This window comes from Vibrio sp. M260121, assembly GCF_036533715.1.
Lineage (GTDB): Bacteria > Pseudomonadota > Gammaproteobacteria > Enterobacterales > Vibrionaceae > Vibrio.
On sequence record NZ_JATABF010000004.1, the window covers coordinates 1 to 203,092 of the forward strand.

The 203,092-nt window shown below is 45.5% G+C and carries 173 protein-coding genes, 2 tRNA genes, 1 other RNA gene, 2 pseudogenes and 1 riboswitch; of the genes and pseudogenes, 60 read left to right on the plus strand and 118 right to left on the minus strand.

What is annotated here, in order from left to right:
* Positions 1-425: 425 nt before the first annotated feature.
* The 9 genes from QTO06_RS03715 to htpX all read right to left on the minus strand — a co-directional run bounded on the left by QTO06_RS03715 (position 426) and on the right by htpX (position 7,650).
* A complete protein-coding gene (locus QTO06_RS03715; protein ID WP_331407000.1) occupies positions 426-944 on the minus strand; it encodes a DUF3833 domain-containing protein in 519 nt (172 codons plus the stop codon).
* Between the two features lie 17 nt (positions 945-961).
* Positions 962-1,555 (minus strand): chalcone isomerase family protein, encoded by a 594-nt coding sequence (locus QTO06_RS03720; protein WP_331406914.1) that lies wholly within the window; start codon positions 1,553-1,555, stop codon positions 962-964.
* On the minus strand, positions 1,515-2,027 hold the full coding sequence (locus tag QTO06_RS03725) for a DUF2878 domain-containing protein (protein ID WP_331406915.1): 513 nt from the start codon (positions 2,025-2,027) through the stop codon (positions 1,515-1,517). The genes QTO06_RS03720 and QTO06_RS03725 overlap by 41 nt, the downstream gene beginning before the upstream one ends.
* A 6-nt stretch (positions 2,028-2,033) precedes the next feature.
* Positions 2,034-3,290: a cyclopropane-fatty-acyl-phospholipid synthase family protein gene (locus QTO06_RS03730; protein WP_331406916.1), complete on the minus strand. Its 1,257-nt coding sequence runs from the start codon at positions 3,288-3,290 to the stop codon at positions 2,034-2,036.
* Positions 3,284-4,102: a DUF1365 domain-containing protein gene (locus tag QTO06_RS03735; protein ID WP_331406917.1), complete on the minus strand. Its 819-nt coding sequence runs from the start codon at positions 4,100-4,102 to the stop codon at positions 3,284-3,286. Before QTO06_RS03735 ends, QTO06_RS03730 begins: the two co-directional genes overlap by 7 nt.
* A gap of 1 nt (position 4,103) precedes the next feature.
* Complete coding sequence (locus tag QTO06_RS03740) at positions 4,104-5,414, minus strand: NAD(P)/FAD-dependent oxidoreductase (RefSeq protein ID WP_331406918.1); 1,311 nt, start codon at positions 5,412-5,414, stop codon at positions 4,104-4,106.
* A gap of 12 nt (positions 5,415-5,426) precedes the next feature.
* A complete protein-coding gene (locus QTO06_RS03745) occupies positions 5,427-6,152 on the minus strand; it encodes an SDR family oxidoreductase (protein ID WP_331406919.1) in 726 nt (241 codons plus the stop codon).
* Positions 6,149-6,568 carry a nuclear transport factor 2 family protein gene (locus QTO06_RS03750; protein ID WP_005437198.1) on the minus strand — a complete coding sequence of 140 codons (420 nt, stop codon included), beginning with the start codon at positions 6,566-6,568 and terminating at the stop codon, positions 6,149-6,151. The genes QTO06_RS03745 and QTO06_RS03750 overlap by 4 nt, the downstream gene beginning before the upstream one ends.
* Before the next feature lie 212 nt (positions 6,569-6,780).
* On the minus strand, positions 6,781-7,650 hold the full coding sequence (htpX, locus tag QTO06_RS03755; RefSeq protein ID WP_038894722.1) for a protease HtpX: 870 nt from the start codon (positions 7,648-7,650) through the stop codon (positions 6,781-6,783).
* A gap of 338 nt (positions 7,651-7,988) precedes the next feature.
* Between htpX and QTO06_RS03760 the strand changes: the two genes are divergently transcribed.
* Entirely contained in the window at positions 7,989-8,156 is a 168-nt protein-coding gene (locus QTO06_RS03760) for a hypothetical protein (RefSeq protein WP_005450789.1), read from the plus strand.
* 93 nt (positions 8,157-8,249) lie between these two features.
* Here the strand turns inward: QTO06_RS03760 and bioD are convergent, their stop codons facing one another.
* The 4 genes from bioD to bioB are packed head-to-tail and all read right to left on the minus strand — an operon-like array spanning position 8,250 to position 11,941.
* Positions 8,250-8,933 carry a dethiobiotin synthase gene (gene bioD / locus QTO06_RS03765; protein ID WP_009698190.1) on the minus strand — a complete coding sequence of 228 codons (684 nt, stop codon included), beginning with the start codon at positions 8,931-8,933 and terminating at the stop codon, positions 8,250-8,252.
* A complete protein-coding gene (gene bioC / locus QTO06_RS03770; protein WP_005450793.1) occupies positions 8,930-9,751 on the minus strand; it encodes a malonyl-ACP O-methyltransferase BioC in 822 nt (273 codons plus the stop codon). The genes bioD and bioC overlap by 4 nt, the downstream gene beginning before the upstream one ends.
* Positions 9,751-10,902, minus strand: a complete 1,152-nt coding sequence (bioF, locus tag QTO06_RS03775; protein WP_050908552.1) for an 8-amino-7-oxononanoate synthase — start codon at positions 10,900-10,902, stop codon at positions 9,751-9,753. Before bioF ends, bioC begins: the two co-directional genes overlap by 1 nt.
* Positions 10,889-11,941 (minus strand): biotin synthase BioB, encoded by a 1,053-nt coding sequence (gene bioB, locus QTO06_RS03780; protein WP_005450797.1) that lies wholly within the window; start codon positions 11,939-11,941, stop codon positions 10,889-10,891. The genes bioF and bioB overlap by 14 nt, the downstream gene beginning before the upstream one ends.
* A gap of 130 nt (positions 11,942-12,071) precedes the next feature.
* Between bioB and bioA the strand changes: the two genes are divergently transcribed.
* Positions 12,072-13,349, plus strand: coding sequence for an adenosylmethionine--8-amino-7-oxononanoate transaminase (bioA, locus tag QTO06_RS03785; protein ID WP_331406920.1), 1,278 nt, complete (start codon positions 12,072-12,074; stop codon positions 13,347-13,349).
* 137 nt (positions 13,350-13,486) lie between these two features.
* On the opposite strand, the gene QTO06_RS03790 is transcribed toward bioA, so the two are convergent.
* The 8 genes from QTO06_RS03790 to lrp all read right to left on the minus strand — a co-directional run bounded on the left by QTO06_RS03790 (position 13,487) and on the right by lrp (position 22,639).
* Complete coding sequence (locus QTO06_RS03790) at positions 13,487-13,753, minus strand: DksA/TraR family C4-type zinc finger protein (protein ID WP_012127608.1); 267 nt, start codon at positions 13,751-13,753, stop codon at positions 13,487-13,489.
* Between the two features lie 136 nt (positions 13,754-13,889).
* Positions 13,890-14,330 carry a hypothetical protein gene (locus tag QTO06_RS03795; RefSeq protein WP_212581631.1) on the minus strand — a complete coding sequence of 147 codons (441 nt, stop codon included), beginning with the start codon at positions 14,328-14,330 and terminating at the stop codon, positions 13,890-13,892.
* Positions 14,324-14,896 (minus strand): ATPase, encoded by a 573-nt coding sequence (locus QTO06_RS03800; protein ID WP_331406921.1) that lies wholly within the window; start codon positions 14,894-14,896, stop codon positions 14,324-14,326. The genes QTO06_RS03795 and QTO06_RS03800 overlap by 7 nt, the downstream gene beginning before the upstream one ends.
* 364 nt (positions 14,897-15,260) lie before the next feature.
* Entirely contained in the window at positions 15,261-16,568 is a 1,308-nt protein-coding gene (serS, locus tag QTO06_RS03805) for a serine--tRNA ligase (RefSeq protein WP_005450806.1), read from the minus strand.
* A gap of 92 nt (positions 16,569-16,660) precedes the next feature.
* Positions 16,661-18,016, minus strand: coding sequence for a replication-associated recombination protein A (locus QTO06_RS03810; protein WP_331406922.1), 1,356 nt, complete (start codon positions 18,014-18,016; stop codon positions 16,661-16,663).
* Complete coding sequence (gene lolA / locus QTO06_RS03815; RefSeq protein ID WP_005431005.1) at positions 18,017-18,643, minus strand: outer membrane lipoprotein chaperone LolA; 627 nt, start codon at positions 18,641-18,643, stop codon at positions 18,017-18,019.
* 61 nt (positions 18,644-18,704) lie between these two features.
* Complete coding sequence (locus QTO06_RS03820) at positions 18,705-21,992, minus strand: DNA translocase FtsK 4TM domain-containing protein (protein WP_331406923.1); 3,288 nt, start codon at positions 21,990-21,992, stop codon at positions 18,705-18,707.
* Positions 21,993-22,144: 152 nt separating this feature from the next.
* Complete coding sequence (gene lrp, locus QTO06_RS03825) at positions 22,145-22,639, minus strand: leucine-responsive transcriptional regulator Lrp (protein ID WP_005437169.1); 495 nt, start codon at positions 22,637-22,639, stop codon at positions 22,145-22,147.
* 156 nt (positions 22,640-22,795) lie between these two features.
* On the opposite strand from lrp, the gene ald reads away from it, so the two are divergent.
* Positions 22,796-23,920: an alanine dehydrogenase gene (gene ald, locus QTO06_RS03830; protein ID WP_331406924.1), complete on the plus strand. Its 1,125-nt coding sequence runs from the start codon at positions 22,796-22,798 to the stop codon at positions 23,918-23,920.
* A gap of 93 nt (positions 23,921-24,013) precedes the next feature.
* Here the strand turns inward: ald and QTO06_RS03835 are convergent, their stop codons facing one another.
* Entirely contained in the window at positions 24,014-25,210 is a 1,197-nt protein-coding gene (locus QTO06_RS03835; protein ID WP_331406925.1) for a methyltransferase, read from the minus strand.
* A gap of 53 nt (positions 25,211-25,263) precedes the next feature.
* Entirely contained in the window at positions 25,264-26,238 is a 975-nt protein-coding gene (cysB, locus tag QTO06_RS03840) for an HTH-type transcriptional regulator CysB (RefSeq protein WP_005425353.1), read from the minus strand.
* Between the two features lie 338 nt (positions 26,239-26,576).
* On the opposite strand from cysB, the gene QTO06_RS03845 reads away from it, so the two are divergent.
* On the plus strand, positions 26,577-27,341 hold the full coding sequence (locus tag QTO06_RS03845) for a hypothetical protein (protein WP_050918679.1): 765 nt from the start codon (positions 26,577-26,579) through the stop codon (positions 27,339-27,341).
* Positions 27,342-27,466: 125 nt separating this feature from the next.
* Positions 27,467-28,246, plus strand: a complete 780-nt coding sequence (gene miaE, locus QTO06_RS03850; protein ID WP_331406926.1) for a tRNA isopentenyl-2-thiomethyl-A-37 hydroxylase MiaE — start codon at positions 27,467-27,469, stop codon at positions 28,244-28,246.
* Between the two features lie 242 nt (positions 28,247-28,488).
* Here miaE and QTO06_RS03855 read toward each other — a convergent pair whose 3' ends face one another.
* Both QTO06_RS03855 and QTO06_RS03860 read right to left on the minus strand, forming a co-directional pair.
* Positions 28,489-29,517, minus strand: a complete 1,029-nt coding sequence (locus tag QTO06_RS03855) for a metal-dependent hydrolase (RefSeq protein ID WP_331406927.1) — start codon at positions 29,515-29,517, stop codon at positions 28,489-28,491.
* Between the two features lie 157 nt (positions 29,518-29,674).
* A complete protein-coding gene (locus tag QTO06_RS03860; RefSeq protein WP_010646166.1) occupies positions 29,675-29,932 on the minus strand; it encodes a hypothetical protein in 258 nt (85 codons plus the stop codon).
* 395 nt (positions 29,933-30,327) lie between these two features.
* Here QTO06_RS03860 and guaD point away from each other — a divergent pair, with 395 nt between their 5' ends.
* Positions 30,328-31,746 carry a guanine deaminase gene (gene guaD / locus QTO06_RS03865; protein WP_331406928.1) on the plus strand — a complete coding sequence of 473 codons (1,419 nt, stop codon included), beginning with the start codon at positions 30,328-30,330 and terminating at the stop codon, positions 31,744-31,746.
* A gap of 97 nt (positions 31,747-31,843) precedes the next feature.
* On the opposite strand, the pseudogene QTO06_RS03870 reads toward guaD, so the two are convergent.
* Positions 31,844-32,733: pseudogene (locus QTO06_RS03870) on the minus strand (collagenase); the annotation flags it as partial.
* Here QTO06_RS03870 and QTO06_RS03875 point away from each other — a divergent pair.
* Positions 32,700-33,038, plus strand: a pseudogene (locus QTO06_RS03875) (FCD domain-containing protein); the annotation flags it as partial. The pseudogenes QTO06_RS03870 and QTO06_RS03875 overlap by 34 nt on opposite strands.
* A gap of 28 nt (positions 33,039-33,066) precedes the next feature.
* Here QTO06_RS03875 and QTO06_RS03880 read toward each other — a convergent pair.
* From QTO06_RS03880 to QTO06_RS03890, 3 genes are all read right to left on the minus strand, one after another.
* Entirely contained in the window at positions 33,067-33,519 is a 453-nt protein-coding gene (locus QTO06_RS03880) for a MarR family winged helix-turn-helix transcriptional regulator (RefSeq protein WP_331406929.1), read from the minus strand.
* A 691-nt stretch (positions 33,520-34,210) separates the two neighbouring features.
* The gene (locus tag QTO06_RS03885; RefSeq protein WP_331406930.1) at positions 34,211-37,372 is read right to left on the minus strand and encodes an efflux RND transporter permease subunit; all 3,162 of its coding nucleotides are present in this window, start codon (positions 37,370-37,372) and stop codon (positions 34,211-34,213) included.
* Positions 37,373-37,374: 2 nt separating this feature from the next.
* Positions 37,375-38,511: an efflux RND transporter periplasmic adaptor subunit gene (locus QTO06_RS03890; RefSeq protein ID WP_331406931.1), complete on the minus strand. Its 1,137-nt coding sequence runs from the start codon at positions 38,509-38,511 to the stop codon at positions 37,375-37,377.
* Positions 38,512-39,046: 535 nt separating this feature from the next.
* On the opposite strand from QTO06_RS03890, the gene QTO06_RS03895 reads away from it, so the two are divergent.
* Positions 39,047-39,295, plus strand: a complete 249-nt coding sequence (locus tag QTO06_RS03895; protein WP_331406932.1) for a hypothetical protein — start codon at positions 39,047-39,049, stop codon at positions 39,293-39,295.
* Positions 39,249-39,506: a hypothetical protein gene (locus tag QTO06_RS03900; protein WP_331406933.1), complete on the plus strand. Its 258-nt coding sequence runs from the start codon at positions 39,249-39,251 to the stop codon at positions 39,504-39,506. The genes QTO06_RS03895 and QTO06_RS03900 overlap by 47 nt, the downstream gene beginning before the upstream one ends.
* Before the next feature lie 230 nt (positions 39,507-39,736).
* On the opposite strand, the gene QTO06_RS03905 is transcribed toward QTO06_RS03900, so the two are convergent.
* The 7 genes from QTO06_RS03905 to QTO06_RS03935 all read right to left on the minus strand — a co-directional run bounded on the left by QTO06_RS03905 (position 39,737) and on the right by QTO06_RS03935 (position 48,139).
* A complete protein-coding gene (locus tag QTO06_RS03905; RefSeq protein ID WP_331407001.1) occupies positions 39,737-40,591 on the minus strand; it encodes an alpha/beta hydrolase in 855 nt (284 codons plus the stop codon).
* 59 nt (positions 40,592-40,650) lie between these two features.
* Positions 40,651-42,570 carry a TonB-dependent receptor domain-containing protein gene (locus QTO06_RS03910; protein WP_331406934.1) on the minus strand — a complete coding sequence of 640 codons (1,920 nt, stop codon included), beginning with the start codon at positions 42,568-42,570 and terminating at the stop codon, positions 40,651-40,653.
* Between the two features lie 145 nt (positions 42,571-42,715).
* On the minus strand, positions 42,716-43,654 hold the full coding sequence (locus QTO06_RS03915) for a LysR family transcriptional regulator (protein WP_050933672.1): 939 nt from the start codon (positions 43,652-43,654) through the stop codon (positions 42,716-42,718).
* Positions 43,655-43,850: 196 nt separating this feature from the next.
* The gene (locus tag QTO06_RS03920; RefSeq protein WP_331406935.1) at positions 43,851-45,488 is read right to left on the minus strand and encodes a methyl-accepting chemotaxis protein; all 1,638 of its coding nucleotides are present in this window, start codon (positions 45,486-45,488) and stop codon (positions 43,851-43,853) included.
* A gap of 298 nt (positions 45,489-45,786) precedes the next feature.
* Positions 45,787-46,122: a zinc ribbon domain-containing protein YjdM gene (locus QTO06_RS03925; protein ID WP_005426222.1), complete on the minus strand. Its 336-nt coding sequence runs from the start codon at positions 46,120-46,122 to the stop codon at positions 45,787-45,789.
* A 93-nt stretch (positions 46,123-46,215) separates the two neighbouring features.
* Positions 46,216-47,124, minus strand: coding sequence for an aminoglycoside phosphotransferase family protein (locus QTO06_RS03930; protein WP_331406936.1), 909 nt, complete (start codon positions 47,122-47,124; stop codon positions 46,216-46,218).
* Between the two features lie 571 nt (positions 47,125-47,695).
* Positions 47,696-48,139: a DUF3291 domain-containing protein gene (locus QTO06_RS03935; RefSeq protein WP_331406937.1), complete on the minus strand. Its 444-nt coding sequence runs from the start codon at positions 48,137-48,139 to the stop codon at positions 47,696-47,698.
* Positions 48,140-48,442: 303 nt separating this feature from the next.
* On the opposite strand from QTO06_RS03935, the gene QTO06_RS03940 reads away from it, so the two are divergent.
* Together QTO06_RS03940 and QTO06_RS03945 are read left to right on the plus strand one after the other, a co-directional pair.
* Entirely contained in the window at positions 48,443-49,240 is a 798-nt protein-coding gene (locus QTO06_RS03940; RefSeq protein WP_331406938.1) for a class I SAM-dependent methyltransferase, read from the plus strand.
* Positions 49,241-49,357: 117 nt separating this feature from the next.
* Positions 49,358-49,729 carry a zf-TFIIB domain-containing protein gene (locus tag QTO06_RS03945; RefSeq protein ID WP_050906477.1) on the plus strand — a complete coding sequence of 124 codons (372 nt, stop codon included), beginning with the start codon at positions 49,358-49,360 and terminating at the stop codon, positions 49,727-49,729.
* A gap of 425 nt (positions 49,730-50,154) precedes the next feature.
* Here QTO06_RS03945 and QTO06_RS03950 read toward each other — a convergent pair whose 3' ends face one another.
* The 8 genes from QTO06_RS03950 to QTO06_RS03985 all read right to left on the minus strand — a co-directional run bounded on the left by QTO06_RS03950 (position 50,155) and on the right by QTO06_RS03985 (position 65,670).
* Positions 50,155-53,430 carry a DEAD/DEAH box helicase gene (locus tag QTO06_RS03950; RefSeq protein ID WP_331406939.1) on the minus strand — a complete coding sequence of 1,092 codons (3,276 nt, stop codon included), beginning with the start codon at positions 53,428-53,430 and terminating at the stop codon, positions 50,155-50,157.
* A gap of 30 nt (positions 53,431-53,460) precedes the next feature.
* Positions 53,461-56,757 (minus strand): type I restriction endonuclease subunit R, encoded by a 3,297-nt coding sequence (locus QTO06_RS03955; RefSeq protein WP_331406940.1) that lies wholly within the window; start codon positions 56,755-56,757, stop codon positions 53,461-53,463.
* 31 nt (positions 56,758-56,788) lie between these two features.
* Entirely contained in the window at positions 56,789-58,480 is a 1,692-nt protein-coding gene (locus QTO06_RS03960; protein WP_331406941.1) for an SWIM zinc finger family protein, read from the minus strand.
* 245 nt (positions 58,481-58,725) lie between these two features.
* Entirely contained in the window at positions 58,726-60,108 is a 1,383-nt protein-coding gene (locus tag QTO06_RS03965) for a restriction endonuclease subunit S (RefSeq protein ID WP_331406942.1), read from the minus strand.
* On the minus strand, positions 60,098-61,732 hold the full coding sequence (locus tag QTO06_RS03970) for a type I restriction-modification system subunit M (protein WP_331406943.1): 1,635 nt from the start codon (positions 61,730-61,732) through the stop codon (positions 60,098-60,100). The genes QTO06_RS03965 and QTO06_RS03970 overlap by 11 nt, the downstream gene beginning before the upstream one ends.
* A gap of 398 nt (positions 61,733-62,130) precedes the next feature.
* Positions 62,131-62,218: transfer RNA gene (locus QTO06_RS03975), tRNA-Ser, on the minus strand.
* Positions 62,219-62,362: 144 nt separating this feature from the next.
* Complete coding sequence (locus QTO06_RS03980; RefSeq protein ID WP_010646956.1) at positions 62,363-62,812, minus strand: L-alanine exporter AlaE; 450 nt, start codon at positions 62,810-62,812, stop codon at positions 62,363-62,365.
* A gap of 437 nt (positions 62,813-63,249) precedes the next feature.
* Positions 63,250-65,670: a hybrid sensor histidine kinase/response regulator gene (locus QTO06_RS03985; protein ID WP_331406944.1), complete on the minus strand. Its 2,421-nt coding sequence runs from the start codon at positions 65,668-65,670 to the stop codon at positions 63,250-63,252.
* Positions 65,671-65,723: 53 nt separating this feature from the next.
* Between QTO06_RS03985 and QTO06_RS03990 the strand changes: the two genes are divergently transcribed.
* Positions 65,724-66,335 (plus strand): YecA/YgfB family protein, encoded by a 612-nt coding sequence (locus QTO06_RS03990; RefSeq protein WP_331406945.1) that lies wholly within the window; start codon positions 65,724-65,726, stop codon positions 66,333-66,335.
* Between the two features lie 62 nt (positions 66,336-66,397).
* Here the strand turns inward: QTO06_RS03990 and QTO06_RS03995 are convergent, their stop codons facing one another.
* The 20 genes from QTO06_RS03995 to aspS form a co-directional block, all read right to left on the minus strand.
* Entirely contained in the window at positions 66,398-67,564 is a 1,167-nt protein-coding gene (locus tag QTO06_RS03995; protein WP_331406946.1) for a glutathionylspermidine synthase family protein, read from the minus strand.
* A gap of 5 nt (positions 67,565-67,569) precedes the next feature.
* A complete protein-coding gene (locus QTO06_RS04000) occupies positions 67,570-68,139 on the minus strand; it encodes a DUF1190 domain-containing protein (protein WP_331406947.1) in 570 nt (189 codons plus the stop codon).
* An 8-nt stretch (positions 68,140-68,147) separates the two neighbouring features.
* On the minus strand, positions 68,148-68,564 hold the full coding sequence (locus tag QTO06_RS04005) for a DUF350 domain-containing protein (protein WP_331406948.1): 417 nt from the start codon (positions 68,562-68,564) through the stop codon (positions 68,148-68,150).
* Positions 68,564-69,607, minus strand: a complete 1,044-nt coding sequence (locus QTO06_RS04010) for a potassium channel protein (RefSeq protein ID WP_331406949.1) — start codon at positions 69,605-69,607, stop codon at positions 68,564-68,566. The genes QTO06_RS04005 and QTO06_RS04010 overlap by 1 nt, the downstream gene beginning before the upstream one ends.
* 131 nt (positions 69,608-69,738) lie before the next feature.
* Positions 69,739-70,800, minus strand: a complete 1,062-nt coding sequence (nadA, locus tag QTO06_RS04015) for a quinolinate synthase NadA (RefSeq protein ID WP_005441719.1) — start codon at positions 70,798-70,800, stop codon at positions 69,739-69,741.
* Between the two features lie 243 nt (positions 70,801-71,043).
* On the minus strand, positions 71,044-71,799 hold the full coding sequence (gene ybgF, locus QTO06_RS04020; RefSeq protein ID WP_331406950.1) for a tol-pal system protein YbgF: 756 nt from the start codon (positions 71,797-71,799) through the stop codon (positions 71,044-71,046).
* Between the two features lie 15 nt (positions 71,800-71,814).
* Positions 71,815-72,336, minus strand: a complete 522-nt coding sequence (gene pal / locus QTO06_RS04025) for a peptidoglycan-associated lipoprotein Pal (protein ID WP_331406951.1) — start codon at positions 72,334-72,336, stop codon at positions 71,815-71,817.
* 30 nt (positions 72,337-72,366) lie between these two features.
* A complete protein-coding gene (tolB, locus tag QTO06_RS04030) occupies positions 72,367-73,719 on the minus strand; it encodes a Tol-Pal system beta propeller repeat protein TolB (RefSeq protein ID WP_331406952.1) in 1,353 nt (450 codons plus the stop codon).
* 13 nt (positions 73,720-73,732) lie between these two features.
* A complete protein-coding gene (gene tolA, locus QTO06_RS04035; RefSeq protein WP_331406953.1) occupies positions 73,733-74,758 on the minus strand; it encodes a cell envelope integrity protein TolA in 1,026 nt (341 codons plus the stop codon).
* A gap of 13 nt (positions 74,759-74,771) precedes the next feature.
* Positions 74,772-75,215: a protein TolR gene (tolR, locus tag QTO06_RS04040; RefSeq protein ID WP_005441707.1), complete on the minus strand. Its 444-nt coding sequence runs from the start codon at positions 75,213-75,215 to the stop codon at positions 74,772-74,774.
* 3 nt (positions 75,216-75,218) lie between these two features.
* Entirely contained in the window at positions 75,219-75,917 is a 699-nt protein-coding gene (gene tolQ, locus QTO06_RS04045; RefSeq protein WP_005426224.1) for a protein TolQ, read from the minus strand.
* A complete protein-coding gene (ybgC, locus tag QTO06_RS04050) occupies positions 75,907-76,326 on the minus strand; it encodes a tol-pal system-associated acyl-CoA thioesterase (RefSeq protein WP_331406954.1) in 420 nt (139 codons plus the stop codon). Before ybgC ends, tolQ begins: the two co-directional genes overlap by 11 nt.
* 171 nt (positions 76,327-76,497) lie before the next feature.
* Positions 76,498-76,800, minus strand: a complete 303-nt coding sequence (gene ybgE, locus QTO06_RS04055; RefSeq protein WP_331406955.1) for a cyd operon protein YbgE — start codon at positions 76,798-76,800, stop codon at positions 76,498-76,500.
* A complete protein-coding gene (gene cydX / locus QTO06_RS04060; RefSeq protein ID WP_000270284.1) occupies positions 76,793-76,900 on the minus strand; it encodes a cytochrome bd-I oxidase subunit CydX in 108 nt (35 codons plus the stop codon). Before cydX ends, ybgE begins: the two co-directional genes overlap by 8 nt.
* Positions 76,901-76,912: 12 nt before the next feature.
* Entirely contained in the window at positions 76,913-78,049 is a 1,137-nt protein-coding gene (cydB, locus tag QTO06_RS04065) for a cytochrome d ubiquinol oxidase subunit II (RefSeq protein ID WP_039986504.1), read from the minus strand.
* A gap of 17 nt (positions 78,050-78,066) precedes the next feature.
* On the minus strand, positions 78,067-79,653 hold the full coding sequence (gene cydA / locus QTO06_RS04070) for a cytochrome ubiquinol oxidase subunit I (protein ID WP_331406956.1): 1,587 nt from the start codon (positions 79,651-79,653) through the stop codon (positions 78,067-78,069).
* 462 nt (positions 79,654-80,115) lie between these two features.
* Positions 80,116-81,120: a Holliday junction branch migration DNA helicase RuvB gene (gene ruvB / locus QTO06_RS04075; RefSeq protein WP_005426235.1), complete on the minus strand. Its 1,005-nt coding sequence runs from the start codon at positions 81,118-81,120 to the stop codon at positions 80,116-80,118.
* Positions 81,121-81,141: 21 nt separating this feature from the next.
* Positions 81,142-81,753, minus strand: coding sequence for a Holliday junction branch migration protein RuvA (ruvA, locus tag QTO06_RS04080; RefSeq protein ID WP_331406957.1), 612 nt, complete (start codon positions 81,751-81,753; stop codon positions 81,142-81,144).
* 157 nt (positions 81,754-81,910) lie between these two features.
* Entirely contained in the window at positions 81,911-82,432 is a 522-nt protein-coding gene (gene ruvC, locus QTO06_RS04085) for a crossover junction endodeoxyribonuclease RuvC (protein WP_005426231.1), read from the minus strand.
* Between the two features lie 397 nt (positions 82,433-82,829).
* Positions 82,830-84,608, minus strand: a complete 1,779-nt coding sequence (gene aspS, locus QTO06_RS04090) for an aspartate--tRNA ligase (protein ID WP_331406958.1) — start codon at positions 84,606-84,608, stop codon at positions 82,830-82,832.
* A gap of 272 nt (positions 84,609-84,880) precedes the next feature.
* Between aspS and QTO06_RS04095 the strand changes: the two genes are divergently transcribed.
* From QTO06_RS04095 to QTO06_RS04125, 7 genes are all read left to right on the plus strand, one after another.
* Positions 84,881-85,747: a DUF72 domain-containing protein gene (locus QTO06_RS04095; protein WP_038889172.1), complete on the plus strand. Its 867-nt coding sequence runs from the start codon at positions 84,881-84,883 to the stop codon at positions 85,745-85,747.
* Positions 85,748-85,851: 104 nt separating this feature from the next.
* Positions 85,852-86,589, plus strand: a complete 738-nt coding sequence (cmoA, locus tag QTO06_RS04100; protein ID WP_005426299.1) for a carboxy-S-adenosyl-L-methionine synthase CmoA — start codon at positions 85,852-85,854, stop codon at positions 86,587-86,589.
* Positions 86,590-86,774: 185 nt separating this feature from the next.
* Entirely contained in the window at positions 86,775-87,746 is a 972-nt protein-coding gene (cmoB, locus tag QTO06_RS04105) for a tRNA 5-methoxyuridine(34)/uridine 5-oxyacetic acid(34) synthase CmoB (protein WP_005426262.1), read from the plus strand.
* A gap of 221 nt (positions 87,747-87,967) precedes the next feature.
* Positions 87,968-88,714, plus strand: coding sequence for an ATP-dependent zinc protease family protein (locus tag QTO06_RS04110; protein ID WP_005426107.1), 747 nt, complete (start codon positions 87,968-87,970; stop codon positions 88,712-88,714).
* Between the two features lie 11 nt (positions 88,715-88,725).
* Positions 88,726-90,231: an inactive transglutaminase family protein gene (locus QTO06_RS04115; RefSeq protein ID WP_331406959.1), complete on the plus strand. Its 1,506-nt coding sequence runs from the start codon at positions 88,726-88,728 to the stop codon at positions 90,229-90,231.
* 3 nt (positions 90,232-90,234) lie between these two features.
* Positions 90,235-91,203: an alpha-L-glutamate ligase-like protein gene (locus QTO06_RS04120; RefSeq protein ID WP_005426199.1), complete on the plus strand. Its 969-nt coding sequence runs from the start codon at positions 90,235-90,237 to the stop codon at positions 91,201-91,203.
* A gap of 199 nt (positions 91,204-91,402) precedes the next feature.
* A complete protein-coding gene (locus QTO06_RS04125) occupies positions 91,403-91,555 on the plus strand; it encodes a hypothetical protein (RefSeq protein WP_005426147.1) in 153 nt (50 codons plus the stop codon).
* Positions 91,556-91,641: 86 nt separating this feature from the next.
* Here QTO06_RS04125 and QTO06_RS04130 read toward each other — a convergent pair whose 3' ends face one another.
* The 3 genes from QTO06_RS04130 to QTO06_RS04140 all read right to left on the minus strand — a co-directional run bounded on the left by QTO06_RS04130 (position 91,642) and on the right by QTO06_RS04140 (position 96,406).
* Positions 91,642-93,282: a GMC family oxidoreductase gene (locus tag QTO06_RS04130; RefSeq protein ID WP_331406960.1), complete on the minus strand. Its 1,641-nt coding sequence runs from the start codon at positions 93,280-93,282 to the stop codon at positions 91,642-91,644.
* Positions 93,269-94,834, minus strand: a complete 1,566-nt coding sequence (locus QTO06_RS04135) for a long-chain-fatty-acid--CoA ligase (RefSeq protein WP_122019116.1) — start codon at positions 94,832-94,834, stop codon at positions 93,269-93,271. Before QTO06_RS04135 ends, QTO06_RS04130 begins: the two co-directional genes overlap by 14 nt.
* Before the next feature lie 81 nt (positions 94,835-94,915).
* The gene (locus QTO06_RS04140) at positions 94,916-96,406 is read right to left on the minus strand and encodes a coniferyl aldehyde dehydrogenase (RefSeq protein ID WP_122019113.1); all 1,491 of its coding nucleotides are present in this window, start codon (positions 96,404-96,406) and stop codon (positions 94,916-94,918) included.
* Positions 96,407-96,571: 165 nt separating this feature from the next.
* Here QTO06_RS04140 and QTO06_RS04145 point away from each other — a divergent pair, with 165 nt between their 5' ends.
* Positions 96,572-97,600, plus strand: coding sequence for an AraC family transcriptional regulator (locus QTO06_RS04145; protein WP_038889178.1), 1,029 nt, complete (start codon positions 96,572-96,574; stop codon positions 97,598-97,600).
* 77 nt (positions 97,601-97,677) lie between these two features.
* On the opposite strand, the gene mukB is transcribed toward QTO06_RS04145, so the two are convergent.
* From mukB to cmoM, 4 genes are read right to left on the minus strand one after another with little or no spacing between them, the layout of a single operon-like run.
* Complete coding sequence (mukB, locus tag QTO06_RS04150; RefSeq protein WP_331407002.1) at positions 97,678-102,141, minus strand: chromosome partition protein MukB; 4,464 nt, start codon at positions 102,139-102,141, stop codon at positions 97,678-97,680.
* Between the two features lie 2 nt (positions 102,142-102,143).
* Entirely contained in the window at positions 102,144-102,869 is a 726-nt protein-coding gene (mukE, locus tag QTO06_RS04155) for a chromosome partition protein MukE (RefSeq protein WP_005532796.1), read from the minus strand.
* Entirely contained in the window at positions 102,850-104,187 is a 1,338-nt protein-coding gene (gene mukF, locus QTO06_RS04160) for a chromosome partition protein MukF (RefSeq protein ID WP_331406961.1), read from the minus strand. The genes mukE and mukF overlap by 20 nt, the downstream gene beginning before the upstream one ends.
* A gap of 2 nt (positions 104,188-104,189) precedes the next feature.
* Positions 104,190-104,981 (minus strand): tRNA uridine 5-oxyacetic acid(34) methyltransferase CmoM, encoded by a 792-nt coding sequence (gene cmoM / locus QTO06_RS04165; protein WP_331406962.1) that lies wholly within the window; start codon positions 104,979-104,981, stop codon positions 104,190-104,192.
* A 114-nt stretch (positions 104,982-105,095) separates the two neighbouring features.
* On the opposite strand from cmoM, the gene elyC reads away from it, so the two are divergent.
* Positions 105,096-105,902 (plus strand): envelope biogenesis factor ElyC, encoded by an 807-nt coding sequence (gene elyC, locus QTO06_RS04170; protein WP_331406963.1) that lies wholly within the window; start codon positions 105,096-105,098, stop codon positions 105,900-105,902.
* 115 nt (positions 105,903-106,017) lie between these two features.
* Here the strand turns inward: elyC and torR are convergent, their stop codons facing one another.
* The gene (gene torR, locus QTO06_RS04175) at positions 106,018-106,731 is read right to left on the minus strand and encodes a two-component system response regulator TorR (protein ID WP_009707096.1); all 714 of its coding nucleotides are present in this window, start codon (positions 106,729-106,731) and stop codon (positions 106,018-106,020) included.
* Between the two features lie 233 nt (positions 106,732-106,964).
* Here torR and torD point away from each other — a divergent pair, with 233 nt between their 5' ends.
* The 6 genes from torD to QTO06_RS04205 all read left to right on the plus strand — a co-directional run bounded on the left by torD (position 106,965) and on the right by QTO06_RS04205 (position 111,270).
* The gene (gene torD / locus QTO06_RS04180) at positions 106,965-107,612 is read left to right on the plus strand and encodes a molecular chaperone TorD (protein ID WP_331406964.1); all 648 of its coding nucleotides are present in this window, start codon (positions 106,965-106,967) and stop codon (positions 107,610-107,612) included.
* Positions 107,613-107,886: 274 nt separating this feature from the next.
* Entirely contained in the window at positions 107,887-108,036 is a 150-nt protein-coding gene (locus tag QTO06_RS04185; protein WP_020195002.1) for a hypothetical protein, read from the plus strand.
* A 20-nt stretch (positions 108,037-108,056) separates the two neighbouring features.
* Positions 108,057-109,061 (plus strand): HTH-type transcriptional repressor PurR, encoded by a 1,005-nt coding sequence (gene purR / locus QTO06_RS04190; protein WP_005441667.1) that lies wholly within the window; start codon positions 108,057-108,059, stop codon positions 109,059-109,061.
* Between the two features lie 285 nt (positions 109,062-109,346).
* Positions 109,347-109,436: riboswitch (cyclic di-GMP riboswitch) on the plus strand.
* A gap of 116 nt (positions 109,437-109,552) precedes the next feature.
* On the plus strand, positions 109,553-110,143 hold the full coding sequence (locus QTO06_RS04195) for a TfoX/Sxy family DNA transformation protein (RefSeq protein ID WP_331406965.1): 591 nt from the start codon (positions 109,553-109,555) through the stop codon (positions 110,141-110,143).
* A gap of 120 nt (positions 110,144-110,263) precedes the next feature.
* Positions 110,264-110,953, plus strand: coding sequence for a TVP38/TMEM64 family protein (locus QTO06_RS04200; RefSeq protein WP_005441662.1), 690 nt, complete (start codon positions 110,264-110,266; stop codon positions 110,951-110,953).
* A complete protein-coding gene (locus QTO06_RS04205; RefSeq protein WP_020195004.1) occupies positions 110,953-111,270 on the plus strand; it encodes a putative signal transducing protein in 318 nt (105 codons plus the stop codon). Before QTO06_RS04200 ends, QTO06_RS04205 begins: the two co-directional genes overlap by 1 nt.
* Before the next feature lie 37 nt (positions 111,271-111,307).
* Here QTO06_RS04205 and QTO06_RS04210 read toward each other — a convergent pair whose 3' ends face one another.
* From QTO06_RS04210 to topA, 4 genes are all read right to left on the minus strand, one after another.
* A complete protein-coding gene (locus QTO06_RS04210; RefSeq protein WP_005441659.1) occupies positions 111,308-112,111 on the minus strand; it encodes an alpha/beta fold hydrolase in 804 nt (267 codons plus the stop codon).
* A 122-nt stretch (positions 112,112-112,233) separates the two neighbouring features.
* Positions 112,234-113,691 carry a glycogen synthase GlgA gene (gene glgA, locus QTO06_RS04215; protein WP_331406966.1) on the minus strand — a complete coding sequence of 486 codons (1,458 nt, stop codon included), beginning with the start codon at positions 113,689-113,691 and terminating at the stop codon, positions 112,234-112,236.
* A complete protein-coding gene (gene glgC / locus QTO06_RS04220; RefSeq protein WP_331406967.1) occupies positions 113,681-114,898 on the minus strand; it encodes a glucose-1-phosphate adenylyltransferase in 1,218 nt (405 codons plus the stop codon). The genes glgA and glgC overlap by 11 nt, the downstream gene beginning before the upstream one ends.
* Positions 114,899-115,432: 534 nt before the next feature.
* Positions 115,433-118,069 carry a type I DNA topoisomerase gene (topA, locus tag QTO06_RS04225; RefSeq protein ID WP_331406968.1) on the minus strand — a complete coding sequence of 879 codons (2,637 nt, stop codon included), beginning with the start codon at positions 118,067-118,069 and terminating at the stop codon, positions 115,433-115,435.
* A gap of 494 nt (positions 118,070-118,563) precedes the next feature.
* Between topA and QTO06_RS04230 the strand changes: the two genes are divergently transcribed.
* The gene (locus QTO06_RS04230; RefSeq protein WP_005441647.1) at positions 118,564-118,812 is read left to right on the plus strand and encodes a YciN family protein; all 249 of its coding nucleotides are present in this window, start codon (positions 118,564-118,566) and stop codon (positions 118,810-118,812) included.
* A gap of 66 nt (positions 118,813-118,878) precedes the next feature.
* Here the strand turns inward: QTO06_RS04230 and aroA are convergent, their stop codons facing one another.
* Together aroA and QTO06_RS04240 are read right to left on the minus strand one after the other, a co-directional pair.
* Positions 118,879-120,159 (minus strand): 3-phosphoshikimate 1-carboxyvinyltransferase, encoded by a 1,281-nt coding sequence (gene aroA / locus QTO06_RS04235; protein ID WP_331406969.1) that lies wholly within the window; start codon positions 120,157-120,159, stop codon positions 118,879-118,881.
* 160 nt (positions 120,160-120,319) lie between these two features.
* A complete protein-coding gene (locus QTO06_RS04240) occupies positions 120,320-120,796 on the minus strand; it encodes a glycine zipper 2TM domain-containing protein (RefSeq protein WP_020195009.1) in 477 nt (158 codons plus the stop codon).
* 41 nt (positions 120,797-120,837) lie between these two features.
* Here QTO06_RS04240 and aat point away from each other — a divergent pair, with 41 nt between their 5' ends.
* The 3 genes from aat (at position 120,838) to infA (ending at position 122,545) form a co-directional block, all read left to right on the plus strand.
* Entirely contained in the window at positions 120,838-121,548 is a 711-nt protein-coding gene (gene aat, locus QTO06_RS04245; RefSeq protein WP_331406970.1) for a leucyl/phenylalanyl-tRNA--protein transferase, read from the plus strand.
* Positions 121,545-122,246, plus strand: coding sequence for an arginyltransferase (locus tag QTO06_RS04250; protein ID WP_331406971.1), 702 nt, complete (start codon positions 121,545-121,547; stop codon positions 122,244-122,246). The genes aat and QTO06_RS04250 overlap by 4 nt, the downstream gene beginning before the upstream one ends.
* 80 nt (positions 122,247-122,326) lie before the next feature.
* Complete coding sequence (gene infA, locus QTO06_RS04255) at positions 122,327-122,545, plus strand: translation initiation factor IF-1 (RefSeq protein WP_001040192.1); 219 nt, start codon at positions 122,327-122,329, stop codon at positions 122,543-122,545.
* Positions 122,546-122,730: 185 nt separating this feature from the next.
* Here the strand turns inward: infA and clpA are convergent, their stop codons facing one another.
* Complete coding sequence (gene clpA, locus QTO06_RS04260) at positions 122,731-125,001, minus strand: ATP-dependent Clp protease ATP-binding subunit ClpA (RefSeq protein WP_012127424.1); 2,271 nt, start codon at positions 124,999-125,001, stop codon at positions 122,731-122,733.
* A 48-nt stretch (positions 125,002-125,049) separates the two neighbouring features.
* A complete protein-coding gene (clpS, locus tag QTO06_RS04265) occupies positions 125,050-125,370 on the minus strand; it encodes an ATP-dependent Clp protease adapter ClpS (RefSeq protein WP_005427554.1) in 321 nt (106 codons plus the stop codon).
* 715 nt (positions 125,371-126,085) lie between these two features.
* Here clpS and cspD point away from each other — a divergent pair.
* Positions 126,086-126,304 carry a cold shock domain-containing protein CspD gene (gene cspD / locus QTO06_RS04270; protein ID WP_005437446.1) on the plus strand — a complete coding sequence of 73 codons (219 nt, stop codon included), beginning with the start codon at positions 126,086-126,088 and terminating at the stop codon, positions 126,302-126,304.
* Positions 126,305-126,461: 157 nt separating this feature from the next.
* On the opposite strand, the gene QTO06_RS04275 is transcribed toward cspD, so the two are convergent.
* Positions 126,462-128,687 (minus strand): NADP-dependent isocitrate dehydrogenase, encoded by a 2,226-nt coding sequence (locus QTO06_RS04275; protein WP_331406972.1) that lies wholly within the window; start codon positions 128,685-128,687, stop codon positions 126,462-126,464.
* 371 nt (positions 128,688-129,058) lie between these two features.
* Between QTO06_RS04275 and QTO06_RS04280 the strand changes: the two genes are divergently transcribed.
* Positions 129,059-129,763, plus strand: a complete 705-nt coding sequence (locus QTO06_RS04280; protein WP_331406973.1) for a pseudouridine synthase — start codon at positions 129,059-129,061, stop codon at positions 129,761-129,763.
* A gap of 70 nt (positions 129,764-129,833) precedes the next feature.
* Here the strand turns inward: QTO06_RS04280 and QTO06_RS04285 are convergent, their stop codons facing one another.
* Together QTO06_RS04285 and QTO06_RS04290 are read right to left on the minus strand one after the other, a co-directional pair.
* Positions 129,834-130,511 (minus strand): DUF2057 family protein, encoded by a 678-nt coding sequence (locus QTO06_RS04285; protein ID WP_045373195.1) that lies wholly within the window; start codon positions 130,509-130,511, stop codon positions 129,834-129,836.
* Between the two features lie 76 nt (positions 130,512-130,587).
* The gene (locus QTO06_RS04290) at positions 130,588-131,661 is read right to left on the minus strand and encodes a porin (protein ID WP_331406974.1); all 1,074 of its coding nucleotides are present in this window, start codon (positions 131,659-131,661) and stop codon (positions 130,588-130,590) included.
* 516 nt (positions 131,662-132,177) lie between these two features.
* Between QTO06_RS04290 and dinG the strand changes: the two genes are divergently transcribed.
* The 5 genes from dinG (at position 132,178) to xthA (ending at position 136,685) form a co-directional block, all read left to right on the plus strand.
* Positions 132,178-134,253 carry an ATP-dependent DNA helicase DinG gene (dinG, locus tag QTO06_RS04295; RefSeq protein WP_331406975.1) on the plus strand — a complete coding sequence of 692 codons (2,076 nt, stop codon included), beginning with the start codon at positions 132,178-132,180 and terminating at the stop codon, positions 134,251-134,253.
* A gap of 14 nt (positions 134,254-134,267) precedes the next feature.
* Positions 134,268-135,053, plus strand: coding sequence for a sulfite exporter TauE/SafE family protein (locus QTO06_RS04300; RefSeq protein ID WP_038889197.1), 786 nt, complete (start codon positions 134,268-134,270; stop codon positions 135,051-135,053).
* Positions 135,050-135,595, plus strand: a complete 546-nt coding sequence (locus QTO06_RS04305) for a primosomal replication protein (protein ID WP_331406976.1) — start codon at positions 135,050-135,052, stop codon at positions 135,593-135,595. The genes QTO06_RS04300 and QTO06_RS04305 overlap by 4 nt, the downstream gene beginning before the upstream one ends.
* Positions 135,595-135,759, plus strand: coding sequence for a pleiotropic regulatory protein RsmS (gene rsmS / locus QTO06_RS04310; RefSeq protein WP_005431885.1), 165 nt, complete (start codon positions 135,595-135,597; stop codon positions 135,757-135,759). Before QTO06_RS04305 ends, rsmS begins: the two co-directional genes overlap by 1 nt.
* A gap of 119 nt (positions 135,760-135,878) precedes the next feature.
* Positions 135,879-136,685: an exodeoxyribonuclease III gene (gene xthA / locus QTO06_RS04315; protein ID WP_331406977.1), complete on the plus strand. Its 807-nt coding sequence runs from the start codon at positions 135,879-135,881 to the stop codon at positions 136,683-136,685.
* A 79-nt stretch (positions 136,686-136,764) separates the two neighbouring features.
* On the opposite strand, the gene QTO06_RS04320 is transcribed toward xthA, so the two are convergent.
* The 5 genes from QTO06_RS04320 to QTO06_RS04340 form a co-directional block, all read right to left on the minus strand.
* The gene (locus tag QTO06_RS04320) at positions 136,765-137,442 is read right to left on the minus strand and encodes an ABC transporter permease (RefSeq protein WP_045373203.1); all 678 of its coding nucleotides are present in this window, start codon (positions 137,440-137,442) and stop codon (positions 136,765-136,767) included.
* Positions 137,443-137,445: 3 nt separating this feature from the next.
* A complete protein-coding gene (locus tag QTO06_RS04325; RefSeq protein WP_045377857.1) occupies positions 137,446-138,186 on the minus strand; it encodes an ABC transporter permease in 741 nt (246 codons plus the stop codon).
* Between the two features lie 81 nt (positions 138,187-138,267).
* Positions 138,268-139,038, minus strand: coding sequence for an ABC transporter substrate-binding protein (locus tag QTO06_RS04330; RefSeq protein ID WP_009707114.1), 771 nt, complete (start codon positions 139,036-139,038; stop codon positions 138,268-138,270).
* Positions 139,039-139,118: 80 nt separating this feature from the next.
* Complete coding sequence (locus QTO06_RS04335) at positions 139,119-139,889, minus strand: ABC transporter ATP-binding protein (RefSeq protein WP_005446708.1); 771 nt, start codon at positions 139,887-139,889, stop codon at positions 139,119-139,121.
* A gap of 258 nt (positions 139,890-140,147) precedes the next feature.
* Entirely contained in the window at positions 140,148-141,620 is a 1,473-nt protein-coding gene (locus tag QTO06_RS04340; RefSeq protein ID WP_331406978.1) for a 54K polar flagellar sheath protein A, read from the minus strand.
* Between the two features lie 457 nt (positions 141,621-142,077).
* Here QTO06_RS04340 and QTO06_RS04345 point away from each other — a divergent pair, with 457 nt between their 5' ends.
* From QTO06_RS04345 to QTO06_RS04385, 9 genes are all read left to right on the plus strand, one after another.
* Positions 142,078-143,625: a DUF3360 family protein gene (locus QTO06_RS04345; protein ID WP_005437465.1), complete on the plus strand. Its 1,548-nt coding sequence runs from the start codon at positions 142,078-142,080 to the stop codon at positions 143,623-143,625.
* Positions 143,626-143,931: 306 nt separating this feature from the next.
* Positions 143,932-146,208 carry a formate C-acetyltransferase gene (pflB, locus tag QTO06_RS04350; protein WP_009707116.1) on the plus strand — a complete coding sequence of 759 codons (2,277 nt, stop codon included), beginning with the start codon at positions 143,932-143,934 and terminating at the stop codon, positions 146,206-146,208.
* Positions 146,209-146,360: 152 nt separating this feature from the next.
* Positions 146,361-147,338, plus strand: coding sequence for a lipid A deacylase LpxR family protein (locus QTO06_RS04355; RefSeq protein WP_331406979.1), 978 nt, complete (start codon positions 146,361-146,363; stop codon positions 147,336-147,338).
* Positions 147,339-147,482: 144 nt separating this feature from the next.
* Positions 147,483-148,223 carry a pyruvate formate lyase 1-activating protein gene (pflA, locus tag QTO06_RS04360; protein WP_005431703.1) on the plus strand — a complete coding sequence of 247 codons (741 nt, stop codon included), beginning with the start codon at positions 147,483-147,485 and terminating at the stop codon, positions 148,221-148,223.
* A 191-nt stretch (positions 148,224-148,414) separates the two neighbouring features.
* Entirely contained in the window at positions 148,415-149,080 is a 666-nt protein-coding gene (locus tag QTO06_RS04365) for an energy-coupling factor ABC transporter permease (RefSeq protein ID WP_331406980.1), read from the plus strand.
* A gap of 158 nt (positions 149,081-149,238) precedes the next feature.
* Positions 149,239-149,739 carry a YfbU family protein gene (locus QTO06_RS04370; RefSeq protein ID WP_331406981.1) on the plus strand — a complete coding sequence of 167 codons (501 nt, stop codon included), beginning with the start codon at positions 149,239-149,241 and terminating at the stop codon, positions 149,737-149,739.
* 489 nt (positions 149,740-150,228) lie between these two features.
* On the plus strand, positions 150,229-152,163 hold the full coding sequence (locus QTO06_RS04375) for a PrkA family serine protein kinase (protein WP_331406982.1): 1,935 nt from the start codon (positions 150,229-150,231) through the stop codon (positions 152,161-152,163).
* A gap of 45 nt (positions 152,164-152,208) precedes the next feature.
* Positions 152,209-153,480, plus strand: coding sequence for a YeaH/YhbH family protein (locus QTO06_RS04380; protein ID WP_331406983.1), 1,272 nt, complete (start codon positions 152,209-152,211; stop codon positions 153,478-153,480).
* An 11-nt stretch (positions 153,481-153,491) separates the two neighbouring features.
* Positions 153,492-155,051, plus strand: coding sequence for a SpoVR family protein (locus tag QTO06_RS04385; protein ID WP_331406984.1), 1,560 nt, complete (start codon positions 153,492-153,494; stop codon positions 155,049-155,051).
* A gap of 84 nt (positions 155,052-155,135) precedes the next feature.
* Here the strand turns inward: QTO06_RS04385 and kdsB are convergent, their stop codons facing one another.
* From kdsB to QTO06_RS04410, 5 genes are read right to left on the minus strand one after another with little or no spacing between them, the layout of a single operon-like run.
* A complete protein-coding gene (gene kdsB / locus QTO06_RS04390; protein ID WP_038891570.1) occupies positions 155,136-155,894 on the minus strand; it encodes a 3-deoxy-manno-octulosonate cytidylyltransferase in 759 nt (252 codons plus the stop codon).
* The gene (locus QTO06_RS04395) at positions 155,894-156,073 is read right to left on the minus strand and encodes a Trm112 family protein (RefSeq protein ID WP_005378451.1); all 180 of its coding nucleotides are present in this window, start codon (positions 156,071-156,073) and stop codon (positions 155,894-155,896) included. The genes kdsB and QTO06_RS04395 overlap by 1 nt, the downstream gene beginning before the upstream one ends.
* Positions 156,054-157,061, minus strand: a complete 1,008-nt coding sequence (gene lpxK, locus QTO06_RS04400) for a tetraacyldisaccharide 4'-kinase (protein ID WP_331406985.1) — start codon at positions 157,059-157,061, stop codon at positions 156,054-156,056. The genes QTO06_RS04395 and lpxK overlap by 20 nt, the downstream gene beginning before the upstream one ends.
* A 5-nt stretch (positions 157,062-157,066) precedes the next feature.
* The gene (gene msbA, locus QTO06_RS04405) at positions 157,067-158,818 is read right to left on the minus strand and encodes a lipid A ABC transporter ATP-binding protein/permease MsbA (protein ID WP_012127396.1); all 1,752 of its coding nucleotides are present in this window, start codon (positions 158,816-158,818) and stop codon (positions 157,067-157,069) included.
* A gap of 31 nt (positions 158,819-158,849) precedes the next feature.
* The gene (locus QTO06_RS04410; protein ID WP_331406986.1) at positions 158,850-161,108 is read right to left on the minus strand and encodes a DNA internalization-related competence protein ComEC/Rec2; all 2,259 of its coding nucleotides are present in this window, start codon (positions 161,106-161,108) and stop codon (positions 158,850-158,852) included.
* Between the two features lie 8 nt (positions 161,109-161,116).
* On the opposite strand from QTO06_RS04410, the gene QTO06_RS04415 reads away from it, so the two are divergent.
* Positions 161,117-161,626 carry a DUF2062 domain-containing protein gene (locus QTO06_RS04415; protein ID WP_005531989.1) on the plus strand — a complete coding sequence of 170 codons (510 nt, stop codon included), beginning with the start codon at positions 161,117-161,119 and terminating at the stop codon, positions 161,624-161,626.
* A 202-nt stretch (positions 161,627-161,828) separates the two neighbouring features.
* Here the strand turns inward: QTO06_RS04415 and lolE are convergent, their stop codons facing one another.
* The 3 genes from lolE to lolC are packed head-to-tail and all read right to left on the minus strand — an operon-like array spanning position 161,829 to position 164,984.
* Entirely contained in the window at positions 161,829-163,073 is a 1,245-nt protein-coding gene (lolE, locus tag QTO06_RS04420; protein WP_005431697.1) for a lipoprotein-releasing ABC transporter permease subunit LolE, read from the minus strand.
* Between the two features lie 2 nt (positions 163,074-163,075).
* Positions 163,076-163,783, minus strand: coding sequence for a lipoprotein-releasing ABC transporter ATP-binding protein LolD (lolD, locus tag QTO06_RS04425; protein ID WP_045373222.1), 708 nt, complete (start codon positions 163,781-163,783; stop codon positions 163,076-163,078).
* The gene (gene lolC, locus QTO06_RS04430; RefSeq protein ID WP_038891563.1) at positions 163,776-164,984 is read right to left on the minus strand and encodes a lipoprotein-releasing ABC transporter permease subunit LolC; all 1,209 of its coding nucleotides are present in this window, start codon (positions 164,982-164,984) and stop codon (positions 163,776-163,778) included. The genes lolD and lolC overlap by 8 nt, the downstream gene beginning before the upstream one ends.
* A 264-nt stretch (positions 164,985-165,248) precedes the next feature.
* Between lolC and QTO06_RS04435 the strand changes: the two genes are divergently transcribed.
* From QTO06_RS04435 to QTO06_RS04450, 4 genes are all read left to right on the plus strand, one after another.
* Complete coding sequence (locus QTO06_RS04435; RefSeq protein ID WP_331406987.1) at positions 165,249-165,818, plus strand: PilZ domain-containing protein; 570 nt, start codon at positions 165,249-165,251, stop codon at positions 165,816-165,818.
* Positions 165,819-165,843: 25 nt separating this feature from the next.
* Positions 165,844-169,305: a transcription-repair coupling factor gene (gene mfd / locus QTO06_RS04440; protein ID WP_331406988.1), complete on the plus strand. Its 3,462-nt coding sequence runs from the start codon at positions 165,844-165,846 to the stop codon at positions 169,303-169,305.
* A 7-nt stretch (positions 169,306-169,312) separates the two neighbouring features.
* Positions 169,313-170,080 carry a peptidoglycan binding protein CsiV gene (locus QTO06_RS04445; RefSeq protein WP_005431683.1) on the plus strand — a complete coding sequence of 256 codons (768 nt, stop codon included), beginning with the start codon at positions 169,313-169,315 and terminating at the stop codon, positions 170,078-170,080.
* Positions 170,081-170,158: 78 nt separating this feature from the next.
* Positions 170,159-170,707 carry a GNAT family N-acetyltransferase gene (locus tag QTO06_RS04450; protein WP_331406989.1) on the plus strand — a complete coding sequence of 183 codons (549 nt, stop codon included), beginning with the start codon at positions 170,159-170,161 and terminating at the stop codon, positions 170,705-170,707.
* 86 nt (positions 170,708-170,793) lie between these two features.
* On the opposite strand, the gene QTO06_RS04455 is transcribed toward QTO06_RS04450, so the two are convergent.
* The 7 genes from QTO06_RS04455 to hinT form a co-directional block, all read right to left on the minus strand.
* Entirely contained in the window at positions 170,794-172,083 is a 1,290-nt protein-coding gene (locus QTO06_RS04455; protein ID WP_331406990.1) for an NAD(P)/FAD-dependent oxidoreductase, read from the minus strand.
* Positions 172,084-172,609: 526 nt separating this feature from the next.
* The gene (gene ycfP / locus QTO06_RS04460; protein WP_005437506.1) at positions 172,610-173,149 is read right to left on the minus strand and encodes an alpha/beta hydrolase YcfP; all 540 of its coding nucleotides are present in this window, start codon (positions 173,147-173,149) and stop codon (positions 172,610-172,612) included.
* 75 nt (positions 173,150-173,224) lie between these two features.
* The gene (gene thiK, locus QTO06_RS04465; RefSeq protein WP_331406991.1) at positions 173,225-174,106 is read right to left on the minus strand and encodes a thiamine kinase; all 882 of its coding nucleotides are present in this window, start codon (positions 174,104-174,106) and stop codon (positions 173,225-173,227) included.
* 42 nt (positions 174,107-174,148) lie between these two features.
* Positions 174,149-174,739 (minus strand): penicillin-binding protein activator LpoB, encoded by a 591-nt coding sequence (gene lpoB, locus QTO06_RS04470; protein ID WP_005431666.1) that lies wholly within the window; start codon positions 174,737-174,739, stop codon positions 174,149-174,151.
* 91 nt (positions 174,740-174,830) lie between these two features.
* Positions 174,831-175,223 (minus strand): YcfL family protein, encoded by a 393-nt coding sequence (locus QTO06_RS04475; protein ID WP_005431649.1) that lies wholly within the window; start codon positions 175,221-175,223, stop codon positions 174,831-174,833.
* The gene (locus QTO06_RS04480) at positions 175,223-176,617 is read right to left on the minus strand and encodes a COG3014 family protein (RefSeq protein WP_103411108.1); all 1,395 of its coding nucleotides are present in this window, start codon (positions 176,615-176,617) and stop codon (positions 175,223-175,225) included. Before QTO06_RS04480 ends, QTO06_RS04475 begins: the two co-directional genes overlap by 1 nt.
* 70 nt (positions 176,618-176,687) lie before the next feature.
* Positions 176,688-177,038, minus strand: a complete 351-nt coding sequence (gene hinT, locus QTO06_RS04485; RefSeq protein WP_005437511.1) for a purine nucleoside phosphoramidase — start codon at positions 177,036-177,038, stop codon at positions 176,688-176,690.
* Between the two features lie 235 nt (positions 177,039-177,273).
* Here hinT and QTO06_RS04490 point away from each other — a divergent pair, with 235 nt between their 5' ends.
* Both QTO06_RS04490 and QTO06_RS04495 read left to right on the plus strand, forming a co-directional pair.
* The gene (locus QTO06_RS04490; protein ID WP_331406992.1) at positions 177,274-179,265 is read left to right on the plus strand and encodes a methyl-accepting chemotaxis protein; all 1,992 of its coding nucleotides are present in this window, start codon (positions 177,274-177,276) and stop codon (positions 179,263-179,265) included.
* A 165-nt stretch (positions 179,266-179,430) separates the two neighbouring features.
* The gene (locus QTO06_RS04495) at positions 179,431-180,591 is read left to right on the plus strand and encodes a DUF1887 family protein (protein WP_331406993.1); all 1,161 of its coding nucleotides are present in this window, start codon (positions 179,431-179,433) and stop codon (positions 180,589-180,591) included.
* Positions 180,592-180,750: 159 nt separating this feature from the next.
* Here QTO06_RS04495 and udp read toward each other — a convergent pair whose 3' ends face one another.
* The 5 genes from udp to QTO06_RS04520 form a co-directional block, all read right to left on the minus strand.
* On the minus strand, positions 180,751-181,509 hold the full coding sequence (udp, locus tag QTO06_RS04500) for a uridine phosphorylase (RefSeq protein ID WP_005437517.1): 759 nt from the start codon (positions 181,507-181,509) through the stop codon (positions 180,751-180,753).
* Between the two features lie 321 nt (positions 181,510-181,830).
* On the minus strand, positions 181,831-184,137 hold the full coding sequence (locus QTO06_RS04505; protein WP_331406994.1) for a zinc/cadmium/mercury/lead-transporting ATPase: 2,307 nt from the start codon (positions 184,135-184,137) through the stop codon (positions 181,831-181,833).
* A 100-nt stretch (positions 184,138-184,237) separates the two neighbouring features.
* Positions 184,238-185,689, minus strand: a complete 1,452-nt coding sequence (locus QTO06_RS04510) for an MATE family efflux transporter (RefSeq protein WP_005437521.1) — start codon at positions 185,687-185,689, stop codon at positions 184,238-184,240.
* A gap of 63 nt (positions 185,690-185,752) precedes the next feature.
* Entirely contained in the window at positions 185,753-186,172 is a 420-nt protein-coding gene (locus QTO06_RS04515) for a CBS domain-containing protein (RefSeq protein WP_005437523.1), read from the minus strand.
* 346 nt (positions 186,173-186,518) lie between these two features.
* A complete protein-coding gene (locus tag QTO06_RS04520; protein WP_331406995.1) occupies positions 186,519-188,138 on the minus strand; it encodes an NAD(P)/FAD-dependent oxidoreductase in 1,620 nt (539 codons plus the stop codon).
* A gap of 230 nt (positions 188,139-188,368) precedes the next feature.
* Between QTO06_RS04520 and fdxA the strand changes: the two genes are divergently transcribed.
* Positions 188,369-188,692 (plus strand): ferredoxin FdxA, encoded by a 324-nt coding sequence (gene fdxA, locus QTO06_RS04525; protein ID WP_005431654.1) that lies wholly within the window; start codon positions 188,369-188,371, stop codon positions 188,690-188,692.
* Between the two features lie 242 nt (positions 188,693-188,934).
* Here the strand turns inward: fdxA and QTO06_RS04530 are convergent, their stop codons facing one another.
* From QTO06_RS04530 to QTO06_RS04545, 4 genes are all read right to left on the minus strand, one after another.
* Positions 188,935-189,669, minus strand: coding sequence for an RNA methyltransferase (locus tag QTO06_RS04530; RefSeq protein WP_331406996.1), 735 nt, complete (start codon positions 189,667-189,669; stop codon positions 188,935-188,937).
* Between the two features lie 123 nt (positions 189,670-189,792).
* Positions 189,793-189,889, minus strand: an RNA gene (ffs, locus tag QTO06_RS04535) — signal recognition particle sRNA small type.
* Between the two features lie 142 nt (positions 189,890-190,031).
* Positions 190,032-192,029, minus strand: a complete 1,998-nt coding sequence (locus QTO06_RS04540) for a GGDEF domain-containing protein (RefSeq protein WP_331406997.1) — start codon at positions 192,027-192,029, stop codon at positions 190,032-190,034.
* A 170-nt stretch (positions 192,030-192,199) separates the two neighbouring features.
* Positions 192,200-192,943: a hypothetical protein gene (locus QTO06_RS04545; protein ID WP_045373240.1), complete on the minus strand. Its 744-nt coding sequence runs from the start codon at positions 192,941-192,943 to the stop codon at positions 192,200-192,202.
* 272 nt (positions 192,944-193,215) lie between these two features.
* Here QTO06_RS04545 and QTO06_RS04550 point away from each other — a divergent pair, with 272 nt between their 5' ends.
* A complete protein-coding gene (locus QTO06_RS04550; protein ID WP_005529865.1) occupies positions 193,216-193,518 on the plus strand; it encodes a DNA base-flipping protein in 303 nt (100 codons plus the stop codon).
* A 38-nt stretch (positions 193,519-193,556) separates the two neighbouring features.
* Here QTO06_RS04550 and QTO06_RS04555 read toward each other — a convergent pair whose 3' ends face one another.
* Positions 193,557-193,991 carry a YbaY family lipoprotein gene (locus QTO06_RS04555; protein WP_005431657.1) on the minus strand — a complete coding sequence of 145 codons (435 nt, stop codon included), beginning with the start codon at positions 193,989-193,991 and terminating at the stop codon, positions 193,557-193,559.
* 167 nt (positions 193,992-194,158) lie between these two features.
* Here QTO06_RS04555 and tesB point away from each other — a divergent pair, with 167 nt between their 5' ends.
* Positions 194,159-195,019, plus strand: coding sequence for an acyl-CoA thioesterase II (gene tesB / locus QTO06_RS04560; RefSeq protein ID WP_038891543.1), 861 nt, complete (start codon positions 194,159-194,161; stop codon positions 195,017-195,019).
* Positions 195,020-195,075: 56 nt separating this feature from the next.
* Here the strand turns inward: tesB and QTO06_RS04565 are convergent, their stop codons facing one another.
* Complete coding sequence (locus QTO06_RS04565; RefSeq protein ID WP_005431675.1) at positions 195,076-195,543, minus strand: Lrp/AsnC family transcriptional regulator; 468 nt, start codon at positions 195,541-195,543, stop codon at positions 195,076-195,078.
* 145 nt (positions 195,544-195,688) lie between these two features.
* On the opposite strand from QTO06_RS04565, the gene QTO06_RS04570 reads away from it, so the two are divergent.
* Complete coding sequence (locus tag QTO06_RS04570; protein ID WP_005431662.1) at positions 195,689-196,783, plus strand: PLP-dependent cysteine synthase family protein; 1,095 nt, start codon at positions 195,689-195,691, stop codon at positions 196,781-196,783.
* 78 nt (positions 196,784-196,861) lie between these two features.
* Here the strand turns inward: QTO06_RS04570 and QTO06_RS04575 are convergent, their stop codons facing one another.
* Positions 196,862-197,179 (minus strand): DUF1244 domain-containing protein, encoded by a 318-nt coding sequence (locus QTO06_RS04575; RefSeq protein WP_005431642.1) that lies wholly within the window; start codon positions 197,177-197,179, stop codon positions 196,862-196,864.
* 203 nt (positions 197,180-197,382) lie between these two features.
* Between QTO06_RS04575 and QTO06_RS04580 the strand changes: the two genes are divergently transcribed.
* On the plus strand, positions 197,383-197,958 hold the full coding sequence (locus QTO06_RS04580) for a porin family protein (protein WP_228904196.1): 576 nt from the start codon (positions 197,383-197,385) through the stop codon (positions 197,956-197,958).
* 111 nt (positions 197,959-198,069) lie between these two features.
* Here the strand turns inward: QTO06_RS04580 and QTO06_RS04585 are convergent, their stop codons facing one another.
* The 3 genes from QTO06_RS04585 to QTO06_RS04595 all read right to left on the minus strand — a co-directional run bounded on the left by QTO06_RS04585 (position 198,070) and on the right by QTO06_RS04595 (position 202,704).
* Entirely contained in the window at positions 198,070-198,267 is a 198-nt protein-coding gene (locus tag QTO06_RS04585) for a type II secretion system protein (protein ID WP_331406998.1), read from the minus strand.
* Positions 198,268-198,493: 226 nt separating this feature from the next.
* Entirely contained in the window at positions 198,494-201,607 is a 3,114-nt protein-coding gene (gene vmeF, locus QTO06_RS04590; protein WP_331406999.1) for a multidrug efflux RND transporter permease subunit VmeF, read from the minus strand.
* The gene (locus QTO06_RS04595) at positions 201,607-202,704 is read right to left on the minus strand and encodes an efflux RND transporter periplasmic adaptor subunit (RefSeq protein WP_045479041.1); all 1,098 of its coding nucleotides are present in this window, start codon (positions 202,702-202,704) and stop codon (positions 201,607-201,609) included. Before QTO06_RS04595 ends, vmeF begins: the two co-directional genes overlap by 1 nt.
* Before the next feature lie 282 nt (positions 202,705-202,986).
* On the opposite strand from QTO06_RS04595, the gene QTO06_RS04600 reads away from it, so the two are divergent.
* A tRNA-Tyr gene (locus QTO06_RS04600) sits at positions 202,987-203,071 on the plus strand.
* Positions 203,072-203,092 lie beyond the last annotated feature (21 nt).

A 203,092-nucleotide genomic window follows, 5' to 3' on the forward strand; every position in this document is an offset into this window, starting at 1 on the left:
CTTCGCCACTGATTTTACGGTATCAGGAGAATCTAAAGATTGCTGTACAGCTTGTTTCTTGAAACCTTCTGAATGTTTTCGGACAGTTTTTACTTTCATCGCACTCAAATTCCAATATTGAGTGTCTACTTTATTGGGGTCATATCAGAATCGAGAATCGAGAATCGAGAATCGGATAATCTTGAGGGTTGACGTGAAAGCGTCAACCCTTTCTTTTTAGGGGAACGGGCCTCGCCCTATGGAACGCTAAGCTTCAGGATAAGGGATAAGGGATAAGGGATAAGGGATAAGGCTCGATTATAGCCATTCAAGAGGCAGCTGCTACCCACACACCCCAAACTCAAACTCAAACTCCCTTCCCTAAAGTTACGCGCCTCACTCTCGATTCCTAAAGCGAAGCGCTCCCGCATCTCGTTTCTTTATTTCTATTGCCTCTGGAAGAAAAGTGTAATCGTCCCTACCTCGACGCCGAACTTCTTAATCTTGGTGAGGTTAAATACGTGCATTTCATCTTGGCGGTAAAGCCAGTCGTCAAACGATACCGTGATGGTTGAATCATCCATTTTCAACTCGAAGTCGTATTTCCATTGCAGCGCATTACCCATCTCTTTACCGGTCGCAACACCGATGATGTCGTCCGCTTTACCTTGATAAGTACCGTCTTCGAGTCTGGTAATGACCCATATACGCTGGTCCAGCTCGCCATCATCAAATACAAAGTCTTCCACCAGCGTTAGCTCATTGCCTTCAACCGTGCCGACGATATCCACTTCAAATCGACGAGTTTGTTTCTCGGTGTAGTCCTGCACCATTCCCCATGCCTTGACGTCACCTTCGAAATAGCCAAACAGGTCGAAGGCTGGCGATGACGCTTGGTAGTTATCAATGTCAGCAGAGCACGCGCTGAGCAGCGCTACCGCCGCAATCAAGGGAGCTTTGAGCATTCGTTTTAATAATTTCACTACCTTACCTGTCCTATCAGTTGTTTGCGAAGTTTAGGAAACTCTGTTTTTGGCGATAACCAAATCGAAAGAAACGCATCATTAAGTCGCTCATCTTTCACATATCCGACGGTTTTATACGGCTCGCTCCCGGCTTTTCGATAAATAAGCTGACCGTTTGTACCATCAGTGAGGTAAGTCAGCTCATCGCCTTTCTTAATATCAGGGAATATCGTGTTCAATTCGGAAATCCACTGCTGACGATAAGCCTGCGTAAATCCCAGTTTCTGCCATTGTTCATCAGTAACATCCAAGAGCTGTTCCTTGCTTATATCGCGCTGATAGTTAATCTCTAAGGCAAAGGGGTGGGGAGAAACGTCATTAGACACCAAATACTGCCCATCGGGCGCTTTAAGGCGGGACTTGTAGATATCAAAAACAAACCATGTGAGTTGAGCTTCGCCGACCGTTTGCCATTGTTGCCAATTGCTAGTGGTCATTGTCTCACTCGACCCCACTACATTTTGAGCCTGCAAAGGCACCGCACAGAACAAGGAAGCGGCCATTACACTGCTAGTCAGCTTCCGTTTCCAATTTCTCTTCAAGCTTTTCATTTCCGTACACCTTGAGTATCAAGAGCATCATTGCGCACCATTCGGCGAGTAAGATCATGAGAGTGATGCCAACGCTAAATCCAAATTCAACGGCTTGGAGTTTATAGCCAGCAAAGTAGCTCGCTGTTCCTCCGAGTCCGCCTACTATTGATACGTAGATTTTTGGGAAACGGTACAAAATTGACTTAAGTTGATAGGCATACCAAGAAAACAAAACCCACAAGCATAATAACCAGACAGGCAGCCATAGGGTTGGAAAGACAAAGACAGAGAGTTGTTGATTGAGCGTATCAAGCACGAGCCCGATCGTGACGACCACACCAATACTTTTGAGCGAAGATGCGTCGGTTTTTAGACAATATAGTAGGGTTGCCAAAGTAAGGAACAACGTCACCCATTGCCATTGATAGGTTCCAAGCACCGCAGCAAACCAGCAGAGTTGGAACCATGTCGAAGCAAGAAATACCTTCATAACGAACTACGGGCGTTGAAACGTCATGTGAACGGCACTGATCGTGCGAGCCAAAAAGCCGCCTTCACAGTAGCTCAAATAGTAGCGCCACATACGCACAAAGCGGTCATCGTAGCCAAATGAGCGCACTTCACTCTCTGCTCGATTAAAACGTAGGTGCCATTCGTTCAGCGTCTTGGCGTAGTCCAAACCAATATCGAACAAATCTCGCGTCACTAAGTCACTGTACTTTGTTGTTGCTTGAGTGAGTGAGGTTACAGAAGGTAAAAAGCCACCCGGGAAAATGTACTTCTGGATAAAGTCCACGTTGTTACTATAGTAATCATAACGTTGGTCGGCAATCGTAATCGCTTGAATCGCCATCAAACCACCAGACTTCAACAAAGACTCACAAACCTTAATGTACGAAGGCAGGAATTGTTTGCCCACGGCTTCAATCATTTCAATAGAAACAAGCTTGTCGTACGTGCCAGTTAGATTGCGGTAATCTTCTTTGAGTAATGTGATTCTGTTCTCTAAGCCGCGCTCTTTTATCTTCTGCTCCGCGTACGCGTGCTGCTCTTCAGATATCGTTGTGGTGGTGACCTGACAACCGTATTGTTCGGCCATGTAAATCGCCATAGCGCCCCACCCAGTGCCAATTTCAACAACATGATCAGTGGGCTTCAGCTCAAGTTGCTGACATAGGCGATCCATTTTGTTGATTTGAGCCTGCTCTAGAGAGTCATCCGCATTATTGTAAAGCGCCGATGAGTACAACATATTGGTATCAAGGAACGCTTCATAAAGGTTGTTACCCAAATCGTAATGGGCATGGATGTTTTTACGCGAGTTCTCTTCAGAGTTTCTGTTGGACCAATGGCTGAACTTGTACAGCAGCTTAGTAAGCCAACTGCCCTGCTCTTCCAGCTTGTCGAGCGCACGTAAGTTAAGCGCCATCAGCTTCATTAGAGCTGTCAAATCTGGGCTGTCCCACCAGCCGTCCATGTAAGCTTCGCCAGCAGCAATACTGCCACCTTGCAATAGACGCGAGTAAAATCCAGGATGCTTCACTTCAATGGTTGCCGCCACAGGTTCGCCATTGTAGTCCCCGTTCGGGGTTGAAAAGCGCTCACTGCGCTCCGTCGTCTCGGTCTTGAAGCTTTCAATCACCGTTAGACACCCGATTTCCATTTTTTGCAGACACTGGAAAAGAACTCCACGAGCCGCTTTTTGTGTCGTCGTCAATTCACGCGGCATTGCCATAGAAGTCGTATTTAACATGCAGAGTTCTCCTTGTGCTTATTATTCTTTTCTTCTTTACTCACTTGCTCAGGTTGTTTCGTTTCAGGTTGAGCGTATTTAGGATGTGAGTAAAAAGGCGCGCCTTTAAGCCATAGTTTGAGAGCGTGCCAATAGATACCAACCATTACTTTTACCGTTTGAATTGGCGTAACGATCAAGCATTTCAATAAGGTTTTGCTTGAAAGCGGTTTGGCTTTCATTGCCATCGTGGCATCGAAGTGTTTTCCCTCTTTGTGACATTCCAGATGAATATTCAACTTGTCTGTCAGAGGTTTAACTTTCCAACGATAGAGTTGGTCAACCGGATTAAATGGTGAAACGTGGAACGCTTTGTCTTGCTCCCAACCGAATTCCTTGTCTTCTTTGTCTGCCGATACCGCGTAATAATGTCGTTCATTCCAAGGGGTATTGCTCACCTCTGCTAGGAGGTATTTCCATTCGCCTTCCTTGTTATAAACGTAGTAGAAATTAACCGGGCTGAAATACAACCCTAAATACCTCAAGTGACAAACTGCGACGACTCTGCCAGTACAGCGAACACCTGTCAGTTCTTCAACTTTGTTTTGCACTGCCGACTTAACGCTACCTTCACCAATGTAATCACTGCGCTTGAAACGTGCCCAATGCCACCAACGCGAACCAAAGCCCCATACTTTTTTCTCCAAAGCATCAAGCTCATCTACATCGATGGCAGGCATAAACAATGAGTAGTTCAACTCATGATTCACAGGCGTAAATCGACGGTGGCGAACGTTTCCTATAAACAGTCGGCTGTTCATCTGGCTATCCATATCATGCCGCGCCTTTTTCAAAAGGAACCACATTTTGTTCGCGATACTTTTCTTCTAGCCCTTTAACTACGTCAATCGCGCTACGCACACCATCTTCATGGAAACCGTTGTACCAATAAGCGCCGCAGAACCATGTGCTCTGTTTACCTTGAACTTCGTCTTTGCGCTGCTGCGCTGCAATCGACTCCGTAGTAAATACAGGATGATGATAAGTAAATGAGCGCAGAATCTTGTTTGGGTTGATTTGATCGGTGCTGTTCAACGTTACGCAAAATGTATGTTCTGATTGAACGTGCTGAAGGATGTTCATATTGTAAGTGAGCGAAGGAAGACGTTGCTGATCGTCTTCGCTGCCTTCCAATAGGTAGTTCCAAGATGCCCACGCCGCCTTGCGTTTTGGCAATAGACCGGTATCGGTATGAAGAACAACTTCATTAGCTTGATACGTCATATCCCCCAATATTTCCTGCTCAATTGGGCTGATATCCCCTAGCATTCGCATTGCTTGATCGCTGTGACAAGCGAAGATCACGTCATCAAACCAATGTATTTCTCCGAGAACTTGAACGCCAACACCCTTTTCGTTGCGAATCACTTTTTCTACAGGGCTGTTTAGACGAATATTCTCGGCGAAACCTTTAGTCAATGGTGGAATGTAAGAACGTGAACCACCTTTAATCACATACCATTGTGGTCGGTTAGTCACATCCAACAGACCGTGGTTGAGGAAGAAGCGCAAAAAGAACATCAGCGGGAACGCGCGCATATCCGCTAAAGTCGATGACCAAATCGCAGCGCCCATTGGAAGAATATAATTATCAGAAAAGAATGCACTGAATTTGTGCTCATCAAGAAAAGCGCCAAGCGTTTGAGATTGCGTTGATGGCTCGTTAGCAAAGCGCTTTGCAAGTTTATTAAAACGCAAGATCTCGAAGATAAAGCGATAGAACTTAGGGTTTGCCCAGTTACGTTTTTGAGCAAACAATGTCGACACGGTATGGCCGTTGTATTCTAGTCCGTTCCCATCGTTTCTGACGCTAAAGCTCATTTGAGTCGGCAGACCTTCAACGCCAATCTCGTTCATCATTTTGATAAAGTTTGGGTACGTACGATCGTTATAAACAATAAACCCAGTGTCGATTGCATACTCTTTACCATCAAGGCTAACATCAACGGTTGCAGTGTGGCCGCCAATGTAATCATTCGCTTCAAACAGCGTTACGTCATGTTCTTTATGCAAGTAATAGCCACAAGTAAGGCCTGAGATACCCGTTCCAACGATGGCGATTTTCTTTCTTCCTGCCGTGTTCATGCTTCTTCCTTCTTATGATACGAGTTTTGCGGTTAGCCGAGCTTGCCAGCTGTATGGAAGCAGCGAGATAAAGCGTAAAATGCCGGTAAATCTCGCCGGGAAATAAATATGGCTTTTGTTGGCATCCAATTGTTTTCGGATGGCAGCCGAGGCCTGATTGGCCGTAACAATCATCGGCATATCAAAGGTGTTCTTATCTGTGAGTGGCGTTTCAACAAAGCCAGGAAACACCGTCACGACTTTGATGCCTTTCTTTTTCAAGTCGACGGCTAGCGTGCGGGCAAAATAGCTGACTGCCGCTTTGGACGCGCCATAGGCTTCTGCACGAGGCAATGCCACCTCTGATGCGATAGAACCAACAATAACGACGCGATGCCCGCGTTCAAACTGTCCCTGACACGCTTCAACACAATTCGCCACACCTACAACGTTAACGTTCATGACACGCGCCATGAGTTTCGCATCCACTATGCCGTCGTCCATATATTCACAGTCGCCAGCGTTAAAGATCCAAGTTTGAGGAGTGAACGGCAGTTGTAAGAGCGCTTGAATCGTTTCATCGTACTGAGTCACATCGAAGCGTAATGTCGAGATGTTAGTCGACGCTCCTTCTAGCTCAGCCAACACCGCTTCATTCCGGCCGCATGCAATCACTTTCCAACCTTCACTGGCGTAATCCAAAGCGAGCTGCTTACCAATGCCAGACGTCGCGCCAGTGATAAGAACCGAACCGCTCACTGTCCTAACCTCTGCTTAATGGTTCTAACGACAGAGCCAAGTAGAGGAAGATTCTCGTAAAGCATCTCTCCTAAATCGAAATAGTCTCGATGGTAGATAACTTGCCCTTCACTGAACTTGAGATGAGAAACCCCATTGACTGAAATCGGCGCGCCTTTCTGTAGTTTTGGGTGCTGTAAATCCATGGTCCAAGTAAGGAACCCTGTCTCGCCCACTTGTTGATGATCGTGAATAATGAAGTCACAACGGATAACGTTGGTGTAGAGCGATTGAAAATAATCGGAAAGCGCAGGCCAGCCCTCTAGACGATGAGCAGCATCTTCAAATACCACGTCTTGGTGGTATACCCCTTCAAGCAAATGCAAATTCGCTTTGCTCAGCTTTTGATATATGTTGCCAACTGAATGAATGTCCATTTCTATGCTCCTATACTACTTCAACAGTTGTACAAAATTATTATATGTACAAGATAGACCAATCATGAAAAGTTGTACAAAAATATTTTTGTATAAGTTTGTTTCTGTAGAGTGATACGTGATGGAGTGCGGTAGCGATCAATAGATACAAAAAAAGGCTTGGTCAAAAAACCAAGCCTTTTCAGGAGATTAACTATTTATTTACCGAATGATTAGTACTGTTGGCTACGTAGTGCCGCAATACGCTTATCTAGCGGTGGGTGGCTCATTAGAAGCTCAGTCATCGAACGCTTACCGTTGATACCAAACGCCATCATAGTGCCATCCAGTTGAGATTCGTGGCTCATCTTCAAACGTTCAAGCGCCGCGATCATCTTCTCTTTACCCACTAGATGCGCTGCACCCGCGTCAGCATGGAATTCGCGATGACGGCTGTACCACATAGTCAGGAAGCTAGCTAGGAAACCAAATACCAGCTCAAGCGCCATAGACACAATGAAGTAAACCATCATGTTTGAGCCTTGACCTTCTTCGTCATCATTAGAAGCCAAGATGTTAGCAATGAAACGAGATAGGAAGATAACAAAGGTATTCACCACACCTTGCATTAGCGTCATGGTCACCATATCACCGTTAGCGATGTGGCTAACCTCATGCGCAAGTACCGCTTCCGCTTCATCACGAGTCATGTTGTGCAAAAGACCGGTAGATACTGCAACTAGCGAATCATCACGCTTAGCACCGGTTGCAAATGCGTTGATGTCTGCCGCATCATAAATAGCGACGGTTGGCATACCGATGCCCGCTTGTTGAGCTTGGCGACCAACTGTTTCTAGAAGCCAATGTTCAGTTTCGTTACGTGGGCTCTCAATAACCATGCCGCCTACCGAGCGTAGTGCCATGCTCTTGGACATCATTAGCGAGATGAATGCGCCACCAAAACCAAACACTGCTGCCATCAGTAGTAGACCAGACAGGCTGCCTGGCTGCATTCCAGTTACAGCGTAAACAATATTCAGAACAACACTAAGCACTAGCACGACTGCTAGGTTAGTTGCTAGGAATAACATAATTCGCTTCATTACTTTTCTCCAAGGAAGCTTATCGTTTTTATAAAAACGGTTGTTATATGAAACAGAACTCTACGAGGCGATTTCGCTAGATTCAAGCTCTGTTGCGTTATAGATATAGTCTATCCGCGTTAAAAACAAGGTTAAGCAATAAATTGCAACATTTGTTTTCGAGACTGAAATAATACACACCTTTTTACACTCTTAAATCAGCACTTTAGACCGAGTATAGACTTTGGTCTTATTGTGCGACTATCTGTACGTGCTAGATTCGGGTTAGATGAACGAAACGGGGTTAGCTTTTAGGACAATTAAGCAGCTCCAAACTTCCATGTCTTGAGGGAAAAATCATGGTAGAAACTAACGACTATCAAATGGCTATCGATTTACTTTGTTGTCACCTAGGTATCTCAGAGGATGAGGCAAAACAACAGCTAGGTATTTCAACTGATGCTCAAATGTCAAAGCGTGTTGCAGAAACACAACAAGCGTTGATGGGGCTTAGCCAAGAGAAATAAACTAAGCGTCGAATCTTACGATAAGACACAAAGGTTTACATGAGAAAAGGGCTGCATGATGCAGCCCTTTTTGTATTTTTGCTTGTCGGTTAATTATACGTTTAGCAACGGTTCAACGTTGATGTATTTACCCAACTCTTTGCGCTTCGCACTTGGAATGTATGGGATCTCACCGAGTTTCGGCGCGTCTAGACGCTCTTCCAACATATCGATGATTTCTGCATAGTGCTCCGTGCCTGGGTTAACGCGGTTTGCCACCCAACCTACGAGATTCAGACCATCCGCTTTGATGATCTCAGCAGTGAGCAATGCATGGCTCAAACAGCCCAGTTTAATACCGACAACCAATACAACTGGCAACTGTTCTTGCTGCACCCAAGTCGACAAGCTGTCTGTGTCAGATACAGGTACACGCCAACCACCAGCACCTTCCACTAGAACAATGTCTGATTGTTCTTTGTGTTGAGCTAATTTTTCACTCAATACTTCGTATTTAATTTCTACATGTTCATGCTTTGCGGCGATGTGAGGAGAAGCAGGTAATTCCAAAGCGTATGGGTTTACATCGTCGTATGCGATATCGAGTGTCGCCGCTTTCTGCAGATGCAATGCATCCGAGTTACGCCAACCTTCCGCCGTCTTGTCGCTTCCTGCTGCCACTGGCTTGTAACCAATGGTGTTAAGCCCTTTTGCACCAAGTGCTTGCAAAATAGCTTTAGACGCTACCGTTTTTCCTACATCAGTATCCGTACCAGCAATAAAAAATGCATCAATCATTTAACTATGACTCCAAAACAAACCTGATAACTTGCAGGTAGAAGACCTTGATCGTTTCTAAATGCTTGGTACGCGCGCTCAACCTGCAACAAAGTGCGACGGCTCGTCAGACCATGTGAGCGCCCGCTTACGTGATTTGCACCAATGCCTTTGAGATCACGCATGACAGAAAACGCTGAATCGTACCAAACTGTGATGGGGGTCAAGTCTAGATGATGGTTGTGGCACCAAGATTGCGCTAACGCAATTTTTACCTGATTGTGGGTAATAAAGTTATTCACGTGTTGATATGTATCAATTTTTGACCAAGCCTCACGCAACTCATAAAGCGAGCCATCGACTAGCGTAGAGAAACACCCGCTTCCCCCCACTTTTAAGACACGACGTATTTCTCTTAATGGGTAACTCAAATCTGTACACCATTGTAAAGCCAAACTAGAAAACACGTAGTCGAAGCTTTCATCATCAAAAGGCAAGTTTTCAGCATCAGCCAACTGATAATGCATGTATTCTGAACCACAACGTTGCTTTGCTTTATCTAACATGGCTTGAGAAATGTCACCGCACACTACTTCTGCGCCCCGCTGCTGAAGAAGCTGAGAAAAGTAGCCAGTGCCACATCCTAAATCTAACACACGCTTGCCGGTTAAATTTGTAGGGAGCTTATTAAGTAACCGATGCCCAACGTCGCGTTGAAACGCTGCATGTTTATCGTATGTTTCTGCAGCTTTACCAAATGAAGAGGCAATCGCATCCTTATCTTGGTGAAAGCTCTCTAATGCGACCATTTGTGCTAAAGCGGAAGTTGCATTATCCATTACAGCGCTCCTAATGCTTGCTTCAATGCCATTGAAAGCGTTTTAACTTGTTCATTAGTGTGATTAGCAGTAAGCGTAATTCGAAGACGAGACGTCCCTTTCGGTACCGTCGGAGGACGAATAGCCGTCACCCAAATACCGTTCTGACGACAAGCACCTGCAACTTGCAAAGCCAAATCAGATTCACCAATCAAAAACGGCTTAATCGATGTTTGAGTCTCAACAAAACCGTCAAGATCACTGAGATTGTCTCTATACACTTTCCCCAACTCTGTCAGTTTTTCACGCCGCCACGACTGCTCTTGAATCATCGAGACAGCATGCGTCAGCGCATAGGCTTGTGCTGGAGGTATCGCCGTAGAATACACATGGTGACGAGCAAATTGAGTTAAAAAATCCCCCGTTGCGCGATCACATAAAATGGCTGCACCAGACATTCCAAATGCTTTGCCGAAGGTCACGATCAATATCTCGGGCTTAACCGCCGCCAATTCACATGAGCCACCGCCAGATTCCCCGAGAACACCGATACCATGAGCGTCGTCTATAGCAAGCCATGCATCATGATTACTGGTGACATCAGCGATATCAGCAAGTGGGGCACAGTCACCGTCCATGCTGAACACCCCTTCGGTAACCACAAGATTGTTATCTTCAGCGCTTATGAGTGATGAAAGGTGCTCGATATCGTTATGTTTGAAGCGCTTCATTTTAGCTGGTGACAACACACCAGCCTCCATCAAAGAGGCATGGTTCAAACGGTCTTGGAGCAATACGTCTGATTTTTCTAGCAGAGTAAATAGCAGCGCTTGGTTAGCACTGAAACCAGAGCCAAATAGGATTGCCCTCTCGTAGCCCAGCCATTCAGTTAGCGCCGCCTCTAAATTGCCATGCGCCGCACTAAACCCCGTAACCATTGGAGAAGCACCGCTGCCACTGCCATATACGCTCAAGCCTTGCTGCCAAGCACGGACAAGTGCTTGGTCATTTGCCAAGCCCAAATAATCATTGCTTGAGAAATTGATGTAACGTCTGCCTTCGTGCTCCAAAATTGATTGGTTACCAGCAAACACCACATTCATGGAACGACTCAGCCCTCGCGTTTTACGCTCAGCAAGAGCGGATTCGATACGAGATTTAAACGCTGGCATCGTAGAAAAGATCGTCTTTTGTCGGGCGAGCAGCAACGCGCTCTACGACGCGATCGAGTAGCTCGTTTTCTTCGATTTCATCAGGTTTTTGAGACACCTCTTGGCTGTTAATGCCAAGCTTCTTAAACAACATCATGTCTTTGTCTTCAGAAGGGTTTGGTGTAGTTAGAAGCTTGCAGCCATAAAAAACAGAGTTAGCGCCAGCCATAAAGCAAAGCGTTTGCATTTGTTCGTTCATGTTTTCACGACCAGCCGATAAACGGACTGCGGATTGAGGCATCATGATTCTGGCAATGGCGATCAAACGAATAAAATCGAACGGTTCAACGTCATCAACTTCTTCGAGTGGTGTGCCCTTCACCTTTACTAGCATGTTGATTGGTACACTTTCAGGATGCACTGGCAAGTTAGCCAATTCAACCAACAAACCTGCTCGGTCATGTGCACTTTCACCCATACCAATGATACCGCCAGAACAAATTTTCATACCTGCATCACGAACGTGAGAAAGCGTGTCTAAGCGGTCTTGGTAAGTACGTGTGGTAATGATGTTGCCATAGAACTCAGGTGAGGTATCGAGGTTATGGTTGTAGTAATCCAGACCTGCAGTAGCCAATTGCTTAGCTTGATCTGGCGTTAACATACCTAACGTCATACAGGTTTCTAACCCCATGTCTTTCACACCTTTGATCATATCGGTCAAATGTGGCATGTCGCGCTCTTTCGGGTTTTTCCACGCAGCCCCCATACAGAAGCGGGTCGAGCCAGCGTTTTTCGCTTTTTGTGCAGCGTCGAGCACACGCTCAACTTCCATCAAACGTTCTTTTTCAATGTCTGTGGTATAGCGAGCACTCTGAGGACAGTACTTACAATCTTCTGGACAAGCACCTGTCTTAATCGACAAAAGCGTGCTTACTTGAACATGGTTGGTTTGTTGATATTGACGATGAACAAGCTGCGCTTCGAATAGGAGATCCATGAATGGTTTTTCCATGAGATCGCGCACTTCAGCATGCGTCCAGTTATGACGAACTTCCACGTGTATTCCTTTAGTCACTTTTGTTGTTGTGTTGACAGTCTACTGAGTCTCGATAAACTGTCAACACAACACAAAAGAACAAAGTTTACATCTGTTTGTTTTTTAATCTCAGTTATTATTGGAATCGCACATGGATCTCACCTTCGATCGCCAGCACATCTGGCATCCCTACACTTCAACGTTGACACCTCTGACCTGCTACCCAGTGGCATCAGCAAGTGGTGTCCACATTAAATTGGAAGACGGGACAGAGCTTGTCGATGGTATGTCTTCTTGGTGGTCAACGATCCACGGCTACAACCACCCGCACTTAAATCAAGCGGCTCACCTGCAAATCGATCAAGTCTCTCACGTGATGTTTGGCGGTATTACCCACCAACCAGCAATCAGTTTGTGTAAAAAGCTATTGTCCCTTGCACCAAGTAACCTTGAACATGTCTTTCTCGCTGATTCTGGCTCCGTTGCCGTAGAAGTCAGCTTGAAGATGGCACTGCAATATTGGCATGCGAAGGGCGAACGCCGACCGAAGTTTCTGACTTTGCGACACGGTTATCACGGCGACACCTTTGCGGCTATGTCGGTCACCGATCCTGATAATTCCATGCACTCTCTCTACAAAGGTTTTTTGCCTGAGCATATCTTTGCCCAGTCACCTACTTGTGGCTATTGGGATGAATGGAAGCCGGAAGATCTTGCAGACTTTGAGCACAAGATTGAAACACATCATCAAGAACTCGCTGCGGTGATCCTAGAGCCTATCGTTCAAGGCGCAGGCGGTATGCGTATCTACCATCCAGAATTTCTCAAAGGTGTGCGTAGGCTTTGTGACAAATACGGCTTGTTATTGATTGCAGATGAAATCGCAACCGGATTTGGGCGTACCGGCAAATTGTTTGCCTGCGAACATGCAGACATTCAACCAGACATTTTGTGTGTTGGTAAAGCACTCACTGGCGGTTATATGACCCTCTCTGCGACCCTAGCGAGCAAACACGTCGCGGATACTGTTTGTGGTGGTGATGCTGGTTGTTTCATGCATGGCCCAACCTTTATGGGTAACCCGCTCGCCTGCGCCGTGGCCACCGCAAGTTTAGAATTGATAGAACAAGGCAACTGGCAGCTACAAACCCAGCAAATTGAAACGTTGTTTTCTGAACTACTGCCAAAACTGGAAAAATACGACTTGGTTAAAAACACCCGTTGGTTGGGTGCCATTGGCGTTGTAGAAACACACCGCCCAGTGAATATGGAAACCATCCAAGCACTGTTTGTTGAGCACGGTGTTTGGATTCGTCCATTTGGCAAACTGATTTATATGATGCCGCCATTTATTAGCAAGCCGGAAGATATTGAGAAGCTAGTTAACGCAATTGATGCTGCGCTTCAACGTCAAGATTGCTTCGCTTAATGCTCTCATTAAATTTGAAGAACACTTAAAAAATAAAAACAGGAACGGTTTGAGTATGCCACTCAAACCGTTTTTACTATTTAGAGCAATATTATTAAGCGTCGTACTGATAATCTAAATGCCACTACGAAATATAATTAGCGTAATTGGCTATCTTTACTTGCTCGTCGATTAAATAACGCTTGGCGTTGAGACACCAATTCGATTGTTGACTGACATTCGATACATAAACGAACGCCTTTCATGGCTATTCGACGCGCTTCAGGAATTTCATCTCCGCATTCATCACAATAATGAGCACTTTCGCCCTGTTTGATATTGCCACGAACACGGGAAATCTCGTCGTCGATGGTATGTTGAATTTGTTGGCTGACGCTATCGTCGTTTGCCCACCCTACGGCCATAAGCCCTCCTCGTTACTTGAATGAGAAAATCTACTTACCGTGGTAAGGTGGATGATTATATCGGTTACAAATAACAAGATAATTAAGTTGTATAAGAAAACACTATTACGTATTGGTAATAATTTTCTGTCATCGGTTAATCGCTGCTCTCTTGAAAAAGCAATGCAAGGTTACTCATACTCCCTTCCTCACACTCATAATATTGCGTTTGCTCTGGCTCTCTCAAAGTAACACTGAGTATCTTCTCTACCTCATTAAACTCCTCGCTAAAGTACTCACTGACTAATATGACGCGCTCACCAATACTAAATTCCAGTGACTTCTCATCGACCAAGGCTCGATGATAGTGTTCAACGTGATAATCTTGAGGTCTTATCCATTGAGAAAGCCGACTTCGATTATCAATGGACTCATTAAAGATAAGCTCGCCTTTGCCTTGTTCTATCGAAATACTAAAGTTCATAGTTTGGTTTACTGAACATTCAAAGACTTTTCTAGGCGAGGTATCAGCGACAGCAAACGTACTCACCATGGCAACACCTAAAAAACAAATAACCGCCAATCGTTTCATTACCATTCAGCCAACACAGTAAATAGCCCTTGCTCAGACATGCGAGTTAATACATAGCCGTGTGAAGAAGAATACGAGCCACTGAGTACGCTATTCTCTTTCTCAATAACGATATCCTCGATTCCGTCAGCGTTGTAATCCCCTTTTGCCACAATCGTAATGACTTGAAAACCATCGGTCGCGTCGAAGTACTCTGCTCTCACTGGACTGGCGACCTGAGTTCTTTGGATACGGTCCGCTTCATCCCACGTTGATAGTGTCTTTGCTTTCTCAGCGCTTTCGTCAGAAATAACAAAAGCAAGTACACTTGGCGCAAATTTAGGAAAGCTATCATCTAGCTTAAAGTCCGATATAAACGAACGTTCAGAGGCAATGAGCTTTGCTATCTCGCTCCAAGTTTGGCACTGCGTTAAATACGCTTTAAACGCGCCGTATTCATAAGCTTTTGCCGTAGTAAAACCCATAGCGTTTGCAGTTGCTAAGTCTTGGCAATTAGATACCAATTTTTCTTCATCAGACGCACGTCTCAATTCAAGTTCATAGCCCCAATCGAGCGAGTTACGAAGTTGCATATTTTCTTTGGAAGGTTGCGCTATTTCTCGCGCGAAAAAGAGATTGGCTCGCTTACTGTCTAGGTATTGAGGCTGTATCCGTTCACTTGCGATAACACCATTGTTAACAGTCAAGGTAAGAGCAAAAGTAACGAGCAATGAAAGGTGAGGGTTTGGCATAACATTTAATATCAATGGGTGAAAACTCGTTAGCTTGTCACGTTGGAAATCGCTTAGAAAAATATCATTTATCTCGCAATGCTAGATTCTGGGCGGACCCTACATTCTTAATGGTATGAGTTACAAAGCTGAGTATTTTCACTCGGCGCAGATAACAAAAAACCCAGCACTAAGGCTGGGTTTTGATGTTCTAGTGGTTAATGAATTAACCGATGTGCGTTGCGCCTGCCATGTACTTCTGAAGTACTGTTGGAATTGCAATGCGACCGTCTGCTTCTTGGTTGTTTTCTAGGATAGCAACCATGGTACGACCAACCGCTAGACCAGAACCATTTAGCGTGTGTACAAGCTCAGGTTTCTTCTCGCCTTTACGACGGAAACGCGCTTGCATACGACGAGCTTGGAAGTCCCACATGTTAGAACATGAAGAGATTTCACGGTAAGTTTCTTGAGCAGGAACCCACACTTCTAGGTCGTAAGTTTTACGAGCGCCGAAGCCCATGTCACCTGTACACAGAACCACTTTACGGTAAGGAAGTTCAAGAAGCTGTAGAACTTTCTCAGCATGACCGGTTAGCTCTTCTAGCGCGTTCATTGAATCTTCTGGTTTAGTGATTTGTACTAGCTCAACTTTGTCGAACTGGTGCATACGAATCAGACCACGAGTATCACGACCGTAAGAACCTGCTTCAGAACGGAAACATGGTGTGTGAGCCGTCATCTTAAGTGGTAGATCCGCTTCGTCAGAAATCGTGTCACGAACTAGGTTCGTTACTGGCACTTCTGCAGTAGGAATTAGAGACAGTTTACGTGGCTCTTCGTCGTTTACTTTTTCTACTAGCGGCTCAGTGTGGAAAAGATCTTTACCAAACTTAGGAAGCTGACCAGTACCGAATAGGCTGTCAGAGTTTACTAGGTAAGGTACGTACATTTCAGTGTAGCCGTGTTCTTCTGTGTGAAGATCCAGCATGAACTGAGCGATTGCACGGTGTAGACGAGCAAATTGACCTTTCATCACGATGAAACGTGCGCCAGTGATCTTAACTGCACTTGCGAAGTCTAGACCGTCACCCATTTCGCCTAGGTCAACGTGATCTTTCAGTTCGAAGTCGTAAGATTTTGGCTCACCCCAACGAGAGATTTCTACGTTATCGTTCTCATCTTTGCCATCTGGCACTTCATCTGCTGGGATATTTGGCACAGAAAGCGTGAATTCGTCTAGTTGAGCCATTACTTGCTCAAGTTCAACTTTCTTGGCATCAAGATCGCTACCTAGAGTACCGATTTGTTTCTTGATCTCTTCTGCGCCTTCTTTGTCACCAGCCGCCATTTTTTGGCCGATTTGTTTGGAGATGGAGTTACGCGTGGATTGTAAATTTTCAACTTCTACTTGAATGGACTTACGTTGTTCTTCAAGTTTACGAATAGTCTCTACGTCTAGCTTAAAGCCACGACGCGCCAGTTTAGCAGCTGTTTCATCCAGCTCTGTACGAAGTAATTTAGAATCCAGCATTGTTAATCCTATGCTTTTTGTTGTGAAATCACGCGCACTTTCCAAGGCGTACGCGTTAAAAAAATTTACGCAATAAATGTATCCAAAAACGCCTACTTTTCATAGCGCTTTTGTGGGCTATTTGCGTCTAAAGTAGCCAAGTAATCTAACTTTTCGCCGATTTTGGTCTCTAGACCACGATTTGTCGGCTGATAGTACCTACGATCACCCATTTCAGGCGGCAAATATTGCTCACCTGCGGCGTAAGCGCCAGGCTCATCGTGCGCGTAACGATACTCTGCCCCATAACCCATGTCTTTCATCAAACTGGTCGGTGCATTTCGAAGGTGATGCGGCACTTCATATTCAGGCAAGTTATGAGCATCTGTGAGCGCTTGTTTCCACGCCACGTATACCGCATTACTTTTTGGCGCACATGCTAAGTACACGATCGCCTGTGCAATAGCGCGCTCACCTTCTGCCGGACCAACACGAGTAAAGCAATCCCAAGCGGAAAGTGCCACTTGCATTGCGCGAGGGTCAGCATTACCCACATCTTCAGAGGCAATCGCCAGTAGGCGGCGAGCAATGTACAAAGGGTCGCAACCTGCTGCGATCATACGTGCAGCCCAGTAAAGCGCTGCATCAGGGTTAGAGCCACGAATCGACTTGTGTACAGCAGAGATTAAGTCGTACCAAATGTCGCCTTTGTTATCGAAGCGAGAGACTTTCTCCCCTGCTACTTCCGCAAGCAACTTAAGCGTGATTTCTTTTTCGCCCTGCGCATTATCCTCTGCCATGTCGTAGAGCAGCTCAAGGTAGTTGAGAGACATGCGTGCATCACCGTTTACCAGTTCTGCTAAGCGATCTAATACGTTATCAACGAAGTGTGCAGGCGTATTACCCAGCCCACGCTCTTTATCGCTAATGGCTTGGTTCAACGCTAGTGAGATTTCGTCTTTATCGAGAGACGTTAACTTGTACACACGTGCACGTGACAGCAATGCGTTGTTTAACTCAAACGATGGATTTTCTGTCGTCGCACCAATAAAGGTAACGGTGCCATCTTCGATATGCGGTAAAAACGCGTCTTGCTGAGATTTGTTGAAGCGATGCACCTCATCCACAAATAAGATGGTGCGGCGACCCGCCATTTTATTCTCACGCGCTTTCTCGATTGCAGCACGAATTTCTTTCACGCCAGACGTCACCGCAGACACACGCTCAACTTCTGCATTGGCATAGTTTGCCGCCACTTCTGCCAACGTCGTCTTACCTGTGCCTGGCGGTCCCCAAAGGATCATAGAGTGAATATGACCAACCTCTAACGCACGGCGTAGTGGCTTACCAGGACCTAAAATATGCTGCTGACCGATGTACTGTTCAATCGTTTCCGGTCTCATACGAGCAGCAAGGGGACGAAAATCTTCGTCCCCCGAGAAATCTAATGTGTAATTGCTCACTACCAATTAATTCCTTTGGTCATCCACTTCCACGCCATTAGGAATAGTGAATGTGAATCTGTCTGCTTTTGGTTTTCCAAGCTTCACGTTATTAAAGGTGAACAAGCCTTTCTGACCGTCTTGTTCAACCACGTTGAAGCCTTTCACCACACCTTTGGCATCAATATTAATCTGAAATTGCCCCTGTGTGGAGTCTACCGCAGTAGGAATAAGCGTGAACTGGTCACCCTTTTGGGAGATCTTGTAGTTATCCCAATCACTTGCGCGGTTACGTGTTAACAAAACAAATGGCGTTTGCTCTGTTGCTTGTTCTTGCCAGTAGATACTCACTTGCTCGATGAACGGGCTGTAGTACCACAAAGTTTTACCGTCAGAAACCAATAGGTTTTCATCAGGGAATGTTGTGCTCCAACGGAACAGGCTCGGACGAGCGATTTCAACCGTGCCTTCCCCTTCCATCACTGTTTCGCCTTCAGGGCTGATCACCTGTTGTGAGAAATCCGCACTGAAGCCATCGTTCATCGATAGGCGTTTGTTTAATTCATCTTTAGGAGACGCGGCGTGTGCAGTAGAGAAGAGAGAAAAGCTTAAAACAAGCGCAGAGAAAAGTTTCGCTGAAAATAGTTTTTTCATTCAGATACCTATTGTTAGAACCACTCACCTCAGTTGGACTGAGGTGAGTAACACAAGTTCATTAATCTTTTGGTGGCGCAGGTGCCAGTACTTCACGGTTACCATTATGGCCCGGAGCACTTACGATGCCTTGCGCTTCAAGTTGCTCTACGATACGAGCCGCTCGGTTATAGCCAATCTTGAATCGACGCTGTACACCAGAAACTGAACCACGACGTGATTGCACTACGTGCTCTACGACTTGATCGAACAATGGATCCACTTCTTCATCCGATTCCATCTGTTCACCCGGAAGCAAACTTTCTGGGCCTTGGTCACCACTGATGATCTCATCGATGTAGTTTGGCTTACCACGTGCTTTCCAGTTGTTCACAACCGCGTGAACATCGTCATCCGATGCAAACGCACCGTGAACACGGGTCGTATGGCTTGAGCCTGGTGGTAAGTAAAGCATATCACCCATACCCAATAGCGATTCTGCACCGCCTTGGTCAAGGATAGTACGTGAGTCCGTCTTCGTAGATACGGTGAACGCCACACGCGTTGGGATGTTCGCTTTAATCAGACCGGTAATAACGTCAACCGATGGACGCTGTGTCGCAAGGATCAAGTGAATACCTGCCGCACGCGCTTTTTGCGCCAAGCGTGCAATCAGTTCTTCAACCTTCTTACCAACCACCATCATTAGGTCGGCAAATTCATCGACAACCACAACAATGTAAGGCAGTTTCTCAAGCAACGGCGGCTCAGTGTCCATGCTGTCGCCTTCTTGCCAGAATGGGTCGTGAATTGGGTGACCTGCGTCTGCGGCCATCTTAAGCTTCTCGTTGAAGCCTTTTACGTTACGTACGCCCAATGCCGACATCAGTTTGTAACGACGTTCCATCTCGCCCACACACCAACGTAGTGCGTTAGACGCGTCCTTCATGTCCGTTACTACTTCAGAAAGTAGATGAGGAATACCTTCGTAGATTGAAAGCTCCAACATTTTCGGGTCGATCATGATGAAACGCAGATCTTCTGGCGATGCTTTGTAAAGCATACTCAAGATCATCACGTTCACACCTACTGACTTACCAGAACCAGTCGTACCCGCTACCAGTACGTGAGGCATTTTCGCGATATCTGCAATCACCGCTTCACCGGCGATATCTTGACCAAGAACGACCGTTGTTGGTGACGTTGCTTGTTCAAACTGAGGGCTACTGATTACATCAGATAAGAATACCGTCTGGCGGCTCATGTTAGGCAGCTCTAGACCCACATAAGGTTTGCCCGGAATCACTTCGACTACACGTACCGCCATTGCAGAAAGTGCGCGTGCCAAGTCCATAGACAGACCAGAAATGCGGCTTACTTTCACGCCCGGCGCCAAATCAAGCTCGAATCGAGTGATAACAGGGCCAGGGTAAATACCGACAACGTCCGCTTTGATCTTGTAATCCGCAAGCTTGGTTTCAACCAAACGCGCCACCTCTTCCAGAGCATCACGATCGATAAAGTTATCGCGCTTCTCCGGGTGGTAAAGCAATTCTAGCGTTGGTAGTGGTTCTGCTGGTACTGGCAAGTTTTGCTCTTGCTGCACCAAGAATGGGTTCTGCTGAGCAGCCACTTTCGCTTGAGCGTTCGATACCAAGTTTTGGAATGCTGCGACATCTTGATCGCCGTCTTGAACCTCTTCTACCTCGGCTTCTTGAGGTGCAGGTTCAAACGTAGCAGAAGGCGCCGGCGCTACCGATTGTGGTTGCGGTGCGACTTGCTGCTGCATAGGTTGTTCTTGTACAGACTGTTGTAGAGGCTGAGATTGTGGCTCTACATAAGTAGGCTGAGCTTGTTGAACAGGCTGCTGCACTGGGTAATCATCTTCGTCATCCAATACATCGAAGTTCGAAATTGTCGGTTCGATGTGTTGGCTTGGCTCTGTTTGTTCAGCAATGTTATCCAATGCAGAAGAACTAATCACAGGTTCTTCGTGTGAAGGTTGCTCTGTGGTTGGCTGTTCGATTGGCGCGTGAACAGGCGCTAGTTCTTGTGCAACTTGGCCTTGTTGAGCCTGCTCTGCTTCAAACTGAGCATACTCATCGTAGCTTGGTGCGTTATCGAACGGTTCAGAGACGGTTGGTTCAGGTGTCACAAACGGCTCTTGTGGCGCTTGTTGATGCTCAACTTGCTGTGGAGCAAATTCCTGAGAAACAGACTGTGGAACTTCAGGCTGAGTTTGAACAGGAGCAACTTGCGCTTCTTGAACCTGTGGTTCTTCATCTGCCCAATCGTCAGCTTGTTGTGCCGCCGCTTCTAGCTCTTCAATCGTTACGTTCAATTGTTTAGTACGTTCAACGAATGGGTCCACATTATCTGTGCTCACCGCACGCACTGGCTCAACAGTTTGAGCTTGTTCTTGAACCTGAGACTGGATTTGAGGCTGCACAGGCGCGGCATTTACAACTGCAGGCTGCGGCGTTGGCTGAACGTTAGCTTGCGCTGCTTGCTGCTGTCTCGGTTTATCTGCAGTCGATTGTTCTACTGCCGATTGTGGCATGTAGATTGGGTATTCGTGTGTTGGTGTTTCTTGTTTCGGCTCTTCGACATCATAAGCAGTAAGATGAGGCATAGGCTCGTCTTCCATGTCATCTGAACCACGTTTGCTCATTACACGATCTTCAGCAAACTCGTCCAACTGAGGCTCTAGAGTTTCATGTTCAGTGCCACGTGCTTTATTTGTTAACGCTGCAACAACGCCAAGTGCACGATCACCCAACCACTCAACAATGTTAAGCCAAGAAATACCAGTAAATAGTGTGAAGCCAGCACCCCATAGGAAAAGAAGCACAAGCGTTGTGCCCAACACATTTAATGTAGGCAGAGACAAGCTCGTCAGTACGTCACCAACAACGCCACCAGACGAGAAATACCAAATGTCGTCAAAGTTGATATCAGCAAGACCACAACTGGTAAGAATAAGGATAACTAAACCTAATAGACGAGTACCCCACAACATAAGGTCGATAGGATCGTCTTCGGAGCGCTTACGACAAATCACCCATGCACCTGCCGTCAGCAGGAATGGTAATGGGTACGCGAGGGAACCGAAGGTAAAGAATAGCGTGTCGGCTAACCAAGCACCGAACAAGCCACCAGCGTTATTGATCTCTCCGCCCCAAGCAGTTTGGGACCAAGACGGATCAGCTGGGCTAAAGGTAAATAATGCAACGGCCAACAATACCGAGCTAAGAACGCCAACGATAAAGCAGCACTCTTTTAAGCGTTGGAAGCCATTTAGACGTGAAGACTGAGGCTCTTCACTGGTTTTGATAATGGTTTCGACTTTCTTTGCGTTCTCTTTGAACATAAATCAACTTGAATATGGAAATGAATTAGGAATAAGCAAAACATTCCGAGCGGCACAAAGCCGCTCGGTAAATTGATTTAACCATATCAAAGAGAAAAACCCAATTACTCTATGGAGAAAGCGGAAGCATTTACCGCTTTCTTTGCAAGAATTTAACGAGTTTTAATCACAAGCTGGTTAGTTTGCTTCACTTCTTCCATAACGACGTACGTACGAGTGTCATTTACGCCAGGAAGACGTAGTAACGTATCGCCTAGTAGTCGACGGTAAGCACCCATATCAGATACACGGGTCTTTAGAAGATAGTCGAAATCACCTGATACAAGATGACACTCTTGGATGTCGTCTAGTTTTTGAACAGCTGCGTTAAACTGCTCGAACACATCTGGTGCACCACGGTTCAACGTAATTTCTACGAATACCAATAGTGATGCATCGAGGAACTGCGGGTTTAATAGCGCAGTGTACCCTGTGATGTAACCTTGACGCTCTAAGCGACGCACACGCTCCAAACACGGCGTTGGAGAAAGTCCTACACGTTTTGAAAGTTCAACGTTCGAAATACGACCGTCTTTCTGCAGTTCATTAAGAATGTTGCGGTCGATACGGTCTAGTTCCTTGGACGGCTTCTTATAGTTGTCTGCCATTTTTTATTCCACCTTATTACTTCCTTGCAAAAAAATATACTACAACTTTTTAATATTTGGTGCCAAATATTACAAATCAACATCTATACTAGATATTAATTCGACAATAACACCCTACAAACAGTTAATACAACCATTTTAGAAAGAGGACACAGGATGATCATTGGCGTACCTAAGGAAATCAAGAACCACGAATACCGTGTGGGTATGATCCCAGCTAGCGTGAGAGAGCTAATCTCACATGGTCACCAAGTTTTGGTTGAGACCAATGCAGGTGCCGGCATTGGTTTTTCAGACGATGATTACATCGCTGTAGGCGCATCCATTCTTCCTACTGCTACAGACGTGTTTGCGAAAGCAGATATGATTGTAAAAGTAAAAGAACCCCAAGCTGTCGAGAGAGCAATGCTCCGCGAAGGGCAGATTTTATTTACTTATTTACACCTAGCACCAGATTTTCCACAAACTGAAGAGCTAATCAAGAGCAAAGCTGTCTGTATAGCGTATGAGACTGTAACAGATAATATGGGTCGTTTGCCACTGTTAGCACCAATGTCAGAAGTGGCAGGTCGGATGTCTATTCAAGCAGGTGCGCAAACGTTGGAAAAATCGCACGGCGGTCGCGGTCTACTACTAGGTGGCGTACCTGGTGTTGAGCCTGCGAAAGTTGTTGTCGTTGGCGGCGGTGTAGTTGGCGCGAACGCAGCTCGTATGGCTGTTGGTCTTCGTGCAGACGTAACTATCCTAGACCGTAACGTAGATACTCTACGTAAACTAGACGAAGAATTCCAAGGTCGCGCTAAAGTGGTTTATTCTACTGAAGACGCTATCGAGAAGCATGTTCTAGAAGCAGACCTAGTGATCGGCGCGGTTCTAATCCCTGGTGCAGCAGCACCGAAACTGGTAACAAAAGAGCACATCGCTAAGATGAAGCCAGGTGCGGCGGTTGTTGACGTAGCCATCGACCAAGGTGGTTGTTTCGAAACTTCTCACGCTACAACGCACGCAGAACCAACTTACATCGTTGACGAAGTAGTTCACTACTGTGTAGCAAACATGCCAGGTGCAGTGGCTCGTACTTCAACATTTGCACTGAACAACGCAACGCTTCCTTACATCGTGAAGCTAGCAAACAAAGGCTACCGTGAAGCACTTCTAGAAGACAAAGGTTTTCTTGAAGGCCTAAACGTTATCCACGGTAAAGTGACTTGCAAAGAAGTTGCTGAGAGCTTTGACCTAGAATACGTTGAACCAACGCAAGCTATCGCAATGTTCAACTAATGACAAAATAACGCACAAATTGTCACATTTTGTTTACAAAAGCCCACTGAAAAGTGGGCTTTTTTGCATAGAGCATTTAGCTATAAAAAAGATCTAAAACTTATAAGCACAAATTAAAATGTTTCGAGGCGTGACAGATTTAGCGCAAAACTCTGCCAATCTAACACGATAACCACGTTCTTCAAGATAAAGTGCTTTGTCTAAAGCGAGCCAAATCTCCAACGGACGTTGAAATACCAACTGGACCAGACTCAAACGCTCCATTTGCCAAAAGCGCTGTTCGCTTAACTTTTCAAAATGATCGAAGTCGATTTCTTGCGCAAGATCGATGCCCTTCTGTTCCGCTGCCCAGCGACATAACGATTCAAAGCCATCACTTAATTGCGACTTACGAATGCTTGGTACTGGCTGATATCCTTCCATGCCCAGAGCTTGGCGCGTGATCAAATCAAACCCTAAACGAAACACCATTTCTTGCTGACGATGACGGCGTACACGTTCACCACCCGTCACAGTTTGCTGCAGCGGAATACGCAGCTCTTGCTTAGACAGCGAGAGAGAAGACGCTCTGCCCTGCTCCGACATCGGCTGATACTGCTCAGACTGAATCAAATGGTAACAACAAGGCGAGATTGTCATCGCAGCAATGCCGTTTTCGCTGCCGTACTGCATCAAACGAACATGAAGATCACCACACGCATGCAATGCCACGGCGTGTTGGGTTGGCTTAAACACCGCTTTAGCTTGGCTATTGAACGCATCACCTTGAATAAACGTCATTTTCCAATGACGCTCATTCGCCGCTTGTTGCCCCGAGTCGCACAGCGCTTGTTGGTATTCAAAACTGGTAACAGGTTGATCGGTTTGCGTTGTCAGGATGCGTCCCAAGTATCCTTTACCTGAACACCACTCCAGCCATTCTTCACCGTGATGATGTTGAATCGCCGCTTCGCCCATAGAGCTAATTTGCTCCAACTTACGGCCAGGAATGCCACTGTCTAATCCACGAGCAAGCTCCAAGCCGTTTAACGCTAGAGGTTCTAAATGCGTCAGTTCAGCGAGCGTTTCAAGTTCTGGCAAAAAAGGACTAAGCGCCTGTAAAGCGAGCTCAGGTTCTACTTTGTATTCTTCGATTTGAGAGGGAGAAAGAGACGCTAACCACTGGCACAACTGAGGATGTTGTGCTTGCCAAGGTAACGATGCGTGAAGGCTGCTTTGAAATGGATCGAATCGCCACAACGATTGATTTTCGATTAAGCAGTCATTAATAAATTGAAATTGCGTTTTCATAGCTCCCCCTACAACGAGCGCATTGTAGAGGGAATCGAAACAGCAATGAAGTGTTATCTAACCGGAAGTTCGATGTCTTTAAACATCTCTTCAATTTCTGAGTTCGACTTCAGTGAAATCGCTTGTTCAACCACGGGACGGGTTAAGTGTGGAGCAAAGCGCTCCATAAAATCGAACATGTAAGAACGCAGGAAGGTACCACGGCGGAAGCCAATGCTTGTGGTACTTGCGCCAAACAAGTGGCTTGCATCAATGGCAACCAAATCGCCGTCTTGGTCTTCATCTACCGCCATGCTCGCAATCACACCAACACCAATGCCCATACGAACATAAGTTTTGATTACGTCGGCATCCGTTGCGGTAAACACCACGCGTGGCGTCAAACCTTCACGGTTAAATGCGGTATCCAGCTCAGAACGACCAGTAAAGCCAAACACGTAAGTCACCAGCGGATAAGCCGCCAAGTCATGAATCGTGACAACGTCTTTCTTCGCCAATGGGTGATCTTTTGGTACCACGATAGAACGATTCCAGTGGTAACAAGGCAACATGATGGCATCTTGGTAAAGATGAAGCGCTTCAGTTGCAATCGCAAAGTTCGCCGTGCCTTTAGCAATCGCTTCAGACATTTGTGAAGGCGTACCTTGGTGCATGTGCAGCGATACTTTCGGGTAACGAGCCGTAAAGCCTTTGATTACGTCAGGAAGTGCGTAACGAGCTTGGGTGTGCGTGGTAGAAATGTTCAGCGTGCCCATTTCTGGGTGAGTGTGCTCACCTGCCACGGCTTTGATGCTTTCCACGCGCGCCAGAATCTCTTGAGAAATTCGCACGATCTCTTCACCGGCCGGTGTCACCTGCGTTAAGTGTTTACCACTTCGTTCGAAGATCTGAATGCCCAGTTCATCTTCCAGCAAACGGACTTGTTTACTGATGCCCGGCTGAGAAGTGTAAAGACTCTCTGCTGTCGCAGACACATTCAGATTATGGTTCACAACCTCAACAATATACTTCAGTTGTTGCAGTTTCATCGTAATCCCTTACTCATTGATTGAGATAATAACGTCATACTTATCTTGCCTACTCGCCCGAGTAGATATAATGATTAGTTATAACGTGTTAGCAACTAAATGAACAGTAATTTCTAACTTATAGCTCAAGCTCATAGCTAATCATTTATCTCGGCTTCATATGCACAAAGTTGAACCTTTAAAATCCGCTTTTTTTTACAGCTCACCGTATTCTCTGCTTAAATCCGACGGAAAACGTGTTTGGGGCAAAATAATCAAATAAATAGGGTGCCGGGAGAGAGAAGATTCATGTATTCTCTATCGCTAGTCATACAAAAGTAAAAAGCAGACGCAAAGATATGAATACTGGTTTAATAGTCATTTTGGTAGCCGTTCTACTGGTCTTGATCCTTGGGTACAACATCATGTTGCAGTACAAGGTGAAAGTAGAGACCGCGAAAAGACAGGAGTCTGCTCGTTACGTGACACTGATTGACGGTACCGAAGAGCTTATTGGTCACGCTCACCATATTCCTTTCAGCAAGGACCTACTGCTGTGCCTAAACAATCGCATTCTTGATGCTCTTGAGAGCATGCGCGAGCTGGATCCAAAAAACAAACAGCTTGTCCAACGCATCGAGAACATGAAGCAGCAAATTACTCAACTTAAAGAAAGTAATCAAAGCGGCGAAAGTACGACGTTCAAAATGCCAAGCAGCGACAAGCAAGCAATCCTAATGCTAAAACTGGTTAAACGTCTGCGTGATACGGTTCGCAACGAACACAACAAAGGCCGTTTGGATACACAAACTTACGTAACGGAAAATGCGCGTCTGGAAACGATGCAAATCCGCATCAACATCGAGAACGTGATCAAACGTGCGAACGATTCCATTTCCCGCGGTCAGCCTGGCACTGCTCTACAGCTGCTTCGTAAAGGCATCGATGCACTGAGCACCAAAAACGACGCATACTCGATTCAGGCGAAACAAAAACTTGAAGATATGCTTGGTGACCTAGATAAGAAACGCCAAGACAAAAACGATGCTGAAATGCAGCAACTTGCCGATAAAGAACGTGACAGTGATATGGATGCGCTCTTCGGCGAGAAGAAAAAGTGGTAAACTCTCCACAAGCTTTCCGCCCTATCCGATTAAAGGCTGCGTTTGCAGCCTTTTTTGTGTCTTATCCCTTTGAAAAGACGCTGGCTGGATAAACCGAAATTTGAATGTAAAGTATTAAAAATTAAATGATTAATCTCGACGCCTATCAGGACCTTCTTGCTCCAATTAACCAATTCTTGCAATGCAGCACCCCAGATGAATGGGTTGAGGAAGCAAGGAAGCCTGAAAACCTTCAAACCATTTTATTAGACCATCTACTGTGTGAACTGAAAGCCGGCCAATCGGCGATGTTCCTTATCCGTAAATACGCCGTAGACAAAGCCAGCTCACACGCTCTACTCGATTGGTTCAAACCTTATGAAGACTTCGCTTACCGCAAGACAGGTTCCCTTGAGACTCTGAAAGGTAAGAGCAATATTTCTAAAGCGATCATCGCTAAATCAGACTCGCCTTACAGCCAAGATCTGATCGACAAAATGGTTCTGCTGATCAAAGAAGAGTTACACCACTTCTATCAAGTACTAGAAATCATGGAAAGCCGTGGCGTGGAATACAAGAACATTCCAGCAAGCCGCTACGCGAAAACGCTGATTTCTGAGATGAAGACGCATGAGCCTGAAACCTTGATTGATAAGCTCATTATCGGTGCCTACATCGAAGCTCGCTCTTGTGAACGTTTTGCAAAACTGGCTCCGCATATGGACAACGACATCGCGAAGTTCTACGTTTCTCTGCTGCGTTCAGAAGCACGCCATTACCAAGATTACTTAATTTTGGCAGAGCAAATCGCAGGCAAAGACATTAGCGAACGCGTTGCGGAGTTTGGCCGCCTTGAAGCTGAGCTAATTTCAACACCGGATGAGGATTTCAAATTCCACAGTGGCGTTCCAGTGGTAGTGGCATAGGCTGCAGCCCAACGTTAATTAAATACCAAAAAGCCGGACATCACGTCCGGCTTTTCTTCTGGAGCTAATCCCGTACTCACTGTAATTCTGTATTGGCAAGAGATTCCCGACAGCACCCCTTTGTCGCTTTCGGGAATGACACGCTTGAGACATCTCACAACATCAACATCGTCACTCCCATCTCTCGTATCGTCATCCTCAAGAGCGAGGCACGAGCGAGTTGGGGATCTCATACACGTAAACTAAGAACGTGCACTCAACTCCATACGCTGCAGATTCGCATCAATACCCTGGTCACCCTTCAGTCTCTCCCAAAGCTGACCGAGCAAATCTAAACTGCGCTCACTCGGATAACGTTGGGTCGATTCTAATAGCTGCCACTGCCCATCTTCACCTTTCTCAGCAAAGATAAACTCGAACGACAGATTGTTAGACATACCCAAACGCAAGTCCGTCACAATCAGAGCATCATCTTCCACGCGATAGTTGAGGTAATCGTGAGAAAAAGCCTTTAATCCTTTCAGCGTGTCCGGCTTATCTGCCATCGGCCAACTGCCAAGAGGATGCGTCACAAAATCAATGCGCTGATCACTGTCTAATACCGACGCTAAACCTTCGTAATATTGGCCATCGTCCATCACCACCACGCGCCATAGAAACGTGTTAAACGGCGTTGGTGTAATCAGCACTTGCTGATTCGGTAAGTTCTGCGCAGCCAAGTTTTGCTCAACACGAGACGCAACCATTTGTTGAGAGGCGTATCCCCAACCGAGATAAAGTGTGGAGATAAGCACCACGCTTTGACACCAGCGTCCACCGCGAGATTTAGAAAACAGTGCCACACCGATCGCCAGCAACAGCGGTAAGGTGTAAAGCGGGTCGATAATAAACACGTTCCTTAGCTCAAAATAGCCCTCAAATGGCCAAATAAGCTGAGTGCCATACGTCGTCATTGCATCCAGTAAGGTATGCGTCACGAGTACACTGACGGTGAGGAAAAACACTCGTGATAGTGTCCAGAACGAATCAGGTCGCCAGCGGCAATAAAGCCAAGAAATCAGCAACGCAAACGGAGGCAATACCAATAAAGAGTGCGTAAAGCCACGATGCTTAATCGTGTTCTGAACCGCATCACCGTAGTCCAGAATCACATCCAGGTCTGGCAAGGTACCGAGAGCCGCGCCCATCAGCAATACCTTGGCATTGCAATGTTTACCTGCGATCGCGCCAGCAACGGTCGCCCCTAATGCTGCTTGTGTGATTGAATCCATATCCCGCTATCTACACTCATTCATGACAAAGATTGATTGGTTCGAAAACTAAAACGACTTTCAATAAGAGTCAAACCACTCACCCACTTGGTGTCTCTTATTTACTTACTTTTACACACTAAGGGGAGATCAAATGCCTTGGCACGTTTAAAGCCATTTACTGGCTAGCCGTAGCCTCTGGGCGGGAGATTTTCTTGATCAATGCTTCACGTCGGAGATCTAAGATCTCATCAATCAATTTCTCTTTGGCGTTGATGCCAAAGTGCTGATCGTAGTTTTTTACTTTTTCAATTTCATGCGGGTGCAAGCGGTACACCTCATCTTTTAAACGAGCCTCAGCTTCGCTTTTAATCAAGCCTTGGTTTTGTAGCAGCTTAATGATCACTTCATCAGCTGGGTTTACTGCTCTTGACATGTTTCTCCAATCTACAAGTTAAGTTGTTCGCCAAATCGCTGATCAATTCAGCTTATTCACTTGGCATCGCCAATTTACGTCGCACAACTTATAGCCCAAACATGACAACTTTATTGCAGCCCAAGGTCATTTATTAGCAAAGCATCGCATGCACCACTTCGGTTCAAACCTTTGTTTTTCTTCACCATCATGGATCGTGAGTACCTACTTTCACCTTACGCCTCTTTCCGTCGAGCCCCATTCTGTTTACTCTGAGAGCTCAAACAGACATCTGGCACACATCTCGCTGTAGTGACTGTGCTTTTAATGGTTTTCGGTTGTTACACTCTATTGACAAGGACTTGTTCTGATAAGTCAAAAACCATGGATTTTTAAACGATTCAATGGAGTGACTTATGAACAAAAACGCGATCCTTCTATCTTTACTCGGTACGGCTTTCTTCTCTTCGCAAGCGGCGGCGGACATCACCGCAATCCGCTCTAGCCTATTACATTTCATCAACGATCCAGCCAAAGTTGAACACCTTCCCGATGCCTATCAGTATTTTGAAGACGGTTTACTAGTGATTGAAGATGGTCATATCAAAGCCATCAAAGCGTTCAGTGAAAGCGATTCGACACAGTACCAAGAGATTGTCGATCACAGGGGAAAACTCATCGTGCCGGGCTTTATCGACACACACATCCACTACCCACAAACTCAGATGATTGCCGCGTATGGTGAGCAGCTGCTGGAATGGTTAGAAACCTACACCTTCCCAACGGAAAAACAGTTTGAGGACAAAGCCCACGCCAAAGCCATCTCTCAGTTCTTTATCAATGAACTGCTGAAAAATGGCACCACCAGCGCATTAGTGTTTGGCACTGTTCACCCTCAATCGGTAGAAGCGCTTTTTGAAGAGGCGTTAGATAAGAACATGCGTATCATTGCGGGGAAAGTCATGATGGATCGCAACGCGCCAGACTACCTACTCGACACACCAGAAACGGGCTATCAAGAAAGTAAAAACCTGATCAACAAATGGCATAACCAAGGACGATTGCAATACGCCATTACTCCACGCTTTGCCCCTACCTCGACACCCGAACAATTAGCGGCTGCTGGGAAACTCAAAGCCGAGTATCCAGATGCCTATGTGCATACCCACTTGTCAGAAAACAAAAATGAAATCGAATGGGTGAAGTCACTCTTCCCGGATCGTGAAGGCTACTTCGATGTTTACGAGCACTATGGTTTGGCTGGTAAACGCTCCATCTTCGCCCACGCGGTTCACCTTACCGATAAAGAATGGAGTGCATTTCAGCGTACCGATTCCGTGATTTCTTTTTGTCCGACGTCCAACCTATTTCTCGGTAGCGGTCTGTTCGATTTAGAAAAAGCAGAACAAAAAGATGTACGTGTCGGTTTGGGGACAGATGTTGGTGCAGGCACCAGTTTTTCTCAGTTAGAGTCCTTAAATGAGGCTTATAAAATCATGCAGCTACAAGGAAAGAAACTGTCCGCATTTAAAGGCTTGTACTTAGCTACACTCGGAGGGGCGACATCACTCAGCCTCGATGACAAGATAGGCAATTTTGAAGCAGGAAAAGAAGCCGATTTCGTTGTCCTCAACTGGGCGGCAACAGACTTGCAGAAGCTGCGTTCCCAGCACTCAAAAAGCTTGGAAGATAAGCTCTTTGCTTTGATGATGTTAGGCGATGAGAGAAACGTCGAAGCAACCTACATAGCTGGCAAACTGGCCTATTCTGTCGATGGCGTAGTCACTAAACAGGCGAAAGTCACTAAAAAGACAAAAATCGAGAGCTCAATCTAAACAGACCAAAGCCTTGAGAATCGAGACATCTAAACCGAAAAGCCGGACGCAGTGTCCGGCTTTGTTTTACATGGATACTGGTTCAGGGTAATGGGTATTAGTAAAAGTAAACCATCATCTCCACTTCATCCCCTTGCTGCGGTGCATCCAACGTGAAGTGCAAATAGCCCGCCTCAGTCACTGGAATTTGCAGGGATTCATTACTGCCTCTGTCGTTAGATGCGTATTCGTATTGCATAGCACTTGGCCAGTAAGCTCGGCTCGCGTACAAGTCCACATCGCCATTGTCAGAGTAGCCGTTTGTATCCGTTAGCCACACTCGTACTTCTTGAACGCCTTGCGGTACATAAACCGCTGCATAGCGTCGTTCGAATACCTTGAGCGTCTGCGGTTTACCCGATTCCAATACCACAGGCGTTAAATCATCTCGCTCCGGCGTTGTTGGTGTTGGCGCCTCGGTTTCCAATGAGGCCTTTAGCGTCACTGCATGTATTCAGCAAAACCTTCTAGCCACCATACAATGTAACCATGCTCCAAGTTATCGCCGAACGAGCCATATTGGTTGAATCGCGCATCGAGGTAGTGGGTGTACTCATGCTCTAAATTGAGAATAGAAAGCTCGTCACCATTGTTGTAACGGTAAGCCACAAAGCGCGGCACGTTGACTGTTTCTGCTGGGTTACCTTCCAGATACTGACCGCAATTGTTGGTGGTATTGCCAAACAAGAACGACGAGTAATCCACGTAACTCGCCTTACTAGCAAACACCGCCACTTCTACTCGTTCATTGTTGTCGTCTGCTACCGGCTGATGACCTGTATTCGCCACTTTATGGAAGTCCGCCTCTTTCGCTGCTAAAACCTCACACGCTTCCTGTGCCTGAGTTTGAGTCAAATCTTGCGAACGAATGATTGCCGGGCCATCACACTCATACCGATTCGGCAGTACACGCGCCACCAGAAGACGTGTATCAAGAGCACGAACACCACATTGCATCGATTGAGTTTCACAGCCTATTAGCGAGTTACTCTGGTAATGAGCTGCTGAAGTTTGTGGTTCGCTTTACTGCGCAGATGCTTACCGAGCTAACGATTTATCGAAAACTGTATGAACCGGGTAACCACAAACTGTGGCAAACGGGCGTGCAAAGCCAACGTGCACTGGTGGAAGCATTACGTAAAGGTGACGCGCCAAAAGCCAAGCAAGTAATGGAACAACACATGCTGACCGCGCATCAATTGATGAAGAAGCAAGAAGCTGAAGTGGCGAACCGTTTCCTCACAGAAAGCTAATTGGCTCGCCATCGTTTGAAATACAGAATTAAGCGTGATTGGCTAAGGTCATTTTACGCACCAAACGGAAGAATTCGTCAGATTCCTCTTCCGTCAAACAAGAGAAGAAATCTTGCTTAAGGTTAGTCATGATGCGGTGCACTTTGCGTACCGCTTCTACCCCTTCTTTGGTGAGCGTCAGAATCTTCAGTCTTTGATTGGTCTCGCACTTAGATACTTGAACAAAGCCGCGCTTCTCTAAGTTATCCACCATGCGTTTTGCGACGCTTCGCTCCGTTAGAACCGCGTCCGCCAATTCTTGCTGGCTCATCGGTTGAAACTCTTCCAACGCTGCTAAGGCACTCGCCATTTCTAACGTCATTAAGTCCTGACGCGATAGCTCTGCTTGAGCACGATTGCGAAACGTTCTGTTCATCACGCTGCACACAAACATCGGGCTTTGATCCAACACGGATATCGAAGAAATCTTCTGATCTTTCATACTTGCCTATTCTACTTTCGGCTTTGTTTTCATTTGGATAGTACTGCGTTTACAAGAGATTCCCGACTACGCTCCTTCGTCGTTTTCGGGAATGACGAGAAACATAACCGAGAGAGCAACACCCCGTCATTCCGACGAGCCTAAGCGAGATCAGGAATCTAATTGCCGTACGCTCTGGCTCAATATTTCTCATCAAGCCACAATACTCGGTGAGCAGATTCTGAATCACGCTCGTCCCTCGCTGTTCAGAATGACGAGAAACATAACCGAGAGAGCAACATCCCGTCATTCCGACGAGCCTAAGCGAGATCAGGAATCTAACTGCCGCACGCTCTTGGCTCAATATTTCTCATCAAGCTACAGCACTCGGTGAGCAGATTCTGAATCACGCTCGTCCCTCGCTGTTCAGAATGACGAGAAACATAACCGAGAGAGCGACATCCCGTCATTCCGACGAGCCTAGGCGAGATCAGGAATCTAATTGCCACACGCTCTTGGCTCAATATTTCTCATCAAGCTACAGCACTCGGTGAACAGATTCTGAATCACGCTCGTCCCTCGCTGTTCAGAATGACGTAAAAATTAAACCTCAAACCCAAACTATCCAATTGAATCCAAAAATAAAGGACGCCGAAGCGCCCTTTTCTTGTACTTATTAGCAATAGTATAACTTAGTCTTTAGCGCTAAGTCCTACTCTTGGCTTGTCGTTGGCTGTGAAGTAGATTCCACTTGCTCTTTTTGTGCTTCTTTTCTTGCGCGGCGATCGAACAAACGCTCAACCACAACGAAGAACACTGGCACAAAGAAGATACCAAGCAAGGTCGCACTTACCATACCGCCAAGTACGCCCGTGCCTACCGCGTTCTGACCCGCAGAGCCTACACCCGCACTGATAGCTAGCGGCACTACACCCAGACCAAACGCAAGCGAGGTCATGATGATAGGACGGAGACGAACACGTACCGCGTGCAGCGTTGCTTCAATCAAGCCCGCGCCTTTCTCGTAGTATTCCTTCGCAAATTCAACGATAAGAATCGCGTTCTTCGTTGCCAGACCAACAGTGGTCAACAAACTAACTTGGAAGAATACGTCGTTATCCATACCGCGAGTCATTACTGCAAGTACCGCACCTAGCACACCTAGAGGTACAACAAGCACAACCGCGAATGGTACTGACCAGCTCTCGTACAGTGCTGCTAGTACAAGGAAGACAACCAGAATCGACAGCGCGTAAAGCATTGGCGCTTGGTTACCAGACAGACGTTCCTCGTAAGAGATGCCGTTCCAGTTCACCGTAAAGCCAGGAGGCAGTTTTTCTACCATGGCTTCGATTTCTGCCATCGCTTCACCAGTACTTACGCCTGGAGCCGCGCCACCTTGGATGTTCATCGCTGGTAGACCGTTAAAGCGTTGTAATAGCGGAGAACCGTAAGTCCACTCGCCCGTTGCGAATGCCGAGAATGGCACCATTTCACCCTGTGAGTTTCGTACGTACCAAGAGTCGAAGTCTTTCGGCTGCATGCGGTGTTCTGCGTCACTCTGTACCATTACCTTCTTCACGCGTCCGCGGTCGATGTAGTCGTTGATGTACGCACCACCCCATGCCGAAGCGAGGATTTGGTTTACATCATTAATGCTCACATCAAGCGCACGCAGTTTCACGTGGTCGATATGAACTTGGTACATCGGCGCATCTGCCTGACCGTTTGGACGCACACCCACCAGTTTCGGGTTTTGAGCTGCCATACCTAGGATTTGGTATTGAGCTGCCACAAGCGCTTCATGACCGTTACCGGTTGAGTCTTGTAGGTAGAAGTCGAAACCGGTCGCGTTACCCAACTCTTGAATCGCAGGTGGCGCAAATGCAAACACCATTGCTTCTTTAATCGTTGAGAAGTAACCCATCGCACGACCTGTCAGCGAAGCCGCATCCGAACCCGGTGCTTCACGTTCTGACCAATCTTTCAGACCGATAAACGCCATACCCATGTTCTGACCTTGACCTGCGAAGCTGAAGCCCGCAACCGAGAAGACAGATTTAACATTGTCTTTCTCTTCTTCAAGGAAGTAGTTACGGACTTTTTCTAGTGTCTTTTCAGTCTGCTCTTGAGTCGAGTTCGGTGGCAAGATTGCCATTGAGAACACGGTACCTTGGTCTTCATCCGGTAGAAACGATGTCGGAAGGTTCATGAACAACCAACCTGCGCCCGCACTCATTGCCGCGAATACCAATAGCATACGACCAGTGCGTTTTAGCATTTTCGCTACGCCCGCTTCGTAACCCGCCGTTGCCGCATCAAACTTACGGTTGAACCAGCCGAAGAAGCCTTTCTTATCCGAAAATTCCGCATCGCCTTTTTTCAGTAAGCTCGCACAAAGTGCCGGAGTAAGAATGATCGCCACCAATACCGATAGCGTCATCGCCGCTACGATGGTGATAGAGAACTGACGGTAGATAACACCAGTTGAGCCAGACATGAACGCCATCGGTACGAATACCGCAGACAGCGTCAGACCAACACCCACTAGCGCGCCAGTGATCTGCCCCATTGACTTCTTGGTTGCTTCTTTTGGATCGAGACCGTCTTCGTGCATTACACGTTCCACGTTCTCAACTACTACGATCGCATCGTCAACCAGCAAGCCGATTGCCAGAACCATCGCAAACATGGTTAAGGTGTTAACACTAAAGCCGGTCGCATAAAGGATCGCAAACGTACCCAGCAATACCACCGGAACCGCAATCGTTGGGATGATCGTCGCACGGAAGTTCTGCAAGAACAGGTACATGATCAAGAATACCAACACGATCGCTTCAAGCAGTGTCTTGATTACTTCTTTGATCGACGCATCAACGAATGGCGTTGTCTCAAACGGGTAAGCGATCTTCAAGCCATCAGGGAAAGTCGCACTTAGCTGACCAAGACGTTCTTTTACTGCTTCTGCCGTTTCTAGCGCGTTCGCACCAGTACCGAGAGAGATACCAAGACCTGCCGCTGGGAAGCCGTTGTACTGACCTTTGATGTCGTAGCTTTCTGCGCCGCGCTCAACACGTGCCACGTCTTTCAGGTAAACGTTCGAGCCGTTCGCTTCTGATTTCAGAATGATGTTTCTGAATTCAGCCACGCTGGTTAAACGGCTTGCTGAAGAAATGGTTGCGTTAAGCAACTGACCTTTTTGCGCAGGCGCTGCACCCAACTGACCAGAAGAAACCTGTGCGTTCTGTTCACGAATAGCGTTCGCGACGTCGATTGCAGTAAGGTTGAACTGAGTCAGTTTGAATGGGTCTAGCCAAACACGCATTGCGTATTGAGAACCAAACGCTTGCACTTGACCTACGCCCGTTACACGGCTGATCGGATCTTGAATATTGGTAACAACAAAGTCACCGATGTCGTTTTCTGTAAAGTCCGGGTCTTCAGAGTAAACCGCCACAACCATCAAGAATGAGGTGTTAGATTTGTTTACAACGATACCTTGGCTTTGTACTTCCATCGGAAGCGACGTCATCGCCAATTGCAGTTTATTCTGCACCTGAACTTGCGCGATATCTGGATCGGCTTCGCTATCAAACGTCAGCGTGATGGTGGCATTACCAAACGCATCACTGCTTGAGTTTAGGTAACGCAGGTAGTCCAGACCCGTCATGTTTTGCTCGATAACCTGAGTTACTGAGTCTTCTACGGTTTTCGCAGAAGCACCAGGGTAACGAGCACTGATTGAGATCGTGGTCGGTGAAATCGTTGGATATTGAGAAACTGGCAAGTTGAACAAAGACATCACGCCCGCCAACATAGTCAGAATCGCAAGTACCCAAGCAAATACCGGACGATCGATAAAGAATCGTGCCATGATTAAGCCTGCTCACCTGATTGAATAGTTACTGGACTACCCGGTTGGATCATCTGTAGACCGGTTGTGATGACTTTATCACCCACTTTCAGACCGTCAGTAATACGCCACTGGTTACCAATAGACTCCGCCGTTGTTACCGGAGTTATTGTTACCTTGTTGTCCGCACCCACTGTCATTACTGAGGCTTTGCCCGTTGCGTCACGCGTAACTGTGTTCTGCGGGATAAGAATCGCCACAGGGTCCACACCTACTGTTACCGTTGCGCGCACAAACATACCCGGTAGCAATAAGCCATCTGGGTTCGCGAATTCTGCACGTAGCGTTACGCTGCCAGTACTTTCATCTACATTCACTTCGGTAAACTTCATAATACCTTTATGCGCATACGTCGAACCGTCTTCAAGCGTTAGTGTTACTTGAGCGGATTCGTCTTTTTGCAAGTGACCTTGTGACATCGCTGCTTTCAAACGGAGTAACTGAGCAGAAGATTGCACGATATCAACATTGATAGGGTCTAGCTGTTGGATAGTCGTCAGCGTCGCCGCTTGGTTTGCCGTTACCAGCGCACCCGCCGTTACGTTAGACTTGCTGATCACACCGCTGATTGGCGCCTTCACTTGTGCGTAAGACAGATTGATCTTCGCCGTGTTGATTCTCGCTTTTGCTACCAACACTTGCGCTTTCGCTTCTTTGTAAGCTGCTTCTGCTTCATCTAGATCTTGTTGGCTGATCGATTTCTTAGTGATCAACGCACGGTAACGACGAACTGTTGAGTACGTCGATTCTTCCGAAGCTTGAGCACGGATCAGTTCAGCTTCTGCGCTTAGTAGGTCTGCTTGGAACGTAGAATCGTCGATCTGGTAAAGGGATTGACCTTGCTCAACCACACCACCCTCTTCAAAATTACGCTCAGAAATTATACCCGTTACCTGAGGGCGAACTTCTGCTTCTTTAAACGCTCGGCTACGGCCCGGCAGTTCTACTGTTAGCGCTTGGCGAACAGGTTCAACCGTCATTACCGTTACTTCTGGTGTCGGCGCTGGACCACCTTGCGCTTGTCCTTCTTGGCTCTGTTCACACCCGACCAATAATAGGCTCGACGCAATCAAGAGCGATAGCGTGGTTCTACGTGTCATGAAAATTCTCTCTTCCTAACTAAAAAACGCGACTCAATAAAAAGTCAGCAAATATTAGTCGGGATGATAATTACTCAATGTTGTACATACAACAAAATTTACCGCTCTTTACGATAGACAAAAATGTTTGTTCTAAAGCTGTTATTGATATCTCAATTCAGCCTCTTTTTTATTGGAAAAATAAATTTTCTGTGAGCAATTGAAATCAGATTTTTCTTAATAAAAACAGTAAAAAAGAATGGACAAAACCAGAGAATTCGTGACAAAGCAAACCAATTAGTAGGAGATCTTGCTAACGCAGAGAAAAAGAAAGTTTATTAAAAACGTGAGAATAAGTGAAAAAATAGGACTTTACACTCGCTTAACATCGCATCATTAATTGAACATTTAAAGCACGCTTTGAATAAATAAATTGCAAATATAGGCGTTAATTTCCTTATTCAGTTTCCTATAATTCGCTACCCTGAAACCGCCTGACATACGAAACAAGTTGGTTTCTAAAGCACTAATTGAGCCGAAGCAAAAAACGCTTCCAATGAGTGTTATCAAAACGGGTCAAAGCCAAGGTTTATGGTGCCTTCTACTCGCAGTATTGCTCGTGCTAAAAGTCTTCAACCTTTATGAAACAGCGAAAACATTGTATTACAAGCACGACTTTGAACAGGTACTAAAAGCCAAAGCTTACCCAGAAATAAAACGTTCCGATGACGGAAAAACGGTAGTGACAATTAACAACCATGAATGCATTTATCACAAAGATCAGCTTCTACTTCAATGCCCATAAACTCAAAGTATTGATAGCATTAGTCGTGTTCAACGGTATTCTCTTGTTCACTGCACACCAGTCAAAAGTTCAACTGTTTGGCAAGGTAGAAGCGATGCAATATAGGTGGACGACCTATACCGAACTCTACAAAGATCACATTGAAACTCGGAATCATTACTCACCGATCGGTGGTGCCGTGACAGACTTTCAAGCGCTTGACTATCAATAATATGAATATTCAAAGTCTAATGGAAACGAATACATTGTATTGAGCTACGAAAAGCCGGTGACCATGCGCCACTATCGTATCTACTATCTAGATGAACAATGCAGTTTGCTCTTTTTTGGCAGAGCGGAGCGAACCCTAAAAAACATGGGATTTAGATGCTTATGCTAAGACGATTGTAGTCGCAGTTAGAGCATAAAAACCGAGCTGAATAGTTTCAGCCCGGTTTTCTTTTATTTCGAAATAACGGGAAAGTGTTTATTAAGAAACGCCATCACGTGCGGAACATACTTCTGAGAATCAAATATCGGCGCACTATGCCCCACTCCTTCTTCAATCCACAACTGGTTCTCAATGTTATTCTCATCCAATTTAGCTTTGAGTAGTTCGCTTTGTGGCAAAGGAACACGCTTATCTATCGTTCCATGTAACTGGATAAACGGCGGCGTTTTGTCGTTAACATAGGTCGTTGATGATGCCTGCTTGGCGATTTCAGGAATGTCACTTGGCGTGTCACCTAAAAAGCGAGACACCGATGATTTCTTACTCGCACTCTTTCCCCCCTTACTGCCTAGCGCTAACAAATCAGTGGGACCAAAAAAACTCACAACCGCTTCCACCTGATATTTGGGCTTCACATAAAATGAGATGTCGCCGTACGCATTCGTCGTTCCAATCAAGCCCGCTAAGTGCCCACCCGCAGAGCGCCCCATCATCACTACGTTATCTGCCGCAATATGGTATTGCTTCGCATGATCATGAAGGAAGTTAATAGCATCATTGATGTCTTGTAATGGCGCCGGAAATATAGCCTCGCCGCTCAAACGGTAATCGACTGAAGCAAGCGCATAACCTTTCTCGATGACTGATTGCAATAATAGTGAGTTCTTAGTAGGTATCGCATCCTTGCTCCCGCGCTTCCAAGCACCACCATGAACCCAAACCAAAAGTGGATAAGGTTGCTCACTGTGCACTTTCGGTTTGTAGAGATCGAGTTTAATCTCGCGACCTTCAACCGTTTTAAATACAATATCCTTGTCAACGACAGCACTTTCTAAGATGTTCGCCTGTACATTTACCGTCAACATGCTCAGTGAAATTACACTAAGTAAAGTCATGATTTTCTTCATTGATTTTAAGTCCACCATTAGAACGATGCTTCTGCAGCAACCCAGTATCGACGACCATCTTCAACATAGCCATATTCATCGTATGTTGTTTCCGCATCGAACAGGTTGTAGATACCTGCCATCAGCTTCAATTGGCGATTGATTTTCCAATTCCCACCAAAGTCTACATAAGTAATTAACGGTGCAGGGGTATTACGTGAATCCACAGTAATTGGGTCGGATTCTTCGCTGCGATAAGACACACGAACCCACGAGTTAATATTGTCACGAATCGCCCAATCTGCATTCAGCGCAACTAAATGCTCTGGAGCTTGTGTTAACGGCTGACCTTTATCTTCACCTGACTTTTTCTCACTATAGGTATAAGTGTAAGTGGCACCGACATTGATCGTTTCAGTAATGCCTTTGTTAATCGAGCCTTCCGCACCATACGTGATAGCATCTTCAATATTTACATACGTTGAATCACATGCGCGCCCAGTACAGCTTGGATCGAGGTTAATCGTGTCGATCTTGTCTTTAAAATCGTTGTAAAACACCGTCAAACTGGAGTTCAAATCATTCACTCCGGAGTAATACATGCCTAACTCAGTGTTGACGGAAGATTCAGGTTTCAAGTCTGCATTGCCATAAACTTCACATTTACCGTTACAGCTTTCTTGCACCCAATCTTCCTCCATTTCCGTCAAATTTGGTGCGCGATACCCCGTTGAAACACCACCTTTCATTGTCCATTCTGGATTAAGAGTCCAAACACCGAACACGCGCGGACTAAAGTGTGAGTTAAACTGCTCGTTGTCGTCGTATCGTAGACCCAATGTGAGCGCAAAGTTGTCTGTCAGGTACCATTCATCTTCGGCAAATACCGACCATTGCGAGTTCTTAAAAACAAAATCACCGTTATCCAGTTCTTCACTTTCAAATGCAGCACCGATTGAAATGTAATGCATACCAAATGCCTTGGACCATTGAGTATTGGCATTGATGTTTTGCACTTCTAAACCACGCCCTACATTTTCAACCGTTTCAGTGCTGATGTATGAAGAACCAGTTACAGATTCATAGTTAGCATCATGTGCAATACCAACCGATTGACGGTTATTGTTGGTCGCAGAGGTCTTAGTCCGAGACTTCCCTTGCGTGTTCGCTCGCTCTTGATCGTGATGAGTGTAATCAAGGGTGAATGTATCTTCTTCCGTTGGAGTGAAATAAACAGATGCACGATAGTTCTCAAGCGTTTTACCGCCGTTTGCATAAAGTATTTCGTCTTCAATACGCTCTTGATACATCCCTGAAATCGCAGTGCTCACCAAGCCATCAATCAAAGGACCTGCGAGGTACATTTCGCCTTGATAGAAATTGCCTGACTTACTGTTTTCTTGTAGCGTTGCTTCCGCGCGGAGACTACCTGTCCATTCTGGAAAATCTTTGCGTGTAATAATGTTGATCACACCACCGATGGCATCTGAGCCATACAAAGTCGACATTGGACCACGCACTACCTCAATACGCTCAATCGAATTTAGCGGTGGTAACCAATCCTGCTCAAAGCCTCCCCCGCTACTAACCTGCGTTTCACGACCAGATTGCTTACGTCCGTCAACGAGAATTGCGGTGTAATCTGAAGGCATGCCACGCAAGGAGATCTCTTGGCGAGAACCGCCACCAGTGATAACAACACCCGGTATGTCTTTCAGAGCATCGGTTAGATCTTTATAAGAACGGTTTTCGATTTGCGCGCGGTCAATCACACTAATCGACGCAGGAGCTTCCAACGTAGATTGCTCATACCCAGAAGCCGTCACCACCATGGTTTCCATGATGGTGTGATCTTCAGTTATTTGAGAATCAGCAAAAGAAACAAGAGGGAGTGCCACTGAAATACCTGCGGTAACGTTTACCGCAGTGCGACAATTAAAAGGGATATTCTTGAGCATGTTTGATAACTAATTTTATTTACAACTGATAATTGTTATCAATTAAACTCTCATTACCCTATGCTTTCAATCAATACAGTATGCACGACATCGAATCTTACTATGCAGGATCTGCAACGTTGATTCACAATACTCAATCAAGCATTTATGCATGCATTTCGTTATCTTCGAACAACTCGTTGAATAACTCACGGATCCAAATACACATTGGGTCATCATGAAAACGCTTATGCCAATACAAATACACTTGTGAGAAATCCAAACGCAGTGGTTCTGGCACTTCGCGTGTAATTAGGCGTTCATCCTGACAAGCCGCTTCGGCGAATGGCGTCGGTAAATGAAAGATAATGTCCGTCTCCGCCGCAATACTCGGCGCTGATGTGAAGTTAGTAAGTTGTACTGGCGCCGACAAACGCTGCTTTTTATCTGCTAAGCCTAACTCAATGAACTTGTGCTCAAATGACAACGTTTTCTCTCCTTGTAGAGAGATTTGACCAAAATGGTAATCACGCAACTTCTCTGCCGTTAAGGCTTCATTGGCAAGTGGATGGTTTCTGCTCATTAATAAACGGAAGTCTCGTTTAGCCACGACCTTACGATAAATATTTTGTTCCGATGTCGGCGGCTCGTGGGAAGAAAGCGAGAAATGCACATCTCCAGACACCAGTTCCTCAAAATGGCGTTTCGGCGTTGTGTCGATACTGACCACAAGATTTGGCGCTCGTTCACGAATGGCAGCAACAAGCTTGGGCATCATAGTGTTGACCTGCGGCTGTAAACCATAGAATCGAACGGTACCTTCCACCTTCTCTGGTTCGAATGAATTCTTATGCGACAACTTTTCAAGACTAATAATCAACGCAGATATGTCTAACTTGATCGCTTCTGCCTTTGGGGTAAGTTCATAGCCAAAACTCGTACGTACCAATAACTCATCATCAAAAAACACTCGCATCTTTTGCAGTGCTCGACTTACTGAAGACTGACTCGTATTGAGCAGCAAAGCAGTATTCGATACGTGCTTTTCTTCGAGAAGGTATTTAAGAATGTAGAGAGACGTTACGTCAATTTGAGGAATTTGCATAAGCGAAATCTGGCAGCGAAAAGTGAAATTGTAGAGCCAGATTATATGATCGATGTTGTCATGAGTAACAACTTTTCACCAGTTTCAATGATGAATAGAGACTTCCCGCCCCCCGAATAATGGTGCGGGTTCAAACACCTAAAGACAAAAAAGCCCCAAACTAAAGGGGCTTTGAGTTACCTAATCTTCCACTTGATTAAACGCGGAACTGACTGACTTGCTTGTCTAACTGTTGCGTCTGTTCTGACAGCATAGACAGTGACTGTTGCGCTTGGCTCACCACATCAACAATCGACGTGCTACTGTCCGCGATACCTTGAACGTTGCTGTTCACTTCATCACTCACTGAGCTTTGTTGACCTGCTGCTGTCGCAATGTGCGTGTTCATCTCGTTCATACGTGCGATCGCGTTAAGGATTTCAGCCAAAGATTCTGTCGCCAAACCTGCCGATTGAATGGTGTCTTCGCTGCTGGTTTTACTGCCCTGCATCACTTCCACCGCCTGAGCAGCGCCTGCTTGCAGCTTCTCAATCATCGATTGAATCTCACCCGTGCTCTTTTGAGTACGGCTGGCTAAGGAACGAACTTCATCTGCCACAACAGCAAAACCACGACCTTGCTCACCAGCACGCGCCGCTTCAATCGCCGCGTTCAATGCCAACAAGTTGGTCTGTTCTGCAATGCCACGGATAACGTCCAATACTGAAGCAATGTTGCTTACGTCATTATCTAGTGTATTGATAACTTGGCTTGCACTTTCAATCTCACCTGCAAGATCACGAATCGCTGCGACTGTTTGCTCCAAAATCACATTGGTATTCGACAACTCTTCGTTCGCTGTTTGGCTTGCCAAAGCGGCTTCTGTTGCGCTGTCGCTCACGTTGCGACTGGTCACTTGCATTTCATGAACTGCTGCGGCAACAGCTTCGCTATCACGTTGTTGGTGAACCGTTGAATCTGCAATAGTTGAGGTCAACGAATTCAGGTTGTTCATTTCTTGACGCAGTGTGTTTGCGCTTTCGACGACTTGTGACACTGTCGCTTGAATTTTAGTCACGAACTGGTTGAAGCCACTGGCAAGTTGACCAATTTCATCTTGCGAGTTGATGCTAATACGTTGGCTCAAATCCCCTTCACCAGACGCAATTTGCACCATTGCTTCTTTGATGTCGTTGATTGGCTTCACTACCGTTTTAAGTAACAAAACCACCATACCAAGCGCAGCAATAATTACGATTGCGATGCCTGCTTCAAGAATAAGCTCTGCACGAAGTGCCGCTGCTGCGATATCCGTTTTTAGCGTCTTTTGTTTCGCTTCAATCGCATCTTTCACCACATTTAGTTGCTCACGTACCGCACCAAATTGGTGTTCAAATTCCGCTTTGTTTGACTCGTAATAACTTACCCACTGCGGTTGTGGCTTGCTGATCATGGTTTCATAGCTTTGCAGCCATTTCTCACCTGTTGATACTAGCTTCTGCACCTCGCTACCATGACTGCGAGGCATTACCCCCGCATCGGACAGTGACATGACTTTCTTCATACGTGGCAGAGCTTTGTATGCGTTGTCTTTGTATTCAAATAGATGGTGATCAATTTCCGCTTGAGACTGCGCCAGAGCTAAACCTTGAATCGCTGACGTCGCTTGATAAAGGTCGCGATACGCATCTTCAATGGTAAAAAGGCTTGGGGTAACCTGCTCGTTAAGCGTGTCGCTAAGCTCGGTTTGTTTCCACATCGTGAGAACATTCAATACTGAGCTTAAAGTCAGTAATACAATCATCAAAGATAGAGGGAGAACTATCTTTTGCTTGATAGAGAGGTTGCTGAACATGAATAGATACCTTTTGTTATATTGTTCAAATCGCGCCCAATTATAACAAAGAGACAGCACAAGTAATTTCATATACAGTGCAACGTATTATAATAATTTTTATCTTTACGACTAATGTTTTAGATTCAACAAATAACTGATTTATTGGACGATTTTTCTAGGAAGGAAAATCACGAAATTATAGTTGATGTATCAGCTGATGCTCGATAAGTGCTCCTGCTGTGATTAAAGCACAAAGAAAACAGCCTCAATATGGCTATTGAGGCTGTTGGGAAGTTGGGTTCCGAATGACTTTAAATTACGCCTTCTTTACAAACTGCGCCGTCACCATCATCTCGCCAGCGCCATCAACTTTACAATCTAACTGATGATCTTTGCCATCTTTGATACGACGAATCACCGCTTTGGTGCCGATCTTAAGTACCAACGAACTGCCTTTTACTTTTAAGTCTTTCGCTAACGTGACCTTATCTCCTTCTTGCAGCAAGGTGCCGTTGGCATCTTTCACGTTTACGGCATCTTCGTCTGCCGCCTGAGTCGGGTTCCACTCATAGGCACACTCTGGGCAAACAAGATGGTCTTGGTCTGGGTAAACGTATTCTGAGTTACAGTTTGGGCAAGGAGGTAGAGACATAAGTAATTACGAGCTAATGAATTTGCCGTTATGGTAAAGGGTATTGCTCACCTTATCGAGTAGATTTGGCGACTTTTGAAGCACTTATTTAATTCAATCACATTCCAACTTAGCCAACTGCTTCAGCGTGTAGGTAACGTAATACGGCTTGATCTCTCGTATATACCGATATTTATCGTGATACCAACATACTCTATGAACCAAACCAATTAACATCACTTCATAGAGAGATAACCCAATATTTTGACCAAACATAGCGCTCAGATAAGTTTGATAAAAGTGCTCAAGTTCTGACGCATCCGTTTTTATTCTTTGTCCTATCTTGGTTCGGTCGGGCACTAACCACCAAAGAAAGCTGCCAATATCGACAAGAGGATTACCAACGTGCGCTTCTCCCCAGTCAAACCAGCGAACCTTACCCCCCTCATCGACCAACACATTTTTGGCATGAGCGTCACCATGACATAAACATTTGGGAATATTAAGAGCCTTAACTTTCATGGTTACACGCTCAATGTCGGGTAACTTAGCGATGACTGCATCTAAGACGTCTTGCGGAACTTCCCAATAATCCGTGTGTTCCGGTTCTGTTATTATGTTTTCAAACTGACCAAAGCTAACCTGACGCTCGGGAAATTCAGAGGAAAGCGAGTTTAACGGTTGTTGATGAATACTCGCCAATTTCTCAATCGCTACTCGCCAGTGTTGAGTATTCTCTGACAACAACAGTTCTGCTCCACCATCTTCGACCAAAAGCCAGCCCTGCTTATTCTCGATACCCCGAACCTGAATGGTTGCGTCTCCCAATAACTGAGCACATGCCTTCGTTTTCCAAGGTTCGAGTTGATGAAGTTTATCCTGCTTAAAATAAGCGGTAATTTTAGGAGCCGTCACTTTTACGAGTTTCGCGACTTCATGTTCCCAAAGGAGCTCTGTATGCAGCTTGTCTGACTGGTTGAGATTCAGGGACTGGCTTATCCATAAACATTCATCGCTTTGCATTTCATCTATCCTTCTCAACTTTACGTTTTTTCACAAAGCAGTCTAAAAAAGCTTTTTCTGTCGTAACTCATTGCATAATATTAAAAAACTAGAGTCAATACTCTGGATTTACTGTAGTAGAGGATGATTGCTAGCTTTTCGCTTCTTCCAACTTACACAGGTTGGTCATTTACTCCATGACTTTGTCGACCGAGAAGCTTGGGAACTCTTGTCCTGGAGGAAACGCTTTAAATGACTTCAACATCTAAGCGACTTTCTGCTAAGCTGGATTATCTGGCCTCTTCTTCTGCGTTTAGGTGATAAGGGTTACCCATGAACTCATCAAAACCATGATGGCCGGCAACATATCATCTTTGTTGCGCAGTAATTTTTACCCAACTGGGCCGTTGCATGCCCCATATCTTTAAAAGCTGTCGCCATGGTGATGTCTTGCATCTGAATGTCTTGCGCCGCTGAGTTATTAATTCCAATTTCACCTATTTCAGTTAAACACGGAGCCAATGATATCCCGAAAACAGATAAGCGTTATTCGAGCAACTTAACTAGAATCCTTGTTAACTGGTGGACGGATTTACAAATCATTAGACGTAAAGTTAGCTTTAAAGGTAAATGCATACGGTGTATCGCCGTTTTCACAAAGGTACTGTAGACGAGCTAAAGCCTCCTCTGCTGTTGGGATATGATTATCCTCAATCCACCAAAGCACATAAGTATCTTCGACTAAACGATGGAACCATTCACTCTTACGACGCATGAAATCACGATGATGGGTTCGGAACATAAAATTCTTCAGCGCATCCACGTTATCCCACACCGACATATTGACAATCATATTTGGGTCATCAAATAGCTTAATGTTGGTGGCATCGCCGGATTCGTCTTTTAGGCGCCAAATGAACCCATCACTTTGTTCTGCAATGCCATTCACCAAATCGAGATTATCAACAAAGCCCTTTATCTCCGGTGCATCGAGTGGGTACTTCGCTAAAGCAATATTCAATTGAGCAAGCTTCATTTCTCCCTCCTGAGCATCTTTATGAAAACAACCGCTGGCTTTCTTTTCGCTCTCTTCTTCCCATTAGAGTTATTTCTATCTTTCTTGTAATTCCGAATTTATAGGATTGTGTGGTTGTTAGTCTCACTTCGGTGTACCACCCCTTCCAATTCAACTAGCTTTTCAATACCTTTTAACACATTGAGATAAGCAATACGTTTCTGATCAAATTGAATCATTCAAAAGCGTGACATACGGCAAAGGTGGAACTGTTCTCGAGCGAATTCGAAAACAAGTTGATATCTGGTTAAGGACTTAATATTTATGGATGAACTGATTGCTCAATATACTGGAGCAGATGAAGACTCTCGACTTACCCGTCAGAACATTACGAAGATAGAGTTTGATACCACAATGCACCTACTCGCCCCCTATTTAAAGTCAGGTGCCAATGTATGTGAGCTTGGAGCAGCAACAGGTCGCTATTCTCTTAGCTTCGCAAAGATGGGTTGTAACGTGACCTCGGTAGAACTGGTTCCAGACCAAGTAGATATCTTGAAAAAGAATGCGGAAAGAAAGGACTTACCCATAGATATCCATCTAGGCAGTGCTTGTCACGTCCCTTTCATTGAATCCGGTTCACAAGACCTTTGCGTAATACTTGGTCCTCTGTATCACTTGAAAACCAAGAGTGAACGCGATCAAGCAATAAGTGAAGCAAAGCGCATCCTAAAACCAAATGGAATCTTAGCGGTAGCGTATATTTCTAGATTCTTCGTCGCAGGACTATTCGCACAAAAGTTTCCTCAACTCGTAACTCCATCGACTTTATCTGAGCTTTATACAAATGGCACAGTCACAGCCTCTGAGGCAGATCGTTTTTTCAAAGTTGGCTACTTTGCCTCTCCTGAAGAAATTGAGCATTTGTTGCGCTCACATACTTTCAACATTCTCGACCATGCCGCTACCGATGGGTTTGGTCGCTATATCTCGGAAGGCATTAATAGCTTTACGCCTTCGCAATATCAAACATGGTTGGAATACCACTTAAATACATGCCGACAAAGTAGCTTATTAGGCTCAAGCAATCATGGACTCGTCGTTGCTAAGAAAACGATATAGATAGTATTAGAAGAGTCAAAACGTATGGCACGAAAGATGTCGTATTTTGATTTGTCGTCAAAGAGAGCTGGGAGTACGAGACTCACTTCTCTTTAGAAAATAAAAAGGAAAAACAAAATGCAATGCCCAAAATGCAATTCTGACTTTGAACAACTTCAAACTCCGCTAGGTGATGTCGAACGCTGCACTGAATGTAAAGGCTTATGGATTGATGCCTACGAAGTGGAAGCGATGAAGCCGTTAGCTGATGTGATTGATTCAGGTGACGAAGAAATCGGAAAAGCCTTCAATGCGATTGATCGTATCGATTGCCCGGTATGCCCAAACAATCAACTGCTTCGATTGGTCGATCCAAAACAGCCTCATATCTGGTTTGAAAGCTGTCCTACGTGTAAAGGCCGCTTCTACGACGCCGGTGAATTTAAAGACCTAGCGACACTCGACCTATCTGATTTTTTCAAGAAATTTGGCTTGATTGAGCGCGTGTAATTAATAACATTGAACTCCAAAGGAATGGTGTTAATACATGGATGTTAAAATTCAGCTAACACAGAGAAGAGCTCAAAAAAGATTGGGAAAAGCGTGCGAAGGCGTAAGGCGTCTTGAGAACACTTCCTGAGTGGTTTGGCCGCGAAGACGCTGATGGAGTATGTCGCTGAGATCGACGCCTTAGATACTTATACAGCTTGGGATGGCGATAACCTGGTTGGTTTTTTCTCAGTGAACTACCACAACCCTACTCAGCAGAGCTAGAGAGACAAGTAGAATCAAAGATTCAAGATCAATAAACTGTGTTAAGTTGTACTAATTCATACCTGATCTGACAGTTACCCGCTTAGTTCATCTAAATATAGATTCCTCACTCTCTATCTTTAAATGAACTAACGAATCATTTGTACCGCCACAGACTTAGCTTACCCACTATTACTCGTACTCGTTTTTTTCTCTAACAAATGCTGTGCATCGCAAAAATAATTCAACCCTGACCAAACTTTCTTACAACCTACTAGATAGACTTGATTCTTAGCCCGTGTTACCGCCACATTTAGGATATTTGGTTTACCTGAGGCCCATGATGCCGATCCTTTAGTCGCTTCTGAAACACCTAAGATAAAAATGACACTTTTCTCTTCTTTTCCTTGAAACGTGTGAACCGTACCAACTCGGCCAGATAACCATGACAAAACAACAGATTTAGTCACTCCTCGTTCGACCAATATCCGCAAAATATCTTCCTTTACACCATCCTTAACTTTTCTAAACGGGGAGATTACGTAAATGTCTGGAAGTGTGTTTTCACGTACGTAATGAGTATAAATCATATTCGCTACATGCTCCCCTTGAAGTGGGACGTAGTGCTTACCATCAACGTCTCCAGAAATATCAAACCATTGACTATATCCCCAAGTAGAGTGAGGTTTCGCAGCTGGCTTCTCATCACCATGAAACATTTTATCGTTATATGCAATTTTGTTCGAAATACTGAACATTGGCTCGTCACAACGACGATGCACTCGCAAAGGACTTCCTAGCCATTCGTTGTCAGAAATTTCATATGTGCCATAAGGATTCACTCTATCAGCCAATTTTTGAACCGAAGTTAACGTCGGAGACCACGTCATCCATTCATCACCTTCAAACTGCTCTTGAGCAAATCCCTCCACAAATTCAGGAGGAATAGTAAACACAGGCTCAATTTGCAGTGGATCCCCTACAACAACTGCACGTTTGGCTCTTAGTAATGCACCAACAGCTTGTTGCGGGGAGGCTTGGCCAGCTTCATCAATAAACAACCAGCCAATTTCATTACTATCAAAAGAAGAGAACTGCCTAGCGACAGAAGCAAATGTCGACGACACAACAGGAATAAACATAAACAGCCACTGCCAAAAAACCTTCGCAGCATCTCGGTCAGAAAGCGCATTTCCCAGCGCCTTTGGCATATGGAAAAGTACATTACTACCAAACTTATATTTATCATTTGCTGACACCAACCAAGCCTGATGAAGCTCCAATGCTTGTACTGTAAGGTTGGCCCTTTTTGCATTCAGTTCTTTACAATGTTTAAAAGCTTTACGTTGTATATCATCGTGCTCAAGATCTGCGGAACCATCATCAAAATAGGCATCTTTATATCGCTCAGCAATGTCGGAACTAGCCTGAATATCCCTGTCTAAATCCTTACTAAACTGCGCTACTTTTCTTTTATGAAGTGCATACTTGTCAGAAAAATTTTCTAAACGTAATGACATCCTCTTTAATCGCGAACGCCTTTTCCAAAATGATGGGAATATCAGGAACCATACAGGCAGTAGGTTACTTTTAAGCTTAGTGACAAAACTCTTTAACCTTAAACAGCGCATCTCCAAGCAATCCAATTTACGTTGATAGTCAACCAATTGATTTTTCTTGGTCTCGATCAAACTCAAGATTTCAAGTTCATCAATACAATGTTGCAACGCACGTTCAGCCTGATTAAAGCTTCTTTGCGCAGCTTTAAAATCTGTCGTTTTATCCCGAGAGTCATGAGAAAGTTGTTTTATTGCATCCAACAGTTTTTGATACTCTTCAGCACCAGGCTCAGCCTTCATGTCCTTATTAGCTTTGAAAAATAGCTTTTCATTGACTACTTTTCGGTTTGTTTGATTACCAATTGCCGCAGCCATTAACCCCCAACAGTCATCCTCCTTAGAAAGTGGAAGTAAGATTGGTTGTTGATTGCTCGGGACATCAAATTTATGTTCAGCAGCAAGCTTTTGAGCGGCTTTTTTAAAATACTCTGCGTTCTGATATTGACTTCCCAACGACTTTATTTGAGGTAACTCTTTGGTAATATTTTCAACAGCCGTGTTATTACTTGAAACAACTACCATCTCAAAACCACAGAGGGCTGGGTTCAATTTCGGTATATTTACAGTTCGGTCATCAATTTTAACTTTAATACACTCAGTAACAGACTCTTCAATGGTGGAGAAGCTGGCCAAGACTCTTGCCCTATCAACTAAATTATTAGCAATGATATCTCTGAGCATAGTGGTTTTGCCCGTACCCGGAGGACCATTGACAGAATAAACACCTTGAACTTCTAGATCTCGAAACAAAGTATTAATAGCAAATTGTTGCATCAGACTCATGTAATGATTGTCATCACCAGGCCATCGACCTGCTGGTGTCATGCCAACAGCCAAGTTTTGTCTTATCAGTTTCTGGCCTGCAACGCTTAACAGGTCGTCGTACTTATTCTCATCAGTACCAATATAACGAGCAAGACAAGACTGTGGTGATAACTTACCCTCTTGTACATGCTTAATCGCTAATTCTAGATCACGGATATAAAAGCTATTTAAAATAGAGATAGATTGGGTCGAGCTTGAAGCCTCGCTCCTCGTATTTCCGCTAGTATCTTCTTCTACTCTGTTGAATCGCTCACCTAATCGCTTTTCAAAATCAGAAAAATCTGGCAACCCTTTAGAGGAAAAATCGGGAAGCTCTGGAATAACTTGCCCCTTAAGATACTTTTTTTCATTAAGCTCTACGATTATGAAAGGTATGTATTGTTCTGAGGATGGCTGGAATTGAACTAGGTCGTTAAAAGCATTGAAAAACTCAAACAACTCATAGGCAGTGAAAACTTGAGGGTATTGATGCTCTTCTTTCAAGTTCGACGCAACTAAACAGATCTCCCCAAAACGCTTGTTTAATTTTTCACAATCCTTGTCAAAATCTCTTAGTTTAATCGAAGCTAGAGAGTGATTCTGGAGCTTACCTATAGCCCAGGGAGCCGTTGAAATCTCAGTCTTGTCGAGCAAAATTTGACCCGTTTCACTTACATGTAAAATGATCGAGCACGTATAGCCCGAATCCTGCTTCTGTTCGGACATTTCAGGGTATTGTTCTTCAAATTTTGGAAAGTATCGCTTCCCAGCTTCAAAGATTTCAGAACGATGGAATAAGCCAATGTAAACTTTATAAGTGTAATGCTTATTTACCGTGTATTTCTTCCCCGCTCGGCGAATTTGATTGCGATTAATCCAAGGTAGGCAGCCTGGATTAAGCGCTATCTCTTCAAAATCGTAATGGATGCTACCACTTCCTATTTGACTAATATCACCTAAGTCTGCCGAATTAAAAAACTCAATTTTGTGCCAATAATCTAATATCTGCAGCGCCAACTTGTTATTAATAGACATGATAAACCCTTCTGTTTAATGCTTTACGCGCTATTGATTATTTTTATAATTCTCAGCCTGCTCTAGCACGCCTTTGTAAACATCATCATTTGCGATTGGTGGGAAGCCGTATTTATGTAGAAGCAGAATCAAATCCACTTTTAGCTTGGCTTTAATATCATCCCGCCCTGCCCAATCTGGGTACTGGGCGACGTCATCGACAATCACTTTCATCTCTTTGGCGAGCTCTAGCATCTTGTCGTCTTCGTATTCAAATTCATACTTGGTGCGCATGTGCTCCAAGATATCGAGGAACGCTTTCTCTTCCATATCGATACCGAGGTCTTCGAACGAGGTGAGCTCAGTTACCATCTCGCTCATTAGAGACGTCATCTCTTTAATGATGCCGTCAAACATCTCATCCACGAATGGCTCGAACTCCTCACCCCGTAACTCGTTACCTTCACGGCGTTCGTTGTATTGCTCCACCAGCGATTGTAAGCGCTTCGAAAAATCGACACCTTTGAGCTGGTTTACCTTTTTAAAGTCACTAATGGCTTTGCCTAGCAGCTTTTGTAGCAACTGAATTTTGGTATGAGGCAGTTTAAGCTTTAGAACACGTTCCATGTACTCGTCATCGAAGATATCGATGGATTCGGCTTGCTCTTCACCGATAGTGAAAATTTCTTCTACGCCTTCAGCACGGAGCGCTTCTGCCACTAATTCGCGAACATGCTTGTTCATTTGTGCCGTGTCTGGCGCATCACCTTTGGTCAGCTTGTAAATGATTGACCGAACAGCAATGTAGAAATGAATCAAATCACGCTCTTGCTTAGAAAGCGACTCACTACCACAACATACGTCATAAGCCGCTTTTAAACGCTTCACTAAGCCCATGAAGCGGTGTTCATTCTTCTTGTTCACCAAGACAAACTCGGCAGCAAGATTTAAGCACTCAAGCTGCAATCTAGGTTCGCCACTAAAGTATCCGGAACGGTCAAAGTTATGGAACATCTTACCCAGCAGGTCGAGGTGATTCTTAACCTCTACTACCGAGAGTTGCACATCCTCAAAGTTGCTTTCATCGGCCTTTGAGTACATCGCAAGCGCTTGGTTCATCCGAGACTTAATGCCGATATAGTCAACGACCAAACCTTTGTCTTTACCTTCAAACTTACGGTTTACACGTGAGATAGTTTGAATCAGGTTGTGCTTTTGTAATGGTTTATCGATGTAGATGGTGTCGAGCTCTGGTACATCAAAACCCGTTAGCCACATATCCACGACTATCGCGATCTTAAAGTTAGATTTCGGACTCTTAAACTGAGCATCTAGCGACTTGCGGTAATCTTTGGTTCCAAGCAACTTGTAAAGCTCGTCTTCATCGTTACTGCCACGAGTCATCACCATTTGCACCATGGCTAAAGGCAGGATCTCTTTAGCTTCTTGTTCAGTTAAGGTTTCACCTTCTAGGCACTTTTTAATTTCAAACCACTCAGGGCGAAGTCGCTTCACTTGTTTGTAAAAGTCGTAGGCAATTTCACGGCTTGCGCACACAAACATTGCCTTGCCTTTCACTGTCGAACCCTCAGCGACACGCTCTTCGTAATGGACAACAAAATCTCTGGCTAACGCTTCTAATCGGTCTTCATCACCTAAGATGGCATTCATATTGGCAGAAGCTTTTTTGCTCTCTTCAATTTGATGCTCACTGGCGCCTGCCTCAGCACATTCCTCATAGTATTTCTCGACTTCTTGCAGCTTACTGTTATCGAGAATCACTTTTGCAGCTCTACCCTCGTACACAATGCGTACCGTGATTTCATCATTCACAGACTCAGCCATCGTGTAGCTGTCTACAGGGTTACCGAATACATCTAAGGTGGCATCAATCGGTGTACCAGTGAAGCCAACATAGGTTGCACTAGGTAATGAATCATGAAGATACTTAGCAAAGCCATAGCTCTCTTTGACATCGACAGCAACGCCGTCTTTGTATTGCAGTGTGACCTTTTTATCGAGATTGACTTGAGAGCGGTGCGCCTCATCCGAGATACAAATGATGTTGGTACGGTCAGAAAGCACTTCAATGTCTTCAGTGAACTTGTGGATGGTCGTGAGGAACACACCACCGCTTTTTATTCCTTGTAGTTTGTCACGGAGGTCTTGTCGGCTAGTGACAGAAACCACCATCTCATCACCGATATAATCACTGGCATTACAGAACTGTTCAGAGAGCTGATCATCTAGGTCGGTACGGTCAGTAATAAGAACAATGGTTGGGCTTTCAAAATCAACGCTCTTCATTAACAAGCGAGACAAAAACTGCATGGTGTAGCTCTTACCACAACCTGTCGCCCCAAAATAAGTCCCGCCCTTACCGCTACCCCATGGCTTACGCTCTTTGTCGATGTTGTAATAAAGCTTACGAGCTGCGTAGTATTGAGGATAACGACAACACACTTTCACTTCTTTCTTCGAGGTATCAGGGAAGAAGATGAAGTTTTTCAATACGTCCAACAATCGAGTTTTATCAAAAAGGCCCGCTATCATGGTATAGAGCGAATTGATGCCTTGTTTTTCAGTGGACTCGTTACCTGTCACCTTGCGCCAAGCGTAATAGAAATCATAAGGGGCAAAGGCGTTACCCATTTTGTTGTTCACGCCATCGCTAATAATCGTCAGGGCGTTAAACACAAACAATTTAGGAATAGCGCGCTTATAGCGGATGTGGATTTGTTCCCACGCGTCATAGATGGTCGCTTGCTCTTCACGTACAGCGCTTTTGAATTCAAACAGGACTAGCGGTAAACCGTTAATGTAGAGAATGCCATCAGGGATACGTTCTTCATCGCCATTTTCAATCTTCAATTGATTTACGACTTTATAGATGTTTTGGTCTACGGGTTCGAAGTAACTAACCCGATCTTCTGCGACTTTTGGCTCAGCAGATGGTGTTTTGTCTTCCAGAAGAGGCACAAACATTAGTCGCAGAGCTTGTGCCAAGTGTTTGGTGTCTATCAGCTCAACGTAGAGGTCTTTCTTGGAGCGGTCTTCACGCTTAAGTAAAAAGCCATTAGCAAGCCAATCACAAAACGTCTTGTTGCTTTCGTATAAGTCGCTAGCAGGTAGGCGATTAAGCTGGTGGACGATTTGCTCTATCTCACCTTCGGTAATGTCGTCCGCTTGGTATTGCTTGGCAAGGTAAGTGCGTAAATCATCGACAAGCAGCACTTGCTCGTTGTCTTCACGCGCGACTTGCTCACCCACCATATGCGGATAACCTTGCTCGCCCAATAACTCAATGATAGCTTGTTCGAGTTTGGCTTCTGTAAATTTTAAGCTCATGGTTTAAGGCGCTCCCTACTACATCAAAAGGTTACAAATGGGCGGCATAGTGCTGCTTGAATAGCTTTAACATATTGCGCTTGCGTTTATAGGTGCTTGCTAGCTGTGCTACTTCACTGTAAAACTTTGCTTTCTGTTTTTCGTGTGGCTCAAGCAGCGATTCGGCTTTTCTCAACAATTCGATAGCAGAGGTATAAGCGTCATTGTTGGTTTGTTCTATATAAACAGTAACGAGCCGCAAGTAGTAAGTTAGCGTGTTATCGGGCTTTTCATCGACCACGGCATCTGCAAGCTTTAGCAACACATTGGTCGACACTTTACGTGTTGACACCCAATCACACGCTTCGCTTAACTTGTGGTTATCCATATAAAACAGCACCAAGGCATCCATCACATCAGGCTGTGAAAAATGATGGCTTGGTGGCTGATAAGCCTTCTTAAAGATGCGCTCAACACGAGTAAGAAATTCATCATCCTCGACTTGATAGTTTTGTTTAAACTTCGCTAAGCGTTGGTAACGCTGAAAACTTGGTAGTTGTTCTAACTGTCTGTTGGCTAACGTCCATGCGGAATGGATCTCACCCAGCTCGACATAAAGGCGGAACTGAGCCTCATCACAGGAGTTAAGCTCATACTGACTGGCGATCTTTCTTGCTTTTGCGAGCCAATATTCGGCTTCTAACGGCTCGTGGTTATCAATAAACACATCGACAATCTCAAGGTAATCACGGAACGTTCGCGCAATTTTTTGTTTAATCGCCACCACTTCACGCCAATCAGTGCTTTGCTCAATCAGTGGCATCGCCCATGATCGCAAGTTCCAACCGCTTTCATCCTGTGAAGCTTGCTCAATCGCTTGGCGGCATAAATTGAGGAAACAGGTATTAGTTTGCCAAAGCGATTTAAAATGCTCTTCAATGGAGGGAAACACATCAAACTCATAATGGGTTAAGCGTTCAAACATCCACTCGGCTTTCGCCTGTTCGCTCCAATTCAGTTTTGCTAAGGTAGCGGGCATGTGAGTATTAATCAGCGCTTCAATATCAAGCCGATCACCACTCGAGTCATCAATGTATTCAAGCACTTTATTCAGGCGCTGCACGACATATTGGATGAGCTTCCATTGTTGCTCCGCTTCTAAACTTTGCATCGACTCAACAATCATACTGAGTTGTTCATGTGCGGAATGGAAATAAGCGGAACTTTCGCGCCAATCCCAGATCTCCTCGCGAGGAAGAGCTTGAGTAACGAGTTTTTTTAAATCACCATACACCGCTGGCGTATTATGTATTTCAATTTTGGTCAGCAGTGCATTCCATGCGTATTCATCCTCTTCGAGGTAATCAAGCAGCATCTCTAACGTGGCCTGTTCACCGAGGCTTTGTAGATGTTTTTTGATTGTCTCTCGCTCACTCTGTTGATTCGCTAGCAGATCTTGGTCTTGCAGAATCATGGCAAGCGCGACGGCATGCTTACACACGTTTTGATACTGAGCAGCAGGGCAATCACACACCGCTGACAGTGACGTGGAGCAATCAAGGCTAACGTGATAATCATAACTGCCTCTTACTATGGCATTGGCAGTATGCTTTTCGACACTGACGTTACGTACTGCACCGCTGTGGGCGAGCTGTATCCCCTTTTGTAAGGTCGCGGTTTCACACATGGACATCAACTCAGGTAATTGAGGCCATTCTATGCCTGTCGAGAGGTGTTTATTCATACTCGTTTCCTTTACTCCACCAATGCTTTAGCTTGTTCTACTTCAGATGCCCTATTCTCTTCGTTATCTCAGGATCATCCACTTTCGCCACCTAACAATCGCTCACTTCCGTCATCTAAGAATCATCTATTTACGTCATCTCAGAACCGAGGGACGAGGTATCTGAGATCTCGCTTTTCGTTCTCCACCCCAAAAACGAGATTCCGGATAAGTTCGTTCCTCACTTTCCGGAATGACGAAATGGGTTATTCCACCAGCGTTTTGGCTTGCTCAACTTCAGGTGAATCTAGGCGTAGCTCGCCCGAGATCAGTTTTGGAAGTAGTGTGTCACGAAGTTTTTCAAGAGTCTTACTCTCTAAATTACGTACTTTTGACTGTTCGTAATACGAGGCTACTTGTTGAGAATAAAATTGCATTAACAGGTGAGGAGGCATTACTACTTCCCAATCAGCTATCGCTTTTTTATCCCCTCTTGGCATTTTGGAGCCTTTTGATGTGGTCATCATGTAATCAAAGAACTGGTCTTGATACAGCAAATTAAATATATACTCTTCCGTGCCTTCATACGTTGGTGCGAAACCCAATACATCATTAGAATAACCGCCAAGTTCGTTAGCTAACCAGATTTTCTTAAAATATGGTCGAATATTCGATACCAAAACATAACCTTTCGAGTATGCTGGGACCGTTTTTACAGTTGGCAATTTAGCTGCAATTTCAACTCCTTTTCGCCCTGCAAGCATGTTTTCAGTTGAAATATAATTATCTAAGCTAAGGGACTCAACATCTATCCGCTCTTTGCCATACCTTGCAATATCACTAAGTACACCACGACTCCACCCCTTAGGCACCCAACCCAACTCACTCTCTTCAAATTCACTTGGGAAGAGCTGACGAACATCATCAGGCAGCGGCTTAAAGTCAGCACTTTCACGCACGGCTTTACGGCGCTCAACTCGGGATTCAAATACTTCAGGAATGTCGACTTTTTTACCAGAAGAGATGGCATCAAGGGCGTTATCAATCACTGGGTCAAAATCAACAAACCATGATTTAAACAGCGTTTGTGCCATTTGTTCTAGGGTTTGGTTGATTTGGTTGTTAATAGAGATTTTCTCATCCAAATTTTTTAAGACCTCTACAATCTGTCGTTGTAGGGGTATAGGTGGCAGGTTTAGTTCAAACTTGAGGCAATCACCAACCCGAATATGACTAACTACAGAACCTGATCCTTCATGCATTAAAAATTGATGTTGCAGATCTGGAGAAAGAAATGAATAGAGCAAAAAATGAGGATCTAACACTTCGCTTTTCGAACGATATTGCATAATCCTTTGCCCAAGAAAAAGGTTCTCATCAGAATCAACGATTCCAACTTCTCCTAAAGGCGCTTCACGAGTTAACAGCACATCACCTGACTTGACGGAAGCTCTGCGTGTCCACTTGATGAACGTATCTTCATTTACATATCGACAGTTTTCAGTAGATACCCTCCCATTACGTATGTTAGGAGTTCGAATCATTTTGTATGGTGTCGGACTTTCAGATACAGGAGCTGTCTTATTTACACAATCGACGATTAGTTCACAGACATCTGAAACTAAAACTCTTTTCCACTCATTCCCCATAACCCAAAACCTCCAAGTTGCTGCGAATCGCTTTGTCTAACTCTTCGGCTTGGTTCATTTGGCTATATAGGGTTTGAGATAGCTCACGCATCTTAGTTTCAAACGGAATGCCGTCGTCTTCTACTTCAGCAGCGCCTACATAACGCCCCGGAGTAAGCACAAAGTCATTGGCTTTGATCTCATCAAAACTTGCTTGCTTACAAAAGCCTGCAACGTCCTCGTACTTTTCTAGCTTACTATCGCCACGTTCTACACGTGCTTTTAGCTCGGTTTCATCACTGCGCCATGCGTGGTAGGTATCTGCAATTAGCGCAATGTCATCTACGGTTAGCTCTTTGTGTACACGGCTAGTCATGGTGCCCATTTCACGAGCATCAATAAACAGGGTCTCTTTTTCACGCTGGCGGTAGCCTTTCGTAGTATTGGCTTGTTTGTTCTTGGTGATAAACCAAATACAAACTGGGATTTGGGTTGAGTAGAACAGCTGACCCGGCAATGCGATCATGCATTCCACTACATCGTTCTCGATAAGCTGCTGGCGGATTTCCCCTTCACCAGAAGTGTTTGAGCTCATTGAGCCGTTCGCCAAGACAAAACCAGCGGTGCCTGTTTCGCTTAACTTAGACAGCATGTGCAGAATCCAACCGTAGTTGGCATTGCCTGTTGGCGGAGTGCGGTAGCCAGAAAAGCGCGGGTCTTTGGTGAGCTCATTCTCGTCACGCCATTGGCTAATGTTAAACGGCGGGTTCGCCATAATGTAATCGGCTTTAAGGTCTTTATGCTGGTCGGCAAAGAAGGTATCGGCTGGACGCTCACCCAAGTTGCCTGATAAACCGCGAATGGCTAAGTTCATTTTCGCCAACTTATAGGTGGTCGACGTCAGTTCCTGACCGTAAATTGCGATGTCTTTGGTGCGGCCTTCATGCTGTTTTACAAACTTCAAAGACTGCACGAACATACCACCCGAACCACAAGCGGGGTCATAAATTTTGCCTTGGAACGGCTCTAGCATTTCTGTAAGTAGAGTTACCACTGACTTTGGCGTATAGAACTCACCACCGCCTTTACCTTCGGTTGCAGCAAATTTTCCAAGGAAGTATTCGTAGACTCGACCTACTAGGTCTTCTTCGCTCATATCACACTCATTAGCAAGTGTGTCGATGTTCTCGATAGTATCGATCAGTGACGCAAGCTTCTTCACTTCAAGGTCTTGGCGAGAGAAGTAGTTGTCTGGCAATGCGCCCTTCAGGCTTGGGTTGGCTTTTTCAATATTAGACAAAGCGGTATCAATGATGACGGCAATGTTGTCTTGTTTAGCGTGCTTTTTCACGTATGACCAACGAGAAGCTTCTTCGAGGTAGAAGATGTTGTCTTGTTGGTAAAACTCTTTCATTTCAACAAAGGCTTCTTGCCCATCGTCGATCATCTTTTGGCGACGCGTTTCAAACTTGTCGCTGATGAATTTAAGGAATACAAGGCTCAACACCACGTGCTTGTATTCTGATGATTCAACGCTGCCGCGCAGCTGGTTGGCGGTATCCCAAAGGGTTTCTTCAAAGCCTTTCTTTTTCGCAGGGGCTTTCTTCTTTGCTGGTGATAGTTTCTTTGTTGAGGAACTGGCCATGATGATACGTACTTCTCAATAGATGAACTTGGCCCTAAAAACAGAGCCAAGATTTATTGCGAGGTATTGTATCGTAAATGCAATTTTTTGCATTGATAAGGATGAGGTTTTGCCAAGTAAATTAGGCTGTTGTTATGGCATCAACAAAGGTTGTCGGTCTACCTGAGATGAAGACCGCATTCAACGTTTGACCATCAAAGTCTATAAAGCTAAGTGCCCGATATGCGGTTATAGGGTTGATATTAAATCAATAGGTTTACCATTTAGTTTGCGGCTAATCGGCATCTGTGACAATAACCCGTTAGAGCATAGATACAGCTTTGATTTCACTACTCAACAGGGTTCAAAACTGACCTATAACGAAAAAGCCCCAGCATTTCTGCTGGGGCTTTAGAATGTGGCGGTGAGTGAGAGATTCGAACTCTCGATACGTTGCCGTATACACACTTTCCAGGCGTGCTCCTTCAGCCACTCGGACAACTCACCGAATCAAATTGTGGTTAGCATCATTGGCTAACGAGGCGCTAATTTAATGATTATGTTCCTGATGGTCAAGGCTAAACACGAAAAAAAGCGCCCTTTTGCGTTTGTTTGCTCACTATCTAGCTAAATTGCATAAAACAGGGGCAATTATGCTTCTTGATAGTAACCAGGAACGCGGAACCAGCGGCGGCACTGATCGAGGAAGTAACCGTAAAGTACACCCATACCACAAGACACAACTGCGTTACTCGCTACTGCCGTAATGATTTGGTCGGTAGACGCGCCCACGGCAAACAAAATGCCCGCGTAGACTGGAGATTGGAACAATACGTACGCCACCAAGTCAGACACGTTCTTCATAAACGAAGAAGGTGACAGTTTGTTACCTTGGCGTAATACCCAATCACGGAACATACCGTAAGGCCATGCAATCGCGATGTTTACCGGGATAGACAATGTACGTGATGCTAAAGACTGCTCAAACGTCATACCCGAAATCAAGATCTCGATAATCATCCCTGTGATAAAACAAAAAACCACCATAGCAAAAGTATCCGCTGCGGCATTGCGAATACAAAATGGTCCACGAGACTTCATTTACAACCTCTAAAATCAAATACCAATAAAAACGACATCTATAAAATCATTTACTACATTTAAAACCACATAGCAGTAAATGGCACTATTAGACCACAACATTTTCAGTTTATGATTCCGTTTTTAATTGCCAGTTGTAAATTAATAACCAACTTTAAGGTTAAAAGTAGCAGCTTTCACCAGAATCAGTAAAAACCGCCTTAAATCGACCTAAAATGAAGTTTAAAAACGTAATTTATTTACCAATAAACGACTTAGCGAGCGCAAAAACACAAAAAACCAGAGGAATATCTGGTAAGTAAATTTCAAAAAGATCAGCTTATGCTACTTGGGAGAGTAAATTCAGAGTAAACGCGAAGTTTGTAAAGTTAGGAAGATGGAAAGAAGCCAAAAGTAGTGCAGACAAACGCCCGCACCACTTTGTCGAAATGAATAGGTTACTGATCAGCGAGCAGCATAGTCAGTTTGTCGATGTCTTCTTGTTCAGGAGCGAGCGCTTTACTCAAGTACCCCTCGATGCGCTGTATAACCTTATTTAGCTCGTCTGAGACAGTTGGCTGGACACTCTCAAATATATGAGAAAGCGTTGACATTGCCTGTTCCAAGTTGTCGTCATCTAGCGCCATATAGAAGTTCAGCAGTAGTGCCTCTGCATTTTGTGGTTTCGGCTGCGCGGCACTCTTCTTATCTTGGTACTGATAAAGCAATGAAGCGTGTCGGTACAAGGCATCATCAAGCTCAGATTCAACTATAGGTTTGGCGATAATATGGTTGGCACCCACGTCAAGCATGCGCTCTTGTGTCTCTTTGAATACATCGGCAGTACAACCGAAGATCAGTACAGAACTTGCTGGCGTATCCATAGAGCGAATCACGGCAATGGCACCCACTCCATCGAGCACTGGCATGTGGTTATCCATTAAGACCAAATCGAACTCTTGCTTCGTTACCTGCTCTACCGCTTGCTGCCCGTTCTCGACACAAACACACACAAAACCTTTCGACCGTAAGAAGGTCTCCATAATAATGGTGTTGGTGCGGTTATCTTCTACGATAAGAGCTCGTAATCCTTGGCAATCGAGTTTATGTGTATTGGTTGATTCCAAAACACCCGCTTCACACGGATTGAGTTCTAGTTCGACAACAAACTTGGTGCCAATGCACTCTTGGCTTTGTACTGTAATGCCTCCGCCCATGTACTCAGAAATCTGCTTCACAATCGCAAGCCCTAAGCCTGTGCCGCCAAAACGCCGAGTCGTAGAAGACTCGGCTTGTTCAAACGGTCTGAAAATGCGCTTTTGCGCGTCTGGATTGATGCCGATACCAGTATCTTTCACATTGATGGTCAGCTTGGTTTTGTCATTTTGTACATGCTCTGCCAACTCAACTTCGACAAAGCCTCGGTCTGTGAATTTCACAGCGTTGTTGAGCAAGTTAAATAACACTTGGCGCAAACGTGCTTTGTCATTGTTGTACCAACGACCTTCCGGCACATTTGAAATAATGCGGAATTGCAGACCTTTTTCAGCGCACAAGGTGTGATAAACACTGTTGATACTGCCGAGGATCGATTCAATTGGGAAAGGTGTGTTATCCAGCTCAATGTGCCCCTGCTCAATCTTCGAATAATCAAGGATCTCATTGAGCAGCGTCATCATATGATCGCCTGAGTCATACAAGGTGTTAAGATGCTTTCTTTGTTCATCCGTCAATTGGGTCTTCAACAAGATTTGGGCGGTTCCCAAGACGCCATTCATCGGTGTTCGAATTTCATGAGACAAAGTTGCGAGGAAAGCCGTTTTCGCATTGGTGGAAGCTTGGGCTTTTACTCTCTCACGCTCAAGGTAAATGGTTTTCTCGTTGAACTTGGTGATCAGATGGCCAATCTCGTCTTCGCTGTCATAGGCAATATCGATGATGCCCCCAGTTTTGGAGTCATCCACTTTCTGAGCGATACGTACGATGGGCTCAACGATGTATCGGTTTAACAGGTAGTAACCCACCAACACACACAGAAGCAAAAATGGGATGATGCCGGTCTCGACACTCATTACCTGATTAAACACTTGATCAGAGACTTTGACTTTCGCGTTGACCACGTCCATGCGCCAATCAAAACCACCAAAGTCTAACTGGCTAATGTAAATATCTTTGGTAAGTTGGAAGTTATGCTCAATAACAACTTGATCATCAGCATCACGAATTACAACGCCCAATGAGTATTGGTTAGTATGCTCACGAATGAACTGGAATAACGCTTCTAAAGATAAATCTACGGTTGCGACACCAGCAAAAACGCCATCTTTATAGTAAGGTGCTGAGGCGGTGATCATCTGTACTTGAGTGAAGGTATCGATGTACACGCCAGACCAACTGACTGATCCTGCGGGCTGGTTTACTACAGATTGGTACCAAGGCTCATTGTCGTAGCCACCGGATTCTGGATTATTGTAGGAGTGAATTTGGTCAAGACTGCCGTTTTCATTCTTATTGAAAAACAAGCTCGTGTATTGCCAGCGTTCATCTTTAAGTATCGGTTTTGGCCATAAACCACCACTCACAATGATGTCGTCACTGACTGCGAGTAATTGTGGGATGGTATCTTGAAGTGAAATACTTGGCGTTGGCGTCTGCCCTAACCCCACTAAGCTATTTAAGAGTCCAACCGAGCTCGTCAGAGGCCCTTCTATCTGTGAGGCAAGCAATTGGGTACGCAGATCCAGATTACGTTCGAGCTTTTCACGTACTGGAGGATCGACCACAAGGTACACAACAGAACCAATGGTCGCGATGAAAAAGCACAAATAAAGCGTTAGGGCGAGAATGCTTTTTTTTCTGAGTGACGAACGAATTTCCATAGATGTAGACGAATCATTCCCTAATATCGATTTATCAATAATTGATTGGTAATATGAGCGCAACCAACCAGCCCATTAACAAATGGTATTCTATTTTGAAACTACAAGACATCCTTTCTCTTCCAGAACTTGATGGAAAACTACTAAACCTAGCAAAAACTCAAGGCTTCGTAACGGCAATGGCTTCTGCGCCAAACGTGTTGAATCCTCAAGAGTGGCTGCCATTCCTATGGGGCGGTGAAGAAACAGCACCTTTCTCTGATGGTGAGCAACTAGAGCAGTACATCGATGAAATCGTTCAAATGTGGAACCAAACTCGTCCTGCTCTTCTAGAAGGTGCATGGCAATGGCCTGAAGGTTGTGAGTTGGATGATCAAGATATCGTGTCAGCAAACACGCGTGATTTCTGTGAAGGTGTCCTCCAGGGCTGGCAGTTGACTCGTGATGATTGGGAAAACTTGATGCCTGCAGATAGCGAAGACAGCGCTCTACTAGGTGGTGTTCTGCTTTCTCTCACTATGCTTTACGATCCAGAAACAACCATCGCAACACTTGCAGAGCAAGGCATGGAAGGTTTAGAGCAGTTTGAAGAGATCTTCAATGCGATGCCAATGATGCTTGGTGGTCTGACTCAACGCGGCGTCATGCTGGCAGAAGAAGAGTAAGATTCTCTGCTCTGTTGAATACACTAAATGAAAAAGCTCTCCACACCGGAGAGCTTTTTTGATCAATCGAGAATAACGTGAGGAATGTAGCGCGCCATATCTTGAGTAACTAAACTGCTGTCTTCTCGAATCGAGATCCCCGCAGCTTTATCATTGACTAACCAACTGCCAATGAGCGTATGGCTTTGGCCAAATTTGGGTAGCGAATGATATTGCTGAACGATGTTTTGACTCGATTCGTACGGCCCATGAGTTTTCACCAAACGCTGCCCATTTTTAACGATCTCTATGTTCGCACCTTCACGAGAAAACAGCGGCTTAATGACATAGTCTTTCAGACTGCTCGCTTTTGGATCGTTGGCAAAATATGCAGGCAGAAGATTAGGATGATTTGGAAAACGCTCCCAAAGCAACGGCAACAAGGCTTTGTTGGAAAGAATCGACTTCCACATCGGTTCTAACCAGTTTACGCTCGATGTTGCTAAATACTTGCTGTATTCCTCTTCGAACATGAATTCCCACGGGTAGAGTTTAAACATCCAGCGAATCGCTCGGTCATCAGCATCCACAAACTGTCCGTCTTCTGTTACACCAATATCTTCAACAAAAACAAATGCGGTTGCTAACCCTGCCTCACGTGCGCAATCTTCCAGATATTGTACTGTGCCTTTGTCTTCTTCAGTGTACTTGCAGCAACTAAAGTGCAGCGTTTGACCCGGTTGCAATTTGGCAATATCGGCAAATCGTTCAATAAGGAAGTCTTGCAGAATATTAAACTGATCCGCACTTTGGTGAATGCGACCTTTATTGACAACATCCTCTAACCACACCCACTGCCAAAAGCCAGTCTCAAACAATGACGTTGGTGTGTCTGCGTTGTTTTCTAATAACTTTGCAGGAGAGGAACCGTTGTACGCAAAGTCCATTCTCGAGTAGAGAGAAGGCTCTCTTCGCTGCCAAGAAGAAGCGACTTGTGACCACATGGCTTCAGGAATGGCACATTGAGTCAGTAATCGCTCACTTCTTACCACTTGATCCACGATTTCAAGACACATTTGATGAAGCTCCTCGGTTGGCGCTTCAATATCTTGCTCTATTTGCGAAAGGGAAAACTGATAGTAAGCACTCTCATCCCAGTAGGGTTGGTCATACATTGAATGAAAGCCAAAACCAAACTGGCGTGCCAATTCACGCCAGTTTTCTCTTTCTTGTATTTCTCGTCGAAACATCGTTGTTAACCACCACGACTCACAGACACCGCTTTACCAAATCCGCCTCGGGACATGGCGCGGCCAATCGTACCGCCGCCTCGTTTGTTTAAGTTGCTGGTTGCGACTTTGGTTGATTGGTTACGGTAAGAGCCGTAAAACTGGCCTGCACCGTTGTAATACTTCGATTTGTAGCGATACATCGGCTCGGAGTAATAGCTCTTGTTGTAACCACTCAAGCCACTCACTGCGCGGCTAAAGAAGTAGCCACCAAAATTGGGAACGTAAGAACGGTGGCGTGAACTGTAATAACAATCGTCTTCGTAGAAATCGTCTTCACACTCAAACTCGTTGTTATAGCGCGGTGCGTTTTCTTCTGCTCTCGCCATGGCTTCTTGGTAAGCAATTTCACATTGTTCACTGAACTCTGGTATATCTGATTTGCATTCATCAGCATCAGTATAAATATAACCTTCTGTTTTCGATTCATGAGTAGCGAGAAAAAAAATACCACCAAAAGCCACAAACGGAATGACCCGCCCGACTTTGAAGCTCTTATCCATCGAAGAGCGTTTTACGTTGGAACTGCGTTTCATCGCCCCTCCTAGTAAGTCATGCAAGCTGCGTTGAGTACACCGACAGAAATTGAGACGCCTGCGAGTACAATACCTGCAGGCACTTCATCATTCTCTATGCGCTCTGAGACTTTTGGCAAAAGAATGAAGCGTACAATACCGAATGCGATGATCTGCGCAAGCATGGCTACAACGCCCCACACCATAAAATCGACGATATTTACTGAGTTAGTCGCAGCACCTGCAATCGCAAGGCAGTAGCCTAGAAACGCACCGCTTAATGCAACGGCAGCAGCAGTGTTCTTTTCTTCTTTGATCAAATGCCACTCATCGTATGGAGTTAGTTTGACGTAGATGAATTTGAACGCCAGTACGAAAATAATCGACACCGAAAAATAGAGAAGAAAGTTAGGGAAACCTGCCAACAGGTCAGCAATCATATGCATTATTTGTCCTTGTTCATGTCTGTCCAAGCGAAATCATCAATTCGCTCGTCGGCAATATAAAACAGTTTGGTGTTTGGCGGCACTTGAGCGCTGAGTTCTGGGTTTAGCTCAATACCGCTGCCAAGATCGAAGGCGATCAACGTCGCTTGATGATGCTTCTTAATAAAACCAAAGATCGTCTCAACATTCGTGGTTGGTTGGTCGTCAGGGTAAATGACAGAGTACTGGGTCATACCGCGTGTTGAAGCGAGTAACTCTTGGTGCAATGCACTGGAACCAGGATCCACTGCCGCTTTAGCAAGCATCTCTGCACCAACCGCAGGAATACACTCTGCTTTCGGACAGTGCTGACTAAGTAAGCGACCCAAAGCATCATCTTTAAAATAGGCGAGCAAGTGTGCATCAGGATTCACAGAGGCACAATACAAGGCGGCAGAGAGGGTAATATCATCGGTGAGATTATCAACAATGATACAGTTGGCTCCGATGATATTGGCGTTTTTCATCTCTTGCGCGTCGGTGTAGCTGTTCACCTTGATAAAACCAATCTCACCCGGTAGTGGGTTTTCAATGTCTGAACGGCTACACAAAACGATTGGACGTTTGCCGTGCTCTTCATGTTGCAACATACGGATCAGATGCATGGTACGTGCGCCATTCCAACCCAATAATACGATATGGTTTTCCACTCTTACTCTCCGTTTCCCTAGTATGCCTGCTCGCCAATAATCAATAGCACCGCCCGCCACTCGTCCCAAAATGGCAGCAAATAAACTCAAACCACCTGGGATAATAAACAACACCACAACCCACTTACCCATATCACTTGAGGGTGATAAGTCACCATAACCAACCGTTGAAGCGGTTACCATGAGGTAGTAAATGAAGTTTGAGAAGTTATCAGTCAGAGCATGCTCTCCGGCGAGAGTCAGCAACGACCATGAGATGGCAATATATGCGCCACTAATGACGAGTAGGTTTCGGTTGCTCAATTTGAAAAGGTGAGTACTAAACCACTTTTTCAGTACTAGCCATACAGCCATAAGTGTCCGATTCCTTTCTGATTGCTATAACTAAATACTAACCTATTGATTGTAAGAAACAAAAAAACCAGCCATATTCGGCTGGTTTTTGAGATTTGTCTTAACAAACCGCAGTCTAAATAACGGAAAAATTAAGCGTTACCTTTCACCTGCATGTTCAACTGCTCAGCAAAATCTAGCATGCGGTTCAGTGGGATAAGTGACTTCACACGTAGCGCTTCATCAACGAAGATTTCGTGCTCTGCACCACCTTCATTCAATGCTTTTTCAATCGCTTTAAGACCGTTCATCGCCATCCAAGGACAGTGTGCACAGCTGCGACATGTCGCGCCCGCGCCCGCCGTTGGTGCTTCAATCAGTTCTTTCTCTGGCACTAGCTGCTGCATCTTGAAGAAGATACCTTTGTCAGTCGCAACGATCATTTGTTGATGAGGAAGCTCTTTTGCTGCCTTGATTAGCTGACTTGTAGAACCAACCGCATCGGCTAGTTCAACCACACTCGCTGGAGACTCTGGGTGCACTAGGATTGCCGCGTCTGGGTAGACACTCTTCATCTTGCGTAGCGCATCTGCAGAGAACTCATCGTGAACCACACACTCACCTTGCCATAGCAACATGTCTGCGCCAGTTTTGTTTGCGATGTAAGAACCTAGGTGACGGTCAGGGCCCCAGATGATTGGCTTATCTTCTGCGTCTAGGTGTTCAACAATCTCTAGAGCGATGCTTGATGTAACTACCCAATCAGCGCGCGCTTTTACCGCTGCCGACGTATTTGCGTATACCACGACCGTATGGTCAGGGTGTGCATCACAGAATTCGCTGAACTTGTCCGCAGGGCAACCAAGATCAAGTGAACATTCTGCTTCTAGCGTTGGCATTAGAATGCGCTTTTCTGGTGTCAGGATCTTCGCAGACTCACCCATAAAGCGAACACCACCAATGATCAGCGTACTTGCTGGATGACGGTTACCAAACTTTGCCATTTCTAGCGAATCACCAACAAAACCGCCGGTCTCTTCAGCCAGAGCTTGGATCTCAGGATCGGTATAGTAGTGAGCGATAAGTACCGCGTCTTTTTCTTTAAGCAGCTTTTTGATTCGCTCGATGTAATCGGCTTTTTCTTCTTGGCTTAATGGGATTGGTTTTGGTGGGAATGGGTAAACTGTGTCGATTTTATCTAATATGTGGCTCATTGCTCTTGCTCTACGCAACTTCCTTTAATCCGAGTATTGTAACCTTGTTGATTTTCAAAAACCAACCCGTAACCGGAATTTATAGCAGTCTAGCCGTATATCTTTGTTGTAAGTAACAATTCTAATTGTTGCTCATGAACATTCGTTGCATGAATCATTCTTCTTTTAAAGTCGTAAAGCCAATGCAAAGAAAAAGGAAACCGAGGCTCCCTTTTTAATCATCTTGATATTGCTTAGGCGTCGTTACTTCAGCTTAGAGCTTGCAACTTTCGCCGAGGCGCTGCCTGGGTACTCGTCGACCACTTGCTGATAGTATTTCTTCGCTTGTGCATCATTGTTGTTACGCTCAGCGATATCACCTAGTTTAACCAACGCATCTGCACGCTTGTTGGAATCTTTGTAAGAAACCACCGCAGCAAAGCTCTTCACTGCATCTTTGTCCTGTTTCTTCGCGAAGTACAACTGACCTAGCCAGTAATGTGAGTTCGCTGAATATGTTGAATCAGGATAGTCCTTTTGGAACTGCTGGAATGCAGCAATCGCACCAGTGTAGTCGCGTTTTTTAAGGATTAAATCCACCGCGTCTTGGTAAGCCGTTTGTTCATCGGCATTCGATGTGTACTTACCGCCAGTTTCCGCTGGTTTGGTCTCTTTAATAGGTGCGGCTTTCATTTCGCCACGTACTCGATCAAGCTCCACAAACAGCTCACGTTGACGCTTAAGCATTTGCTGCATCTCGTAATTGTTGCGCTCTAATTGACCACGTAGATCACTGATCTCTTGTGCCATTTGGTCAACTTGCTCTTGCATTTGAAGCTGAACGCGGTTGCGGTTTTGCAACAAGCGCTCTAAACGCTCGATGTCGCTTTCGGAAGAAGATCGAGTAGATACTGATGATGTGCTGTTGAGATCTGATACTGGAGCTGGTGCAGCGAACGCGAAGTTCGCCGCACTTGCCAGTAACGTAAGCGTAACAGCGCGCTTAGTGTTACTGAACATGAGGTTTTCCTCGAATTAGTATACTAGGACCGCACGACGGTTCTTAGCGTAAACATCTTCAGATTGACCTAGAAGAAGTGGCTTCTCTTCACCGTAGCTAACGATAGAGATTTGATCAGCTTGAACACCTAGTGCTTGTAGGTAGTTTGATACTGCTTCTGCACGACGCTCACCTAGAGCGATGTTGTACTCAGGAGTACCGCGCTCATCTGCGTGACCTTCGATCGTTACTTTAAGAGCAGGGTTCTTGCTTAGGTAAGACGCGTGAGCCGCTAACATCTCTTCGTAATCACCAGCAATTGTTGAGTTATCAAATGCGAAGTAGATTGTTTGAGTTTCACGTAGCGCTTGCTCTTTTAGCTCTTGCTCTGTTAGCTGGCTGTTTGGATCGATCGGAGTAACGACTGTTGTTTCTGCAACACCAGTGTTTGTCTCAGCACCCGTGTTAGAAGCAGCGTCATCGCTTGAGCTACATGCCGTCATAGCCATCACAGGAATCGCGATTAGTAGCCCTTTTAGAACCTTGTTCAGTTGCATCTTATTTTCCTTATTAATCAATTTTTCTTACTACAAAAACGGTGACCACGCGGGAGCTCTTACACGCCCATTAGTTGCTGGTAATCTAGCTTTAAATCGACCATCAATTGACACCATCGATAGTACGTTTTTCTTGTTGTAAATCGAGCTATAGATAACCATGCCACCATTTGGGGCAATGCTCGGAGACTCATCAAGCAACGTTTTTGTTAGTACCTGAAGAGCACCTGTTTCCAAATCTTGTTTGGCCAAGTTGAAACCCGAATCACTGCGATTCACCATGACTAGGAATCGGCCGTCAGGAGTGATTTGACCACCCAAGTTTTGACTGCCTTGCCAAGTCAAGCGATTAGTCGAACCGCTGCCCAAATCTACTTTATAAATCTGAGGTTTACCACCCCTGTCAGATGTGAAAATCAGCGATTTGCCATCAGGGTGCCAGTATGGTTCTGTATTATTTGATCTGCCACGCGTAATTTGTGTCAATTTGCGTGTTTTTAGATCCAAAGTGTAAACCTGAAGCGAACCAGTCTTAGAAAGCACAAGGGCTAACTGGCTGCCGTCCGGCGAGAATCTTGGCGCACCATTGTGACGAGGGTATGACGTTACTTTCTCACGCTCACCGGTGTAGATGTTCATGATGAAGATCTCGGCCTGACCATTCTGGAAACTTACGTAAGCCAGTTTCTGACCATCAGGAGACCATGCCGGAGACATAAGCGGTTGCTTAGATTGAAGCACTAGGCGCTCGTTGTAGCCATCATAATCCGCCACGCGAAGTTGGTAAGGGAAATTATCCTTATCGTTCACCACCACGTAGGCGATACGTGTCATAAACGCACCACGTTCACCCGTTAGTTGCTCGTAAACAAGGTCGGATATACGGTGCGCGTACTCACGCATGCGTGAGCCTTCAACCGTAGCCACTTTGTTGAACAGAACATGATCTTTAGAAAGCACCAACTCACCATCGCCACCAAGTGCTTTGCTATTGCCACCGGTCAATTGACCGCGAACAACATCAACCAATTGGTAGTTCACAACGTAGTTGCCCTGCTCGTTCTTTTTGATTGAACCAGTAAGCAGCGCATCAACCCCAAGACCTGTCCACGCATCAAAGTTAACCTCTGATTCATTGAATGGTGTTTGTGGCATCTTGCTGGTTGGTACCGGGCTGAACTTACCACTGCGTTGCAAGTCTGAAGCAATCACAGCAGCGATGTCCGTTGGAAGAGGTTCACTGCCTTCCCATTTAAATGGAACAACAGCAATTGGTCGTGCTGAATCAATACCATCGGTAATGACTAGCTCTAATGCGGCGTGAGCCACACTTGTTAGACTGCCAAGCAGTACAAACATTCCTAGTAAAAGGCGTTTAATCACGTCTCAGTTCCTTTTAGTCCAAAGCAACAGTTAAGTTGATGTCTTTCAATTTTTCGTTGACCGCTTCTTCTGACGATTTAGGGAAAGTCCCTACCTGCGCAATCGCACTCTTCGCAGCCGCACATACTCGGGCGTCGCCGTCTAATATGGTCACGCCAGCAACCATCATGTCTGTCCCTGTTGGGATCAGTTTGATGTTTACCCTACACTCCTTTCCCAGCAAGTAATCATCCTTAATCAGCCTTTGCTGAATGTTCTGAGTATAGATGGATGACATACGAGAAAGTTCATCGTTAATGAATTGGTTACGAGCCGCGCTGTTTTGGCTTGCCTCACTTTCAAGGCCTGCAAAAATATCATTCAGTGCAGCTTCTTGCTCTTTGCGTTCACGCTCTAATCGCTCAAGACGCTCTTTCTCTTGGCGTGCCTTTTCTGCGGCCTCTTTAGCTGCCTTTTCTTTCGCGATGCGTTCTTGCTCGGCTTTCGCAGCGGCTTCACGTTCACGTTTCGCTTTTTCTTCAGCTTCTTTCGCTGCTTTCTCTCGCGCTACGCGTTCTTGTTCCGCTTTTGCGGCCGCTTCTTCTTTGGCTTTACGCTCTTGTTCGGCTTTCGCTGCTCGCTCTTTCTCTTTGCGAACACGCTCTTCCTCAACTTTGCGTTCTTGTTCTTTCTTCTTGCGAGCAGCTTCGGCTTCACGAGCGGCTTTGGCATCTTTCGCCTGCTGCTCTTTTAGCTTACGAATCTGTTCTTCTTCAGCTTTACGATTTTTCTCAAGCTGCTCAGCTTCACGTCTCAATTTATCTAGACGATCTTGCTCTTTCTTCGCGGCTTTTTCGCGTTGCTGACGAATCTCGTTCGCTTGTTTCTGAACAAGTTTTGGATCAATCACCACAGCCTGAACCATCTGGCCTGTCGGCTCTGGTTTCGACATAGTGAAGTCCGTCCCCCAAAGTAGAGCTACGACTAATAGCGCGTGCAAACCAACCGATATTGCTATCGGCTTGGTGTACTCTTTGGATTTTTTCTTGTTATCTTTCATAGATGTTCGATGTCTATTCCCTGATATCGGTCATCAGACCCACTTTTGGGATGCCCGCACGACTTAACTCGTCAAGCAAAAGTACAACGTCGGCGTATGGCGTTGCTGCATCACCACCTACCGCAACAGGTGAATCAGGTTTAATCTCACGCTCGGCTTTTACACGCACAATCACGTCTTGTAGTGATAGACCGCGTTGAACCTCTTCATCATTCACGCTTAAGCCTAAGTTGCCGTCACGATCGATTTCAATGATGATGAAACTGCTGTCTGTATCACCAGCCAAGTCTTGCATAGATTCAGCCGTTGATGTCTGTGGAAGATCCACATCCACACCTTGAGTGACAAATGGAGCGGTCGCCATAAAAATGATCAGCAGAACGAGCATCACGTCGATGTATGGTACGACGTTGATCTCTGCAGTCATTTTACGCTTTTTAGGTTGGTAACCCGCCATGCTCTATTCCTTACTTGCGCTGTCTCGACCCGCCATCGCTTGACGGTGCAGGATGCTGTGGAATTCTTCAGAGAAAGTCGCGTAAGTGTGCTCTAGCTTACTTACTTTGTTGCTAAGACGGTTGTATGCCATTACTGCAGGAATTGCAGCAAATAGACCCATTGCAGTTGCAATCAGTGCTTCTGCGATACCTGGCGCTACCATTGAAAGCGTTGCTTGCTTTACTTCACCTAAAGCGATGAACGCATGCATGATGCCCCAAACCGTACCAAACAGACCAATGTATGGGCTGATAGAACCGACCGTTGCAAGGAATGGTAAGCTGGTTTCCAGTTCATCAACTTCACGAGCAACAGCAACGCGCATTGCACGGCCAGTGCCTTCCATGATGTAAGCTGGTGAGTTTGCGTTGCTCTTACGTAGACGAGCAAACTCGGTAAAACCTGCGTAGAAGATTTCTTCTGTACCTGTGATGTCGTCTTTACGGCCTTTCACTTTTTGATAAAGCTGAGAAAGATCAGTACCCGACCAGAATTTGTCTTCGAATGACTCCGCATCTTTTGATGCTTGAGATAAGACTTTGCTGCGCTTAATGATCATAGCCCATGATGCGATTGACATGCCGAGCAGTGTCAACATCACAAGCTTTACCAACAGACTGGCCTGAAGAAAGAGATCTAAAATGGAAATATCAGCAGTCACTATTTGTTAGCTCCGAATTGATAAATGATGGAATCGCAATTGGCTTCATTTTCTTATTATCGATACATGCTACCTTAACCATTGCCTTGCACAATGTTCTGCCTTCATCATTGACTAACTCTTGACAGAATTGCAAAGAAGCACGTTTTATTTCTGACACTCGGGTTAGAACGTTCAAATGCTCGTCCAGCCTTGCCCCTTGGTTGAAATCGATATCCATGTGTCGGACAACAAAGCCAATGTTTTGTTCCAGTAACACGTGTTGAGAAACGCCTTTTGCACGCAACATCTCAGTGCGCGCGCGTTCAAAGAATTTTAAATAATTTGAGTGATATACAACGCCACCCGCATCTGTGTCTTCGTAATACACAGTGATCGGCCAGCGAAAGGGATTTGATGTGCCTTGCAAGGGAGTACCAATATATTCAATTCTTTAAAGCAATTACTATAACTGAAGCGGCAGCAATTGGTACTGAGGTAAGGGAATATTTTTGAAATTTGTAGAAAAAATAAAAGCCAGACAATCCGTCTGGCTTTTATTCGATGATTTAGTAACCGACTTTATTTCAGAGTGTAACGCTTACATGAAATACAGTACAGTTAGATAAATTAAGATAGCGAGCGAGAAATAAGGACTAAACAGCACCTGCCAGTACCAATTTCTTGGCTTGAAGCCCACACCATATACCATGCTTGAGCACACTGCCCAAATCAGCGCTGGTGCGATAAACGCATTAAAGCCACCAATTTCTCGATGGTATGCGTTCGGATCCCACATCACCAATCCTACATGCATAAAGCCAAGGATTAAGGCCAAGACTCTTAGTAGAGTCTTGTCCATTGGTGCGTGAAGTTTCGCTACCTTGTCAGCGAGATTACTCACTGTCTTTATCCATCATTTCTGAGTGCTCTAACCAAAGAGCGTTGATGATACCGAATGCACAAGCAAGTAGTACACCTAGAATCCATGCGAAATACCACATAGTAATAGCTCCTTAGTATAGTGAGTTTTTGTTTTCTTCGATGAACTGGTCATCCAAGCGGCCAAACATCTTGTAGTAAGTCCAAGACGTGTAAGCAAGGATGATTGGAACCATAACAAACGCTACACCTGTCATTAGGTTCAGAGTCAGTTCAGATGAAGTTGCATCCCACATTGTCAGACTTTGGCTTGGCATTAGGTCTGAAGGCATTACGAATGGGAACATTGCGATACCAGCAGTAAAGATAACACCAGCGTTACCTAGGCTTGACGTTAGGAACGCGATACCACACTTCTCTAGGCGAGATGCCAATACAGCTAGAAGCGGCATAGCAACACCCAGTACAGGTGCAGCCCATAGTAGTGGGTAAGCTTCGAAGTTGTTCATCCACGCACCAGCTTCACGGATAACCTCTTTGTTTAGAGGGTTAGAAGCCGCTGCAGTGTCGATACCACCTACGATAACGTAGCCTTCGATGCTTTGGATCCAGAAACCAGCAAGCACAAATGCAACCACTGTTAGTAGACCAGTGAGCTGAGCTACGTTACGAGCACGAGTATGTACTTCGCCAGTTGTCTTCATTTGAAGCCATGTTGCACCTTGCATCAGGATCATGAACAAGCTTACTAGACCACATAGCAGAGCAAATGGGTTTAGTAGACCAAAGAATGAACCGTGGTACGTTGGCATTAGGAATTCGTTCAGCTGGAATGGAACACCTTGTAGAAGGTTACCAAACGCTACACCAAAGATGATTGGTGGAACGAAGCCACTGATTGAAATACAGATATCCCAAGTGTTACGCCATTTTTTATCTTCAATCTTTGAACGGTAATCAAGACCGATTGGACGTAGCCAAAGTGCCGCTAGGGTTAGGATCATCGCTAGGTAGAAACCAGAAAACGATGTCGCGTAAACCAAAGGCCATGCTGCGAACAATGCACCACCAGCAGTGATAAGCCATACTTGGTTACCATCCCAGTGAGGTGCGATCGAGTTAATCATCACACGACGTTGTGTGTCGTTTTTACCGATAATAGGTACAAGCGCGCCCACACCCATATCGAAACCGTCAGTAATTGCAAAACCAACTAGTAGAACACCGATCAGTACCCACCAGATGAATCGCAAGATTTCGTAATCAAACATCTTCTTGTCTCCTTGTCTTACGCTTCTACTTGGCGACTAACTTTGTCTTCAACAGAGTCAGCGTTTTGCTCGAAGTGGTAGCGACCAGTTTTCAGGCTGCTTGGACCTTTACGAGCGAATTTCACCATTAGGTATACTTCTGCAATTAGGAATACAGTGTATAGCGCTAAGATTGCAAATAGTGAAGTCCAGATTTCACCTGCTGTTAGTGCTGATGCAGCAACGTGTACCGGTAGGATTTCACCTACAGCCCACGGTTGACGACCGTATTCAGCAACGAACCAACCTGCTTCGATCGCAATCCATGGAAGTGGAATGCTGAATAGTGCAGCTTTAAGAATCCAAGGTTTCTGTTCGATCTTCTGACGACATGTTTGGATGAATGACGCACCAAATACGAATAGCATGATGAAGCCACACGCAACCATGATACGGAACGACCAGAATAGCGGCCATACTGTTGGGATTGAATCATCCGCAGCAGCTTGGATTTGGTCTTCAGTCGCATCAACAACGTTGTCTGTGTAACGTTTTAGAAGTAGGCCGTAACCTAGGTCACCTTTCACTTCGTCAAACGCAGTCATGTTTGCTTCAGACTTGTCGCCTGCACGCAGTTTTTCAAGCAACTCGTACGCGTACATACCAGTACGGATACGGTCAACGTGCTCTTCACGTAGATCGTGTAGACCAGTTACTTGCTCGTCAAATGAACGTGTCGCGATTATACCCATAACGTAAGGGATCTTGATTGCGTAATCGGTGTTCATTGTTTCTTGGTTTGGTAAACCGAACAGTGTGAACGCCGCTGGTGCTGGTTCTGTGTGCCACTCAGCTTCTACCGCTGCTAGCTTCACTTTTTGAACTTCACCAAGCTCGTAACCAGATTCATCACCTAGCACGATCGTAGACAGGATTGCTGCCATACCGAAAGAAGCTGCGATAGCAAACGAACGACGAGCGAACGCCACATCACGACCTTTCAATAGGTAGTAAGAACTGATGCCTAGAACGAACATTGCACCACACGTGTAACCAGATGCTACTGTGTGTACAAATTTAACTTGCGCTACAGGGTTAAGTACAACGTCTGCAAAGCTCACCATTTCCATACGCATGGTTTCGAAGTTGAACTCAGCGCCTACTGGGTTTTGCATCCAGCCGTTCGCGATAAGAATCCAAAGTGCAGAGAAGTTAGAACCTAGAGCAACCAACCAGGTTACCGCCAAGTGTTGACGTTTCGATAGACGATCCCACCCGAAGAAGAATAGACCAACAAAAGTTGACTCCAGGAAGAAAGCAACCAGTGCTTCGATCGCAAGTGGCGCACCGAAGATGTCACCTACATAGTGGGAATAGTAAGACCAGTTCGTACCAAACTGGAACTCCATGGTAAGGCCGGTAGCCACACCAAGTGCAAAGTTAATACCGAACAGCTTACCCCAGAACTTGGTCATGTCCTTGTAGATTTGCTTGTTCGTCATTACGTACATCGATTCCATAATGGCCAAAAGGAAGGCCATACCAAGGGTCAATGGTACGAATAGGAAGTGATACATCGCTGTCAGTGCAAACTGCAACCGCGACAGATCAACTACGTCAATCATGGTAACTCCTATGTGTCGGCTGAATGACACTCTCTACATATTGCAATCCATACGCAAGTGTTATTTACACTTGAAATAATGTTGAATTATCACAACGCTTTGTTGCAAAAATGTGCTTCATTGGTTAGTTAATTGTTAAGCATTAGCTAATATAGCTAGACCTAATATTACTTCTAAAAACAGTTTGTTTCAAAAGGTTTATAGCAGGAAAGCGCTTTGATATATATCAATCTTTAGGCGTTGAATTTGAACAAAAAACCATCAACCCGATCTAGATCAAACGATATTTAAAAGGAATGTTAAGGGAGCGTAATCAGGAGAGAGATTTATCAGTTGGCTAAGAACATAGAGTTAACAACCAATTAGTTTTTATTACCTACTTAGTATTAGAAGAGATTTAATAAATGAGAGGTTGGTCAATATTGGTGAAAAGCTGAGCACTACGTACCCAGCGTTGAAATCTTACTTTTCAATTCCGAAATGCAAATAAGCACGATCGGTGGCAATTCTACCACGCGGAGTGCGTTGCAAATAGCCTTGTTGGATTAGATATGGTTCAAGAACGTCTTCGATGGTGTCTTTCTCTTCACCGATCGCCGCTGCCATGTTGTCCAAACCAACAGGCCCACCGCCAAACTTCTCCATAATCGCTAACAGCAGCTTACGGTCCATATAATCAAAACCTTCGGCATCGACATCAAGCATGTTCAATGCTTTGTCTGCGGTATCAGCACAAATATGACCGTTGCCTTTTACTTCCGCGTAGTCACGAACTCGGCGTAGTAATCGGTTAGCAATACGTGGCGTGCCACGAGCACGGCGAGCAACTTCTAACGCTCCTTCCGACTCCATAGACAAACCCAAACAGTCAGCACTGCGCTGAACGATATCTTGCAGGTCTTTCACTTTGTAGTATTCAAGACGCTGAGTAATACCGAAACGGTCGCGCAGTGGTGATGTCAAAGAGCCCGCACGCGTCGTTGCACCGATCAAAGTGAAAGGTGGTAAATCAATTTTGATAGAGCGTGCCGCTGGACCTTCACCAATCATGATGTCTAACTGGTAGTCTTCCATCGCTGGATACAACACCTCTTCAACCATCGGGCTTAAGCGGTGGATCTCATCAATGAACAACACATCGTTTTCTTCTAAGTTGGTTAACAGTGCCGCTAAGTCCCCTGCTTTCTCGAGTACAGGGCCAGAAGTGGTACGAATGTTCACTTCCATCTCATTGGCAACGATGTTCGCAAGCGTGGTTTTACCCAAACCTGGAGGACCAAAAATCAAAAGGTGGTCGAGCGCTTCATTTCGTAATTGAGCGGCTTTGATGAAAATCTCCATCTGATCACGCACGTGATCTTGACCTTGGTAATCCGCCAGCTTCTTAGGACGAATCGCGCGGTCAATGACGTCTTCTTCACGAAACGAAGGATTTTCTGGCGCGATTAAACGATCGGCTTCAATCATATTGTTCCCTTTGGCTTTCCGTTACACCATTGATTTTAGTGCTTCACGGATCAGTTGCTCACTGGTCATATCCGGTTTAGCGATCTGAGAAACCACTTTCGACGCTTGAGTCGGCTTGTAACCTAGAGCTAGCAGCGCACTAATTGCCTCTTCTTCAGCGTTGCTGGATGTCGCACCAGAATCCGCAGGAGCAGCATCGGTAAACGGCGTAAATAGATCGCCAGCGCCCCACCCTTTCAGGCGGTCTTTCATTTCAACGACGAGGCGTTCAGCCGTCTTCTTACCAACACCCGGTAGTTTTACAAGCGTTGAAATGTCTTCACTCTCTACGCAAGAAACGAATTGGCTTGCCGTCATGCCTGAAAGGATACCCAGACCTAGCTTAGGACCAACACCGTTCGCTTTGATCACTTCACGGAAAAGTGCACGCTCTTTTACTGTGTTGAAACCGTAAAGCAATTGCGCGTCTTCACGCACAACAAAATGAGTATAAATAATGGCTTCTTCACCGACATTTGGCAGTTCGTAGAAACAGCTCATTGGCATCTGAACTTCATAACCAATGCCATTAACTTCAATTAAAACTTCAGGTGGTTGCTTTTCAAGCAGAGTGCCGCGAAGACGTCCAATCACTATAAATACTCTTTGGAAATGAATTTGCGACAGGATAATAAAGAACTGGATAGACATCCAGTCCTTTATGCGGTGGGGTTAGATTTTTGAGACAACTTGATCAAGTTGCTGGGCTGGATGTCTGGCCTGTCTAAGCGTATTGAGTTAGCTTCGATGCTTAACGGTAACGACCTTTTCTTGCACTGGTTGCTTTGCCTGCGAGCGCCACCAGCGTTTTATTGGTGTTAGCGTGACAAATGGCAACACCTAACGCATCGGCAGCATCGGCTTGAGGCTTGGCTGGCAATTTAAGCATGTGTTGAACCATATGTTGAACCTGTACTTTGTCTGCGCCACCTGTGCCTGTTACGGCTTGTTTAATAAGACGAGCCGCGTACTCATGCACCGGAAGATCCGCATTCACTGCCGCCACAATCGCACTACCACGTGCCTGCCCGAGCTTTAGTGCAGAATCAGCGTTCTTCGCCATAAACACTTGCTCAATAGCAAACACATCTGGTTGAAACTGGGTGATGATTTCCGTCACACCTGCGTAAATTTGCTTGAGTCGACCTGGCAGCTCTTTTTCAGAAGTGCGAATACAGCCGCTGCCTAGATATTGCAGATGACGACCTTGCTGGCGAATCACGCCGTAACCGGTAATACGAGAGCCTGGGTCAATGCCCAAAATAATTGACATGAAGAGTCCTAATCAATAACTCACTAAATTTATTAGAATTATACCCAAGTGACTTCAAGATGCAGGATTCAGAGCGTTGTCATTGATTCGAGGTCAAGGAAAACAACGCAGCGGAATAGCCAGCTCTTTCCAAGTTGTTTGACGCAACCATTGGTTTAATAAAAAAGCGAGTCAATGACACGCTCCCGAAGGGCACTCTTTACAAATAGTAAGGGACTTGGCTTGTATACTTTGTTGTCGATTCTTGATTTGGCCCCACCAAACCTTTAAATCGCCGCCGCGTCTACAAACCAAGTCATTCTCGCTGAACCTAGCATCTCGAGGTTACTTGGGTATATATGCCATTAAAACAAAAACTCCCGCAGTTGCGGGAGTTTTTTCTTTAATTGTTGTGCGCTTATTCTGCGTCTTTTTCTTTCGCAACTGTTACTGCAATCGCTAGCTCTTCTAGAGCCGCTGGGTTTGCAAGGCTTGGTGCGTCTGTTAGTAGACACGCCGCCGCAGTTGTTTTAGGGAACGCGATAACATCACGGATGTTCTCTGTACCACATAGTAGCATCACTAGACGGTCTAGACCGAATGCAAGACCAGCGTGTGGAGGCGTACCGAATTTCAGAGCGTCCAGTAGGAAGCCGAATTTCAGTTGTTGCTCTTCTGCATTGATACCTAGGATATCGAATACTGCTGCTTGCATTTCTGCGTTGTGGATACGTACAGAACCACCGCCTACTTCGTAGCCGTTTAGAACCATGTCGTATGCGTTTGAGTTCGCCGCTGCTGGGTTCGCTTTTAGCTCTTCCGCAGTCACACCTAGAGGTGATGTGAATGGGTGGTGCATTGCGTGTAGGTTACCTTCGTCGTCTTCTTCGAACATTGGGAAGTCAACAACCCATAGCGGAGCCCAAGTGCCTTCTTTAGTTAGACCTAGGTCTTTACCAAGTTTAAGACGAAGTGCACCTAGTGCTTCAGCAACGATGTTAGCTTTGTCTGCACCAAATAGGATGATGTCGCCAGATTCCGCTTGAGTGCGATCTAGAATGTCGTTGATCACGTCTTCGTTTAGGAATTTAGCTACAGGAGATTGGATACCTTCCATGCCTGCTGCACGGTCGTTAACCTTCATCCATGCTAGACCTTTCGCACCGTAGATACCTACGAATTCTGCGTAGCCGTCGATTTGCTTACGAGTAAGCTCAGCACCACCTGGAACACGGATAACTGCAACGCGACCTTTCTCGTCGTTTGCTGGACCAGAGAATACTTTGAACTCAACGTCTTTTACTAGGTCAGCAACGTCTACTAGTTCTAGTGGGTTACGTAGGTCTGGCTTATCAGAACCGAAACGACGAATCGCTTCGCTGAACGGCATTACTGGGAATTCACCTAGGTCAACGTTCAGTAGCTCTTGCCACATTTCACGAACCATTTTCTCAGTCGTTGCACGAACTTGGTCAGCCGTCATGAATGACGTTTCGATATCGATCTGTGTGAATTCTGGTTGACGGTCAGCACGCAAGTCTTCATCACGGAAACACTTAACGATTTGGTAGTAACGGTCAAAACCAGACATCATTAGAAGCTGTTTGAATAGCTGTGGAGACTGAGGAAGCGCGTAGAAGCTGCCTTTGTGAACACGGCTAGGTACTAGGTAGTCACGAGCGCCTTCTGGTGTCGCTTTTGTTAGTACTGGTGTTTCGATGTCTAGGAAGCCGTTGTCATCTAGGAAACGACGAACAAAGCTAGACGCTTTAGCACGTAGCTTGATGCGGTCGCTCATTTCTGGACGACGTAGATCTAGGTAACGGTACTTCAGACGTTGCTCTTCAGAGTTCTTTTGGTTGAAGTCTAGAGGCAGAACGTCAGAGCGGTTGATGATTTCAAGACCTTTTGCAAGGATCTCAACTTCACCTGTTGCCATGTCTTTGTTTACTTGGCTTTCTGGACGAACGCGAACTTCACCAGTTAGCTTGATACAGAATTCATTACGAAGTGTGTTAGCCACTTCATACGCATCTGCCATATCTGGATCAACAACTACCTGAACGATACCTTCGCGATCTCGCATATCGATAAAAATAAGACCGCCTAAATCACGACGACGGTTAACCCAGCCGCAAAGTTCTACAGTTTGTCCTGCAAGGGACTTGTTCAGGTGACCACAGTAATGGGTACGCATAATGAAATTCCCAATCTCTCAAATATTGTTAACTACGCTCTGTCAGCCTCATTGCCGAGCAGAGTAAAGATCCATTTATACGCTGAAAGCCTATGAAAATCGACTACTCAACATACAATTAAGTGTGTTTTATCATTCATTGGTGGTTTTTAGTACAACAAATGTTCAAAAGCGCACCAAAGCGAAAAAATTTGTGGGGATTATAGCGTGAAATTACCCATTTCAGCAAAACTCTCGTAAAGTGGGCTCAGGAAAAAACGTAAAGCAGAGATATGGATAATTTACCCCTTCGACTTGGATTGACCATGTGGTCGCACAACCAGTGGCAACAAAGCTTTTATGGCAGTGGCACCAAACCCGCAGAGCGACTCGAAAAGTACGCGCAGGTGTTCCATACCGTAGAAGGCAACACCACCTTTTATGCCACACCGACGCTCAACACGGTGCAAAACTGGAAAGCCGCGACTCACGACGATTTCAAATTCACCTTTAAGTTGCCAAAAGCCATTACTCACGAACAGATGCTCAGAGGTTGCGACGAGCAGTTACGCGACTTTATGACGATCATGGAACCACTTCATGAGCGTGTTGGGCAATGGACGATTCAGCTTCCTGCCGCTTTTGGGCCTGAGCATCTTGAGCGCCTGAAGAAGTTCTGTGCCAGCTTTCCGCCGAATTTCCCACTTGGGGTGGAAGTCCGTCATATGGCTTTTTTCTCCAAAGGTGAAGAAGAGCGTGCGTTGAATCAGTGGCTGTTAGAGAGCGGCATTGACCGCATTATTATGGACAGCCGCCCTGTATTTGCCGCGCAGCCGACAACAGAAGCGGTGATCGATGCCCACCAGAAAAAGCCTCGCGTTCCGGTGCATGCAATTGCTACCGCCAAGCATCCAATGATTCGTTTTATTGGCCATCCAGATATGGACGATAACCTGCGCTTTTTCGAACCTTGGTTAAAGAAGCTGCCGATGTGGATTGAACAAGGTATTCAACCTTACTTGATGATTCACACACCAGATAACGTGTTAGCACCAGAACTGGCTGAAAAGCTGTATAAGCAGCTACAACTTAGGCTCTCACTGCCGAACTTGTCTGTATTTCCTGCCAACGATGGCAACTCGCAAATACAAATGTTTTAGACAAGCTTATAATTAAGCAAATGACAGAGGCGCGAATTTCCCATAAAATACGCGCCTTTTTTGATGCCTGACATTTCAGGCGGCTTGTATGCAGAGATTTGGTTATGAACCCTAAGAGCAATCCAGATACTATTTTTTCGGCTCCAATCGATAAAATTGGGGATTTCACGTTCGATGAACGCGTAGCGGAAGTTTTCCCTGACATGATTCAAAGATCGGTGCCGGGTTACAGCAACATCATTTCTGCAATTGGTATGTTGGCAGAGCGTTTTGTTAAGCCTCACTCAAACATCTACGACCTAGGTTGTTCTTTGGGTGCTGCTACGCTTTCGATGCGTCGTCATATCAAACAAGAAGGTTGCCAAATCATTGCAGTGGATAACTCTCCTGCGATGGTTGAGCGCTGTAAGCTTCACGTCAACGCGTACCGCAGTGATACGCCAGTTGATGTAGTCGAAGCGGACATTCGTAATATCGAAATCGAAAACGCATCCGTTGTGGTGCTGAACTTTACGCTGCAATTCCTTTCTCCAGAAGATCGCTATGCTCTACTAGAGAAAATCTACGCGGGTCTGCGTCCGGGCGGTATTTTGATTCTGTCTGAAAAGTTCGTGTTTGAAGATGAAGTCTCTAACGAGCTGTTGATTGACCTTCACCACGACTTTAAACGTGCAAATGGCTACAGCGAACTAGAAATCAGCCAAAAACGCAGCGCGATTGAAAACGTGATGCGTCCTGATTCAAAGAAAGACCACAAAGAGCGTTTCGCAGAAATTGGTTTCTCAAGCTACGACGTTTGGTTCCAGTGCTTTAACTTCGGTTCGATGTTTGCGATTAAATAAGCTTCGCGACACAGTTCGCTCTCATTAGGACGTCATCCTCAAGAGCGAGGAACGAGCGAGTTGGGGATCTCTTATCAAAAACGATAAAAACCGAGATTCCCTATCACGTTCGTCCCTCACTGTAGGGAATGACACATTTAACTTTTACCCAGGGTCTGCTGACTCCATAAACTCAGTGAAAAACTATGTTTAATTTTGCTAATTTTTATCAGTTAATCGCTCAAGACACTCGTCTTCAGCCGTGGCTAAACGTATTACCTCAACAGTTAACAGATTGGCAAAACGCTGAGCACGGTGACTTTGGTCGCTGGCTGAAAGCGCTGAACAAGATCCCACAAGGCGCACCAAACCAAGTGGATATCAAAAACTCAGTGACCATCAGCAACGATACGCCTTTCCATGAAGGCGAGTTGAAAAAGCTAGAAAGCCTACTGCGTACATTCCACCCATGGCGTAAAGGTCCATACACAGTGCACGGTATTCATATCGATACTGAATGGCGCAGTGACTGGAAATGGGATCGCGTGCTTCCTCACATCTCGCCACTGAAAAATCGCAGCGTATTAGATGTGGGTTGTGGCAACGGCTACCACATGTGGCGCATGCTAGGTGAAGGTGCACGCCTAACGGTTGGTATCGACCCTTCTCATCTGTTCCTAATTCAGTTCGAAGCGATTCGCAAGTTAATGGGCGATGACCAACGCGCTCACCTATTGCCACTGGGTATTGAACAGCTACCTAAGTTAGAAGCGTTCGACACCGTATTCAGCATGGGCGTGCTTTACCACCGTCGCTCTCCACTGGATCACTTGGTGCAGCTAAAAGACCAGTTGGTATCAGGCGGTGAGCTTGTTCTTGAGACACTCGTCATCGAAGGCGATGAGAATGCGGTATTAGTTCCGACGTCTCGTTACGCGCAAATGCGTAATGTGTACTTCTTCCCGTCAGCGAAAGCGCTGAAAGTGTGGCTAGAACTGGTTGGCTTTAAAGATGTGCGCATCGTAGATGAAAACGTAACGACGGTTGGTGAGCAGCGCACGACCGATTGGATGACACATAACTCACTGCCGGATTACCTTGATCCAAACGACCCGAGCAAAACGGTAGAAGGCTACCCTGCCCCTCGTCGAGCGGTACTTGTGGCAACCAAGCCATAATTAACTGAGATTTCTGACATTGTCTTAACTCACTCCCCCCGTTAAGACATTAACCTCTCTTCAAATCTAATTAAGGATGCATATTGCGTCCTTAATTTTTTGGCTTTTCGTCACTATTCCTCACTCTGTAAGAGACTGTCGCAGATTCTTGCTTGTGAGCGATTGTCGATAACGCTAAACTCCTAAAAAACAAACAACTTACTCCAATCCCAAGGTTTTCAATGTTTATACGATTGACTCCGGTTGTTGCCATCGCCTTACTATCTGGATGTACTTTAACCAAAGGCGAACAGTACCACCAAGAAACGTTAGCTGCTATTCAGGCTTCTGAAACGAATTTCAATACTCGCGTTACCAACTTAGAGCTTCAACTTAGTAACCAGTCGGATTACATCGAGAATCTGGAAGACCAAGTGGATAAGTTAAATGGCGAACTTAGCACCTTCCGCAAAGAAGCGATGGACGAAGTCAGGAAGCCAAAAGAACCTATCATTGTTCAAGCGCCTGCTCCTGTTCAAGCCACTCCTACCCATGACATTGTCCTTGGCTCAATTGAGCGAGTGACGATCGATTCAATCAAACAAACTTTCGATGCTCGCGTAGATACTGGCGCAGCGACTTCTTCACTGAATGCAGTCGATATTGAAGAATTCGAACGAAATGGCAAAAACTGGGTGCGTTTCCACCTTGCTGACAATACCAAGTCAGAAGAAGAGAAAGATATTTGGATTGAAGCGCCAATTATTCGCTACGTGAAAATCCGTCAAGCAACCAATGAAGAACTAGAGCGTCGAGCTGTTGTTGAACTTTGGGTACGCGTTGGAAAAATTCATGAAAAAGCGCAATTTACGTTGGCAGATCGCTCTCAAATGAACCATCCTGTGTTACTAGGAAGAGAATTTATGCGCGACATCGCATTGGTTGATGTAAGCCGTAAATATATTCAAACGGAAGAAGAGAAAAAATAATAAGGTAGATTATGACGTCCAGAATACCATTTTACCTGTCAATCATCCTTTTGGTGGTGGCAGGCATCGCCTTGAGTGTTTTCAGACATCAGAATTACGGCGTTCCTTGGACTCCAGGTGAAACACGTCAAGTTTGGGATGTTGAAGCCCGCATTGAATTCAATGCAAACGGCGGTGAAGTAAAAGCTTCTCTTGCTGCCCCTCATACACAAAAAGGCTACACCTTAATCGGTGAGTCTGCGTCGTCTCCAGGTTACGGTGTTTCTTACGTAAACTCGGATTCAGGCCGCCGTGCTGAATGGTCAATTCGTCAGGCAACTGGCGCACAAACCATTTACTACAAAGCACAATTCTTGGTTGACCCTCAAGCGAAGGTAGACGAACTACCACCATCGGGTGAAATCACCAAGCCTACCCTTTCAGCTCCACAACAAGCGGCAGCAAACGCGTTGATTGAGCGCGCGATGAGCCGTTCGGCAGACAACGAAACTTTCGCTCGTGAACTGATCAAAACACTCAACGATCCAGACAGCCAAAACGCGGCACTGATTCTAAACGACTTTGACCGCACTGATGCACTACATAAAATCTTGCTTACTGCAGATGTACAAAGCAAAACCGTTGGTGTTATCGAGCTAGAAGATGGCCGTCGTCGTCAAACCATCCAACCTATGGTTCAAGTTTGGTCTGGTGACAAATGGGTTCTGTTCTCACCAAATTCAGAGCAAGCGGCAGCACAACCTAACCTTCTGGTTTGGGATGAATCAAACGTTTCTCTACTTGACCTAGTGGGCGGTAAAAACAGCCAAGTTCACTTCTCAATGATCAAGCAAGAACTCACGCCTCAAGAAGCAACAGATAATAAAGTGGAAGCTGACGGTCTATTGAACCTATCGATCCACAGCTTGCCTCTTGAAGAACAAGCGATGTTCAAGACCATCATGCTGATTCCAATCGGCGCTCTGATCGTCGTGTTCCTGCGCGTTATCATCGGTCTTAAGACATCCGGTACCTTCATGCCTGTTCTGATTGCGGTTGCCTTTGTACAAACGCAACTTGTGACTGGTATCGTTGGCTTCCTATTGATTGTCGGTACGGGTCTGATCATCCGAAGTTACTTATCGAGGCTAAACTTACTTCTGGTAGCAAGGATATCCGCGGTTATCATCACGGTTATCATGATCATCTCTGTGTTCACGGTTGTGGCATTCAAGATTGGTCTGACTGAAGGTCTAACCATTACCTTCTTCCCAATGATCATCTTGTCATGGACTATCGAACGTATGTCGATTCTATGGGAAGAAGAAGGTGCGAAAGAAGTAGCGCTTCAAGGTGGCGGTTCACTGCTAACAGCAGTACTGGTTTACTTAGCAATGACTAACACGTACATCCAGCACCTAACGTTTAACTTTATCGGCCTACAGCTTATTGTACTGGCAGGTATTCTACTACTAGGTACATACACGGGTTACCGTCTAACTGAGCTGCGCCGCTTTAAACCACTAGCGGAGGACTAAACGATGTTTGAACGTTTTACTTCGCCATCAAAACTTCGCCATAAAGGCATTATGGGAATGAACAAGCGTAACCACAGCTACATTGGTCGCTACAATGATCGTTCTAAATACCCATTGGTGGATGACAAGCTAAAAACCAAGATCATAGCTGAAGCAGCAGGCGCGACTGTGCCTGCTCTTATCGGTGTGATTGCCAGCCAAGCTGAAGTGAAAAAGATCCACAAAATGGTCGAAGACTGGCCTGGTTTTGTAATCAAACCAGCACAAGGCAGTGGTGGTAAAGGTATCTTGGTTATCACTTCGCACAAAGATGGCGTCTACACTAAGCCATCAGGTGCTACCTGTAACAAAGAAGAAGTTGAGCGTCACATCAGTAACGCACTAGCGGGTCTTTTCTCACTTGGTGGTAAGAATGATGTGGCTGTGGTTGAGAACTTAATTAAGTTTGATGACTGCTTTGACGGCTTCAGTTACGAAGGTGTGCCAGACGTACGTATCATTGTATTCAAGGGCTACCCTGTGATGGCGATGATGCGTTGTTCTACGGCAGCATCCGATGGTAAGGCGAACCTTCACCAAGGTGCGGTTGGCGTTGGTATCGACATCGCGACAGGCAAAGCCATTCGTGCGGTACAGTTTGACCAACCCGTCACTCACCACCCAGATACTGGGAAAGACTTATCGACACTGCAAGTGCCTCATTGGGAGCGTTTGCTAGAGCTTGCGTCTAGTGCTTGGGAAATGACAGGCTTGGGCTACATGGGTACCGACATGGTATTGGACAAAGAAGAAGGTCCAATGGTGCTTGAGCTGAATGCACGTCCTGGTTTAGCAATCCAAATTGCTAACGGTGCTGGCCTTCTACCTCGCTTGAAACACATTGAAAACCTTGGCATGCCAGCCGAGTATCCAAAACCGAAAGAGCGCGTTGCCTACGCAGCCGAACAATTCGGTGTGAAATCTCAGTTCTAATCTCTTAGCTAGCAGCTATTCCCATAGTTGCTAGCTAACCTTTCATATTTGAGCACTATCGCTCCCTTCTTAAGTAATTCATCGTTTTTATTACTCCAATCGATGATCCAGCTAACAAAACACACATCGATCGTTTCTTTTTTCTGCCGATTTTTGATTTTATATTTTCTCCCCCTTACTCAACTCGAGAGGTTGGGCGATGCTAACAAAAGAAACTAATAACAATGATACTTCGCTTGTAGAACAAGAGAGCTTTGACCAGCACTTACAACGTTTGTCGGAAATCTCTGTCCAAGCACTTGATGAGCTTGCTGAAATGATCGAAAAAGGAAATGACCTGTCAGAAGAATAGGATTCACCTTTTCACATTTAAGCGCCTGCTAAAAAGCCGAGACTGTAGCCCTACAGCTCGGCTTATTTCATTCTGCGATAGGCGGTTTATATCGAGGCAGCCGCTTGCTCCTCAACACTCTCATCTAGGCGATAATCCGCTTTAATGATATCCGCTACTTTCTCTGCAATCATGATGGTTGGCGCATTGGTGTTCCCACCCACCAGCGTCGGCATGATAGAGGCGTCGACAACTCTCAATCCAGCCAAGCCATAAACCTTAAGCTCGTTGTCGACCACAGCTAGAGGATCCGTCTCCGTTCCCATTTTGCAGGTGCCAATTGGATGGTATTGAGTATCCGCACGATTGCGGATGTCCTGCTCAATGGCGCTATCATCGCAGGCATCAACCGGATAAAAGTTTTCGCCGCGAATCTCTTCGAACGCTTCACTTTCTAGCATCTGATGTTGCTTCTTCCAACCTTTGATCATGATTTCCATGTCTTCGGGATGACTGAAAAACGCCGGATCAATCAGCGGTTCATCATAAGGATTCGTGCTGCTGAGTTTGACAGTGCCAATACTCTTTGGACGCAATAACGTCACGTGAGAGCTAAAGCCATGACTCATGTGCATTTTACGTGCGTGGTCATCAACCACTGCGACAACAAAAACAAACTCTAAATCTGGGACCGTGACATCTTCATCCGAACAGAGAAAACCAATGCCCTCAGCAAAGTTACTGCTCATTTTACCGTTACGGTTTTTCATCCATTGCGGTAGCGCTTTAGTCATTTCCGTTGCCATTTGCAGCGAAACACCAAAAGTATCGCGCTTGGCCGAGCATCGATAAGTGTGCACTAGATCGATATGATCTTGTAAGTTCTCACCTACTCCGGGCAGTTCGTGCACTTGATCAATGCCGTGAGCGACGAGATCTTTCTTAGCACCAACACCTGAGAGCATTAGGATTTGCGGCGAGCCAAATGCACCTGCAGAGAGAATCACCTCTTTGTTGCACCTGATCTGAAAGCTGTGTCCTTTCAAACCGTATTCAACACCGATCGCTCGTTTACCTTCAAACAATACTTTGTGCGTTGTCGCCTTAGTGATAACGGTCAGATTAGGTCTATTCAGGTTGGGCGTCAGATAAGCTTTAGCAGCACTGCATCGCTCGCCATTGATTTGTGTTACTTGAGTTGGCATTACGCCCAGTTGCTCGGCGCCATTGATGTCCGAATTACGTGGTACACCGATTGACTCACACGCTGTTAAATAACACTCAAGGATCTCACTTGGCGAGCGTAAGTTAGCGACATTAAGCGGACCACCTTGCCCATGGAATTCATCATGATGAACTTCGTTGTTTTCCGCTTTCTTGAAGTACGGCAAGCAATCTTGATAGCTCCACCCTTCATTACCAAGGCTTGCCCACAAGTCATAATCATATCGGTGACCTCGGGCATACATCATCGCATTGATGGAACTCGAACCACCGAGTGTCTTGCCCCTCGGCTGATAGCCTTTACGACCATTCAAGCCTGCTTGAGGAACCGTTTCAAAACCCCAATTGTTTATCTTGGTCGGCATCATGGCAACCACACCAACGGGCGTATGGATGAAAGGGCTTGAATCTGTGCCACCCGCTTCCAACAAACAAACGGTGACATTAGGATCTTCGGTGAGTCGAGACGCTAAAACACAACCAGCTGAACCGCCACCAACGACGATAAAATCATACTTGTCCATTTTCGACCTCCACAACGTCTAAAGGATGAAGCTCTCGTTTTAAAATCTTGCCAGTTGCTGTCATCGGCAGTGCTTTACGGATAAAGACACGACGTGGGTACTTGTAATCGGCCAGTTGCTCACGACACCACGCGATCAGAACATCGGGGCAACAATGCGCATCTTGATGAAGCACGACATGGGCGTGTACTTCTTCACCTAGGCGGTCATCATGCTCACCAACGACAGCCACCATCTCTACATCGGGGTGGCACATTAAGACTTCTTCAATCTCACGCGGATACACGTTGTAGCCACCGCGAATAATCATGTCTTTGACGCGGTCGACGATAAACAAATTGCCGTGCTCATCCACACGTCCAATATCACCAGTCAAGAACCAACCATCACGTAACGCATCGCGGGTTGCTTCTGGTCGTCCGTAATAGCCTTTCATCACACTCGGGCTTTTTATGCAGACTTCGCCTAATTCCCCAACGGCTTGGGCGTGTCCTTTTACATCCGCAATCTTAATCACGTAGCCACACAAGGGCTGTCCAACACTCCCCGGTAGTCGATCACCATCAATATGATTAAATGTCGCTACTGGCGCGGTTTCTGACAGCCCATAGCCTTCCAACACTGGAAGCTCGAAGCGCTGTTCAAACTGGCGAATCACTTCTACCGGCATAGAGGCACCACCCGATACACCTAACCGAAGGCTATGTTTCACCAATTCAGAATGCTCCGGAGATTGCTCACCTGCTCTTAGCAGTGCGATATACATGGTTGGCACACCAGCGAACACGCTGACTTTGTGCTGGATAATTTGCTCAATCACGAACTTCGGCTCAAAGCGTGGAATCAAGACCATGGTAGAGCCTGTCAGCACACTGGCATTCATCATCACGGTTTGCCCAAAGCTGTGGAATAGCGGCAAGGTCGCCATGGTTGTATCGCTGTATTCCAGACGCATCAGGTACTGGGAGGACATGGCGTTGGTTAGCATATTGGTGTGAGATAGTTCAGCTCCTTTCGGCTGCCCTGTGGTACCGGAGGTATAAAGGATCACTGCGGTGTCATCACCATTTCTCGTTACCGATTCGAAACTGCCGTTCTCTTCAGCAAGCCAAGCGTTAATAGCAAATTCTCCTTCCTCGCATTGAGCAGAGAGCGAGATAAAATATTCGCACTGCTCGGCCTGAGAAAATCCTTGCCTGCCATAGCTCCCCATTGGTAATTCTTCGCTTCCTTCAAAGCAAAAGTACGCTTTAGCATCTGAGTCATTGAGGTGATACGCAATCTCACGGCCTTTAAACAGCACATTCAAAGGCACGACCACACAGCCTGCTTTTAAAATGCCGTAATACACCATGGGGAAATAAGTGATGTTTGGACAAGACAGCGCGACTTTATCTCCCACTTGGAGTCCCAGTCGTTTCAAGTTGGCAGCTATGTTGCCTGCGAATTTGTCGAGTGAAGCGTAGCTGATTTCATCATCGCCCATCCTGAGCGCCACTTTTGAAGGAAAGAGCGCAGCACTGCGCTCCAGATTGACAGCAAGGTTATGCATCCATGATCTCCTTTGGTCGCAAGGCAGCCAGCGAGCACTGGCTGCTGAAGATTCTTTGTGTAGAGAGGTAAGAATTAAGGGTTACGAGTGCTTGTTTAAGTCTGGGTCGGGTTTGCCTGCAAATACACGCAGCACCAGCTTTTGCACCATGTTGCCGTAAGGCGGTGCAAACAATTGGATTGGGAACCAATCGCGCATTTTGAGCACTGTGCGCGCGTGGCTGAGTTCGCGGAAACCTTCTTCACCATGGTAGTTGCCAATACCTGAGTTGCCTACACCACCAAATGGCACAGAGTGATTAAGGACATGCCATCCCCAATCATTGATAGTGACACCACCACTGTGGGTCTGAGTAAGCAAGGTTTCACGTTGTTCTGAGTTGTTGCTAAACAAATAGCAAGCCAGTGGTCGAGGTCTTTGGACGATATATTGAATCACTTCGTCGATTGAGCGATAAGTATGAACAGGCAATAGAGGGCCAAAGATCTCTTCTTGGCAGATACGCATTTCGGGAGTCAGGTTGGTCGCGATGTACAAGGGTGTTTTTCGCCCTTCACCATAATCTAAGCACTGGGTAACCGTTGCCCCCTTCTCGCGTGCATCATTGAGTAAGTCATGGAAGCGTTTGTGCTGTGCATCATCCACCAATGCGGTGTAGTCCTGATTGGCTTTAATTTCGCCGTACATGTTCTGATGAGCAAGCTTTAACGCTTCAACAAAAGCCTCTTGCTTACCTTCCGGCACAAAGGCGTAATCTGGCGCGATACAGATTTGGCCAGAGTTAAAGCCTTTGCCATGGGCGATACGCTCTGCTGCTTTCGCAACGTCATAATCATCAAATACCACCACGGGTGATTTGCCCCCTAGCTCCAAGGTCACTGGAGTAAGATTGGCAGCAGCGTTAGCCATGATGATCTTGCCGCTTGCTGGCGATCCAGTGAACACTAGATGATCAAAAGGCAGATGAGAGATTTCCATCGCCTCTGGATGATTCCCCTCAACAATGCGGACCAAGTTGTCTGGATAAATTTCAGCGAGCATACGACGCAGCTGTCGAGTCGTCTCAGGGCAGTTTGGTGGCATCTTGATCATGCAACGGTTACCTGCCGCTAACGCCGTGATCATCGGGCCGATGGAAAGATACAGAGGAAAGTTCCAAGGACAGATAATCCCGACCACGCCTTTCGGCTGATATCGAACTTCCAATTTATTGCCTTTGAACAGCCACTCAGTAGGTCTACGACTTGGCTTCATCCAGCTTTTTAAGTGACGGACAACGTGGTTGATATCGAGGATAGGAGCAAGTATGTCAGCCATAACAGACTCGGTGTGACAACGACCTCCAAAATCTTGGCTCATTGCTTGTGCCAATACATCTTGGTATCGAGAAAGTTGCTTCTTCAGTGCCAACAAACGATGCTTTCTCACCGCATAGCTCGCTGCTGGTTCTGCTTGATAAGCGGCTTGTAACTCAGCAAACCACATTTCAAGTTCGTTCACTGTCGAATCATTAGTAGCAATCATTCCTTGATCACGCTGTACATCCGTATCTTGCTTAGCCAGTACATTCATGTTTCTCTCCTACTGTGCAATTTATTCAATTACAACATTTTGATAACATGAGGCACAGGTTACAAAAAGACAAAAAACGGTGATATTCGGACAGCTTTGAGACAAGCATGACTGAATACCATCGGAATAACCGCTAGGATCGATCCGAATGTAAAGGGGGCAATGATGGAATACACCGCAGTTTATGAGCCAGATACCGAATCCTGTGGTGTTTTGGACTTGCAGCTACTCACACGCTACCTTGAGCCCTCTGTGAAAGTGGAAACATTACTTGAAGGCAGTGGCATTAGTGCCCCCGAACTTTATGCCCCGGACACACACATCACCCTCGCACAAAAGCTGGTGATTTTTAGCAATGCCCTCGCCCATTCTGATGAGCCAGGACTGGGGCTTGAAGTAGGACAACAAGCTCGTTTTAGTGACTTTGGTGTACTTGGGTATGCTGTGTTTAGCAGTAATACCTTGCTCGATGCATTAATGATGGGCTTTAAGTATCTTCGGCTTGCAGGGCCGGTGTTAAAGAAAAAAATGTGGGTGGAAGATAACTCAGGATACTTTCGAGCTGAGCAACTTATCGACCTACAATCCATTTTGCCTTTTTGCTGTGAATATTGGTTCGCGGCCATTCAAAGTTTGTGTGAAGAGGTGATGCAAAAACCTTTTCCCTCAAAATTGATTCGATTCCCTTATCCGGAACCTGAACACAGCGAGCTGTATGAACAAGTCTTCCATTGTAAAATAGAGTTCAACAGCGACCGTTTGGAATGGCAGTTCGATGCCACCAGCTTGTACGATCCGCTGCCAGCGGCGAATCCTATGACGCTGCAAATGTGTTTGAAATCTTGTGATGAAATGCTGGCCAAAGTAAGCGGTCATGTCAGTTTAAAAGAGAAGATCACACAGATGTTTCTCGAGCGGCCAGGTTGTTATCCCTCCATTGAGCAGTTGTCTGCCGAGTTGGGTATGTCTTCAAGAACGTTGCGACGCCACCTTAAATCGGAAGAAAGCAGTTATCAGCAGATCCTTGACCATGTTCGCTTTCACTTAGCGCGCCATTACTTGGCTTCGACACAGATGAGTGTCGAGGAAATCTCTGAGCGTATTGGCTTCTCCGACAGCGCAAATTTCCGTTGTGCCTTTCGTAAATGGAGCGGCAACTCACCAAGGCAATATCGACAACAAGTCCCTCAGTGATAAGTTTGTCTTTCATCAGAGCATAAACAAAAACGCCCGCAATCATTGCGGGCGTTTGGTTTTATTAGATTCGGAGTTTACGATTCAAACTCTTCAATCATCTCTTGCGCTTCGGTCTTAGGCTTGTCTGTTTGACCAAAACCGCGCAGGCCTACTACGTGTACGTGTTCGTGGTCTTTAAACACCTTACGCACCAGTTTGTAGGTCGTACCTTTCTCTGGGCTGATGTTTTCTGGTGCCGCGATAAGAAGCTGCATATCCAGACGGTCACACAATTCGAACAACGTCGCGATCGATTTCGCATCCAGACGCGCTGCTTCATCCAAGAAGAGCAGACGACAAGGCACAATGTCTTTACTGCGTAGACGGCGAGACTCTTCTTCCCAGCTTTGCACTACCATCAGTAGGATTGACTGACCGGTACCGATCGCTTCACCTGTTGATAGCGCGCCAGACTCAGCCTGTAGCCAACCATCTGTACCACGGTTCACTTCTACACTTAGCTCTAGGTAGTTACGGTAATCCAGTAGCTCTTCACCCAGAACCTGAGGAGAACGTTGACCCATATCGATGTGTGGGTTCACACGTTGGAACAGTTTCGCCATTGCTTCAGAGAAGGTAAAGCGAGTCGATTCGAACAGATCTTTATGCTGCTCTTGTTGTGTCGCTAAACCGTTCAGTAGCACTTCGTGACTTTCACGGATCTTCACGTTTAGACGTACGCCCTTCACCTGACCGAACGAGATGTTCGACAAGCCTTGGTTCAGCATACGAATACGGTTTTGCTCACGCTGAATCGTCTTCTTGATGATGCTCGCTACCGACTCAGAGCTGATCGCTAGGCGGTTTTCACGTTGCGTTAGCTCTTCCGTTAGACGCGCTAGCTCTACTTCCATCTCTTCGATCGCTTCAACTGGATCATCAGTACGGATGATATCCTGACGAATACGCTCACGAAGATGTTGGTAAACAGCAATGTAGAACAGAACTTTACGCTCTGGACGTGCGTTGTCTTCTGATAGACGCAGCGCATCACGCAGGTCGTCATTGTTCGCAACCGCTAGACGCAGCGCACCCAATGATTTATCCGACATCGAACGCAGTTCATCCGCAGACATGTAAGCCAGTTCACGCTTGTGCAGACGACGCTCAACATCGTTCTCACGCGCCAGACGAAGTACTGAGCACCAGCCAGCTTTCGCTGCAACAACGAAGGTACGCAGCTCAACGTATTCTTTCTGAACTTTCTTCAGACGTTTCGCCAAGCCTTTCATCTCTAGTTCAGTAGAGGTGATCGTGCGCTCGTATTCGCTCTTACGGCTACGAGACGTGTGTAGACGCTCATGCAATTCATCACGACGACGCATTGCACGCTCTTCTGCACCTTCGTCAGCGTTCACGCCAAACTCTTGAAGTTCTTGTTTGAACTCTTGAACCGTTTCCAGTTTCGCTTGGTGTGAACTCTTCAGAGAAGCCAATACTTGGTTGTATTGGTTCATTTGACCTTGCGACTGTTTCAACTCTTCACGAGAGCGTGTACGCATTTGTTCAGCTTGAACCAATTTCGCTTTTAGCTGCTCGCTCAGCTCACTGCTCTTGTTCAGTAGATCTACTGAATCTGAGTAAGCGAAGTAGTGACGACGCTCAACGAGATCTGAAAGTGCAAAGATTTGCTTCTTAAGATCTTGTAGCTGTTCGTCTGCCGCTTTGTATTCTGCTTCTAGCGCATCGAATTGCTCTGGATCGGCATCTAGGGCAACCGCTACTTTTTCCAGCTCCGCTACCGCTTTCGCGTGGTTGGTTAGGAACGCTTTTGCTTCTGAAAGTTGGGCGATTTTCTCTTCCAACTCATCAAAGCGCGCTTGCAGCGACTCATCTTCAATCAGCGCCATATTTGGTGCTAGCTTGTCTAGAGAAGACAACGCTTGCTTGCTGGTTTGAAGCTGAGAACGTTGTTGTTGCTCTTTCGCATCCAGATCAGCCAGTACGCGGGCAATGTGGTTACGCTTGTCACGGATGGTTGCCAGTGCTTGCTCTGGGTCAGCTTCGAATGCTACTTGAATGTGGCTTGCCACAAACTCGTTGAACGCTTGGTACAGACGCTGCATCTTTTGCGAATCGAATGCTGCTTTCGCGTGCTTCTCAACTACTTCTTCACGTTCGTTACGTAGTAGATCTAAACGCTGCTCACGTGCCGCACGACCAAACAGTGGGATTTCAGGCAAGCGAGAGTAACGCATTTGGCGCTCGTTCATACGAACGCATACCGCGCCTTCTAACTCTTCTGCATCGAATGAACTGTCATCAAAGGCATCGATGTCACCTTCAATGATGTACAAGTCTTCTGGACAGTCGTCTAGCTCTACCAGTTTCTCTTCGATACCAGATAGGTCAGATACAACGATAGCGTGACGAGCCGGGCCGTACATCGCACTGAAGTAAGGCGCGTCATCAATCGTGATGTCATCGTAGATCTCAGACAGCAATACGCCGCCTAGTGTATCTGCCAAACCTTTCAGGCGAGGGTCGTTTGAACCACCAGGAGAAGCAAGACGCTCAATCTCAGTGTCAAGTTGGCTGCGTCGCTCTGCCAGTTTGTCTTTCGCCAGAGAAAGGGTCTTCTCTTGCTCAAGCACCACTTGCATTTGGCTCATGACTGACTGGCTATCTTCTAGCTCAGCGCCACTTTGCTCACGCAGTTTTTCTAGTGCATCGTTCGCCGCAATCCAAGTTGGAGCAATGGCTTCTAGCTTGTTGATTTCCGCTGCTGCATCTTGCTCTAGACGACGCTGTTCGCTGCGTTGCTCACGCACGTCTTCTTGCGTCATTTCTAGCGAGTCGATTTGCATCGCGTGACGGTCACGTTCTTGTTCAAACGTGATTTCGTCAGTCAATTCAACATGGAACTGCTTCTGGTATTCGTTGACTAGCTCACGCGCTTGACGTTGCTGGTTAAGGCTACGTTCAAGGTCACGGTGCTGTGCACGCCATTGCTGTTCGTTTTGCGCAACTTGCTGAGATTCACGCGCTTTAGCAATTGCGGTTTTCGCATGTTCAGACGCGTCTTTACGCTCAACTTGACCAACGATACTTTGTACCAGTTTAAGCGCGGTTTCGAACTGCTCTGCTGCTGCAGAAGACATGTCCAGTTTGTGCTTAACCGATAGCAACGCGTTGGTGCTTTCTGATTCTTTGCTCTTAAGCTCAGAGACAAGCGCTTGTGCCGATTCTGCTGTTAGGCTCTCATCGCCAAGTAGTTGCTTCGCTTTTTCCAGCGCTTGAACCGCTTGTTGATACTGAAGGGCGCGAGTTTGTTGAACGTCGAGTGCTTGTTGGTAGTCCGCCAGTTGCGTCTTAAGGCTATCCACCTCTTCTTCCGCAACGGTCGCTTGCTCTTCCACCATCATCACGCGTTCTTGCGCTTCTTCCACTACCATCATTTGTTCTTCAAGACGCTCACTTAGCTCTTCAAGATCTTCTTGGTAGCGTTCGATCTTCTCTTGCTGACGCAGTGCGTTTTGCACCAGTTGCAAGTGATCCGAAGCCGCTTGGTAATCTTGCTCTAGCGCAGATTCCGACTCAACCAACAGTTCTAGTTCTTCTTGAACGCGGTTAAGCAGGTTGTTTTGCTCGACAAGAGTTTCGCGAGAACCGAACAGCTCTGAACGCAATGACAGTGTTTTATCTAGCTTGTTACGACGATCATTCGCGTGACGCATGTAGTCCGCGGCCACATAGTTAGTCGACTCTGTGATCAAGTGTTTGAACAAGTCACGGTCGGCTTGCGTGGTTTTGATCGCTTCTAGCGTCATGCGGTTTTCACGCAGTGCTGATTCCATATCTTGGAATGCTTTCTTCACGCCGCCGTTTTGTGGCAGAAGGTAATCACGTAGCGAGCGCGTGATTGCACTTGAGATACCACCGTAAAGCGATGCTTCGATCAGGCGGTAGAATTTAGAGCGATCACCAGAGTTACGCAGTTTCTTCGGAATCACACCGAATTCGAACATCTGTGCGTGGTAATCCACGATAGAAGAGAACGCTTTGAATTGAACACCTTCAAATTCCGCGATCGATTCTTTTACTTCGTTGATTTGACGTACACGAGCTTGAGTCGCTGATACGCTTTCAATCAAGATATCCGTTGGTTTCACATGGCTTGGAAGGCCTTGGATAACAAACGGTTTGATGTCTACTTTCTTATCACGGCCAGCAACTTGCTGCAGTTTAACTGCGAACAATAGGCGTTGGTTACGTGAGTTCACCACGTCTAGCGCCGCATAACACGCGCCCGGCTGTAGCTTACCGTACAAACCTTTGTCGCGAGACGATTGGCTGCTGCCCGCTTCTGTCGTGTTACGGAAGTGCAGTAGCGTTTGGTCAGGAATCAATGCGGTGATGAACGCCGCCATTGTGGTTGATTTACCTGCACCGTTACCACCTGATAGCGTGGTGACCAGACCATCGATGTCAAACGTGCGGGCAAAGAAGCCGTTCCAGTTGACCATGGTCAGCGATTGGTATTTACCGCGTTCAATCATGCTCATGCTTCACCCTCTTCTGTTGTTTCTTCTTGGGCTTGGTCGTCTTGATCTTCTTCAGACAATAGGCTGCCTTGGCTTGGCTCTTTGGTGTGCACTACTGCTTCACCATCACGGATAAGACGCAGTTGCGCTTCACGCATATCATCGCCAACACGTACATCGGCACCAAAGCGGAATACCGCTTCACTGATGCTGAATTTACCTGTTTCACCGATGTTGATGATCATGCCTAGACGACGTAGACGACGAAGTGACGTACGTACTTTTTCAAACAGCTTTTCTTTATCAAGGTCAGAACCGGTAGCACGGTTCGTCACCAGCTTCATCAGCTTGTTTTCATCTGCTAGAGCAAGCAGTTCGTCGTACAGCTCTTGGTTAGTGAAGATGCCTTCGTGCGCAAGACGCTCTGGGCTTAGGTAAAGGAAACACAGTACCTTACCCACCAGCATATCCAGTTCAGAAAGGACACTACGGCCAATCAGAGATGTTGAACGTGGACGAAGGTAGAAGAAACCTTCTGGCGCTTTCACCAATTCGGTGTTGTAGCGTTGGTAGAAAGAAGAAAGCTCAAGTTCGAAATCCGACAACAACGCGTGGTTGTCTAGATCTTCACTTGAGATATGACGCCCTGCTCGAAGCATGCTGTCTAGCGCTGGGAACAGAGGGTTAGAAATTGCTTTTGCCAGATTCTCTGACATGTATTCATTAGTATCGGTCGATGACATTCGCTTGTACCTTTGCCCCAAATTCGTTGATTGCTTTCCAGTCTGGCTGAACAGCTTGGTAGTCGGATTCTGAGTAACCCAGACGTACCGCCTGATCAACGACAATGCGAGCTAAATCAAAGTGATGAGTGTATGGGTGTTGTGCAAGGTAATCTCGCAGAACCACGCTCAAGTCGATTGGTGAGCCTTGATCTTTATGCGCTTTCAGCATGTCACCAATTCGCTCTGCCAACTCATCATTGACTTGTTGAAACTCTTCGTATTCTACTTCCATCGGAACTTGACCCGTTACCTCGTCATCACGCAGTACTAGGGCTTCATCACGAAGGTCAGAAAGCCTTTCCGCATCTGCATAAGTCAGATACCAAGGCGCATCGAAGTAATCTTTGACGGATTGACGCAGACGCGAGCTAAACGCACGGTTCTTATCCATATCAATGGCAGTACGGATAAACTTGTGTACGTGTCGGTCGTAACCAATCCAAAGGTCGATCGCTTGCTGACCCCAGCTTGTGATTCGGTCCAACTTCATTTGCAGACCAAACAAGGCTTCTTCGATGAACTCAAGCTCAGGATCGCCGTAAACAATTTCTTGAATATCTAGGATCTGAGTTTGCAGTTCATCACTGGCAGCTTGCAGTGTATCTTGAAGTTCACGCAACGTGCTAGACGTTTCTGACAGTAGCGCTTCACAGTTGTTGATCGCTTCACGCCAGTCTTTGTTAAGCAGATCAGCAATCTGTTGTTTTACAGACTGTTGTTGCTCATCCATCACACGTTGGTTAAGGTCGATTTGATCGAAGATCTCGCCTACAGAATATTTCAAAATTCCGTAAACGTTTTTCTTCCAGTGGCCCGGAGTGCCACCCTTTTGTGCCGCTTCAATCGCTTTTGCCATTTCATCCGCTACCATCGATAGCTGGATAGAAAGACGCAGTTTCGAGAACTCGCGATGACGCACGTAGTAGTCGGTAATTCCTATCGCTAATGGCGACAAGCGGTAAATGCTCGCTCCGTCAGTAATCTCACTGACAAAACGGCTCATCAGACGCTGCTTAACCATCTCGTTGATGGCATTGTTCGCACGGAAAGCCGAAGCTTCGCCGGTCTCATCAAAAAGTCGAGTGACGATGGCAAATGCGTCGTGCAATTCACCTTCACCCAATTCTTCATCGAACCTTTCATTACTTAGTACAGCGATGGCAATCAAAAATGCCAATCGCTCAGTGGTCAGGTTCAACGAGAAATCGTGCTGCTTAACCCAGCCAACCAACTCATCGATTGGTTGCTCTGCAGCATTGAGAGTCATCTCACTCATCGTTATTCCTGTTTATCGTTCTTCTTAGCCCACACGTGAATGTAGCGGCCTAATGAGAGGTATGGCTCTTGTCGACAAAGTTGTTTTTCTAGCGCCAACACATCTTCAAACTCGTAATCGCCCATGTATTGCATATTGCCTATGTAATCACTGAAGGAACGAATACCAGATTTGCCACAAATACTAAAACCAGAATCTTCTATCCATTGATAGACCTCTTCGGGTTTTAGGCCTTTCTGTGGCTGTAGTTTAAATCTTTTCCGGTGAGGCATGCCGTCTAAAATATGAGGAATGTTGCCACAAACCACATTTTTATAGACTAAGCCGTGGTGGTTATAGAACATAACCGAAGCAATGCCCCCCGGCTTGACCTGTTCCAAAACGGTCTCGAGTGCGGTTTTCGGGTCGACCAACCACTCCATGACGGCATGAAACATGACAAGGTCCACCTGCGTTTCCATATGGTCACCAATGGATTGGACAGGTGAATGAATCAGGCGATACTGCTCAAGCAAACCGTTTTTTTCAATATCCTGCTTTGCTAGTTGCAGCATTTCCGAAGATAGATCACATAAAGCGACATGATGTCCGAGCTGAGCAAGCTTTTGCGACAATTGTGCTAACCCACCACCCGCATCAAGGACTTGCAGGGCTTGATGGTCGGCGTCTAATTCACTTAGAATCTGTAGAAAATCTTCCCACACAATGATTTGGCGGATCTCCCCTTTATCGGAGCCGTAAATATTTTTTGCAAATTTGTGGGCGATATCGTCGAAATTGCGGTCTTCTGTCACTTCTGCTGAGTTATCATAACGGATTGTGCCGCTATTCTGTCACAAGGAAAGCAGGAATAAAGAGGGTTATCCTCATTTTTATTATCAATTGATGTTTTTTCGGACTATTTATGTATGTTTGAGCTGAAAAAAGTTATGTCAGCCTTGTTGATGCCTCTTCCGGCATTGTTAATCATAGGCTTGTTAGGTCTTGCTCTCATTAGTTTTACCACAAAACGTAAAACTGGCTGCTTTGTTGTTCTATTCTCTTTCGTCGGCATTTTTCTTGTTGCCTTCCAACCTGTTTCAACCAAGCTGTTAATGCCTCTTGAGCGCGAGTATAAAGCGTTTTTACCTGTTTCTGGTACCGTTGACTATGTCATGGTGCTCGGTAACGGACATGTGGTGGACAATGAGATCCCGCCCACTTCTCAATTAAGTCGCACAGCACTGATGCGACTCACCGAAGGCATTCGTATTTTGCGTATGTACCCAGGTGCAAAACTCATTCTGTCAGGCTACGCTGGCGGCTCTGAAATAAGCCATGCTCGTATGATGGCGAACGTTGCGCTTTCTCTTGGTGTGGCCAAATCCGATATCATTTTGTTGGAAGACGCGAAAGACACTTGGGAAGAAGCACGCCAAGCGGCAGCCTTCGTAAAACAAAAAGATATTGTGTTAGTGACTTCTGCTAGCCACATGAAACGTGCTTTGTATGAGTTCAACGCTGCGGGTATTAAACCCATCCCCGCACCAACGAACTTTATGGCGATTGATGATATCGAACAGCCATGGCAAAAGTACGCACCGAAAGCTCGTTACTTAGAGCAAACGGAATTGTACTGGCATGAGTATCTTGGCGGGTTATGGCAGAAACTGCGTGACAACGTAGGACAAACGCCAATGGTTGAGATAGAAGAGCCTGAAGTCGCACAACCTTAATTGCTGCCTAGCAAAAACGTTGTCGCTAATAAAGCTTATCGTTAGATTGTCTTTACAGAAATAACAGATACAAAAAAGGAGAGCCGATGCTCTCCTTTTTCTTTATTGCGATGATTTAGTCACCTGCAAACATGTAGCCTTCACCGTGAACGGTCACAAAGATTTGTGGGTTCTTTGGATCAAACTCCATCTTAGCGCGCATGCGTCGAATCAGTACATCGATAGTACGATCGTTTGGCGCATCCACTCGGTGGCTGATCATATTCAAAATACGCTCGCGGCTTAGTACCTGATTTGGGTACGAAGACAGTGCCACCAATAGCTCATATTCCGCTTTGGTTAGTTTCACTGGCTCACCGTTACGGCTTAGAGCACGACGTTGAATGTCAAACGTCCACTCACCGAAGCGCACAATGTGTTCTTCATTAGTGTCGTTCGCTGTCTTTTGCGAACCGCTACGTGCCGCTGAAATGCGCCACAGCAAGTTCTTAACGCGAACTAATAATTCCCTTAGTTCAAAAGGCTTTGTCACATAATCGTCTGCGCCCATTTCTAGGCCAACGATTTTGTCAATGCTATCCGTGCGTCCTGTCACTAATATGATGCCGATATCTGATTGGCTGCGTAATTCACGCGTAAGCATAAGGCCATCTTCGCCAGGCAAGTTAATATCCAACATGATCAGGTCTACATCGCCACTTTGAAGCACTTCGCGCATTTCTGCCCCGCTCTCTGCTTCACTAACTTTGTAGCCTTCATTTTGGAAATAGCCCGCAAGCTTACTACGAGTTACTACATCATCTTCTACGACTAATACGTGATAGCTCATTTACACCACTTTCTGTCTTTTTTATTTTCCAAGACGTATTCTATTCATAACTAGTAACATTTCTAGTCATAGATACATTAAAAAGCAAGATTTTGCGTTTTTATTGATTCAAAGCAAGCTTATTTACAGCCATTCATAAACGCGCATATTTTCCCATAATGGATAACAATTATAGTTACTGCTATTCATCTTAATTGTTTACACTTAGGGGATAACCATTTAGGAGCAAAAAAATGCAAGAAGTGAAAGCTTTTAACGAGAAACGCGCAGAAATCTATTGGTGGTTTTCTAGCCTGTTCGCAAAAGAACTGACAGAGAAAGAACTAGAAAGCTACCACAGTGTTGAAATTCGAAGCTTTTTGGCTGGCCTTGGTGAAAATGAGTCATTAAAACCAGCTGTGGATACCCTTGTTGATGCACTTAACCGTCTGCAGGATCGTGAAGACGCACAACTTGAGTTGGCAGCAGACTTTTGCGAGCTTTTCCTTAAGACAGAAAAGCACGGTGCACTGCCTTACGCCTCTATGTACATTGGCCAATCTGGCCTGCTAAACGATAAGCCAGCAGAAGAGATGGAAAAACTGATGGCAGAGTTTGGCGTGCAAGTTGATGAAAACCTGAAAGAGCCAGCTGACCACCTAGCGGTAGAGTTGGATTTCTTGGGTAATATGATTATTCGCTCTAACGAACTAGAGCAAGAAAAGCACATGGAAGAAGCGTTCGACAAGCAGAACGATTTCATCCAACAGCATCTTTTGACTTGGCTACCTCAGTTTGCTGCTAAATGTAAGCAGTTCGACGAATTTGGCTTCTATATTAGCGTTGCGCAACTATTAATTGCATTTTGTAAACTGGACAGCACCTACCTTCTTGGTGAATAATTGCCGCCTATTTTAGGGAGCCTGCTATTTAGGCTCCCTATTTTATTCGTTTAGTTTTAATCTGGCTTAGAGAATCCCAACCAATTTAGCCGTGAAAATGTGACCTCAAGGGCACAAAACAACCGCTGAAAATATTGCCAGCCTGCCCACATCAGTCTAAAATGTGAGCGCAAACGATTAAATATGATTTATATGTAAACCGCTGAAATATAGCGGTTTTTGTGTTTTCTTAACATGATTGCTGACTAATTCCTCACTTATAAAAGAAGGGAATATGAGTATCAGCAACAAATGTTGCTACAAATCTTTTTATACCGATTCGGAACAACCACTGCCAAATATCTCAGCAATGCCCTTTCTTGCAGTTGCTCGGTTTGTGCAAGACCCTAAGCGTATGGTTGTCTTCACTCACGGTATTCAGTAGCTCGATACAGGACATCATTTATGGCCACTATTAAAGACGTTGCTCGCTTAGCCGGCGTTTCTACCACAACGGTTTCGCACGTAATTAACAAAACTCGCTTTGTTGCAGAAGCAACCCAAGAAAAAGTAATGAAAGCGGTTGATGAACTAAATTACGCGCCAAGCGCCGTTGCTCGTAGCTTGAAGTGCAACTCTACTCGTACTATCGGTATGTTAGTTACTCAATCAACCAACCTATTCTTCTCTGAAGTCATCGATGGTGTTGAGAGTTACTGTTACCGTCAAGGTTACACTCTAATTCTTTGTAACACGGGCGGTATCTACGAGAAGCAACGTGACTACATCCGCATGCTAGCTGAGAAACGCGTAGATGGCATCCTAGTAATGTGTTCTGACTTGACGGAAGAGCTAAAAGAGATGTTAGACCGCCATTCTGACATTCCAAAAGTTGTGATGGACTGGGGCCCTGAGAGCTCGCAGGCAGATAAGATCATCGATAACTCGGAAGAAGGCGGCTACATCGCGACGAAATACCTGATCGATAACGGTCACACTGACATCGCATGTTTGAGCGGTCATTTTGAAAAAGCAGCGTGCCAAGAGCGTATCGCTGGTTACCGCCGAGCAATGGCGGAAGCAAACCTAACGGTTAACGAAGATTGGGTTCTTGAAGGTAACTTCGAATGTGATACTGCTGTACTGGCGGCAGATAACATCACAGCAATGGAAAAACGCCCAACAGCTGTCTTCTGTTTTAACGACACAATGGCGCTAGGCTTAATGAGCCGCTTGCAGCAAAACGGTATCAAAGTACCGGATGATGTATCCGTGATCGGTTACGACAACATTGAGCTTGCAGAATACTTTTCTCCACCGCTAACGACTATCCACCAACCAAAACGTCGTGTGGGTAAAAACGCATTTGAGATCCTTTTGGAACGCATCAAAGACAAAGAACACGAGAAACGTGTGTTCGAGATGCAACCAGAGATCGTTGTTCGCAACACGGTTAAGAAACTAAACTAACCTCATCTGCGAACTCATTTTATAAAGCGCTCTTATGGGCGCTTTTTTAATATCTAAAAATAACTTTCCCTTAATATTTCAGCTCAAGAATACAACCTTAAGCTTCGATAAGTTGCTGTTTTAATTAAGGTGTAGCCCATTTCCTACATCAAGCTTTTGTATGACAAGTAGATGCTCAGCAATATGAAACAAAACACATCAACTTAGCGCTATTAACTGAACCAAGATCACACTTTTGTGTTTGAAACGTGATGTTAATTCAATATACGAAGTATTCTCAAAGAGTCACGCACAGGGCAAACCATTCGAAAGGGTGGGACGCAAAGCCTCCGGCCTGAACCATCTTATTAGATGGAAGGTAGCGGGGTTACCGATGGCAAATATGCATTAAGTGAGTTTACCCTTTAATGACATTGTGTCTGCATGCATTTGCTAATCTCTCGGACCTGATTTTTGGTGGCGTAATATTAATTACACCGAGATAACACATCATGGATAAACCGATACTCAAAGACTCAATGAAGCTGTTTGAGGCACTTGGTAATATCAAGTCGCGTTCAATGTTTGGCGGCTTTGGGCTCTTCGCCGATGAAACGATGTTTGCACTAGTTGTGAACAATCAACTTCATATACGAGCTGACCAACAAACTTCATCTGACTTCGAGACTCAAGGACTAAAACCGTACGTCTACAAGAAACGTGGTTTCCCAGTCGTTACGAAATACTACGCTATTTCTGATGATCTATGGGATTCGACCGATCGCTTGATTGAAGTTGCAAAGCAATCTCTAGAGACTGCTAAGCAAGAGAAAAAACAACAAGCGAGCGCCAAACCTAACCGATTGAAAGACCTTCCTAATCTACGCCTTGCAACTGAACGTATGTTGAAGAAAGCAGGCATTGACTCTGTCGAGCAACTAGAAGAAGAAGGTGCCCTAAACGCTTACAAAGCAATCCAAGATACGCATGCCTCTACGGTAAGCCTTGAATTGTTGTGGGCGCTTGAAGGCGCTATCAACGGTACACATTGGAGCGTCGTACCTCAGTCTCGCCGGGAAGAGTTGATGAGTGCTCTCTCGTAGAGCAATCATTTCAGCATGACATTGAGTAAAAGCCGCAGTTTTCACACTGCGGTTTTTTTTTGAAATTTTTTCTTACTTCATTCTGTCTTATTATTTAAGAAGCCAAACGGAGCCATTGATATGAATAAGAAACTGATTTTAGGACTGATCCTACTCGCGACCATCATCTTTTTAGGTGTCAACTTCGGTCAATATTTAACGCTAGAAAACGCCAAAGCACAGCAACAAGCGTTAAACAGTTTCATTGACCAAAACTTCGTGTTTGCCGCCGCAACCTATTTCTTCGCTTACATTGCTATCACCGCTTTTTCTATTCCTGGTGCTGCGGTTGTAACGCTTCTTGGTGCAGCCTTATTTGGTTTTTGGACGAGTTTATTGTTGGTGTCTTTTGCCAGCACAATCGGCGCAACCATTGCGTTTTTAAGCAGCCGTTACCTGTTGCGTGAATGGGTACAAAGCAAGTTTGGTAATAAGTTGAATGCCATTAACCAAGGTGTAGAAAAAGACGGTGCTTTTTACCTCTTCTCACTACGTTTAATTCCGGTATTTCCGTTTTTCTTGATCAACTTGTTGATGGGTCTGACACCAATGTCAGTCGCACGATTCTACCTAACCAGCCAAATCGGTATGTTGCCAGGCACTGCCGTCTACTTAAATGCAGGTACACAGCTCGCCACTATCGACAGTCTTTCAGGAATTGTGTCACCTACCGTATTAGCGTCGTTTGCTCTGCTCGGCTTGTTCCCAATCATCGCAAAATGGGTTATGAATAAAGTTCGCCCAGCCCAAGTTCAAAACGGAAATGCTTAATGAAGATATACATCGCTAAAAATCCTGCAGAAGCTCATATCGTCTGTGAGCTTCTCAAAACCGAACAGATAGCTTGTGAAGTAAGAGGTGAGGGAATGTTCGGCTTAAAGGGTGAGTTGCCGTTTAGCGATGATACAGACCCGTATGTTTGGCTTTTACATCCGGAGCAGAAACTAAAAGCATCTGCCATTGTTGAAGATTATCGTCAACAAGCGGAATTGACTTATCAAGACTGGCAGTGCCCACAGTGTTCAGAACAAAACGAAGGTCAGTTTGGTGCGTGTTGGCAATGTGGATATCAAATAGGGGAGCCATAACGGCTCCCCTACTCTTTTGCTCTCTTCGATAAATGCGTTAAGCCGCTAGACTCTGCTGCTTAATAAACTCGATGGAATGTTGGTTAAAGTCATCGGGCCTTTCTACATTGCACACATGTCCACAATCTGGTATTTCTCTCAGTACGCTCAACTTATGCACCGCGACCATTTCTTTCACTGGCTTGATGAACATGTAATCTCGGTCACCCATCAAATACAGCGTCGGAATAGGTAATTCACGATCTTTGAAATATCTCATCAATGGGTTCACATCTGCCGCCAAAGTAAACCAACGCTTAAATTCTTTTTGGCATAGCTTCTTGGCTTCGCGAATAAACAAGTGCCTTGATTCACGCTGGTTCTTCTGCGGCATAACGATATAAGCAAACAACTTGTACAGCCACATGTAAGGAAGGATGTGTTTACCAAGGTTCCCCAATTTCACCAGTATCTGTGAGCGAGTATTTAAACGAGTGACTGCGCCACCCAGCACCATTGAGCGAACACGGTCTGAAGCCAGTTCAGCCAAGTTACGCACAATAATAGTACCCAAGGACATACCGACAAAGTGTGCTGATTGGATCTTAAGGTGATCCAACACTTTTAAAATATCCTGAGTAACAGCGGTAAAGGTATAGCGACTAGTAATCAGTTCTTTCAACAGTTGATTGGACTTTCCGTGACCTCGAAGATCGATGAGCAACAAATTGAAATGCTGCTTATACGCTTTGATTTGCTTAAACCAGATCGAAGAACTGCCACCAGCACCATGTACGAAAACAACCCACTCATTACTGGTAGGGTGCAAATAGGTTTTGTGGAAAAGAAGTGGCTGAGTCATGTATCAGTACGAAAAACACTTTTTGTGAAAGGGAATGGATAAATGCTACCACACTCCATAAGGGTAAGATAATAAAGGCACCTCATTCGGTGCCTTTCGTTACACTTTTTAAAGATTTTGCGTCAATTTAACGCAGCTCTATACAGTTGCAAATACTCTTCTGCCGCTTTTCGCCAACAAAAGTCTTTTTGCATAGCATGAAGTTGTACACGTCTCACTTCTGTCACATTTTGTGCGTAAAGCAGAAGTGCCCTCAACATTGTCAGTAATAGACCCTGCGGCGTTGGTTCATGGAAAACGAAACCCGTTGCATCGGCTGGATCTACATCGTAGTCATTCACGCTGTCTTTCAAGCCACCTACCCCACGAACGATTGGCAAAGTGCCATACGCCATGCTGTAGATTTGGTTCAAACCACACGGCTCGAATTCAGAAGGCATTAGGAAGAAATCCGATCCTGCCTCAACCAAGTGTGCTAATTCGTTATCGTACGCTTCAACGAAGACAAACTTATCCGCAAATTGCGCTGCTACATCTCGTAACTGCGCCGCGAGAATAGGATCGCCCGTGCCAACCACAACTAGCTGAACATCGTGTTTTAGAAAGTCTGCCAACGCAGGCAATAGATAGTGCACACCTTTTTGCTGTGTTAGGCGGCACACCATACCAAACATGGCGCAATCTGATGCTTCAAGTCCCAGCTTTTCTTGCATTGCTTTTTTACATGCGTTCTTACCACGAACCATACTTTGACGATTGGCTTTATAGTTAAGCGGCAAGTTTGAATCAGTTTCTGGATTCCACGCGCTGTAATCACATCCATTAAGGATGCCCACCAAATCATTGGCACGTTGCTGAAACTCCCACGCCATACCGTGGCTTCCAAGCTCAGTTTTCAGTTCTTCGGCATAAGTAGGACTAACAGCATTGATTTTATCTGCGTTCATTACCCCTGCTTTCAGCATAGTAATGTGCGTTGCACTTACTGCAGCATCTGGCACATTTCGGCTATGGAATTCTGGCAGACATTGAACGTCGTCATAGCTAAACACGCCTTTGAACACCGCATTATGGATTGAAATAACACTTCGAGTGTTAGCAAAGAACGCATCGTGACCGTAACGATGTTTTAGCAGAAAGGGGACTAAGCCTGTGTGCCAGTCATTGGCATGAACAATATCAGGCTGGAAGCCAAGCTTTGGTAGCATGTCTAAACAAGCCGCACTAAAAAACGCGAAACGCTCGCCGTTATCCGTGTAGGCTTGGTTGTTTTCCGCGTACATAGACGGACGATTAAAATAAGGAGGACAATCAATCAAATAAACCTGATTATCCCCAAGCGTTAGCTTAAGGACACGGTAAGCGGTGTGAGGCCAACTCGTTAGCTCTGTTTCCAGAACCGTTTCCGCTTCTGACAATTGTTCAATACCAGTGTAGGCAGGTATAGAAATTCGTACATCTTGCTGAAGATTTTGAAGGGCTTCCGGTAGTGCCTTGGCTACATCAGCCAAGCCACCACTTTTGATCAGTCCTTCGACTTCAGACGCTACAAACAGAACAGACAAATTGTTAGTAGCCAACACGTGCTCCTTTTGGAATTACGACAATGCCATCATCTGACACATGGTAGTGTTTTTTATCTTCTTGTAGATTTACACCAATTTGCGTACCCGGCGCAATATCTGCGTCTTTATCTACAATCACGCGACGAAGAACACAACCTTCCCCGACCTTCACATCACCGAGCAAAATACACTGGCTGATGTCACACGCTGAAGCAATATTACTGCGGAAACCAAGTACTGATTTTTCAATACGAGAACCGCGCACGTAGCTGCCGTTACATACTAGGCTGTCGATGATCTGAACTCGACCATTTACAGAGTCGGTAAAGGTTGCTGGCGGCAATGGTGGGTAGTAAGTATGCAGTGGCCATTTGCGGTTGTATAGCGAGAACGCTGCGTCTTTCTCAAGCAGGTCCATGTGAGCTTGCCAGTACGCGTCAATCGTACCTACATCACGCCAGTAAACTTCTTCTTTCTCACCCGTAATGCGGTTCATGCTGAAGTCATACACAAACACATCGCCACGAGGGAACATCTTAGGAATGATGTCTTTACCAAAATCGTGGGTAGAGGCTTCATTGTCAGCGTCTTCAATCAATTCTGAGAACAACGTTTGAGCTTCAAAGATGTAGTTGCCCATAGAGACAAGCGCGTGCTCTGGGTCACCAGGAATTGATTTTGGATTTGCAGGCTTTTCTTCAAAGCCAATCATTCGACCTTCACTGTCCACTTCGATAACACCAAATTGAGAGGCTTCCGATAGTGGCATGCGCAGTGCCGAAACAGTCAAAGATGCTTCTTTTTCTTGGTGGAAAGCAAGCATCTGTTTAATGTCCATTTTGTAGATATGGTCAGAACCAAAGATACATACTTGATCCGGCTCCGCCAACTCCATAAAACGTAAATTTTGGTAGATAGCATCGGCAGTACCTTCATACCAACGCTTGCCAGTACGCATTTGCGCAGGAATTGGGTCGATAAAACGGTCTGTAATGCCATTGATGTTCCAACCCTTTTTCAAGTGATGGAATAGAGATTGAGATTTGAATTGAGTAAGGACGTAAATACGCATTAAATCCGCATTTACAAAGTTATTCAGAGCGAAATCAATAAGTCGGTAACTTCCGCCGAAAGGGACCGAAGGTTTACTGCGGGATTCCGTTAGAGGTCTCAAGCGAGAGCCTTCACCGCCAGCAAGAATCATTCCCAAAACACCAGCCATTCGTTGTTCTCCATATATAGTTATAGCTTGGAACTGGTATTCACTTGAAATGAGCAGAACTCGGGGAGTCAAGCGAATACATTATTGCATCCGCACTGATAAGTTTCTTTGAACCCTCACAGCGCGAACTAAAAAAGCTATTGCACATCCTCGTACGCACGCACCTTCGTTGTTTTTTATTTTTGGTGCTAAATAACCGCATACAGTTGCATTATTTGTGTAATAAGTTATCGGACTGGAACTAAATTACAATTTAAAATATGCCATTCCGTGTTGTATACAGATGTTGCTTACTCAATACGGTATCTTGGTCACACTATGAGACGCAAACGATTACATTGTGAAAACAATTTACAAACCGATTAACTACACAAGTGCAGTTTTGCGACAAGATACGATGAAACTATGACCGTTCTATGAAAACAGAATGGAGAAAATTTGAATGGTAAACAATAGACGAAGTGAATGATTTATAGAATAACAAGCAAAAAATAAGGCAGCGTATTCGCTGCCTTATTCGTTCTAATTTATCACTTAAGCTTTCGCTTTCGGTTTCTTGCGCTTGTCTGTGATTTCCCACTTACCGTCAATGAATAGCGCAGTCCAACCACTTGGTTTTCCATCATCTTCAGTACGCACGTAGTTCTCTTTGCTCTTACGGCTAAAACGAACCACTGCTGGGCGACCATCTGGATCCGCCGCTGGTGCTGTCGTTAGGTATTTGAACTTCTCTGGAAGACGCTCTTCAAATCGAGCCAGTTCAGAAACCAACGGCGCACGCGTCTCACGTGATTTAGGGAAGTTGCTTGCCGCCATGAATAGGCCAGAAGCACCATCACGAAGAACAAAGTAAGCGTCTGAGTTTTCACATGGTAGTTCAGGGAAATGAACTGGGTCTTCCTTCGGAGGTGCAACTTCGCCATTCTTCAGAATCTTACGAGTGTTCTTACACGTTTCACTCGTACAGTCCATGTATTTACCGAAGCGACCGTTCTTAAGAACCATGTCAGAGCCACACTTGTCACACTCAACAACTGGACCATCGTAGCCTTTCACTTTGAACTCGCCATACTCAACGATGTAGCCTTCACAGTTCGGGTTGTTACCACAAACGTGCATCTTGCGTTTATCGTCAATCAGGTACGCATCCATCGCTGTTTCACAGATAGGACAACGCTTCTTAGCACGTAGTGCCGCGGTTTCCACGTCTTCTTCTAGAACGTTGATGATGCCTTCTTCGTCACCTAGGTTGATGGTTGTCTTACAACGCTCTTTAGGTGGCAATGCGTAACCAGAACAGCCAAGGAACACACCGGTAGACGCAGTACGAATACCCATTGGACGACCACAAGTTGGACACTCGATATCTGTCATCACAATGTGATTCAGTTTCATGCCGCCTTCGTTTTCGTCTTGTTCCGCTTTCTCAAGATCACCCGTAAAGTCTGTGAAGAAGTTATCTAGGACATCTTTCCACATCACGTCACCTTCGGCGATTTGGTCAAGCTTCTGCTCCATACGAGCCGTGAAGTCATAGTTCATAAGATCGTTAAAGCTGTCATCTAGACGGTCAGTAACAATCTCACCCATCTTCTCTGCGTAGAAACGACGCTGGTCTACTTTCACGTAGCCACGATCTTGGATCGTAGAGATGATCGATGCATATGTAGAAGGACGGCCAATGCCACGCTTCTCAAGTTCTTTAACCAGTGCCGCCTCTGTAAAGCGCGCAGGTGGCTTAGTAAAGTGCTGCTTAGGCTCAAGCGATTCTAAGTCTAGCTTATCGCCCAACTGAACTGCTGGAAGAATCGTGTCTTCGTTTTTACCCATTGGGCGTTGCACGCGAGTCCAACCATCAAACTTAAGGATACGGCCTTTCGCTTTCAGCGTGTATTCCGCAGCTTTAACGCTGATAGTGGTTGAATCGTATTCTGCTGGTGTCATTTGACATGCAACGAATTGATTCCAAATCAATGAGTAAAGCTTGTGAGCGTCAGCATCAACACCTTGTAGGTCTTCTGCTTTCACCGCTACATCAGAAGGACGAATCGCTTCGTGCGCTTCTTGTGCACCTTCTTTGCTACCGTATCTTAACGGGTTAGCAGGAAGGTATTTATCGCCATACTCTGAACCGATGAAGCCACGAACTGCATCTACCGCTTCTGCACTCAAATTGGTTGAGTCAGTACGCATATACGTGATGTAACCCGCTTCATACAGACGCTGAGCCAGCATCATGGTCTTCTTAACACCGTAGCCTAGGCGAGTACTCGCCGCTTGCTGAAGTGTTGAGGTAATGTATGGAGCAGACGGCTTACTCTTCGTTGGGCGGTCTTCGCGCTTACAAACTTCGTAGCTTGCTTTTTCCAGTACCGAAAGCGCTGCTTTGGTCTCTGTCTCGTTGACAGGCTTAAACGCAACGCCATCTTTTTGTGCAACAAGCAGTTTGAATGCCGTCTTATCTTTGGTGTGTGTATTTGCGTTGATGTCCCAGAATTCTTCTGGAATGAAAGCGTTGATTTCACGCTCGCGCTCAACCAATAGTTTTACCGCTACTGACTGTACACGACCCGCAGACAAGCCACGTGCCACTTTCTTCCATAGCAATGGAGAAACCATGAAACCTACTACGCGGTCCATGAATCGGCGTGCTTGCTGTGCGTTAACACCATCCATATTCAGCTCACCAGGTGTCTGGAAAGCTTGTTGGATTGCATTCTTAGTAATCTCGTTAAAAACTACACGTTTGTATCGCTCTTCATCGCCACCGATGATCTCACGAAGGTGCCATGCGATTGCTTCCCCCTCGCGGTCCAAATCGGTTGCGAGGTAAACGTAATCAGCGTCTTTGGCTAATTTTTGCAGTTCGCTTACGACTTTTTCTTTGCCTGGAAGGATTTGGTAATTCGCATCCCAGTCATGATATGGGTTAATCCCCATTTTTTTGATTAGCGCTTTGCGGTCTTTTTCTTTTTTGACACGCGCTTTCTCTTCCGGGCTCATTCCTTTTGTAGAAATGGCAGCGGCTTTTTTCTCACCAGTGCTTTGACCGGCCGTAGGCAGATCACGCACGTGACCAACACTAGACTTAACAATAAAGTCTTTACCAAGATATTTATTTATCGTCTTAGCCTTGGCTGGTGACTCCACTATAACGAGCGATTTACCCATAACTGACTCTAACGTCCTTCATAATAATGCGGGTAACTGCCCCCTAAGGAAGGTACCCGCATAATGTTCTATTTCATTGCTTCTTTTTTTACTATTGTGCGAGATGAAAAGAAGATCAACTGCTTTTTTGAAATTCAGATCCGATTGGTTGACAATTCATCGCCTTTCTAATTTGACGAGGCAGGGTTCTGCAAAAGGTCTTGAGCGGCATATACTAAGCAGGCAAAGATTCCTCCCGCTAGTCGAATTCAATAAATTTTGTCTCTCATCACAAAATATTTTTTCTTTCACGATCAGAGTCTAACCTTAGATTACGACGCTGAAATAGCGACGATTTGCATATAAGAATCACTTACCGTGTTGCTTCTATATAAAGAAGTAAAACCTCATGGACAATACTGGTAAAACACGGAATCAGAGATTTAGGTATGCAAACCCATGATGTTTGTGGGTATACTGCTGCCACTTAAGATTTACTGAATGACGAGAACGTTATGTCTGATAGAAAACACATTGAAGAGTTCGACCTTCTTTTGATCGCTAACCAAATCATCCAAGAACACGATGACTACATCGAAGGTATGCGTGCAACGAGCGTAGTAGAAAAAGACGATGTATTGGTATTTAAAGGCGAGTACTTCTTAGATGAAAAAGGTCTGCCGACCACCAATACTACAGCTGTATTCAATATGTTTAAGTACCTTGCGCACCACCTGTCAAAAGAGTTCACGCTGAACAAATAAGCGCTTCAAAATTCAATAAAAAAGCCAGAGTTCTCACTCTGGCTTTTCTCTTTCATATAAGACGAATTAACAGCTCAAAGCTTTCAATTTATCGAAGTAATCCGGGAACGTCTTTGACGTACACTTAGGATCGTTAATCGTCACAGGCGTGTCGCTTAGCGCCACCAGCGAGAAACACATCGCCATGCGGTGATCGTCGTAGGTATCAATCGCAGCGTGCGTAAGCTGTGGTACAGGCTTCACAATGATGTAATCTTCGCCCTCTTCCACCTCTGCGCCAACTTTGCGTAGCTCAGTCGCCATAGCGGATAGACGGTCAGTCTCTTTTACACGCCAGTTGTACACGTTGCGAATCGCCGTTGTGCCTTCGGCAAACAGTGCTGTTGTCGCAATGGTCATTGCCGCATCTGGAATATGGTTGTAGTCCATATCGATGCCTTTCAGCTGGCCGACACGAGAGATAACGTAATCATCACCCCATTCGATTTCTGCACCCATTTTCTCGAGTGCATCAGCGAATTGGATATCACCTTGAATACTATTTTTACCAATACCTGTGACTTTCACTTCACCGCCTTTGATGGCCGCCGCCGCCAAGAAGTATGAAGCTGAAGACGCATCACCTTCGACCAAAAAATCACCCGGAGCGATGTAATGCTGACCAGCAGGAATAACAAACTCTTGGTAGTCGTTATTGACCACTTCGACACCAAACTGCTTCATGATATGCAGAGTAATATCGATGTAAGGCTTTGAAACCAGTTCGCCTTCAATATTGATGCGAATTTCGCCCTCAGCCAAAGGCGCTGACATTAAAAATGCCGTTAAGAATTGGCTAGAAATCGAACCATCAATCGATACAGAACCAGATTTAAGACCAGTACCGACGATTTTCAGTGGTGGGTAGTTTTCGTTTTCTAGGTAAGTAACGTCTGCACCAGCCGCTTGAAGGGCTGTCACTAGGTGACCGATCGGACGCTCTTTCATACGAGGTTCGCCAGTCAACACGTATTCACCTTCACCTAAGCACAGTGCAGCAGCGAGTGGACGCATTGCGGTGCCGGCATTACCTAAAAATAGCTCTACATGCTCAGAGACAGAAAATGGACGACCGAGACCTTCAACGACACACTCGGTTTTATCTTCAGACAATTGATATTGAACGCCAAGCTTTGTCAGTGCGTTCAACATATGACGAATGTCATCGCTGTCGAGAAGGTTTGTCAAACGAGTGGTGCCTTTTGCTAAAGCAGCAAGCAATAGAGCTCGGTTGGAAACGCTTTTTGATCCAGGAAGGTTCACTTCCCCGTGAATTTTATTGATGGGTTGTAACGTTAGGCTTTCCATTAAAAGTTGATAATCCTTTGTGCTCTCACTTCACGTTTTTTGAGAGCTAAACAATTCTTCGTGGATTCAGACTAACGAAAAAACCATCACAAAACCAGAGTAAATCCATGCTAATTTTTGAATAATTAGTCAGCTTAGATTTTACTGTGCAAACGTTGGCTTAGTAAGCTATATCCACTCGAACGCCGTCATCAAAATAGAGGATGCGAACATCGTCTCCACGCTTAAACAGCATGCTATTGTCAACATCTTGAATTACGTTAATAAGTTTGTTGCCATCGACTTTGACCAAGAGTTCGACAAGCTTGTATTCCACCGTGTATTCGTAGTTGCTACGGTTTCTCACTACGGCTGCGCCAGCTAGCGCCCCAACCGCGGTCGCAACTTCTTTACCTGTACCACCACCAAATTGGTTACCCACTAAACCGCCGATCGTCGCACCCAATAGTGTTTCCCAGCCATTACTTTGTGATTGTTTCACCTCTTGTTGCGTAATGTATCGCACAGAATCGACTTTGCCATACACCACTTGATTTACAGGTTTTGCTACATTTCTTTCATAGGCTGCATTGGCGAAAAATGGCAAAAACAGTATGATCCATGCCCATCGTTTTATATTAAGTCTTACTCCGCTCATAATAAGCTCCTATAGGCTCTGATGTTGGTAAAGTTTTCTTTATGACAATCTATTTAACTGAACTTGATGACTCGCATTCGTTTCCATCGCCGTACGAAGCACTGAGCGACCCAAACGGTTTGCTAGCCTTTGGTGGGGATCTCAACCCTGAACGCATTCTTAACGGCTATCACCAAGGTATTTTTCCATGGTATGGCCCTGGTGAGCCCATTCTTTGGTGGAGTCCTTCTCCAAGAGCCGTTTTTGATCCTTTATCATTTAAGCCTTCAAAAAGCCTAAAAAAGTTTCAGCGTAAACAACAGTATAAAGTAACGCTAAACAATGCAACCGAACGCGTAATTCAATTATGTTCTTCGACTCGTCCTGCTGAAGAGACTTGGCTAAATGAGGATATGCAAGCATCCTATATTGAACTCGCCAAACACGGTCATTGCCACTCAGTAGAAGTATGGCACGAGGATCAACTCGTTGGCGGTTTATACGGCATCAGTGTTGGACAACTTTTTTGTGGTGAGTCGATGTTTAGCCTTAAAGACAACGCATCTAAGATTGCATTGTGGTATCTCTGCGACCATTTGGCGTCAAACCACGGTCAATTAATCGATTGTCAGGTAATGAACCCGCACCTAGCTTCACTTGGCGCATTTGAACTTGAACGTGACGACTTCGTACAAAAACTACTATCTTTAAGAGGTAAGAACACCGATTTGGGCACGTTTGAACCACAGATTTTGCAGGACGCGGTATCATGAGCACAGATCTCCAACACATCCGTATCGGCTTGACCAACAACCATACATGCAGTTACTTGCCGGAGCGTGAAGAACGCGTGGCTGTGGCACTCGATGCCAGCTTGCATACAGAACAAAACTATCAAGTATTGATGGCGAACGGCTTTCGTCGAAGTGGCGACACCATCTATAAACCTCATTGTGAACAGTGCAATGCTTGTCAGCCAATCCGCATTGCGGTGCCAGACTTTCGTCCTTCTAAGAGCCAAAAGCGCCTGTTGAATAAAGCCCGTTCCCTACGTTGGACGCTCAAACCTGAGCTAGACCAAGATTGGTTCCAGCTTTACAGCAGATACATAACTGCACGGCACAAAAATGGCACCATGTATCCTCCTCGTGAAGATGAGTTCGCTCGATTTGCTCAAACAACATGGTTAACAACCGGATTTCTGCATGTCTATGATGAAAATGATCGACTTCTCGCAGTTGCGGTTACGGATATCATGGATAACAGCGCGAGTGCTTTTTATACCTTCTTTGATCCCGATTACCCTTTATCTCTTGGGACTTTAGGGGTTCTTTTCCAACTTGAATATTGCCAACAGAACGGCAAACATTGGCTATATTTGGGCTATCAGATCGATGAATGTCCAGCGATGAACTACAAAACTCGCTTTCAACGACACCAAAGGCTAGTAAATCAGCGTTGGCAAGGGTAGAATACGCCCCAACTTTACATAATTACTGTTTAGCGGCAAAATAAGCGCGCTAATACCGCCTAATTTCTAAAGAGGATTAAATGGCTAAAGAAGACGTAATTGAGATGCAAGGCACTGTGCTTGACACTCTACCAAACACTATGTTCCGCGTTGAACTTGAAAACGGTCACGTTGTGACTGCACACATCTCTGGCAAGATGCGTAAGAACTACATCCGTATTCTTACTGGTGATAAAGTAACTGTAGAGATGACTCCATACGACCTATCTAAAGGCCGCATCGTCTTCCGTGCTCGTTAATCTCTGATTTTCGAATACAATAAAAAACGAAGCTTATGGCTTCGTTTTTTATTGCCTGTCTTTTGCTCTCAACACCAAGCTTGCTTTTGGGCGTTTCAATACACTCAACAGACTTGTTCCATTCTTGCAGACACAAAAAAGCGCACGCCTAGGCGCACGCTTTTAAAGTAGATATAAACAAAGAATTAGTGAAGTGCTGCTTCTTTCTCGCTTAGGTATTCGAACTTAAGTTCGTCTTTCACTAGCGTTACTTTCACAGTACCACCATCCACCAATGAGCCAAATAGAAGTTCATTCGCCAAAGGTTTCTTGAGCTGCTCTTGGATAACTCGTCCCATAGGACGTGCCCCCATCGCTTTGTCGTAGCCTTTGTGAGCTAACCAATGACGCGCATCTTGTGATACTTCCATTGATACGCCACGAGCGTCCAGTTGAACTTGTAGTTCCACGATGAACTTATCAACCACTTGGTGGATCACCGCTTCATCTAGGCTGTTGAACCAAATGATATTGTCTAGACGGTTACGGAATTCTGGTGTGAACACCTTCTTGATTTCCGCCATCGCGTCATGACTATTATCTTGCTGGATAAGACCGATCGATTTCTTCTCAGTCTCTGCAACACCTGCGTTGGTTGTCATCACAAGGATCACGTTACGGAAATCGGCTTTGCGTCCATTGTTGTCCGTCAGCGTACCGTTATCCATCACTTGCAGTAGCAAGTTAAAGATATCTGGGTGTGCTTTCTCGATTTCATCAAGCAGAACCACTGAGTGAGGGTGTTTCAGCACGGCGTCGGTTAGTAAGCCACCTTGATCGTAACCAACATAACCTGGAGGCGCACCAATCAAACGGCTCACCGAGTGACGCTCACCATACTCAGACATATCGAAACGAAGAAGCTCAATGCCAAGTAGCTTCGAAAGCTGAACAGTCACCTCTGTTTTACCTACCCCTGTAGGGCCCGCAAACAAGAATGAACCAACAGGTTTGTTATCCACGCCAAGACCAGCACGAGATAACTTGATGGCTTCAGACAGCGCATCAATCGCCGTATCTTGACCGAATACAAGCATCTTCATCTTGTCATCCAGATTCTTCAGAATGTCTTTGTCTGAAGACGACACTGATTTCTCTGGAATACGAGCCATTTTCGCAACCATCGCTTCGATGTCTGCTACACCGACCGTTTTCTTACGACGACTTGCTGGTGCTAGACGGCTACGTGCACCCGCCTCATCAATCACATCAATGGCTTTGTCTGGTAGATGACGTTCGTTAATGTACTTCGCCGATAGCTCTACAGCAGCACGCAATGCTTTGTTGGTGTAACGCACTTCGTGGTGAGCTTCGTACTTAGGCTTAAGGCCAATCAAAATCTTCGTCGTATCATCCAAAGAAGGCTCAACTACATCGATCTTTTGGAAACGACGAGATAGCGCGCGTTCTTTCTCAAAGATGTTGCTGTACTCTTGGTACGTCGTTGAACCGATACAACGCAACTTACCGCTACTCAGTAGAGGTTTGATCAGGTTAGCTGCGTCAACTTGACCGCCAGAAGCTGCCCCCGCACCGATGATGGTATGAATTTCATCAATGAACAGAATCGCATCTTCTTCTTTCTCAAGCTGCTTCAAAACTGACTTAAAGCGTTTCTCAAAATCACCACGGTATTTAGTGCCAGCCAGTAGAGAACCAATATCTAAGGAATAAATCACACTATTTTGAATCACTTCAGGCACTTGGCCTTCTACAATTCTCCACGCAAGACCTTCCGCGATAGCCGTTTTACCTACGCCAGCTTCACCCACAAGTAATGGGTTGTTCTTACGACGACGGCACAGCACTTGAATCGTGCGCTCAAGCTCTTTGTCACGGCCAATCAATGGGTCGATATTACCCGCTTTCGCAACTTGGTTTAGGTTCGTTGCAAAGCTTTCCAGACGCTCTTCTGGGTTGGTTTCTTCAGGTGCTTCTGAGCCAAACGAATCAGATGAAGAGGAATCTTCACTTGAACCCGATGCTTTAGTAATGCCGTGAGAGATAAAGTTAACGATGTCCAAACGAGAGATATCGTTCTTCTTGAGTAGGTAAGCAGCGTGAGATTCTTGCTCGCTGAAAATCGCAACAAGGACATTTGCCCCAGTCACTTCACTGCGACCAGACGACTGAACATGGAAGACGGCGCGTTGTAATACACGCTGGAAACTCAATGTCGGCTGGGTTTCGCGCGTCTCATCGCTTTCAGGAATGAGCGGCGTTGTTTGGTCGATAAAAATATCGAGTTCGTTACGCAAAGCATCAAGGTCCGCTTTGCAGGCTAGAAGGGCTTCCTTAGCTGCATCATTTTCCAACAATGCAAGTAGGAGGTGTTCGACAGTCATGAACTCGTGGCGTTTGTCACGTGCACGAGCGAATGCACCGTTAAGGCTTGACTCTAGTTCTTTATTTAGCATAAGTACCTCCCGAAAGAACAACTTTGGTTGCTCGAGCAAGTCTTCTTATTACGCTTGCTCCATAGTACATAGTAGCGGATGCTCATTCTCCCTTGAGTACATCGTCACTTGCGCTACTTTTGTTTCAGCAATTTCTGCACTGTAAGTGCCACAGATTGCCTTTCCTTCATAGTGGATCTTGAGCATGATTTGCGTTGCTTTATCAATATCATGTGAAAAAAATCGCTCAAGCACCTCTATGACGAAATCCATAGGTGTATAGTCATCATTGTTGAGTACAACGTTGTATAGCTTTGGTGGCTGAACTTTTGTACTTTCGCGCTCCAGAAGATCAGAGTCTGGAGTCACCCATTCAAAATTTTTACTCATGGCAATTCAAAGATATCGTATCAAAGGGTTGATGTTTTCGACCTATAAAAACAATCTACCATAAGCATGCCATGCGGTGTAGTGAGATGTGGCACCTAATTCGAATTTGATAGATAAATTTTGCTTCCTTACATAGAGACTAATGCACCTCTGTCAGGCGCGCAAATAAAAGATTTTTATCACTTAGAACCGATTTTTTTGCTGTTAGAACTATCAATTTAAATGCGCTCTGTTTCCCCCTTGTTATTACAATCATCAAACCCACCAAGATCACACTTACAGAGGAAAAAGAGCTAAATATCACGAAAACATCACTTTTTATTCATTTAGTAGAATCTTCTAATATAGGCAATTTGGTTAGTATCCCTTCCCTTGATATCAAACCCTTGCAGTCCTTTTGACTAAAAGCCATCGCATGCGCCAGAAACAGTTTGCAAAAATGTTAATCTCAAAAGTGATTTGTTTTCAAATATGTTTCTGATTGTTGACTTTCACTATTGACTGTCGAGATTCATTGACTACAGTGGAAAGTGTTGATGCATAAATCCTCATTCTGGGTTTGTTGGTTTTCTAACATTCTGGTGAATATGGATATGCTCACTCGACGTGTGTTAGCAATCGCGAAAATAGTAACGGCTAACAATGAGACCAAGTTAAAGGTATAGCTTGGGTGAAGTAACAACATCAGTAAAAAATGCATGAGGGATGTAAAAGCATGGCTACAGGTACAGTAAAGTGGTTTAACAATGCCAAAGGATTTGGGTTTATCTGTTCAGATGAAGAAGAAGGAGATATTTTCGCCCACTACTCAACTATCCAAATGGACGGTTATCGTACACTGAAAGCAGGCCAACAAGTCTCATACGAGGTTGAAAAAGGTCCAAAAGGTTCACACGCAAGTAGCGTCGTGCCAGTAGAAGGCCAAGCCAAATAACCAGAGCGCTGTCGGAAAGACAAAACATTTGCTCCTGTAGAAGCACTACACAGTTCTGCTTTTATAAAGAGAAAAATAAACCCGCCAAAGAGCGGGTTTATTGTTTTTATCGGTTTTATATTCGCGCCACTGAAGTAGCGCGAGAACCATCTATATATTACTTGTTAATAATGGTGTTCAACGTCGCACTTGGGCGCATCAATGTAGACGCTAGCGCATCATCCAGTGAGTAGTAACCACCTAGTTCCCCTTTCACACCTTGCGCAGAATTCAGCTCAGAAACGATCGCCTCTTCTTGCTCTGCCAATGCTTTTGCCACTGGTGCAAACTCAGCCGCTAGGTCAGCATCTACCGTTTGCTCTGCTAGCGCTTTTGCCCAGTAAGATGCTAGGTAGTAGTGACTACCGCGGTTATCCAATTCACCAACTTTTCGCGATGGCGACTTGTTGTTGTCTAAGAACTCACCCGTCGCTTTATCAAGTGCGTCAGCAAGCACTTGTGCTTTTGCATTGCCAGCAACGGTGCTTAGGTGCTCAAGCGATGCCGCTAGTGCAAGGAACTCACCCAAAGAATCCCAACGCAGGTGGTTTTCTTTTTCTACCTGTTGAACGTGTTTAGGTGCTGAACCACCTGCACCTGTCTCAAATAGACCGCCACCGTTCATTAGTGGAACAATAGATAGCATCTTCGCAGAAGTACCAAGTTCTAGGATTGGGAACAGGTCAGTTAGGTAGTCACGAAGTACGTTACCAGTTACTGAAATGGTATCTAGACCTTCTTTAATACGCTCTAGAGAGAACTTACATGCATCGATTGGTGCAAGAATCTTAATCTCTAAGCCTGACGTATCATGCTCTGGTAAGTATGCGTTAACTTTCTTGATCAGTTCTGCGTCATGAGCACGAGCTTCATCTAGCCAGAATACGGCTGGAGCGCCTGTCGCACGAGCACGAGTAACCGCAAGTTTCACCCAATCTTGGATTGGCGCGTCTTTCACCTGACACATACGGAAGATATCGCCTTCTTCTACTGCTTGCTCTAGAAGCACCGCACCAGAAGCATCTACAACACGTACAGTACCCGCTTTATCTAGGATGAACGTCTTGTCGTGTGAACCGTACTCTTCCGCTTTTTGAGCCATTAGACCCACGTTTGGCACACTACCCATTGTTGTTGGATCAAATGCACCGTGTTCTTTACAGAAGTCGATAACCGCTTGGTAAATACCTGCATAGCTGCGATCTGGGATCATTGCTTTGGTATCTTTCTGCTTGCCATCAGGTCCCCACATTTGGCCAGAAGCACGTAGCATTGCCGGCATCGAAGCATCAACGATGATGTCACTTGGTACGTGTAGGTTAGTAATACCGCGATCTGAGTCAACCATAGCTAGTGCTGGCTGTGTTTCGTATACCGCAAGAATAGCTGCTTCGATTTCTGCTTTTTGTTCTGCAGGTAGCGCTTCAATCTTCGCATATACATCACCGATACCGTTGTTTACGTCAACGCCTAGCTCTTCAAACAGCTTACCGTATTTCGCAAATACGTCTTTGTAGTAAACCTTAACTGCGTGACCGAAGATAACTGGATCCGATACCTTCATCATGGTTGCTTTCATATGTAGAGAGAGCAGTACATCTTGCTGTTTTGCTTCTGCAATTTCTTTCTCGAAGAACTCAACAAGCGCTTTCTTGTTCATTACTGAACAATCGATCACTTCTTTGGCTTGCAGAGGGAATGCTGATTTAAGTTCTTTTACCGAACCATCAGCAGCAACAAATTCGATTGTAACGTCGGTAGCACCTGAGATAGTCGTCGATTTTTCACTACCGAAGAAATCGTTATCAGCCATGCTTGAAACGTGAGATTGAGAGTCTGCTGACCACGCGCCCATTGAATGCGGGTTTTTCTTTGCGTAGTTCTTCACTGAAAGTGGTGCACGACGGTCTGAGTTACCTTCACGCAAAACTGGGTTAACCGCACTACCTTTGATTTTGTCGTAAGTCGCTTTGATCGCTTCTTCTTCGTAAGTGCTTGGCTCTTCTGGGTAGTTTGGTAGCTCGTAGCCTTTCGCTTGCAGCTCTTTAATAGCGGCCTTTAGCTGTGGGATTGACGCTGAGATGTTTGGAAGCTTAATGATGTTCGCTTCAGGCGTTTTCGCCAATTCGCCTAATTCTGCTAGCGCGTCACCGATGCGCTGATCTTCTTTCAAATGTTCTGGGAAGTTAGCGATGATGCGACCCGCTAACGAAATATCACGTGTATCTACATTAATGCCAGACGATGCAGTAAACGATTGAATGATTGGTAGTAATGAATAGGTTGCTAACGCCGGGGCTTCATCAGTGATTGTGTAGATAATTGTAGGTTTTTCTGTAGGCATGAAATTTCCCTATTTTTTACTCAACTAAGCTGAACAACTCAGCAACTGAGTTCGTTGAATTTACGCATTGCTTAACGTTAGTAGTGCATTCCTCCTCACCAACGCGACATGCGGTTTGCACTCTTTTTTATAGTTTGGAGCTCTTAGGCTCTCTATCCATGAGTGCACTTTGTGCCAAGTTTGCTTTCATGTGGTTCTTTTGCAAAAACACCGCACTAAAAGCAACTTGGCTATATCATTAAACAAATAACACGAAATAGTCTATTATTCTGTGCGCATTTGTTAGTTTTAGGCGCGCAAATGATAGCCGATAAGAAGAAAACATAAAACTTTCAAACACAGTTCATTTACATTTTTGCAAGGTAGTTAACATGTCATCTCGCACGGGTCATGAAAAAGGTCGCCGTAGTAACCATTCCAAACCGAGCCATTTTAAACGCTCTGGTAAGCCAAATCATTCAAATGGACAGGCTAAAAATCGACCTAGTCGCCCTACCCGTTCTTCAAAATCCCCTAAACCGCGTATTGCACCCGAAGATCGTAAGGTGATCATTTTCAATAAGCCCTATGACACGTTAAGCCAATTTACTGATGGCGATGGCCGTAAAACGCTAGCTGATTATATTCCTGTAAAAGATGTCTATGCGGCAGGCCGATTAGACAGAGACAGCGAGGGTCTAATGGTGCTAACAAATGATGGCATCTTGCAGGCAAAGTTAACGCAGCCCCAATCAAAGTCACCGAAGACTTACTGGGTACAGGTTGACGGTGCTCCGACTGAAGAAGACTTAGAGAAGCTACGTAAAGGCGTTGAGTTGAAAGATGGCATGACATTACCTGCAAAAGTCGAAGTAATGCCAGAGCCAGAGATCTGGGAAAGAACTCCGCCTGTCCGCTTTCGAGCAAACATTCCGACTACTTGGTTAGCTATCACTATTATAGAAGGGAGAAACCGTCAGGTAAGACGTATGACCGCGCACATTGGCTTCCCAACGCTGCGTTTAGTTCGTTACTCGATGGGCGGTATTGTTCTTGACGATTTAAAGCCAGGGGAGTGGCGAGAAATAAAGCTCTAGGCTTAAACCTCAAAAAACATAAAAGCAGGCAATCACCTGCTTTTTTAGTTTTTGTCGTTACCAATAACGATTATTGTTGAGCAACCCACTTTTTGAAGGTTTCTTTTTCTTCTGGTGTCGCTTTTTGGTACATCGTCTTAAGTAAATCTACCATTTGACTGTCTTGCGCAGTTGGCGATTGTGTGGAGGCTTCTGTAACCGCTTTTGGTTCCACACCGGTCACCGCTTGGCTATGTTGGTTTACAGTCACATATGTCACAGCAACGCCAGCTACACCACCAGCAATATTATAGTTACGAGCTTCCTGTGCGTAGTTACGACCAATTTGCACGCCATCAGACTCAAGAACGTCCTCAACAAGATCGATTGGCTGACCTTTAGAGTCTAGTAATTGCCATTCTAAAGGAGAGATGTTGGTTTGTGCTTGGCGGTAAGTTTTGAATTCTGGCAGCTCGAATTTTAGTTCTTCATTCTTCACATCGAACTTAGCAATAATAGCGTCGCCATAAACCCCTTTGATATCATCGCCAATTTCAAATTCTGGTTGGTATTTGAAGACAATTTGGTTAGTACCGTCAGGGATCTCTATTGTTTTCTCATCCGAAAACAAGCCACCTTCAAGCTTTGGTTTCTCCATGTTTACTGCTAGCAACTTCACATCTTCAGGAACAACCAAAGTTGTCGCAGCGTATAAATTTGTACTAGCCAAAACAGAAAGCGCCATCGCCATTTTTAATGAGAACTGCATAGAAGTTAAATCCTTATCTCCAATAGTAAAAGACCCAGCATAAAGCTGGGTCTTACAATATCAAACTGGGTTTTGATTACCAGTAGAAACGTGCACCAACACCGAAGTCAGTCTTGCTGTCTGTCTTCACGTTGTCAGTTGAAGTCTCTTCAAATACGTATGCACCTTCAGCGAATACGCGAGCCCATTTAGAGAACTTGTACTCAACACCAGCGTAGAAGCGAGAATCGTCGCCATCTACAGTGCCAGCTTTGTCAGAAGAAGACATTACTAGCTCGTAACCAGAGTAAAGAGTTGTCTTAGGAGCTACTGCGAACATACCTGCTAGAGAGATACCGTGAGAATCAACAGTTTCGTTAGATAGCTTGTTGTCATCTTCGTTGTAGTAGTAAGTTGCGCCAAGAGTGTGCTCACCTAGTGCGTACTCACCAGTTACTTCGAAAGATAGGTTTTCGCTATCAGACTTCTCTACGTGAGTTACTTTAGAAGGCTTGCCGTCGATTACTAGATCTTTTTCAGTAGTAATTGCGATGTCGTTTTTAGAGCTAAGAACACCAGCGTGTACAGATAAGTCGCCAAAAGACTTACCTACGAAAACTTCAAGAATTTCTTCGTTTTTACCTTTCTCACCTAGAGCGTAACCCGCTTTTAGCCAGAAAGCATCGTTTTCGAATGCGTATTTAATTTGAGAATCGTTGTTCCACTCGTGTCCGTAAAGAAGTGCAGAACCACCGAAGAAGTATGAGTAGTCAGCACCGTAAACGTCATCTGCGAAAGTACCTTCTTTACCGAAGCGGATAGTACCCATTTCGCCCATGTCGAAACCGAAGATGTGACGACGAACGAATACAGTATCGTCTGTACGCTCGCTTGAATCAGCACCAGCGCCGTAGTTGTCACCAAGAGCAACACCGATTTCAACTTCACCTAGTACTTTTAGGCTGTCGTTTACAACGTAAACGCCGTTTACACCCATACGTGAAGAGCTAGTGTTTAGCTCAGCAGTGTGGTCAGTGCTGTCTAGGAATAGAAGAGTTGGACGTAGTTGACCGTAAAAGTCTACAGAACCTTCTTCAGATTTGAATACTTCAGCTGCATTCACAGTAGTTGCTGTAGCAGCAACCGCTAGTGCTAAAAGAGTCTTTTTCATAATTAATCCACTGCCTTTTCTTAGTTCGGGATATCCTTGTCCGATTCCCTTTTTTTATATTTTTGAAACCGCTTGTTATCGAAACGTAACAATGATTGGTCTGCAAAATCTGGGCACTAGAGTGCAAAAGATTATTCTGCCTGTCAAATTTTCTAAATAGAAATATCAAAAAACAAAAACATACTTTAAAAACAATAATTTAAAAATTTATATTTAAATTATTCGATGAAGTTCTAAACTACAAACTTGATTTTTCGTAATTTAGTGATTCGTAAATAACAAATACAAAACACCTAAAAATTGCAAAAATAAAGACAAAAACAGAATATATGACTATATGAATGGCATTTTTGAAGCTTTATATTTTTCGCCAAATGAAATTATTTTCATTTAGTTGGAGTTCAATATTTTTTTGTGAACAAGATCTACATTCCGCACAAAAGCATTCCATTTTGTGAACTACTGTCGAACCAGTGATGTGTGCTACTATGCGCCTCCAACGCACTTGAGGCCCGTATGCTAACCAGTAACATCCAAAAATCGATTCGAACCAGTTATCAGAACTTGCAAGCTCAACTGGATAACTTTGTTCCGAGACGAGCACAAAACTACCTCGTCGCTGAGATCGCAAAAACGCTATGCGGGCAATACCACAAATCAAATAGAATGCTGGTAGCCGAGGCAGGAACCGGTATCGGTAAGTCACTCTCCTATTTAATGGCGGCGATTCCTGTCGCGGTTTACAACAACCGCAAAGTAGTGATTTCAACTGCGACAGTGGCCTTGCAAGAGCAATTGGTGAATAAAGACCTCCCTCTTTTCCGCCGAATTACGGATCGAGAGTTCTCTTTTATTCTTGCTAAAGGGCGTCAACGCTATTGCTGCGCAGAAAAGCTTGCTACAGCCAGTGGTGTAGATGGTGGCCAGCTAGCGATGTTTGAGACCAAGCCTAAGAAAAAAGACATCGAACTCCTAGAGACTATGTATCGTTCTCTTGCTCAAGGTAAGTGGGATGGCGACCGTGACTCTTGGCCAAAACCAATAGATGATCGTCTATGGCAGCTTATTGTGAGTGATAAGCACAGCTGCAATAACAGCTTACCAGCCCATCGCAACTGCCCTTTTCAAAAAGCTCGATCAGAGTTAGACAAGAATGATGTCATCATTGCGAACCATTCTTTAGTTATGGCTGATGCAGATTTAGGCGGTGGCGTGATTCTCCCTGAACCTGAAAACACGATTTATGTGTTTGATGAGGCCCATCACCTACCCCATGTTGCTCGCGACCATGCATCCGCCTCTGCGAGTTTGAAAGGTGCAGCGGCTTGGTTGGAAAAGCTTAATCAATCGACCAGTAAGTTTTCATCTCTAGCAGACGAGAAGCGTGTCGCGCGTTTTCGCAATGATTTGCAGGAATCGGTGCAAGAGCTCATCCCAGCACTGAGTCAACTATCCAAACAGTTCGATCCTGCACAGTTTGAAGAAAACATTTATCGCTTTGAACATGGTGAGCTGCCAGAGTGGTTAGAAAACCAATCTAAAGACCTCAAACAACTGAGTAAAAAAGCAAACCAAAGTGTTGCGAAGATCGCCGATCTTATTGCTGAAAGAGTTAAAGATGGCGAACTTTCATCAAGGTTGGCAGAACCAGCGCTCGCTGAATTGGGTTTTTACATTCAGCGCCTGGAAAACCTTGCACAGGTGTGGAATCTGATGGCAGAGCCTACCCGTGACAAAGGTGCCCCTTTGGCCCGATGGCTGGAAAAACACCCTGACCGAGAAGGCGATTACATTGTTAGTGTTTCTCCACTAGAGATTGGCTGGCAACTCGATCAACAAATCTGGAGCCGATGTATTGGTGCAGTCCTCGTATCTGCGACAATGCGAGCTCTGAACTCGTTCAACTATTTCTGTCATCAAGTTGGTGTCGATGCAAAACCTGAGTCTGGCACTCAGTTCTTAGCATTGGCTTCTCCGTTCGACTATCAAAACCAAGCCGAGCTTTTGATTCCGGCAATGAGGTACGAGCCTCAAGCGCCGCAATTTACCGAATATCTTATTGAAATTTTGCCTAAGTATTTAGAAGACAACAAAGCAAACTTAGTATTATTCTCCTCTTATTGGCAAATGAACCAAGTGGCGGATGCGTTAAATTCAGACTTCATAAAGCGAGGCTGGGCACTACAAGTTCAAGGCGAAAGTTCACGCGCAGAAATTCTAAAAAAACATAAAAAACTCGTAGATCAGCAGAAAACTAGCATTCTTTTCGGTACAGGAAGCTTCTCAGAAGGCCTTGATTTACCGGGTGAACTACTAGAAAACCTCATCATCACTAAGATTCCATTTGGAGTCCCTACTTCGCCGGTAGAACAGGCTCACTCGGAATACATAGAGAAGAAAGGAGGAAACCCATTTATGCAGATCACCGTTCCTGATGCGAGCAAAAAGCTGATTCAAAGTGTCGGTCGTTTACTGCGCAAAGAACGCGATTCTGGTAGAGTGACCATCCTTGATAGACGTTTAGTAACAAAACGCTACGGGCAAGCTTTAATTGACTCGCTTCCGCCGTTTAAACGCAAGATCGAATATTAGAAGAATAACTATTTATGGAAATGATTGAGCCAACCATGCTGTTGGTCTTGGCGCTAGTCGCTTTTGTTGCTGGATTTATTGATGCTGTAGCCGGTGGCGGAGGCATGCTTACTGTCCCCGCTTTGCTATCGTTAGGACTTCCGCCACATATTGCATTAGGAACCAACAAACTAGCCGCATCTTTTGCTTCTTCCACTGCCGCTTTTACTTATTATAGAAAGCGCTTGTTCAAACCACAGTGCTGGGGAAGAGCGTTTGTAGCAACCCTCATTGGCGCGACATTAGGAACGCTGTTTGTTGATGCTATTAGTACAGAATGGTTAGAGAAGGTTTTACCTCTTATTATTCTTGCGGCCGCCATGTACACCGTATTCCACAAAACACCGCAATCAACACATCAGAGCCCAACACCAGAGCCGTGCCCTATGCTAAATAAAAAACAGTATGCACAGGGGTTTACGATTGGCTTTTATGATGGTCTAGCAGGCCCTGGTACCGGTGCTTTTTGGACAGTAAGCTCGATGGCACTTTATCGATTGAACATCTTGCTTGCGTCAGGCCTAGCAAAAGCAATGAACTTCACCAGCAACTTTACTTCTCTCATCACTTTTGCTGTTTTAGGTCATATCAACTGGGTGCTAGGCTTAACTATGGGAGTCTGTTTAATGGCTGGCGCTTTTGTTGGCGCACATTCCGCTATTCGGTTTGGCTCCAAATTCATTCGCCCAGTGTTTGTCACTGTGGTCAGTGTGTTGGCGATAAAACTTGCCTATGACGCGTGGTTTGTGGGATTAACATGAACATTAAACAACTTTCTGAAAACTTAAATCAGATGTCTAATCAAGCAGCCATGCTTGATCGCCAACGCGGCGAACATCATGTTCCACTCTTTGATGAGCGCTTGTTTCATTGCCGTTCTCGTTTGCTTACACCATGTATTAAAGAGGCAAATGCAACACTGGATGCTATCATCCGCGAGCAAAATGAAGGAAAGCTCACAGCCCTTCGAGCTGAGTACTTAACGGAGCGTCTGGTAGCACAAATCACCGCGATTCAACGTGAAATTTCCACGACTAAGATTCGTAAAGGCGAGATCAAACACAGCAGCCACTTCCGAAAACCCATCAATGTGATGTACCAGGAATTGGCACAGCATCAGGAGTGGGCTCGCCGTTTACGCGAAATGGTATTAGAGAAGCAAAGAGCGGTCGAAATAGCACCAAGCTTTACTAGAGCAGAGGCTCAGAAAGTCTTGCTCGCCACCGAACAACGACTAGAACGTTGCGAAGCAGCCCTGCTTAAATTAGAGAACCAAATTACTCATAGGGAAAAGAACCAATAATGTCAGAACAGCCAAAATCTCCTCTCGATGACGCGCCAGCAGAGATCAAACTCGCGGTTGATTTAATTTACCTGCTCGAAACCAACGAGATAGATCCTGAGACTGCACTCAAAGCGCTAAAGATCGTGCAAAATGATCTGGAAAACAAACTTAAAGCACAGTAGCAACTTGCTATTTGGCCTTGTCTCACTAGTCTCCCTCCCCCCTTGCATGAGAACCATTTGCACCTTCCCGTTGCAATGGTAACATCATACGCAAACACGCCCCTTGAGAAGGATAAAAAATGAAAGTAATTAGCTTTAACATCAATGGACTTCGTGCGCGTCTGCATCAACTACAAGCGCTTATCGACAAACACCAACCAGACGTGATTGGTCTTCAAGAAATCAAGGTACACGATGAAGCATTCCCTATCGAAGATGTCGAGGCGATGGGCTACAAAGTTTACTTTCACGGTCAAAAAGCCCACTACGGTGTGGCAATGCTATGCAAACAAGAACCGATCAGCGTTCAAAAAGGTTTCCCAACCGACAATGAAGAACATCAAAAACGCATGATCATGGCGACGTTTGAAGATGAGAACGGAGATAAGGTAACGGTTCTAAATGGTTACTTCCCTCAAGGCGACAATATTGCTCACGAAACCAAGTACCCGTACAAACGTCAGTTCTACAAAGATTTGATGACTTACCTGAACGATCACCACACTAACGATGAACAACTGATCGTCATGGGTGACATTAACATCAGCCCAATTGATTCAGATATCGGCATTGGCGAACCAAACCGTAAGCGTTGGTTGAAGACAGGGAAATGCTCATTCCAACCGGAAGAGCGTGAATGGTTGAAAACCTTATTAGACTGGGGCTTCGAAGATACTTTCCGTAACCTGCACCCAGAAGTCAATGACCGTTTCTCATGGTTTGATTATCGCTCTCGCGGTTTCGATGATAATAGAGGCCTGCGTATCGACGTTATTCTGGCGACACCATCGCTGGCGAAAAAGTGTGTTGAATCAGATATCGATTATGAACTACGTGGTATTGAAAAGCCTTCTGACCACGCCCCGATCTGGTCTACTTTCCAATAGCCAAATCACTTTCCAAAAAACCAAAAGAGCGCCAATCGACGCTCTTTTTCTTTTCATTCACTATTTTGCTGGTGACGATTTAGCTTAGTGGCCTTAGGTATGCCAAGAAGCGCTTCTCTGCCATTTTAAAACACCACAAAATAATGAAGGTCAATGCCATGTAGAAGAGTCCCGCTGTTAGGAATGACTCAAATGGTGCGTAGTATCGAGAGTTCACCAAACGAGCAGCCCCTGTCAGATCCATAATGGTAATAATACCCGCGACCGCACTGCCATGAAGCATGAAGATGACTTCATTGGAGTAAGCTGGCAATGCACGACGCAAAGCACTTGGCAAAATAATGCGGCGATAAGTCATAAACTTGCTCATACCGTATGCTTTAGCGGCTTCGACTTCGCCTTTAGGCAAGCCATTAATAGCCCCACGAATAATTTCCGCCGTATAGGCTGATGTGTTCAGTACGAAAGCCACCAGCGCACAGAACCAAGCGTTTTCCCATAGTGTGTCTTTAACCGGGAAGAATTGGTCCATACCGTAATAGATAAGGTAGAGCTGCACAAGCAAAGGAGTTCCACGGAAAAAGTAAATAAATGCCCATGATGGCAAGCTTAATGCGTAATTCGTACTGTTACGCGCGATAGCTAAGGGAATTGATACACATAGACCAATCACCAGCGCTAACGCAACAAGCCATACTGTCGTCCACAATCCATCAAGATAGACCGGGAAGCTTTCAATTATCAATGAAAAATCCATGGCTTACCTCGCGTGAATACTGAATTTACGTTCCACCAGCTTAAGCAAACCGGTTGAAACGCTGGTAAAGAACAAAAAGATGATCGCGACGGCCATATAGAAGGTGAACGGCATCTTGGTTGTACCTGCTGCCAATGAGCTCATACGAACCATGTCTTCCAAACCGATGATGGAAACCAATGCCGTCGTTTTCAGTAGAACCAACCAGTTGTTACCAAAGCCAGGTAAGGCATGTCGAATCATTTGAGGTAATAAGATTCTGCGAAACGACATTACAGGGCTCATGCCATAAGCTTTTGCCGCCTCTAATTCGCCTTTGTCTACGGCCATGATCGCACCACGGAACGTCTCAGCCATGTAAGCACCAAAGATAAATCCAATGGTCAGCACGCCTGCAATAAAAGGGCTGACGTCAATATAATCAGGCAAGTAAGAAGTCCACTCATGGTTAGGGTCACTTGCAGTAAACCACTCGTTGAGTGTCTCATTGATCGAATAAAGACTGTTGTTTAATAGAATTTGACCACCGAAGAAGATCAGCATCATCAAAACAAGGTCTGGAATGCCACGAATAATGGTGGTGTAAAGTGTCGCTATGGCTCTCGCCCACTTGTAAGGCGCCAGTTTTGCTAACGCACCAAGCATACCGAGAATCATGGCTAAAAGAAGTGAAAGTACAGCGACTTCTATGGTTACTAGCGCCCCTTTTAAAATCGAGGCTTCATATCCTTGTAGATCCAGCATAGGTGAGTTCCTAATCCCTAAAACTCAAAAATCGACCGTTAGCGACTTCTAGGAACAAGCTAACGGTCGCTTAGCTACGGCTTAGTCGCCGTAAACATCATAGTTGAAGTATTTACCCGCGATTTCTTGGTAAACACCTTTTTCACGTAGAGCGTTAATCGCTGCGTCTAGCTTCTTCGTCAAATCTTTATCTTGTTTGCGAACGGCAATCCCCATACCTTCACCGAACCATTTAGGGTCAGTTAAAGAAGGACCAACAAACTCATACGCTTCACCGCCGGCTTTGTTTAGTACGCCTTCTTCTAGTGCCGACGCATCACCCAATACCGCAGCGATACGACCGTTAGCCAGGTCTAGATACGCTTCGTCGAATGAACCGTAGCGAACGATTTCGACATCGTCACCGTAGTTATCCGTCAAGTACTTGTCATGCGTCGTCGCACGTTGAACACCAACTTTCACATCTTTAAGATTATCAAAATCTAAACCTGCGCCTTTCTTAGCGATGAATTTGTTTGGAATTTGAGCGTACTTACCAGTGAAGTCGACTTTCTTTTTACGTTCTTCAGTGATCGACATTGCCGCGATGATCGCATCGTATTTACGGGCAAGTAGGGAAGGAATGATGCCATCCCAATCCTGAGCAACGATCTGACACTTCACTTGCATCTCTTCACAAAGTGCATTTGCCATATCTACGTCAAAGCCTTTGATTGAGCCATCGGTTTCTGTCCAGCTAAACGGAGGGTAAGCGCCCTCAATACCAAAGCGAACGGTTTTCCATTCTTTCGCTTGAGCCATACCAGACACTGCCGTCGCAGCAAGCGTTGCTGCTAATAACCACTTTTTCATTTCCATACTCCTGTGATTGCTTTTATTTGGTTTTGATTGTTGTGCTTAATAGGTGGCAAAAGACTGCCACCCAAGAAATATTAGTAGATTGATGAGATAAATTGCTGTAATCGTTCTGAATCTGGGTTTGTAAATAGCTTAGCTGGATCTCCCTGTTCTTCCACTAAGCCTTGATGCAAAAACATCACATGGTTAGATACGTCACGCGCAAAAGCCATTTCATGAGTCACAACCAACATGGTTCGGCCCTCATCTGCCAAGTCTCGCATTACCCCCAAAACTTCACCAACTAGCTCAGGATCGAGTGCGGAGGTTGGCTCATCGAACAACATCACTTCAGGGTCTACTGCAAGAGCACGAGCAATAGCGGCACGTTGTTGCTGACCTCCAGAAAGATGCCCTGGGTAGTAATCTTTGCGCTCATATAGCCCAACTTTTTTCAAAAGCAGCTCTGCGTTTTCAATCGCTTGTGCTTTCGGCACGCCAAGAACATGAACTGGTGCTTCAATCACGTTTTCTAGAACGGTTAGATGTGACCAAAGGTTAAAGCCTTGAAATACCATGGCTAAACGAGAGCGAATACGCTGTACTTGCTTTTCGTTGGCAGGAACGGACTCCCCTGCTCGATTATTTTTCATTTGGATAAGCTCGCCGTTTACCCAAATCTCACCAGCAGTAGGCGTTTCAAGAAGGTTAATACATCTTAGGAAGGTACTCTTACCAGAACCGGAAGAGCCAATGATGGAGATAACATCCCCTTTATGAGCGGCAAGTGAAATGCCTTTAAGAACTTCATTCTGTCCAAATGTTTTGTGCAGGTCTTTGATATCTAGCGCTGGTACGTCATTCATTGCGCCTAACTCCCTGTGTTTTAATCACTGCAATAAGGGACTCCGCCCTCTTTGAATTGGAACAACCTATCACCACACCAGAGAAGTTGCAACAAATTATTAACCTAAATAATTCGAATAGATAGATACAACAATCAAATGAATATGCAATATTTAGCGTTATATTCTTTTATTGTTGAATAATTGACATAAAAAGCCCCTCAAGAGAGGGGCTAAATAAGATACAAAACTGTTAATTAACTCTTGCTTTGTTGACTGTTAATTAAAACGCGTTACAACAAGAGAGTTCGAGGTGCGTAGCGTCACTTCACTTTCCATTCCATCTTTCTCAGAAGTTAGAATACCATCAAGATCGGCTTCCAATTCAGGTTCAGAAGCTTCGCCGTTAGAGAAGAAACTCATAAACACTTCTGAGTCAATGTCGCTCTCGTCATTAAGAATGATCGCAGAGCGGTTAAAATTATCCGTTTCAGATACTTTCAAGCCATTTACTGCTGAAGATGGGAAGTTGTAGTAGTCAAGTTCAGGTACCACTACATAATCACTATTGCTTTTAGTGAAGATACGGTGCGTTACTTTGTAATCACCAGAAGCGGCAAAGTACGCAGTGCGAACAAAACCTTCTGTAGTGCTAGTGAAACCCATATTAATATCAATCACAGACTCACGCCCGCTCTGAGATATAACGCTAGGTTTTGAGTTTTGCAAGTTGTTGATATTTAAGTAAGCACTTGGATCAACATCAATATCCCAACTAGAGTCAATAGTGCCAGTTAGCAATGAATCCCAGCCGTTAGTCGCATTCTCATCAACCGCTAAGTAAACCCACTCTTCTTTCTTGGCTTCACTTGGTCGACGATATTCATCAGCGGAATTACTCAACTCGACGGCATCATATAAATAGTCATTCGCTACAAAACCAACATTTAGAGAGTCAAACTTGTAGTTTGATGATGAGTAAATGCTAGAAACAACATCAGTCGTGACTAGATCAATATCACCAGTACCCCAAGAACCGATTCCATATTGATACAGCGATTTGTTGTCTAAGCCAATTTCATATTGGAATAAAACGGTTGGCTCGCCATTGAAACCCAATAGTTCTTCATCTGAAGTCATATCACTATTAGGAGACTCTAGAACGTCCTTTTGCGATACGAAATGATAATCGCCGCCACCTGATACCGCGTTACGATATGAAAGGTTTTTGAACGTTTTATCCGACAAGTTGCCGCCAGTAAAACACTTATTCAATGATTCACGGTTTAGAGCAAAGGTCGCATTACGTAATTGTTTATCTTCCAAAAACTCACGAGAGAATGAGTTTACACGCACTTCTCTACCATTGAATTCAAGAGCTTGGATGGTGATGTAACCGTCTTCAGGAATGTCCTCTAAAACAAACTTAAAGTTATCACTGGTTGGTTTAATAATGTCACCAACCATTTTGCCATCAGCATCAGAATAATAGCCAATAACGTTATTCGTAACCTGAGCTTTCGATGCTTGGCTGTATGTTAGAACGGTAGCGTCACCATTCGAATCTGTATCTCGATCATAAACGGTACAGTTTTGCGCTTTAGCATCACTCTCAGATAAGGTCGCCGGAATCGCAAAATCAATAGTGAAAGTTGTTTTCGATGCACCGCCACCGCCGCCACCGCCGCCGCCACAACCGACCATTAATCCCGAAATAATTGCCACTAGCGGCAGTACTTTAAGCTGTTTCATGTCTTCTTCCTAAACTGAGCGGCAATGATTAGCCAAAAAATCGTCTCTGCTCGGTACTAAGCAAGAATGAAGCCAGCTTTTTATACAACCTATGAATGACATCAATAAATATTATTGAGCACTATTTCTGCAAAACAAAGTCTAATTTTATGCAACTTGTGTAATCGAATTACACACGAAATAACCATGTTGTTCGCATGCCAGACACTTTCTGTAGTTTTCTTTCACATCTATTCTTAAAGTGATCTAAATCAATCACCCCAAAGGGCTATCTTGCTAGACTCCGCCCCAATGATGAGGAATTTTTTGTGCCTCAACACAACAAGTTATTAGCTATGCTTAGGCACGAGTTGTTCGTGCAACAAAATCTAATAATAGCTAGCATAGGAAGTGCCGCAGGAAGCGGAAAAACACAATTCAATTTAGAATTCATAACTTTTAAATATATGAGGAATCTATGTCAGACGCAGTGAATAAAGCGCACTCTGATTCGGATATCGAGACTAAAAGCTACCGCGAGCTTCACCGTCCATCATCTGAGTTCGCAAGCCGTTCAGACTACCTAGACCACGAACTACAAATCATGAAGCCACGTCGCTATGGTTTGAACTTACCAGGTCGTGACTTCCGCTTTGAGCTTGAAGACCTTGTTCCAGCACTTGCTGGTACTATCGGTATTATCGCAATGTACTCTGCGGTAATGATGTCTTGGGCTGAAGGTCTTACTGCAGCATGGGACCACGTTAACTTAGGCAAAGATTTTGCTATCGAAGTTGCTCGTGTAGAAATGCTTATCCCTGCACTCCTTTTCTGTGTACTTGCTTCTGGTTTTGTTAACCCTAAAGCCAACCTTGCAGGTAACCACGGTCCAATGATCCCTCTTATTGGTACCATCGCTCTAGCTGGTGCCCACCCTCTTGCATTGGCAATTCTAATCGGTGTATTCGGTCTTCTACTAAGTGCCTTAAAAGGCGGCTCCAAACTGGTGAACCTCACCTCGGAAGGTACAGCCGGCGGCTTGCTTATCTTCTTGGGCTTAACAGGTACCATGAGCCAAATTACTTCGATTCAAGAATGGGCGGTTGGTCTACAATCTTCTACTGTTGAAGCGGGCAGCATGGGTTACGTTGGTCTTATCGTACTTGCAGTGACTATCGCGCTATATGCGTTCCTTGCAAAAGTGAACAAGCGTTGGCTAGCAATTCCAGTATGTGCTTTCACAGGCCTTGCAATCGCGCTTGTACTAGGTGCAGGTTTCGATATTAAATTCGTAACTGAAACAGGTCTTCCTAACCTAAACCCAGTTTACTGGTGGGGCAGCACAGAAGAAGGTTGGATGCTAGGTCTTCCTAATATGGAACACTTCATCGCATCACTACCGTTTGCAATCCTAGCAGTAGCAATGTGGTCTCCTGACTTCCTTGGCCACCGTATCTTCCAAGAACTGAACTACCCTAGAAAAACTGAAAAAGTACTAATGGACGTTGATGACACAATGACTATGTGTTCTATCCGTCAGATGGTAGGTACAGCAGTGGGTGGTGGTAACATCACTTCATCTTGGGGTACTTACATGATCCCAGCAGCGATCGCGAAACGCCCTATCCCTGGTGGTGCTATCCTTCTAGGTCTTCTAGTAATGATCATCGCAATCCTTGGTTTCCCAATGGATATCGCGGTATGGCCACCAGTAATGCGTGTTGCTCTTCTTGTAGGTGTATCTCTACCTCTACTTGAAGCGGGTATGCAAATGGTGAAAGACTCGAAAGATTCTCAAGCAGCAGGCATCTGTATCTTTGGTTCAGCAGTTGTTAACCCAGTACTTGCTTGGGCACTGACGATGCTTCTAGACAACAACGGTCTAATTGGTGATAAAGAGCGTGCATCTCGCCTATCATTTGTAGACAAGATTGTGATCCCTGTAGGTGTACTTGTTATCTGTTTAGTCGCTATGCTTGCAGTAGGTATGCTAGAAGGACAATATGGCATTAAAGCTTGGCTATAATGACATTCGTTCAAAAATTGTGTGGGTAGCGCTTGTCGCTACCCAATTTTTATTGAGTTTTTTTAGTATTTATTGATTTAGTTTAAGGTTTGCAAAATTTTTTTAGTGTAGCCTTGAATTGTGGTTGGGAAGAACCCACATTGTTAGCAGTGACAATATTTATAGTTTTATGACCCAAACTTTCTTATTTAAGACTATAAATATTGTTATTCATTAAGAGTGTACTGTTCTCCATTTGAAAGTGGAGATAGCTGGCTCAACGGCGAACCAGTACGTATTTTTTTCTACTACAAAGGTAGGTATGTCATGGCAGAGCAATTTGCTAAAGCTTGGGAAGGTTTTGCTGCAGGCGACTGGCAAAACGAAGTAAACGTTCGTGATTTCATTCAGAAGAACTACACTCCGTACGAAGGCGACGAATCTTTCCTAGTTTCTGAAGGTACTGAAGCGACTAACAAGCTTTGGGCTAAGGTAATGGAAGGTATCAAACAAGAGAACGCGACTCACGCTCCTGTTGATTTCGATACTTCAGTTATCTCTACCATCACTGCTCACGATGCAGGCTACATCGAAAAAGACCTAGAAACTATCGTAGGTCTACAAACTGAAGCTCCTCTTAAGCGTGCAATCATCCCTAACGGTGGTATCCGTATGGTTGAAGGTTCTTGCAAAGCTTACGATCGCGAGCTTGATCCACAAGTTAAGAAAATCTTCACAGAATACCGTAAAACGCACAACGCTGGCGTATTCGATATCTACACTCCAGATATCCTAGCATGTCGTAAATCAGGCGTTCTAACTGGTCTTCCAGATGCTTACGGCCGTGGTCGTATCATCGGTGACTACCGTCGTGTTGCTCTATACGGTATCGACCGTCTAATGCAAGACAAGCTAGCTCAATTCAAGTCTCTACAAGAGCGTTTTGAGAACGGTGAAGATCTACAGATGACTATGCAGCTTCGCGAAGAGATCGCTGAGCAGCACCGTGCACTTGGTCAAATGAAAGTTATGGCTGCGAAATACGGCTGTGACATCTCTCGTCCAGCTGAAACTGCACAAGAAGCTATCCAGTGGACTTACTTCGGTTACCTAGCAGCTGTTAAATCTCAAAACGGCGCAGCTATGTCTCTAGGTCGTACTTCTACTTTCCTAGATATCTACATCGAGCGTGATATCGCTGAAGGTAAGATCACTGAAGTTGACGCACAGGAAATGATCGACCACTTCGTAATGAAACTGCGTATGGTTCGTTTCCTACGTACTCCTGAGTACGATGATCTATTCTCTGGCGACCCAATCTGGGCAACAGAGTCTATGGGTGGTATGGGCCTTGACGGTCGTACGCTAGTTACGCGTTCAAACTTCCGTTTCCTAAACTCTCTATACACAATGGGTCCTTCTCCAGAGCCAAACATCACTGTTCTTTGGTCTGAGCAACTACCTGAAGGCTTCAAGAAGTTCTGTGCGAAAGTATCTATCGATACTTCATCAATCCAGTACGAGAACGATGACCTAATGCGTCCAGACTTCGAGTCTGATGACTACGCAATCGCATGTTGTGTATCTCCAATGATCATTGGTAAACACATGCAGTTCTTCGGCGCTCGCGCTAACCTAGCTAAGACTCTTCTATACGTTATCAACGGCGGTGTGGATGAGAAGCTGAAGATCCAAGTTGGTCCTCAAATGCCTAAGATCACTGACGAAGTTCTAGACTTCGACGATGTATGGGGCAAACTAGACCACTTCATGGATTGGCTAGCTAAGCAGTACGTGACTGCACTAAACAGCATCCACTTCATGCACGACAAGTACAGCTACGAAGCTGCACTAATGGCTCTACATGACCGTGACGTTCGTCGTACTATGGCTTGTGGTATCGCTGGTCTATCTGTTGCTGCTGACTCACTATCTGCAATCAAATTCGCGAAAGTTAAACCAGTTCGTGACGAAGATGGCGTAGCAATCGACTTCGAAATCGAAGGTGACTACCCTAAATTCGGTAACAACGATGCTCGCGTAGATGACATCGCTTGTGAACTTGTTGAAGTATTCATGAACAAGATTCGTCAGCTTAAGACTTACCGTGACGCAATCCCTACTCAGTCTATCCTAACTATCACTTCAAACGTGGTATACGGTAAGAAGACTGGTAACACGCCTGACGGTCGTCGCGCAGGTGCTCCTTTCGCACCAGGTGCTAACCCAATGCACGGCCGTGACGAAAAAGGTGCTGTAGCGTCTCTAACGTCTGTAGGTAAACTACCGTTTGCTCACGCTAAAGATGGTATCTCTTACACGTTCTCTATCGTACCTAACGCTCTAGGTAAAGATGAAGGTTCACAACGTGCTAACCTTGCTGGTCTAATGGATGGTTACTTCCACCACGAAGCTGGCGTCGAAGGTGGTCAACACCTAAACGTGAACGTACTTAACCGCGAAACTCTAGAAGACGCTGTTAAGCACCCAGAGAAATACCCTCAGCTAACAATCCGTGTATCTGGTTACGCTGTGCGCTTCAACTCTCTAACTGCAGAGCAACAAGCTGACGTAATCGCACGTACATTCACTGAGTCTCTATAAGACCAGCTGAATTAGCACTCTGAGTGATAGAACAAAGGCCGATGCTGTAAAGCATCGGCCTTTTTTTGTTTCTTGAACTAAAGTTGTGACATTGAGAAAGATTTTGTCTGTGATCTTCCGTATGATGCGCAAAAAGCTTGCAAACATAATATATGAAACTTAGTAAATTAATCGTCCTTGCTCTGCTATCTCCAGCAGCTATTGCATCCACCAAGTCCACAGTCTCTTTCACTTTAGATAACGATGGTATCTTCGGCGTCGACCAAGATTACACCAACGGTATTTTCCTTTCTTACGCGACAGAAAAACTGCGTGAAGACGCAGAGTGGAATTGGTTCACACTTAATGACAACAGCCAAAGTAACGTAGACAAGATTGAAATCGTACTTGGTCACAAGATGTACACACCAAGTGACATTGAAGCCGACTACCCTCTTGTTAACGATCGTCCTTACGCAGGCTACCTTCATACCGAAATCAACTATATCTCACTGACTGCAGATAAAGCCGTTCGCTATAACTTCACTATCGGTGCAACAGGTGAAAGCTCGTTGTCAGAGAAAGCACAGGAAATCGTGCACGGCATTACTGGCTCAACCGATCCGCAAGGTTGGGAATACCAGATTGATGATGAAATCGCATTCAGCGTAGGTTACCGCGCATTCAATAAGTTGATGCGCAGCGAAGGTGAAAGCACACAGTGGGAAATCACCAATGTAAACGACATTAATGCAGGTAACTTCCGTAGTGATGTTTCACAAGGTGTGATGTTCCGTTGGGGTACAAACCTAGCAAACAGCATCGGTGCGGCAAACATCAGTGTTGAAAGCCCATTCCACGCAAGTATGCTGGCTAAAAGCACCTCTAGCTGGTTCTTGTTTACCGGATTCGAAGGTCGTTACCGCTTTAATGACATCACCATCGAAGGCGATCGCTCTGGTCTTCCTGAGCCATCAGAACAATACGATGTCACGCTACAAAACTGGCAAGCGAGTGCCGTCGCAGGTGCCACTTGGTACAACCAAAACTACGGCGCGAGTTTAACCTTTACCGTCAAAACACCAGACTATAAAGAAGCTCAAACCGACGTTTACGGTACTGGTTCCCTCTCTTTATTCGCCTTCTTCTAAAGAAAAACCCTTATACGGCGTGTGAGTTTTCATTCGCCGTTTTCTTTGCTCATTATCTCGCCAACGAAAGTCCTGTTAGACTGTTTTAACCCTTCAATTTGTAATAAAATAACGGTCAGAATTTATTAAAAATGAGAGCAAAAGATGTCAACAACTGGTCGTATTCACTCGTTTGAGTCATGTGGTACCGTAGACGGACCTGGTATTCGTTTTATCGTCTTCTTGCAAGGTTGCTTAATGCGCTGTAAGTATTGCCATAACCGCGATACATGGGACACGCATGATGGCAAAGAAGTGACGGTTGAAGAGATTATTGCAGAAGCAAAAACCTACCGTCACTTCATGAATGCATCAGGTGGTGGCATTACGTGTTCTGGTGGCGAAGCAATGCTTCAGCCGGAATTTGTGCGTGACTTCTTCCGCGCTGCTCAAGCTGAAGGCATCCATACCTGCCTAGATACTAACGGTTACATCCGTAAACACACTGACGTGATCGACGAAGTATTGGATGCGACAGACCTTGTCATGCTTGACCTTAAACACATGAAAGACGAGATCCACCAAGAGTTCATCGGTGTGTCTAACCGTCGTGTTTTAGACTTTGCTCGTTACTTACATAAGATTGGTCAAAAGACTTGGATTCGTTATGTTGTAGTCCCTGGCTACACTGACGAGCCAGAAGCAGCGCACATGCTGGGTGAGTTCATCAAAGATATGGACAACATCGAAAAGGTAGAGCTTCTGCCATACCACAAACTTGGTGCACACAAATGGGAAGCACTTGGTGTTGAATATCCGCTTGATGGCGTCAACCCACCATCAAAAGAAACAATGGATGAAATCCAGTCAATTCTTTCCCAATACCACTCAAATGTGAAATACTAAGCGCATTAGGTTATTGAATAGATTTAAAATACCAGCAGCTTGCTGGTATTTTTTTACCTATACGTTGGTGTATGTGTCGTACAAACTAGTCGAACAAACTGATCGGCCTTGTGCCCTATCCAACTCATACTAGACGTATTAGGAATACTAAGTAGTAAGTAAAGCTTACAGGAATAGCGTTGGAATAACACATGGATTGGTTTAATTTCGTTTCGGTCATCATTGTTTGCTGGATCGCGGTCGTTTATTGCCTTCCCGATTGGAGAAAAGTGGTTTGGCCTAAAATGGAGCAAGAAAAGCCATTCCAACATTTGGTCTTCGCAACACTCTTCTTACTAAGCATTCTGTGGTCTGCCCAGGCCGGTGTGAAAGAAGGGTTACAAATTCACTTTCTTGCGTTGACTACACTAACCATGATGTACGGTTGGCGAATGGCGTTTCTTCTCTGTATCCCTGCCATGATCGTCAATCACTTGATCCACGGCGTACCGCTGTTAATGTTACCAAGCGCATTGGTGCTTTCTGCTCTGGTTCCAATTCTTATCAGCTATCTGATTTTTTTGCTAAGTTATCAGTATCTGCCGCGCAATATCTTCGTTTTCATTTTTGTAGCGGGATTCTTCAATGGTGCGCTCACTGGTAGCCTCCATTTACTCGTTAACTCTTTTTACCACCTCTCTATCGGTCATTACGACTGGCAAACCATCCAACACAACTACTTTGTTTTTGTTCCATTGCTTGCCTTCCCTGAAGGGCTCCTAAACGGAATGTCACTGGCTGTGTTGACGGTTTTCAAACCAGAATGGCTACGAGTCTTCTCAGACCGAGATTATATATACAACCATTACCATAAATAAGCTGTCATCGCCCGTTAACACAGCGTTTTTAAACTGGCTAAATTCAATAATTCTTGCCATTTTTCATATTAAATATGTGTTGAGATCATGTTTCACCTTCGTCCGAAACGTTAACCTAAGCACATTAAAAATGTATTAGATTATTTAGTGAGGTCATCATGGAAATGTCAAACGCTCAACGTTTGATCCTATCAAACCAGTACAACCTAATGTCTCAACTTGACCCTAGCAATGCGGCAAAATACAAGCGTCTACAAACCATTGTAGAACGTGGTTACGAGCTGCAAATGCGCGAGTTGAACAAAGATTTTGGCTGCATCACTGAAATGGAATGTCGTGAAATCATCGACATTATGGAGATGTACCATGCAATGCAAGAATCAAACAAAATGCTGGATGATGAAGAGCGCGGCAAAGTGGACCAACGTCGTCTGCAGTTCCTTGGCTTTGATATCGCAACGGAAGCACAGCAAGTGCATTACGTACGCTTCCTAGTGGATTCAGAAGGTCTTTACCCTCAATTTGATAAAGCGGACCATCACTTCAATAGTCAAATGCCAATGCTAGACAAATACCGTCGCATGCTAAAAACTTGGCGCAACTGCCCTCGTCAATACCACTTGTGTGCAAACGAACTGGCGCAAATCTTTAGTGCATAATCCAGCAAGTATTTGAAAAGGAGAGCAAAGGCTCTCCTTTTTCTTTTCCCCTGTCACAATTCAGCCTCATTCGTTAAGCACGCTTAAGTCTTTCATTCTCTGTAACTTGCACACAAATCACTAATCTCAGTGATTCAAAGCCACATATCTGATTTCAATCGCTCCTATTCACAGCTCAAATTGTTAATTCTCTAAACAGTGATTCAAATGTCACTTTTGCAATAAATTCATAATTGTTAAGCAAAATTGGAAATCCCCGACTAGGCTTAAATTGAGAAAGGGAGTGATTGAAAGGAACTTATCCATCGTTCTTCGTTGCAGTGAAAAAGTGTCCATAAAGCAAAGTCTTTGGTCTTGTCTAGCTTGCCTTCAGTACAAACCAAACGTGATAACAGGACGTATAACTTCATACAACGAAGGGCATATCAAGGGTGGGTAAGCCTGCGTCAACGTTCGTCGGTAGACTGACTAGTTAAAGGGGAAAGCGACATGAGTATTTTCGACCACTATCAATCAAGATATGAAGCTGCAAAAGATGAAGAGATGTCGTTACAGGATTTCTTAGCCCTGTGTAAAGACGACAAAAGCGCCTACGCTAACGCTGCAGAACGCCTACTTATGGCTATCGGAGAGCCAGAAGTCATTGATACTGCTCAAGATCCAAGACTTAGCCGTATATTCTCAAACCGTGTCATTTCGCGTTATGAAACCTTCAAAGATTTCTATGGCATGGAAGACGCAATCGAGCAGATTGTTTCTTACCTCAAGCATGCCGCACAAGGTTTGGAAGAACGCAAACAAATCCTATACCTACTCGGCCCCGTTGGTGGTGGTAAGTCATCACTTGCCGAAAAGCTAAAAGCTCTAATGGAAAAAATGCCCGTTTATGTGCTTAGCGCAAACGGCGAACGAAGCCCAGTTAACGATCACCCATTCTGTTTGTTTAATCCAACAGAAGATGGTGAGATCCTCAAGAAAGAGTATGGCATCGAGCATCGTTACCTACGTTCTATCATGTCACCATGGGCGGCAAAACGTCTTCATGAATTTGGCGGTGATATCACCAAATTTAAAGTACTGAAAGTTCGCCCTTCTATCCTTGATCAAGTAGCTATTGCGAAAACCGAGCCAGGTGATGAAAACAACCAGGACATTTCGTCCCTAGTTGGTAAAGTCGATATTCGTCAGTTAGAACATTACTCGCAAGATGACCCAGATGCCTACAGCTACTCTGGCGCGCTATGTAAAGCGAACCAAGGCTTAATGGAATTCGTTGAGATGTTCAAAGCGCCAATCAAGGTGCTACACCCACTATTGACGGCAACTCAAGAAGGCAACTTCAACGGTACAGAAGGTCTATCGGCGATTCCATTCGACGGTATGATTTTAGCGCACTCAAATGAATCTGAGTGGCAAACCTTCCGTAATAACAAGAACAACGAAGCGTTCTTAGACCGTGTGTACATAGTGAAAGTACCTTACTGTCTGCGTGTATCGGAAGAAGTGAAGATTTACCAGAAACTGCTTGAAAACAGTGAGCTGTCTAAAGCGCCTTGTTCACCAAGCACACTCGAAACTCTGGCTCAATTCAGTATTCTTTCGCGACTTAAAGAGCCTGAAAACTCGTCCATTTTCTCGAAGATGCGCGTGTATGACGGTGAAACACTGAAAGACACCGATCCGAAAGCGAAGAGCTACCAAGAGTACCGCGATTACGCTGGCGTTGATGAAGGCATGAACGGCCTATCAACCCGTTTTGCATTCAAGATCCTGTCTCGCGTATTCAACTTCGACCAAACCGAAGTGGCTGCAAACCCTGTTCACCTGTTCTATGTGATTGAACAGCAAGTGGAACGTGAACAGTTCCCTTCTGAAGTGGCAGAAAAATACCTTGAGTTCTTGAAAGGTTACCTAGTGCCTCGCTACGTCGAGTTCATTGGTAAAGAAGTTCAGACTGCGTACCTAGAGTCTTACTCTGAGTACGGCCAGAATATTTTCGACCGTTACGTTACCTATGCAGACTTCTGGATCCAAGACCAAGAATATCGCGACCCAGAAACAGGCCAACTGTTCGACCGCGCTTCTCTAAATGCTGAACTAGAGAAGATCGAGAAAACAGCGGGCATCTCTAACCCGAAAGATTTCCGAAACGAAATCGTCAACTTTGTGCTTCGTGCGAAAGCCAATAACAATGGTCAAAACCCAGTTTGGACCAGCTACGAAAAACTGCGCACGGTAATCGAGAAGAAAATGTTCTCCAATACCGAAGAACTGCTTCCGGTTATCTCTTTCAATGCGAAAACCTCTTCTGAAGATCAGAAGAAACACGACGACTTTGTCGCTCGCATGATGGAAAAAGGCTATACCGAGAAACAGGTTCGCCTACTTTCTGAGTGGTACCTACGAGTACGTAAGTCATCCTAACCAGTTTGAGTTAGGTCGCTTGTGAAACATGAAGAGGGCTATTTCATGGCGCAATTTATAGACCGAAGGCTCAATGGCAAGAACAAGAGCGCTGTTAATCGACAGCGCTTCTTGAAGCGCCATAAAGAGCAGATTAAAGAGTCGGTAGCTGACGCAGTGAATCGACGCTCGATCACGAACACGGAAACGGGCGAAGACGTCGCAATACCGCACAAAGATATTAACGAACCTATGTTTCATCAGGGTAAAGGGGGCGTGCGCGACCGCGTGCATCCTGGTAACGACCAATTTATCACTGGTGACAAAATCGAACGCCCGAAAGGCGGAGGCCAAGGCGGCGGTGCTGGTGAAGGCAATGCCAGCCCTGACGGTGAAGGACAAGACGAGTTCGTCTTCCAAATTTCAAAAGACGAATACCTCGACATCTTATTTGAAGATTTAGAGTTACCGAATCTTGAGAAGAACCAAATTGCCAAAATCACAGAATGGAAAACCCACCGTGCGGGTTACCAAACCGCGGGTATTCCATCCAATATTGCCGTTGTTCGCTCGCTACAACAATCTCTAGCGCGACGCACGGCAATGACAGCAGGCAAAAAGCGTCTTCTTAATGAACTGGAAGATGAGCTTACTCGCATCAAAAACATCGAGCCCGCTCAACAACTTGAAGAAAATCGTCTGAAGAAGGAAATTGAGGATCTGCGCAAGAAAATCGAAAGCGTACCCTTTATTGATACCTTCGACTTACGTTTCAAGAACTACGAGAAGCGCCCAGTGCCATCAAGCCAAGCGGTCATGTTCTGTCTAATGGACGTATCCGGCTCTATGGACCAAGCAACCAAAGACATTGCAAAACGCTTCTATGTGCTTTTATACCTGTTCTTGGCACGTACCTACGAAAACGTTGAAGTGGTCTTCATTCGTCACCATACACAAGCGAAAGAAGTCGATGAGCACGAGTTCTTCTATTCGCAAGAAACGGGTGGCACGATTGTTTCGAGCGCACTCAAACTGATGAATGAGATCGTTCAAGACCGCTACCCTGTGGGCCAGTGGAACATCTACGCAGCTCAAGCATCCGATGGCGATAACTGGGCAGACGATTCACCTCGCTGTCGTGACCTACTCGTCAATAAGTTACTGCCAAATTGTCAGTACTATTCATACATCGAGATCACTAGACGTTCCCATCAAACGCTGTGGCATGAGTATGAAAAGCTTTCCGAAGCCTTTCCAAACTTCGCCATGAAAAACATCCGCTCTGTGGAGGATATCTTCCCAGTCTTCCGTGAACTATTCCAAAAAGAAAATGCGTAAGGGGGCTAGCGATGAATACCGCAACGACAAACCTTTCGGGGGAAGCCTCGAAGAAACGCAGAGAGAATATGCTGCCAGATGGTCCAGATTGGACGTTTGAATTACTGGAGCGTTACCACAAAGAAATCAAGCGTGTCGCGGAGCATTATCGTCTCGACACCTATCCTAACCAAATCGAGGTAATCACCTCAGAGCAAATGATGGACGCGTACTCAAGCATCGGTATGCCCATCAACTACAACCACTGGTCGTTTGGTAAAAAGTTCATCCAAACGGAGCAGAACTACAAGCACGGCCAAATGGGGTTGGCTTACGAAATCGTGATCAACTCTAACCCATGTATCGCTTACCTGATGGAAGAGAACACCATCACCATGCAAGCACTGGTTATTGCTCACGCGTGCTATGGGCACAATTCGTTCTTCAAAGGTAACTATCTGTTCCAAACTTGGACCGACGCTAGTTCGATCATTGATTATCTTCTGTTCGCGAAGAACTACATTGCAGAATGTGAGGAGCGCTACGGTGTGCACGAAGTCGAACAACTACTCGACTCCTGCCATGCTTTAATGAACTTCGGTGTCGACCGTTATAAGCGTCCTGAAAAGATATCAATCAACGAAGAGAAAGCGCGTCAGGAAGAGCGTGAAGCTTATCTGCAATCGCAAGTGAACGAGTTGTGGCGTACCGTTCCACAATCGAAAACCAAAGAAGAAGACATCAAAGTTCGCTTCCCTAGCGAGCCACAGGAAAACCTGCTCTACTTCTTTGAAAAACACGCACCACTGCTTGAGCCATGGCAGCGCGAGATTGTGCGTATCGTGCGTAAGGTGAGCCAATACTTCTATCCTCAAAAACAAACTCAGGTCATGAATGAAGGCTGGGCAACCTTCTGGCACTACACCATCCTTAATCACCTTTACGATGAAGGTTTAGTGTCTGAAAAATTCATTCTCGAGTTTCTACACAGTCACACCAGCGTGGTTGCACAACCGCCTTACAATAGCCCTTACTTTAGCGGCATTAACCCGTATGCACTTGGCTTTGCGATGTTCCGCGACATCAAACGCATCTGTGAAGAGCCAACGGATGAGGACAAAGAGTGGTTCCCTGAGTTAGCAGGAACAGACTGGTTAGATGCGGTTCACTTTGCCATGCATAACTTCAAAGACGAGAGCTTTATTAGCCAATACTTGTCACCGAAGCTCATGCGTGATTTCAAGTTGTTTGCCATCAATGACGATGATCGTAAGAACTTCATCGAAGTTGCCGCCATTCATGATGAGATGGGGTACCGACGCATTCGTGAAACGCTGGCTGCACAATATAACTTGGCGAACTTAGAGCCAAATATTCAGGTGTTTAACGTGGATATCCGCGGTGACCGCTCGTTAACACTTCAATACGTCCCTCATAACCGCATTCCTTTGGATAACAGTTATGAAGAGGTACTTAAGCATGTGTATCGCTTGTGGGGCTTCGATGTGATTTTAGAAGAAGTGAAAGACACCGGACACAGAGAAATTCTCTCAACATGCCCGAAGCGCAATCAGTACGACACCAATATCTAGCCGATACAGCATCTAACCTATCGCAGATACAAAAAGGCTCCTCAATGAGGAGGAGCCTTTCTAATTTGGAAATCAATACCAAGCTTATTGTGCTTGCTTAGCGACAATGGCTCGTACTGCTTCTAAATCTTCTGGTGTATCCACACCTGCTGCTGGTGCTTCTTTTGCCACTTCAACATGAATCTTTTCACCGTACCAAAGCACGCGAAGTTGCTCTAGACACTCGATTTGCTCAAGTGCGCTTGGTTGCCAATTCACATAAGTATTGATGAAACCAGCACGGTAAGCGTAGATGCCGATATGGCGCATCAAAGGATTCGCAATCGTCTTGTCTTGTTTAGCAAAGTTATCACGATCCCAAGGGATCGTTGCACGGCTAAAGTACATGGCATAACCACGCTCGTCCGCAACCACTTTTACCGCATTCGGGTTGAAGACTTCCTCTTCCGATTCAATCTCAACCGCAAGTGTTGCCATTGGCGCATCGCAACCTGCTAGGTTGTCAGCTACTTGGCGAATAATAGAAGGCGGAATCAATGGTTCATCACCCTGAACGTTCACCACAATGTGGTCTGCAGGGATTGCCATTTTTTCTACCACTTCCGCTAGTCGCTCAGTGCCAGATTCGTGGTTTGGCGAGGTCATACAAACCTTGCCACCAAACTGCTCTGCTGCCGCTGATACGCGCTCATCGTCAGTCGCAATAATCACGTCTTCAGCGCCCGCTTGTAACGCTTGCTCATAAACCCATTGGATCATTGGTTTACCACCAATGTCTGCCAACGGTTTACCCGGTAAGCGGCTCGACGCGTAGCGTGCAGGAATGACAACCGTAAAAGACATTAGCGTCCCTCGTCCATGCTCATGGTTCGTGCTTCTGGCTCAAGCAGAACAGGAATACCCTCTTTGATTGGGTAAGCAAGGCGATCCAGTTTGCAGATCAACTCTTGATTATCTTTATCGTACGTCAGCTTACCTTTGCACACAGGGCAAGCTACAATCTCAAGCAGACGGTGATCCATAAGTCGCTTTAACCTCTTTTATTCGATTTAAAATTCGCTCTGCGTCGTTTGATTCAAACTGCGCAGAAACGGGCAGATACCACCAATTGTCTTGCGCATAACTGTCGCATTTGACGGCATCTTTTTCTGTCATAATCACATTCGCCCCTTGTTGAGCCAATGCGTGTAATTCTTGCTGGTCAAAGTCTTGATGATCGGCAAAGCCTTTCGTCACTTTGACATCTGCATTCATTGCGTTAAGTGTATTAAAAAATCGTGGTGGATGCCCAATCCCCGCAAACGCAACGAGATCTCGTAATTCACTGACCTCGACCTGTTGCTTGGTCTTCAGGTTGATCGCCTTTGATGGCGTTAAAGACATTGGCATTTCGCCATACTGAGCTTGACCACCATTAGTGATGATAAAATCGACTTCAGAAAGACGCTCTACCCCTTCACGTAGCGGGCCAAGTGGAATAAGGCGTTCATTGCCAAAGCGGCGATTACCATCAACGATAACGAACTCGATATCTCGCTCTAGAGCGTAATGCTGGAGACCATCGTCAGTAATAATGATATCAACACCAGTTTCAAGCAATGCTTTCACCGCATTGGCACGAACCGGGTCTACGGCGACAGGTGCACCAGCACGGCGATAAATCAGCTTCGGCTCGTCACCACAGTGTTTCGCTGGTGTATTGTCATCCAAAACCAGCGGATACTGCGGCGCTTTCGCCCCATAGCCACGAGACACAACGCCTGGTTTGTAACCAAGCTGCTGTAATTGCTCCACCAGCCACACAACAACTGGTGTTTTACCATTACCCCCAGCCGTGATGTTACCCACCACAACTACAGGCACTGGCGCTTTGTAAGCTTGTTTTTTACCTGATTGAAATTGTTGACGCTTAGACTTACTGATCGCACCAAACAACAAGCTCAGTGGCCACAAAAGCGGCCACAGCAGGTATTTGAGAGGATGGTTTTCGAACCAGATTTTTTCAACCACAGTTCTTAGGCACCAAATTGGATTCGATGAAGTTGAGCGTACGCGCCATCTTTCTTGGCAATCAGCTCCGCGTGGTTACCGCGTTCAACGATAGAGCCTTCATCTACCACTAGAATTTCATCTGCATTCTCGATAGTCGACAGTCGGTGTGCAATCACCAATACCGTCTTGTCTTTTTGCAGTTCATCCAGCGCCGATTGAATAGCACGTTCAGATTCCGTATCAAGAGCTGATGTCGCTTCATCAAGAACCAAAACAGGAGCATCACGAAGAAGTGCACGAGCAATAGCGACACGTTGACGTTGACCGCCAGATAGACTCGCACCATTCTCACCAATCATCGTATCAAGGCCGTCTTCCATCTTGCTGACGAACTCAGTGACGTGAGCAAGTTTAGCGGCACGTTCGATGTCTTCACGTGTGTATTGATCTTCTGTCGCGTAAGCAATGTTGTTTGCAATCGTGTCATTAAACAAATGTACGTTTTGCGATACCAATGCAAACTGCTCGCGCAGGTTCTTAAGCTCGTAGTCACGAATATCGTGGCCATCAAGTGTAATTGAACCACCGCTGACGTCGTAAAAACGGTTGAATAAGTTCGCGATGGTACTCTTACCTGAGCCTGAACGACCAACAAGAGCAACTGTCTTGCCTTTTGGAATATCAAAGCTCACGTTCTCAAGTGCCGGTTTCTCTGCACCTTCGTAGGTAAAGCTGACTTCTTTTACCGCAACGTCGCCATTTGCACGTTCTACAGTGAACTTACCTTCGTTTTTCTCTGGCTCTAGGTCTACCAGGGCAAACAAGGTTTGGCTCGCTGCCATACCACGTTGGAATTGTGACGTTACGTTGGTCAGCGCTTTAAGCGGACGCATCAAACCAAACATTGCAGAGAACACAACGGTAAATGTACCCGGCGTTAATTGATCTTTGATTGAATCGATACTGGCTAGGTAAAGCACCACAACAATCGCAATAGACGCGATCATTTGAATGATTGGGTTTGCTGCAGCTTGAGCTGTCACCAACTTCATGCTTTGTTGACGCATTTGGTTGCTGACTTTTTCAAAGCGCTTGCCTTCGATATCTTGACCGCCGTAGCTTAGTACGACTTTGTGACCTTTTAGCATCTGCTCAGCAGAAGCAGTCACATGCCCCATCATGGTCTGCATGTTCTTAGAAATCTTACGGAATCGCTTAGAAACGATACCAATACCCCATGCCACCACTGGAGCAACAGCAAATAGAACCAAAGAAAGCTGCCAGCTGTTGTAGAACATCAACACAAGAAGACCGATGATGCTCGCACCTTCACGTACAATGCTTACCAACGCTTGGCTTGTTGCGGCAGAGACTTGTTCTGAATCGTAAGTAATACGAGATAGCAAGTTACCTGTTTTTTCTTTGTCAAAGTAAGACACAGGCATGTGCATAAAGTGGTTGAACACCATTCGACGAATTTGCATTACCACATTGCCGGATACCCAGCTTAAACAGTATGTGGAAACAAATCCGCTCACACCACGAATAAACATCATGGCGAAAACAATCAGTGGAAGCGTGCGTAGAAAATCAGATTCCGCATTACCAAAACCTTCATCAAGAAGTGGTTTTAGCAAAGAAATCATATAGGTATCTGAAAGTGCATTAATCACTAATGCAATGACGGCAACGATAATGCCTGACTTATAAAGGCGAATAAATTGCCATAGACGCTTAAACGTCTGCCAGGTCGTTTCATCAGTATTTATCGACATAGAAGTGCTTTATTTTCTTACATTAAGACTCTTATTCTACTCCCTTACGCAGCATCTGCCTATACCAAGGCTCAAATGTCTCACTACGTTTAGCTTCAAAGTACCAATTGTCTCGCTCAATAAACACCGATACCTGCCCATGATTTCCCGTATCCAGCCAGTGGGCATTTGCTTCCTGATAAGCCGATAAAACATTTTCAGCAGGCATGCCCCACTGATTACTTTTTGCTAACGAGGCTATCGCCAAAGTTGGAGAGACAGTTTGAACAAATTTTGGATTCGAAGAGCTCTTGCTACCATGATGAGGAACAAGCATAACATCACTCTCTAGCTTGTTGGGTTCACGCATAAGTATCCACTCACTGACGGCTTCAATATCGCCAGTCAAAAGCAATTTAAAACCCGATTCCTTATCCACAACTCGAACAACACACGAATGAGGATTATAAGCACGGTTTACCTGCTTAGGTGGCCATAGGACTTCAAAATAAAGCGCCTGCCAATACCAGCGTTCACCCGCAATACAAGATTGGTAGTTAGCGTAGTTTTGACTGCTGAACTTCTGCGCTGGCGAAAAGTGCTGCTCTATATACTGCCTACCTCCAGCATGATCCGAATCAGCATGACTGATAATGAACATATCAATGGTGCCAAAACCTCTGCGATGTAATACGGGAGAGATAACCTGCTGAGCTATGCTCCCTGAGTTCCAAACTTTGCCTGTGTCATAAAGCGCCACCTTTCCATGCTTCTCAATTAATACCGCAAGGCCATGCCCTACATCTAACACGTCCACTCGCCAAGAATTTGTTGTACGCTCATAAAATAGGGCGACACCCGTCACTAGCATGACTAACGTAACGAGCGAGCCCCGATTCAAAAAACGTCTCAATAATCCACAGATGGCAACTGCTAGTATCGTTAAGGTCAAAGGCAAACTTACAAAATGCCAACTCCCTACCGCAAACTGTAATGACCATATCAGTGGCAACAACACCCAATCCACCAGTTGCCAAAGCACACCAGACAACTGAAAAGCGATTGGGGTAACAATCAGCGCTAGGAACATCAAAGGAACGACCAAAAAACCAAACCAAGGAATGAAAACTAGGTTGTAAGCGATGGATACCAAACTTGTTCCAGAGAAAAACGCACCGCTGATTGGCACGATAAGCAAAGTAAGTACTAACTGTATTTTTAGTAGTGAACTCAGCTTCGTTTGCCAATTGCCGCGTCGCTGTTGAACCACATTCACGGCTAAAAGCACGGCAACCACGGACAGATAAGACAACCAGAAGCTCATCGTGAATGAAGCAAAAGGCTCGATGAAAAGCTGTATCGAGACTGCGAGCAATAACACTCGCCAAGGGCTCCAATGAACCAAAGCCGCTTTAAGCACGAGATAAATGACACAAACCGAAAAAGCACGGGTTGTAGGTAAGGAAAAATCGGCCAACCACGCATAAACGAGCGCTGCCAATAAACCGACAGCGGAAGGAAGGTGAACAAACTTGGGGAATAGAAGCCGAATGACAAATCCCAAACTCATGCCAAAAGCAAACGCCATTCCAATATGCAAACCAGAGATTGAGACCAAATGCAGCAGCCCGCTATCTCGCAGAGACTGCCAATCCTGTTTAGCAAGCAGTGAGCGGTCACTAAACGCTAATGCACTGATTAAAGGGAAATGGGCAAGTTCAGAAATATGAGTATCAACGGCCGTAATGATTTGCTGTCGAAATGAAGAGTGTGTACGAATCAACCATTTCGCGTCATCAGGTGTGACAGCTCTAGCGACAATACCCTTACCTATCGCTTGCTTTTCCGCATCAAACCCCGCCTCATTCTTCAAACCCAGAATCGGTTTGATCGTCACCTGAGTAGTGAACTCACTGTTAACGGGCAGTGGGAAAGCGGTTATCAATCGGATTTTCGGTTTAAGAAAAGGTAACAGGTTTTGAGAATTCACCTGATTGATCTGCGCAATTCCTTCATATCCGTGACTTATTTGCGTAAAAGGGCTGTCAACTTTGCCATTTATGGTAATATTCACCCCTGCTCGAAACAGGGCTTGTCTTTGATGCTCCATAACATTGCCGTGGATAATGACAACCATAAAGCCCCAAATTGCGCCTATGCTCAATAAGCCGCGCCGTAATTTGATTATCGAGCCAATGGCAATTATTCCCAGCAGCAACCATTGCCAATCTGGCATCGTCGGCCACCACGCAGACGATATAACGCTCGCTACAAATAACGCCAAGGTCAAACTTTTTTCTAAGAGAGTCATGTCGTCCTATGCCTAGAAAGCTGATAAAACGCTTCATGCCAGATCATGAAATGATCAAACGCCAAAAAGCACTGAAGGTCTTCGGCAACGTTTTATACAACCCAAACTTGTGGTGTTTAAATCGTCGCTCTGCATCAGGTGCTTTTGCTGTTGGTCTGTTTATGGCGTTTGTTCCGCTTCCGAGCCAGATGATCATGGCGGCGGGTCTCGCCATCATGCTTGGTGTTAACTTGCCTCTATCTGTTGCCCTTGTCTGGATCAGTAACCCAATCACCATGCCGGTGCTGTTCTACTTCGCATACAAACTTGGCGCATTGGTCATGCATGTACCACCACAACCGTTCCACTTTGAGTTGTCGTGGGATTTCATCATGCAGCAAATGAACACCATTGGGCCTCCGTTCCTACTAGGCTGCGCAATCTGTGGCGTGGTATCAGCCATCATCGGCTATTTTGGTATACGTGGACTATGGCGTTACTCAGTGGTCAGAAGCTGGCAAAAACGTAAGATACGATAAGTACTTCTTCTTCAATTGGCAGGTCTCAGAACATCGAATGGAGAACAGTTAACGTTCGAAATGAAAGGCGATGTAACTCAAGTATGAAAGCTACCGAGCCACCGCAGAGATAGTTAGATTACAGATAAAAGAAAGGACCGAGATTCGGTCCTTTTTTGTGTCAGTGAGGGGCCAGCGCTTCGCTAAGTTCTAGTTCTATCCACTACTTTGAACTCAATACCGCCGCTGGGTTAAGTTTCGCTGCACGAGATGCGGGATACCAAGTTGCTAGCAAGCTCAGAACAATCGCTGTAATGGAAACTAAAGCAACATCAGGCCAGTGCAACTGCGATGGCAAGAAGTCAACAAAATAGATATCCCCCGAAAGGAATTGGTGACCAATTAAGGCTTCCAGCCCCTTAATAATCGGTGTGAGATTAAGAGCAACAAGAACGCCAACGACACTGCCAGCAAGGCTGCCGAATACGCCAGAGAAGACGCCTTGCCACACAAAGATACGTTTAATCAAACCATCTTTTGCGCCCATCGTACGAAGAATCGCAATTTCCGCCGCGCGATCTTTTACCGCCATCATCAGTGTCGACACAATGTTGAAACACGCGACACCGATAACCAAAACCATCACCAAGTACATAATGGTACGAACTAACTGGATATCACGATACAAGAAGCCGAACTGTTGTTGCCAGCTTTTCAGGTAAACATACACATCAATCAGATTACCCACTTCACGCACAATGGAAGGTGCGTTAAGTACATCATCTGTTTTGAGCGAAATACCTGTGACGCCATCACCTAAGCGCGCATAAGCCTGAGCATCTTTCAGCGGCACCAAAGCCAATGAGTGATCGATTTGACCATTGAGTGTTAGGAATCCAGCCACCTTCACGCGAACTCGTTTCGGCGCTTGAACCTTATTGGTGCTTCCGGTTTGCGGAATCATCAACGTAATGTAATCACCTACATCGACGTTAAGTTCATTCGCTACACCACGCCCCAAAATGACTTGCTGTTGGCCCGCATAGAAGTTCTGCCATGCTTTTGGATCAATGAATTCCGACATGCTCGACACCGCTTGTTCAAAAGCAGGATCCACACCACGTACTTCAATCGCCTTAAGCTTGCTGCCCTTTTCTGCCAATCCCGTAAATCGGACATAAGGCGCCGCAGCGACGACGTGTTCATGACTCAAGGCTTGGTTCATAGTTTTGGTGTAGTTATGCAGCGGTCCATTCACCCCTTCTAACTCACCATGCGGAATCACAGAAAGTACGCGCGATTGCAGCTCACGCTCAAAGCCGTTCATAGCGGATAGACCTATAATGATCACCGCAACACCAACCGCAATACCAATAGTGGAAGAGAGAGAAATGAACGACACCATCTTGTTGCGCTTTTTCGCGCGACTAAAACGGCCACCGATCATCAATGCTAAAGATGAAAACAAAATTAGCCCTCCGCTGCCGCTGTTTGAGTCGTAAAGCGATCCACCAGCAAACCATCTTGCATGTGCATTTGACGATCCATTTTCGCAGCTAACTCGTTATCGTGGGTCACCACCAAGAAAGCGATGTTTGACTCCTGGTTTAGCTCTCGCATTAAATCGTAAATCGCCAATGCCGTGTTGTGATCTAGGTTACCTGTAGGCTCATCAGCCAAAACCAAGTCTGGCTTGTTGACCAAAGCACGTGCAATCGCAACACGTTGGCGCTCACCACCAGATAGCTCCGAAGGACGGTGGTCCATGCGGTGTCCTAGGCCAACTTTCTCAAGTAGAGCTTTTGCTTCCGCTTTCGCATCCGCTACTTTTGCGCCCCCAATCAACAATGGCATCGCAACGTTTTCAACTGCGGTAAAGTCAGCCAATAGGTGATGGAACTGATAGACAAAACCAAGGTGTTTGTTTCGTAGTGCCGCTTGCTTGTTTGAACTTAACGCAGACAAGTTCTGCCCTAGAAAATCCACCTCACCTTGAGATGCATCATCTAAAGCGCCAAGGATGTGAAGCAGCGTACTCTTACCTGAGCCAGATGAGCCAACAATAGAAACCAATTCCCCTTTGTCGATATCAAAACTCACGCCTTTCAACACTTCCGTATCTAACGAGCCTTCTCGGTAGACTTTACGAATATCACGACATTCTAATAGCTTATTCATAGCGAAGTGCCTCAGCAGGTTTAACAGAAGATGCTCGGTAAGACGGGTAAACAGTTGCAGCTAGACTCAGAGCAATCGCCAGCACTACCACTAATAAAATTTGGAATGAATCAATCACGATTGGCAAGTGACCACCAAAGCTAAACAAGGCAACGCCTGCCGCTTCCAGAATAGCATTGAGATTGAGCGATAAAGCAACGCCGACCGCGCCACCAACAATCGCACCAATCACACCACTACTCGCGCCCTGCACCATGAAAATCGCCATCACTTGAGATTGCTTCATGCCTTGAGTTTTGAGAATCGCGACTTCCGATTGCTTCTCCATCACCACCATGATCAACGCAGAAATAATATTAAATGCTGCTACGCCAACAATCAGACCCAGCATCAAGCCCATCATGTTCTTTTCCATTTTTACTGCTTGGAAAAGCTCACCACGCTGCTCACGCCAGTCACTCCATTGCCAACCTTCCGGCATTGGCTTATCTGCAAATTCCGTCACCATGAATGGGTCAGAGAAGAACACACGCCAACCGGATACCGTATCTTTCGGTAATCGCATCAATTTAGAAGCGTCAGTCATGTTGACGATCATAAGCTGACCATCCACATCTGAGCCGGTATTAAAGATACCCGCCACGGTGAAGTTACGTTGACTTGGGATTCGACCTAATGGGGTAAATTGCGTCGCATTGGTCACCATTAAGCGGACTTTGTCACCCATCGACACTTTAAGAGCGCGCGCCAAGCTGTGACCAAGGAAAACCTTATACTCACCCGCTTGTAGTGAAGATAAGCGGCCTGCGATCAAGTGATTGGAAATAGGATCGCCAAGTTTAGGCTCGATACCAATCAAGTAACCAGCGGTTAACTGCGCAGAACTTTGGATCACCGCTTCACCACGCACAATCGGCTCTGGCTTAGCGATGGTCGACATATTTTGAATGAATTGGGGCGCCGTCTCGCTCATTGGCGTTTTGCCATCATGCTGAGAAACGACAGCATGAGGAAGTACGCCTAAAATGCGCTCTTTAAGCTGAGCTTCAAAGCCATTCATCACAGACAGTACTGTCACCAACGCCATAACACCAATCGTGATACCTGCGGTCGACATGTAAGAAACGAATCGACTGAATCTATCCCCGGAGCGTCCCCGAAGATACCTCAAGCCAATAAACAAAGAGATAGGATGATACATATAGGACAAACCAACTGGTTTTCTAATAATGGAGCCAATACTTAGCTAATTAATACCGGTTATCTTACCTTACTCTTACTATGAAGAAGACAAGATAATCGCTAAATTTGTCAACGACATGCAATAAGTCCCCATTTACTGCAAAAAGTTCAGCCATAAAAACAGGTAAACTTGATAACTTACCCTGATTAGCGATAATCACTCCCCTATCCTACTCATTCTTCAATGAAATGAGAGCGCTCGATGGCAGAAAAGGACCAAATTATGACAGAGCAAGAATACTTCACCGTGCACCACAATCTGACGATTAACGTCGAAACGTTAGGGACGGACTTTGCTCTACCAGATGAGGCCAGTTTTGTATCTGAAATTCCAGCACCGTTCATCGTCGCAAGTGAGTTCAGTCACTTAGATATGTTAGCGGATAACGCGAGACTGGAACTGCAAAATAAAGAGTTGAAACACGTCATCAGCTTGCTGGATACCCAAAACTCAAAACTCAACTTACTGCTGAGTTTTATGCTTTCTCAGCAAGATGATATTGCACTGCGTTTTCAAACCACGCAATTCGGCGCAAGCCAACTGAGCTATCGTAGCGTTTCTGCCGTAGAAAAAGACCAACTGGTTCGAGTGAAACTCTTCTTAGATCATCCTGCCGCAGCGATTTACTGCTACGCTCAGGTTGTAGAGTGCGAACAATCAGAGCAAGGTTATGTGGTTACACTCAAGTACAAACTACTTCGAGAAGCTGACCAAGATTTATTAATCAAAGCCGCGCTATACCAACAGCAAAAATTACTCCGTCAGCGCTCACTAGAGCGAGAAAACAAATAACCCTCATGCTCCTAAAATAACTATCATGACAAAAGCAACAATTCTTTCCGTCACGAATCCATCTGAGCGTGGCGACAAAAAACAACTTGGCAACCTACCTGGTGCAGCATTGGCAATGGCAATCGCTGAGCTAGCCAAACAGCATTCAAGTCACTCTTTGCTTGTAGTGCCAGATCCACAAATCGCACTCAAGCTGCAAGCGGAAATTGAACAGTTTACCGATCAGCCAGTCAGCCTATTTCCAGATTGGGAAACACTGCCTTACGACAACTTTTCTCCGCACCAAGAGATCATCTCAGACCGTATTGCACGCTTATACCAATTGCCGACTCAAAGTAACGGCGTAACGATTGTGCCAGTAAGTACGGTGTTGCAGCGCCAGTCTCCGCGTGATTTCTTATTGCAACACACTTTGATGGTGAAAACGGGCGACCAATTCTCACTAGATAAGCTTCGTGTGCAGCTAGAGAACTCAGGCTACCGTCACGTTGATCAAGTGTTTGGTCCGGGTGAATACGCGAGCCGAGGGTCGATCCTTGACCTGTTCCCAATGGGCAGCTCAGATCCATACCGCATTGATTTCTTCGATGACGAGATCGACACCATCCGTACCTTCGATCCAGAAAACCAACGTTCGATCGAAGACATTCAGCAAATCCAATTGCTACCAGCGCATGAGTTCCCGACAACAAAAGCGGCAATTGAAGATTTCCGTACTCGTTGGCGTTCTCAGTTTGAAGCTCGCCGCGAGCCTGAGTCGATTTACATGCAAGTCACTAAAGGTACTTGGCCGGCAGGTATCGAGTACTGGCAACCACTGTTCTTCGACCATACCGAAACACTGTTTGACTACCTACCAGAAGACTCTCAACTGATCACATACGGTGATATTGAAGCCGCAGTTGATACCTTCTTGAATGACGTAGATTACCGCTACGATCAAAAGAAAATCGATCCGATGCGTCCGTTGTTAGCGCCACATGAATTGTGGTTGAAGAAAGACGAACTATTTACTCACTTCAAACAACTGCCACAGGCGCAATTGAACTTAGAGAAAATCGTTAAGCGTGCTGGTCGCCAGAATCTCGCAGTTCAATCTCTAGCCGAGCTTGGTGTTCAACAGCAGAACAAAGAGCCGTTAGCGCGTTTACGTCAATTCAGTGAACAATTCACGGGTAAAATCATTTTCTCTGTGGAATCGGAAGGCCGTCGCGAAGCGCTAACAGAGCTGCTGCAAGGCATTAAAGTGCGTCCTGTCGTGCATGGTTCACTCTACCAAGCACTGGATTCTGACGATCGTTTCAGTTTGATCTTAGGTGCAGCAGAACATGGCTTTATTCACGATGACCTGAACTTCGCCCTGATCTGTGAAAGCGATCTGCTGGGCGATCGTGTGATTCAACGTCGCCGTAAAGACAAGAAAGCGGTAAACAGTGACACCGTTATTCGTCACCTAGCCGAACTTAAGCCGGGTCAGCCTGTTGTGCACATCGATCACGGTATTGGCCGCTACATTGGCTTACAGACTCTTGAAGCGGGCGGCATGAAGACGGAATACGTAACCCTTGAGTATCAAAATGACGCCAAGCTTTACGTTCCCGTCTCTTCATTAAACCTAATCAGCCGCTACTCTGGTGGTGCTGAAGAGAGCGCGCCGCTGCATAAACTGGGTGGTGAAGCATGGGCGAAGGCTCGTCGTAAAGCCGCTGAGAAAGTACGCGACGTCGCGGCAGAGCTACTTGATGTTTACGCTAAGCGTGAATTGAAACCGGGCTACAAGTTTGAGCTGGACCGTGGTCAATACGCCACATTTAAAGCCACCTTCCCGTTTGAAGAAACCGATGATCAGTCAACTGCCATTAATGCGGTTCTATCCGATATGTGCCAAGCAAAAGCCATGGACCGTCTCGTATGTGGTGATGTGGGCTTTGGTAAAACAGAAGTGGCGATGCGCGCTGCTTTTGTTGCTACAGACAACAGTAAGCAGGTCGCGGTATTGGTGCCAACCACTCTACTTGCTCAGCAACACTTTGAAAACTTCCGTGACCGCTTTGCCAACTTACCAATTCGCGTAGAAGTACTTTCGCGTTTTAAATCGGCAAAAGAGCAAAAAGTCATTCTTCAAGACGTCACCGATGGCAAAGTGGATATTGTCGTAGGTACTCACAAGCTACTTTCAAGCGACATCAAATTCAAAGATCTTGGCTTGTTGATTGTCGATGAAGAACACCGCTTCGGTGTACGCCAAAAAGAAAAAGTGAAAGCGATGCGTGCTGATGTCGACATCCTAACGCTGACCGCAACCCCTATTCCTCGTACATTGAATATGGCAATGAGTGGCATGCGCGACTTGTCGATCATCGCAACACCGCCTGCGCGTCGCCTAGCTATCAAGACCTTCGTGCGTCAACGTGAAGACTCTGTGGTACGCGAAGCCGTACTGCGTGAAATCATGCGTGGTGGTCAGGTTTATTTCCTACACAACCAAGTAGAAACCATTGAAAAAACCGCTGAAGACCTACAAAAGCTGATTCCTGAAGCGCGCGTGACCGTTGCCCATGGTCAAATGCGTGAACGCGAACTAGAGCGCATCATGAACGATTTCTACCACCAGCGTTTCAACCTGTTGGTGTGTACCACCATCATAGAAACAGGTATCGACGTTCCGACGGCCAACACCATCATTATGGATCGTGCCGATAACCTCGGTTTAGCGCAGTTGCACCAGCTTCGTGGCCGCGTTGGTCGTTCACACCACCAAGCTTACGCTTACTTATTGACGCCACATCCAAAAGCCATCACCAAAGATGCGATTAAGCGTCTTGATGCGATCGCTTCGCTGGAAGATCTCGGTGCAGGTTTCACACTGGCCACGCACGATCTTGAGATTCGTGGTGCGGGTGAGCTATTAGGTGACGAACAAAGTGGTCAAATTCAATCTGTTGGCTTTACACTGTATATGGAGATGCTTGAACAAGCGGTCGAAGCATTGAAAGAAGGTAAAGAGCCATCATTGGATGATCTGCTTCGCGAACAAACTGAAATTGAAATGCGTATCCCAGCGCTATTGCCGGATGACTACATTCCAGATGTGAACACACGCCTATCGATGTACAAACGCATTGCAAGCGTGACAGATAACGAAGGTTTGTCTGAACTGAAAGTGGAACTGATTGACCGATTTGGTGTTTTACCAGATGCAACCAAGAACCTCCTATCTGTCTCAGAGTTGAAAATTGGGGCAGGAAGTCTCAAAGCGAAGAAAATTGAGGCGCATGATAAGGGCGGATTCATTGAGTTTTACCCTGATGCTGACATTAATCCAGCGTATTTGGTTAAACTCCTGCAATCACAGCCGCAAAAATTTACAATGGAAGGTCCAACTAAGTTCAAGTTTAGCGTACCATTGACGGACCGACGTAAACGCATCCAGTTTGTTCAAGACTTACTGAATGATTTTAAACAGAATTTATTACCAACGAGCTAATAGTCGAATGAGAATACTGATCCCATTATTGCTTCTTTGTGTCTCAATGCCATCTTGGGCTGCGCGTCAATTTGATATTGAAGTAATTATTTTCAAGCGAGCAGTCAACGCTGAAAGTACCAGTGAATCATGGCCAAATGAACTGCCAACTATTGAAATGAGTAACGTCGGCAGCCTACAAAGCGATTCTTACCGCCAGTCAAAAGGCGTCACGCTTCTACCACGTTCTTCTTACCGATTGAACGCGCAAGAAGCTGCGCTGAACAACCACGCAGGCTTTAAAGTGCTAAAACACGTGGCATGGCGTCAAGGTGACCGTGGTAAAGCCAGTGCACCAATCTTCCGTATGGTTGGTGGCCGAGACTTCTCTGGCTCTTACAATGCAGATGGCAGCCCTGTCGGCAGCAGCACATCACTATCAACCGATGGCTACAGTGAAGAGAGCGTGAATGGCCCACTGTACGAACTAGACGGTAAGTTACAAATCTATGTTCAGCACTACTTGTTTGCTGAAACAACCATCGATATTCGTGAACCAAGCGTGCGTGAAGTCCACCTCGCGTCACAGCCTTCAGAACAGCTATCTGATGAATTTGGCGAAGTCGATGGCAACGTACAAGTTGGCAACTTAGCGGAAGTCACCCCAACCGTGACCGAAGAGAAGTTTTTGAAGAGCTTCCGAATGGATCAAAAGCGTCGCATGCGCAGTGGCGAAACCCACTACCTAGACAACCCATTGATGGGTATGATCATTCAAGTTCGTCGAGTTCGATAAGACCCACCTCAACATAAAAGCGCAGCACTGGCTGCGCTTTGTTTTATCTAGAGTCTCACATGGAAGTTGTATCAATTCATGAGTCCAGATTTTGAAATCATCACCCCTCGTTTAGCGCTGCGACTGATTCCTTCAGAACACGCTCACACCTTGCAGCGACTCCTAGTCGAATCCCCTTCTCTGCATCAATGGCTAGATTGGTGCGATGAAGGCGTTACGTTAAAAGATGCTCAAGATTTCTTGTTGGCAACTCGCTTAAATTGGGTCAAAACCGAGGCGTTTGGTTTTGGCGTTTACGAGCGTGAGAGCAACAGTCTCGTAGGCATGGCGGCGGTTAATGAGCTTTACCATACCTTCAATATGGCAAGCATTGGTTATTGGGTTGCCGATCGCTATCAGCGCAAAGGTTATGCACAAGAATCGATTCGCTCACTGGCAGAGTTCTGCTTTGCCAAACTCAATTTAACTCGCGTGGAAATTGTCTGCGATCCAGATAACACCGCCAGTCAGGCATTAATTGAATCCGTTGGCGCACAAAAAGAAGCCATTGCCAGAAACCGTTTTATCTTCCATGGCAAGCCAAAGGATGGCGTAGTGTATTCACTGCTTCCTTGCGACTTAGAATGAAAAAAGCCACCGACATGCGGTGGCTTTTGTTTTGACCTTTGTTTCGCTCTCAACCAAATCAGCTTAAAGAGCCAAATCATCAAATATTAGTGCAGCTTCAAGTTCGGACGCAGCACACGGTTGATACGGCCAACCAGCATCATAAGGCTTGTCTTAATCACGCCATGCAGCGCCATTTGGTGCATGCGGTATAGCGAAATGTAAACCACACGAGCGATACGACCTTCAACCATCATCGAACCTTTGGTTAGGTTGCCCATCAAGCTACCAACCGTAGAGAAGCGGCTTAGAGAAACCAGAGAACCGTGGTCTTTGTATTCGTAAGCTTTCAGTTCACGACCATTTAGCTTAGCAACGATGTTAGTAAACGCTTGGCTAGCCATTTGGTGCGCAGCTTGAGCTCGTGGCGGAACAAAAGAGCCATCAGGCTGAGTACATTGTGCTAGATCACCAATAACGAAGATGTCGTCATCACGTGTGGTTTGTAGCGTGTTTTTCACTACAAGCTGGTTAATACGGTTCGTCTCTAGACCTGCGATGTCTTTAATGAAGTCAGGCGCTTTGATACCCGCAGCCCATACCATGATTTGCGCAGGGATCTTCTCACCGTCTTTCGTCGTCAGACCATCTTTGTCCGCCTGCGTCACCATGGTCGCTGTACGTACGTTGACCCCCAACTTAACCAACTCTTGGTGTGCCGCAGAAGAAATACGTGGTGGAAGCGCAGGAAGAATACGTTCGCCCGCTTCAACTAGGTTTACGTTAAGCTTGCTAGAATCTAGGTCGCCAAAGCCGTAAGTACGCAGCTCTTTCACCGCGTTGTGAAGTTCAGCAGATAGCTCAACACCCGTTGCACCCGCACCAACAATCGCGATATCGACGGTGCCGTTACCGTTTTTCGCGTGTAGCTTTAAGAACTCGTTGTTCATTTCACTACGGAAACGGTGTGCCTGTTCTGGGCTATCTAGGAAGATACAGTTGTCACGAACACCAGGAGTGTTGAAGTCGTTTGATGTAGAACCAATTGCCATCACTAGAATGTCGTACTCTAGTTCGCGGCTTGGCATAAGAAGTTCGCCGTGATCGTCTTTAAGCTCACTAAGAATGATCACTTTACGCTCACGGTCAATGTCTTGAAGGCTGCCCATTTGGAAGTCAAAGCTGTGGTTTTTCGCATGAGCACGGTAGCTCAGTGCATCCACACCTTCATCCAATGAGCCTGTTGCTACTTCGTGCAATAGCGGTTTCCACAAGTGGCTCGCTTTACGGTCTACCAGTGTAATTTGCGCACGGTTCTTACGACCCAGAGTGCGGCCCAGTTTGGTTGCCAACTCAAGGCCACCAGCACCGCCGCCTACAACGATAATGCGTGTCACAATGTTATCCTCTACAAAAATGAATATATGGGTTCAGCTCGATGCTGACTCACAGTACTCTGCGGTCATACATCCAACCGATGAATTCTTTGGTCTCTAGAGGTGAGCTCACTTTTGGATAAACACCGATACCATCTTATTTTTTGCTTATTCTTATTAGCTTATTGATGTGCATCAGTTTCTTGATCTGAAATACACGATCTCAGACAAAAAATGGGCAAGTTTCTTACTCGCTCTCAATTTTTTTTGATATTTATCAAATTATTTTTACTGAGTTCATTATATAGGGCAATCTTTTGATGGCAACAAAAATCCTTACTCGAGATACGGATTGGCTAATTTTCGTCTGTTTGACGGTAACGTTTTCGTGCCACAAAAGGTTAAATCGATAAATCAAGCCGATAAATCGATACAAAATGTAAAATCTTGAGGAATCAGTGCAGTTCGTTTGAGCACCAGTAGAAACAAAAACAGCACTTCGAAAAGTGCTGTTTAAACAAAATAAGTTTGTTCGCTCTAAGACAAGTTAGGCGCTTTTGAATGCCTTCATCGCTTGCAGATGATGAGAGATCTTCTTGAACTTATGGGTTTGGGTTTCATCCCAAATGATTTCGTAGTGTTTATCCAGTTCTGCTGCAGTTTTTGAGTTGTCATGGATTTCATCTTCTTTCGACAAGATCACCAAACAACGCTCTTTGTTTTTCGCACGGAATTGCTCCACACATTTGGTCGCAATATCTTCGTACTCTTCAGGACGGTCAATACGCCCTGCCATCGTCTTCTCTGGATGCAAGTTCGGATTGAACATCACTTGCTTAATGCCGCAAAGAAAACCGATTCGCTCTGACCAGTATGCGCCAAGGCCAACACCACAAATAAGTGGGTTTGGATCGTCCGCTTGGTCAATGACCTTAGACACTTCTTTCAATAAGTGCTGCATGTCATGCTTAGGATGAAGTGTGCTGTAGTTGATGAAGCGAACGTCATCATCGATGAATTGCAATTGAAGAACTTTTTCGTGGTTACCCGGGCTTGTACTATCAAAGCCGTGCAAGTAAATAATCATGTGTACCTCTCCCTGTGACTTGCTGGTACTTCACTTTAAACTACCACTATTTCTTTATGGTTAAAGAGGAAAAAGTCATGAGTTATCAAAACAGTGATCTTCCATACATAATAAGTCTTTAAACTCACGAGCACTGTCTAAGTATTGTTCATCATCCCACAATTTGTAGGCCAATAAATACCAAAGCATCGCCATCATTCGAGTTCTTGGCATCCACGCTTGCACGCCTTCCAACCATAAAGCAACGTCTTCAATACCACGAATCTGGCAATATTGTTCTACACCCCGTTCAATAGGCATATCGGCGAGTTGCAGAATCAACGTCAAGTCGAGTCTTGGGTCCGCTAAGCCAGCGTACTCCCAATCAATCACTTTCACGCCATCTTCGCCACGAACTAAGTTGTAACACCCAAGATCAAAATGGCACAGTGCTGCAGGGACTTGCGCCACGCTTGGCTCAGAACGCCACTTTTGATAAAGCGCTTCGTACTCAGTGCCGACGTACTGACCACTAAGTTCCAACCAATAATGGTCGATGCGCGAAAGATACGAGAACGGTACTAAAGGAACCGCCGTTGCAGGATATTCATGAATCCTAGCCGCAATCGGCAATAGCTCTTCAATATCAATACCTGGCTTCGTCAACGTTTCACCCGGCACCCACTCCACCAATAAACCTTGCTCGTGAACAAACACGGGCTTCGGGCCTAAATTGAGCGGAGCAATCGCGTTGAGAACTTGATATTCATTGTGGCGAGATATAGCAAAGGCCTTGCATACATTACTGGTCGGTCGCCAGACGTAAGCAAGGCCTTCAGAGGATTCCAACCGCCAACAGCGATTGGTCAATCCACCAGTGACGGTTTGAACCTTCACTGGTGGCGAAGTAAAGAAGCCATCAAGAGTATTTAGACTCGGGTCTAAGTGTTTCGCTTGTTGCCAAGAAAACCACGCCATGAATGACTTCTCCACTCAGGTCAAAAGACCAAACAGAATCAATTAAAGACCAAATAGGCTCTTAGATTGTTCTTTACGGATTTCAGTCTCATCCGCCCACTCAATCAAACCAGTTTCAAGGTCCATTAGACGCATGGTCATTTTGTAGTAAACGTCTTTGTCACTACCTGCATTTTTCACGATGCTAGAAAGGTTTCCGTAAAGCATGTATTGCGCACCGACCATTTTACCGAATTGGATTGCTGTGCTTTGGTTCACTAGCTCGTCAGTGTTTTGGAAGTTAAGTTGCTCACGAACAGACTCAACGCGGTCCATATCTACGAAACGGAACTTACCAGAGTTCAGCATCTTAGTAGAGATAGTGTCTGTGATTGATTCCGTATCAATATGTTCGCTTGTCTTGTTCTTGATACGCTCAACAAACACGATAGGACGTTGGTCACGAGTAATTGCTGCCACTGAACCTGACATCATCATGCTGTCGACCATTTCGCCAGCAATTTTTTGTAGATCCGTCGAGCCGAAATCGATCGTTGTGGTTTCAGTCGCTTGCGCATCACCGTAAGAGACTTTGTTTGAACAACCACCCAGAATGACGGCAAGACCTAAAAGAGCAATAATACTTTTTTTCATGAGAGTTCCTTAGTTTGTGTTTCATCCCGAGACGTCTCCATCTTGGGAAAGCAGCATAGCTACCTAAAAAATATGTATCCCAAAGCTTGGGTTAGTTATCTTGTGCTTCGCGAATTTGTACACGGAATTGAGTCCCATTCGGGTTCACCGTCACTTCAGACAAAGTCACTTGTTCAAATCCACGCACAATCATTTTGCGCCATGGACCTGGTTTGGTATTCACTTCTAATCCAGTATTGTCATACCAGTAAAAACGATAAAGAATCTCTTGATCGCCTTTGTAATTACTGCTCAGTTGAACAACACCGCGTGGACGGTCATCCACATAAGTCGTGGTAATGTTGTCTACCAACAGGCGACTACCCATGACGTTATCGTGGAAGAAAACCTTTTGCGTTTGGCCATCGATTCGGATTCCCGCAGTGTTATCTGCACAACCTGCTAAACCTACTATCACTGCCAAACCTATAAGCCATGCTCTCATTACAACCTCCCTAGCTGTTTATGCCACACCGTAGAATGTGTTCCCTGACGAGAAACCCAAACCAACGTTGTTTGCTGTGCTGGCACTTCGAATTGATACACCTGATCACCAACGTTCAGACTCTGCTGACCCGGCTTGACGACTTTCGACGCCGTTTTCACCGTGCCCGGAAGTGTCTGCCAACTTCTGGTATCAGGTTGTTCAGTTAGTGTATTCCACACGTTGAAAAGAATGTTGCCGACATCGTCACCTTTCGCCGCTTCTTTTCGAATTCTGTCTTTGGCCCAAACACGAATTGCCTGACGAATCACAATCGTCGTTAAACGCTCATGCAAATCGTTTTGCGCCATTGCATTCACATCAGCCAATGTGCTTGAAGGTAGCTTTTTACCATTCAACGCAACATCACCAAAACGTTGGGTTCCGCGCTTCGGATAATAAGGCAGTGCGAGCGAGTAGATCGCACCATCACCTCGGCTGTCATAGATTGGTAAATCAATACGCCAACCTTGTAGCGCTTCCACCACACCTTGCTCATCAATCACAATCACGCGACCTTGCGACTTACTCAGCCCTGATGGTGCTTTGCCGTAGCGCTTCTCTAGCATACGCAGATCTTGACGCATACCGAGCTTTTTCGCCGCATACATCGTGCTTTCAATCACTTGCTTGTTATCTGGCATCACTGCAAGTGCACGACGATAGTCTACATACGCACTGTTCAAATCTCGTGACGCTTCATACAGCAATCCAGAAAGGTAGAATAAGTAACCATTTTGTACAGAGCTCAGCTTTTTGCCTGCGTCTGGGTAGTTGGCTAGCACACTACCTAAGTTCGCTGACATACCTTGCTTCTTAAGATCCTTCTCTGCTTGATTTAGTTCCTTTTCACGTGCTTTCTTTGCCGCCTCTTGCACTTGGTTTGCGCGGCGCATTTCAACCAGCGCCCCCTCAAGGTCATTTTTTTGTAGGTAGTTCAGACCAAGGTACAAATGCAAAAAGCCGAGTTCATAGTCGGCAGGTTGGTATTCGTTTAAATTGTCGTTAACGGCAAGAGAACCCACACTGGTCGCCGTTTCCGTAACAGAAATGGTAGCGCGATCTTGTTGTTTGCGTACTGCACGATCGCTGTCTTCAAGTGAACTCAGGCTGGTTGGGTAGTCTTGCGCAAGAAACGAGATTCGGCCTTGTTCAAAGTTGCCAAGTATATCGCCACCGACATCACTCGATTGCAGTTGCTCAGCTTTGGCATATTCGCCAGCAACCACAGCTTGATAAACTTCTTTATTTTGGTCGCTATAATGACTGAACAGATTGCCAGCGGATAAGTTTGCACATCCTGTAGCAAGCAGGACCCAGCTCATCAATCCGAATAGCTTCACACCATGTTTCACATTTATCTCCACAAATGTGTTGTTCAAGGAAGAAAGAAGTGGATGAATCACCTCACCCACTCCTAAAAGATTAACTCAATACCATAGGGCCTAAAGGACGACCGCCCACTAGGTGCATATGAATATGATAGACTTCCTGACCGCCATGTGAGTTACAGTTTACGATCAAACGGTAACCGTCTTCTGCAATGCCTTCTTCTTTAGCAAGCTTCTTCGCTACCGTGAACATACGTCCCATCATCGCTTCGTCTTCCGCTTCCACGTCATTTACTGTCGGGATCAGCTTATTTGGAATGATAAGGATATGGCTTGGCGCACGCGGATTGATGTCACGAAATGCCGTTACTAAGTCATCTTGGTAAAGGACATCTGCTGGGATTTCTTTGCGAATAATTTTGCTAAAGATGGTTTCTTCCGCCATGGGTACTCCATTTTATAAGGTGTGTAACCTATTTAGTATGCGCTAAGCCAAAAGCGAGCTCAATAAAAAACAGTGTTCACTTAACATTATCAATATAAGTCGTGACGTTGAAGCTTTTTTTGTCGTGTGCGTCATAAAACGTGCGTCGCAAACTCAATACAATCCAGTGAATTTTGTTACTTTTTTAAGACAATTCTTATTTATATTGTCTATTTTTGGGAGAGGAAGCTCACTTATGCGAGGTTCAGTTATTAAACGGATGTATGCAGGCTTCGCACTGATCATCGTCCTGTTTGCTGTCACGATTGCCATTATGATGGGGGGCATGAATGATATTCACGGTAAATTTGAGACGGTATCTAAGTCTTCATTACCACTTGTTTCATTATCTAACCAAACCAGTGTTGAACTGCTTTCTGCAGACAAATCTTTTAAAGACTTCCTGACCACAGAGAATAAACAACGCATGGATGAGATGCGTCAGGAATTTGCCAAATCTCAACAAACCTTTGAAGCGACATTGAACCAACTTGAAGTCGCGAGCCAAATCTACCCTTCTCTTGCCGAACCTTTTTCTCAGCTTAAAGAACTTGAGCAGAGCTACTTTACCGAAGCAAAGGAAGCCATGGATAACTACGAAGCGATGTTCGCTGCACAAGAAGAAGTGCAAAAATCTTCTCGTCGCTTCCAACAACTCAATACTGAGCTATCTGTGGGTCTAAAAGAGTACGTGGCGGATCAATCCAGCATCTCAGTTAAAGTGATGGCGAAAAGCTACTTTATTAAGCTGAAAGATGCAGAAGTGATTACGTCAGATGCGCTGGCAAGCTCAAATCCTGAATTTGTGACGCAAGCCGTAGCAAAAAACCGCAAGGCGGTGACGCACCTGAATTACGCTTTCCGCGGTTTGGTTACTCAACTTCCTGAGCTTAAAGAAGCCTTCGGCGAGTCTGTTGAACAATTTACCCGTGATGTAGGTATGCGTGGTGGTGTTTTAGACCAACACAATAACTATCTATCGGCACGTGCGGCGCTTTACAACAACATCGCCAACCTTGCCACCAAAGTTGACTCAAGCATGTCGATTCTTGAGCAGTTCACTACAACAGCAACCAATAAGCTGAACGAATCTCTTGCAGACGCAGGCGATATCTACTCCGCAGGTGTTACCAAAGCGATTGTGATTGGCGTCATTGTGGTATTGTTTGCAGCGGCTATCGGTTACCACATTGCTCATAGTGTTCGTGAGCCACTGACTCGTATTCTGAAGGCATTAGAAGGTCTGACAGAAGGCGACATGACGCAACGCATTGATATTCGTTACAACAACGAATTCAGCCGTGTGAGTGGTCATATCAATACGCTGGCAGACAGCCTACATAACATCCTTGTTAAGCTGAACGACGCATCAGAAAACCTAGCGTCTACAGCCTCGACGAACGAGCAGACGTCTTCTCAAGCACAAGCTCAGTTGAACTCTCAGCGTGAGCAAACCGCAAACGTAGCCACGGCAATGACAGAGATGTCTCACTCAGTGCAAGAAGTCGCACAAAGTGCACAAGGGTCACTAGAAATGGTTCAGCGCGTAGAAACCGCTTCAGACCAAGGTCGCAACGTTATGAACAGTAACATCTCGACCATTAACCAGTTAGAAACGCGTTTGAATGAATCTGTGTCTGCGGTTTCTGAGCTACAGAGAATGAGCGGCCAAATCGGTTCGATTCTAGACGTGATTCGTAACATCGCTGAACAAACTAACCTGTTGGCACTCAACGCTGCCATTGAAGCCGCTCGTGCGGGTGAACAAGGTCGCGGTTTTGCGGTAGTGGCAGATGAAGTTCGCGTGCTGGCTTCCAAGACCACACAATCGACAACTGAGATTGAAGCAATGATCAGTAACCTTCAATCCAGTTCGCAGTCTGCTAACCAAGTTATTCAAAGCTGCATGAGCGATATGGAAATGTCTGTTGAGCAAGCCTCTAAAGCAAACAGCTCAATGGAAGAAATCCAAGCGCTGATCATCGAAATCAGTCAGATGAGTACCCACATATCCCAAGCGGCGGCTGAGCAGAGCGAGACTTCTGCAGATATTGCGCGCAGCATTGAAGACATCAACAGTATTGCCGACCAAAGCTACCATGCAATGTCGAGCATCGCGCAAACCAGTGAATCTTTGACTCAACTGGCACATCAACAAAACGAACTGGTTCATCGATTTAAACTATAAAGTTTTATGTAAAAACTAGAAAATTCATTGCAACCAACTGTATAAGGGCGACTTTTTATTGAAGTCGCCCTTGTTTTTTATGAGCTGTGTCTACATATGGTTTATATGGCTTGCTCATCCCTTTTCTTTTCTCTTTTCGAGCAAGCCAAATAAGAAGGAAAACCTATGGCTGTTCATGTTGGTATTATCGACCAAGATCCAGTGAGATTAGTCACTCCTCTTTTGGATAATCGCACTGTAAGTACACATATCGTCTTCATCGGCGACAAAAGCCAATCCGATATGTACGAGCGACTGAGCGCAGTATTAGAGCAGCGAGAAATTACGTCTGAATTCTTTGAAATTCCTTCTGCAGTAAACACATCTCTGATCAAACAATCTGTCCATCAATTGGCAAAAGACCTCCATGACCGAGGTGAAGAAGTAAAACTCAATGCAAGCTGTGGCCTCCGTCACCGACTGCTTTCCGTGTACGAAGTCTTCCGTACGTACCGCTGGCCAATCTTCGTAGTAGAACCAAACAGCGACAAACTGTGCTGGCTTTACCCAGATGGCAAAGAAGACACGCAAGTGGAAGACCACATTACGATTTCTGATTACCTCACTATTTTCGGTGCACGCGGTGAATTCCACCACGTAGACCTTCCTCCTCAACTTGACCAAAAGCTTTACGAACTGGGCGAACGCTGGGCATCTAACGCACTAGAACTTGGCCCTGGCCTTGCGACGCTAAACTACCTTGCAACCACTTGTCGTAAAGAGCAGAAGTTGGATGTTGAGCTTTCTGAGAAACAACAAGGCTATCGCGAGCTGAACATGCTGCTGACCGATTTAGTCGAGGCACAAATCGCGACATACGAAAATGGCGTGCTGACGTTTGCGGATGAAGACGCTCGTCGTTTCTCTAACGGTGAATGGTTAGAAACGTTAGTGCACAGCACTGTGAAGCAGATTCAAGACACCATGCCGACGATCCAAGACCGTTCATTGAACGTGCAGGTTTATCGCAAACTCGGTGAGAGCGAAGTTCGCAATGAACTTGATGTCGCAACGGTGGTGAACAACAAACTTCACATCATCGAATGTAAAACCAAAGGCATGCGCGATGACGGTGATGACACCTTGTACAAGCTTGAATCTTTGCGTGATCTGTTAGGTGGCCTACAAGCTCGTGCCATGCTGGTCAGCTTCCGTCCGCTGCGTCATAACGACATCACACGTGCTGAAGACTTAGGATTAGCACTTATCGGCCCAGACGAGCTGAAAGATCTCAAAACTCACCTAAGTGCTTGGTTTGAAGCCGCTGGTGGTTCTGACGAAATCTAATCGTCGATATCGATCAAAAATCAAAAAAGCAGCCTCGAGCTGCTTTTTTATTGCGTCAGATTTGTTGTTTGAATACTCAGACAAAACTGCCAGATAGAAAAAACCAGAGGCGAACCTCTGGTTTTTCCCGTTTGTTTAAATGCCAACTAAATGTTGTGCTTAAAGCATCTTACGCGCTGCTTCTACTACAACTTTAATTGAGCGAGCTTCCGTTTCTTTCAGCGTTGAATGATCTGGAATCTCTTTTTGCGTACGGTTGATGATTACACCCGCCACACAACCTGCTTTCAGGCCAGAGCTTGCACACATAGTTAGCAGTGTTGCTGACTCCATTTCGAAGTTCAGAACGCCCATGTCTTGCCACTCTTGCATAGAACCTTGGAAACGCTTAACAACGCGACCAGAGAACGTATCGTAACGCTCTTGACCTGGGTAGAAAGTGTCACTTGAAGCAGTCACACCCATATGAACTGTCGCACCAGACTCTTCAACCGCTGCCTTCATTGCTGTTGCGATTTCAAAATCTGCTACTGCTGGGAACTCCATTGGAGCAAAGTGTAGGCTCGCGCCATCTAGGCGAACAGAACCTGTAGTAACGATCATGTCACCCACGTTTACGTGTGGTTGGATTGCACCAGTAGTACCTACACGTAGGAAAGTGCGAACGCCAAGCTGCGCCAACTCTTCTACTGCGATAGAAGTAGATGGGCCACCGATACCAGTAGAACAAACCACAACAGGTTTACCGTCTAGCTCTGCACGGTATAGCGTGTATTCACGGTGACTTGCTAGAAATACTGGGTTTTCCATTTCTTCAGCGATTTTTTGTACGCGTGCTGGATCGCCTGGAATGATTGCTAGAGTAGCACCATTAAGATCCGCTTCAGTAACACCTAAATGGAATACAGCTTGAGACATAAGTCGCTCCTTGTTGTGGCTTATTTTGTAAACAATAAGCTCATTAATAAGTTGTTGGGTACAGATGCACTGTAGCGAACCTTTCACCAACATTGAGTGATCACAGTCACAATGAAACAATGTAATAAATCTACACTTTCAAATAAAAACGGTTTTGATCACACTTTTGAAGCCATAAGATCATTTCGTTGCATACCAATGAGTGATTTACCAAACGAATCATTCATCTTTGTTATCTACACCTTCAGGACAGAAAAAAGCCCAAGGTACGATGACCTCGGGCTATTTATTCAACATTCAAAGATGTATGAAAGGTTGATACTACTTCACTTGTTTTGATTCAAAGCGAAGCAGACGCAGTGCATTCAGTGTGACCAGTGCCGTAGCACCACTGTCGGCAAGAACTGCAACCCATAAACCGGTAATACCCAGTAAGCTTGTTACTAAGAACACACCTTTTAGGCCTAATGCTAACGCCACGTTCTGACGAATGTTGTTCAGCGTCGCACGTGATAGCTCGATCATACCTGCTAGCTCGATCAAACGATTGTGAGTCAGCGCGGCATCAGCCGTTTCGAGTGCAACGTCAGTACCACCGCCCATCGCAATACCAATGCTTGAAGCTTTCATCGCTGGTGCGTCGTTAATACCATCGCCTACCATCGCAACCGTGTGCTGCGCTGAAATCTCTTCTACGTAGTGCACTTTGTCTGCTGGTAGCAAACTTGCTTTGTAATCAAGGCCAATTTGGTTCGCAATTGCTTCAGCACTGCGAGTGTTGTCACCTGTTAGCATCACAGATGAAATACCCAGTTTCTTCAATGCAGCAACGGCTTGTTGAGCATCTTGACGAAGCGTGTCTTGCCAAGCAATCAAACCTATCACTTCGTGATCGTGGCGTGCGATAACCACGGTTTTACCTTGTCCTTCCAACGCCAAGACTTGCTGCTCTACCTGTTGTGAGATTGGGAAGTCAGCTTTCGATGGAGCTATCACCTGAACCAATTTGCCTTCAACAAGCCCTGTCACACCAGAACCAACCTGCGCGGTTTTGTCTGCAGCTTCAGGAATGTTGATGCCTTGCTCTTGCGCTTTGTTAACCAACGAAATGGCCAGTGGGTGGCTTGATCCAATCTCAATCGACGCCGTCAGGCGAAGCAATTGCTCTTCAGTCACATCAAACGGCACCACATCAGTCACTTGGGGTTTACCTTGTGTCAACGTACCCGTTTTGTCGAAAGCAACTGATTCAACACGTCCCAGCAGCTCAAGCGCAGCACCACCTTTGATCAGTGCGCCTCGTTTTGCCGCCGCCGCTAAGCCAGAAGTGATCGCCGCTGGCGTAGAGATAACCAAAGCACATGGACATGCAATCAACAATAACGCTAAACCACGGTATACCCACGTTTCCCAAGGTTGAGCAAACAACAATGGTGGTGTAATGATGACTAATAGAGAAACAAGCATCATCAACGGTGTGTACCAACGGCTGAACTTATCTAAGAAACGTTCAAGTGGCGCTTTACGTGATTCCGCTTCTTCAATCAAATGCAGGATACGGTCAATCGCGTTCTCACCTTGGCGAGACGTCACTTTGACTTGAACGACTTTATCGACAACCACAGCACCCGCCATGATTTTACCGCCTTCGTTATGCTCTACGGGAACAGACTCGCCCGTTAACGCACTTTCATCAAAGCTTGCCGCTTGAGTCATCAGCAAACCATCAGCTGGCATACGACCGCCAGGCGCAACTTCAATCACATCACCCGGTTGTAGCTGTGACGCAGGCACTTCTTGACGTTCACCATCTACAATCAGTGTTGTGTTCTCTGGAACAAGATCCATCAAAGCTTGAACACCGCTACGAGCACGAGATGATGCATATGCTTCTAACTTTTCACCAATAAGGAAAAGCAATAGCACCATCGCCGCTTCAGCGGTTTCACCGAGGTAAAGCGCACCTAACGCCGCCACACTCATTAATGTTTCAATCGCAAATGGCGTACCAGTACGAGCCAACTTGACCGCTTTCATCGCAACAGGGTATAAGCCGAGCAAACAGGTTAAAGTAAATAGCCAAGTACTCAGCGTTGGATTGAAGTCAGAAATGATGCCAGCAAACGCCATCGCGCCTGCAATGGATAGGATTTGAACATTGTCTTTGATAACGCCCAACCAACCCTTTTTCTCTGCTTTTGGTTTGGGTGCATCTGTCGATGTCAGTGGGAAACCAGTTTGCTGAGAAACCTGCTCGATGACAGAAGCTAACGCACGATTATCAAAATCGACCACTAACTTTTCTGTCGCGAATAACACTTTGGCGTTCGTGACACCTTCAACAGAAGAAATGGCTTTTTCAAGTTTTTGAGCACAGGCAGGGCAATCCATGCCTGACACTAACCAGCTATGGCGAATGGAAGATTCAAGGGGTTCGGCAGGGCCTTCATCTTCAAGAGAATCCGAGCTGCAGCTTCCGCCGCTGCAACAAGAATCCTCTGAAGTGATCACGCTTGCTTGCGTAATATTAAGAGCAGGTTTTGCCGGTGCGCAGCAAGAGTCGTTTGCACCTAACGCCACCGCAGAGTTGATTTTGCCTGATTGGCAACCTTGATGTTTCGTACACATAATTCACTTTCCTTATTGGTGATAAGTCTCTATCTACCGCTAAGAATAAACCTTAGAGCTAACTCCAAGGTCAAGCGTATTTATGTGAAATTAGGAAAATTTACGCTTTTTCCTCTTCCAGAGCGGTGGCGACCTCATCAATCAATACCGCATCGTGAGAACAGAAAGGCTGAGTATTAACGCAAGTGATGGCAGGATCATCTTCCACCAAGTCTTCACCAAAGTTCTGCATCAGGTCTTTGATGTGTTTATTCAGCACAACTAACGCCAGAAGACCAAAAACAATCGTACCCACTGCTTGGCCGTAAAGCACACCAAGCGCACCATACCACTGAGAACCGAAGTAAACGAAAGGCAACGTGCCGATGGTCGCTTTGCCCAAATTCAACGCCGTTGAGTACAGCGGTTTACCAAGGTTATTGAAGGACGTGTTGGCGACAAACAAAGTACCATTGAACACAAACGTAATCGCCACATAGGTACAGAAAGCAGCAACAATAATCGCAGCGTCACCCGTTAGGCTGAACATGGCAACAATGTAATCTTGCAGGACGTAAAGAAGAGCACATACGGCGAGAGTATAAATGGTAGTCACCAGTAAAGAATCGGTCAGAGTTCGCTTCACGCGATCCATCCGCTCCGCACCAAAGTTCTGACCAATGATTGGACCTACCGCGCCAGACAAAGCAAAAATCACCGCAAAACACACTGGAGTTAAACGCCCTATCACGGCAAAACCTGCCACAAAATCCTCACCAAATTGGGCAATGTGAGTGGTCACAATCGCATTACCAATCGGCGTAGCAGTGTTGGTAATAATGGCGGGCACGGCAATCGCCAAAATCGGTTTAAGGTTAATTTTAACGATATCGAGATTAGGGAATGAAACCAGCTTGTGCACTTTTACTAGTGGGTAAAGGGAGAAAGCTAATACCGTGAAACGCGCAATAACAGACGCCGCTGCCGCTCCTTCTACGTTCCATTTGAAGACGAAGATAAACAGCGGATCGAGAATCGCGTTAACAATACCCCCCGCCAAAGTCGCCCACATAGAGCGCTTCGCATCTCCCGCAGCACGCAATCCAGCACCGGCTGACATACCCAATGCGAGTATCGGTGCACTTGGTAATAGAATATTGAGATAAGCTTCAGCACGCTCGGCAGCGACTCCTTCTGCACCTATGGCGGCTAATAACTCTGGGATGTGGATGAACATACCAATGGTAATGACCAAGCTGATCATGAAGGCCACCAGCATGATGCTGCCACTCATCAACCTTGCTCGTTCAAAATCCTTTGCGCCAATCGCTTTAGATACCAAAGCCCCCATAGCAATCGAAGTACCGATGGATGCTGAGGTTGAGAAGAAAATCAGCGTTCCTGCAAAACCGACAGCTGCAGCAAGCTCTACCTGTCCTAGCATACTGATGAATAACATATCGAGCAGATCGACGACAAACAGTGCCATCAAACCGACAGAACCTGCACCAGACATCACTAAGATGTGGCGCATGGTAGAACCTTGGACAAACTTCGCGTCTTGCGTGGACATATTCTTCCTCAACGACAAAAAGACGCCGAGGCGTCTTTCGTCTTAATACTTATTGTTTTGTTCTTAAACGGGATGTTTGAAACATTCGTTCAGTGTTTTGCCGATGGCTCTTAAAACATCGCGTCTTGTGATCACACCAACGAGCTTATCTTTGTCATCCACCACCGGATACATCTTAGGTTTACCGACTTTCATCATGTCAGCCAATTCGATGATCGACATTTCAGGCGATACCGATAGCGCGTCTAAGTGCATGCACTCTTCTACTGTGTGTGTGTCCTGACAGTGGTAACTGGCTTTAACGAGTTTGTCTAAAAGGTCTTGTTCAGAAAGGAATCCGATGACTTTCTCGTTTTCGTCGATAACAGGCCCACCTAGAGTAACACTTTGCATCACCTTGTCCAAAGCCGCCGTCAACGACATGTTCTTGGTGAAAGTCACTGCCTGTAACGTCATGTAATCTTTAACTTTAAGTGAATGCATTCTTATCTCCTTAGCGGCACGTTTTTGCTGCCTTTAAGATAAGTGTCGTCTAATTTCTTGATTTTACTAAATGGAAATTAGCAATTTTATTTATAGGTGTAGTCTATTGATCTTTATCTGAATTGATACATAACACAAAGCAATGAATACTGAGTTGCATATTTATTTAAAGTTACATCGACCATCTGCTTGGCTGTGAGCAAAGAATATACAAAGCTTGGACGTGATTCGAGTCAGGAGTGAGTCAATATAAGAAGGGCGAAAAGAAATAACTAGCTATGCAGCAGAAACAAAAAAGCCAGCCTTAGATTTAGGCTGGCTTTCGATGTTATATCACGCGATTAAATTATGCGTTTTCCATTGAAGCGACGATGTCACGAGCCACCGCTTCTGCCACTTTAATGCCATCGATACCCGCAGAAAGGATACCACCCGCGTAGCCAGCACCTTCACCCGCAGGGAAGAAACCTTTCAAGTTGATGCTCTGGAAGTCTTTACCACGCTTGATGCAAACTGGAGAAGACGTACGCGTCTCAACACCCGTCAGTAGACCGTCTTCAGAAGCAAAGCCTTTGATCTTGCGATCGAATGCTGGGATTGCTTCACGAATCGCTTCGATAGCAAACGCAGGTAGCGCTTTTGACAGGTCAGTCAGTTTGATACCCGGAGTGAATGATGGCTCTACATCACCCAGTGCACTTGGATCGCGACCTTTCAGGAAGTCACCGATTTTCTGTGCAGGTGCGTCATAGTTCTCACCACCGAGTATGTAAGCGCCCGATTCTAGTTCACGCTGGAAACGGATACCCGCTAGAGGATCACCTGGGTAATCAACTTCTGGAGAGATACCCACTACGATTGCGCTGTTCGCGTTACGCTCTGCACGAGAGTATTGGCTCATGCCGTTGGTTACCACGCGACCTTCTTCAGACGTTGCTGCAACAACAGTACCACCAGGACACATACAGAAACTGTAAACCGTACGGCCATTCTTACAGTGGTGAACCAGTTTGTAGTCTGCTGCACCAAGAATTGGGTGACCTGCGTTTGGACCAAAACGCGCTTCGTCGATCATCGACTGTTTGTGCTCAATACGGAAACCAACTGAGAACGGCTTCGCTTCCATGTAAACGCCACGGTCGTGCAGCATTTCAAAGGTATCACGAGCACTATGACCTACCGCTAGAACAACGTGACGAGATTTGATCTCTTCACCGTTTGATAGCGTTACGCCTGTGATTTGGCCATCTTCCATGTGTAGATCGTCAACACGAGTGCTAAAGCGGATCTCACCACCTAGCTCGATGATTTTCGCGCGCATCTTCTCGATCATAGTAACCAGTTTAAAGGTACCGATGTGCGGCTTACTTACGTATAGAATTTCTTCTGGAGCACCTGCTGCTACAAACTCAGTGATCACTTTACGACCATAGAAGTTTGGATCTTTCACTTGGCTGTAAAGCTTACCATCAGAGAAAGTACCCGCGCCGCCCTCACCAAACTGCACGTTTGATTCCGGGTTTAGTGTGCGCTTACGCCAAAAGCCGAACGTATCTTTAGTACGCTCACGTACTTCTTTACCGCGCTCAACGATGATTGGGTTAAAGCCCATTTGAGCCAAAACCAAGCCCGCAAATAGACCACAAGGACCAAAACCGATCACCACTGGGCGCTCTGTTAGGTTCTCTGGTGCTTTCGCTACAAACTTGTATTCCATATCTGGTGTTTGGCGAACGTGCGGATCTTTTTCGAATTTCGCTAGCAACGCTTCTTCATCACCTTCAACGATGATGTCTAGCGTGTAGATAAGGTGAATGTTGGTTTTCTTACGAGCATCGTAGCCGCGTCTAAAGACATTAAAAGAGATAACTTTCTCAGCAGCAATGCCAAGCTTTTTAGTAATCGCGTCCAATAGCGCGCCTTCCTCGTGATCAAGAGGAAGTTTAATTTCATTAATACGAATCATGTGATGTCTCGTTATGGTAGGTGTCTTAGCCAAAGCCACACATTTCCCTCCATATCTAAGGAGAAAAAAAATGGTCAGCTCACAATGGCGCGCATTTTACGAGAAATTGATTTGTCTGTCATACTAAATCCAAGTTGCGCGGCGGAATTAACGTAGCGAATGTTGAATTTTGCCTTGGGATGAGTATTATCCCCATTCTTCAATTTTGACTAACTTAAGAGCTGATTATCATGGCGTTTGTCGTAACCGATAACTGTATCCAATGTAAATACACTGACTGTGTCGCGGTATGCCCTGCAGATGCCTTCCACGAAGGCCCGAACTTTATGGTAATCAATCCGATTGAATGCATCGACTGTGGCTTGTGCGTGGACGAATGTGCCGCAGCCGCTATCTTCCAAGAAGACGAGCTACCAGAAGATCAAGTGATCTACAAAGAGCTCAACGCAGAACTTGCGGAAATCTGGCCAGTACAAACCGAAGTGAAGCCAGCAATGGATGAAGCAGAAAAGTGGAATGGTGTGCCAAACAAGTTGGACATGCTAGAAAAATAAGCCACAAGCAAGAGATCCCCGACTCGGTCGTCCCTCCCTCTCGAGGATGACATTCAGAGGCGGGGTAATCTTTTCGATGGGTAAACACAAACACCATCAAAATCCTTCGATGATTTACCTAGGATACGTTTAGCAACGGCACCTAGCTTCCCATTTGACCCCGATTAAAAATAGGCTCGTCATTCCCGATAGCGACGAAGGAGCTCAGTCGGGAATCTCGTTTCTCTGATCGAATGTTTCTTCTAGCTGTGTTGACGACGCATGTTGTCCAGAATAATACCTGTCGCCATTGCCACGTTTAGAGACTCAGCACCGCCAAACGCTGGAATGGTAATCTTGTCGGTCACAAACTTCGATGCTGCTTCACGCACACCATGAGATTCGCTGCCCATCAACAAAATACCTTCTGCTGAGAATTCCGTCTTGTGCACACTCTCGCCTTCAAGGAAAGCGCCATACACTGGCAAGTTTGCATCTTCCAAGTAACTTGGTAGATCCACTAGGCTCACTTGCACGCGACCAAAGCTGCCCATGGTTGCACTGATGGTTTTTGGATTGTATGGATCGGCACAATCTGTGCTCGCGATGATGTGCTTGATACCGTACCAATCCGCTACGCGAATGATCGTACCTAGGTTGCCCGGATCAGAAACGCCATCCAATGCGATCATCAAGCCTTTTGCCTGAGGCACTGTTACGTTTGGAATTTCAACCACAGCAATAGCTGCATTGTTGCTCACCAACGTACTTGCTTTAGTTAGGTCATCTAGTGACGCTTCAATACATTCGAAACCGTTGAGTTCTTGACGATGCTCTTCCAGAAACTCGGCCGTCGCAAAAATCTGCTTTACCGTGAGCGAGCTGTTCGCCAATTCCAGTACGTTCTTTTCACCTTGAACCAGAAATAAGCCGTGCGCTTTACGCTGCTTCTTTTGACCCAAAGCACGAAGCAGTTTTAGTTGGTTTTTTGAAATCATGAAAATATCCCAGGTGAAAATGGCATGAACTAGAGCGCCAGATTATAGAATAAAGTGAAATGAACAAAAAGAGACGCCGGAAACGAAAAAGCCTCGCTGTATAAGCGAGGCTTTTAAAGGGTGGGACCCCAGCCACATCCCGGCACACAAGTCACACGCTGCGGCTGCTTCCTTCCGGACCTGACCGAGTTCACGAGCTATTGTTGCGAGAGGACCAAGGCCCCATAATTCTGTTTTGAGAGCGTGTCTCAAATGATGTGAGGATTATTCAGCATCGCCTGTCGGATTGCAAGGGCTAAAGCGACGATTTTCTCCTTTTCACTTCCGTTTGGACAAAACTCGGTCAATTCAGCGCATTAGGTTCAAACTAGACAAGGGGTTGATTCCTTGCGATCACGAGAGGCTTGCTTACTTGAGTACATATCTTCATCTGCGAGGTGCAATGCTTGTTCAAGACTGACACTGCGCTCACGCTTAGCAGAAACACCAACTGAGATCGTTACTTGGCTTAAATCACCAAATAGCTCCTCTTTTACCTCTAGGCAGTTAAGCTCTTCTATTGCCCTCGCAAGCTGCATCTCCGTCGGATACCCGAGCAAAATAAACTCGTCACCTCCAATACGATAGCTCCTGCCCGTCCATACACGATGTATTTTTAGCGACAGCAACTGCAGTACCTTATCTCCGGCTCTGTGTCCGTAGGTATCATTGATTTGCTTAAATTTATTGATATCAAGGTACAAAATAGCAAGATCTTTCGGTACGCCTTGGCGGTATTTCACCTGTAAAGAGCGGCGATTTCTCAAGCCAGTTAAATTGTCGGTGTTCGACTGACGGTACAAATACAAACTGACACCCAGAGCGAACACCAGCACAAAAATAAACACCGCTTGCGTTTGGGTTGCTAGGCGAACTTCGTACTCCAATGCCGTGCGCCAGTCTGGCCTCAAATCGTATTGGGCAACAATCTTTTCCAGATCCAACATAGAAATCGCACGACTAAAATACGGAGCGAGAATTTTGCCACGTTCATTATTCGTTAAACCAACAGACAATTCAGACTGGTAGAACTCACCAATCGCATCATCTTGTTCAATAGGAATCAATTCACTAAGACGCAGGAAGTGATTGAGCATCGCGGTGTCCATTGCAATGTAGTCAATCTCTCTGGCAAGTAGCGCATCCAACATCGCCTGCTGTGAATCAAAACGATTGAGTTCCTTTAATGGCAACATTTGCGTCAGCATCTGATCAAAGAAATCATCCTTCACGACACCAATGCGCTCTGATATCAATTGAGACACATGAGAATACACATTTGGCTTGTATCCAAGGCGTTTTACCATCACAGAGGTTGGTTGATAATGGTACTCAGGGAAGTAACTGAACGCACGTCGCTCACGGCTGATGGTCAGCGGCGCAAGCATATCGAACTCCCCTTCAATGAACTGGTTATACATCGATTCCCAGCTCTCGTTTGGTTTGCTGATCACCACGCAATTCAGAGCCAAGATTTCACAACTCTTAAGCACCACATCGGCGGTCATCCCCTCTACGCTTCCATCCGAGCGATAAACCACATAAGGGAAAATAGATTCAAATTTAATCGTAAACGGTTTTTCGAGATCGATAGGCAACTGCTTAATTGATTCACGTAACGCGGTTTGTCTCAGTTTGAATTGGTACAAGGCTACCTTCTCTCGCAGCAATTTCTGAACGTCTTCGCTATGAATAAAGTCAGCGAACTGTGCAAGAACTTCAAGGTGTGCGCCTTTCTGACTCACAATAGAAACGGGTTTGATTGATATATGGTCGTTCAGCAGTGTCGCATCAAACCCTTCTAATAGCATAGGCTTGAGCTGGTTGATGGCATCCACTACGCCATCAACCTTACGAGAGCGAAGCAATGACACCGCTTCCTCATGCCCTTGATATGGTACTAGGAGCAACTCTGGATAGTTTTGCTGGATCAGCGCTTCGTAGATGGTGCCTTTAGGCACACCAACAACATTCGCTTCACTCAGCGTCATGCCGCTCAAACCATAAAGATAGGTGTATTCAATATTGGTTGGGCGTGAATAACTGAACTTCTGAGCGCGTTCTTGAGTGAAAGTAATATTCGCAGCGAAATCACTATCACCGCGGGCAACAGAATCTAAAATCCCATCAAAGCTCGAATAATTAACATATTCAATTGAGACATCAAATTTTTCCGCCACCGCATCAAACAGGACACGTGTAACGACATCATCCGCTTCTGTCGCTACCTTATAATGGGAGACATGCTCTGGTTCTGCTTTGAGACTCAGGCTCAATAGAAAGCAAGCAAAAACCAACAGCCTTTGAACTACTTTAACCATGACTAACGTTTCTAAAAGACCCAATATACTTGGGATTAAGATTGAATTTTTATTATTAAATACACAATAAATATGAAAGGCCGAACATATAACATCCGGCCTATTATTTCATAAACAAATCAATAGTCTGCCGCACGGGTCACTATTTAATCAGTGCGGCTGCAACTATTTTATAATTCCGCTTGCTCATCACTACTACGTAAGATGTAGTCCGTCATCCAAGCGGTACCAAGTAAGCATATCCAAACCACAAATACAGGGTTTGGCACATCAATATTTGGGCTGACAACCAAGGCCGCAAAGCCGACCGTCGGTAATGTCCAACAAAGTAGTTTCCCCCAGCGCATTGAATTTTTAATCTTCGTCAGCGCTTCCATCGACGCCAAAATACCAGTGATGCTCAGTGCAACCAGAACTGCATAAGGCAGATCAGCCAGCCACAACGGCAAGAGTAACAGTAATGACCACCAGCTATGCTTCTCTGAAGGTTTCCAATGATTTGCCGCCCACCACATGACGATCACCGAAAGGGTTTGCACCATCGTGAGCCAAGCAGAGCCATCTAACTTGCCTGCTTGCTGCGTAACCATAATGCCCACTTGCAAAGTCAGCACTATTAAGCCTGCCGTAAGTAAAACACCCAACGAACTGCGGCGAGAGAAAACCACCATGAGTAAAGGGAAAAGGATCAGGACGCCCACCGATAACGCAATCGGCTGCATTGATAAGGTCACGCCATAAACAGTCATGGCGCCGAGCAGAATCAGACCTGCAAGGCCACCTTGTGGCAGTATCCACAATGCGGGGATCATTAAGGCAAGAACGGGAATCTCTCCCTCGCTCAAACTGATGGCACGAGCGCACACCACGGCAAGAAGAGTCGTAACAAGAAATTGAAGTGTCGAAAAAATCATAGCGCCTCCTGGCTTCCCCAACCAACTTGGTAACTCAACGGCATGTCAAACTGGGCATTAAAAATCGTTGAGCGGGTCTATATGTAAACTAAGCGAGAGCTTGTTTTTGTCTTTCTAACTTACTCGAATGATCAATTACGGCTCAAAAAAAGAAACAACAAAAACGGTGGAGAGAGATGAGCAGCAAATGATGTTAAGGAGCAAGAACTGATAGCGAAGTACAAGTCTTGTGTATTACCATTCCTTGGTAAACAACAGTGGACACTTTCAGTATGGACCAATTTTTAATGCAAATCTTTGCTGTAATTCACCAAATTCCTAACGGGCGAGTTTCGACTTACGGTGAGATCGCAAAAATGGCAGGCTATCCGGGCTACGCAAGACACGTCGGTAAAGCGCTTGGAAATTTACCGGAAGGCAGCAAACTGCCATGGTTTCGCGTCATCAACAGTCAGGGCAAGATTTCGTTAAAAGGCCGAGACCTTGAAAGACAAAAGCAAAAGCTTGAAGCGGAAGGCATTGAAGTGTCTGAAATCGGAAAAGTGTCGCTCAGAAAATACAAATGGCAGCCTTAGGCTGCCATTTTCAAATCCATTGGGTTAACAGTTAACTATTAACGTGTACCAACCAGACGAATATTTGCTTCATGCGTTTGCTCAGCATCCGTAATCACTGGGATGCTTGTATCATTAATGAAACGTAGCTTGCCATCCACTTCGATACGAGCACGCAGGCTGTAACGGTGATTTGGTTGAATATCGTTGCTGTTGTAGCTTAGCTCAAATGCTAGAGGTACTTGTTTACCCTCTGTTTCGAACGTTTGTTTCGCAAGCACTTTTGCCGGCGCATCCGCTAAAGAAACATCTTCTAGCGCGACGGTCACAACTGCGTGTGGAGGCAGTGCGATACGCTCACGGTAAGCCACTGTACCTGTAATAGTCTTCATAGACGCCTCAGCTGATTCCATTTCTGTTGTTTGAGAAGTTTGGCAACCCACTAGTGCAGCACCGAATAGTAAAGAAGTAACAAGTAGTAGTGTTTTTTTCATAGTTTCCTCAACGGGTGTATCAATTCGCGCTAATTATAGAGGGAGATTATAAAACTGTCTGCTGTACGACGATGTATTTGACAATAGTTTGACTAAGTTAGAAATTACCAAACAGTTGATTTTGTTTCATAATTGAAGCAACGATAAAAACAAGGTGAGGACACATCATGAGTAAACCATTAAGAGAGCTACTCAGCCTACTACAACTCGAAAAACTAGAAGAAGGCTTGTTCCGCGGACAAAGCGAGAACCTAGGTTTACCTCAAGTTTATGGTGGTCAGGTTATTGGACAAGCGCTATCCGCAGCGCGTTACACCGTAGAAGATGCACGCACCGTACACTCTTTCCATAGTTATTTTTTGTACCCTGGTGATCCAGAGAAACCAATCATCTATGACGTTGAGAACCTACGCGATGGCCGCAGCTTCAGCACTCGTCGAGTCAAAGCGATCCAAAATGGTCGTCCGATTTTCTACCTAACGGCGTCTTATCACGGTGATGCACCTGGGTTTGATCACCAAAACACCATGCCTGATATTCCTGGGCCAGAGCATTTCCCTTCGGAAACCGAGCTTGCAAGCCATATTGCCGAGTTCCTTCCCGAGCGCCTACGCAAAACATTCTGTGGCGAAAAGCCGATCGAAACTCGCCCGGTTAACATCGTCAATCCACTCAATCCAAAGAAAACCGAACCAAAGCAATACCTTTGGATTCGCGCTAACGGAGAGATGCCAGAGAACCAACTGATTCACCAATACCTGCTGGCCTACGCATCCGATTGGGGATTTTTGACCACCGCACTTCATCCACACGAAGTGTCACTAATGACGCCAAACTTCCAAGTCGCCACCATTGACCACTCTATCTGGTTCCATAGACCATTTAAGATGGATGAGTGGTTACTGTACGCAATTGAAAGCCCGACAGCGAGCAATACGCGAGGTTTGGTTCGTGGTGAGATCTACAACCAGCAAGGTCACCTTGTTGCGACCGCAGTTCAGGAAGGTGTGATGCGCTTTACCAAATAACGCATCGTATTAAACTTAAGAGGAGTACCAGCGTACTCCTTTTTTGTTGGGTTGGCTCAAACCCCATACAATGGCAGTTCGGTGGTGTATTTGATCGGCTCCATCGCAAAGGTAGAAGTCACATTGGATAAGCCTTTTACGCTGTTGACCAGTCGCTTATAGAACTCATCAAAACGCTTCATGTCTTTTACCACAACCTTCATCATGTAGTCGTACTCCCCCGCCATGCGATAAAACTCCATCACTTCAGGGAAATCACTGACCGTAGTCACGAAATGGTGATACCAATCTTCTGAGTGGTCGCTGGTTTTGAGCTGCACAAATGCAATAAACGATAAATCCAGCTTCTCAGCACTCAACAACGCCACTCGCTTCTCGATATAGCCTTCATCTTCGAGCTTTTTTAAACGCTTCCAGCAAGGTGTGGTGGTGAGATTGACTCGCTCGGCCAAGTCATTTAATGACAAGGTCCCGTCGTTTTGGAGTAAAGAAAGTAACTGTTTGTCGATTTTGTCTAAGCTCATTCCTAGCCATTTCCTGATTTAGAGAAAACTTTTCTACCAAAGGTGAATAACAAAACAATAATAGCAAAGTTTTTCTCTGTAGTTATAGGTAGATTATCCCTAAAGACAAAAACAACTACCCTACAAATTTTCGAGGAGTCACGTTATGTGTACTGACCACAACTGGATCAACAATGCTGTACGCAAAATCGAAGCAGATTTTCAACGTTCAGCAGATACTCACCTATTCAAATTAGACCTACCATCTCTGGAAGGCATAGACATCTATCTAAAAGATGAAAGCACGCACCCAACAGGCTCTTTGAAGCATCGTTTGGCGCGTTCACTATTCCTTTACGCGATTTGTAATGGTTGGGTTGGTCCAGAAACCACAGTGATCGAAGCATCATCAGGCAGTACTGCCGTTTCTGAAGCGTACTTCGCGCGCCTACTTGGTTTGCCATTTATCGCGGTTATGCCAAAAACCACAGCGCGTAAGAAAATTGAACAAATCGAATTCTACGGCGGTAAAGCACACCTTGTTGACCGCTCAGACCAAATTTATGACGAGTCTCGTCGCCTGGCGAAAGAGCTAAACGGTCACTACATGGACCAATTTACTTACGCTGAGCGTGCAACTGACTGGCGTGGTAACAACAACATCGCGAACTCAATCTTTAGCCAAATGGAGCTAGAAGATCACCCAATCCCAAGCTGGGTTGTAATGAGCCCAGGCACTGGTGGTACATCAGCAACGATTGGCCGTTTCATCCGTTACCAAAAATACGACACAAAACTGTGTGTGGTTGATCCTGATAACTCTGTGTTCTATGACTACTTCCAATCTGGCAACGCAGACATCAAGGGTGAAAACGGCAGCAAGATCGAAGGTATCGGTCGCCCACGTGTAGAACCTAGCTTTATCGCTGGCGTTGTAGACGAAATGCGCAAAATCCCTGACGCGGCAAGTGTGGCAACAGCACATTGGTTATCTGGCTTGATTGGTCGTAAAGTTGGCGCATCGACAGGTACCAACCTATACGGCGTACTTCAGCTTGCATGTGAAATGAAGCAACGCGGTGAGACCGGTTCTATCGTGACACTACTGTGTGACTCAGGTGAACGTTACCTCGATACTTACTACAACACTGAGTGGGTAAAAGAAAACATCGGTGACATTCAACCTTACCTAGCACAGCTTGAAACCGTTCAAGCAAAAGGCTGCGTTGAACCAGCATGTTGTAGCCCAATCACTGAATAAAATCAGACATCACATACAAAAACAGCCCGCTCATTCAGCGGGCTGTTTTTTATTATCTTTAAGCTAATCTAAGAAGCGCTACTTCTTCTGGCGTGCTTCAAATGCTGCCAGTTGTTCTGGTGTCGCTTTTGGTTGGTGGTTTTGTTTCCACTCATCGTAGGTCATGCCGTAAACTCGTTCACGAGCGTCATCGATGTCGATATCCACGCCAAGGTCTTCCGCTTCTGCCTTGTACCATTTACTGAAACAGTTACGACAGAAGCCAGCAAGGATCATAAGGTCGATGTTTTGCACGTCTTTGTTTGCATCCAAATGCGCTAATAGACGGCGAAATGTCGCTGCGTCCAGTTTGTCTTGCTCTTCTTGGGTTAGATTTTTGTATTTGAATTCAGCCACTTTACTTTCCTTTTATTTGTCTCGCAGTTCATCACATAGAAGTGAGTAAGTTTGATGGGTCTAAAATTTGCGCCATTACAACAAATTTTTCTCTAAAGCCCCCGCACTCACCCAAAAGACTGATATGATAACTGCCAGTTATCTTATTGATTAAATTAATACTAATTCTAAAAACGGTCTTTCACAAAGGTTATCGCCAAGTTATGAAAAACGCCATCCTATTATTATCTGCATTGACCATGAGTCTGCCAACTTTCGCCGCTCAAGAGCAAACCCATCAATCCTACCTATACCTAGGTACAGGTAATGTCGGCTTTGATACGCCGAATTTTGGTTCTGATCGCGACAGTGGTTGGTCAACACCTCACATTACGGTTGGCTGGGGCTATCATGTAAACCAATACCTCGCATTTGAAGGGGTACTGCGCTATTCACAAAATGAACTTAAGAATGATGCTCTAAAAACCGACTTAGACCTTCACTACTACCAAGCTGGTATGTCCGCTGTGGTCACGAGTGATAACTTGGGCGATACGCCACTTTCACTGTTTGGTCGCGTAACAGCGCTTGGCACTCAAGCTGAAATGTACGTGCCAAACGAACAAAAAGTAGCAGATGATACTGGCGCGCTGTTCAACATCGGTGCAGGTATCCACTGGGATATGAGTAAAGATATCTGGCTACGTGCTGAATACATTTATAACGTCGCAGACATGGGTTTTGATGACTTCTACGACAGTTACGAAGGCGTGCAAGTGAGCTTGGGTAAACGCTTCTAATCGAACGCTTCCAAGCTGGTTTTAAAACCCAGAATTGAAGACAAAGAAAAGCCGAGGTCACTGCCTCGGCTTTCTTAAATCTGTTTGTTGCGCAGACAATGGCGCTAGAAATTATTGTTCCGAAAACTGGCCAGAGGTATCTTGCTTTACATGGCTACTCTGTTGCCCTGCATCCAATGAAGTCAGCACACTTTCTTGGCGATCCAGAATTGCACCTGTCAACTTCGGTAATGCTGTCGTTGCTAACAGTGCCATTGCACCGGCAACCAAAACCATCTCAACCATGTAACTGCCACGGAATTTTTTCAAGGGAACACCTCAATAGCATCGCCGACACAAGCATCAATCCTCAGATGCTTTGTCTGCCAAGACCCGTCATTCGGTCAAACACGATGAGCGAGTCCTGTGCCCCTCGAAGAAGTGGCGAAATAATAACCAATATTTATCATTAGATCTATAAATAGTCAGAATAAAAATACAAAAAAACCGAGCAAACGTTGCTCGGCTTTTAATTTCAGCATCTTACAGAGATCACTTATGGATGCGCGATACGTCCCTTAGTGTCATGGCTTAGCGCTTTATTCAGCTCAGCTTCAACATGACCAGGTGAACGCGTCTTCGCAGAAATCAATCGGTACATTGCAGGGATAACGAACAAGGTGACTAGCGTCGCGAAGCCCATACCGAAGAAGATGACCGTACCTACTGCCACACGGCTTTCATAGCCCGCGCCCGTCGACATGATCAGCGGAATCGCACCAGCCAGCGTCGTAAATGCCGTCATCATGATTGGGCGTAGACGACGTGCTGCCGCATCTGTGATCGCTTTTTCAAACTCGATACCACGGTCACGTAACTGGTTAGCAAACTCAACGATCAAGATACCATTCTTGGTTACCATACCGATCAACATGATCATGCCGATCTGGCTGTAGATGTTCATCCCTTGGCTCATCACAACCAAACCAAGGAAGCCACCAAATACGCCCATCGGTACGGTGAACATCACCACTAGCGGGTTAACGAAGCTTTCGAACTGCGCTGCCAGTACTAAGTAGGCCACCAACAGAGCCAATGCGAACACGACCGCTACGCTAGCTTGGTTCTCTTTAAAGTCTTTTGACTCACCAGAGTAGCTCACTGAAATGTCACCCGGTAGGCTATCAATCGCTTCTTGATCTAGGAAATCAAGTGCATCCCCTAAGGTATAACCTTCAGATAGATTGGCCGTAATGGTGATCGACTTTTGCTTGTTATAGTGAGACAAACGAATCGATGCCGCGACCTCTTCAATCTTGGTCACTGTGTCCAAGGTCACCAGCTCACCACTTGTGGTTCGCAAGTAAATTTGGCTTAGGTCTGCCGCGTTGTTGAAGCTGTTTTCGTCACCACGTAGGTAAACATCATATTCTTCACCACGGTCGATGTAAGTCGTTTCACTCTTACCGCCAAGCATGATTTCCAGTGTTTCAGAGATGTCTTGTACACTCACACCAAGCTCAGCTGCACGGCGCTTGTCTACTGACACCAACAGCTCAGGTGTTTTCTCGGAGTAATCGATCTCCGCGCCTTCCATCATTGGTGATTCTTCGGCCTTGTTCTTAAGCATTTCTGCCCAGACCAAAAGCTCATCATAGTCCGACCCGCCAAGCACGAACTGAACTGGCTCACTCGATCCACCACGGAAACCTGGCATGAATGGGAAGACACGAACGTCAGGAATGCCTGCCAGTGACTTACGCACTTCATTCAACGCTTCTTGCGCGGTGACGTCACGTTCGTTCCAATCATCCAGAATCATGATAACGAAGCCCGTTTGGTCGCCCGCTTGGCCACCGAAAGCTGGGGTTTGGATACTGAACGACTTCAAAAAGCCTTGCCCCAACAATGGCATTAAACGGTCTTCTACGATGTCCATGTTTGCCGACATACGGTTGTATGACGTTGCATCTGCACCACGTACAAAGGCAAAGATAACACCACGGTCTTCTTGCGGAGTTAACTGTGCCGGTACTTGATTCATCAAGCCATAGCTGCCGCCCATACACGCAAGGATAACCAAAGGTGCCGCCCAGCGAACTTTCAACGCGCCGCGCAGCGCTTTGCGGTAACCCGCTTCCAACTTGGCGAACAGTTTATCAATCGCTTGATTAAATCGGTTTGGTTTCACATTCGCTTTTAGGATTTGACTTCCTAGAACAGGAGTCAGTGTCAGAGCAATCAGTGAGGAGAAGATCACTGACATTGCCAGCAATACGGAGAACTCGGTAAACAGCAAGCCTACCATGCCATCCATGAAGGAAATCGGTAGGAATACCATCACAAGAACAAGCGTTGTTGCAATAACCGCAAAGCCTACTTCTCGCGTACCTTTGTAGGCCGCCAGTAATGGTGATTCACCACGCTCAATATGGTGGAAGATGTTCTCTACTACTACGATGGCATCGTCCACAACCAGACCGATAGACAAGATCAGCGCCATCAAAGTAATCAGGTTGATAGAGAAACCAAAGTAGTAAGCCGCAATGAACGAGGAAATCAGTGAAACGGGTACAGTCACCGCCGGAATCAGGGTCGCACGCGCCTGACCGATAAAGATGTACAGAACCAGAATTACCAAACCACCCGTAATAAAGAGGGTACTGTAAACCTCGTCAATCGAACGTTCGATAAAAACGGTAGCGTCATAATCAATCGCTAGACGAGTCCCGTCAGGCAGGAACTTCTGAATCTTATCGACTTCGGAGCGAACAGCTTGTGCCACTTCTAACGGGTTTGCATCAGACTGAGGCACCACACCTAAGCTGATGTTAACCACACCATCACTCTTAAAGGTCGAGTTTTCGTTTTCTGCGCCAATGAACACATCCGCCACATCTTTTAGGTAGATAGGCGTGTTATCACTTGCGCGTTTCACGACAAGGTATTGGAAGTCTTCTGGCGTGTTGTAAGTACGCGCGGTTCTCACCGACATCACGGTTGAGTCGTTACGTACTTCACCACCCGGGCTTTCTAAGTTTTCACTTCGCAGAGCGGCTGTAATGTCAGATGCTGTAACCGAGCGACCCGCCATCAGGTCTGGTTTAAGCTTCACATACATTACTTTGTAAAGGCCACCAGACAGATCGATAGAACTTACACCAGAGATCAGACTGAAACGGTCCATCAGAACACGTTCTGCGTAGTCTGTTAGCTGGGTTCGGTCCATCTCAGACGAGCTAAGGTTAATATAGAGGGAAGCTTCACCCGAACCGTTGTTCTTAAAGACCACAGGGTCGTCAGCTTCGTCCGGTAATGAACGCTGAGCACGAGCTACTGCATCACGAACATCACTTACACCCGTATTAAGGTCATAACCCAATTCAAAGGTGATGGTGATACGCGACATGCTGTTTCGAGTGGTGGAACTGATCTCATCAATACCACTGATACCCGAAAGTTGGTCTTCCAATACTGAAGTTATTTGGCTTTCAATGATGGTTGCAGAAGCGCCTTCGTAACGAGTGCTGATCGATACAACTGGGCTTTCGATGTCTGGCATTTCGCGCACTGCTAGTTTTGTAAACGACACAAAGCCGAATACACACAGCAGCATGCTTAATACCAACGCCGCAACGGGGCGCTTTACGGAAACGTCAGAAAGTAACATTAGTTCGCTTCCTTAGCCGCTTCGTCTTGCGTGCCCTGCTCACCACTTGCCTTAGCAGTTTTCGCTTTTCCTGGTGCGACGATCTCTTTAACTTCAACGCCATCGCGCATGTTCACAATGCCTTGCACGACGATCTTGTCTCCGATCTCTACGCCAGATTCAATCACTACTTCATTATCAACACGAGCACCCAAGAACACTTCTTGACGCTTCGCTTTGTTGTCTTCATCAATAACATACACGAAACGCTTAGTACCTGAGTATTCCAGCGCTTGAACTGGGATAATAGGCGCTTCAATTGCAGGGAACGCCAGAGAAGCATTCATCAGCATGCCCGGCTTGAGATGGTTTTCTGGATTGTCGAATTCAATACGAATACGTAGGTTCAAAGTCTCTGCACTGATGCGAGTATCGATACCGGTTACTTTTCCGACGAAATCAACACCGTTCCAAGCGCTGGTCGTGGCGTGAACTTCCATACCGACAGACAGCATCGACAGATAACGCTCTGGTACTTGCAGATCCAACTCCATGACAGAAAGGTCATCCAGAGTCAGTAGCTCAGAACCTGCACTCACCATTTTTCCTCGGCTGAAATCGATGAAACCAACGGTGCCGGCAAAAGGTGCACTGATATTTAGGTCCGCTAAGTTGGCTTTTGATGCATCAAGACGTGCTTCGGCAATCTCTACGCTCGCTTTTTGTGCATCGATTTCTGTTTGAGTGATGGCGTTTCGTTTAACCAAACGCTGAAACTCTTTTAACTTACGTTGCTCATCTTTTAGGTAAGCTCTTGCTTCTACTAATGCCGCTTGCGCTTTATCGTCATTTAATAGAATAAGAAGTTGGTCTTGTTGAACGTTTTGGTTGGCTTTTACGGCGATCTCTTTCACCTTGCCTGCAACCTCAGAAGCAACAACAACCGATTGGGCAGCTTCAAGCTTGCCGATCAGTGACAAAGACTGGTTGATTTGATGCGTCTCTACTTGCTCAGTTACCACCGTAACTGTTGATGGACCACGTTTGGCTGCAAAAGCGGCTGGTGATGCCATTAAAATAGAAAGCGTTAAAACAGATAAAGTGGCTCTCATACTCATAATTTTGACTACTAATCAGATAAACTTATGTCATTAAACTGAATACAGTTTATCAGTTGATACGACGCCTAACGTCAAGTAGTGTAAATTCAAGTAAAAAGTCAGTTTCTCTTTTGTATAAACGACATACAAAACGCTGACTTTCTACCATCTTTGCCCAAAAAGGCAGCATTCAACGTAAAAACGTAAGAAAAACGCTTTACAGCCTGAGCGAGTTTGCTATGATGCGCTCCGCACTTGAGAGATGTGTTGGGAAAACAATCTTAAGTATAAAAATACCCTGGAGGGGTTCCCGAGTGGCCAAAGGGAGCAGACTGTAAATCTGCCGGCACTGCCTTCGATGGTTCGAATCCGTCCCCCTCCACCATATTCTTTCTTATGTTTTTCC

Coding starts and splice junctions, on each gene's coding strand:
- QTO06_RS03715 (WP_331407000.1), bottom strand. CDS start 944: ATGCTCAAAGCTCCCTTGATTGCGGCGGTAGCGCTGCTCAGCGCGTGC.
- QTO06_RS03720 (WP_331406914.1), bottom strand. CDS start 1,555: ATGAAAAGCTTGAAGAGAAATTGGAAACGGAAGCTGACTAGCAGTGTA.
- QTO06_RS03725 (WP_331406915.1), bottom strand. CDS start 2,027: ATGAAGGTATTTCTTGCTTCGACATGGTTCCAACTCTGCTGGTTTGCT.
- QTO06_RS03730 (WP_331406916.1), bottom strand. CDS start 3,290: ATGTTAAATACGACTTCTATGGCAATGCCGCGTGAATTGACGACGACA.
- QTO06_RS03735 (WP_331406917.1), bottom strand. CDS start 4,102: ATGGATAGCCAGATGAACAGCCGACTGTTTATAGGAAACGTTCGCCAC.
- QTO06_RS03740 (WP_331406918.1), bottom strand. CDS start 5,414: ATGAACACGGCAGGAAGAAAGAAAATCGCCATCGTTGGAACGGGTATC.
- QTO06_RS03750 (WP_005437198.1), bottom strand. CDS start 6,568: ATGGACATTCATTCAGTTGGCAACATATATCAAAAGCTGAGCAAAGCG.
- htpX (WP_038894722.1), bottom strand. CDS start 7,650: ATGAAGCGAATTATGTTATTCCTAGCAACTAACCTAGCAGTCGTGCTA.
- QTO06_RS03760 (WP_005450789.1), top strand. CDS start 7,989: ATGGTAGAAACTAACGACTATCAAATGGCTATCGATTTACTTTGTTGT.
- bioD (WP_009698190.1), bottom strand. CDS start 8,933: ATGATTGATGCATTTTTTATTGCTGGTACGGATACTGATGTAGGAAAA.
- bioC (WP_005450793.1), bottom strand. CDS start 9,751: ATGGATAATGCAACTTCCGCTTTAGCACAAATGGTCGCATTAGAGAGC.
- bioF (WP_050908552.1), bottom strand. CDS start 10,902: ATGCCAGCGTTTAAATCTCGTATCGAATCCGCTCTTGCTGAGCGTAAA.
- bioA (WP_331406920.1), top strand. CDS start 12,072: ATGGATCTCACCTTCGATCGCCAGCACATCTGGCATCCCTACACTTCA.
- QTO06_RS03790 (WP_012127608.1), bottom strand. CDS start 13,753: ATGGCCGTAGGGTGGGCAAACGACGATAGCGTCAGCCAACAAATTCAA.
- QTO06_RS03795 (WP_212581631.1), bottom strand. CDS start 14,330: ATGGTAATGAAACGATTGGCGGTTATTTGTTTTTTAGGTGTTGCCATG.
- QTO06_RS03800 (WP_331406921.1), bottom strand. CDS start 14,896: ATGCAACTTCGTAACTCGCTCGATTGGGGCTATGAACTTGAATTGAGA.
- serS (WP_005450806.1), bottom strand. CDS start 16,568: ATGCTGGATTCTAAATTACTTCGTACAGAGCTGGATGAAACAGCTGCT.
- lolA (WP_005431005.1), bottom strand. CDS start 18,643: ATGAAAAAACTATTTTCAGCGAAACTTTTCTCTGCGCTTGTTTTAAGC.
- QTO06_RS03820 (WP_331406923.1), bottom strand. CDS start 21,992: ATGTTCAAAGAGAACGCAAAGAAAGTCGAAACCATTATCAAAACCAGT.
- lrp (WP_005437169.1), bottom strand. CDS start 22,639: ATGGCAGACAACTATAAGAAGCCGTCCAAGGAACTAGACCGTATCGAC.
- ald (WP_331406924.1), top strand. CDS start 22,796: ATGATCATTGGCGTACCTAAGGAAATCAAGAACCACGAATACCGTGTG.
- QTO06_RS03835 (WP_331406925.1), bottom strand. CDS start 25,210: ATGAAAACGCAATTTCAATTTATTAATGACTGCTTAATCGAAAATCAA.
- cysB (WP_005425353.1), bottom strand. CDS start 26,238: ATGAAACTGCAACAACTGAAGTATATTGTTGAGGTTGTGAACCATAAT.
- QTO06_RS03845 (WP_050918679.1), top strand. CDS start 26,577: ATGAATACTGGTTTAATAGTCATTTTGGTAGCCGTTCTACTGGTCTTG.
- miaE (WP_331406926.1), top strand. CDS start 27,467: ATGATTAATCTCGACGCCTATCAGGACCTTCTTGCTCCAATTAACCAA.
- QTO06_RS03855 (WP_331406927.1), bottom strand. CDS start 29,517: ATGGATTCAATCACACAAGCAGCATTAGGGGCGACCGTTGCTGGCGCG.
- QTO06_RS03860 (WP_010646166.1), bottom strand. CDS start 29,932: ATGTCAAGAGCAGTAAACCCAGCTGATGAAGTGATCATTAAGCTGCTA.
- guaD (WP_331406928.1), top strand. CDS start 30,328: ATGAACAAAAACGCGATCCTTCTATCTTTACTCGGTACGGCTTTCTTC.
- QTO06_RS03880 (WP_331406929.1), bottom strand. CDS start 33,519: ATGAAAGATCAGAAGATTTCTTCGATATCCGTGTTGGATCAAAGCCCG.
- QTO06_RS03885 (WP_331406930.1), bottom strand. CDS start 37,372: ATGGCACGATTCTTTATCGATCGTCCGGTATTTGCTTGGGTACTTGCG.
- QTO06_RS03890 (WP_331406931.1), bottom strand. CDS start 38,511: ATGACACGTAGAACCACGCTATCGCTCTTGATTGCGTCGAGCCTATTA.
- QTO06_RS03895 (WP_331406932.1), top strand. CDS start 39,047: ATGAGTGTTATCAAAACGGGTCAAAGCCAAGGTTTATGGTGCCTTCTA.
- QTO06_RS03900 (WP_331406933.1), top strand. CDS start 39,249: ATGAATGCATTTATCACAAAGATCAGCTTCTACTTCAATGCCCATAAA.
- QTO06_RS03905 (WP_331407001.1), bottom strand. CDS start 40,591: ATGTTGACGGTAAATGTACAGGCGAACATCTTAGAAAGTGCTGTCGTT.
- QTO06_RS03910 (WP_331406934.1), bottom strand. CDS start 42,570: ATGCTCAAGAATATCCCTTTTAATTGTCGCACTGCGGTAAACGTTACC.
- QTO06_RS03915 (WP_050933672.1), bottom strand. CDS start 43,654: ATGCAAATTCCTCAAATTGACGTAACGTCTCTCTACATTCTTAAATAC.
- QTO06_RS03920 (WP_331406935.1), bottom strand. CDS start 45,488: ATGTTCAGCAACCTCTCTATCAAGCAAAAGATAGTTCTCCCTCTATCT.
- QTO06_RS03925 (WP_005426222.1), bottom strand. CDS start 46,122: ATGTCTCTACCTCCTTGCCCAAACTGTAACTCAGAATACGTTTACCCA.
- QTO06_RS03930 (WP_331406936.1), bottom strand. CDS start 47,124: ATGCAAAGCGATGAATGTTTATGGATAAGCCAGTCCCTGAATCTCAAC.
- QTO06_RS03935 (WP_331406937.1), bottom strand. CDS start 48,139: ATGAAGCTTGCTCAATTGAATATTGCTTTAGCGAAGTACCCACTCGAT.
- QTO06_RS03940 (WP_331406938.1), top strand. CDS start 48,443: ATGGATGAACTGATTGCTCAATATACTGGAGCAGATGAAGACTCTCGA.
- QTO06_RS03945 (WP_050906477.1), top strand. CDS start 49,358: ATGCAATGCCCAAAATGCAATTCTGACTTTGAACAACTTCAAACTCCG.
- QTO06_RS03950 (WP_331406939.1), bottom strand. CDS start 53,430: ATGTCTATTAATAACAAGTTGGCGCTGCAGATATTAGATTATTGGCAC.
- QTO06_RS03955 (WP_331406940.1), bottom strand. CDS start 56,757: ATGAGCTTAAAATTTACAGAAGCCAAACTCGAACAAGCTATCATTGAG.
- QTO06_RS03960 (WP_331406941.1), bottom strand. CDS start 58,480: ATGAATAAACACCTCTCGACAGGCATAGAATGGCCTCAATTACCTGAG.
- QTO06_RS03965 (WP_331406942.1), bottom strand. CDS start 60,108: ATGGGGAATGAGTGGAAAAGAGTTTTAGTTTCAGATGTCTGTGAACTA.
- QTO06_RS03970 (WP_331406943.1), bottom strand. CDS start 61,732: ATGGCCAGTTCCTCAACAAAGAAACTATCACCAGCAAAGAAGAAAGCC.
- QTO06_RS03980 (WP_010646956.1), bottom strand. CDS start 62,812: ATGAAGTCTCGTGGACCATTTTGTATTCGCAATGCCGCAGCGGATACT.
- QTO06_RS03985 (WP_331406944.1), bottom strand. CDS start 65,670: ATGGAAATTCGTTCGTCACTCAGAAAAAAAAGCATTCTCGCCCTAACG.
- QTO06_RS03990 (WP_331406945.1), top strand. CDS start 65,724: ATGAGCGCAACCAACCAGCCCATTAACAAATGGTATTCTATTTTGAAA.
- QTO06_RS03995 (WP_331406946.1), bottom strand. CDS start 67,564: ATGTTTCGACGAGAAATACAAGAAAGAGAAAACTGGCGTGAATTGGCA.
- QTO06_RS04000 (WP_331406947.1), bottom strand. CDS start 68,139: ATGAAACGCAGTTCCAACGTAAAACGCTCTTCGATGGATAAGAGCTTC.
- QTO06_RS04005 (WP_331406948.1), bottom strand. CDS start 68,564: ATGCATATGATTGCTGACCTGTTGGCAGGTTTCCCTAACTTTCTTCTC.
- QTO06_RS04010 (WP_331406949.1), bottom strand. CDS start 69,607: ATGGCTGTATGGCTAGTACTGAAAAAGTGGTTTAGTACTCACCTTTTC.
- nadA (WP_005441719.1), bottom strand. CDS start 70,800: ATGAGCCACATATTAGATAAAATCGACACAGTTTACCCATTCCCACCA.
- ybgF (WP_331406950.1), bottom strand. CDS start 71,799: ATGTTCAGTAACACTAAGCGCGCTGTTACGCTTACGTTACTGGCAAGT.
- pal (WP_331406951.1), bottom strand. CDS start 72,336: ATGCAACTGAACAAGGTTCTAAAAGGGCTACTAATCGCGATTCCTGTG.
- tolA (WP_331406953.1), bottom strand. CDS start 74,758: ATGAAAGATAACAAGAAAAAATCCAAAGAGTACACCAAGCCGATAGCA.
- tolR (WP_005441707.1), bottom strand. CDS start 75,215: ATGGCGGGTTACCAACCTAAAAAGCGTAAAATGACTGCAGAGATCAAC.
- cydX (WP_000270284.1), bottom strand. CDS start 76,900: ATGTGGTATTTCGCATGGATTCTAGGTGTACTACTTGCTTGTGCATTC.
- cydB (WP_039986504.1), bottom strand. CDS start 78,049: ATGTTTGATTACGAAATCTTGCGATTCATCTGGTGGGTACTGATCGGT.
- cydA (WP_331406956.1), bottom strand. CDS start 79,653: ATGATTGACGTAGTTGATCTGTCGCGGTTGCAGTTTGCACTGACAGCG.
- ruvB (WP_005426235.1), bottom strand. CDS start 81,120: ATGATTGAAGCCGATCGTTTAATCGCGCCAGAAAATCCTTCGTTTCGT.
- ruvC (WP_005426231.1), bottom strand. CDS start 82,432: ATGTCAATTATTTTGGGCATTGACCCAGGCTCTCGTATTACCGGTTAC.
- aspS (WP_331406958.1), bottom strand. CDS start 84,608: ATGCGTACCCATTACTGTGGTCACCTGAACAAGTCCCTTGCAGGACAA.
- QTO06_RS04095 (WP_038889172.1), top strand. CDS start 84,881: ATGGATAATTTACCCCTTCGACTTGGATTGACCATGTGGTCGCACAAC.
- cmoA (WP_005426299.1), top strand. CDS start 85,852: ATGAACCCTAAGAGCAATCCAGATACTATTTTTTCGGCTCCAATCGAT.
- cmoB (WP_005426262.1), top strand. CDS start 86,775: ATGTTTAATTTTGCTAATTTTTATCAGTTAATCGCTCAAGACACTCGT.
- QTO06_RS04110 (WP_005426107.1), top strand. CDS start 87,968: ATGTTTATACGATTGACTCCGGTTGTTGCCATCGCCTTACTATCTGGA.
- QTO06_RS04115 (WP_331406959.1), top strand. CDS start 88,726: ATGACGTCCAGAATACCATTTTACCTGTCAATCATCCTTTTGGTGGTG.
- QTO06_RS04120 (WP_005426199.1), top strand. CDS start 90,235: ATGTTTGAACGTTTTACTTCGCCATCAAAACTTCGCCATAAAGGCATT.
- QTO06_RS04125 (WP_005426147.1), top strand. CDS start 91,403: ATGCTAACAAAAGAAACTAATAACAATGATACTTCGCTTGTAGAACAA.
- QTO06_RS04130 (WP_331406960.1), bottom strand. CDS start 93,282: ATGGACAAGTATGATTTTATCGTCGTTGGTGGCGGTTCAGCTGGTTGT.
- QTO06_RS04135 (WP_122019116.1), bottom strand. CDS start 94,834: ATGCATAACCTTGCTGTCAATCTGGAGCGCAGTGCTGCGCTCTTTCCT.
- QTO06_RS04140 (WP_122019113.1), bottom strand. CDS start 96,406: ATGAATGTACTGGCTAAGCAAGATACGGATGTACAGCGTGATCAAGGA.
- QTO06_RS04145 (WP_038889178.1), top strand. CDS start 96,572: ATGGAATACACCGCAGTTTATGAGCCAGATACCGAATCCTGTGGTGTT.
- mukB (WP_331407002.1), bottom strand. CDS start 102,141: ATGATTGAACGCGGTAAATACCAATCGCTGACCATGGTCAACTGGAAC.
- mukE (WP_005532796.1), bottom strand. CDS start 102,869: ATGTCATCGACCGATACTAATGAATACATGTCAGAGAATCTGGCAAAA.
- mukF (WP_331406961.1), bottom strand. CDS start 104,187: ATGAGTGAGATGACTCTCAATGCTGCAGAGCAACCAATCGATGAGTTG.
- elyC (WP_331406963.1), top strand. CDS start 105,096: ATGTTTGAGCTGAAAAAAGTTATGTCAGCCTTGTTGATGCCTCTTCCG.
- torR (WP_009707096.1), bottom strand. CDS start 106,731: ATGAGCTATCACGTATTAGTCGTAGAAGATGATGTAGTAACTCGTAGT.
- torD (WP_331406964.1), top strand. CDS start 106,965: ATGCAAGAAGTGAAAGCTTTTAACGAGAAACGCGCAGAAATCTATTGG.
- QTO06_RS04185 (WP_020195002.1), top strand. CDS start 107,887: ATGAGTATCAGCAACAAATGTTGCTACAAATCTTTTTATACCGATTCG.
- purR (WP_005441667.1), top strand. CDS start 108,057: ATGGCCACTATTAAAGACGTTGCTCGCTTAGCCGGCGTTTCTACCACA.
- QTO06_RS04195 (WP_331406965.1), top strand. CDS start 109,553: ATGGATAAACCGATACTCAAAGACTCAATGAAGCTGTTTGAGGCACTT.
- QTO06_RS04200 (WP_005441662.1), top strand. CDS start 110,264: ATGAATAAGAAACTGATTTTAGGACTGATCCTACTCGCGACCATCATC.
- QTO06_RS04205 (WP_020195004.1), top strand. CDS start 110,953: ATGAAGATATACATCGCTAAAAATCCTGCAGAAGCTCATATCGTCTGT.
- QTO06_RS04210 (WP_005441659.1), bottom strand. CDS start 112,111: ATGACTCAGCCACTTCTTTTCCACAAAACCTATTTGCACCCTACCAGT.
- glgC (WP_331406967.1), bottom strand. CDS start 114,898: ATGGCTGGTGTTTTGGGAATGATTCTTGCTGGCGGTGAAGGCTCTCGC.
- topA (WP_331406968.1), bottom strand. CDS start 118,069: ATGGGTAAATCGCTCGTTATAGTGGAGTCACCAGCCAAGGCTAAGACG.
- QTO06_RS04230 (WP_005441647.1), top strand. CDS start 118,564: ATGTCTGATAGAAAACACATTGAAGAGTTCGACCTTCTTTTGATCGCT.
- aroA (WP_331406969.1), bottom strand. CDS start 120,159: ATGGAAAGCCTAACGTTACAACCCATCAATAAAATTCACGGGGAAGTG.
- QTO06_RS04240 (WP_020195009.1), bottom strand. CDS start 120,796: ATGAGCGGAGTAAGACTTAATATAAAACGATGGGCATGGATCATACTG.
- aat (WP_331406970.1), top strand. CDS start 120,838: ATGACAATCTATTTAACTGAACTTGATGACTCGCATTCGTTTCCATCG.
- QTO06_RS04250 (WP_331406971.1), top strand. CDS start 121,545: ATGAGCACAGATCTCCAACACATCCGTATCGGCTTGACCAACAACCAT.
- infA (WP_001040192.1), top strand. CDS start 122,327: ATGGCTAAAGAAGACGTAATTGAGATGCAAGGCACTGTGCTTGACACT.
- clpA (WP_012127424.1), bottom strand. CDS start 125,001: ATGCTAAATAAAGAACTAGAGTCAAGCCTTAACGGTGCATTCGCTCGT.
- clpS (WP_005427554.1), bottom strand. CDS start 125,370: ATGAGTAAAAATTTTGAATGGGTGACTCCAGACTCTGATCTTCTGGAG.
- cspD (WP_005437446.1), top strand. CDS start 126,086: ATGGCTACAGGTACAGTAAAGTGGTTTAACAATGCCAAAGGATTTGGG.
- QTO06_RS04275 (WP_331406972.1), bottom strand. CDS start 128,687: ATGCCTACAGAAAAACCTACAATTATCTACACAATCACTGATGAAGCC.
- QTO06_RS04280 (WP_331406973.1), top strand. CDS start 129,059: ATGTCATCTCGCACGGGTCATGAAAAAGGTCGCCGTAGTAACCATTCC.
- QTO06_RS04285 (WP_045373195.1), bottom strand. CDS start 130,511: ATGCAGTTCTCATTAAAAATGGCGATGGCGCTTTCTGTTTTGGCTAGT.
- QTO06_RS04290 (WP_331406974.1), bottom strand. CDS start 131,661: ATGAAAAAGACTCTTTTAGCACTAGCGGTTGCTGCTACAGCAACTACT.
- dinG (WP_331406975.1), top strand. CDS start 132,178: ATGCTAACCAGTAACATCCAAAAATCGATTCGAACCAGTTATCAGAAC.
- QTO06_RS04300 (WP_038889197.1), top strand. CDS start 134,268: ATGGAAATGATTGAGCCAACCATGCTGTTGGTCTTGGCGCTAGTCGCT.
- QTO06_RS04305 (WP_331406976.1), top strand. CDS start 135,050: ATGAACATTAAACAACTTTCTGAAAACTTAAATCAGATGTCTAATCAA.
- rsmS (WP_005431885.1), top strand. CDS start 135,595: ATGTCAGAACAGCCAAAATCTCCTCTCGATGACGCGCCAGCAGAGATC.
- xthA (WP_331406977.1), top strand. CDS start 135,879: ATGAAAGTAATTAGCTTTAACATCAATGGACTTCGTGCGCGTCTGCAT.
- QTO06_RS04320 (WP_045373203.1), bottom strand. CDS start 137,442: ATGGATTTTTCATTGATAATTGAAAGCTTCCCGGTCTATCTTGATGGA.
- QTO06_RS04325 (WP_045377857.1), bottom strand. CDS start 138,186: ATGCTGGATCTACAAGGATATGAAGCCTCGATTTTAAAAGGGGCGCTA.
- QTO06_RS04330 (WP_009707114.1), bottom strand. CDS start 139,038: ATGAAAAAGTGGTTATTAGCAGCAACGCTTGCTGCGACGGCAGTGTCT.
- QTO06_RS04335 (WP_005446708.1), bottom strand. CDS start 139,889: ATGAATGACGTACCAGCGCTAGATATCAAAGACCTGCACAAAACATTT.
- QTO06_RS04340 (WP_331406978.1), bottom strand. CDS start 141,620: ATGAAACAGCTTAAAGTACTGCCGCTAGTGGCAATTATTTCGGGATTA.
- QTO06_RS04345 (WP_005437465.1), top strand. CDS start 142,078: ATGTCAGACGCAGTGAATAAAGCGCACTCTGATTCGGATATCGAGACT.
- pflB (WP_009707116.1), top strand. CDS start 143,932: ATGGCAGAGCAATTTGCTAAAGCTTGGGAAGGTTTTGCTGCAGGCGAC.
- QTO06_RS04355 (WP_331406979.1), top strand. CDS start 146,361: ATGAAACTTAGTAAATTAATCGTCCTTGCTCTGCTATCTCCAGCAGCT.
- pflA (WP_005431703.1), top strand. CDS start 147,483: ATGTCAACAACTGGTCGTATTCACTCGTTTGAGTCATGTGGTACCGTA.
- QTO06_RS04365 (WP_331406980.1), top strand. CDS start 148,415: ATGGATTGGTTTAATTTCGTTTCGGTCATCATTGTTTGCTGGATCGCG.
- QTO06_RS04370 (WP_331406981.1), top strand. CDS start 149,239: ATGGAAATGTCAAACGCTCAACGTTTGATCCTATCAAACCAGTACAAC.
- QTO06_RS04375 (WP_331406982.1), top strand. CDS start 150,229: ATGAGTATTTTCGACCACTATCAATCAAGATATGAAGCTGCAAAAGAT.
- QTO06_RS04380 (WP_331406983.1), top strand. CDS start 152,209: ATGGCGCAATTTATAGACCGAAGGCTCAATGGCAAGAACAAGAGCGCT.
- QTO06_RS04385 (WP_331406984.1), top strand. CDS start 153,492: ATGAATACCGCAACGACAAACCTTTCGGGGGAAGCCTCGAAGAAACGC.
- kdsB (WP_038891570.1), bottom strand. CDS start 155,894: ATGTCTTTTACGGTTGTCATTCCTGCACGCTACGCGTCGAGCCGCTTA.
- QTO06_RS04395 (WP_005378451.1), bottom strand. CDS start 156,073: ATGGATCACCGTCTGCTTGAGATTGTAGCTTGCCCTGTGTGCAAAGGT.
- msbA (WP_012127396.1), bottom strand. CDS start 158,818: ATGTCGATAAATACTGATGAAACGACCTGGCAGACGTTTAAGCGTCTA.
- QTO06_RS04410 (WP_331406986.1), bottom strand. CDS start 161,108: ATGACTCTCTTAGAAAAAAGTTTGACCTTGGCGTTATTTGTAGCGAGC.
- QTO06_RS04415 (WP_005531989.1), top strand. CDS start 161,117: ATGCCTAGAAAGCTGATAAAACGCTTCATGCCAGATCATGAAATGATC.
- lolD (WP_045373222.1), bottom strand. CDS start 163,783: ATGAATAAGCTATTAGAATGTCGTGATATTCGTAAAGTCTACCGAGAA.
- lolC (WP_038891563.1), bottom strand. CDS start 164,984: ATGTATCATCCTATCTCTTTGTTTATTGGCTTGAGGTATCTTCGGGGA.
- QTO06_RS04435 (WP_331406987.1), top strand. CDS start 165,249: ATGACAGAGCAAGAATACTTCACCGTGCACCACAATCTGACGATTAAC.
- mfd (WP_331406988.1), top strand. CDS start 165,844: ATGACAAAAGCAACAATTCTTTCCGTCACGAATCCATCTGAGCGTGGC.
- QTO06_RS04445 (WP_005431683.1), top strand. CDS start 169,313: ATGAGAATACTGATCCCATTATTGCTTCTTTGTGTCTCAATGCCATCT.
- QTO06_RS04450 (WP_331406989.1), top strand. CDS start 170,159: ATGAGTCCAGATTTTGAAATCATCACCCCTCGTTTAGCGCTGCGACTG.
- ycfP (WP_005437506.1), bottom strand. CDS start 173,149: ATGATTATTTACTTGCACGGCTTTGATAGTACAAGCCCGGGTAACCAC.
- thiK (WP_331406991.1), bottom strand. CDS start 174,106: ATGGCGTGGTTTTCTTGGCAACAAGCGAAACACTTAGACCCGAGTCTA.
- lpoB (WP_005431666.1), bottom strand. CDS start 174,739: ATGAAAAAAAGTATTATTGCTCTTTTAGGTCTTGCCGTCATTCTGGGT.
- QTO06_RS04475 (WP_005431649.1), bottom strand. CDS start 175,223: ATGAGAGCATGGCTTATAGGTTTGGCAGTGATAGTAGGTTTAGCAGGT.
- hinT (WP_005437511.1), bottom strand. CDS start 177,038: ATGGCGGAAGAAACCATCTTTAGCAAAATTATTCGCAAAGAAATCCCA.
- QTO06_RS04490 (WP_331406992.1), top strand. CDS start 177,274: ATGCGAGGTTCAGTTATTAAACGGATGTATGCAGGCTTCGCACTGATC.
- QTO06_RS04495 (WP_331406993.1), top strand. CDS start 179,431: ATGGCTGTTCATGTTGGTATTATCGACCAAGATCCAGTGAGATTAGTC.
- udp (WP_005437517.1), bottom strand. CDS start 181,509: ATGTCTCAAGCTGTATTCCATTTAGGTGTTACTGAAGCGGATCTTAAT.
- QTO06_RS04505 (WP_331406994.1), bottom strand. CDS start 184,137: ATGTGTACGAAACATCAAGGTTGCCAATCAGGCAAAATCAACTCTGCG.
- QTO06_RS04510 (WP_005437521.1), bottom strand. CDS start 185,689: ATGTCCACGCAAGACGCGAAGTTTGTCCAAGGTTCTACCATGCGCCAC.
- QTO06_RS04515 (WP_005437523.1), bottom strand. CDS start 186,172: ATGCATTCACTTAAAGTTAAAGATTACATGACGTTACAGGCAGTGACT.
- QTO06_RS04520 (WP_331406995.1), bottom strand. CDS start 188,138: ATGATTCGTATTAATGAAATTAAACTTCCTCTTGATCACGAGGAAGGC.
- fdxA (WP_005431654.1), top strand. CDS start 188,369: ATGGCGTTTGTCGTAACCGATAACTGTATCCAATGTAAATACACTGAC.
- QTO06_RS04530 (WP_331406996.1), bottom strand. CDS start 189,669: ATGATTTCAAAAAACCAACTAAAACTGCTTCGTGCTTTGGGTCAAAAG.
- QTO06_RS04540 (WP_331406997.1), bottom strand. CDS start 192,029: ATGGTTAAAGTAGTTCAAAGGCTGTTGGTTTTTGCTTGCTTTCTATTG.
- QTO06_RS04545 (WP_045373240.1), bottom strand. CDS start 192,943: ATGATTTTTTCGACACTTCAATTTCTTGTTACGACTCTTCTTGCCGTG.
- QTO06_RS04550 (WP_005529865.1), top strand. CDS start 193,216: ATGGACCAATTTTTAATGCAAATCTTTGCTGTAATTCACCAAATTCCT.
- QTO06_RS04555 (WP_005431657.1), bottom strand. CDS start 193,991: ATGAAAAAAACACTACTACTTGTTACTTCTTTACTATTCGGTGCTGCA.
- tesB (WP_038891543.1), top strand. CDS start 194,159: ATGAGTAAACCATTAAGAGAGCTACTCAGCCTACTACAACTCGAAAAA.
- QTO06_RS04565 (WP_005431675.1), bottom strand. CDS start 195,543: ATGAGCTTAGACAAAATCGACAAACAGTTACTTTCTTTACTCCAAAAC.
- QTO06_RS04570 (WP_005431662.1), top strand. CDS start 195,689: ATGTGTACTGACCACAACTGGATCAACAATGCTGTACGCAAAATCGAA.
- QTO06_RS04580 (WP_228904196.1), top strand. CDS start 197,383: ATGAAAAACGCCATCCTATTATTATCTGCATTGACCATGAGTCTGCCA.
- vmeF (WP_331406999.1), bottom strand. CDS start 201,607: ATGTTACTTTCTGACGTTTCCGTAAAGCGCCCCGTTGCGGCGTTGGTA.
- QTO06_RS04595 (WP_045479041.1), bottom strand. CDS start 202,704: ATGAGTATGAGAGCCACTTTATCTGTTTTAACGCTTTCTATTTTAATG.